Here is a 230686-nt window from a genome sequence, read left to right as displayed (position 1 = left end):
CGCCGTCAGCGGGGGTGACGAAACCGGTGAGGGTGACCGTGTCGCCGTCGAACGCGTCAGGGTTCGTCGCCGTCGCGAACACTGTCGCCCACTCCCCCACTCCGAACGAGGCGGTGTCTCCCGTGGATGCGAGGGTGACCGCATCCGATCCGGCGAACAGCGGCGGCGCCCCGACGTCGCGCGACATCGCCAGCTCGGCGGACAGCGATGCGGGCGGCACCACGAGCGTGAGAAGGACGACCCCGGATGCCGCGACCCCGCCAACCACGGTGGCGGCGAGCGCTGCCGGATGCGTGCGGTGCTCGTGCGGATCGTCTCCGTGGTCGTCGTCGCGGGCGTCGCCGTGGTCATGGCCGTGGTCGTCCTCGGCGCCGAGCGGCAGCGCGAAGCTGAGGGCGGCGCCGACGAGGACGAGCACCGCCATCCCGACGGCGAACCAGGTCGAGTCGGGGTTGATGTACAACGCCAGCCGTCCGGTCAGGGCGAGTCCGAGCGTGACGACCGACAGCACGGCCGCCAGCCCCACGCCGAGCCAGCGAGTGGCGAGGTGGCTTCCCCGGTGCTGCGCGTCACGCAAGGAGATTCACCACCGACCCGATCGCGAACGCCGAAAGCACGACGACCACGACGATGCCCGCGAGGGTGCGCGTGGTGAAGGTCGTGCGCATGAGCGCGAGCATCTTGATGTCCACGAGCGGCCCGACGAGCAGGAACGCCACGATCGATCCGGGCGTGAACGTCGATGCGAACGAGAGCGCGAAGAACGCGTCGACGTTCGAGCAGATCGCCACGACCATCGCCAGTGCCATCATCGCGACGATCGACAGGGCGGGATTCGACCCGATCGCCAGCAGCGCATCCCGCGGGATCAGCACCTGCACCGCTCCGGCCAGGGCCGAGCCGATCACGAGGGCCGGCATGACCGCGCGCAGCTCGATCACGAACTGGGCCAGACTGCGCCGCGCACGGTCGCCGGGCTCGTGCACGACCAGGTCGCACGTCTCGCGGAAGCGGTCGGTGAGCAGCGCGTCGGGATCGGGATGGCGGCTGTAGAGCCAGCCGATCAGGTTCGCGATCGCATAGCCGCCCAGCAGACGCGCGATCAGGATGCCGTCGCTGAAGCCGAACGCCTGATGCGTCGTGATGATCACGATCGGGTTGACGATGGGCGCCGCGATGAGGAACGTCAGCGTCTCGGGCACCGTGAACCCGCGCATCAGCAGGCCGCGGGCGAAAGGCACGTTGCCGCACTCGCACACCGGCACGAACATGCCCAGCAGCGAGAGCACCATGCGGCGCGCCCAGGCCCGGCGCGGCATCCACCGCTCGATCGCCCCGGCCGGCACCCACACCTGCACGACGATCGACAGCACGACCCCGAGCGCCACGAACGGCATCGATTCGATGAGCACGCTGATCGCGAGCGTCAGGCCGTCCTGAGCCCGCGTGGGAAGCGATGCCGGGAACAGACCGGGCGCGTAGGCGTCGAGCAGGAACAACCCGGCGATCATGAGCACCCCGATGCCGACCGCGACCGCGGCCGTGCGGGCCGACGGTCCATTCCCGCGTGTGGCGGCGCGCGCACCGGCGCCCGAGGGCGCGGGTGTCAGACGCGGATCACTCCGCGACACGCTCGCTCGCACCGGTCTGGGCGCACGCGGCGCACAGTCCGAAGATGTCGACGACGTGCTCGGCCTCGCTGAAGCCGTGCTGGGCGGCGGTCTGGCGTGCCCACTGCTCCACATCGGTGGCTTCGATCTCGACGGTCAGCCCGCACGATCGGCAGATCAGGTGGTGGTGATGGCCGACGCTCTTGCAGGCGCGGTAGAGACTCTCCCCTTCGGGACTCTGCAGGGAGTCGGCTTCGCCCTGCGCGGCCAGGCCGGCCAGAGCTCGGTAGACGGTCGCAAGGCCGATGCCGGTGTTCTCGTCGCGCAGCATCGCGTGCAGGCTCTGGGCGCTGACGAACCCGCTCGCGCCGTCGAGCGCTTCGCGCACCCGATCGCGCTGCCACGTGTTGCGCTGGACCATGGGCGAAATCCTACCCAGCGGCCCTGGACGGCCGCCGGGTGCGCACGACGCGGTCGCGACGGGCGCCGAGGAGGCGGCACACGACGTAGATCGCGAACGAGATCGTGGTGATGTACGGGCTGACCGGCAGCGTCCCGGCGATCGCGAGCAGGATGCCGCCCACCGCGGAGACGAACCCGACGGCCGCAGACAGCAGCGGCACCGACAGCGGACCGGTCGCGACGCGCATCGCCGCGGCGGCCGGAGTGACCAGAAGCGCCATCACCAGCAGGGCTCCGATGATGTGGACGGCGACCGCCACGATCAGCCCGAGCAGGAGCATGAATCCCAGCGAGATCGCGGTCACCGGCACTCCTCGCGCGGCGGCGGACTGCGGGTCGAGGGAGTCGAAGCGCAGCGGCTGCCAGATGAGCAGGATGCCGGCCAGAACGAGCACGCTGATCGCGATCAGCCAGCCGAGCTGTCCGGTCTGCACTGACACGATCTGCCCGGTGAGCAGACTGAACCGGTTCGCGCTGCGGCCGTTGTAGAGCGAGAGGAAGAGGATGCCCAGGCCCAGGCCGAAGGGCATGAGCACGCCGATGATCGAGTTGCGGTCCCGCGCCTTGGCTCCGAGCCATCCGATCAGGGCGGCGGCGATCAGCGAGCCGACGATGGAGCCGGTCACAACGTCGACGCCGATCAGGAGCGCCGCCGCCGCGCCGGCGAACGAGAGCTCGCTGATGCCGTGCACCGCGAAGGCCATGTCGCGCTGGATGACGAAGACCCCGACGAGTCCGCCGACCAGTCCGAGGACCGCCCCGGCCCAGACCGAGTTCGAGACGAGCGCGAGGATCTCGCCGTACACCGGGAGGCCGCCGAACATCGCGTTCCACACGTCGTCCCAGTTCACTCGTGCACCCCGTGCTCGTGGTGGTGGTGCGAGACTTCGGCATCCGGGGCCCCGACGACGACGAGCCGGTCGCCGGCACGCAGCACGAACACGTTCGCGCCGTACAGGTCGCTCAGCACGTCCGAGCGCAGGACCTCCGCCGGCGTGCCCAGGGTGAACCGCCCGTTGGCGATGTACAGGATGCGGTCGACCGCGTCCAGCAGCGGGTTGATGTCGTGCGTGACCAGCAGCACCCCTGCGTCGTGGCGCCTGCGGTGCCGGTCGATGAGACCGATGACCGCCTGCTGATTCGCGAGGTCGAGACTGGTGAGGGGTTCGTCGCACAGCAGCAGGGAGGGATCATCCGCGAGCGCCTGACCGACGCGCAGGCGCTGCTGCTCACCGCCGGAGAGCATGCCCACCGGGCGATCGGCGAAGGCCTCGGCGCCGACGGCCTCGACGAGCGCCGCGACCTGGCCGGCATCGCCACGACGCGGGAGGGGAATGCCGAAGCGGTGCCCGTTCACCCCGAGGGCGACCAGGTCGCGACCGCGCAGCGCGGTGTCGGGGGGAAGCGGCCGCGACTGCGGGATGTAGCCGATCGCGCGGTTGCCGGCCTTTCGCACCGGCCGGCCGCCGACGGAGATCGTCCCTTCGCTGAGCTGTTCGAGACCGAGGATCGCCCTCATCAGGGTCGTCTTGCCCGAGCCGCTCGGACCCAGGACCGCCACGAGCTCGCCGGCGGCCACCTCGAGGTTCAGGCCCGCCCAGAGGTCGCGTCCGTCGCGGCGCAGCGCCGCATCCCGGATCTCCAGGACCGGGGTGGTGGCCGTCGTGTCGCCGGTCATCGGATCATCACGGAGCCAGAGCGCCGGCCAGCGCCGCGATGTTCGCCTGCATCCACGAGAGGTAAGTCTGGCCCTCGGGGAGCGTTTCGGAAAACGCGATCACCGGGATGCCGAGCCCGTCCGCCTCGTCCGTGATCTGCGTCGTCTCGGCCCCTCCGGTCTGGGCGTTGGTGACCACGACGCTGATGTCCTCGTCGCGCAGCAGGTTCAGCGACTCCAGCAGGGTCGCCGGTGGGACGTCCTGTCCCTCCTCGACCGCTTCACTGAAGGCCTCGGGCGTCGCGTTCTGGAGGCCGGCAGCGAGGATCAGGTAGACCGGCACCGGCTCCGTGACGAACACCTGCTGCCCGGCGTGGTCAGCGTCGATTCCTCCGAGCTCGTTTTCGAGGCCTGCGACCCCGGCGGCGAACGCGTCGGCGTTGGCCCGGAAGGTGTCGGCGTCTGCGGGCTGCAGTGCGGCGAGTTCGTCGGCGATCGCCTCGGCGACGTGCTCGACCGTGCGCGGGTCGTAGAAGACGTGCTCATTGAAGCCCTCGACGTGCGCGTGATCATCGGCGTCATCTCCGGCATGCGCGTCGTCGGTGTCGTTCTCCGGCCAGTGCTCCGAGAACTCCACGGCCGTCACCACGGGGGCTTCACTCCCGCTGGAATCGATCAGCGCGTCGACGAACGCGTCGTATCCGCCGCCGTTCTCGATGACCAGATCGGCCTTCGAGACCGTCAATTGGTCCTTCGCCGTGGCCTCGAACGAGTGCGGGTCCTGGGCCGCGGACGAGACGATCGCGGTGACATCCACCAGGTCTCCCCCGATCTCCTCGGCGATCTGCGCGTAGACGTTCGTCGAGGCCACGACCCGAAGTCTGCCGTCATCGGATGCCGGGGCATCCGTTCCCGCCGAGGCGCAGCCGGCGAGCGCGAGCGCGACGACGGCGGTGACAGCGAGCACGGACATGCGCCGGGAGAACCAGGTCATGCCCCCAGGCTAGTGCTATTGATAATCGTTCTCAAACTGGATGCGGTCAGCGCGGTCGCGATCGGTCCGGGCGGATCACGAGGTCTCCGAGGTTCTCGGCGACCCACGCGCACCAGACCGACACCGACCGCCAGGAATCGCTGATGATCTCGAACGCGTCCCGGGTCCACATCCAGTCCGCCAGCTCATCCCGTCCGCCGACGGCCAGGTGCTTGAGCCGCAGCAGGTCGATCCGCGGGTGGTCCACCGGATACCCGCGCGGGGCAGTGCGCAGAGCGTCGTCGCTCATCGGAGCCAGGTGCGCGGCATCCATCTGCTCGAGGACGCGGCCGAGCTCCTGCATCAGCCGCGGGTGGTCGACGATCTCGCGGAAGCGCGCGAGCGCCGCCGGCGGGACGTCGTACACGCCGCCGCCCAGCATCAGTCCGCTCTCACTGAGCTGCAGGTAATGGGCGATCGGAGCGCTCGAGACCATCCCGATGTGCGTCTTGTAGGGCGTCTTGTCCGCGCTGAAGCGCACGTCGCGGTAGGGCCGGAAGATCTTGACGTCGCCGAACTCCGGCTCGAGCTGCGCCGCCAGCTGCTCGAACGGCCCGCGCACGTGGGCGAGGTACCGCTCGTTGTTCTCGGTCCACCACGCTTTGGTGTTGTTCACCGCGAGTTCGCGGAAGAACGCCGGAGCGTCCGGATGCAGCCCGTCGAAGCTCATGCCGCGATCGTACCGGCGCGCGGGATCAGTCCAGCAGCAGGGCGGGCTCCTCGAGCACCGCGGCGACGTCGGCGACGAAACGGGAGACGCCGTCACCGTCCACGACCCGGTGATCGAATGACCCGGACACCGTGGTGACCCAGCGAGGGCGCACCTCGCCGTCGACGACCCACGGCTTCTGGCGGATCGCGCCGAGGGCGATGATGCCCACTTCGCCGGGGTTGATGATCGGGGTGCCCGCGTCGACGCCGAACACGCCGATGTTGGTGATCGTGATCGTGCCGCCCTGCTGGTCGGCGGGCGTGGTCTTGCCCTCCCGCGCGGTGAGCGTGAGCTTCTCGAGCGCGCGTGCCAGCTCGCGGGTGTTGAGGTCCTGCGCGTCCTTGATGTTCGGCACGAGCAGTCCTCGGGGCGTCGCGGCCGCGATGCCGAGGTTCACGTAATGGCGCAGGCGGATCTGCGCGCCGTCGTCGGTCTCGACCCACGCAGCGTTGACCATCGGGGTGCGGCGCACCGCCCAGATCACGGCTCGGGCCATGATGAGCAGCGGCGAGACCTTGACGTCGGCGAAGTCCGTCGAGCCCTTCAACCGCTTGACCAGTTCCATCGTGCGCGAGGCGTCGACGTCGACCCACACCGACACGTGCGGTGCGGTGTAGGCACTGCTGGTCATGGCGTTCGCGGTCGCCTTGCGCACACCGCGCACGGGGATCGACTCCTCCCGGGAGTCCGGGGAGGCGCTCGCTGAAGGGGCGGGGGCGGATGCCGCGGCATCCGCAACCGCGACGGGAATCGTCTCCTCGCGCACGGCCCCCCACTCGGGCGTCTGGATGTTGCGGAACACGCTCGCCTGGGACGCGTGCTTCATCACGTCTTCGCGGGTTACTTCGCCCGCTGCGCCGCTGGCGGTCACCTCGGCCAGGTCGACGTCGAGATCGCGTGCGAGCTTGCGGATCGGCGGCTTGGCCACGACGCCGACCGAGGCGCGCACCGGGCGCTCGGCGGGACGCCGCCGTCGCGACTGCACGTGCCCGGCGCTGCCGTAGCCGACCAGCACCGAGCCGGCGCCCTCGTCGTCCGGCTCGTGCGGCTCGCCGTGCTGGCTCTGCCCGGCAGTCGCCGGGGGAGCGGCGGCATCGACGCCGGCGATCGTGATGATCGCCGATCCGACGTTCACCGTGTCGCCCTCGGCAGCGAGCAGGTCGCCGACGACGCCCGCGAAGGGCGACGGCAGCTCGACCAGCGATTTCGCGGTCTCGATCTCGACCAGCACGTCGTTGACGGCCACGGGGTCGCCCGGCGAGACCCGCCACGACACGATCTCGGCCTCGGCGAGACCCTCGCCGACGTCGGGGAGGAGGAAGGTCTGGGTGCTCATGGTCGATCCTCTCGCACCGTCAGTAGGCCATCGTGCGGTCGACGGCCTCGAGGATGCGGTCCGCATCCGGAAGGAAGGTGCCCTCGAGCTTCGCCGGCGGGAACGGCGCATCGAAGCCCGACACCCGCAGCACAGGGGCCTCGAGTGCGTAGAACGCCTTCTCCATGACGGTCGCGGCGACCTCCGAGCCGAGCGAGGAGAACCCGGGCGCCTCCTGCGCGTAGACCATGCGCCCGGTCCGGCGCACGGAATCGAGGATGGGTCCGTAGTCGACGGGGGAGAGGGAGCGCAGGTCGATGACCTCGCAGGACGTGCCCTCCGACTCGGCGAGCGCCGCCGCCTGCAGCAGGGTCGCGACCATCGCGCCGTGGCCCACGAGCGTGACGTCGGTGCCCCGTCGCACGAGCCGGCTCGCGTGCAGCGGCAGGGCACGGGCCGACGTGTCGACCTCGCCCTTCTGCCAGTACCTGCTCTTGGGCTCGAGGAAGACGACGGGATCCTGCGAGGCGATCGCATCCTGGATCATCCAGTACGCGTCGTTCGGGGTCGACGGGCTCACCACGCGCAGGCCCGGGGTGTGGGTGAAGTACACCTCCGGGCTCTCCTGGTGATGCTCGACCGCGCCGATGTGGCCGCCGTAGGGAATGCGGATGACGACCGGCATGCTGACCGCGCCCTCGTGTCGATTCGTGATCTTGGCCAGTTGCGAGGTGATCTGGTCGAAGGCGGGGAAGACGAACCCGTCGAACTGGATCTCGCACACGGGCCGGAAACCGCCCATCGCGAGGCCGATCGCGGTCCCCACGATTCCGGACTCGGCCAGGGGCGTGTCGAGGACACGGCGCTCGCCGAAATCGGCCTGGAGGCCCTCGGTCACGCGGAAGACCCCGCCCAGCCTGCCGATGTCCTCGCCCATCAGCAGCACGCGGTCGTTCTCGGTCATCGCTCGGCGCAGCCCGGCGTTGAGCGCGCGGCTGAAGGGCATCGTCTCGATGGGCGAGGGAGTCTCGGCGGCCGGGACGTCCTGAATGGTGTCGGTCACGATGCCCCCTCCTCGAACGATGACTCGTACCCCGCGAGCCAGGCCTTCTGCTCGGCGATGAGCGGGTGCGGCTCGCTGTACACGTGGTCGAACATGAGCTCGGTGGGGATGCCGCCGAGCTCGACGGTGCGCACGCGCGCGTCCTCCGCCACGGCTGCCGCCTCGGCCTGGACCTGAGCGAAGAACGCATCGGACGCACCGCGGCCCTGCAGGTATGCCCGCATGCGGGCGATCGGATCCCGTCGCGCCCACGAGTCCTCCTCGTCGGAGGTGCGGTACTTCGTCGGATCGTCGCTGGTCGTGTGCGCGCCCATGCGGTAGGTCATCGCCTCGATCGCGCGTGGCCCGCCGCCCGCACGCGCCTCGTCGAGGGCGACGCGCGTGACGGCGTAGCTGGCGAGCACATCGTTGCCGTCGATCGGCACGCTCGGGATGCCGTACCCGGCGCCGCGGCGATGAAGCGGCGACCGCGACTGGGTCGCGACCGGCACCGAGATCGCCCATTGATTGTTCTGCAGGAAGAACACCTCGGGCGTGCGGTAGCTGGCGGCGAAGACCATCGCCTCGTGCACGTCGCCCTGACTGGACGCGCCGTCGCCGTAGTACACGATGACGGCCTCGTCGCGCTGCGGGTCGCCGGACCCGGACTTGCCGTCGAAGACGAGTCCCATCGCGAGCCCCGTCGCGTGCAGTGTCTGCGATCCGAGCACGAGGGTGTAGATGTGCGTGTTGCCGTTCTTCGGGTCGAACGGGTTCCATCCGCCGTGCGTGAGCCCGCGCATGACGCGGATGATGTCGACCGGGTCGACACCGCGGATCGTGGCGACCACGTGCTCGCGGTACGAGGGGAAGAGGTGATCCTGCGCGCGGGCAGCGCGGGCCGAGCCGACCTGAGCCGCCTCCTGACCGAAGCTCGGCGGCCACAGCGCCAGCTGACCCTGCCGCTGCAGGTTGGTCGCCTGCTGGTCGAAAGCCCGGATCACGAACATGTCGCGGTAGAAGCCCTCGAGCTCTGCATCCGTCAGCGCGTCGATGATGGCGAGATACGGCGCGGCCGCCGAAGTGGGCGCCAGCGTGCCGTCCGCGGCGAGTACGCGGACCAGTTCCGGGTCGTCACCCCGCACGACGTCAGAGGGAGCTGCGTCCACGGACGCGTTCTGAGACAAGGTCACCCGTCCTACGCTAGCCCGCGTCCCGAGTGGTCTTCTGGGAGGTCCTTCACAACGGATGCCGCGATCGCTAGGACCTTCTCGACAGAGTCCTCTTCGCCCACGCTGATGCGCAGCCCGTCGCCGGCGAAGGGTCGCACGATGAGCCCCGCCTCATCGAACGCGTCGGCGAGCTCGAGCGTCTCGCGGCCGCCGGGCAGCCACACGAAGTTGCCCTGCGCCTGCGGGATGCGCCAGCCGGCCGCCCGCAGGGCCGCCGCCAGGCGGTCACGACGCTCCGCGATCACCCGCACGCGCCGGAGCAGCTCATCCTCCTGCTCGAGGCTCGCGAGCGCGGCCTCTTCCGCGTGTGCGGTGACCGAGAGCGGGATGCTCGTGCTGCGGGCCGCGTCGAGGATACGCGGGTGCCCGATCGCGTACCCCACGCGCAGTCCCGCCAGTCCGAAGGCCTTGGAGAAGGTGCGCAGCACGACGACGTTGGCCCGCCCCTCCGCCCCGAGGACCGTCACGCCGTCGACCGACTCCCGGTCCGTGACGAACTCCGCGTAGGCCTCGTCGAGGATGATGAGCACGTCGGAGGGGACGGTGTCGGCGAACGCGTCGAACTCGGCCTGCGTGACGATCGGACCGGTCGGGTTGTTCGGCGTGCAGACGATGATCACCCGCGTGCGGTCGGTGATCGCGGCCGCCATCGCGGGAAGGTCGTGGCGCGCGTCGGCGGTGAGCGGCACCTGGATGGGCGTCGCACCGGCGACCACGGCGAGCCACGGGTAGGCCTCGAACGAGCGCCACGCGAAGATGACCTCGTCGCCCGGGCCGGAGGTCGCGAGCACCAGCTGGGCGAGGATCGACACGCTGCCGGCGGCGACGTGCACCGAATCGTCGTCCACGGCGAAACGCTCCGCCAGACGGCGACGCAGCCGTCCCGCCGTCGCGTCTGGGTAGCGGTTGAGCGCCGTTGCCGCGTTCACGGCTTCGAGCACACCCGGGAGCGGGTCGAACGGGTTCTCGTTGCTCGAGAGCTTGAACGCATCGCCCCCGGCCTGCTTGCCCTGCTTGTAGGGCGGCAGCGCGGCGATCTCGGGGCGCACCCGGACGGGGATCGGGGAGGGGTCGGTCACCCTGACGAGTCTAGGGACATGCGCCGATCGCCGACTCTTGAAGGGAGCACCGGCGCCCGTGGCAGACTGATCGCACTATGGGCTTCCTCATCCGTGTCGTCGTCAACGCGTTCGCGATCTGGGTCGTCACCCTGATCCCCGTCCTCCAGGTGTCCGTCATCGCATTCCCGCCGGGCGAGACGCTGCAGTTCGTGATCACACTGCTGGTGGTCGCGGCGATCTTCGCGCTCGTGAACACGTTCATCGGCACGGTGATCAAGATCCTCGCGTTCCCGATCTACATCCTCACCCTCGGGCTGATCGGCCTCATCATCAACGCGTTCCTGCTCTGGCTGACGGCCTGGATCACGAGCTTCTGGAGCTGGGGCCTGCGCGTCGAGGACTTCTGGTGGGGAGTGGTGGCGGCGATCATCATCTCGCTGATCAACTGGATCTTCGGCATCATCCTCCGCCCGAAGAAGCGCGACTGACCGGCGGTGGTGCCGGGAGCGGGTGCGGGCTCCCTCCGGTCACACGCTGGGCCGAGTACTCCGTGACGTCGATGGATGCCGCGCGCCCGAGCTCGGCCCACAGGTCGCGCACCGCACCCATACGGGGGTCACTCGACGCATCCAGCAGCCGGGCCGTGTCGGTGTAGCCGCCGATGCCGTGTGCTGAGAGGCCGTAGTCGTGAAGGCCCGGCTGCGGATCGGCGGTGCGCTCGGCGATGAAGCTGCCCGCGGCGCCGACGGCTCCCAGGTGACCGCCGCCCTCGAGCGCGCCGACCGGATCGTCGCGGTGTCGCAGAGAGATGCTCAACGTGCCGTCGCCGACATCCGCCTCGACGGGAGAGCCGAAGGAGACGAGTGTGCGCGTCTCGAAGCCTCCCTCGAGCGCGACGTGCGCTGTCACCATCGCCCCCTGGGAGTGGCCGAAGGCGTGGACGACATCCCCGGGCTCTGCCCCCGCCGCGGACAGCGCCGCGAGCGTCGCCTCGTAGGATGCTGAGCGCTCGCCCGAATACAGCTGGACGTTCGATGCCATATCGAACGGGTCGCTCGTTCGGGGCGCGAGGGTCTGCGTGCCCGCGACGTACACCGCGAACTGGCGCGTACCGTCCGGCATGGAGTACCGCTCGACGCGGATGCGGGCCTCGCCGTGCGGGATGCGCGCCGCGGTGTCGGCCAGCGACGCCGGCGCACCGGTCGGTCCGGTCGTCGGCAGCGGTGTGACGATCACCGGCCCCGCGGTGCCGGTCAAGCGTGAGGTCATGGGCACCGTCCCCGCCCCGGCCCGCGCGATCGCGTGCTGAACAGACCACACGAGGGGGACCGCGAGGAACGGGAAGCCGGGCGAGATCCAGCCGAGCGTGCCCGGTGCCTGACGTGCCAGCTCTCCGGGCCAGGTCAGCCGATGAGCGAACGCGGCAAGAGTCGCCCGGCGGCCGGCGTCGGGGTGATCGGTCAGCAGGCGCGCCAGCCCGGCGTCCAGCCGCGAGACCCCCGACTCATCGCCCGCCGCCTGCGCCGCGGCGCGCTCGGCCCTCAGCTCGACGATGTCGTACACGTCGGCCGCGAACCGCAGCGCGTCGACGATGAGGTCGGCCTCACCGATCACGGCGAGGACCCGCTGCCGAGCCGCCTCGACCGTCGCCGATGCCGCCCACGTGGCGCGTGAGGCGTCGAACAGCCGCAGCCCCGCCGACCCGATGACACCGGCGATCGCCTCGAGGTCGGCCGCCGCGGATGCGAATCCAGCGGCTGCCGTACGCAGCGTCGCCGTGTCGACCGCGACCGCGCCGCCGCCGCGGATGTCGAGGTCATCGCTCATTCTGCAGGGCTCCAGACCCGCAGCTCGATGCGCACCCGCGCCGCCGAGACCTCGTTCCGCGCGTCCTCCACGAACCCGGCGAGTCCGGCGACATCGTGGCCCCACGAGTCGGCACCCGCGTGGAACCGCGTCGCGGCATCCGTTCGCCAGTCCGTTCGGCGCGCGAGGCCGGCCGCGTGTGCGCAGACGTTCCCCAGCTGCTCGATCGCACCGTTCAGTTGCTGCTCGATGACACTCAGGACCGCGATCGTCTGCAGCGCAGAGGGGTCGTTCAGCATCGACATGGTCTCCACCCTGCGGCGCGGGCGCGCGGGATGGATGCCGCGGGCCGCGTCCGGGGGAGAACCGGTGCCTTGCGGGCGCTGTGGAGGAGGGGCGCGGTGTGCGCGAAGCTGCGGACCGTCGCAGAATGTACGCATGACCGTCAGCGCCGTGGAGCCGTTCCACGTCGTCTTCGTGTGCACGGGGAACATCTGCCGCTCCCCGATGGCGGATGTGGTGTTCCGCTGGTTCGCCGAATCCGCCGGGCTCGCGGACCGCGTCGCCTCGACGAGCGCCGGAACCGGCGACTGGCATGTCGGCGAGCGCGCCGATCAGCGCACGATCGAGGCTCTGGAGCGCCATGGATATGACGGCACTCGGCACCGGGCCCGCCAGTTCACGCATGCGGACTTCGCACGCAACGACCTGGTCGTCGCCCTCGACCGCAGTCATGAGCGCATCCTGCGCGGGTGGGCTCGCACGGAAGCGGATGCCGACAAGATCGCCCTGCTCATGTCGTTCGAGTCGGGTGCGCGCACGCTGGACGTTCCGGACCCCTACTACGCGGGACCGAGCATGTTCGACGAAGTCCTCGCGATGATCGAGGGCGGCAGCCGCGCCCTGTTCCGTCAGCTGGAACCGGCGATCCGCCCCGCTGTCTCCCGCGGGGCGGATCCTCCGGCGGCCGACTAGCGACCGACGCGCACCACGGTGCTGGCGGTGGTGCTGTTGCCCGCAGCATCCGTGGCGACGTAGGTGATCGTGTAGAACGCCCCGACCGCAGCGGTCACCGAGAACGTGGTCTCGGTGATCTGGTCGATGCTCGCCTTCTTGCTGCCGGCGCCGACTGCCGATTGGACGGCGACCTGCACCGCACCGGAGTCGTCCGCGGCGTCCACCGCGATCGTGACGATGCGCGGCTTGCCGTTGGGCGGGAACAGCAGCGACGGGTCGGCGGTCACCGAGATCGTGGGCGGCGTCGTGTCGGGCACGCTCAGGTCGAGCCCGATCACCACGGGGTCGTGGTCGCTCGAGCGGTAGGGGTCGGGAGCGAACAGCTCCGACACCTGATCGGCCGACTTGAACTCGGTGTTGTAATCCAGCACGGTCGGCTCGTCGGCGTTGATCTGCCAGTGTTGCGCACCCGTCACGTCCTCAGCGAGCGAGGTGCCCGCCAGCGCATAGTCGAGGTACCCCAGCTGGCCGTCGAAGACGTAGGAGTACGCCTCCTCGCCCTGGTACTGCTCGACCACGTCCGTGTATCCGGCGGCGAGCAGCACGTCGATCGGGTCCTCCTTGTCGTAGGAGTTCAGGTCGCCGATGATGAGCTCGCGGCCCGCGCCCTGGCCGGTCGGGTCGGTCGCGAGCCAGTCCGCCAGCGCCTGGGCCGCCCGGGTGCGGGTGAGGTTGCAGTTGCCCGCGCCGTCGCCGAGGTCGGGGTCTCCGACGCAGGCCGACCCCTTCGACTTGAGGTGGTTCACGACGACGGTGACGGGCTCGCTGCCCCCGACCTTCGTGACGGTCTGCGCGAGCGCCGGCCGGTTGTTGTCGGCGAAGCGCGGGTCGGTCGCCGAGGTCAGCACCGCGAAGTCACCCTGCGGCTGCACGGTCGCGGGCTTGTAGATCAGCGCCGTGGTGATCGCGTCCGTGCCGAGCACCCCGGTCTGGATGGAGGAGTACGTGCCCGCGCCCATCTCAGCGTTGAGCGCATCGACGAGTGCCGCGACCGCCGTCCCGTTGTTCTCGATCTCGATCAGGCCGACCACGTCGGCATCGATGTCCGAGATCGCGCTGACGATCTTGGCCTCCTGGCGCTTGAACTCGGCGGCAGTGTTCGCACCCCGGTCGCCGAGGGTCGTGAAGTAGTTGAGCACGTTGAAGCTGGCGACCGTGACGTCACCGCCGACCTCCGGCACCTCGGGGCGGAGGTTCGCCGCGGTGTAGTCCGCGGGCGCGGTCGGCTGGATCGCCCACCCGCCGAAGCGGTAGTCGAGCACACCGGTGATGTTCGCGAGCGTGTCGCCGCCGCGGAAGGTGTTCGAGAGCGTGAACTCGGCGCCGTCCGGGTGGGTGAGCGGGTCCGGGTTCTGCACGCCCAGGCCGTCGTCGAGCGTGATGCGCTCTTCGGCGTTCTGCGCCGCGAGTGCGATGGCTTCCGGCGAGCCCGGCTCGAAGACCGCGGTCGGCTGCATCTGGCGGTCCACACCCACCTCCACGCTGCCGAAGCGGCTGTACTCGAAGTACTCCAGGATCGTCAGGGTCTGCGGAAGGGTGACCGACATGCCCTCGAGCGCCTCTCGCTCTTCGCTCGTCGCCGGCAGAGTGAGGGTCGCAGGCGAGGGGAGCGCGACGCCGGACTGGCAGATCTCAACGCCACCCGCCGTGATCTCGGTCAGCGTTCCGCCGGCCGAGGCGAACTCGCTCACGGTTCCGGCGACGTTGACCACATCACCCGTCGCCACGTCGAGCGCCGCGCCGGGCGCGTAGACGAAGACGCTGTCGGAGGTGGCCGGATCGCCGTCCCCCTCGTCCTGGATGAAGTAACCCGACAGACCGCCGGCCGCCTGGAAGTCGCCGACCACGACGCCCTCCACGCGCACCACCGCGTCCACGACCGGCGAGGTCGTGCCCGAGCCCTGCACCGATCCGATCGTCACGGTGTCGGCCTCGCAGTCGGCACCGGTTCCGGGATCGGGCTCGGGGTCGACCGCGGGGAGAAGAGCGCAGTCGGCTTCGTGGAGGCCGAGCCCTTCGGAGCTGTCCGTGGGGTAGCCGGCCCACTGTGCCGCGGGGTCGAAGGCGTTGGACCCGTCGGAGTCGCCGACGCAGAGATCGGCATTGCGTCGGAGGGTGTTGTCTGCGGTCGATGTGATGCCCGTGCCCCACTCGGTGCCCGGATCCACCCCGATCTGACCGATCACGTCGACGATCACCGTGCCCTTCACCAGTGCGATCGCGTCATCGCCGTTGAACAGCCCGGCGGTCGAGGTCAGGTTCGCCTTCGCCAGGATCGCCGCGTTGGCCGAACCGTGCGCCAAAACGAACACCCCGTCCGGCGCGACCGTACCGGTCAGTGGCACGGTGACACCGGCCGTGGCGGAGCCATTGGAGTACTGCTGCACGGAGTATCCCGAGGCGCCCAGGTCGATGGCCGCGGTGCTCGGGTTGTAGATCTCCAGGGCCTTGTTGAAGGACGTGCCTTCGATGTATTCACTGAACAGCAGGTCGCCGGATGCCGCTGATGCGGGCGGAGCGATCACCACGGCGCCGACCGCGGCGAGAGTGACGGAGGTGAGTGCCGCGATGAGGCGACGGGGGGATGGGCGCACGGAAAGACTCCGATCAAGGGGGGGATATCGGCTTTCGCCTTCAGGCTATGTCGCTCCTGTGACATGCGGAAGACCCCTCGGGTGATCGGTCGGTGAACGATCTCCGACGCGCCGATGGGCGCCGGTAGGATCGACTCCCGTGACCTCTCTGCCCCCTCAGCCGCTCAGCCCGCTGGACGGCCGGTACTTCGCCGTCGTCGGCTCGCTGGCCGATCACCTGTCCGAGGCCGGCCTGAACCGTGCTCGCGTCGAGGTCGAGGTCGAGTGGCTCATCGCCCTCACCGATCGCTCGCTGTTCGGGTCCTCCCCGCTGACGGATGCCGAGAAGAACGACCTGCGCTCGCTGTACCGCGGGTTCGGCCAGCGGGAGATCGACTGGCTGGCCGAGAAGGAGGCCGTCACCCGCCACGACGTGAAGGCCGTGGAGTACCTCGTGCGCGACCGCCTGTCGACGCTGGGCCTCGACGGGATCGCCGAGCTGACGCACTTCGCGTGCACGAGCGAGGACATCAATTCCGCCTCCTACGCGCTGACCGTCCAGCGCGCCGTGACCGGTGTCTGGCTTCCCCGGCTGCGGACGGTGATCGCGGCGCTGCGGGGCCTCGCTGAACAGCACCGCGACGCCGCGATGCTCTCCCGCACCCACGGCCAGCCCGCCACTCCGACCACGATGGGCAAGGAGCTGGCGGTCTTCGTCTGGCGCCTCGAGCGGGTCGCGGCGCAGATCGCGGCATCCGAGTATCTGGCGAAGTTCTCCGGAGCCACCGGGACGTGGTCCGCCCACCTGGCCGCCGACCCGGATGTCGACTGGCCGGAGCTGACGCGCTCGTTCATCGAGGGTCTGGGCATCGGCTTCAACGTCCTGACGACCCAGATCGAGTCGCACGACTGGCAGGTCGAGCTGTACGACCGCGTGCGCCACGCCGGCGGCATCCTGCACAATCTCGCGACGGACATCTGGACCTACATCTCCCTCGGCTACTTCTCCCAGATTCCCGTCGCCGGGGCCACCGGCTCCTCGACGATGCCCCACAAGATCAATCCGATCCGCTTCGAGAACGCCGAGGCGAACCTGGAGATCTCCGGCGGCCTGCTCGCGACGCTCGCCTCGACCCTCGTGACTTCGCGCCTGCAGCGCGACCTGACCGATTCCACCACCCAGCGCAACATCGGCGTCGCCCTCGGGCACTCGCTGCTGGCGCTGGAGAATCTGCAGCGCGGGCTCGGGGAGATCTCCCTCGCGCAGCCGGTGCTGGATGCCGACCTCGATGCGAACTGGGAAGTGCTGGCCGAGGCCATCCAGACCGTGGTGCGCGCCGAGATCGCGGCGGGCCGGTCGCGGATCACCGATCCGTACGCGCTCCTGAAGGACCTGACGCGTGGGCGCCGCGTCGGCGGACCGCAGCTCGCCGAGTTCGTTCACGGCCTGGACATCGGCGATGCCGCAAAAAAGCGCCTGCTCGCCCTCACGCCCGCCACGTACACGGGCCTGGCGGCGTCGCTGGTCGACGAGCTCTAGCGGGGATCCGCCGATGCTGCGGCATCCGGATCTGTGCCGCCCGGCTTCTGCCCCTGGGCATCCGGGTCCGGCAGCAGCACGGGCCGGTCGATCTGCTTCTTGACCTGCGCGGGGTCGACGGCCAGCAGCATGAGGGCGACCATCACGAGCACCACGATGAAGGTGATTCCGGCGACGATGAGCGCGAGCTGGAGGGCGGCGGGAGCCTGCTCGGGACTGCGCCGCTGGAAGAACCCCATCGAGACGAGGGTCACGACACCCGCGAACAGTGCCGAGCCGAACGCCAGGCCGAGCAGCTGAAGGGGCTTCATGAGGTCGCGGCGCGTGGGCTTGTCATCGGTCATACGGTGCCCCTCTCGTCGTGGGCGGATGCGCGAAGGTCATCGGCGGCGCCGGGCGCCTCGGTGACCACCGGCTTGCGGGGTGAGAGCCCCGCGATGCCGAGGTAGACCGCGAGGATGGCGGCGTAGCCGCCGAAGAGGCCGACGCCGATGATGATGCCGGTGAGGGTGAACGTCGTGTTCGCCTCGTCGATCGTGTACCGCAGGGCGTACCCGGCGGGCACCACCAGCAGGCCGAGGCCGAGCACGATCGTCAGGATGCCGACCGTCAGGCCGTCGCGCGGCTCGGTGCGCGCGGAATCCATTTTGGCGAGACCGCGCGCCGCGCGCAGGGCGCGTGCGCCGGTGATGGTCTCGATCAGGCCGGTCAGAAGCGCCCAGCTGATCACGATGACGAAGAACATCGCATCGGTGCGCAGCTGCGCGATGCCGGCGATCATGCCGGCGATCACCGAGATGCTGCCGAGGCCGACGCTCGGCCACCGGGTGTCGACCGTGTAGACGAACCACCCCGCGGCAACCAGCACGAGGCCGGTCGCCAGTGCGAACCCGCTGAAGATCGACAGGCCGATCACGGCGGAGTGGTCGGGCGAGAAGGTGACCATGATCGCGGCGATCGCGGCGAACGCCGCACGGGCGAGCTGCACGTGCCGCACGTGGAAGCTGCGAGCAGCGGGGGATGTGGTCACGGGAATTCCTGGCGCGGAGGGTCCTGCGCGAAGCAGGAGGGATGCCACCCAGTCTACTTCTTGCCCTGTGACGGCCCGGCCGTGCCGTCGATGATGACGTCCGCGCGTGCGCGGGTGCCGTCGCGGACGAAGAACGCCTCTTCCTCAGCCATCCACCGCTCCCAGAGGGAACGGTGACTCTCGCCGTCGCGCCGGATGCCCCGACGCAGCCGTTCGTCCGCGGGAGCATCCACCCAGACACGCACGGCCAGCAGATCCGCCACCGCGCGCCGGGTGCAGGTCACGCCCTCGAGGACGACGAGCGGATGCCACGGCACGCTCTTCCAGCCGGCGAGCCCGTCTCCGAACTCATCGTGCTGCCAGTCCCGCACCTGATAGCCCGCGTCCCGACCGGCGAGCAGCGGAGCAAGCACCTGCGCGTCGAACCGCGGCCACCATCCGGCGACGTCGATCCAGGAGACGAAGTCGTCCATCGGGATGATCGGCGCGCCGAGCGCGGCCGCGACCGGCCGCGCGATCGTCGACTTGCCCGCGCCGGAAGGCCCGTCGATGCCGACCAGGCGCACCCCGGGCACGACGCTTGCACGAGCGAGGTCCGCGATCGCGCGAACCTGGTCAGTGGGCTGCACGGCTCCATCGTGCCAGGCCGACCTCCGCCTGCCGACCGCCGCCTATCGTGAACAGCGTGGAGGCACACGAGGTCGTCGTCATCGGGGCGGGTCTTGCCGGACTGCGGTGCGCCGCGCGGCTGGCAGGCGCCGGTCTCGACGTTCTCGTGCTCGAAGCGGACGACCGGGTCGGCGGCCGGCAGCGCACCGATCAGGTGGACGGCTTTCTGCTCGACCGCGGCTTCCAGGTGCTCAATCCCGCGTACCCGGCAGTGAGGCGCTGGGTGCAGGTGGATCGCCTGCGGATGCGCCCGTTCCCGGTCGGGGTGCGGGTTCGCCGCGAGAACGGGGTCGCCGAGCTGCGGCATCCGCTGCGTCATCCGACCGGCATCGCATCCACCCTCGCCAGTGGTCTGATCTCCCCCCGCGATGCAATCGCCCTCGCCCGTTGGATCACGCCTGCGCTGCTGCGGCCCCGGCACGTGATCGCCGGCACCGACCGTGCGCTTCGCGACGGATGGGATCGAGCCGGGCTGACCGGAGCCTTGCGCTCCCAGGTTCTGGAGCCTTTCCTGGCCGGAGTGCTGGCCGACGACTCCGGCGCGACGTCGGACTCGTTCGCCCGCCTGCTCGTTCGCATGTTCGTGCTGGGACGCCCGGGTGTGCCGGAGCAGGGCATCGGAGCACTGCCGGCGCAGCTGAGTGCGGCCGCGGCCTCCCGCGGAGCGGTCGTGAGACTGGGAGCCGCGGTGAAGGCGGTGCGACCGGATCGCTCGGCGATGGAGATCGATGTCAGCGGAGGTGACCCCGTGCGGGCACGAGCCGTGGTGGTCGCCGTCGGGCCGGACGCTGTGGCCGACCTGGTCGAGGTCCCACGGCCGCAGACGAAGGGGCTGCAGACGTGGTGGTTCTCGGCGGATGCCGCACCCACGGCATCCGCACTGCTGTCCGTCGACGGCAGACGGCGCGGACCGGTGGTCAACACCGCCGTGATGTCGAATGCGGCGCCGTCGTATGCTCCGCCGGGTATGCACCTGATCCAGGCGACCTGCCTCCTGCCGCAGGCGGCCCGCGGCGACGCGCAGGCCGCACCCCGCGAGAGGGACGTGCGCCGGCAGCTGTGCGAGATCTGGGGCGCCGATGCAGCGGACTGGCGGCTGATCCGTCGGGACGACATCCCCGACGCGCTGCCGGTGCAACCTCCTCCCTTGCGCGTGAGGAGCCCCGCCCGCATCGCCGGCGGCCTCTTCGTGGCGGGCGATCATCGCGACACCGCCTCGATCCAGGGCGCCCTCGTGTCGGGCGAGCGGGCCGCCTCCGCCGTGCTCGCCGGTCTGGCCGTGCCGAGGTGAGACGAAATGACCGGCGCGGCCGATAGCCTCGCAGGATGACGAGCCTGCATTCAACGGACGCCGCCGTGACGCAGTTCGCCGTGCTGGACGCCCTGCTCGCGGGCGCGTACGAGTCGGGCATCAGTGTGGCGGCGCTCCGCGGACTCGGCGACCTGGGCATCGGCTGCTGCGACCACCTCGGCGGCGAAGTGATCATCCTCGACGGCGAGGTCTACGAGTGCACGGTGGGCGCGCCGCCCGACCGGATGAGCGACGAGCAGATCCTTCCTTTCGTCGATATATGCCGCTTCCCACCTGCGCCCGGCTCAACGGTCACCGATCTCGACCTGCCCGCGTTCACCGCGCACATCCAGAGCCGGCTCGCGAGCCGCAACCTGTTCCATGCGGTGCGCGTGGACGGTGTCTTCGGATCCGTGCGAGTGCGGGTCACGCCGCGCCAGCACCACCCCTTCCGTCCGCTCGCCGAGGTCACGAGCGGACAGATCGAGACTGTCCTCCACGACGTGCACGGCACGCTCATCGGTTTCTGGGCTCCCGCGATCTACCAGGGCATCACCGTGGCCGGGCTGCATGTGCACTTTCTCGCGGACGATCGGAGCGTCGGGGGGCACGTGCTCGACGTGTCGATCCGGCGAGCGGAGATGAAGCTGGCCGCGTACGCGCGATTCGATCTGCACCTTCCCACCGATGAGCTCTTCCTGCGCACCGAACTCACCCACGACGAGGATCACCGCATCGTCGCTGTCGAGGGCGGCGCCCAGCACTGACATCCGTGGCGGTGCGAACCCGGGTCTCGTCAGAGCTGGTCGGCAATGATCGCGCCGACCGCCATCGCCGCCGCCGCCGGCCCGCGGGACGGCACGACGGGCAGCAGCGAGGTGTCGGCGATCCGCAATCCGGCGATTCCGCGCACTCGTCCGGCGCCGTCCGCGACGGCGAGCGGATCGGTGTCGAGTCCCATCGGGGCTGTCCCGCACGTGTGTGCGGCGCTGCCGAGGCGCGCCTCGACCCACGCGTCCAGCAGTTGGTCATCCGCGAGGGTCGCCGTGTCCAGATCAACGAGCCGATCGACCAGGCCCGCGAACGCCGGGTGCTGCAGCAGCTCCGCCGCCAGTCGCACACCCGCGCGCATCGCTGCACGATCGATCGGGTCGTCGAGATACCCGTAAGAGATGGTGGGGGAGGCGAAGGGGTGGGCGGATGTCGCCACCACCGTCCCCCGTGAGACCGGCCGCTGCAGTCCGACGATGAGGCCGTACGCGGCGGCTCCGGGTGCGTTCCGCGCCACCGGGTCGGGCGGCTGAGTGCACGCGAGGATCTCGAGATCGTCGCCCGGTGCGCCCTCCACGGCGACGCACAGGGCGATCGGGAACGCGCCGAACGCGTCCTCGGGGTGCACGTCACCCGTCCGAAGCGCCGTGGTCGGCATCCACTCGACCCACACCGTCGGGTGGTCGCTGAACGCAGCGCCGACGCCGGCGAGGTCGCACACGACGTCGATGCCGGCTGCGCGCAACCGGTCCGCCGGTCCGATGCCCGACGCGAGCAGCACGCGTGCGGTGCCGAAGCCGCCGGCGCACAGGATCACCTCGTCGGCTGCGATCACCTCCCGGATCCCGTCGGCGTCCGCGACCTCGACGCCCACCGCCCGATCGGCCTCGATCACGACGCGCAGGACGCGGCAGTCGCTGCGCAGGGAGATCTCCTGCCCGAGGTAGGCCGCGGCGACGCTGCGCACCACGCCGTCGTGCACCGTCGTGTCGAGGGCGAGCAGCCCCTCCTTGCGGCCCAGCGCGGCCGCCGCGTCGGCGAACGCGCGCGCCACGGGGTGCGTCTGCGGCGACGGCTGCGCACCGAGGCCTGCACCAGCCTGCTCGGCCAGAGAGCGCACGCGATCGGGTCGCCAGGCGTCGCCCCCCGCGGCATGCCACCGCTGCAGATCCAGGTCGACGGGCACGGCGAGATACCCGCCGTTGACGACCGACGACCCGCCCACCGCGCGACCCGGGGTGGCACGCCAGCGACGGCCGGCGGTCAGCAGAGCGGGGAGCGACCAGGTCGGCGGGTGGGCGATCGACGCATCGTCGGCCGCCCACGGGAGACCGATCGCGTCAACCGGGCGTCCGGCCTCGATCACGACGACGTCGTAGCGGTCCGCGACGCGTGATGCCAGCACGCATCCGGCGCTTCCGGCGCCGACGACGACCGCGCGCGGCTTCACCATCCGCTCACCCGCCACTGCATCTGATCAGGGTGCCACGGCGCCCGCGAACACCGCGAATCGACGCTCAGTTGCTGCTGGAGGAGCTCTTGTCGGGGAGGTACGGCTCGATGGCAGCGGCCAGTTTGGCCGGGTTCATGGATTGCAGCCAAACCTGGCCGGGGCCGTGCAGCTCGGCGAGGAAGAGCGAGTCGCCGAAGAACTTGTTCTTGATGCCCTTGATCGTCGCGAATTCGAGCGGCATCTCGGCGCGGAACATCGCGAGGTGGCCCGGGTGGATGAGCAGCGACTCGCCCGCCTTCAGGTCGTACTCGGTGATCTCGCCGGCGAGCTGAACCCACGCGGTTCCCGCTCCGGAGAGCTTCTGGAACACCACGCCGGCACCTCCGAAGATTCCGGCTCCCAGCTTTTTCTGCAGAGCGACCGATACTTCGACGTCGGTGGTGCTGGCTGTGTACGAGCCGGACTGGATCATGAAGTTGTCGGCAGGGTCGATCTGCACCGCACGAATGGTGCCGGGCAGCTGTGCGGCGAACGCCACCATTCCGCCGCGGGGCGCGGTGTACTTCGTCAGGAACAGCTGTGCCCCGCCGAGAACGCGCTTCAACCCGCTCATGAAGCCGCCCTGGCCGCCCGACGCGTGCGCGGTGGAGGTGTCGAGCTCCATACCGGGGCTGAGCCAGGCGACATCGCCGCCCTCCGCGACGACGGACTCGCCCGCGTCGAGCGTGATCTCGAGGATCGGCATGGTGGTTCCGGCGATGACGGTCTTCATGGCGTCACTGTAGCCGGACCGTCGTCGCAGCATCCAGAATCCGGCTCAATCCAGCGTGAGGGCTTCGGTCAGGCGCGGGCTGAGGCCGGGCGGCACGTCCACATCGACCGCGAGCGCGTGCAGGGCTCGACTGAAGTAGTTGCGGAGGGATGCCGCGAGGGCGATGTCGACGATCTCACGGTCGCTGAACCCCACCTCCCGCAGGCGCGTGCTGTCGGCATCCGTCATCGACGCCGAGTCCGTGCTCAGCCTCGCGGCGAAGTCCATCAGAGCGACGTCCGCCTCGCTCAGGCCCGCGTCCTGGTGATCGCGCGCGATGCGAGCAAGCTGCTCTTCGTCGAACAGCTTGAGCGACTTGCGCCCGTGAGCGTACAGGCACGCTTGCGAGCCGATCGCTTCGGCCGCGGCCAGAGTCGCCAGTTCGTAGTTGCGCAGACCCAGCTGCGACACGATGGTCCGGGCGAGGTGCTGGAAGACGCGGGTGGCCTCCGGGTTGACCGCCATCACCCGCGTGTGGCTGGGAACGTAGCCCAAGTCGGCCACGTCTGCCGAGTACAGATCGGCGACGCTCTCGTCGTCGTCCGGCGGAGTGTCGATGATGGACATGGGATCCTCCTCGCGTCGTTCTTGGATCGTGGCACTCTGGCGGGCGAAGCGGTAGTGGGCGCCGGTCTCGTCTCGCCGCGATCCCGTCGCTGCGCCCATTGACGCGCGCAGCGGCCACTGCTCTGATGAGCCCATGGAGCGGATCATCGACGTCGACTACCTGGTGGTGGGGGCGGGCGCGATGGGAATGGCCTTCGTCGACGCCCTGGTCGCCAACGCCGATGTCTCCGTCGCGATCGTCGACCGCCGCCATGGCGCCGGCGGTCATTGGCTGGACGCGTACGGGTTCGTTCGCCTCCACCAGGCGTCCGCGTTCTACGGCGTCGCCTCGACGCTTCTCGGCGGGGGCCGCGTGCAGACAGACGGACCCGAACACGGGCTGCACGAGCGGGCGAGTGCCGCCGAACTCGCGGAGTACTACGCCCGCGTGCTGGAACGCCTCACGGCGACCGGGCGAGTGCGCTTCTTCCCGCGCAGCGAGTACATCGGCGACCGCCGGTTCGTGTCACTGCTGAGCGGCGCGCGATTCTCCGCCCCCGGCGCGCGCGTGGTCGACGCGCGATACCTGTCGCCGGACATCCCGCTTCTCACCCCACCGCCGTTCGCTGTCGACGAGCGAGTGCGCGTCGTCGCCGTCAACGAATTGGTGCGCATCACGCACGCCCCTGAGAAGTACGTCATCGTCGGCGCGGGCAAGACGGCGACCGATACGTGTGTCTGGCTCCTCGTGAACGGCGTCTCGCCCAGCGCGATCACGTGGGTGCGACCGCGCGACCCGTGGCTGCTGAACCGCGCGGTGGTTCAACCCGATCCGGCCGTGTTCCTCGGGATGGCCGCCGACACGATGATCGCCGCGACCGACGCCGCCGACCCCGATGACGCCTTCTTGCGAATGGAGGATGCCGGCATCATGCTTCGACTCGACCCTGCGGTCACGCCGACCATGGCGAAGACCCCCACACTGGCGACGTGGGAGCTCGACCTCGCCCGCACGGTGGAAGACGTGGTGCGCCGCGGCCACCTGCGTGCCGTTGCCCCCGGCCGCCTGTCCTTCACGGACGGCGAGGTGCGCGTCCCCGCCGACGCGATGATCGTGCACTGCGCGGCGGAGGGACTCAAATACCCGGGCCTCCGGCCGATCTGGACCGAGGAGGCGATAACCCCGCAGCCGGTGCGGGTCGGGTTCCCCTGTTTCGGCGCGGCGCTGGTCGGCTACGTCGAAGCGACGCGTGATACGGATGCCGAGAAGAATCGCGTCTGCCGGCCGTCGCCGTACTCGGACACGCCGCAGGACTGGACGCTGATGCAGACGATCGGCGGTGACGCATCGCTGGCGATGTCGAAGGAAACCGATATGCGAGCGTGGTCGAACGCCACCTGGCTCAACCCCGCCCGCGTCACCCCCGCGCAGGCGGCCGACCCTGCGGTGGCTGCCGCAGGTGCACGCCTGCGCGAGCACATCGCACCCGGACGTGCGCGGCTGGCCGAGATGGCCGGGCGCTGATCGGCGCGAAGGTGTTGGCGGGGCGGCGGCCCCCTCCTAACCTGGGTGGATGGGGCCCGAACAGGCCGCGGTCGATCCCGGCCGCCTCGCCCGCGCTCTCGTCGCGGCGAACTCGTACATGACCGTCGCGACGGCCAGCGCCGACGGGGCGCCCTGGGCGTCGCCGGTCTGGTTCGGCTCGCGTGCGCTGGAGATCTTCGTCTGGGCATCCAGTCCGCACGCCCGGCACTCACGCAACATCGCGGAGAATCCTCGCGTGTCCCTCGTCGTCTTCGATTCGACGCAAGCCCCGGGAGCCGGAAGTGCTCTGTACATCGATGCCGACGCCGAGGTCGCGAGCGGGGCGTCGTTCGAGGACGCGCTGCAGCTGTACAACGCGCGATCGTTGGAGCGAGGCCTGGCGCAGTGGGACGCCACCAGACTCAGCGAGCCGGCGAAGCACCGCCTGTACCGCGCCGTCGTGCGGGATGTCTTCGTGCTCGATGACCACGACGAGCGGATCCGGCTGCCTCCGCGCGAGATCCTGCAGCCGGCGCCGGCGGAAACGCCGCCTGCTGTGCCGAGCGGGGAACGGCCTCAGTAGTCGACTCGGGACTCCCTGTCGATGTCGAGTTCGCTCTCATCAGCTCCCCAGGCGAGCAGCGCCGCATCGAGCTGGCGCCGAAGCCACTCGGCGGACAGGACGGTATCGGCCTCTCCGTCGAGCTGCGCGAGTTGATGGACTCGCTCGTCGGCCGTGCCGGTCAGGTCCTGTGGTGCCGTGGATTCTGCGCTGGTCATTCTGTGACCCCCTTCTGGTTGACGTGGCCGCCGCTGGGAATGTTTCCGAATGACACCGCCCGATCTGGCAGCGGCCGAGGACGGCTGCTGCTAGAGCCCGACCGCCATGTCGGTGAAGCGCGAGAAGTGCCCCTGGAAGGCGACGGTGATGGTGTCGGTCGGCCCGTTGCGGTGCTTGGCGACGATCAGGTCGGCCTCGCCTGCGCGCGGGCTGTCCTTCTCGTAGGCGGACTCGCGATGCAGCAGCACGACCATGTCGGCATCCTGCTCGATCGAGCCCGACTCGCGTAGGTCCGACAGGGCGGGCTTCTTGTCGGCTCGCTGCTCCGGACCACGGTTCAGCTGCGACAGGGCGATGACAGGAACCTGCAGCTCCTTGGCGAGCAGCTTCAGCGCGCGGGAGAACTCCGACACCTCTTGCTGGCGCGACTCGACGCGCTTGCCGCTGGTCATGAGCTGGAGGTAGTCGATGATCACCATCTTCAGCCCCTGACGCTGCTTGAGCCGGCGGCACTTCGCGCGGATCTCGACCAGCGTCATGTTGGGGCTGTCATCGATATAGAGAGGAGCGTCGTTGATGCGCCCGCGGGTCGAGGCGATCGTGGTCCAGTCGCGCGAGTCGAGGGTGCCCTTGCGCATGTTCTGCAGTGGCACGGCGCCCTCGGCGCTCATCAGGCGCATCGCGATCTCGCTGCGCCCCATCTCGAGCGAGAAGAGGATGGTGGGAAACCCGTGCTTGATCGCCGCAGATCGGGCGAAGTCCAGCGCGAGGGTCGACTTACCCATCGCGGGCCGTGCGGCGATGATGATCATCTGGCCGGCGTGCAGGCCGTTGGTCAGCTGGTCCAGGCCCGAGAACCCGGTCGGGATGCCGGTCATCTGGCCATCGCGACCGCGGGCCGCCTCGATCTCATCGACCGCCGCACTGACGGCGACCTCGAGCGGAACGTAATCCTCGGCAGCGTCCGCACCGGTGACGCCGTAGATCTCGGCTTGAGCGTTGTTGACGAGGTCCAGCGCCTCGCCTTGCCCGGAGTAGCCCATCTGCACGATGCGGGTGCCGGCATCCACCAGGCGGCGCAGCAGCGCGCGCTCTGAGACGATCGAGGCGTAGTAGCCGGCGTTGGCCGCGGTCGGAACGATCGAAGTCAGGGTGTGGAGGTAGTCGGCGCCGCCGGCCCGCTGCAGTTCGCCGGTCTTGATGAGCTCGTCGGTCACGGCCACGACGTCGGTCGGCTCGCCGTGCGAGTAGAGAGTGAGGACCGCTTCGAAGATGAGCTCGTGCTTGGGCACGTAGAAGTCGACGCCGCGGAGGGTCTCGATGACATCGGCGACGGCATCCTTCGAGAGCAGCATGCCCCCCAACGCGCTCTGCTCGGCGAGCAGGTCATGCGGCGGGGTGCGCTCGTGCTCCCGACGCTGGCCCCCCAGGCGCTCGTCCGAGATGTCGGCGATCGACATATGCACTTTCCTCCCCATCGTTGGCACCACAAAGGCACCGGTTCACCCGGAGCCGGCTGCGATCGGTGCGCGCTGCAGTGAGGCGAGATCGGATGCCGCAGCACCACCCTCATCCCGCCTTCAGCAGAACACGAACCGCCGACATGCGTCTGCGTCGACGTGCCGTGCGCCAACCCCCCGTGGGCCGCACCCCACGCTAGAGAGGGGCTTGCCCCCTCGCAACAGCGCCTGTGGATAAGTCTGTGGAGAGGCTGCGCGAAACGCCGGTGAGCCTGTGCACAACGTCTGTGGAGAAGTCCGGGGAGTGGTGGATCGGAGACGAATAAAGTTCGGTTGAACAGGGCTTTCCCTGGATGTCGCTTGTACCTACGGATGTGCTTGAAGTGCCGCTTGAAGGTTGTGCCGGACGAGGTGCGCCTGTGTACAGATTCGGGCGAGATAGAGCATTTATCCCCGCATCGGCCCTAGACACGACGACGGAGGTGGGGTAGCGTCTCAGGTCCAGGCACCCCTTAGATCCTTTTCATTCGAAATCGGATCGACGTTTTTCGTCGTATTGGAGGTGAATCGTGGACGCCATACACTCGCATCGCTTGTCGAGACTCTCCAAGCTGCTGCTGGCAGGAATCGGCGTCGCGTTCGCCTGGGTACTCCTGTCCTTCACCCTCGGGCTCTCCACCGCTCAGGCCCACGCCGACGACGACAGCGGCCTCCTGGGCGCCGTCGCATCCACTGTCGAGGACACGACATCGACCGTGGCCGACACCGCCGCGGGCACCACCGCCGTCGCCGTCGAGACGGTCGCGCCGGTGGTAGAGACGGTCGCTCCGGTCGTGCAGACGATCACAGCCGTCGCAGATCCTGTCGTTCCGGTCGCTCCGGTCGTCGAGGTCGTGGACGCAACGGTGACCCCGGTCGTCGAGACGGTCGCCGACATCGCGGCATCCGGCGTCGTGGCCCCGATCGTGGATTCGACCGTCGGCGTCGTCGGTGACATCCCGGTCGTCGGCGGGGTCGTTTCAGGTCTGGGCGCAGATGACGCCCTTTCCTCAGTCGGTCACAGCGTCGACGGTGTGCTGCAGGGAACAACCGGTGCCGTGGCAGACACCGTGACCGACGTCGTCGACACCACCGGCGGCGCCGTCACACCGCCTGTCCTTGCACCGGGCGCCAGCGTCGAAGACGTGGTCGCCGGCACGGGTGCGGATCACCTCGTTTCACGGACGGTCCTCCCACCGGCGGATGCCGCCCACGCGAGTTCGGCGCAGCCATTCGAGACGATTCTTCGGGCCGTGTATCTCACCGGTGCCGCTGCCTGGGCCTCGCTCACCTCCGATTCCCCCGCTGCCGCGACCTCGGCCGGCGCGGCTGCTGTCCCCGGAGGCGCCCTGGGCGGCGCCCTGGCTCTTCTCCGCTCTGCTCTGCAGGCGGACTCTGTTCTCACCGGACCCGCAGGCGCGGGTCCGGGCGCGTGGGTGCTGGTCGCCCTCGGATTCGTCGTCGCATACCGTGCCTGGGTGCGCCGAACCGGACTCGAGAACGACCCGGTGCCGCCCGCGCCCGTGTACTCCACCGACGTCTCTCCCGACTGATCGGATCCTCGCCGTCCTCGCGACGGCTGAGCATCCGCGCGCGTCCGCGCGCACATCCGATCAAGTCATCACATCTCAAGGAGAGATCATGCACACCTTCATCAAGCGCGCCTTGGTAGGCACGCTCCTCGCGGGCGGCATCACGCTGCTCGGCGGGACGGTCGCAAATGCGGCCGAGACAACGGGCGAGGACGGGATCCTGTCCGGCAATCAAGCCCTCATCGACGTGTCGGCTCCGGTCAGCATCGTCGACAACGCGGTATCGGTCATCGGAGACAGCACCTCGCTGTCGATGCCGTCCGCGCCGGTGACCTCACCAGCACCCGTGGCGGCCGGCCCGGCCGAAGCGCCGGCGACAAGCGGGGAGGACGGCATCGCGTCGGGCAACCAAGCCATCGTGAGCGTCTCCGTTCCCGTCACCGTCACGGACAATGCAGTGTCGGTCATCGGTGACAGCACGGTCGTGAACGCGGCACCGGCTCCGGCCCCCGCCACCAACACGACCACCGCTCCGAGCGAGGGTGCGACCACGACAGGCGAGGACGGGATCCTCAGCGGAAACCAGCTCCTCGCCTCCGTGAACGCACCGATCAACGTCTCGGGCAATGCAGTGTCGGTCATCGGTGACAGCACGGTCGTGAACGCGGCACCGGCTCCGGCCCCCGCCACCAACACGACCACCGCTCCGAGCGAGGGTGCGACCACGACAGGCGAGGACGGGATCCTCAGCGGAAACCAGCTCCTCGCCTCCGTGAACGCACCGATCAACGTCTCGGGCAACGCCGTCTCCGGCATCGGTGACAGCACGGTCATCGGCGGCAATCACGGCACCACCACCGGCAACGGCGGCAACACGTGGGTCGCACCGACCACCTCGGGAGAACATGGAATCCTCAGCGGAAACCAGCTCATCCCGGTGCTCAACATCCCGGTGAACGTCTCGGGCAACGCGGTCTCCGGAATCGGCGACAGCACCGTCATCGGCGGCAATCACGGCACCACCACCGGCAACGGCGGCAACACGTGGGTCGCACCGACCACCTCGGGAGAACATGGAATCCTCAGCGGAAACCAGCTCATCCCGGTGCTCAACATCCCGGTGAACGTCTCGGGCAACGCGGTCTCCGGAATCGGCGACAGCACCGTCATCGGCGGCAATCACGGCACCACCACCGGCAACGGCGGCAACACGTGGGTCGCGCCGGTCACCTCAGGGGCGGGCGGGATCCTCAGCGGAAACCAGCTGATCCCCGTGATCAACCTGCCGATCACGGTGGGCGGAAACGCTGTCTCGGTCATCGGCGACAGCACGGTCATCAACCCGGGAACCCCGGGCATGCCCGGAACCCCGGGAACGCCCGGCACCCCCGGCACCCCGGGAACGCCCGGCACGCCCGGAACGCCCGGAACGCCCGGAACGCCCGGCACCCCGGGAACGCCCGGCACCCCCGGCACGCCCGGCACCCCGGGAACGCCCGGCACCCCCGGCACCCCCGGAACCCCCGGCACCCCCGGCACCCCCGGCACCCCCGGCACCCCCGGAACCCCCGACACCCCCGGCACGCCCGGCACCCCGGGAACCTCGGGAACCTCGGGTCACACCGTTGAGCCGGCCGTCGCCATGGCGTCGGTCAGCTCCACCCAGCTCGCCGCCACCGGGGGGTCTGACGGAATCGTCGCACTGCTGATGGGCCTTGCGCTCATCGCGGCCGGCGGGGCCGTCGTCGTGCGGCGCCGGGTCGCGTAGCGCGGCGGCGGGTCGGGCGCCTGGCCTGACCCGCCCCCGCGGCGCGAGCCGAAAAGGCGGATGCCGCAGACCGGATCCCTCCGAGGAGGGCCGGGCTGCGGCATCCGTTGCGGATCTCGATACGGCGCTGACGCGCCTACTCGATCACCGGCTGCTACTTGGCGGCGACCACCACGAGGGTGATCACTGCGGTGAGGTCGTCGCGCAGGCGGATCGTCGCCTCGTGCTCGCCCACCGACTTGATCGGGGTGGTGATGTGGATCTTGCGCTTGTCGAGATCGCCCAGGCCGGCGGCCTTCACGGCGTCTGCGACATCGCCGGTCTTGACCGAGCCGAACAGGCGCCCTTCGGCACCGGCCTTCACGGTGAGCTTGACCTTGTTCGACTCCAGGGAGTCCTTGAGTGAGACGGCCTCTTCGTGGTCGTGGATCACGCGGGCTTCGCGGCCGGCGCGAATCGACGCAACCTGCTTCTCGCCACCGCGGCTCCAGGCCACGGCGTAGCCCTGGGGGATGAGGTAGTTGCGGGCGTACCCGTTCTTGACCTCGACAACGTCGCCGGCGCTACCGAGCCCGGCGACCTCGTTCGTGAGAATCAGCTTCGACATATCGAGTCCCTACCTGCCGGCGCCGGCGTAGGGCAGAAGTGCCATCTCGCGCGCGTTCTTGATGGCGCGGGCGATGAGGCGCTGCTCCTGCACGGAGACACCGGTGATACGACGAGCGCGGATCTTCCCGCGCTCTGAGATGAACTTGCGCAGCGTCGCGACGTCCTTGTAGTCGATGACGCCGACGCGGGTCGGCTTCGCGGGAGCGGTGACCTTGCCGCCCTTCCGCGGCTTGCGGCGATCGCCGCTTGACTTTCCAGCCATGTGTTTTCCTTTGCGTGTGAATGTCGGATGCCGGGGCATCCGGAATCTGCTTGATCCAGGGGTCTCGATACGGCGCTGGCGCGCCTACTCGACCACCGGTCCGTTAGAACGGAGTGTCGTCGCCGTAGGCGCCGGGGGCTGCCCAGGAGTCTCCGCCGCCGGAGTTGCCGCCGGTCGCCGGAGCGGTACGGCTGCCCGGAGTCGACCACGGCTCGTCCGAGACCTGGCCGCGGGACTGCCCGCCGCCACCGGCCGCGCGGGTCACCTGTGCGGTGGCGTAGCGCAGCGAGGGGCCGATCTCGTCGATCTCGAGCTCGATGGACGTGCGCTTCTCGCCTTCCTTCGTCTCGTAGGAGCGCTGCTTCAGGCGACCGGTCGCAACGACGCGGGAGCCCTTCGTCAGCGATCCGGCGACGTGCTCGGCGAACTCGCGCCACACGCTCGCGCGGAGGAACAGCGCTTCGCCGTCCTTCCACTCGTTCGTGGCGCGGTCGAGGGTGCGCGGCGTCGACGCGATCGTGAAGTTCGCGACGGGGAGTCCGTTCTGCGTGTACCGCAGTTCGGGATCAGCCGTGAGGTTTCCCACGACGGTGATGATCGTCTCGCCGGCCATCGTCGTTACGCGTCCTGCTTGATCTTCGCCGGGCGGGCAGCCTTGCGAGCGGCCTTCTCCTCGGCGCGGACGCGCTCGGACTCGATCAGGGCGATCGCTTCCTCGGCACGCAGCACCTTGGTGCGCATGACCTGCTCGCTCAGCTTGAGCTGACGGTCCAGCTCCTGCGTCGCGGCGCTGGTGGCGGTGAAGGCGACGACGGCGTAGACGCCTTCGGTCTTCTTCTGGATCTCGTACGCAAGACGGCGCTTGCCCCAGATGTCGACGTTGTCGATCGTCCCACCGTCGGTCGTGATGACCTTCAGGAACTTGTCGAGGGCCGCAGGGACCATTCGCTCGTCGATCTCGGGGTTCAGAATGACCATGAGTTCGTACTGGTGCGTCACTAACCCACCTCCTTCGGACTAGAACGGCTGCCGGGCATTTCCCGACAGCAGGAGGGTGTGTGCACGTCATCCGGAAGCGCACGAGGGTGCGCGCGTGCGGACAACCCTCCGATACTACCGGATCCGGTGCGCGAGCCCGAATCGTGCTTCGGCTCTCCGCCCCAACCCATACCCCGCGTGCGAGCCCATAGGTTGCGGCGCCCCTAAGCGGATGGGTTCGCGTCGAACGGATGGGCTCGCGCCAGCAGGGCGTCGAGCCAGGCCCGATCCGCATCCGGGGCGGGGGGCGCGAGGGGGTACGCGGCCGGCGTGGCCGAGAACGTGACGGGATGCCGCACCCCCGGCATCCGCTCGCCGTCTGTGCCCGCGTGCACCACCGGCTCCAGTCCCAGCCGGTCGGCCCAGCCGAACGCCTCGCCGACGTCGAGGATCGGGGCGCACGGCACGCCTGCGGAGCTGAGGACGCCGTACCACTCGCTCGCGGGCCGGCCGGCGAGCGCCGCCTCCAGCAGCGGCCTCAGCGCGTCGCGATGGAGGGTGCGCTCGCGAGCTGCCGCGAAGCGCGGGTCGGGTTCGATTCCGAGCGCCGCGCACAGGCGCGCGAACTGCGCGTCGTTGCCGCACGCGATCACCACCTGCCCCTGCGCGGTGGGGAACGGGCCGTACGGGTAAATGCTCGGATGATCGTTGCCCAGCCGCTGCGGCACGACGCCCGCGAGCGCGAACGCCCCGGACTGGTTCGCGAGAGCCGACATCGCCGAGCTCAGCAGGTTGACCTCCAGCCGCTGTCCCTCGCCCGTCGCGTCACGATGATGAAGGGCCGCGAGGATGCCGACCGCGGCGTGCAGTCCGGTGACCACATCCACGATCGCGACGCCGGCCTTCATCGGCCCGCTCTCGGAAGACCCGGTGATGCTCATCAGACCCGACAGCGCCTGGGCGAGCACGTCGTACCCGGGCAGGTCCGAGCCCGGCCCGAAGCCGGTGATCGACGCGTACACGACGCGCGGGTTCCCGACGCGGACCGCGTCGTAGTCGAGGCGGTAGCGCGCGAGCCCGCCGGGCTTGAAGTTCTCGATCACGACGTCGGCGCGCGCAGCGAGGTCGCGCGCGACGGTCAGGTCCGCGGAGTCGGCGAAATCGAGGGTGACGGCGCGCTTGTTGCGGCCTATCGACAGATAGTAGGTCGCTTCGTGGTCGCGGGAGGGCGGCATCCACTCGCGCGTCTCGTCGCCGGTTGGACTCTCGACCTTCACGACGGTCGCGCCGAGGTCGCCGAGCAGCATGGTGCAGTACGGCCCGGCGAGCACGCGGGTGAAATCCGCGACGATCAGCCCTTCGAGCGGGCCGGTCACCGGAATGCGCCGATGCCCGTGAGGTGCTCGCCGAGGATCAGCGTGTGCACCTCGTCGGTGCCCTCGTACGTGCGCACCGACTCGAGGTTCGCGGCATGACGGATCGGCGAGTGCGCGAGCAGAACGCCGTTGCCGCCGAGGATCGTGCGGGCCTCGCGCGCGATCGCCAGCGCCTCGCGCACGTTGTTGAGCTTGCCGACCGAGATCTGGGCGGGGGTGAGCGTGCCGGCATCCTTCAGGCGTCCCAGGTGCAGTGCCAGCAGTGCACCCTTCTGCAGCTCGAGCACCATGTTGACGAGCTTCTGCTGTGTGAGCTGGAAGCCCGCGATGGGCCGGTCGAACTGCTCGCGGGTCAGCGCGTAGCGCAGCGCCGCCTCGTAGCTGTCGCGGCCGGCCCCGAGAGCGCCCCACACGATGCCGTACCGGGCTTCGTTTAGCGCGGAGAAGGGGCCGCGCAGTCCGCGCGCGCCGGGGAGCAGGGCGGATGCCGGCAGTCGCACCTCGTCGAAGTGCAGCTCGGTCTGAATCGAGGCGCGCATCGAGAGCTTCGGCTCGAGCACCGTGATGTGGAAGCCGGGGGCATCGGTGGGAACGATGAAGCCGCGCACTCCGTCGTCCGTCTGCGCCCAGACAACCGTCAGCTGCGCGATCGAGGCCAGGCCGATCCAGCGCTTGGAGCCGGTGAGCACCCAGTCCCCGCCGTCCCTGCGCGCGAAGGTCTTCATGCGGGAAGGGTCGGAGCCGGCATCCGGCTCGGTGAGGCCGAAGCTGCCGATCACCTCGCCGGTCGCCATCCGCGGCAACCACTCCCGCTTCTGCTCGTCGCTGCCCCACCGGTGGATTGAGCCCATCGCGAGGGAACCCTGCACGGAGACGAAAGTGCGCAGGCCGGAGTCGCCGGCCTCGAGCTCGAGCGCGGCGAGACCGTACTCGACGGCGCTGCGACCTGGGCATCCGTACCCCTCGAGGTTCATCCCGAGCACGCCGAGCCGCCCGAACTCCCGGGCGAGCTCACGCGGAAAGTGGCCACGGTCGAACCAGTCGGCGATGTGCGGCCGGATCTCGGCGTCCACGAAAGCGCGGACACGATCGCGCACCGCGCGCTCGTCGTCGCTGAGCAGTGCGTCGATGCCCAGGACGTCGGATGCCGCGCGCAGCGCCTCGATGTCGTGCGGATCTCGCGCGCTCATGCCGACTCCTTCGTTGGTGCGGATGCCCGTGCCGCCGCGCTCGCGCCTTCGTCCCTGCCGAATTCAGGCTGAACGCGGCGGCGGGCGCCTCATCGCGGCGTGTCGGCCAGATCCACCATATCCAGCCTGAGTTCGGCATCAGCGCGGGGAAGAACCGCGGCCGGGTAGCGTGTGCGTCATGGAGCGCGGGGATGGGGTGAGCCGGTGAGCGGCACGCCGGCATCCTTGTCGTTCGATGCCCGCCCGCTCGTGGATCCGGTGGACCGCTTCGAGGTGCGGGACTTCATGCGCCCGATCGAGCAGAGCGGCGCCGTCCCGAGCCGCCTCGCCAACGCGATGACGCTCGTCCCGCTCATCGCCGGCGCGTTCTTCTTCGCGGTGTTCGGCTTCGTGTTCGTGACGATCGCCGCGTCGATCCTCGCCGCGCTCGCCTCGAACGGCTCCGGTGCGAGCGCCGCATGGATCAGCACGCTGGGCGTCGTCGTGCCGATCGTGCTCTTCGGCGGAGCGCTCACCGCCGTCATCCTGTACTACCGCCGCAGCACGAACCTGCGCGAGGAGCGCTGGTTCCGGCTCGACCGCTTCGCCCGGGCGAACGGCATGAGCTACCAGCTGGGCGCCTCCACTCGGGCCCTGCCCGGGGTGATCTTCACAGTGGGCAGCGGCCGCGCGGCCAGCGACATCGTGCGCGGCACCGTCCCGCGCGAGGTGGAGTTCGGCAACTACGAGTACACGACCGGCTCGGGCAAGAACCGCACCACGCACCGGTGGGGCTACGTCGCGATCAAGCTCGACGTGCCCTTGCCCAACATCGTGCTGGACGCGACGAGCAACAACGGCCTGTTCAGCTCGAACCTGCCCGCGACGTTCGACAAGAACCAGAGGCTCGGCCTCGAGGGCGACTTCGACGAGTACTTCTCGCTCTACTGCCCCGAGGGCTACGAGCAGGATGCCCTGTACCTGTTCACGCCCGACATCATGGCCCGCTTCATCGACCACGCCGCCGCACTCGACGTCGAGATCGTGGACGATTGGCTGTTCCTCTACGCAAAGCGCGAGTGCTCCGGGCTCGATCCGGCGACGTGGGCCTGGCTGTTCTCGGTGGTCGCCGCGCTGCTGGACAAGTTCGCCCAGTGGGCGAGGTGGCGCGACGACCGGCTGCGAACGGATGCCGTGGCAGCGGCATCCGTCACGCACCGCGTCTCCGATGCCGGCGGCGGGGCGCCGGCGCTGCCCTTCGCCGCTCCGGCACAGGCGCTGCGCCCGCCGCCCGGCATCGCACGGCCGGGCCGGCGCCTCAAGCGCGGCGTGCCCTGGGGTGCGGTCGTCGTCGCCGGCCTCTTCACCCTGTTCTGGCTGTGGGGCCAGTTCGACTTCTTCGGCCTCTTCGACTGGCTGTCGGCAGGGATATCGAACGGGCCGACGCCCTGACGGGGGGCGTGGCGGTCACTCCTCGCGAGACGCGTTCCACGCGGCGCGGCGTGATGCCTGCTCGATCGGGTCGGGAACGGGAAGCGACGCGATGAGCCGCTTCGTGTAGGGGTCCTGCGGGTTGCCGAGGACCTTCGCCGTGGGTCCCTCCTCCGCGATCTCGCCGTTGTGCAGCACGACGATGCTGTGTGCGAGGAGATCCACCACGGCCAGGTCGTGCGTGATGAACAGCGTCGCGAAACCGAAACGCTCCTGCAGTTCCCGGAACAGCTCGAGCACCCGCGCCTGCACCGACACGTCCAGCGCACTGGTGGGCTCGTCCGCGATCAGCAGCTTCGGGTCCAGCGCGAGAGCGCGGGCGAGCGAGGCGCGCTGGCGCTGCCCGCCGGACAGCTCGTGCGGGAAACGCTGGCCGAACGCCTTGGGCAGCTGGACCGCTTCGAGCAGTTCGTCCACCTTGGAACGCGCTGCCGAGGCGTCGCGGGCGTCGGTGTGCACGATGAGCGGCTCGGCGACGTTCTGGGCGATCGTCAGGAGCGGGTTGAAGCTGGTGGCAGGATCCTGGAAGACGAAGCCCAGCTCGCTGCGCTTGCGCTTGAAGTCGCGCTCCTTCACCCCGAGCATCTCGGTCCCGAGCACCCGCAGCGACCCGTCGGCGACCGGGGTCAGTCCGGCGATCGCGCGCCCGATCGTGGTCTTGCCCGACCCGCTCTCGCCGACCAGCCCCAGCACTTCGCCTGGGCCGATGCTGAAGCTCACGCGGTTGACCGCGCGGAAGGCCGCCCGGCGGAAGCGTCCGGCGTACTCGATCACGAGGTCTTCGGCAACGACGATCGGCTCGGCCGCGCGGGTCTGCGCCGGCAGCTGACGGTCGGAGATCTCCAGGCGCGGAACCGCCGCCAGCAGCTTCTTGGTGTACTCGTGCACCGGGGCGGCGAACAGGTCGGTCACCGTGGCCGTCTCGACGATCTCGCCCTCGAGCATGACCGCCACCCGGTCGGCCAGGTCGGCCACCACGCCCATGTTGTGCGTGATGAGGACGATCGCCGTGCCGTCCTCGTCGCGCAGGCGGCGCAGGAGCTCGAGGATCTCGGCTTGCACGGTGACATCGAGAGCGGTGGTGGGCTCATCCGCCACGATGACCGTGGGATCCAGCGCGAGCGCGGTGGCGATCACGATGCGCTGCTTCTGGCCTCCCGAGAACTGGTGCGGGTAGTCGTCCACCCGGCGCTCCGCATCGGGGATGCCGACGCGGCGCAGCATCTGGATCGCCCGCTCCCGCGCCTGCGACTTGGTGTACTTGCCGTGGGCCCGCAGGCCCTCCGCCAGCTGCCACCCGACGGTGAACACCGGGTTCAGGGCCGTGGAGGGCTCCTGGAAGATCATCGCGGCCTTGGTGCCGCGCACCTCCCGCAGCTCCTTCTTGTCCAGGCCGACGACGTCGGTGCCATCCAGGACGACAGCACCGCCCATCCGTGCCGTCTCCGGCAGAAGACCGAGGATCGTGCGCGCGGTCACGGTCTTGCCGCTGCCGGACTCGCCGACGATCGCGAGCACCTCGCCGCGGCGGACATCGAGCGTCACTCCGCGCACGGCGTGGACGTCGCCGCCGTCGGTCGCGAACGACACATCCAGATCGCGGATGTCGACGGCCGGTGCGTCGGATGCTGCCGGTACGGCGGCCATCACTCCACCTCTCCCATGAACTCACGCGTGATCGGCTGGGTCGCTGCGACGGCATCCGCCGGGGTCTGCTTGCCCGCGCGTCGACGCGCACGCAGGCGCGGGTCGGCGAGGTCGTTGAGGCCCTCGCCGATGAGCGTCATCCCGAGGATCGCGAGGACGATGGCCACGCCCGGCGGGATCGCCGTCCACCAGATTCCCGCGGAGACGTCGCCGATCGACTTGTTCAGGTCGTAACCCCACTCGGCAGCTGCCGTGGGCTCGATGCCGAAGCCGAGGAAGCCGAGTGCCGCGAGGATCGCGATCGCCTCGGACGCGTTCAGCGTCACGATGAGCGGGAGCGAACGGGTCGAGTTGCGCAGCACGTGGACGAACATGATGCGCCACGTCGATGCGCCGATGACCTTGGCGGACTCGACGAAGGCCTCCGCCTTGATGCGGACGACCTCGGAGCGCACCACCCGGAAGTACTGCGGGATGAACACGACGGTGATCGAGACGGCTGCCGCCAGGATCCCCGGCCACAGTCCGGACTGCCCGCCGCTGATCGCGATCGCCGCGACGATCGCCAGCAGCAGAGTGGGGAACGCGTAGATGGCGTCGGCGATGACCACCAGCACGCGATCAAGCCATCCGCCCAGGTAGCCGGAGACGAGGCCGAGCAGGATGCCGAGGAACACGGACAGCACCAGCGCGACGATGATGACCAGCAAGGACGTCCGAGCGCCCCAGATCGTGCGGGACAGAACGTCGTAGCCGCCGACGGTGGTGCCGAGCAGATGCTGCGAGCTCGGAGGCTGCTGTGCACCGAACAGTCCGTCGGGACCGCGCAGCTGTGCGAAGCCATAGGGCGCAAGCCACGGAGCGAAGATCGCGAGGATGAGGAAGATCGCGGCGAGGATCAGGCCGGCGACGAGCATGCCGCGCTGCAGGCCGACGCTCTGCCGAAGCTGATGGACGACGGGAAGGCGGTCGAGCAGTCGAGGGCCGCCGGTGCTGGTCTTGGCCATGTCAGTACCTCACCCTCGGGTCGATCAGAGCCGCGATCAGGTCGACGAAGAAGTTGGTGAGCGCGACAAGGATGGCGATCAGCGCGACGATGCCCTGCACCGCGACGAAGTCGCGTGCGGCGAGATACTTCGTGAGCTGGAATCCCAGGCCCTGCCACTCGAAGGTCGTCTCGGTCAGCACCGCGCCACCGAGCAGGAGTGCCACCTGCAGGCCGATCACCGTGATGATCGGAATGAGCGCCGGCTTGTAGGCATGCTTGCGCACCAGCCGGTATTCGCTGATTCCCCGCGACCGCGCGGCGTCCACGTAGGGCATGTTGAAGGTTCCGATGACGTTCGTGCGGACCAGGCGCAGGAAGATCCCCGCCGTGGCCAGGCCCAGCACCATCGCGGGCAGGAACGCGTGCGCCAGGACATCCTGCACGTACGCGGGATTGCCCGACGCGATGGCGTCGATCAGATAGATCCCGGTGCCGCCCCCTCTGTTGAGCGCGATCTCGGTCCGGACATCGGCGCGGCCGCTCACGGGGAACCACCCGAGCCACACCGAGAAGACGAGCTTGGCCAGCAGACCGGCGAAGAACACCGGCGTCGCGTAGAAGAGGATCGCACTGACGCGCAGCCCGGCATCCGGAGCGCGATCGCGCAGCGCGGCGGCGACCATCCCCAGGGGAAGGCCCACGACCAGCGCGATGATCAGCGCGTAGATCACCAGTTCGAGCGTGGCGGCGCCGTAGGTGACGATCACATCGGTGACGAGCCGGTTGTCGGTGAGCGTGGTGCCGAAGTTGCCGGTGAAGACCTGTCCCAGGTACTCGATGTACTGCACGATCACCGGCCGGTCGTAGCCGGCCTCATGGATGCGGTCCTGCAGCTGGTCGGCCGGAAGTCGCCCACCGAGCGCCGCGGTGATCGGGTCGCCGGTGAGGCGGATGAGGAAGAAGACGAGGGTGACCAGGATGAGGACCGTCGGGATGATCAGCAGGGCGCGCACGAGCAGGTACCTGCCGAGGGTTCCGCCCGATCTGGGCCTGCGCCGAGCGAGGAATGCCGGCGGCTCGTCGACTGCTGCGACATCGCTGCTCGTCATGGATGGAGCCTATCTCTGGGGATCGGGAGGGCCGACGGGTGAGGCCGCGGATACCGGGGGTGAACAGGGGATGGGGCGGCCCGGCATGCGGACCGCCCCATCGCCGTGATCGCTACTTGGTGAGCGGGGCGAAGCGGAACTTGAACGACGCGTCGAGCACGACGCCGTCGACACCGGTTCCGGCCACGGCCAGCTGGGCGCCCTGAAGGAGCGGCACGGTCGAGAGGTCGTTGGCCACGAGCTCCTGGATCTGCTCGATGTCCGCGGTGCGCGCCGCAGCATCGGGCTCGACAGCCTGAGCGAGGATCAGGTCGTTGACCTCCGGGTTGTCGTAGTGGTTCCCGAGGAAGTTCTCCTTCAGGAAGAACGGCGTCAGGTAGTTGTCGGCGTCGGAGTAGTCCGGGAACCAGCCGAGCTGGTAGGCCGGATACACGTCTGCCGTGCGGTCCTTGGAGTACTGAACCCACTCGGTCGACTTGAGGTCGACGGTGAACAGGCCGCTCTCCTCGAGCTGCGACTTGACCAGGGCGTACTCGTCACCCGACGAGGGGCCGTAGTGGTCGGGGCTGTACTGCAGGCTCAGCGCGACCGGGGTGGTGACGCCGGCCGCCTCGAGAGCGGCGGCGGCCTTGTCGGCATCCGGGCCACCGTTGCCGTCGCCGTAGAGGCCCTTGAGCGCGTCGGTGGCACCGGCGAAGCCCTCGGGAACGTACGAGTACAGCGGGGTGTAGGTGCCCTTGTAGACCTGCTCGGAGATCGCGTCGCGGTCGACCAGGTCGGCGACGGCCTGCCGGACGGCGAGCGCCTTGGCCGGGTCGGCCTCAGGCGTGGTCGCGCCGTAGGGCTGCGTGTCGAAGTTGAAGACGATGTAGCGGATCTCGCCGCCGGGGCCGTCGATGACCTGGACGGCGTCGTTCGTCTTGAGGTCTGCCACGTCGGTCGAGGACAGGCTGCGGTACGCCACGTCGATGTCGCCCTCCTGAACGGCGAGCTTCAGGTTCGAGGACTCGGCGAAGTAGCTCAGGATGACGGCACTGTTGACGGGGGCATCCAGCAGGCCGGCGTAGTTCTCGTTCGGCGTGAACTCGACGGTCTTGTTGAAGTCGTACGAGGTGATCGCGTACGGGCCGCCGAAGGCGTTGGCGTCGACGATGTCGGCGTCGGGCGTGATCGCATCGGCCGAGAACACCTCGTCGTCGACGATCGCACCGGGGAAGCTCGTCAGGATCGACGGGAACACCTGGTCGTTGGCGGTCTTCAGCTTGAAGACGACAGTGGTGTCGTCCGGCGTCTCGACGCTGTCGAGGTTGTAGAGCAGGCTCGACGCGCCGTTCGGGTCGGCGATGGCGATGTTGCGATCGAACGAGAACTTGACGTCCGCCGAGGTCAGGTCGTTGCCGTTCGCCCACTTCAGGCCCGCGGGCAGCGTGACCGTGTACTCGGTGGGCGAGGTGAACTCGGCAGTCTCGGCCAGGTCGGGGACGACCTCGGTGCTGTTGTAGTCCGTGTTGACCAGGTACGGGAAGACCTGGGTCTGGACCGCGAGCGAGCCGTTGTCGTAGGAGCCGGCCGGGTCGAGGGTCGTGACCTTGTCGGTGGTGCCGACGATGATGGGGTCGCCGGAGGCGTCGCTCCCGTCGGTGGAGGATCCGCCGCCGCCACCGGCGCAGCCGGCGAGGAGGAGGGCGGAGGCGCCGAAAGCGCCGAAAGCGAGGCCGAGACGGCCGCGCCCGCTGGAATGCAGTGTCATAGTGCTACCTCTGCTGTGATGGAGTTGGACACGCGAAGGGTGCGTGGCCCTCTCGCTATCTAAGACGCAGAGGTTGCGAACGGCAATCGAGTGAAGGTTTCGTAACGGAACCGAGACTCTCCCGTAACGAAACCGGATGCCGCGTCTATCGCGCCGAGCAGCGCGCAGCCACGGCCGGTGAGGAACATCCCGACCGGTATCGCACGAGCGCTATCACACGGCGCCGACGGGACCAAGGCCCCTTACAGGGGGAGCAGCGGCGCCGAAGAGTGGAGCCGTGGCCGAGCGACGGCCCGCACACGTCAGGAGGAAGACATGAAGGCCGTTCAGTACCGTGAGATCGGCAGAGGCCCCGAGGTCGTCGAGATCGACGTTCCCGAGCCCGGTCCCGGGCAGATCCGTCTGAAGGTCACCGCCGCAGGCCTCTGCCACTCGGACTGGTTCGTCATGGACCTCCCGGCCGAGCAGTACAGCTACGGCCTGCCGCTGACCCTCGGCCACGAGGGGGCGGGTGTCGTCGACAAGCTCGGCGACGGCGTGACCGGCATCGAGATGGGCGGCGCGTACGCGGTGTACGGCCCGTGGGGCTGCGGTCAGTGCCGGGCATGCTCGGAGGGACGCGAGAACTACTGCACGCGCGCGGCCGAGCTCGGCATCGCCCCTCCGGGGCTCGGTGCGCCCGGTGCGATGGCCGAGTACGTGATCATCGACGACGCGCGGCACCTCGTGCCGCTCGGCGAACTCGACCCGGTGCAGACGGTGTCGCTGACGGATGCCGGGCTCACGCCGTACCACGCGATCCGTGCCGCGCAGCCGAAGCTCTTCCCCGGCGCGACCGCCGTGGTGATCGGCGCAGGCGGGCTCGGCCATGTCGGCATCCAGATCCTGCGGGCGATCTCGGCCGTCACGGTGATCGCGGTGGACCAGAGCGAGGAGAAGCTCGCCCTCGCCGAGGAGGTCGGCGCGCATCACGCGCTGCTCTCGGGCCCCGAGACCGCTGATCGGATCCGGGAACTCACCGGAGGGCTGGGCGCCGAGGCGGTGTTCGACTTCGTCGGTGTGCAGCCGACGCTCGACACGGCTCGGGCCGCGGTCGCCGTCGACGGCTTCATCAGCATCGTCGGGATCGGCGGCGGGCTTCTGCCGACCGGGTTCTTCTCCACCCCGTTCGGAGTCTCCGTGCGGGCACCCTACTGGGGCAGCCGCAGCGAGCTGCGCGAGGTGCTCGATCTCGCCCGGGCCGGCGCGATCACGGTGCACACCGAGGTCTACGGCATCGACGATGCGGCCACCGCGTACGAGAAGCTGCACTCCGGGACGGTGCGCGGACGCGCGGTGATCGTGCCGTAGCTGCTGCGGCGGTTGGGGTCCGCCGGCTCAGGCCTGGGCGGCCCACCAAGCGCGCAGTCGCGCCTCGGCCTCCGCCTCATCGAGCAGACCCTCGTCCAGACGCAGATCCAGCAGGTACCGGTAGGCCCTGCCGACGTCGGGACCCGGACGGATGCCGAGCACTTGCTGGATGCGATTGCCGTCCAGCGCCGGGCGCATCGCTCCGAGCTCCTCGGCGACCGCGAGCTCGTCGATGCGGCGCTCGATGTCGTCATAGGCGCCGGCGAGCCGCGCGGCCTTGCGCTTGTTGCGCGTGGTCACATCGGCACGGGTGAGGATGTGCAGGCGGGCCAGCTCAGGGCCGGCATCCCGGACATATCGCCGGACGGCGGAGTCGGTCCATGCCCCCTCGGCGTAGCCGAAGAAGCGCAGGTGCAGCTCGATCAGCTGGGTGACGCTGGCGATCGTGTCGGAATCGAACCGCAGCGCCTGCAATCGCTTGCGCGCCAGGCGGGCGCCCTTGGTGTCGTGGTGGTGGAAGGTCACACCGCCGCCCGGCTCCAGCTTCCGCGTCGCGGGCTTGCCGATATCGTGCAGCAGCGCCGCCAGGCGCAGCGGAACATCAGCTGCGCCTCCCGGATCGCGCACCTGTTCGAGCTCGATCGCCTGGCGCAACACGGTGAGCGAATGCTCGTAGACGTCCTTGTGGTGGTGGTGCTCGTCGACCTCGAGGCGCAGTGCGGGCACCTCGGGGAGGAACAGGTCCATCAGACCCGTCTCGACGAGCAGACGGATGCCGCGCACCGGGTCATCGGTCTGCAGCAGGCGCACGAGCTCGCCCTGGATGCGCTCCGGACTCACGATGGAAAGCGTCTCGCGCAACTCGGCCATCGCCTCGACGGTCGCCGGGTCGACGCCGAACCCGAGCTGTGCCGCGAAGCGGGCGGCTCGCAGCATGCGCAGCGGATCGTCGCCGAAGCTGACGCGCGGGTCTGTCGGCGTCCGCAGCCGCTCGGCGAGCAGGTCTTCCACGCCGCCGGTCGGGTCGACGAGCGTGCGCGCCGGGACGCGCAGCGCCATCGCGTTCACGGTGAAATCGCGGCGGGCGAGGTCGCCCTCGAGCGTGTCGCCGAATTCGACGGTCGGTTTGCGGGTCAGCCCGTCATAGCTGTCGGCGCGGTACGTGGTGATCTCGACCTGTTCGGCGGCGCCCGTGCGGGGGTCGCGGATGCGCGCGCCGATCGTGCCGAACTCGCGCCCGACGTCCCACTGCGCGGTGCTGATGGGCCGCACGATCCGAAGGATCGCATCGGCGTGCGCATCGGTGGTGAAGTCGAGGTCGTTGATCGCCCTGCCCAGCAGCGCGTCGCGCACCGGACCGCCCACGATCGACAGCTCATGCCCCGCCTCGGCGAACGCGGCCGCCAGCGTCACGACGATCGGCGACTCGGCCAGGTCGCCGAGGCGTGCGACACCGTCGGCCATGTTGAGCATGGGTTCGAGCCTACCGAGCGGCCATCGGCGCTCCGCCGGGAGCGGTCACCCGAAGCGCAGGAATCCGGTGAACAGCAGCTCGCGCACCGCCGGAAGCAGTTCGGCCCGCAGCTCAGCCGGGTCGACCTCCAGCAGCGAGGCGATCGCATCGATCAGCGCGCCCACCGGCAGGTCCCCGTCGGACGCACCGACCAGCGCCGCGAGACCCGGGTCGGCGGGCACGGTGCGCGCGAAGCCGCCGCCCTGCCGCAGCTCGATCACGCTCGGCGACTCGATGCCGGGCAGGTGGTGACGCGCCTCGGTGACGTCCGCGCCGACGACGAGGACGGATGCCGCCAGCCCGGCGTCGTCGAGCGCCGCGAGGCGATCGTGCGCAGCGAGCGCGTCGGCGTAGTGGGCGCCCAGTGCCGTTCCCGGATCCAGCGACTGGGGCACGCGCTCATATCGCGCAAGGGTCGGCGCCCCCGCCGCGGGGCGGCGCAGCAGCACGTACCCGAAGCCGATGCCGGTCACGCCGCGCGCGGCGAAGTCTTCGAGCCAGGCGTCGATCAGCTGCGCGAATTCGGGTGATCCGGGCAGCGTGCCGCCGTCGCGGATCCACAGCTCCGCGTACGAGAGCGGGTCCAGGCGCTCCCGCTCGACGATCCATGCGTCCAGGGGAATATCGGAAGCAGCGACCCACTGCCGCACTCGGTCCAGCCCGCTCCGGGCTCCCCGGTCCTCCCAGTTGCCCAGCAGCTGCGCGACCCCGCCCGGTGCGAGATGCGCGCCGACTCCCGAGACGACCGCGGCCACCAGGTCGTCGCCCTGCAGCCCGCCGTCGCGGTACTCGTAGGCCGGCACGCCTTTCACCCGGGGTGTGATCACGAAGGGCGGATTGGACACGATGCGGTCGAAGCGCTCGCCGCCGACGGGCTCGAACAGCGACCCTCGGCGCACCTCGATGCCGTCGACCCCGTTCAGCAGTGCGTTGAGCTGCGTGAACCCCAGGGCGCGGTCCGACACATCGGTCGCGACGACCGCCGCGACGTCGCGGCGCGCCCGCAGTGATTGGATGCCGCACCCCGCGCCGATGTCGAGCCCTCGCGCGACCGGGGTCGGAAGCTGCAGGCCGGCGAGAGTGAGCGATGCACCGCCCACACCGAGGACGTGGTCATCGGGCAGCGCCCCTCCGAGGGCGGCCTCATCGAGGTCGCTCGCGATCCACCACTGCCCGGAGCCGCGATCGTCGGTGAACGACTGCGGCCGGATGATCGCCTGCGGCGTCACGGTCTCCTCGTCCACGGCGGCCAGGCCGAGCCGCCCCAACCCGTCCACGCCGGTGCGCGGCAACGCCTCGCCGACCGCGGCACCGGGCTGCGGCATCCCCAGCACGAAGAGGCGTCCGAGGACGGCGAGGGCGTCGGTGCGCTCGCCGAGGGCCCGGAGAGCCGGCGAGCGCAGCCCGCGCGCGGTCGCGGTGTCGGCGGTCTCGCCCCATGCCGCGCGCAGCGCCTCGGAGAAGAAGCCCGCCGCGCCGAGGTCGGCGGCGAGCGCGCGGCACAGCGCGGGCTCAGGGGCGAGGTCGGGTCTGGGCGGCACGGATCCATTCAACCCCGCCGCGGGCCGAGGCGACGCCGCACACCGCGGATACGGGGTGCTCGGAGGGTCGGACCGTAGAATCGCAGCAGATCGTGCGGTCATGAATCGCACAGGAGCGAAATCCCACATGACCGTCACCTCCCCGCCATCGGGTACGCCCGTGCCTCAACGAGCAGCTGCCCGCCGCGGTCTGCGCGCGCGGCTGGGCGCCGCTGTGCCGGCGGTCGCCCTGCTCGCCGCGATCGCGGTCGGCGCCCCGCTCGCAGCGCTGCCTGCGCGTGCGGCCTCGGCGCCGGAGCCGACCCCGAGCCCTACGGCCGGTGTCCTCACCGGGGAGACGACCTTCACGCTCTCGCCGATCGCGAACGGCACCGTGCGACCCGGTGAGGGCCTCGCCGTCTCGGTGAGCCTGCGCAACGGCACCGGAACACCCACGCAGCCGATCACCGTCACCCTCGGTCTGGGCGACAGCGCGCTGCGCGATCGCGCGGCCCTCCGGCGGTGGCTCGGCGGCGACACCGACGGCACCTCTCTGGCCACCGTCGGGTCCGCGACCATCGCCGCGGTCGCCTCCGGCACCGAGGAGACCAGCGGCATCGTCGTCGCCCCGGCCGACCCCGTGCTCGCGGGTCGCGCGCCCGGCGTCTACCCGCTCTCCGCCGTCTATGACGCGGGCGAGGGCCCTGTCCGATCGACGAGCGTCATGATCGTTCCTGCCGAGACCGAGGGCCAGGTCGGGATCGGCGTCGTGGTGCCTGTCACGGTGGGTGAGACCGCGGATGGACTGCTGACCGCGACCGAGCTCGCCGAGCTCACCGGGCCCTCGGGCTCGCTCACCGACCAGCTCGACGCGGTCGAGGGGACGGCGGCCATCCTGGCCGTCGATCCTGCGATCCCCGCGGCCATCCGCGTCCTGGGCACGGCGGCACCGAGCACGGCCACCGAGTGGCTCGCGCGACTCGAGGCGCTTGCGAACTCGCGATTCGCCCTGCAGTTCGGTGACGCCGATGTCGCCGCGCAGCTGCAGGCGGGGCTGTCGCGCCCCCTGCGGCCGCTCTCCCTGCAGGCCTACATGGACCCGCTGAACTTCGCCCCGGTCAGCAGCCCCGCGCCCTCGCCCAGCCCGACCGCCGCACCGGACGGCCCGGTCTATCCCACCCTCGCCGAGCTGACCGACATCGGCGCCGCCCGCGCCGGCGTCTACTGGCCGGGCACCGGAACAGCCACACCCTCCGTCGTTCAGACCCTCGGGGGTGTGACGGTGGCGGAGCGGGAATCTCTGACGCTGATCCCCTCCACCGCGACGCGAACGGGCGCGGACGGCTCCACCGTGCCCGCCCGTGCCGTCGCCGGAGACGCGGAGCTGCTCGTGTACGACAGCGACATCTCCCGCGAGCTGCACGACGCATCGGTCGAAGAGCAGGCCACGCTGAGGGGCGCACCGTTGACCGCCGCAGCGGCGTACCTCTCGTTCGCGGTGACCGAAACCGGCGGAGAGCCGGTGGTGGTGACCCTCGACCGCGGACTGGACCGGTCGCGCGTGGCGCTGCGCACCGCGATCACCTCGGCCGCCCAGGCGCCGGGCGTCACACCGCTCACCCTGGGAGGCGTGTCCGCCCGGATCCCGACGACCCTCGAGATCGCGGATGCCGCTGCCGATGAGGCACGCGTGAGCGCGGCATCCCTTCTTGTCTCCGAGGAGTCCCAGCTCAGTCGATTCGCCACGATCCTCGATGACGTGTCGCTGCTGACGGGTCCTGAGCGCGCCGAGATCCTGCAGCTGCTGGGTCTCGCGTGGCTGCCCGATCCCGACGCCTGGCAGGCCTCGGTCGACCTGCACCGCGCAGGAACCGCTACCACGCTGGACAGCGTCGGCATCCTGCCGCCGAGTCCCATCAATCTCTTCAGCGCCGGCGCACCGATTCCGATCTGGGTGCGCAACGACCTGCCGTACCCCGTCAACGTCGTGCTGTTCGCGACCCCCGACGACCTGCGGCTGGATGTCACGCAGGCCAACGAGGTCACCGCCGGACCGCGGAGCAACACGCGCGTGCAGGTGCCCGTCCAGGCTCGCGTCGGCAACGGCGAGGTGTCGGTGCAGCTTCAACTGCGCAGCCGCACCCTCGAGCCGATCGGCGCGCCGCAGGTGGTCGATGTCAACGTCCGTGCGGACTGGGAGGGCATCGGCATCGTCGTGCTGTCGGTCCTGGTCGGCGGCTTCCTCCTGCTCGGCATCATCCGCACCGTGCTGCGCTTGCGCTCGCGCCGAGCACGGCGGGCCCAGACGCGCGCGGATGCCGCCTCAGAGGGCGGCGACTCGGTGGATGCCGCTCCGCACGCGGCCGACATGGATGCCGCTCCGCACGCCGCCGACGATCGCGAGGGCACCGAGTGAGCGGCATCGGCCGGGCGAGCGTGCTGATCGGCGCAGGCACGATCGTCTCCCGGCTGTCCGGGTTCCTCCGCGCGGTCGTGCTCGTGTCGGCGGTCGGCGCGACCACCGGCGCCGGCAACGCGTTCGCGATCGCCAACCAGCTGCCGAACAACATCTACGCGATCATCTCCACCGGCCTGCTGACCGCGGTCATCGTCCCCCAGATCGTCAAGGCCGCGAGCCACGACGACGGCGGCCGCGCCTTCGTCTCCAAGCTCTTCACTCTCGGCACCGTCGTGCTGCTGGCCGTCACGGCGCTCGCCACCCTCGCCGCGCCGTGGCTCGTCCAGCTGTACGCCCCCGGATTCCCGCCCGAGCAGCAGGCACTCGCGACCGCGTTCGCCTACTGGTGCCTGCCGCAGATCCTCTTCTACGGTCTGTACGCGCTCGTCGGCGAGGCGCTGAACGCCCGCCGGGTCTACGGCCCGTTCACGTGGGCGCCGATCGTGAACAACGTCGTCTCGATCGCGGGATTCCTGGTCTTCATCCTGCTGTTCGGGTCCGACGTCGCGCTCGACGCGTGGACTCCGGTGATGATCGCGCTCCTCGCGGGCACGGCGACTCTCGGGATCGTCGTCCAGGCAGTGATCCTGCTGAGCTTCTGGCGGCGCACGGGTCTGCACGTCCGGCCGGACTTCCACTGGCGCGGTGTGGGCCTGAACCAGCTCGGGCGCCTGGCCGGATGGACGTTCCTGATGGTCGTCGCGGGCCAGCTCGCCGGACTCGTGCAATCACGCGTGCTCTCGGATGCCGCGGAGGACTATCCCGGCGTCCTGGTGTCGCAGAACGCCTGGCTGCTGTTCATGCTCCCGTACTCGATCATCGTCCTGTCGATCGGGACCCCGTACTTCACCCAGCTCAGCGAGCACGCCGCGGCGGGCCGTGACGACGACGTGCGCGGCGACGTCGGGCGCAGCATCCGCACTCTCGGCGTGTTCATCGTGATCGCCACGGCGGCCCTCGCCGCCGCCTCGGTTCCGGCATCCCGCATCTTCACCGACAACCGCAGCGAGGCAGTCGCCGCGGCCGGCGTACTGCTGTGCTTCCTCGTCAGCCTGGTGCCGTTGGCGGTTCTCTTCGTGATTCAGCGCACGTTCTACGCCTACAACGACACTCGTACGCCCTTTTTCTTCACGCTCCTGCAGTGCACGCTCGTCGTTGTCACAGCGCTGGTTGCATCGACCCTCCCGGTCCAGTACCTCGCCGCGGGAATCGCCCTCGGGCAGTCGGTCGCGAGCATCGTCCAGGTGATCGTCGCCACCGCGCTGCTGCAGCGCCGGCTCGGGGGGTTGCGGGTCGGATCCTGGCTGCTCTCGCTCGGGCGGTTCGCACTGGCCGCGATTCCGGCCGCCGCGGCCGGCTGGATCACCTTTCAGCTCCTCGGCGGAGTGGACGGGTGGACCGTGTCGGACAAGCTCCTGGGTGCGGTGGGCGCGGCGATCATCGGCACGGTGTCCCTCGTGGTCTACGCCGGATTCCTCGCTCTGCTGCGCGCCCCCGAACTGACGCCCGCTCTCGCGCTGGCCCGGCGCCTTCTGCCCGGCGGTCGCTGACTCCCGGCAACCTGCCACGTGGGCGGAATGCCCCGCGGTTACGATGTGTTGAAGCATCCGGAGCTACGAAAGAGGGGGCGCACGTGCGTCAGGTCATCATCATCGGATCGGGTCCGGCAGGCTTTACGGCGGCGATCTACGCGGCGCGCGCGAATCTGGAACCCCTCGTGGTCGCCAGTTCGGTCGAGGTCGGCGGCGAGCTGATGAACACCACCGACGTCGAGAACTTCCCGGGCTTAGAGGACGGCATCCAGGGTCCCGAGCTCATGGACAAGATGCAGAAGCAGGCGGAGCGCTTCGGCGCCGAGATCCTGTACGACGACGTCGTCGAGCTCGACCTCGAAGGCCCCGTCAAGACGGTGAAGCTCGGCAGCGGAGCGGTGCACGAGGGCTCGTCGGTGATCTTCGCGACCGGGTCCGCCTACCGCAAGCTCGGCCTCCCCGGCGAAGAGCGCCTCTCGGGCCGCGGCGTGTCCTGGTGCGCGACGTGCGACGGCTTCTTCTTCCGGGAGCGCACGATCGCCGTCGTGGGTGGAGGCGACTCCGCGATGGAGGAGGCCACCTTCCTCACGCGCTTCGCGTCGAAGGTCTACGTCATCCATCGCAAGGACTCCCTGCGCGCATCGAAAATCATGCAGGAGCGCGCGTTCGCGAACGAGAAGATCGAGTTCGTCTGGAACACCGAGGTGGTCGACATCCTGGGCGAGGATGCCGTCTCCGGCGTGCTGCTGCGCTCCACGACCGACGGATCGACCCGCGAGCTGCCCCTCGACGGCCTGTTCGTCGCGATCGGCAACGACCCGCGCACGCACCTCGTCCACGGCAAGCTCGAGCTCACCCCCGAAGGCACGATCTGGGTCGACGGCCGCTCGTCGCGCACGTCGGTCGCCGGCGTCTTCGCCGCCGGCGACGTGATCGACCCCACCTACCGCCAGGCCGTGACCGCTGCGGGCAGTGGAACGGTCGCCTCGCTGGATGCCGAGCACTTCCTTGCGGCTCTGGAACAGGCCGCCGGCGACGCACAGGTCGCCGAGGACATCGAGGTCGCCACCGAGACGCCCGACCCGGCGACCGATGAGCCCGAAACCGGAGCGGCTGCCGCCTGAGAGTCCCCCGAGCGCCCGGAACAATCCGGGTGCGGTCGATGTTGTGACCGATAACGACTTCCCACAAAAGGAGAAATGAAATGACCGCCAAGGCGACGACATCCGCGACCTGGGAGCAGGACGTGCTGCAGGCCGAAGGCCCCGTGCTCGTGGACTTCTGGGCCGCCTGGTGCGGACCCTGTCGCATGGTCGCGCCGGTTCTGGACGAGATCCAGGCGGACAACCCCGACAAGATCACCGTCCTGAAGCTGAACGTCGACGAGAACCCCGATCTCGCGATGAAGTACCAGATCACGTCGATCCCCGCGATGAAGGTCTTCAACAAGGGTCAGGTCGAGACCACGATCATCGGCGCGAAGCCGAAGTACGCGATCGAGCAGGACCTCGCGGCTTACCTCGCATAGATCCCCGCACGCGAAACCCCGGTGATATTTCCCATATCACCGGGGTTTTCTGCTGTATGCGCGTTTCGGCATCCATCGACATCCCGAAAATCTTCATCCAGACTGTCGATCTGTGGTCGCGTCGTTCGACGTACAGGGTGAGGTCGGCAGACAGCCGCTGACGAGCTGAGGCTCGACGATCGAGAAGGAGTTCCCATGCGTTACATGCTGATCATGCAGGTCGAGCCCGAAGCGGCCGCACGCGCCGCCGAGCAGATGGACCTGGCCGAGATGTTCGCCGTGATGGGCGCGTACAACGACGAGCTCATCAAGGCCGGCGTCTTCCTGTCCGCGGAAGGGCTCTCCGACGCAAGTGAGGGGTTCCGTGTCGACTTCTCGTCCACGCCGCCCGTCATCACAGACGGTCCGTATGCCGAAGCGCACGAGATCTTCAACGGCTACTGGATCCTCGAAGTGGCGAGCCGCGAGGAGGCGGAGCACTGGGCTCGCAAGTGCCCGCTCGGTCCCGGCGCGAACCTGGAAGTGCGACGGATCAACGAGCTCGCGGACTTCGACGTGCCCGGGGCCTCGGACTGGCTGCAGAAGGAGCAGGAGTGGCGCGCCGCTCAGGCGTGACGTCAGCCCGCGTCCGCCCGCACCGCCGCGTCCCAGCGGCGGTGCGGGCTCTCGTCGCCGATGAGGCGCCACACCGCCTTCGTCAGCGGCGGGTAGTCCAGTGCGATCTGGCGCAGCACGCGGTAGTGGCGGGCGGCATTGGGCCGCGCACCGCCATTGGCGGCGATGTTCTCGGCGCGGAGGATGAAGACGACGAGCTCGTCGACGGTCGGCAGGTCCTCCATGAACTCCCAGGGATCCTCGCCCGCCTGCAGGCGCTCGTGCACCAGCACCGAGAGCTCATCGGCCGCCTCGGCTCTCAGAAGCTCAAGACTGGCGCGGCGCTGGGGGGCCTCGTCGTGCATCGCCATGAATCCAGCGTACGTGGCTCGCAGATGACCGGGGCCCTGCGCGCGCCTACCCTGACACCATGAGCGAAACGACCTCGACGAGGGCCGTCGAAGCCGTGTGGCGCGGTGAGTCGGGGCGCATCGTCGCGGCGCTGACCCGCCACACCGGTGATTTCGGATGGGCGGAGGATCTGGCCCAGGACGCGCTGCTCGAAGCACTGTCCGGGTGGCCCCGGACCGGCATCCCCGACAATCCGGGTGCCTGGCTGCTGGCGGTGGCCAAGCGCCGGGCGATCGACGGGTGGCGCAGGCGTGAGCGGCTCACGGCACGCGAATCCCTCATGGCCGACGATCTGAGGGCCTTCCAGGAGTGGGATGCCGTGCCGGAGCTCGGCGACCCCGATCGCATCGATGACGACGTGCTGCGACTGGTGTTCATCGCATGTCATCCCGTCCTCAGCGCACAGGCGCGCCTGGCGCTGACCCTGCGCACCGTTGCCGGTCTGACGACCGAGCAGATCGCGCGCATGCTCCTGATGACGGTGCCGGCGGTGCAGCAGCGGATCGTGCGCGCGAAGCGCACCTTGGCCGAAGCCGATGTGCCGTTCGAAGTGCCCGGTCGGGAGGAACGGCCGGCGCGTCTCGCGAGCGTGCTGCAGGTGATCTACCTTCTCTTCACGGAGGGGTATGCCGCAGGCGATGGCGAGCATCCGATCAGACCGGATGTCGCGCGGGAGGCGGTGCGGCTGGCGAGGCAGCTCGCGGCCCTGATGCCGCGCGAGCCGGAGGTGTACGCGCTGATCGCCGTGATGGAGTTCCAGTCCTCGCGGTTCGCATCCCGCGTCGACTCCGCGGGGCTGCCGATCACGCTCGCAGACCAGGACCGGCGGCGGTGGGACCGGTCCGCGATCTCCCGCGGCAGCGCCGCCTTGGCTACCGCCCGCTCGTTCGACCGCGGACTGGGCTACTACGGGCTGCAGGCGTCGGTGGCGCAGTGCCACGCCCTCGCTCCGGCCGCTGGTGACACCGACTGGCCGCGCATTGTGCGCCTCTACGACGCGCTCGAGAGCCTCAGCCCGTCGCCGGTGGTCCGCCTGAACCGTGCAGTCGCCGTGTCGATGGTCGAGGGGCCGGAGGTGGCGCTGCGGCAGGTGGATGAACTGGCGGCGGAGCTGGACGAGTTCCGCCCGCTGCACGCCGTGCGGGGCGAGCTGCTCGCGCAGCTGGGACGAGGGGATGCCGCAGCCCACGCGCTGCTGGCCGCCGCCGACCTGCCGGGGAACGGCGCGGAGGCAACGGTGCTGCGACGCCGGGCGAGCGAGGTGCGCGAGAGCGCTCAGAGCGAGCTGTAGCCCGACTCCCCGATCTCATCGAGGATGCGGTTGAGGTCCTGAATGCTGGCGAAATCTATGCTGATCTGGCCTTTACGTGCACTGAGCGAGATCTTCACGCGCGTGTTCAGGCGGTCGCCGAGCCGTTCCGCCACCTCGTCGAGGTGCGCGCGGCGCGCACCGGCCTGCGGCTTCGAGGTGCGCGGGCGGCCGGCATCCGGACTTTTCGACGCCGCTTCCGCCGCCCGGACCGAGAGGTCTTCGTTCACGATCTTGTCGGCCAGCCGCTGCATCGCATCCGGGTCCTCGAGCGAGAGGATCGCCCGTGCGTGGCCCGCGGTCAGGACGCCGGCCGCCACCCGCTGCTGAACGGGCAGCGGCAGCTTGAGCAGGCGGATCGTGTTGCTGATCTGCGGGCGGGAGCGTCCGATGCGCGTCGCGAGCTCCTCCTGCGTGATGCCGAAATCCGAGAGCAGCTGCTGATACGCCGAGGCCTCCTCGAGCGGGTTGAGCTCGGAGCGATGGAGGTTCTCGAGCAGGGCGTCGCGCAGCAGATGTTCGTCCGCGGTGTCTCGGATGACGGCCGGGATCGACTCGAGGCCGGCTTCGCGCGCCGCCCGCGTGCGCCGCTCGCCCATGATGAGCTCATACGTGCCGTCGCCGACATCGCGCACGACGACCGGCTGCAGGACGCCGAATTCGCGAACGCTGTGGACGAGCTCGGCCAGGTCGTCGGCATCGAAGTGCGTGCGCGGCTGGCGCGGGTTGGGCACGATCGCATGCGGATCGATCTGCGCCAACCGGGCACCGGGCACCTCGATCAATTCCTCGGATTCCTCCGCGGGAGCCCCCGGGAAGAACACGTCGACCGGACGCGCCTCGGAGTTCGTCGTCTCGCTCGTGGGGATCAGAGCGCCGATCCCCCGTCCCAGGCCGGTGCGTTTGGCCATCAAGAGCCCCCTTCTTCGGCGGGCGCGCTGGCATTCCCGTGTTGTGTCGCTGCGTGCGATGCCTCGGCATCCACTTTTTCGCGGGTGATGATCTCCACGGCTGCCTCGCGATACGCCACAGCGCCGGCCGAGTGCCCGTCGTACGCGATAACCGTCTGACCGAAGCTCGGCGCCTCGGAGACGCGCACGGAGCGCGGAATCACCGTCTTGAGCACCTCCTGCGGAAAGTGCTGGCGCACCTCTTCGGCGACCTGCTGGGCGAGGCGGGTCCTGCCGTCGTACATGGTGAGCAGGATCGTCGACAGACGCAGGCGCGGATTCAGGTGCTTCTGGATCATGCGCACGGTGCCCAGCAGCTGGCTGAGGCCTTCGAGGGCGTAGTACTCGCACTGGATGGGGATCAGCAGCTCGTTCGCGGCAGCGAAGGCGTTGATCGTCAGCAGGCCGAGCGAGGGCGGGCAGTCGATGATGACGAAGTCGAGACGCTCATCGAGATGTGCGAGGTACTCGTCGAGCGCGGTGCGCAGGCGATGCTCGCGAGCGACCTGGGACACGAGCTCGATCTCCGCCCCCGCCAGGTGGATCGTACTGGGCGCGCACAGCAGGTTCGGCGACTCGGGACTGGTCTGCACGATGTCGGCGATCGGGAAATCGTCGATCAGCACGTCGTAGATGCTTGGAATATCCGCCGTGTGCGGCACGCCGAGCGCAGTAGACGCGTTTCCCTGCGGATCAAGGTCGATGACGAGGACTCGAGCGCCGACGGAGGCGAGGGATGCCGCGATGTTGACGGTCGTCGTGGTCTTGCCCACGCCGCCCTTTTGGTTCGAAACCGTGATCACGCGCGTCCGGCCGCTCAGCTGGATGTCGACGGTCTCGAGGACGCGGCGACGGGCCGTCAGATCGGCCAGTTCGCGGGCGATCGGGCTGTCATCGAGCGAAAAGGACGCCGTGGGTTCGGTGTTCTCGGGTTGTTTCACGTGAAACAGCCTCCCTGTAGCGCACCGACGGACATCGCTTCCCACTCTAGTCGCGGCCGCAGGCACGCCCCACCGCGGTGGTCGAGCAGAACCGCCAGGCCCGTATCGAGACCTACGCGAACCTGCGGACAACCGGATCTCGATTCGCTCGCAAGCTCGCTACTCGATCACCGACCATGTTCACGTGAAACACCCGGTGGTCGAGTAGGGCCGCCAGGCCCGTATCGAGACCTGCGTGAACCGGGGGACAACGGATCTCGATACGCTCGCAAGCTCGCTACTCGATCGCCGACGCTGGTGCACGCTGTTGCACGTGAAACACCCGTCCGGTGGTCGACTAGGGCCGCCAGGCCCGTATCGAGGCCCGCGTGGACCTGCGCACAACGGGATCTCGATACGCTCGCAAGCTCGCTACTCGATCACCGACGCCGGTGCCGACGTTTCACGTGAAACACCAGCACGGTGGTCGAGTAGGGCCGCCAGGCCCGTATCGAGACCCGGCGCCCGTCTGCGCAGCGCGGATCTCGATAAGTTCGCGAGCTCGCTACTGGATCACCGACGCCCGGTGCACGACGTTTCACGTGAAACAGCTCATCGGTGGGCGAGTAGGGCCGCCAGGCCCGTATCGGGACCTACGTGAACCTACGGACCACGGGATCTCGATGCGCTCGCAAGCTCGCTACTCGATCACCGACGCCGGGTGCACGACGTTTCACGTGAAACACCTATCCGGTGGTCGAGTAGGGCCGCCAGGCCCATATCGAGACCCACGTGAACCTGAGGACCACGGGATCTCGATATGCTCGCAAGCTCGCTACTCGATCACCGATCATGTTTCACGTGAAACACCAGCACGGTGGTCGAGTAGGGCCGCCAGGCCCGTATCGAGACCCGCGTGAACCTGCAGACAACGGGATCTCGATACGCTCGCAAGCTCGCTACTCGATCACCGACGATGTTTCACGTGAAACAGCCGGCCGGCCCGCATCGCGACCCGGCTCATACCTGCGGCGCTTCCTGCACAGCCGGGGCCAACAGCCCCGCGATCCACATGGCGCCCGGCAACCCAAAGCGTGGGCGCGGCCTTGGGCACCGTTGGGCCATGCCCTTCATGTACATCCTCGAATGCAGCGACCGGTCACTCTACGTCGGCAGCACCTGGGACCTCGACCGTCGCCTCGCCCAGAACCTCGAAGGCGAGGGTGCGGAATACACACGGAAACGTCTTCCCGTGCGCCTCATCTACTCCGAGTACTACTCGCGGATCGAGAATGCGTTTCTGCGCGAGAAGCAGGTGCAGCGGTGGAGTCGATCAAAGAGGCTTGCGCTCGTGAAAGGAGAGCTGGAGAAGCTCCCCGGTCTCAGTCGCAAACCGAAACGAGCCAGCGACTGACGGCGAACGAGCAGCGAGCCTATGAGCGTATTGAGATCCGGGTGGGGATCGCGAGCGGGTCTCGATACGGGCCTAACGGCCCTACTCGACCACCAGTCAGCGAACCGTCGCTCGCACCACGCGCGTCGGCTCGTCGAGCAGATCCGCACCGAGCACCTCGAGGCGCACATCGCTCAGGCGGTATTTCCGCACCACCTTCTCCGCGCTCTCGATCTCGCCGGCCGCACTGGCGCCCTTGAGGAGGATCAACTCGCCTCCGTCGCGGACGAGCGGCGCCGTCAGCGGAATCAGCGTACGCAGCGCACTGACGGCGCGTGCGGTGGCAGCATCCAATGTCGGTCCCCGCCGCCAGTCCTCCGCCCTTGCCCGCACGATCTCGACGTTGTCCAAACCGAGCTCGCCCACCTGCTCTCTCAGCCAGGCGACGCGCCGTTCCATCGGCTCGATGAGCACCCACTCCACGTCCGGGCGCGCAATCGCGAGCACCAGACCCGGCAATCCGGCGCCCGACCCGACATCACCGACCCGACCGGAGAACAACGGCGCGACGACAGCGCTGTTCAGAACGTGCCGGCTCCAGAGACGAGGAGGCTCAAGCGGACCGATCAGTCCCCGTTCTTCGCCGTGCTGAGCCAGTGCGTCGGTGAACTGACGAGCCAGATCGATTCTCGAACCGAAGATCTGGGTAGCGACCGCCGGCTCGGACTCGACGTCACTCACGGGAAGCCTGCGCCGAAGCAGTCCGTTTCACGTGAAACATCAGCCGCGGCTGATGACGGTGTGCCTGTCCGCGCCCTCACCATAGGACTCGGAGGTGAAGCCCCGCTCGGCCACGATGTCGTGCACCAGCTTGCGTTCGTAGCTGGACATCGCCGGAAGGGAAGCCTGCGTCGCGCCCTCCTCGAGCCGAGCGATCGCGCGATCGACCAGAGTCTCCAGCTCACGCTGGCGGGTGTCCCGTGATCCGCCGATGTCGAGGATCAGACGCGAGAAGCGGCCCGTCCGGTTCTGCACAGCGATGCGGGTCAGCTCCTGCAGCGCCTGCACGGTCTCGGGGTCTGCCAGCAGGGCCAAGGAACCGGGCTCATCCGACTCGAGCGACACATAAGCGCGCCCGGACTTCACGTCCAGGGCCAGGTCGCCGTCGATGTCGGCGATGTCCATGAGCTCCTCGAGGAAGTCCGCGGCGATGTCGCCCTCCTGCTCGAGCTGCTCGACGGTGGCCGTCGCGCGCTCCGCCGGAGCGGCCTCGACGGGGGACAGGTCAGGTGTAGTCATCGGTTCCTCGACTGAATGGGATGAAAGGCGAACGAATCAGGATGCCGCGCCGGCGGCACCGGCGGCGGGATCAGCCGAGCCGCTCGACTTGGCACCGCCGTCGCCGGGCTTCTGGCCCTGCTTCTTGGCACGCTGCTTGCCCACCGGCTGCTGCCGCTTGGGGGCCGCGGCGCGGGCGCGCTCGGCCTCTTCATAGAGACGCTGCTGCTCTGCCTCGTACTTCTCGATCGGGATGATCTTGCCGGAGGAGTCGATGGCCTTGCCTTTACGGGCGAGGCGCTCTTCGCGCATCTTCGCCGCTTCAGACCCGGGGGTCGGCATGTTCCGGATGACCAGGAACTGCTGAACCATGGTCCAGACGTTGCTCGTGAACCAGTAGATGACCACGCCGAGCGGGAAGAACACACCGGAGAAGACGAAGGCGAAGGGCAGGACGTAGAGCATGATCTTCTGCATCTGGTACGCCTGGCCGGTCTTGGCCTCGGGAGAGAGGTTCTTCGAGATGATCTGCAGCTGAGTGAAGAACTGAGAGACGATCATCAGGACGACGAGCACCAGGAGGATGCCGACCGTCACCTGCCAACCGGCGGCCTGGGCTTCCCAGGCGCCGACGAGAGTGTCGTGCAGCGACGCCACACCGAACAGCTTCGCGTTGTAGAACTCGGTCATGAGCTCGTTGTTCAGCGCACCCACACCCGTGTGGTTCGGGTCGGTCTTGATGGTCTGCACACCGTTCAGCACGCTGAAGAGCGCGAAGAACACCGGCATCTGGACGAGCAGCGGCAGACAGGAAGATGCCGGGTTCGTCCCGTGCTTCTTGTACATCGCCATCGTCTCGCGACTCATCGCCTCACGCGAGAGCTGATCCTTCTTGCCCTTGTACTTCTCTTGGATTTTCCGCAGTTCAGGGGCAATTTCCATCATCTTGCGCTGGCTCTTGATCTGCTTGACGAAGAGCGGAATGAGCGCGGAGCGGACCACCAGGACAAGGCCGACGATCGCGAGGACCCACGTGATGCCGGCCGCGGCGGGCAGACCCATCGCGGTGAACAGCCAGTGCCACGACACCAGCACGAGCTCGACCGCCCATTTGAGCGGCCAGAGGATGATTCCGATCAGATCCGGCACGGATCAGTCCTTTCTGAGGGGGACAGGTACGACGAAGCCCCGCGGGGTGAGCTCGTACCGGAAGTTCTTGTGCAGAGGAACGTCATCGACGCCGCCCTCTGCCCAGGGGTGGCACCGCGCGATCCGAGCCGCCGCGAGCGCAGCGCCCTTGAGGGCGCCGTGCTGCTGCACCGCTCCGACCGCGTAGGCCGAACACGAGGGGTAGTACTTGCAGACATCCCCATACGCATGGGAGATGGTCGCACGGTAACCATGGAGCAAGCTCAACACGGTATTGCGGGGCAGGAGCGGAATCGAGCGAACTGCCGAGGCGGATTCGAAGTGTCCCTCACCGACCGAGGCCATCGGCAGGGTGGCGGAACTCACGGCTTCCTCCGGCTGAGACAGCGGACGACCTCGGTGCGAAGCTCGGCATAGCCTGCCTCCGCCCCGTTCGGCAGGACGCGGATCACGACATCGGATCCGGCCGGCACGGAGGGAAGAGCCTCGGCGCACACGGCCTTCAGACGGCGGCGAACGGTGTTGCGTACGACAGCGGAGCCGACCTGCTTGTTCACGATGAAGCCGAAGCGCGCAGCGCGGTCTTCACCGGACGATGACGTGTAGGTCACCGTGTGCGCGCCCGCGCACCGGCGACCCCGGCGGACGACGGCCTTGTAATCCGCTCCGCGGGTGAGTCGGTTCGGCCTCGCGAGCACTGCTGCGGGGTCAGGCGGAGAGCTCGGTGCGCCCCTTGGCGCGACGAGCGGAGAGGATGCCGCGGCCGGCGCGGGTGCGCATGCGGGCACGGAAGCCGTGCTTCTTGGCGCGGCGGCGGTTGTTGGGCTGGTACGTGCGCTTGGTCATGAGATCACTTCCGGATCAGGTGTCTCCGGAACGCTCAGACCGGGGACGTGGGAACGGGACTGCCGTCAAGGCATAAGTCAACCGACTAAGGTTACGTTCCCCGGGCCGAGAACTCAAACCGGGCACCGTCGCCAGAGCATTATGGCGAGAGATTCCCAGACTCCTGGCAATGACACGCGGTGCGGTTCTACAGTGGAGTTTGCTCCCGTGGCGCCCGCTGACTAGCGTGGCTCGGGCAGTTATCCACAGGCTCGACGTGACGATCTCCGTCGAAAGCCCTGTGCTGCGTCAATTCTGCCGGGGGGGCCATGTCATCGCACGAGATACCAGATGTTCCCGTCTGGTCGGCGGTGCTCGACGAGCTGGCGCGCGATGACCGCGTGACGCCTCAATTGCAGGGGTTCCTGAGTCTCGCGGTTCCCCAGGGTGTCATGGGCGGAACGCTGTATCTGGATGTACCGAACGATCTGACCGCGGCGCAGATCAACAAGCGGATGCGCACGCCCATCATGGAGGCGCTCACGCGTGTGGATCAGGAGCAGCACCATGATCCTTCCGCAACGGCGTTCCGCGTCGTCGTGAACCCGGAGCTTGCCGACAGCAGGCTGACGGCTCCGATCGCCGTTCAGTCGAGTGCGGCCTCCGCCTCCCCACGCCCGCCGATGGAGGAGACGATCGATGCCACATCCGCCGCTTCCCGCAGCGATACGCGTCTGAACCCGAAGTACACGTTCGACAACTTCGTCATCGGCCAGTCCAACCGGTTCGCTCATGCGGCCGCGGTGGCGGTTGCCGAGGCGCCGGCCAAGGCCTACAACCCCCTGTTCATCTACGGCGACTCGGGCCTGGGCAAAACGCACCTCCTGCATGCGATCGGCGATTACGCACTCAGCCTCTACGCGGGCATCCGCGTCCGCTACGTCTCGAGTGAAGAGTTCACGAACGACTTCATCAACTCGATCGCCAACAACCGCGGTTCGGCCTTCCAGGCGCGCTACCGCGACGTGGACATCCTGCTCATCGATGACATCCAGTTCCTGCAGGGTCGCGCCGAGACGCAGGAGGCGTTCTTCCACACCTTCAACACGCTGCACGATCATGACAAGCAGGTCGTGATCACCAGCGATGTGCCGCCCAAACACCTCACCGGTTTCGAAGATCGCATGCGCAGCCGCTTCGAGTGGGGCCTGATCACCGATGTTCAGGCCCCCGACCTCGAAACGCGCATCGCGATCCTGCGCAAGAAGGCGCAGAGCGAGCGTCTGCACATTCCAGACGAAGTTCTCGAGTACATCGCGACCGTGGTCTCCTCGAACATCCGCGAACTCGAGGGCGCACTGATACGAGTCTCGGCCTTCGCCAGCCTCAACCGCTCGACGCTCGACATGTCCCTCGCACAGACGGTGCTGCGCGACATCGTCGACCAGGACGACGCCAACGTCATCTCGCCGACCGACATCATCACCGCGACCGCTGCCTACTTCAAGCTCACGGTCGACGACCTCTACGGCTCGAGCCGCTCGCAGGCGGTCGCGACCGCCCGTCAGATCGCGATGTACCTGTGCCGCGAGCGCACGAGTCTGTCGTTGCCCAAGATCGGTCAGCTCTTCGGCAATCGCGACCACACGACGGTGATGTACGCCTACAAGAAGATCAGCGACCTCATGAAGGAGCGCCGGTCCATCTACAACCAGGTATCTGAGATCACTGCGCAGCTCGGCCGCAACTCGCGCTGACGCGAGGCACACCTCGACCCTGATCACCCGGTTCTTCACATTGTGGAAAACCTGTGGATAACTTCGTCTGCCTGAGGAAACTCGGTCGTTCTGGGCCGACGTCCTGTGGATGACGGATGCCGAGCACGAGCGACCGCGTGGGCGCGCCACGCCACGCTCCTCAGCCGTTCCACAACTCACACGGTTGTAGTTCCGCTGTCTCCGCAACGATCGCGGGAGTTATCCACAGTTCCCACAGGCGTTAAGAAGATGACAGAGAAAGAGTTAATGAGAACCAGGTCGATCACCTTGACGACGAGCGCGTCGCCCGGCGGCCTTCTTGAAGGCCCCGGCATCCAGGGCACTAGCATGGGAGAGCCCAACAGGATGTCGAGGGAGCACCAGTGAAGTTCCACGTCAATCGCGATGTGTTCAGCGAGGCCGTGTCGTTCGTCGTCAAGCTCCTTCCGCAGCGCAACCCGCAGCCGATCCTTGCCGGCGTGCTGATCGAGGCCTCCGAAGCCGGTCTCTCGCTCGCCGCGTTCGACTACGAGGCATCTGCCCGCACGACGATCGAGGCGACGGTCGACGATCCCGGCACGATCCTCGTGCACGGCCGCCTCCTCTCCGAGATCGCGAGCCGTCTTCCCAATGCGCCGATCCAGGTCGAGGTCGACGACGATGGCGGCATCGTCCTGACCTGTGGTTCGGCGCGGTTCACCCTGGCTTCCATGCCGGTGCAGGAATACCCCGCCATCCCGGAGGTGTCGGGGGACACCGGTCTCGTGCCGGCGGAGGATTTCGCGACGGCGATCGCACAGGTGGCCTTCGCGGCGTCCCGCGATGACGTGACGCCCGTTCTGACCGGCGTGCAGCTCGAAGTGTCCGGAACCACGCTCAGCCTCGTGGCCACAGACCGGTACCGCGTCGCGCTCCGCGAGATCCCGTGGGACGGCGGCCGCTCCGCCTCCGACGAGCCGACGACGGCGCTCGTTCCTGCTCGTACCCTGACCGAGGTCGGCAAGACCTTCGCCCACGGCGGCGACATCTCCATCGCCTTCTCGGGCTCGGGTGACCGCGAGATCATCGCCTTCACAGCCGGCAACAAGACGGTGACCTCGCTGCTGATCAAGGGCAACTTCCCGCCGGTCCGCCGGCTGTTCCCCGAGCAGACCGAGCACCACGCGGTGCTGAACACCGCCGAGCTGCAGGAAGCGGTGCGGCGCGTGTCGCTCGTGCTGGACCGTTCGGCGCCGCTGCGGTTCACCTTCACGACCGACAGTGTGTCGATGGACGCGTCGGGCACCGAGCAGGCGCGGGCGACGGAGTCGGTCGACTCGAACCTGGTCGGCGACGATGTGACACTGGGACTGAACCCTCAGTATCTGCTCGAGTCCCTCAGCGCGGTCAAGAGCGAGTTCGTCCGGATCACCTTCACCTCGAGCGACAACGCCAACAAGCTCAGCCCGGTGCTGATCACGCCCCAGACCTCGGTCGACAAGGGCAACGCCGAGTCTTTCAAGTACCTCCTGCAGCCCAACCTCCTGCTGCGTTGAGGCGGTAGCCGCGGGGGCGGTCCGCCGTAGGGTGGCACAGTGATCGTTGAGCACCTGAGTCTCGTGGACTTCCGCAATTACGCGGTGGCCGACGTGAGTCTGGTCGGCGGGCCGAACGTCTTGGTCGGCCGCAATGGTCAAGGCAAGACGAATCTGGCCGAAGCGATCGCGTACCTCGCGACGCTGGGCTCGCACCGGGTGTCCACCGACGCTCCGATGGTGCGCGACGGGGCGGATGCCGCCATCATCCGCGCCCGGCTGGTCCACGGCGAGCGTGCCGTGCTGCTGGAAGTGCAGCTGAATCGCCAGGGAGCGAACAAGGCACGGGTCAACGGAGCGGCAGTCAAGACGGGCGAGCTGCCGCGCTATGCGAACGTCGTCCTGTTCGCTCCCGAAGATCTGCAGATCGTGCGCGGTGATCCCTCCGCGCGGCGCCGATTCATGGATCAGCTCCTCGTACAGCGGGCGCCGCGGTTCGCGGGAATCATCTCGGACTACGAACGAGTCCTCAAACAGCGCACCGCTCTGCTCAAGTCGGCGAAGGCCCGCGGCATCCGTGGTGAGCAGCTCTCGACCCTGGATGTGTGGGACGACAAGCTCGTCGCCCTCGGCACTGAGCTCATCGACGCGCGCCTTCGGCTGGCCGCCGATCTGACGACCCCGGTCGCCTCGGCATATTCCGCGATCGCCGGTGCCGATCACCGGCCGCAGCTCGACTGGGCGCTGTCCGTTCGCGGTGCCGACCCTGAGGACGGGGCGGATGCGGTGGCCGACGGATCGACCGGGACCATCGCGGAGCAGTTCCGCCACGCGCTGGCTCTGCGGCGTGCCGCGGAGCTCGACCGGGGTCTCACGCTGGTCGGCCCGCATCGAGACGACCTCGTGCTGAGGGTCCGCGGCCTCCCGGTCAAGGGATACGCGTCTCATGGCGAGTCCTGGTCGATCGCCCTCTCGCTGCGGCTCGCGTCAGCCGAGCTTCTCCGCGCAGAGTCCCGCCTGGGAGACCCGGTCCTGATCCTGGACGATGTCTTCGCCGAGCTCGATGCGGATCGGCGCAGCCGGCTGGCCGGCCTGACGGTCGCCTACGAACAGGCGATCGTCACGGCCGCCGTCGAGGAGGACGTGCCCGCCGGGCTGCGCGCGCACGTCGTGCGCGTGGACGCCGGGCGGATCGTTCCGGAGAGCGACGCGGGGGCGACGGATGCCGGAACCTGAGTCCCACGAGGAGCCCGTGCCCGAGACGGTCGCCACGTACCTGAGGCTGCGCGGGCTGGAGCCGTCGGCGCGGACCTACCGGAAGCGCCGTCGGCGGGGTCCGGACGACGAGAACGCCCCGTTCACTCCCGGTCGCGACCCGAAGGGAGTCGCGGATGTCCTCTCCGACCTCACCCGCAGCGCGGGTTGGGACTCGCAGCTCGCGCGGGAGGATGTGGTCCGCACATGGGCCGAAGTCGCCGGGGAGAACACCGCGCAGCACACGCACCCGGTGGCCTTCACGGAAGGCACGCTCACGGTCCAAGCCGACTCGACCGCCTGGGCGAAACAGCTCCAGCTGATGCGCTCGCAGATCCTCTCCGAGATCGTCCGCCGGTTCCCCGAAGCGGGGGTGGACGGCATCCGCTTCATCGGGCCGGACGTCCCCTCCTGGAAATGGGGTCCCAGAACGACTCCAGGGCGTGGTCCGCGCGATACCTACGGCTGAGATACCTCGGCTCCTATCCTTTGCGAATCCAGGGCGCCACAGGGGCGTACATGCTCGCGTGAGAGCGGTTCCTTGATAGACTGATGGAGCCTGAAACACGATGTGGAGCGCACCGAGAATATGACGTCTGAGACCGCTGACAGCCTGCCCGAGCGACCCGAACAGCGATCCGCAGAACCGGTGCAAGCCGAACGGACACACGTCGAATACGGCGCGGACGAGATCCAGGTCCTCGAAGGGCTCGAGGCGGTGCGCAAGCGCCCCGGAATGTACATCGGCTCGACCGGTCCGCGCGGCCTGCATCACCTCGTGCAGGAAATCGTGGACAACTCCGTCGACGAAGCGCTCGCCGGCTATTGCGACACGATCGTCGTGACGATCCTGCCCGATGGCGGGGTGCGCTGCGTCGACAACGGCCGCGGCATCCCGGTCGACATGCACAAGACCGAGGGCAAGTCGACGGTCGAGGTCGTGCTGACCGTGCTGCATGCGGGCGGAAAGTTCGGCGGCGGGGGCTATGCGGTTTCGGGCGGCCTCCACGGCGTGGGATCGTCGGTCGTCAACGCCCTCTCGACCCGGCTCGATGTCGAGGTGCGACGCCAGGGATACGTCTGGCGGCAGTCCTACCGGGACGGAGGCATTCCGGTGTCGCCGCTCGAACGCGCCGAGGAGAGTTCCGAAACCGGCACGACGATCACGTTCTGGCCGGACGCCGAGATCTTCGAGACGATCGACTTCGAGTACGAGGTCCTGCGCAGCCGCTTCCAGCAGATGGCGTTCCTGAACAAGGGACTGCGCATCGACCTGGTCGACGAGCGTCCGTCCTCTGCGTACGAGGAGGAGACCGAGCCGGGAGAGGTCGTGCTGCAGCAGCGCAACGACAGCTTCCTCTACGAGCGTGGACTCGTCGACTACGTCGAATACCTCAACCGCGTCCGCAAGGCGGACCACGTCAACGACGAGGTCATCGACTTCGAGTCCGAGGACACCGAGCGCAAGATCGCGCTCGAGGTCGCCATGCAGTGGACCACGAGTTACACCGAGAACGTGTTCACCTACGCGAACACCATCAACACGCACGAGGGCGGCACGCACGAGGAGGGATTCCGCGCGGCGCTGACGACCCTGGTGAACAAGTACGCCCGTGCGAACAACCTGCTCAAGGAGAAGGACGAGAACCTTTCGGGCGACGACGTCCGCGAGGGACTGACCGCCGTCATCTCGGTGAAGCTCTCCGAGCCGCAGTTCGAGGGCCAGACCAAGACCAAGCTGGGAAACACCGAGGCGAAGGCGTTCGTCCAGAAGGTCGTCGGTGATCGGCTGGGCGACTGGTTCGACCGCAACCCGGTGCAGGCCAAGAACATCATCCGCAAGGCGATCGATGCCGCCACCGCGCGACTCGCGGCGCGCAAGGCGCGCGAGACCGCCCGCCGCAAGAGCGTGTTCGAGAGCGCGGCCATGCCGGACAAGCTGAAGGACTGCACGTCGAAGGACCCGTCGATCAGCGAGATCTTCCTCGTCGAGGGCGACTCGGCCGGCGGCTCGGCCGTGCAGGGTCGCGATCCGCACACTCAGGCGATCCTGGCCCTGCGCGGCAAGATCCTCAACGTCGAACGCGCACGGCTGGATCGCGCCCTGGGCAACCGCGAAGTGCAGGCGATGATCCAGGCGTTCGGCACGGGCATCGGCGAGGACTTCGACATCGACAAGGCGAGGTACCACAAGATCGTCCTGATGGCCGATGCCGACGTCGACGGACAGCACATCACGACGCTGCTCCTGACGCTCCTGTTCCGCTACATGCGCGGGCTCATCGAGGCCGGCTTCGTCTACCTGGCGCAGCCGCCGCTGTATCGGATCAAGTGGTCCAACGCGCCGCACGAATACGTCTACAGCGACCGCGAGCGCGATGCACTCCTTACGGAGGGCCTCGCCGGAGGCAAGCGGATACCGAAAGACAACAGCATCCAGCGCTACAAGGGTCTGGGTGAGATGAACGCCAAGGAACTGTGGGAGACGACGATGGATGCCGAGACGCGCACGCTCCGGCAGGTGACCATCGACGACGCGGCCGCGGCCGACGAGATCTTCACGATCCTGATGGGCGAGGACGTCGAGTCCCGCCGCGGATTCATCCAGCGCAACGCCAAGGACGTCCGCTTCCTCGACATCTGATCCTCCGATCCGATGTCCCTGACTCACGGCACGAGACGAAACGACACCGATGACTGACGCAGACCGTCCGGAACTGACCCCCGCGCACAATCACGGCAAGATCGACCAGGTCGATCTGCAGTCCGAGATGCAGCGCAGCTATCTCGACTACGCGATGAGCGTGATCATCGGCCGCGCGCTGCCCGATGTGCGCGACGGCATGAAGCCCGTGCATCGCCGCGTGATCTACGCGATGTACGACGGCGGGTTCCGTCCGGACAAGTCGTTCTCCAAGTGCGCCCGCGTGGTCGGCGAAGTGATGGGCCACTATCACCCGCACGGTGACACCGCGATCTACGACGCCCTCGTCCGTCTCGTGCAGCCATGGTCGCTGCGCTACCCCCTGGCGCTCGGTCAGGGGAACTTCGGCTCTCCCGGAAACCAGGGCGCCGCTGCTCCGCGATACACCGAGACCAAGATGGCGCCCCTCGCCCTCGAGATGGTTCGCGACATCGAAGAGGAGACCGTCGACTTCCAGGACAACTACGACGGTCAGACGCGCGAGCCCGTCGTGCTGCCGGCCCGCTTCCCCAACCTGCTGGTCAACGGGTCGGTCGGCATCGCGGTCGGCATGGCGACGAACATCCCGCCGCACAACCTGCGTGAGGTCTCGGCCGGAGCCCTCTGGGCGCTGGAGAACCCGGACGCCACGCGCGATGAGCTGCTGGACGCCCTCATGGAGCGCATTCCCGGTCCCGACTTCCCGACCCACGCGCAGATCCTCGGCACCCGCGGCATCAAGGACGCCTACCGCACCGGGCGCGGATCGATCACGATGCGCGCGGTCGTGAACGTCGAGGAGATCCAGGGCCGCACGTGCCTCGTGATCACGGAGCTGCCGTACCAGGTCAACCCCGACAACGTCGCGGTCAAGATCAGCGACCTCGCTCGCGAGGGGAAGATCACCGGCATCGCCGACATCCGCGACGAGACCTCGGATCGCACGGGCCAGCGGCTCGTGATCGTCTTGAAGCGGGATGCCGTCGCCAAGGTCGTTCTCAACAACCTGTACAAGCACACCCAGCTGCAGGAGAACTTCGGCGCCAACATGCTGGCCATCGTCGACGGCGTGCCGCGCACGCTGCCGCTCGACGGCTTCATCACGCACTGGATCGATCACCAGATCGAAGTCATCGTCCGACGCACGCAGTATCGCCTCCGCGAGGCGGAGAAGCGCATGCACATCCTGCGCGGCTATCTGAAGGCACTCGACGCGCTCGACGAGGTCATCGCGCTGATCCGGCGCTCGCCGACGGTGGAAGAGGCGCGCGACGGGCTGATGGAGCTCCTGGAGATCGACGAGATCCAGGCGGACGCGATCCTGACCATGCAGCTGCGGCGACTGGCTGCTCTCGAGCGTCAGAAGATCATCGACCAGGCCGCCGAGCTCGAGCTGCAGATCACCGACTTCAAGGCGATCCTCGCCGACCCGACCCGGCAGCGCACGATCATCCGTGACGAGCTCACCTCGATCGTCGATCGCTTCGGCGATGACCGGCGCACCCAGATCCTCGCCGGCTACGACGGCGACATGTCGATCGAAGACCTCATCCCCGAGGAGGAGATGGTGGTCACGGTCACCCGTGACGGCTACATCAAGCGCACGCGCAGCGACAACTACCGTCAGCAGCACCGCGGCGGTCGCGGGGTCAAGGGCGCGCAGCTGCGCGCGGACGACGTCGTCGAGCACTTCTTCGTCACGACCACCCACCACTGGCTGTTGTTCTTCACCACGAAGGGTCGGGTCTATCGCGCGAAGGCGTACGAGGTGCCCGAAGCGGGCCGGGACGCCAAGGGCCAGCACGTCGCGAACCTGCTCGCACTGCAGCCGGGCGAGGAGATCGCGCAGATCCTCGACATCCGGGACTACAGCGTCGCAACCTATCTCGTCCTCGCGACCCGCAGCGGCCTGGTCAAGAAGACGCGACTGACCGAGTACGACACCAACCGCCAGGGCGGCGTCATCGCGATCAAGCTCCGCGGTCAGGAGGAGGCGGACGGCGACGAGGTCGTCAGTGCGCTGCTTGTGGACGAAGGCGATGACATCCTGCTCATCAGTCGTCTCGGCATGTCGCTGCGCTTCACCGCGAGCGACGAGTCGCTGCGCCCGATGGGCCGCTCGACCGAGGGCGTCAAGGGAATGTCCTTCCGCGGCGGCGACAGCCTGCTGTCGGCATCCGTCGCCCGATCCGGTGCGTACGTGTTCGTGGTGACCGACGGCGGGTATGCCAAACGCACCGATATCGCCCAGTACCGGGGGCAGAGTCGCGGCGGTCTGGGAATCAAAGTGGCGCGTCTGAGCGACGATCGGGGCGTCCTGGCGGGCGGTCTGATGGTCGCCGAGGACGACGAGGTCTTGGTGGTTCTTGCCAGCGGCAAGGTGGTACGCTCTGCCGTGGCCGAGGTCCCCGCCAAGGGCCGCGACACCATGGGCGTCGTATTCGCCCGCGCCGACGAGGCCGACCGCATCATTGCGATCGCACGCAACGGAGAGCGCGGTCTCGCCGAAATCACTGAGGCACCCGACGCAGCGCAGGACCTTGCGGTGTCGGTTCCATCCGAGGCCTCGCCCGAGATCCCCGAAGAGAGTACTGACGCATGAGCACCGTAGCCGACAAGCTCGCCAAGAAATCCAGCCACAAGACCAGCGCCAAGCAGGTGCGCCTCCGGCTGGTGTACATCGACTTCTGGTCGGCGGTGAAGCTGTCGTTCCTGGCGGCCGTCGCGCTCGCGATCGTCACCGTCGTCAGCTTCTTCCTGGTGTACCTGGTCGTGCAGACGACGGGGCTCATCGGCAAGGTCGACGAGTTCTTCCAGAGCTTCTCGGACGGCGGGGTCTCGATCACCGCGTTCATCGGTCTGCCTCAGGTGATGGCCTTCGCCGCGATCGTCGCGATCCTCAACCTCGTCGTGGTCACAGTGCTCGGCGCGGTTCTCGCCGGCATCTACAACCTCGCCGTCAAGGTCACCGGCGGACTGCTGGTCGGGTTCACCTCCAACTAGCGCGCACTCACGCGACGACGGTCGTTCCGAGCAGCGTGCCGATCGCCCAGGTGGCGATCAGCGCCAGCGCGCCCCCGACCACCAATCGGACGGTGGCGCGCAGCTTCCCGCTGCCGCCGAGGTGCGCCGAGACCGTGCCGGTGACGGCGAGAGCGATCAGCACCGCAACGAAGGTGAGCGGGATCTTCAGCGCCGCCGGCAGCAGCAGGATCGTCAGCAGCGGGAGCAGTGCCCCCAGGGTGAACGCGACAGCCGATGAGGCCGCGGCCTGCCACGGGCTCACCAGATCGTCCTGATCGATGTGCAGCTCCACCTCCAGGTGAGCGGCGAGGGCGTCGTGGGCGGTCAGTTCGATCGCGACCTGCCGGGCCGTCTGGTCGGTGAGCCCGCGCGCTCGGTACAGCTGGGTCAGCTCATCGAGCTCTTCGTCGGGCATCTCCCGCAGCTCGCGGGTCTCCTTCGCGATCAGAGCCCGCTCACTGTCGCGCTGGCTGCTCACCGAGACGTACTCGCCGAGGGCCATCGAGATCGCCCCGCCCACGAGACCGGCCACCCCTGCCACGAGCAGCGCCGGGGTGTCGGTCGTCGCGCCGGCGACTCCGACGACGAGAGATGCGACCGAGACGATCCCGTCGTTGGCTCCGAGTACCCCGGCCCGTAGCCAGTTCAGTCGCTGGCCCACGCCACCGGAATGCGCTTCTCCGACGTGCGCCGGTTCTTCCATGCTCATGGGGTCAGTCAACTCCCTTCCTCGCCCTCCCGCGCGACGCGCCGCCGGAGAAATCACGGTCTGCGTGGATTCGTCAATTCCGAACCCGTCAGGTAAAGTCTTGGAGGTTGACGGCGCTCGCGCCGCGCAATATCGGGGGTATAGCTCAGGCGGTTAGAGCGCTTCACTGATAATGAAGAGGTCCCAGGTTCAAGTCCTGGTACCCCCACACCACCAGCCCCGGGGCCTTAGCTCAGTTGGTAGAGCGCCTGCTTTGCAAGCAGGATGTCAGGAGTTCGAATCTCCTAGGCTCCACGGATCGAAAAGCGCCGCCCGAACGGGCCGGCGCTTTTCCCGTCGGTAGAGTCGGACGCATGGACATGCGTGTCGCGGCGTACGCCGTCATCATCGACGCCGACGACCGCATGCTGCTCGCCCACTGGAACGAGGGCCGCCGCGCAGCATGGACGCTGCCCGGCGGCGGGCTCGAAGCGGGCGAGGATCCGGAGCACGCGGCGCGCCGCGAGGTACGCGAGGAGACGGGCTATCGCGTGGCGGTCGGCGAGCTGCTCGGCATCCATTCGCGGGTGATCCCGGCCGGAAGGCGCCTCGCATCCGACGCCACCGGACCGCTGCACGCGATCCGCATCGTCTACCGCGCTCGGGTGATCGGGGGCAGGCTCCGCAACGAGATCGGCGGCTCCACCGACCGTGCCGAGTGGTTCCCCTTGCCGGCGGTCGCGGGGCTGCAGCGGGTCAAGCTCGTGGACATCGCATTGAAGATGGCCGCCCAGGACTGATCAGGAGGTCGCCTGCGAGATGTCGGCGACCGTCGCGCCATAGGCCGCGATCAGGTCGTCGGCGTCGACGAACATGCTGAAGCCGTGAGCGCCGGCACCCATCGCGACCCGCTCGCCGGTGATGCGTTCGTCCGCGAAGACCGGCCAGTCGTGCGAGCTGCCGACCGGGACGATCGTGCCGCGCTCGTAGCCGGTGGCGGCCAGGGCACGGGCCGGGTCGGGCAGCTGCAGCTTGTTGACCCCCACGACCGCGCGCAGCTTGGGCCACGAGATGGCTCGATCGCCGGGGATGAGCGCGAACAGGTAGGTGTCGTCGCTGCGTTTGACCACGAGCGTCTTCACGATGCCGGCCGGAGGGATGCCGAGCAGGGCGGCGGCCTCGTTCAGGCTCCCGGCCGCAGGGCGTTCGCGGATCTCGATCGCCAGAGAGCGAGCGGATGCCGCATCTCGGACGCGCTGGGTGGGATCGGACTCCGTCATCGCTACACCCTACCCACGACGAAGGGCCCCGCCACCGGCGGAGCCCTTCGTTCGTCTCAGATCGCGATACGCCCGCGAGCTCGCGTCACGCGTCCGGGGCCCGGAGCGGGTCGTCGGCCACCCAGAGCTCATCATCGGCGCGGAGGGTCTGCCACGCGGCATACAGGACTCCTGCGGCAGCGGCGATTCCGAGGATGATCGCGACCACACCACCGGCTCCGATGCCCTGCTTGGGGGGATCGAGGACAGCGAGCTTCGCGGCCAGCTTCTTCGATGCCTGAGCACTGTACTTGTCGGCCTTCTTCGCGTAGACCGACGCGTCGGGAAGCGAGAAGCCCTTACCGGCGGCGAAACGCGAACGCGTGTCGTTCGCGGCATCCCAGACCGACAGCGCCGAGCCGACGACCGCACCGGCGGTGGGCACCACCTTGTCGGAGAGCACCTGCTTGGAGAACTGCTTGCTCTTGTCGACGTACGGTGCGGCGTACTTGCCGTAGCTCGCCTGGACTCCGGGGATGACCTGCTCCCGATTGAAGTGGCCGAGCTGCCGGCCCGCCTCGCGGGCGATGTTCGCGGCTTCGCCGACGAGAACCTGCTGCGACTCCCACAGGTTGTTCGCCTGCACCTGCAGTTTGCGGAGTTCCTTCTTGCGCTTGCGATTGACGCTCACGTTGCCCTCCCTAAGGCCGGGGGATGTAGTCGTCCCATCTTGCCAGACGGCACCCCAGACGGAAGGGTTCCCACCGAACTCTGAGACAATGGTTGACATGCCTCACCACACTGCAGTAGCGACCTTGCACACCAACTACGGCGACATCGTCGTGAACCTCTTCGGCGACCAGGCTCCCCAGACCGTCGAGAACTTCATCGGCCTGTCGGACGGATCCAAGAGCTGGACCGACCCGGCGACGGGCAAGCCCGGCGAGGGACCCCTCTATAAGGACGTCGTCTTCCACCGCATCATCTCGGGCTTCATGATCCAGGGCGGCGACCCCCTGGGGCAGGGAACCGGCGGGCCGGGGTACAACTTCAACGACGAGATCAACGGCGAGCTCACCTTCACCGCGCCGTACAAGCTCGCAATGGCCAACGCCGGTCTGCGACGCAACGCGATCACCGGACGCCCCGAGGGCACGAACGGATCCCAGTTCTTCATCACCGTGCCCGGACAGGGCGGCCGGGGACCCGAGTGGCTGCAGGGCAAGCACACCATCTTCGGCGAAGTGGTCGACGACGCTTCGAAGGCCGTGGTGGACACGATCAGCGACCTTCCGACGGCCGCCGGTGATCGACCTGTGGAGCCGGTCGTCCTGCAGTCCGTCGACGTCGTCGCGGTCTAGGCGCCCGTTCGTCCGTGACCGCCCCCGAGCGCAATCGCAACAGCGACAACTTCTGCTACCGGCACCCGGACCGGCAGAGCTTCGTGCTGTGCCAGCGATGCCTGCGTACGATCTGTCCCGAGTGCCAGACGCAGGCGGCGGTGGGTGTCATCTGCCCGGAGTGCCTGGCGGAGCAGAAGAAGGCACAGACGCCGGCGCAGCGCACGGCTGAACGCCGGTGGGCGCGCCCGCGTGCGGTGACCGCCTCGGACTCGCGCCCTCTGGTGACCTACGCGATCATCGGGATCACGGCCCTCGCGTTCCTGGTGGGTCTGATCCCCGGGGTGGGCGAGACGGTGCAGAACACGCTGCTGTTCTGGGCGCCTTCGCTGTACCCCGAGCTGACGGGGACATTCGAGCCGTGGCGCCTGCTGACCGCTGCTCTGGTGCACGCGGGGTTCTGGCATGTGGGGTTGAACATGCTGGCGCTGTGGATGATCGGTCGGAGCCTCGAGCCGCTGCTGGGTCACGGACGCTTCCTGGTGCTCTACGTCCTCAGCGCACTGGGCGGCTCCGTCGCCGTCGCGCTGCTGTCGTTCACCACTCCGGTCGTCGGCGCGTCCGGCGCGATCTTCGGGCTCTTCGGCGCCCTGATCGTGATCGGCCGCCACATCGGGGCGAACATCGCGGGAATCGCCATCATCCTCGTGATCAACCTCGTGATCGGATTCATCCCCGGCTTCAACGTGTCATGGCAGGCGCACGTGGGCGGACTCGTGGTCGGCGCACTCGTCGGGCTGATCTACGCGCGCACCCGCTCGGTGCGCCGACGGATGCTGCAGGTCTGGCTTCTGGTCGCCCTGGGCGCCGCGCTTCTGGCATTGCTGCTGGTTCCGCCGCTCGTGTTCTTCTAGACCACGATCCGCGGCACTTATCCACAGGTTCATCCACACCTGGGGACAAATGACAGCGGTGTAATTCACAGGTGTCCAGAACCCTGTTGAGAACTTCCGCACATGCGAAAGCCCCGGTCAGGCCGGGGCTTTTCGTCGTCTGCTGCGGCTAGCGCCAGCGCGTGGTCATCAGGAAGCCGATGAACGCGATGCCGAAGCCGATCACGAGGTTCCAGGCGTCGATGCCCGGGATCGGGTACTGCATGCCGCTCAGGTAGAACACGAGCACCCAGACGAGACCGACAAGCATGAGGCCGATCATGATCGGCTTGAACCACACCGGATTCGGTGCGAGTTCGCCTTCGCTGCGCTCCACGAGTGAGTCGTCGTCTCTGCCGGGTCGTGCCATGCGCAATATCCTACCCTCCCTGCTCGCGGGCCCCGTCGCTGTGCCGTGCGACTCCCGCGCGTGCCCGGCCGGACGGAGTCCCAGCCGCGGCTGGTTAGAATCCACGTGTGGATGAGACGAACGATGACCCGGTCCCGTCCACCCCGCGCGCTCGACCGTCGCGTCGCCGCCTCTCGGTTGCAGGTGTGCTCGGCGAGGTGCTGATCACGGCCGGCGTGCTCACGCTGCTCTACGTCGGATGGCAGCTGTGGATCGGCGACCTGATCTTCGGCGCGCAGCGCACCGCGGTCGGCCAGGACCTGTCCGAGCAGTGGGAGCAGGAATACGCTGATCCGGCGGCGACGACTCCTGCCCCGACCGCCTCCGCCGAGGCGACGCCCACGGAGACACCGGCACCGCCGCAGGCGGAACCGGTGATCCTGCCCGAAGCCGGAGACGGCGAGACGTTCGCGGTCATGCGCATTCCCCGGTTCGGAGCCGACTACGCCTGGCAGGTCGCGGGCGGGGTGACGCGCGCCGGCACTCTGGATCCGATCGGTATCGGGCACTACCCGGGAACACCCATGCCCGGCGGCGTAGGGAACTTCGCCGTGGCCGCGCACCGGACGACCTGGGGCGCGCCCTTCAACCGCCTCGCCGAACTCCATGTGAACGACGCGATCGTCGTGGAGACCGAAGCCGGCTGGTACACCTACCGGTTCCGCACCCTGGAATACGTCACGCCGGACGAGATCGAAGTGCTCCTGCCCGTACCCCAGGTGCAGGACGCGCCCGCCGGTTCGCGCTACATCACGATGACCAGCTGCAGCCCGATGTACTCGATGACCGAGCGCATCGTGGCGTACGGGGTGTTCGAGTCCTTCACTCCGCGTGCGTCCGGTCCCCCGGTCGCGCTCACCGCGGGGGTCGACGCCTGATGTACGGTGCGCTGTGGCGGGTCCTTCCCGGGCCCTGGTGGATGCGAACGCTGATCCTCGTCGCGCTGGCGGCGGCGGTGCTCTACGGCCTGTTCTTCTTCGTCTTCCCGTGGATCAGCGAACTGGTCAATCCCCAGGAGGTCACGGTCCAGTGAAGCGGGCCTTGGCTGATCGTGCCCCCATCCTCGTGGTGGACAATCATGACAGCTTCGTGCACACGCTGGTCGGGTATCTGCACGAGCTCGGTGCCGCGACGGACCTCGTCGAAGCCGACGCGATCACGCCGCCATCGGCGGCATCCCTCGTCTCGTCCTATCGGGGCGTGCTGATCTCGCCGGGACCCGGGGCCCCCGCGACCGCAGGCGCCTCGGTCGCCGTCGTCCGGGCCGCGCACGAGGCCGACGTACCGCTGCTCGGAGTCTGCCTGGGTCACCAGGCCATCGCGGAGGCCTTCGGCGCGACGGTCGCGCACGCGCCCGAACTGATGCACGGCATGACCTCGCTCGTCGAACACGACGGCAGCCGCCTGTACGCCGGGCTGCCCAGCCCCTTCACGGCGACCCGGTATCACTCCCTGGCCGTCGTGCCCGCGACGCTGCCGCCGCAGCTCCTGGTCACCAGTCGAACCGAGGGCGGTGTCATCATGGGCATCGCACACCGCTCCGCGCGCATCACGGGCGTGCAGTTCCACCCCGAGTCCGTCCTCACCGAGGGCGGTCACCGCCTGCTGGGGAACTGGCTGGAGGTCGTCGGATTCCCGGATGCCGCCGCCCACGGAGCGCTGCTGCATCCGCGTCGCTGAAGGATCCGGTCACACCGGCGGGCGCTCGACCCTGGTCAGGGGCCGCTGCAGAAGGAGAGCACCACTTCGGCGTGGATCGGTGCTTCGCCCGGCGGAACGGATTGCGTCAGGACGACGGGCGGGTTCGCGGCCGTGCAGGACGGGTCCTCCTGGGGGATGACCACGAGCTGGGACTCGGGGCTCTCGAGTTCGCGGGTCGCGGCCTCGACGGTGTACCCGGTCACATCGATGATCACCACGCGCCCGGTCGCCGACACGACGTTCACCGCGGCACCGAGTGGAAGCGTCGCGCCGGCCGGCTGATCGGCCGAGATGACCGTCCCCGCGCCCAGTGCGGGATCGTTGCGCGGCGTCACGGTTCCGAGCACGAGCCCGGCCGCCTGCAGAGCCGCCGCCGCAGCATCCTGTCCCAGTCCTTCCAGCGTCGGCACCGTCGTCGTCTCCTGTCCGGAGGACACGTACACGCGCACCTCCTGACCCGGGGTCATGGAGGCACCGGCCACGGGATCCGTCCGGATGACGTTTCCCACGGCGACATCTGCGTTGGGCTCATCCACCCGGAAGGAGTTCAGCCCGGCTTCGCCGATCTCAGTGTTCGCGCGCTCATAGGTCATGCCCGTGACATCCGGAACGATCCTGGCGGTCGAGGGCACCTCGCCTCCCGGACGGATCGACATGACCCAGAAGAGCACCGAGATCAGCAGCACGGCGATGATCGCCACGCCGGCCCAGATCCACGCGACGGGTGGACCCGACTGCGTGCGCTTCATCGTCGTGTCGGTGCTGAGCTGGCGAAGCGACCGGGCGGTCTCGGCCGCCTGCTTGGGGTTGGGGCCGTAGAGCTCGCTCGTCAGCGCGCCGACGGCGCGCTTGGAGGGCACCTTTCCGCCCACGGTCGCATCCAGCGCCTCGCGGAACGCGGCCGCATCCTGATAGCGCTGGAACGGATCCTTCGCGAGTGCCCGCAGCACCACGGTGTCCAGCGACCGCGGCACCGACTCGTTCACCTCGGACGGCGCCACCGGGGCCTCGCTGACGTGCTGGTAGGCGACGGCGACGGGGGACTCGCCCCGGAAGGGCGGCCGGCCGGCCAGCAGTTCGTACAGCACGACACCCGAGGAGTACACGTCGGCGCGCGCGTCGACCGGCTCGCCCTTCGCCTGCTCGGGCGAGAAGTACGCGGCGGTGCCGAGGATCTGCGTGGTCTCGGCGACGGTCGAGGACGAGTCGGACACCGCGCGGGCGATGCCGAAGTCCATGACCTTGACCTGTCCGGCATCGGTGACCATCACGTTGCCCGGCTTGATGTCCCGATGGACCACGCCGGCGCGGTGGGAGTACTCGAGTGCCTCGAGGATGCCGTCCACGTAGCGCACGGCGTCGGTCAACGGCACGGGACCGGCGGCGATCACGTCTTTGAGTAGTGCGCCGTGAACGAGCTCCATGATGATGTACGGAAGGGGGTGCACCGTGCCGTCGGGGGAAGCCTCGCTGTCTTCCCCGGCGTCGAACACGCGGACGATCGTCGGGTGGGCCATGCGGGAGGCCGCTTGCGCCTCGAGGCGGAACCGGGTGCGGAACGAGTTGTCGTTCGCGAGATCGCGGTTGAGCAGCTTGATGGCGACCTGCCGGCCCAGGGTGAGGTCGTAGCCTCGGAACACCGTCGCCATGCCACCGCGACCGATGAGCTCGTCGATGCGGTAGCGTCCCGAAAGCACGCGCGGCTCAGCTGTCACGGTCACTCCTCGGGTGGAACAGATTCAGCCTAACGGACTCGCCGCACGTCCCTCGCGCGGCGAGCCCGGCGCACGGACTCCTACGGGGTCGTCGTGGGCGACGGTTCCGGAGCGGGAGGGGGAGTGTTGATCTGCGTGTTGCCCTCGCCGGACGGCCCGGATTCGCGCTGACCGGCCGAGCCCCCCGAGCAGGTGACGGTGTAGGTGACGATGACCGTGGCCCCGGGATTGTTGTCGGCGAGCAGCTCACCGCTGCGTTCGTTGGGTCCGAAGGCGGCGGCGGACTGCCCGGTGCTCGCGAAGGTGCCGTTGGTCGCCGTGAAGTTGTACGCGCTCACGGATCCGGTGCCGGAGGGGCAGGTGTACCCGCTCCAGGTGACCTGCGTCGTCGCGCCGGGGTCGACCGGACCCGCCACGGCCGGCGCCGCCGGTGCGGGCAACGCGACCTGGTCGACGTAGAAGGTGAGCGTCAGCAGCTGCGACGGCGGGATGTTCCCGGTCGGACTCACGCGGTAGACCGTATTCACCTGCTCCGCAGTCGGCGCGGGATCGCCCCCGACGCAGTCGACGGCCTCGACGCCCGCCTGGCGAGCGGTGTCCGTGGCGGCGGCGCAGTCCATGCCGGTCAGCCCGAGTGAATCGACCGCGATCGTCGAGGTAGTGGGCGTGGGTGTCGGAGTGCTGGCCGTCGGCGTCGGGGTGGCGCTCGAGGACGTCGGTTCCGGCGCCGGCTCCCGGTTGGCGAAGAAGGCCCAGACGGTTCCGCCGAGCACGAGCAGCAGCAGGATGATCAGCGCGATGAGCGGCCAGGTCCACGGGCTGCGCTTCTTCGGCTCGCCGTCCTCGCCGACGACCTCGTCGGCAGCCGGCAGCAGCCGCGTCGCCGTGGGGTCGCCGGCGGGAACGAGCAGCTGTGTCACGTCGTCGTCCGCCGGGGAGCCCGTCGCGATCGCGGGGACGGCGGCGGCGGCGGCCGCGACGTCGCCGCGACGCAGAGCGGTCGCGGCCCGGGCGACGGCGGCGGCCGAGGCCGGACGCTCCTCGGGCTTCTTGGCGATCATCGCCATGACGAGGTTCTGCACGGGTTCGGCGACCGTCGCGGGCAGCGGGGGTGCCTGCTCGTTGATCTGCGCCATGGCGATCGCGACCTGCGACTCGCCCGTGAAGGGGCGCTTGCCCGCCAGGGATTCGTACGCCACGATGCCCAGCGAGTACGTGTCGGTCGCGGGGGATGCCGGGTGTCCCGACGCCTGCTCGGGCGAGAGGTACTGCACGGTGCCCATCACCTGGCCGGTCGCGGTGAGCGGGACCTGGTCGGCGATGCGGGCGATGCCGAAGTCCGTGATCTTCACGCGCCCGTCGGGCGTGATCAGCAGGTTGCCGGGCTTGATGTCGCGGTGGACGAGTCCGGCGGCGTGCGCGGCCTGCAGGGCGGCCGAGGTCTGCGCGACGATGTCGAGCGTCTTGTCCGTGGAGAGCGATCCGTCGCGCTCGAGGATCGTGGACAGGGCCTCACCCGGCACGAGTTCCATCACCAGGAACGCGCTGCCGGCCTCCTCGCCGTAGTCGAACACGCTCGCGATGCCCTCGTGGTTGACGAGGGCGGCATGGCGGGCCTCGGCGCGGAAGCGCTCGAGGAAGCCCGGGTCGCCCATGTACTCGTCTTTGAGGATCTTGATGGCGACGGTGCGTCCGATGACGTGGTCGGTGGCCTCCCACACTTCACCCATGCCGCCGATCGCGATCCGCGATTCCAGCTCGTAGCGGCCGCCGAAGGTCACTCCCTGCGTCGGTCTCATCGTCCCAGCACCGCCTCCATGACCTGCTTCGCGATCGGAGCCGCGATCGTGTTGCCGCTCCCCGATTGATCCTGCCCACCGCCGTCGTCGACCACGACGGCCACCGCTACCTGCGGGTTCTGCGCCGGCGCGAACCCGGTGAACCACAGTGTGTACGGCTGGCCTGATCCGTTCTCCGCAGTGCCGGTCTTACCGCCCACATCGACCCCGTCTATTGTTGCACCCGAGGCCGCGCCGTCATTGACATTGGCGACCATCATGGCGACGAGCTCGGCGGCGATGTCGGCATCCAGCGCCCGCCCGAATTCGGTGTCGTCGAAGGTCTGCTGCACCGACAGGTCCGGCCCGATCACCCGATCGACCATCCGTGGATTCATGACCACTCCTTCGTTCGCGATGCCCGCCGAGACCATGGCCATCTGCAGGGGCGTGGCCGTGACCTGGCCCTGTCCGAAGCCGGTGAGCGCTGTCTGCGGATCGTCGAGTCCGCGCGGATAGCTGGATGCCGTCGAGGTGAGCGGCAGCGCCAATGATGTGTTGAAGCCGTACTTCTCCGCCTCTTCGCGGATCGCCGTGTCTCCCAGCTCGACAGCCAGTTCGGCGAAGGGGATGTTGCAGCTGAGCCGCAGAGCGTCGGCGATCGTCACGGTCTCTCCCGGTCCGCACGTGCCGCCACTCGCGTTGGAGACCGACCGCGTGGACTGCGGGAGCTGGTACGAAGCGGGATTGGGAAGAGTGGACTGCGGCGTGTAGTCGCCCGACGCCAGCGCCGCCGAGGCGACGACGAGCTTGAACGTCGAGCCGGGGGGGTTCAGGTCGCCTCCGATGGCGCGGTTGAACAGCGGATGCGTCGGGTCGGCGTCCAGGGCGTCGTACACGTCGTTGACTTCCCCCGTGTTGTGCGAGGCCAGGAGGTTGGTGTCGAAGCTCGGGCTGGTGACCATCGCCAGCACCCGGCCCGTCGACGGCTCGATCGCGATGACGGCACCCTGGAGGTCGCCGAGCGCGTCATAGGCGACACGCTGGACGGCGGCATCCAGCGTCAGCTCGACGTTCGAGCCGCGCGGCGGCTGACCGGTCAGAATGCGGTCGATCCGCGCGAGGAACTGCGAGCCGGCCGTGCCGCTGAGCTCCTGGTTCATGGCCTGCTCGATGCCGGTCGCGGATCCGAGGGCAGGGTTGATGTAGCCCGTGACGGGCGCCCACATGTCGCCGTCGACGTAGACGCGCTGCCAGGCGAACACGTCGTCCGACGGGACGGAACTGGCGATGGCCGCACCGCTGGCGATGATCGAGCCGCGCTGCACCTCGTACGTGTCGTACAGTGCCCGCGTGTTGCGGGAGTTCTCGGCCAGGGTCTCGGCCTGCACGACCTGGATCACGCTCGTCGAGGCGAACAGCGCCAGGAACATGAGCAGCATCAGGATGCTGAGTCTTCTGAGTTCCTTCGTCATCGCTAACCGATCACCACCCTGGGCCGGCTGCGCACCGCATCCGAGATCCGCAGCAGGATCGCCACGATCAGCCAGTTCGCCACGAGGGACGAGCCGCCGGCGGCGAGGAACGGTGTCGTCAGCCCGGTCAGCGGGATCAGGCGCGTGACACCGCCGACCATGATGAACACCTGCAGCGCGATCGTGAACGACAGGCCGGTCGCCAGCAGCTTGCCGAAGTCGTCCTGCCCGGCCAGTCCGATGCGGATGCCGCGGCTCGTGAACACCATGTAGAGGCACAGGATCGCGAACACCCCGATGAGCCCGAGCTCCTCGCCCAGGCTGGGCAGGATGTAGTCGCTCTGCGACAGCGGGGTGATGTAGGGCCGGCCCTGCCCCAGTCCGGTGCCGATCAGTCCGCCCTGAGCCAGGCCGAAGATGCCCTGCACGAGCTGATAGCTGCCGCCGCCGCGGTCGATCACCTCGGGGTTGAACGCATCCAGCCAGTTCGCGAAGCGCCCGGAGACGTACGGCAGCACCCGGGACGCCAGGAACGCTCCTGCGGCGGCCAGCAGGACGCCGATCACGACCCAGCTCGTCTTGCCGGTGGCGACGTAGAGCATCGCGACGAACATGCCGAAGATCAGCAGTCCGGTGCCGAGGTCGCGCTGCAGCACGATGATTCCGAGGGAGATCAGCCAGATGACCAGGAGCGGGCCGAGCTCACGGGCACGGGGCCAGGTGAGACCGAGGAATCGCGTGCCCACCGAGGTGAGACTCTCGCGGGTGCGCACCAGGTAGCCGGCGAAGAAGATCGCGAGCGAGATCTTGGCCAGTTCACCGGGCTGGAAGGAGAAGAAGCCGAGCGAGACCCAGACGTCGGCGTTGGCGTCGGTTCCGAGCCCCGGAACGATCGGCAGGATCAGCAGCAGCACGCCGGCCAGGCCGAAGATGTAGGTGTAGCGGAACAGCACCCGGTAGTTGCGCAGCAGCACGACGATCGCGATCGCGCCCACGACGGCGATCGCCGTCCAGGCGAGCTGCTTGGTGGAATAGGCGTTCCAGCCGTCGAGCTCGACGGCGATGTCGATGCGGTAGATCATCGCGATTCCCAAGCCCGTGAGGATCGTGGCGATCGGCAGGACGAAGGGATCGGCATCCCGGGCCCGCAGGCGCAGCACGATGTGCATCGCCATGCCCAGCGCCGTGAGGCCGCCGCAGTAGAAGAGGAACGTCGCATCGATCGCGCCCAGCGCGCCCAGCTGCACGAGGGCGATCGCTCCCGCGTTCACGACGAAGGCGAACAGCAGCAGGAACAGCTCCCGGTTGCGCTGCGTCTGCGGCACCCGGATCCGCCGCAGTGCGCGCAGCACCGTGGTGTCGGCGGAGATCGCCGACGTGTCAGCCGACGGCGCGCTGTTCGGCTTGGCGGCGGGCGTGCCGCGCACGGGAGTCGTCATCGCGTGGCCTCCGCAGCATCCCGGAGGCGGTCGACGATCGCCTCGGCATCCGCGAGCGACCGCGCGGAGATCGTCCGTTCGACCGTCGCCCGGCTGAAGGAAGGCAGATCGGCCAGCAGGATCTCGGTGTCTTCGTGCGGTGTGGACAGGGCGATCGGCCCGATGCTCTGCTGGATGCCTTGGAAGATCACCACCGTGTCGTCATCCGCGCCGACGAAGTAGCGCGTCTGCGTCCAGTTGTAGGCCAGCACCAGCAGCGACCCGATCAGAGCCAGGACCACGACGAGACCGACGATCCAGCTGATCCGGCGGCGCCTGGCCCGCCGGCGATCCTCCTCGATGAGCTCCTCGAGGAAGTCGGCCGCAGGCTCGAAGTGGCTCGGCTCGTTCGCCGCCTGGAGATTGGGGTGCAGCCAGTTGCCGCGTCCCGAGCGGGCGGCGGGCACCTCGACCCCGAGCGGATTCGAGGCGGAACCTACGATCGTCGGGGTGCCGGAGAAGACCGGATGCTGGCCGCCGACGTCCACCAGGACGATGGTGACGTTGTCGGGAGCACCGGCATCCAGCGCCTGCTTCAGCAGGTTGTCGGCGGTGCGACCGGGGGGCAGTCCCAGGGCGAGCGCCTTGGCCGTGTGCGCGTCGTCGATCACGCCCGAGAGGCCGTCCGAGCACAGCAGCCATCGATCACCGGGCTGCGTCGGCATGATGAACGTGTCGAGCTCGGGGTTCGGGTCCATGTCGCCCAGCACGCGCATGAGCACCGAACGACGCGGGTGGTACCGCGCCTCCTCCGGCGTGATGCGACCCGAGTCCACCAGTCGCTGCACGAACGTGTGATCGGTGGTGATCTGCGTGAGGGTGTCGTCGCGGTACAGGTAGATGCGCGAGTCGCCGATGTGTGCGATCACCGCGTAGTCGTCGACCATGACCAGGGCGCTGACCGTCGTGCCCATGCCGGCAAGCTCCGGCTTGATGTGGACGGTGTCGATCAGCTCGGTCGCGGCATCCGAGATCGCGTCTCGCAGCTCCCGCTCCGCAGCCGCCGTCGAATCGAACGGGTGGTCGAGCTCTTCGAGACGGGCGATCGCCAGGCTCGAGGCGACGTCTCCACCGGCGTGCCCGCCCATCCCGTCCGCGACGGCGAACAGGTTAGAGCCGGAGTAGCCGGAGTCCTGGTTGTTGGAGCGCACCTTGCCGGTGTGCGAGATCGCGACGCTCGAGCCCTGGAAGACCATGTGTTCCGGGTCCGCTACTTCCGCAGCTCGAAGGTCGTCGCGCCGACCTTGATCGGGGCGCCGACCTTGATGGGCAGCGGCGAACTCACGCGGGCGCCGTCGTGCCAGGTGCCGTTCGTGGAATCCAGGTCCTGGATCATCCACTGCTGACCCCACAGCACGAGCCGGGCGTGGTGGCTGGAGGTGTAGTCGTCGCGGATCACGAGTCCCGATTCGCTCGACCTGCCGATCGTGAGCGGCTCAGTGCCCAGCGGCAGCTCGAGACCGGCCTTCGGACCGCTCGTGATGACGATGCGAGAGACGGCGTCGGTCGTGGCTGCGCCGCCCTTGACGCCCGGCGCCGCTGCCCTCGGCGATGCCACCGGTGCGGTCGCCGCGGCCCGGGCGGGTGCGGGACCGGGTGCGGGCGCGGGCGCGGGCGCGGCGTCCGGCATCCGGCGCACTTTCACGCCGAACAGGTCTGCGCGCAGCGAGTAAACCACCGCGAAGACGAAGAACCAGAGCAGCACCAGGAAGCCGATGCGCAGCAGCAGGAGGGTAAGTTCGCTCACCGGCGCGACCCGCCGCCGTCGTCGTACTGGCGCATGTCGTACGCCCGGGTGGCATCGGCCGGCAGGGAGGGCTTGGGTGGCGCGGCCTGGGCGATGACGCGGAAGACGATGTCCGTGCGCCCGATCGTGACGGTCGAGTCCGGGGTGAGGGCGGCCTCGGTGACCTTGCGGCCGTTGAGCATCGTCCCGTTGGTGGACTGCATGTCCCGCACCATCGCGCGCTCGCCGTCCCACAGGATCTCGACGTGCTTGCGGCTCGTGCCGGCATCGGAGATCGTGATGTCCGCGTCGCTGCCGCGCCCGATGACCGTCCGCGACTTCACGATCGGATGCCTCTTGCCCTCGACATCGAGTACTCCGCGCCAGGCGACGCGGCCCTCGGCGGTCGCGGATTCCACTCGGAGGGTCCCGGTGGCGAGGCTCTCATCGCGGACGAGGGTGATCGAGACCGGCCCGGCGAACGAGTAGCCCTGCGCCTTCGCGTGCGCGTGAACCAGAGTGTCCAGCTCGTCGCCGAGGGCGGTGCCGAGGGTGCTCATGTGCTCGTCGTCGGCGCTCGAGAGCCGGACCGTGAACGTGTTCGGGGCCAGAATGCGCTCCCGGCTCACGATCGCGGCCTTCTTGTCGAGCTCGCTGCGCAGGGCGGATGCGATCTCAACGGGTTGGATGCCGCTGCGGAAGGTCTTCGCGAACGCGCTGTTCACGGCGCGCTCGAGACCCTTCTCGAAGCTGTCAAGTAGTCCCACACGACTCCTCAGGCAGGTGGTGCCGGTCGGTACATGCTAATTGCTTAGTCTGTGTTGCCCGTGGACCGCCGCCTGCGGCCCCGATTCGAGGGGCGGGATGCTGCGTGATATCCTCGGGAAGTTGAGTTGCACCGCATCCCCGGGTGCCGCATCTCGCGCGAGTGGCGGAATAGGCAGACGCGCTGGCTTCAGGTGCCAGTGTCCGAAAGGACGTGGGGGTTCAACTCCCCCCTCGCGCACGAAACGAAGAAGGGCTCCCCGAAAGGGGGGCCCTTCTTCGTTCCCTGCACGAGGGGTCTTTCCGACAAGGGGATCCTCACTCCAACGTCGGCACCAGCACCAGGACGATCTCCTCGACATCGTGACCCACGCCCGGCGCGAAGTCGACATCGCGCGAGACCTCGGTGAAACCGACCTTGGTGAGCACGGCGAGGGATGCCGCGTTGTGGGCTGCCACGCGGGCGAAGAGCGGCCGCTCCGGCTCGCGTGAGACGAGGATGCGCAGCGCCTCGGTCGCAACCCCTCTGCCCCAGGCGTGACGGGCGATCCAGTACGTCACCTCGCGGTCGCCGTCCACCGAGAAGGCCGCTGCCGTTCCGGCGAAGCCGCCGTCCTCGGTGACGACGAACATCGACACCTCCGGAGAGAAGCGGTGTCGCGTCATCCATTCGTCGAAGGCCGCACGGTCGTCCGGATCGGCGGCGGTGAAGGCGGCCATCCGCAGTCCCGCGCTGTCGCGCATCATCTCGAAGACGGCATCCAGATCGTCATCGTCGAGGTCGCGCAGTTCGATGTGGCCCACGCGTCCACGCTATCGACCGAGGGGCGGGCCCAGAAGGGGCGGCCGAGAAGCGAAGCTGACGCAGGGCGCGGTCTGGGCAGGCACCGCCTTGGCACTCGGCGGATTCACGGTCACCAAGCGGTCTCGACGCGCGCTGCCTCTCGCTGTGAGCCCGATATATCGGTAGAGTGTTCGCTGTCACGCCTGGCGTGATCTATCCGGGGGGATCCGTCGACGCCCGGGCTTCGAGTTGTTGCTCAGCCCGGGCGTGCGATGGGCGTATGCAACGTTTGTGTCACCTTCTCCGTGAACTTTTCTCCCGAACCCGCTCGTGTTCGATACCCTGGTCGGGACTCGACGCAGATAGCTCGGGCACAAGAGAACGGCATTACATGAGTACCCAGGGCACGGTCAAGTGGTTCAACGCGGAGAAGGGCTTCGGCTTCATCGCTCCTGATGACGGCGGCGCCGACGTCTTCGCGCACTACACCGCGATCCAGTCGGGCGGCTATCGCTCGCTTGAAGAGAACCAGCGCGTCGAGTTCGAGGTCGCCCAGGGCCCCAAGGGCCTGCAGGCTGAGAACATTCGTCCGGTCTGACCTAAGACCGACCGCGCGGCGCCTGCAGCGCCGCGACCATGCGGGGCGAGCCCGCGACAGAGTCCTGCGACTCAGTCGCGCTCGCCCCGTACCAGTTCCACTCCGGCCCCGGCGAACTGACGCAGTGTCGCGTCGGGCAGGAACGCACGGGTGAGGCCCGCACCGATGCGCGTCAGGTCGCTCTCGTCGCGGAACAGCAGATACATCGTCTCGTAGCGCGGGTGGAACTTCTCCTTGAACCTGTGCAGCGAGCCGAACCCGTAGACCGGCTCCAGCATGTTGGCGAGCCAGTCCGACAGCGTCGCGATCGCGCCGGCGTCGGGCGGATAATCGTGAGCGAGCGGGGCTCCCGACAGCGACAGCACCGCGGCGCCCTCCTCCGAGAAGTGCTTGGCGGATGAGCCGATCAGGAACTCCATGACCGGTCCGAACCCGCCGTCCCGGCGTCGCATGAGATCCAGCGTCCAGCCGCGCACGCTTCCGCCCTCGCCGTAGACGGGCAGCCAGGACAGGAATCCGTCGACATCGCCGTTCGGCGAGACGGCCAGGGCGAGGCGCACCTCCGGGTCCATCGCCTCGTCGAGCGTGCCGAGCGTGAAGCCCATTTCGGGAAGGCCCTTGTCGCCGACCCACATCTCCGAGATCGCGCGCAGCTGCTGCTGGACACCCCAGCTCTCGTCGCGCAGCCGCGTCATGCGGAACGCCACTTCTTCGCGGGTGGCGCGGTTGATCGAGGTGCGCACGGCAGCCCACGCCTTGCCGGTGAACTCCAGGCCCGGCAGGTCGACGATGGTGTCGTCCGCGACGACGAGACTGCGCCAGGTCTGGGGCACGGCATCCTTCGTCGCATCGCCAGCACTGAAGAAGCAGGGAATCAGGCCCGCCTTCTCCGCCATCCCGATGAACTCGGTCACCGACTGCGCGCGTGTCTGCGGGGGCCCCAGCGGGTCGGCGAGCACGATCGCGACACCCGCGCGCTTCTGATACGCGACGATCCCGGCCGACGTGCGGGCATAGCTGTTGCCTCCCCATGTCGTCATCCACGACAGTGTGCCGCCGCCATGGGCGCGCAACTGGTCCTTGACGTCCGCGACGTTCGGCTCGTCCCCGATCCCGACCGTCGCCTTGCGGTGCGCTCGGAAAGCGGCCCGCACGAAGACGAGGTACACCAGGAGCACGAGCCAGATGGCCGACTGGGCGATCGCGACGCTCAGATCGCCGACGCCCACGTCGATCGTCGCCCCCGGAACGAACAGAAGCCCGACGAACAGGATGCCGGTCAGCACATTGAACGAGGCCAGGATTATCCCGAGCACCCATGCCCACCGCCGACCGCGACGCAGGCCGTTCGCGATGATGAGGATGATCACCACGTCGATCGCGACGTCGAGGATCGAGCCGTCCGTCGCGTCGGTGTGACCGAAGGGACCGTCCGTCGGCACCAGGAAGGTGAGCACGTCGATCGCGAGCACCGCGAGCACGCTCACGAAGGCGATCAGCCGCTGCTCGCGCACCGTTGTGCGCTGGAGGCGGAGCGACCGGTCCACGAACAGCACAAGACCGACGGCGAGTGCATGCTCGAGGTCGGCGAGCGAACCCCAGAAGAACAGCGTGACGACGATGAAGCCGAGCAGCAGCGCCCACGCCCGCACGCGCCACGGTGCCGCCAGCAGGCCCGCGGCCGCGGCGATGCAGGCCATCGAGCCGCCCGACGGGCCGACGTCCAGGGCGAGCGCCTCCTGCTGGGCCCAGGGCCAGGGCAGGAAGGCGAACAGCCAGAGCAGCAGGGCGCTCGCGAAGATCGCGAACAGCTGCCCGACGCCGAAATACGCCAGCGCCACCCGCGACCCGCGGCGGTATTCGAGGTAGGCCATGCCGGCGAAGCTCGCGATGGTGAACAGGTAGACGAGCGGGTGGTTCACGAAGAACGTGCCCGTGATCGGCGTCCACCAGCGCCCCTCGACCAAGGCGGGCAGCCCGTACGCCACCGAGTCGTACAGCGGCGAATCCTCGAAGGGGCTCCAGAGCCCGGCGAAGACCACGCCGATCGCGAGCAGCGCCACGACGATCGTCAGCGTCGCGGGGATGCTGCGCACGACGTGCAGGACGGGGTTGCGCGAGGCGATCGCGGGTGTCGGCACGGCGGCGTCGGTCATGGCAACACGATAGCGGCGAGCCCCTCGGGCGGGCGGCGCCCGCGCGCGCCGCGCGGGGTCAGCGCCGGTCGCGGCGGTCGTAGTCCGCCAGGGCCTGGGCGTCTTGGGCGTCCCGCATCGCCCGGCGCGCGGCATCCAGCGCCTGCACCGGGTCGGGCATCTGCCGTGCTGCGGCCAGCTCGTGCTCGGCGGAAGCGAGCCGGGAACGGGCGTCCGCGCTCGCGCGGGTGTGGGAGACGGACGACTCGGCGTGGGCGACCGCATTCCGGGCGGCGGCGAGGGTTCCCGGAAGCGCCGTACGGGCGCCGCGGATCCGCTGCTGGGCGGTGCGCGCGTCTCCGAGTGCGAGGTCGAGCCGTCCCCGCAGGCGCGCGATGCGATCGATCGTGCGCGTCGGGCGCCGCGCCGCGTCGACCTCCATCTCGGACAGCTCGCCATCGATCAGGCGCAGCTCGGCGCCGAGGCGCTCGGAGTCAGCGGGCTCCAGCTGATCGCGCATCGCCGACGCCTGTCGCAGGGCTGTGCGCGCTGCGACGAACTCGCCGGGCACCGCCTGGGCGGCCTGGGTGATCAGGCGGTGGGTCTCTTCGAGCGTCCGCGCCTCGCTCTCGGCGCGGCGCAGCGCCCGTTCCGCCGTGGCGAGGTCGGCCAGCGCGGTGCGGGTCGGGTCGGCTGCATTCTGCTCGGCGAGGGTCAGCGCCCGATCCGCCTCGGCTGTCTGCTCGATCGCCGCGCGCGCGGCCCGGGAGGCGTCCGCCCACTCCTGCTCCGCGAATCGCGAGGACAGTTCCGACACGAGCGCGGCAGGATCCCCCATCGTGGACCGCAGCGACTCCAGTCGCTGCCGTGCAGCCGTGACCTGCGCCGCGGCCGAGACGTTCGCGCGCACCCAGTCGGCATGCTCGGCGCGCGCGGCGGAGATGGTCGCCAGAGCCTGCGTGCAGCGCCGTTCGATGCGCGCCGACACGCGGCGGATCTCCACGGGAGCGGCATCCGGCTCGGAGATCGCGCGATACTCCTCGAAGGATTCGTCTCGCACGTGCTGCGCCGTCAGGCGGGCGCGCCGCAGGGATGCCGGAGCACCGCCGCCGTACAGCGCACCCGAGAGTCCCACCTCGAGGTCCAGTTCGTCGACCGCGTCATCCAGCTGGACGAGGATCGTCCCGGCGTGCGCACGCACGGCATCGGCCGCGGCGCGGGCCCGCGGTGAGCGCCGTGCCCGCCGGATCGCCCACACGATCACGGAGACGGCGATCGCGGTGAGGCCGAAGACGACGAGCGCCGGAACCGCCCACGACAGGAACGCACCCGCGAACTCAGCCATCGGCATCCCCGATCAGCAGCAGGTCGCGCAGCTGATCGACGGTGTCGACCGCGGCCTGCGCCCCGGACGCCTCGTGCGGCCAGCTGAAGCCCCAACGGACGAAGATGACCGGAACGCCGCGCGCGGCGCCGCCCTCCACGTCGTGGTGCCGATCGCCGATGAGAACCGGCCGGCTCGTGTCGACGCCCGCCGCATCCAGCCGGCGCAGCGCCTCGCCGACGATGTCGGCCTTCGCCGCGAGCGTGCGCTCGTCGGACGTGGCCCCGACGATCGCGCTGAAGCAGTCCGACAGATCGAAATGCTCCATCAGAGCGTCGACCTGGATCTCGGGTTTGGAACTCGCCGTCGCCTGAGGGATGCCGGCCGCGCAGACCTGGCGGATCAACTCGCCGACACCGGCGAACAGCTTCGCGCCGGTCGTGTACCCGTCCGCCTTGCCGAGGACGCGGTAGAACGCCACCGCCTCTGCGGCCTGGTCGGGCGACATGCCGGCTGTCACCTGGAACGACTCGAACATCGGCGGGCCGATCCAGTGCACGAGCTCGGCACGCGTCGGGGCGGTGCGGCCGAAGTGCTCGAGCGTGATGGTCAGGCGGCGAAGGATGCCGTCCGAGGCGTCCACGATCGTGCCGTCGACGTCCCACAGCACGCACGTCCACGGCGATCGGCTCCCCATGGCAACAGCCTAGGCGGCGGTCAGAACAGCCGCGGCGCCCCGGAGTGGACGCCCTTCATGCCGTCGTAGTCCAGCGTCACGCAGCGGATCCCGCGATCGGTCGCCAGAACGCGGGCCTGGGGCTTGATCTGCTGCGCCGCGAACACGCCCGTCACCGGTACCAGGTGCGGATCCCGGCCGAGCAGTTCCAGGTATCGCGTCAGCTGCTCGACGCCGTCGATGTCTCCGCGGCGCTTGACCTCGACCGCGATCGTGCCGCCCGCGTTGTCACGCAGGAGAAGATCGACCGGACCGATCGCCGTCGGGAATTCGCGCCGGACGAGGGTGAGACCCTCTCCGATCACATCGACCTGCTCGGCGAGGAGGCGCTGAAGATCGGCCTCGACGCCGTCCTTGACCAGACCGGGATCGAGCCCGAGCTCGTGCGAGCTGTCGTGCAGCACCTCATGGATGCGCACCAGGAGCGCATCCCCGGTCTTGGCGTGCGTGACCTTCCACAGTTCGACCACACCGTCCTCGGCATCCCCGTCGTCGGGCGACTGCAGGGTCAGCGTGCAGGGCGGGCTCATCCAATTGAGCGGCTTGTACGAACCTCCGTCGGAGTGCACGAGCAGGCTGCCGTCTCCCTTGTGCACCAGCAGCCGGGTGGCCAGGGGAAGGTGGGCGTTGAGCCGGCCGGTGTAGTCCACGGAGCAGCGGGCGATGACGAGACGCACGCGACGAGCCTAGCCGTCAGGCCGCCTGCTGATGCGGGTGGCCCACTCCGACCGTCGAGCCCGCGATGGGCTTGGCCGCACTCGAAGCCAGGCCCGACGCCACGATCAGCGCCACGAGGATGTACAGCGTGTTGAGCAGGCCGATGTGCTCGCTGATGAACCCCAGGATCGGCGGCCCGCACAGGAACGAGATGTAGCCGATCGTCGCGGCCGCGCTCACGCGGGCCGCCGCCTTGGCCGGGTCATCGGCGGCCGCCGACATCCCGAGCGGGAAGCCGAGCGAGACGCCCGCGCCCCACAGCGCGGCGCCGACGAAGACGAGGGGTGTGCTCGGAGCCAGGATGAACAGGAGCAGACCGGCGGCGGCGATCGCGGCGAGGGCGCGGAGCGTGTTCACGCGGCCGAAGCGGTCCACCAGCGGGCCGCCGAAGACGCGCACGACCGTCATGCTCACCGAGAACACGGTCAGACCCAGGGCGCCGATCGCCTGCGTCGTGCCGTGCCCGTCGACCATGCCGAGGGCCAGCCAGTCGTTCGCGCCGCCTTCGGCGAAGGCCATGCCGAGCATGATGACTCCCAGCGCATACGTGCGCGGCTCGCGCCACGCAGACAGTGCCGTGTGCAGGCGCTCCCGCCAGTGCCGACGTGCGGCGGCATCCACCGGATCCATCGTGATCTCGCGCGCAGGAACATTGGCGTGCGTCACGACGCCGATCACGACGATGAAGACGGCCATGACGGAGGTGTGCACCAGCACGTTCAGGCCCACCGCGACCGCCAGCGCGCCGAGCCCCGCGCCGATCACGGTGCCGAAGCTGAAGAACGCGTGGAACAGGGGAAGGATCGTCTTTCCCACCTGCTTCTCGATCGCGGCGCCTTCGACGTTCATCATGACGTCCACGGCGCCGTTGCCCAGCCCGAACAGAGCCAGGCCGAACACGACGAAGCCGTAGGAGTGCAGGACATCCGTGCCGATGCCGATCAACGCGACGCCCACCGCAAACGCCAGGATCGCGCCGAACATGCCCGAGCGTGCGCCGAAGCGGGCGAGAACCGGTGTCGCGAGGGACAGCCCCACGATCGACGCGATGCCGGCGCCGAGCAGCATGAGCCCGATCTGGGTGTTGTCCACGTCCAGGGCGATCTTCAGGGCCGGAACGCGCGACGCCCACGTGGCGATGCTCAGTCCGCTCGCGAGGAAGATCGCGAAGACGGCTGCTCGCCATCGCGAAAGCTGCTGCGGGGTGAGCACGAGTTCCATGCGTGCCACCCTAACGAATGGCCCGGTCGCCGTCGAATCGATTCGGCGACCGCTGTTCCAGGCGGTAGCATCGACCCGACATGAGCAGCCGCAGACCCACCATCTCCGACGTCGCCCGCACTGCCGGCGTGTCGCCGTCCACGGCGTCCGTCGTCTTCAGCGGCAAGACCGCGGTGTCGGAGGCGACGCGCCGGCGCGTGCTCGACGCGGCAGGTTCGCTCGGCTACACCGGACCCGATCCGCGTGCGGCGTCGTTGCGTCGCGGACGATCGGGCATCGTCGGCGTGGTCTTCGAGGAGCACCTGGGCGCCGCCTTCCTGGATCCGGTGAAGACCCTCATGATGGACGGTCTCTCCGACGGCGTGGCGTCGCTGGGTGCCGGCCTGCTGCTCCTTCGCGACCGGTCCGTGCAGACCGGCTCGGCGGTCGGCAGCGAGCCCACCCTGACCACGGCCCCGCTGGATGCCGCAGTGCTCATCGGCTGCAGCGGGATGCTGCGGGAATCGCTCGCAGTCGTGACGGCGCGCGGCATCCCGGTCGTGGTGATCGAGGGCGACGCCGGGGAGGGCATCCCCAAGATCGGCCTGGACAATCGCGAGGCGCAGCGACAGGCGGCCAGCCACCTGCGGACGCTCGGCCATGAGCGAGTAGCGGTCGTCGCGTTGCCCGTGCGTGCCGGGTGGGAGCGCGGCTGGATCGCTGCGGACGAGACGATCACCGTCGACGTGACCCGCGAACGGCTTGCGGGTGCGCGCGAGGTGTTCCCCGACGCCCCGGCGTTCGCAGCGGCGGGCAGCTTCATCGACGAGGGGCTGGCCGCGGGGCGCGAGCTCTTCGCCCGCCCGGCGTCGCGGCCGACCGCGGTCATCGCCCAGAGCGACCTGCTCGCCGCCGGCGTGATCCGCGCGGCGGAGGAGGCGGGATTGAGAGTTCCCGAAGACGTCAGTGTGACCGGATTCGACGGGGTGGTGGTCGACGGCCTCGCACCGTATGAGCTGACGACGCTCGTCCAGCCGGCAGCGGAGAAGGGCCGGGCGGCAGGCCACGCGGTCGCCGCGATGCTGGCCGGTGACACGGCGGCCTCGATCCGCTTCACGTGCGTCTTCCGCGAGGGCAACACGACGGGCCCGCGGGCCTGACCGCTCGCACCCTTCGCCCGGTCCGAGCCTCTCGAACCCGCCGATAGACTCGAGAAGACACCCCGATCGCCCGCGCCGCCCGCGGCAGTGAGCCACTGCCGAGCTGTTGAGGCCGACGACCCCGAGGAGGCCGAGCATGCTGGCACTCCTGGGCGCGTTCACACTGCTTCCGCTGCTGCTGCCGTGGCTGGTCGCCCGGATCGGCGCCCGGGCCTTCTACGTCGCGGCGCTTCTGCCGATCGCGGCCTTCGTCTACACCGCGACCCGGACCGGAGCCGTTCTGGCCGGCAGGATCCCGTACGAGTCCTTCGACTGGATCCCGCCCCTCGGCATCCGTCTCTCGATGCGGCTGGACACCCTGTCGTGGGTGATGGCGCTCATCGTGACCGGCGTCGGCGCCCTGGTCATGCTCTACTGCCGCTGGTACTTCCGGGGCAAGTCCGAGGGCGTCGGGCAGTTCTCGGCCGTGCTGCTCGCGTTCGCCGGAGCGATGTACGGGCTGGTCGTCACCGACGATCTGGTCGTGCTCGTGATGTTCTGGGAGGTCACCAGCGTCCTGTCCTACCTGCTGATCGGGTTCTACAACCGCCGCGGAGCCAGCCGCCGCGCTGCCCTGCAGGCCCTGCTGGTCACCTCGCTCGGCGGTCTGGTCATGCTGATCGGCGTCGTGCTGATGGTGGTCGAGACCGGAACGTCGAGCATCTCCGAGATCCTGCGGTCCGCGCCGACCGGGCCGGTCGTCGACGCGGCGCTCGTGCTGATCCTCGTCGGCGCGCTCAGCAAATCCGCGATCTTCCCGTTCCACTTCTGGCTGCCGGGGGCGATGGCTGCACCCACACCGGTCAGCGCCTACCTGCACGCAGCGGCCATGGTCAAGGCGGGCATCTACCTGATCGCCCTGTTCGCGCCGGTGTTCGCCGGCTCCGGCCCGTGGCGCCCGATCGTCGTCGGGCTCGGCGTCGTCACGATGCTTCTCGGCGGCCTGCAGGCCCTGCGCGAGTCGGACCTCAAGCGCATCCTCGCCTTCGGCACGGTCAGTCAACTCGGCTTCCTGACGGTCGTGCTCGGCTATGGAACACAGGATGCCGCGCTCGCCGGCATGGCTCTGCTGATCAGTCACGCACTGTTCAAGTCGGCACTGTTCCTGGTGGTCGGCGTCATCGACCGGCAGCTGTCCACGCGTGACATCGGCGAACTGAGCGGGGTGGGCCGGCAGGCGCCGGTCATGGCGACCTTCTCGATGATCGCGATCGCCTCGATGGTCGGCATCATCCCCACGATCGGCTTCGTCGCCAAGGAGGGCGTCCTCACCGCGTTCCTGCACGAAGCCGCGGGCGGCTCGCTCTGGGGAACCGTCGGCTTCGTGGGCATCGTTCTGGGTTCCGTCCTGACGGCGGCCTACGGCATCCGCTTCGTCTGGGGGGCGTTCTGGACGAAGAAGGCCGCGGACGGCACGCGCCGCGCGCGCACGGAGTGGCCCGATCCGCCGATCGGGTTCCTCGGAGCGCCCGTCCTGCTGGCGGGGCTCACCGTGGTCGCCGGGTTCGCCGCGCCTCTGCTGGATGTCGTGCTGGCGCCGTACGCCGACCTCGCCCCGCAGGCCACGGCCGGCGTCGCTCCCCCCGAGCACCCGGCGTACCTCGCGCTCTGGCACGGGTGGGAGCCTGCGCTGTGGATCTCCCTCGCGACGATCGCGGCAGGCGCGGTGCTTTTCGCGGTCAGCGCGTCGCGAGGATGGACGCGCCGCCTGATGCCTTTCACCGCGGCCGATGTCTACAACGGCATCCTGCGCGGCATCGCCCGGCTGTCCGTGATCACGACGAGCTTCACGCAGCGGGGTTCGCTGCCGGTCTATGTCGGCACGATCTTCGTCGTCTTCGTGGCGGCCGAGGGCACCGCTCTGCTGGCCGGCCCGGGGTGGCAGGCGCAGGTGGACGCGTATCAGACGCCGACGCAGCTCGTGGTGGCGCCGGTCATGATCGCGGCCGGCCTCGTGGCCGTCCGGGCGCGCAAGCGCTACACCGGCGTCGTGCTCGTCTCGGTGACCGGGCTGGGCATGGTGCTGCTGTTCGCCACGAGCGGGGCGCCCGACCTCGCTCTCACGCAGATCCTCGTGGAGACCGTGACCCTCGTCGCGTTCGCGCTCGTGCTGCGCCGCATCCCATCGCGGATGGGGGAGCACAACGCGTCCGTGCGTCCGGTGCTGCGTGCCGTGCTGGCGGCCGCAGTGGGGGCCACGATGGCGATGGTCGCGCTCGTGGCGACCGCCGCCCGATCGGCGACGCCGATCTCGGAATCATTCCCCGATCTCGCGTACGAGCTCGGGCACGGCAAGAACGTGGTGAACGTCGCCCTGGTCGACCTTCGCGGCTGGGACACGATGGGCGAGCTGTCGGTGCTGATCCTGGCGGCGACGGGAGTCGCCTCGCTCGTGTTCGTCACCCATCGCGCCGACACCCTGTCCCGCTCGACCGCGCCGCTGCCGCCCTCGGCGGCGCGCACGCGGCGCCCGCTCGTGGAGACCGAGGAGGGAGTGCGCCCCCGCGGCGAGACCTCGGGCTCCCAGCGCATGGCCTGGCTCGTCGGCGGCCAGCGGGTGCGACCCGAGAACCGGTCGATCCTGCTCGAGGTCATCGTGCGGATCCTCTTCCACTCGATCATCATCGTGTCGCTGTACGTGCTGTTCGCCGGTCACAATCTTCCGGGGGGCGGCTTCGCCGGCGGCCTGATCGCCGGCATGGCCCTGGTCATGCGCTACGTCGCGGGCGGCCGGTACGAGCTCGGCGCAGCCGCGCCGACGGATGCCGGTCGGCTGCTGGGCACCGGAATGTCGATCGCAGTGGCCTGCGCCGTCGTGCCGCTCCTTTTCGGCGCTCCGCCGCTGACGAGCTTCTTCGTCGAGGCCGAACTGCCGGTCATCGGGCACGTGGAGTTCGTGACGTCGACGATCTTCGACATCGGCGTCTACCTCGTGGTGATCGGGCTGGTGCTGGATGTGCTGCGCAGCCTCGGCGCCGAGGTCGACCGGCAGTCGCAGGAGCTGCGCGACGCCGCCGTCAGCACGAGCGGTTCCCCGCGGCAGAGCGAGGTGGTGCCCTGATGACCGTCTCGCTCGTGCTGATCGTCGTCATGGCCGTCCTGTTCGCGTGCGGGGTCTACGCGATGCTCGAGCGCAGCCTCACCCGCGTGCTGATCGGGTTCCTGCTGCTGGGCAACGCGACGAACCTGCTGCTGCTGATCGTCATGGGCCAGCCCGGAGTCGCGCCGTTCTTCGGTGCCGCCGCCTCCACAGAGGAGATGTCCGACCCGCTCCCCCAGGCCTTGACCCTCACGGCGATCGTGATCACGTTCGCGATCTCGGCATTCCTGCTCGCACTGATCTACCGGTCGTGGCAGCTCGGCCAGGCCGACACCGTCGAGGACGACGCCGAGGACATCGCGCTGCGCGCCCGCGGCTCCGCCGCTGAGGACGCGATGGATGACGAGACTGAGCTGGAGGGTGACGACTCCACCACGGACTTCGTCGGCCTGGCCACCTCGCCGATCACCGTGCTCGGAAACCGGGACTTCGCCGGTATCCGCGACGACGCTCCGACGGATCGGCCACGCGGAGGCGACGACGCGCGCTCCCGCAGCGAGGACACCCTGCACCGCGGCGGGGAGCCGCCGCGCCGCATCCGTCCGCCGGGTGCGGGCGCGCGGGCGGATGAGGGGCACGGGGCGGAGCCGCAGCAGGACGGTGAGGAGTCGTGAGCATGAGCGCACTCGTCCCCCTCCTGGTCACCCTTCCGCTGATCGGAGCGGCGATCGCGCTGATCGCCGGCCGCCACCGCAAGGCGCAGGTCGCGGTGTCGGTCGTCACGCTCACCGTCGTGCTGGCGATCGCCGCGGTCCTGCTCGTGGTGGTCGATTCCGCCGATGCACCGATCGCGGTCTCGGTCGGCAACTGGCCGATCCCGTTCGGAATCGTGCTCTACGTCGACCGCCTGGCTGCGCTGCTCGTGGTCGTCTCGAGCATCGTGCTGCTCGCGGTCCTGCTCTTCTCGGTCGGGCAGGGCGCCGCGGACGGGGACGACGACACCCCGGTCTCGATCTTCCACCCGTCGTACCTCATCCTGGCTGCGGGGATCTTCACGGCGTTCATCGCCGGTGACCTGTTCAACCTCTACGTCGGGTTCGAGATCCTGCTGGTCGCCTCGTACGTGCTCATCACGCTCGGCAGCACCGAGTCCCGCATCCGCACGGGCGTGGTCTACATCGTCGTCTCGCTCGTCTCGTCGATCCTGTTCCTCGCCTCGATCGCCGTGATCTACGGCGCGCTGGGCACCGTGAACATGGTGCAGATCTCGGAGCGGATGAGCGAGCTGCCCCAGGAGACCCAGACCGTCCTGCACGTGCTGCTGCTGCTGGCCTTCAGCATCAAGGCGGCCGTCTTCCCGCTGTCGTTCTGGCTGCCCGACAGTTATCCGACCGCACCCGCTCCCGTGACGGCGGTGTTCGCGGGACTGCTGACCAAGGTCGGCGTCTACGCGATGATCCGCACCGAGACCCTCATCTTCCGCGAGAACGACGTCAACCTCGTCCTGATGGTCGTGGCCCTGGCGACCATGATCGTCGGAGTGCTGGGCGCCGTCGCGCAGGCCGAGCTCAAGCGCATCCTGTCGTTCACGCTCGTCAGCCACGTCGGCTACATGGTGTTCGGTCTGGCCATCGCGACACCCGCCGCGATCGGGGCGACGATCTATTACATGGTCCACCACATCGTGGTGCAGACGACCCTGTTCCTGGCGGTCGGACTCATCGAGCGCCGCGCCGGCAGCACGTCGATCCTGCGCGTGAAGGGTCTGATGCGCGCGGCCCCGGTCATCGCGGTGCTGTACTTCATCCCCGCGATCAACCTCGGTGGCCTGCCGCCGTTCTCCGGATTCATCGGCAAGTACGCCCTGTTCGACGCGGCGGCCGAAGTCGGCACGCCCATCATGATGGTCCTGATCGTCGGGGGAATCGTCACGTCGCTGCTCACCCTCTACGCCCTGATGCGCGCGTGGAACCTCGCCTTCTGGCGGGAGGAGGAGGACTCGGCCGAGACCGAGGCGCGCATCTCCTACCTCGGCGCCGCACCGGCGGCGGCCGTCGAGACGGAGGTGCGGGCGATCCCCCGCATCATGACGGCGGCGACGGCGGGCATGGTCGCGGTCACGATCGCGCTCACGATCTTCGCCGGACCGCTGTACGAGGTGTGCGCGCGCATCGGCGCGAGCCTGCTCGACCCCATCAGCCTGTCGCAGCTCCAGGACGAGGCCGGACAATGACCGCACCGATCCACCACACCTCCCGACCGCGCCACAGTGCGGGTCAGCGCGCCGGTGAGCCGGTGCGCGGCATCCGCCCGCCGGACGGCACCGGAAAGCGCAGCGTCCTCCAGCAGGTGTGGCGGCAGCTGCCGTTCTTCCTGTGGCTCGTCCTGCTGTGGATGCTGCTGTGGGGCCAGTTCACGGTGCTCGCCTTCCTCACGGGGCTGATCGCCGCGGTCGCCGTGACCCGCGTGTTCCGTCTTCCTCCTGTCGAGCTGTCGGGGCGGCTCAATCTCTGGTACGGGCTGGTCTTCGTGGTCACCTTCTTCGCAGCGCTCGTCCGGGGGTCGCTGCTGGTCGCCTGGCAGGTGCTCGACTTCCGGCGCCAGCCGGTGAGCTCGATCATCGCCGTGCACCTGCGCACCGATGACGACCTGATCATGGCGCACACCGCGGTGACCACCTCGCTCATCCCGGGGTCGATCGTGCTGGAAGCCGACCGCGATCGCCGCATCCTCTATCTGCACGTCATCGGCGCCACGACGGCCGAAGAGGTCGAGCGCCAGCGCCACGCGATCCTGGGATGGGAAGCCCGCATCGTTCGGGCGGCGGGCTCGCGCGCACAGCTCGGTGTCATCCGCAAGGCGGAGATCGACACCCCGCGACAGGGCGGGGCACCGGCGTGAACGCTCTGCTCCTTGCCATCTACGTCGTGTTCGGCGTCGCCGCGCTGCTGACTCTCTGGCGCATCGTGGTCGGGCCGTCCATCCTCGACCGAGCGGTCGCCTCGGACGTCCTGCTCACGCTCGTCATGTGCGTGCTCGGGGCCGAGATGGCGATCGACCACCACACCCGGACGCTTCCCGTGCTCCTGGTCATCGCCGCAGTGGGCGTCTTCGGGTCGATCTCGATCGCGCGCTTCGTCGCGAGGAAGGACAATGTCGACCAATGATCGACCTGGATGCCGTCTTCGACGTCACTGCTCTCGTGCTGATTCTGATCGGCGCGATCCTGTGCCTCACGGCCGCGATCGGTCTGCTCCGCTTCCGCGATGTGCCGACCCGGCTGCATGCGGCGACCAAGCCCCAGGTGCTCGGGCTGATTCTGATCTGCCTGGCGATCGCGCTGTCGCTGCGCTCGTGGCCGGTCGTCGCGTTCCTCGTGCCGGTCGTGCTGATACAGCTCGCCACCGCGCCGCTGTCCGCCCACATGGTGGGCCGCCAGGCCTATCGCAACGGCACGATCGAGGAGCGCGCGCTGTACGTCGACGAGCTCGCGGAGTCGAAGGAGACCCCGCCCGCGGCGGGCGGCTGAACCTCAGTCGGCCGGGGTCAGCGTCAGGGTGTGGGTCGTGGCCGCGTCCACCGCCGAGTCGCTGAACGCCCACGGCGTGAGCTCCGCGCGCTGCCACGCCGGCGTCTGGTCGACGTAGTTCGGGTGGAAGGTGTGTCCGCTCGCTCCGGTGAGGTGGTTCCATCCCGACGCGTCGAAGTCCGACAGGTCGACGACCATGCGCATCGACGGCACCGTGATCGTCTCGAAGCCCTGACCGATCTGCCACCCCGTGGCGTCGACGACAGATGAGCCGCCGCCGACCGGATACGGTCCGCGGTTGAACAGCAACTCGATAGGGGCGATGCCGGAGGATCCGAACGTCGCGCTCTCCAGCGGCAGGGCGTGCAGCGCCCCCCAGTTCCATCGCGCGGGGTTCTCGCCCTGCAGCTGAACGAGCCGGTCGTAGGCCTCGCTCGCGGCGTAGGCGAGCATCTCATCGCGTCCGCGCACGCCCAGCTCCGCGTTGGTCCACCACTCGGAGTCGGGGTCGTCGAGCAGCCCGCCGACCACGAGGAACAGTCGGCCCTGGCCGGTGACGGGCGCCGCGTGCTCGCGACCGGTCACGAACAGATCGAGCACGAGCTCGTCCCACAGCACGTTCGCGAAGGCGGCGGCATCCGAGTCGGCCGCGTTCTGGGCGTCCCACGCGCGCAGCATGTCCAGCGCGGCGTCGGGTCCCTTGCGGTCCGTCGAGACGTCCATGTATGCCGAGGCCAGAGCCTTGCCCATCGCGAACTCGCTGTCGGCCTGGATCTCCCGCAGGTCGTCGACCGAGAGCTTGCCGGCTGCGGCTTTGCGCTCGATCAGGTCGACGATCCGTGCGGCGCGCCAGCCGTAGTCCCAGTCGCGCGTCAGGAAGTAGGGGTAGCTCGCGGGGACGATCGCGTTGTTGGCGGTGACGATGTAGCCCTCGGGCGGGTTGAGCGAGGTGGGCAGCTCCTCGAACGGGATGTATCCCTGCCAGGCGTAGGCCGAATCCCAGCCGGGCTGGGGCAGCGAGCCGTCGCCGGCACCGCGGATCGGCAGCTTGCCGGGTGTCTGGTACCCGATGTTCCCGTCGACGTCGGCGTAGAGCAGGTTCTGCGCCGGGACATCGAAAAGCTCCGCCGCCGCGCGGAAGTCGTCGAAGTCCTGCGCCACGTTGAGGGCGAAGATCGCGGATGCCGTCGTGCCGGGCTCCAGCGCGGTCCACTTCAGCGTCACCGCGTACTCGCCCTCGGGCGCGTCCGTCGGCACGGCGACCGACCCGCCCGTCCCGCTGAAGGGATCATCCGCGATCTTGTCGAAGTCCGCCGTCAGGCCCGACACGATCGGGCCGTTGGCCGTCGAGCGGATGCGCAGCGTCTCATCCTCGCCGCCGGCGACCCGGATGGTCTCGGTGCGTTCCTCGAGCGGCACGAGAGCCCCGTCGCGCCAGTACTGGTCGTCCTGGATCTTCTCGAGGTACAGATCGGTCACATCGGTGGTGAGGTTGGTGAAGCCCCACGCGATGCGGTCGTTGTGGCCGATCACCACACCGGGCAGGCCCGAGAAGCTGAAGCCCGACACGTCGAAGGGGCAGTTGGCCGTGATCGTCCGGCATCTCAGACCGACCTGGTGCCAGACGCTCGGCAGCGCTGCGCCGAGGTGCGGATCGTTGGCCAGCAGCGGCATCCCGCTCGCGGTGAGATCGCCGGAGACGGCCCACGAGTTGGATCCGATCCCTTCGCCGGCGTCGCCCACGAGGGCGCTGACCGCCTCGACCACGCCGTCGACCTCGTCCCACGCGACCGAGGCGGTCGTCATCTGCGCGCCGCCGTCGGCGGCGATGCCGGCCGGCTGGATCGCCGTCAGCGTCGGAACGATCACCGGATTGCGGTCGAAGGGATAGTCGGGGTACAGCTCGTCGATCTGCTCGACGGTGAAATCGGCGGCGAGGATGGCGCGCTCGGTCTCATCCTCGATGTTGGTGCGCAGATCCCACGCCATCGCCTTGAGCCACGCCACGGAGTCCTCGGGCGTCCACGGCTCGATCCGGTAGTCGGCGTTCTGCAGACCCAGGACCGCGTACTCGAAGGACGCATCGGCGCCCTGGTGATCGGCGAGGTAGGCGTTCACACCGGCCGCGTATGCCTCGTAGTACGACGCGGTCGTCGGGTCGAGCGCCTTCACCTCCTGCGCGGCGACCTCGCGCCAGCCCAGAGTCCGCAGGAACCTGTCGGTCGGCAGCTGCGATTCGCCGAACAGCTCGGACAGGCGCCCGCTGGTCACGTGCCGACGGAAGTCCATCTCCCAGAAACGGTCCTGAGCGTGGACGAATCCCTGCGCGAAGAACAGGTCGTCCGTGTCGGCGGCCGAGATCGTCGGGATCCCCTGCGCGTCGCGCTGCACCTGCACGTCCCTCCCCAGACCCTCCACGGCGACCGTGCCTTCGACCTGCGGGAACGAGCGCTGGATCGTGAACACGACGAAACCGGCGGCGATGAGCGCGATCACCGTCACGCCGGCGACGATGCCGAAGGCCGTGATTCCGATGGTGCGTCCGATCGACCGGCGGGGGCGGCGCTCGCCTTCCGCTGTCCGGTTCGGTGCGGTGATGGGCTTCGACATTGAAGGGGCTTTCGAGTGGAGCGGGAGACGCGGTCTCATGCACCGCGAACCTCGGTTCCGCGTCTTCGGGTCGCGCGGGCACCGTCAGGAATCGTAACCCGAGACGCCGCGAGAGCTGCACGCGGCCGCCCGTGCGCGCCGTGGCGGAGGTTCGTGCGCAGGTCCGCGTCAGCCGGGCAGCGACAACCGCTCGAGGGTCATCCGCCAACCGCCGCCGATGCCCTTCGCAAGCCACTCGCGCGCCTCGTGGTCGGCCATGCTCTCGGGCAGAGCAAGCGTCATCGTCGCCCGGCACGCGGAGGGATCAGCGTCGAGGTCCTCGAACACGAGAGTGGCGACCGGCCCTGCCTCCAGGTTGGCGCGGTCCAGTTCGGGCCAGCCGTTTTCGGCGCCCCATGCGAAGACGATCCGTTCGTCCGGCACGATCTCGAGGTAGATGCCACCGGTCGTGTAGGAAGTGTCTTCATCGATCGCCATGGGGACCGTCCACGCGCCCCCCACTCTCAGGTCGACTTCGATCGGCTGGTCGGGCCGCGGCTGCTCGGGGTTGAGGAACCATTCCAGTTCCGACGGCACCGTCCAGGCGCGGAAGACGACCGCGCGCGGGACGGCGAATTCCCGGGTAACGACGATACGACGGCTTTCGGGCGTCATTTCTCCTCCTCGGCCTGCACCTGCACGGTGAGCTGGCGCGACAGCGCGTCGAAGCGGCTCTCGAAGAAGTCGCGGTACTGGGCGATCCAGTCCTCTGCTTCTCGCAGCCGATCGGTCTCGAGTGAGCACGTGCGCTCCTGACCACGCCTGCTCTTGCGCACCAGACCCGCGCGCTCGAGGCTCGCGATGTGGCGCGACACCGTCGGCAGGGTGAGGTCGAACGGCTCCGCAAGCTCGGAGACCGTGGCCTCACCGCGGGACAAGCGCACGATGATGCCGCGACGCGTGGGGTCGGCGAGGGCAGAGAAGGTCTCGCTCAGCAGATCATCCATACTTGCAGACTAGCGCAATTACGCTCTTGTGCAAGTTATCGCGTCAGTCCGCGCCGAAATCGAACGACGCCGACTCGGATGCCTCGTCCACGGCGTCGGCGAGCTGCTCGCGCTCGGCCGAGTAGTGGTCGGCGTGCTCGGTGATCTCGTCCGCCTCACCCGAGGTGAGCCGGCCGACGAGGGCGCCGGTCGCTCCACCGATGAGGCCGAGACCGGCGTACTGCTCCAGGCGCGACCGCGAATCCGCGATGTCGAGGTTGCGCATCGTGAGCTGGCCGATGCGGTCGATGGGACCGAACGCCGCGTCGCCGACGCGCTCCATCGACAGCTTGTCCGGTCCGTACGAGAGGTTCGGGCTGGTCGTGTCGAGGATGGTGTAATCCTCTCCGCGCCGGAGCCGCAGCGTGACCGTGCCGTTGATCGTGGAGCCGACCCACTTCTGGATCGACTCGCGGAGCATGAGCGACTGCGGCTCGAGCCAGCGCCCCTCGTACATCAGGCGGCCGAGGCGACGCCCCTGCTCGTGATAGGTCGCGAGCGTGTCCTCGTTGAGGATGCCGTTCACCAGGCGCTCGTAGGCGATGAACAGCAGCGCCATTGCGGGAGCCTCGTAGATGCCGCGGCTCTTGGCCTCGATGATGCGGTTCTCGATCTGATCGCTCATCCCCAGCCCGTGGCGCCCGCCGATGCGGTTGGCCTCGTGGACGAGCTCCACCGGATCGCTGTACTCGACGCCGTTGAGCGCCACGGGGCGGCCGAGCTCGAAGGTCACCGACACGTCCTCCGCGGCGATCTCCACCGCGGGATCCCAGAACTTGACGCCCATGATGGGTTCGACGGTCTCGAGCGAGACGTTCAGATGCTCGAGCGTCTTGGCCTCATGCGTCGCACCCCAGATGTTCGCGTCGGTCGAGTACGCCTTCTCGGCGCTGTCGCGGTAGGGGAAGCCGTGCTCGACGAGCCACGCCGACATCTCGGAGCGTCCGCCGAGCTCGGTGACGAAGTCCGCATCGAGCCACGGCTTGTAGATGCGCAGGCGCGGGTTCGCCAGCAGCCCGTAGCGGTAGAACCGCTCGATGTCGTTGCCCTTGTAGGTCGAACCGTCGCCCCAGATGTCGACGCCGTCCTCCTTCATGGCCCGCACGAGCATCGTGCCGGTCACCGCACGGCCCAGCGGCGTCGTGTTGAAGTAGGTCTTGCCGCCGGAACGGATGTGGAACGCGCCGCAGGCGAGGGCGCCCAGCCCTTCCTCGACCAGTGCCGTCTTGCAGTCGATCAGCCGGGAGATCTCCGCGCCGTACTCGAGGGCGCGACCGGGGATCGCGTCGATGTCGTCTTCGTCGGGCTGACCCAGATCCCCCGTGTAGGTGCAGGGGATCGCCCCCTTGTCGCGCATCCACGCGACGGCGACGGAGGTGTCCAATCCTCCGGAGAAGGCGATGCCGACGCGCTCGCCGACGGGGAGGGACTGCAGGACCTTCGACATGCTCCGAGTCTACTGAGGCGGCATCGCGCCCCCTGTCCGCTCACGCGACGATGCCGGGCCGCAGATCCGGCCCGGCATCGCGTGCGATGAATCTCAGACGTGCAGCACTCCCGAGGCGGGCGCAGCGCCCCCGCGCACAGCTGCCCGCCGCTCGCGGAACCGTCCGATCTCGACGATCACGGCCCCGATCGCCACGAACGCGACCAGCATCACCGCGATGTAGGTGAACGCCGATCCGTACCCCGCGTTGTGCGGGTCCAGGAACGGGTACGGGTACCACCACGACGTGCTGCCGTCGGGGTTGGAGACCCGCAGCCCGCGCACCATCGTGTACGCGATCCACACGATGGGGTACCCCAGGAACGTCACCAGCGACCACCAGGGCAGACCGCGTCGTCGCGGCGCCCAGAGCAGATCGAGGATGAAGTAGATCGGCAGCGCCACGTGCAGGACCTCGACCGCGTAGGAGTCCAGCAGCCGGATCCCCGCCGTGTCGCCCAGAGCGATCCCGGTCGGAGCGCCGCGCAGCAGCAGGTTGTAGACGATGCCCAGCAGAAGCACGGGACCGGCGACGGCGGCGAGTGCCAGGGCGATGCCCAGCGGCTCCCGCGAGGTTCCCGGGTGCCGCTGCGCCCAGGTGGCGGCCGCCACGAGCGCGATGACGCTCAACAGCGACGAGATGATCGTGAACAGGCTGAAGTAGTTCGCGAGCACGAGCTCGAGGTCCTGCTTCTCCCGCGAGGCACGATCGATGTTGACGATGAATCCGGCGACGATGCCGGAGAGTGCTATGACCGCCGCAGCGATCCTGAACCACGACCAACGCATTTCGATGACCTTTCCCTATGGATCATCCCCATGACATTAGAAGTAGTGCTGGCGCGCACAGTACGTCACAAACGTTGGCGCCCGAAACCGGGAAGTAGCCCAAATGGGGGACAGAAAGGTTGTGGCTCTTCTACAAAAGAGCTCCGCGGCGACGACCGACCCCCACCACGACCGAAGCCACCGCGATGATGGCGACGGCGATGATCACGACGTAGATCGCGACTGAGCCCCAGCCTCCGGAACCGTTCGGATTCAGGAAGGGGTACGGGTACCAGTACGGGTCGCCGTTGCCCGGATTGATGATGAACGGCGCGCGCAGCAGCGTGTACGCCACCCACACGAGCGGGAAGATCACGATGCCCAGCACGGCACGCCACGGAAGGGCACGGCGCAGCGGGCCGACGAACAGGTCCACCAGCAGGAACAGCGGCCCGATGAGGTGCAGCGCCTCGTTCGACCAGGCGACGATCGACCCGGGCTCGAGCGCGATCCCGCGCAGGAGGATGTTGTAGACGATGCCGGTGACGACCATGTACGTCGTCACCGATGCCAGGGCGAACGCGAGCCACGCCGGTTCCGACGTGGCCGTGCGACCTCGTGCGAAGTACCAGATGCCGGCGACCGCGAGGATCACCGCGGCCGCGGTGTTGGAGAGGATGGTGAAGAAGCTGAAGAAGTTGGTGATGATCGTCAGCACGTCGCGCCCGTTGGCGATCGCCCCGCTGATCGACTGGGCCAATTGGGCGATGATGGCTGCCGCGAGGAAGACGGCCATCGCCAGGCGCAGCACGGACCAGAGGGACGACCAGGCGGGGGAGCGCAGCATGGGGCCACACTATCGGCGGCACACACCGGCAGGATCCGCGGCGGGGTGCGCACTCCGGGTGCGCGCGGCGCTCCCCGATAGGATGGGGTGTACCGTCGGATCCTTCCCGAGGAGTGAATATGCCCGCCATCGTGATCGTCGGAGTCCAGTGGGGGGATGAGGGCAAGGGCAAGGCGACGGACCTCCTCGGTGATCGCACCGATGTCGTCGTCAAGTTCAACGGCGGCAACAACGCCGGCCACACCGTCGTGATCGGCGACGAGAAGTATGCGCTGCACCTGCTGCCCTCCGGCATCCTCTCTCCGGGCGTCACGCCCGTCATCGGCAACGGCGTCGTCGTCGACCTCGAGGTGCTCTTCGCCGAGCTCGAAGCTCTGAACGCGCGCGGACTCGACACCAGTCGCCTGAAGATCAGCGCGAACGCGCACGTGATCACGCAGTACCACCGCACCCTCGACAAGGTGACGGAGCGCTTTCTCGGAAAGCGCATGATCGGCACCACCGGCCGCGGCATCGGACCCGCGTATGCGGACAAGATCAACCGTGTCGGGATCCGCCTGCAGGATCTGTTCGACGAGAACATCCTGCGCCAGAAGGTCGAGGGCGCGCTCGATCAGAAGAACCACCTGCTCGTGAAGGTCTTCAACCGCCGCGCGATCACGGTCGACGAGATCGTCGAGGACCTGCTCTCGTACGCCCCGCGGCTGCGCGACATGGTGTGCGACACGTCGCTGCTGCTCAACGACGCTCTGGATGCCGGCGAGGTCGTCGTGTTCGAGGGCGGGCAGGCCACCATGCTCGACATCGATCACGGCACATACCCGTTCGTGACCTCCTCATCCGCCACCGCGGGCGGCGCGGCGACCGGCGCCGGCGTCGGGCCCAACCGCCTCGACCGGATCGTCGGGATCGTGAAGGCGTACACGACACGCGTCGGCTCCGGTCCGTTCCCGACCGAGCTGTTCGACGAGCAGGGCGAGTGGCTGCGCTCGCGCGGATTCGAGTTCGGCACCACGACAGGACGCCCGCGCCGCGTGGGCTGGTACGACGCTCCCATCACCCGGTACGCCACCCGCATCAACGGCATCACCGACCTCGTGCTGACCAAGCTGGACATCCTGACGGGTCTCGACGAGATTCCGGTGTGCGTCGCGTACGAGGTCGAAGGCACCCGGTTCGACGAGGTGCCGGTGAACCAGTCCGACTTCCACCACGCCACGCCGATCCTGGAGTACTTCCCCGGCTGGCAGGAGGACATCTCGGGCGCGCGGACATTCGAGGAGCTGCCGGCGGCCGCGCAGGACTACGTCCTGGCGCTCGAGCGCATGAGCGGAACCCGCATCTCGGTGATCGGCGTCGGCGCGTCCCGCGATGCGGTGATCGTGCGACACGACCTCGTGGACTGATGCGGCCCTTCGACAGGCTCAGGGACCGCGCCCTTCGACAGGCTCAGGGACCGGATTCAACGGACGGAACCCGCTGATGCGGTTCTGGACCGGCGGCTACACGGCGCGCTCGCAGGGCAACGCGACGGGGATCGGCATCCTCCACGCGGGCACTGCCGATGACATCCTCGCCGGGGGTCAGCTGAACTTCGCGGGCGACGCTGTGGCGGCCGACGCTTCGCCGTCGTGGGTGAGCGCGCATCCCGCACTCGACGTGCTCTACGCCGCCTTGGAGGACGCCGGCACCGTTCGCGCGTATCGCCGCACCGGCGAGCTGACCTTCGAGCCGCTGGGTCCACCGGTCCCCGCGGGTGACGCGGTCTGCCACATCGCGGTGGCCCCCGGCGGGGGTTCCCTCGTCGCGAGCTGCTGGGGCGACGGCCGGGTGGTGCGAATGGCCGTGGATGCCGGCGGCCGGCTCTCCGCGCCCGTCGTCGCCGCGGCGACCGCCGATCCGTACGCCGCTGACGCCGAACCGGCTGAGTTCAGCGGCGCCGTCGACCTGTCCGGAAGCGTCGACCCGCGCCGGAACGCCGACCTCAGCACCGGCGTCGACCTCAGCCGCGGCGCCGATCTCGCCGATGCTGCGCGGGCACTGCGCGCCGCGGCCGGCGAGGCCTACGGCAATCTCGTGCCGGACTACGACGCCCCGGCGGCGGTGAGCGATCAGGTCGTGGCGGCCGAGGATGCGGCATCCCGCGTCTCCCACGCCCACCAGGCTCTCTTCCTGCCCGGCGGACTCGTCGCCACCACCGACATGGGCTGGGATCTCGTCCGCTTCTGGCGATCGGCCGACGCGGAGCTGCGTCCGGCTCAGGAGGTCGTGCTGCCACGCGGCAGCGGACCTCGGCACATGGTGTGGCACCCGAGCGGCCACCTCTACGTGGTGACCGAGCTGAGCCGTGAGGTCTTCGCGCTCGCCGCCGACGCGAGCGGGCGCTGGCGCATCGTGGCGGGCACATCGCTCGGGCGCGGGATGCTCGAGGACGACACCGCGGCTGAGATCGCGGCATCCCGGGACGGGGACTTCCTCTATGCGGGCGTCCGAGGCAGCAACACGATCGCCACGGTGCGGGTCAGGGGCGCGGGCGACGCACTGGCACCGGTCGCGCTCGTGGATGCCGGGGCGCAGTGGCCGCGGCACCACCTCGTGGTGCGCGACACCCTGCTGGTGGCAGGGCAGCGTTCCGACGAGGTCGTCTCCCTCGCGCTCGATGCGCGCACGGGTGTGCCGGGGCGGGTGCGCCACCGCGTGGAGGTGCCGACCCCGACGTGCCTGCTGGCAGCGACGCCCTAGATCTTGGCGTCCTGCCGTGGGATGAAGACCTGTTTGATGATCAGCAGGATCGAGGCCGTCACGGGCACCGCCACGAGCGCCCCGATCAAGCCCAGCAGGGTGCCCCCGATGAGGGCGCCGATCACCACGAGCGAGCCGGGGATCGAAATCGCCTTCGACATGACCTTCGGTGTGATCACGTACGCCTCGATCTGGATGTAGATCAGGTAGCAGATCGCGAAGATGAGGGCGGAGAGGGGACTCGTGAACAGCGCCAGCACGCTGGCGAAGATCCAGTACAGCACGGGTCCGACGAGCGGGATGATCGTGATCGAGAAGGCGAGCACGCCCATCAGCAGCGGGTAAGGGAGCCCCAGCAACAGGTGCAGCGTGAACGCGACGACCGAGTTGAAGAACGCCAGGATGACCATCCCCATGAGGTAGCCGCCGACGGACTCCGTGATCTGGTTGGTCATGTCGCGCACCTTCGGCCGGTTCCGGGCCGGCGCGAACTGCATCATCGACTCCTTGATCGCCGGCAGGGAGGCGACGAAGTACAGCGTCAGGACGACCACGATCAGGGCGCCCGAGATCGCGGTGGCGATTCCCACGCCGACCTTCAGGAGACCGCCCGAGATGGCGGCGATGTTCGCGGGGTTGGTGATGAACGTCTCGAGGTCGTTCACGAGGGTCGTCAGGCCGGGGCCGAAGATGCCCTCCAGCCACGCGTAGGTGTCCGTCTTCTCGAAGTTGGTGATCGTCGCCGGGATCCCGCTGATGAACTCGCCGATCTGCGCGATCAGCGTGGGGACCACGAGCCACAGCAGTCCGACCCCGATCACGCCCAGGATGAGGAACACGATCGCAATCGCCCAGCCCCGTTTGACGTTGTGCCGTTCGAACCACTTGAGCACCGGATCCAGACCGAGCGAAGCGAAGGCGGCGAGGGCGATGTAGACGATCACGGTGGCGATGTTGGTCAGCGCGATGCCGAGCAGCAGGGCCGTGAGTCCGCCCAGGGTCAGCAGCAGGCCTACGGTGAACGGGCTGTCCAGGCGGGCCCAGAAGGGGCGTCCGCCCTCGTCGCTGGAGACCGTCGCGTCGGAGAGGGTCTCAGCCGGAGAGGACGAGGTGACCGCCACCGCGGCATCCGTTCCGGCTGCGGGACGGGCCGCGAGGGGCTCGGGCGAGGGGGTGCCATCGGTCATGGCTCACACTCTAGGGCCCGGGCTCGCGCGCGGCAGTCACCCCGCGGGTATGAATGTGCGCGGTCCCGCGGTGCGGCAATGCGGGCGGTATCGTCGGGGAGCGAGGAGGAACACCATGACCGATCCCATGTCCGAGCCCGGCACGCACGACGCCGATGCGCTCGCGACCCTGCATCGACTCCGCGGCAGCATCGACAACATCGATGCCGCGCTGGTCTACCTCCTGGCCGAGCGCTTCCGTGCGACCAAGCAGGTCGGCGTGCTCAAGGCCGAGCACGGCATGCCCGCATCCGATCCCGCGCGCGAGGAGCAGCAGCTCGCCCGTCTGCGCGCTCTAGCCGTGGATGCCGATCTCGACCCCGAGTTCGCCCAGAAGTGGTTCTCCTTCGTCGTCGCGGAGGTCATCCGTCACCACGTCGAAGCGGCCGAAGAGCGCTGACCCGCACCCACCTGGAGGACTCATGGCCAACGAACTGACGATCGGCACTCTGCTCGAATCGGAGAGCGCCGCACCCGCGCGCCTGCTGGCCTCCAGGATGAACCGGCACACGTTCTGGTGCGGGCAGAGCGGCTCCGGCAAGACCTATGCCCTCGGGGTCGCCCTCGAGCAGATCATGCTCCACACCCGGCTTCCGCTGGTGATCTTCGACCCGAACTCGGACTTCGTCAAGCTCGGTGAGATCCGCGATGACGCTCCCGAGGCGGAGGCTGCGGAGCTGCGGACGCGGGACATCCGCGTCCGTCACTCGACCACCGGGGCGGGCGACCCGCTGCGCACCCGCTTCCTGCAGATGCCGCTGCGCTCGCGGGCCGCGATCCTGCAGATCGATCCGGTGCTCAACCCCGACGACTACAACACCATGCTGCGTATGGAGACCGACATCTCGCTGATCGAGGATCACGACCTCGTCGGGTTCATGCGGTCCCACCCCGACCGCATCCGTCATGAGCTCGCCATGCGGCTGGAGAACCTCGGCGTGGCCGAGTGGAAGCTGTGGGCGTGGGGTGAGCGCAGCATCACCGACGAGATCGACGAGCTGCCGGACGCCACCGTCGTGGATCTCGGAGGATTCGCCACGCAGGCGGAGTCGCGGGCCGCCGCCCTCGCCGTGCTGGATCACCTGTGGGAGAACCGCGAGCAGCGCATCGGCCGGCTCATCGTGATCGACGAGGCGCACAACCTGTGCACCCCCGAGCCGGCGACCCCGGTGGAGAAGCTGCTCACGGAGCGCATCGTCCAGATCGCCGCGGAGGGACGCAAGTACGGCCTGTGGCTCCTGCTCTCGACGCAGCGCCCGTCGAAGGTGCACCCGAACGCGCTGTCGCAGTGCGACAACCTGGCGCTCATGCGCATGAGCTCGCCGCGCGACCTCGCCGACCTCTCCGAGGTCTTCGGCTACGCCCCGGAGTCGCTGCTCGAGCGCTCGCCGGCGTTCACGCAGGGTCAGGCGCTGTTCGCGGGCGGTTTCGTCGACCAGCCGAGCCTGGTGCAGATGGGCGCGCGGCTCACCCACGAGGGCGGCAGTGACGTGAAGGTGCCGCTGCGCTGACCGCAGCCACCGGCCCTCCTGCCCGCGTCAGGGGTGGGTCTTCGGCCGGATCACGCGGCCGGGAGCCGTGTCGGAGCTGCGGGCCGGGACCGGCCACGGTGCCGGCTGCGCGGGCGGGCCGGCCGGCCGGTCGCGCGGGGGCGCGGCATCCGGTGCCGTCGTCTGCGGGATCTGGCCCGTGGCGGATTCCGCCGGGACCGGCCCCGTGGTGAGCTCGAGCGAGACTTTCGCCTCGAGGACCTCGATCGCCTCGTCGGACAGCGAGATGAGCCCGTCGAGCTCTTCGCGCACGCGGCGGTAGGCGACCTGCCTCTCGGCGGGGGTGGCGGCCTCGTCGATCGCGATCGTCAGCAGCTGCTTGGCGGTGTCGAGGCGCTTGCGCTCGATCGTCGTGAACGAGGAGTCCTTCAGGCGGCGCGCATCGCGCTCGGCCACGTCGAAGGCCACCTCGTAGTCGGCGACGGCGTTTCGGTACTCGCTCAGCTGATCCTTCGTGAGGCGGGCCTTCGCGGATGCCGGCCGCAGGCCGTCCGCCACCCGCTTCGCGCGCAGGAAGGCCGCGGTCAGGGGCTGGCGCCCGTCGCTCATCGCGGGGAAGGCGATGAGCTTGGCGACGTCGAGTTCATAGTCCAGCCAGCGGGCGGTCACGGCGTCGTGCGACGCGAAGAGCCGTTCGAGCTGCGTGCCCTGTGTCGTTGCGGCCGGCCGTTGGGCGGTCGCCGCGGTGGCGGTTTCGATCGGGGGAAGGGATGCCGCCCCCACCGCCCGCGCGCCGGCCTGGGCGGCCTTCAGCTCCGCCTTGGCGTGCAGAACCTCGAGCCGCCGCTTGTGGCGACGGCGGGCGCCGCGCTCCCAGGCGCTGCCGACGCCGCCCATCACACCCATCAACGGGAAGACGAGCCACCAGTAGCCGCCGAGGAACGAGAAGAAGGGTTCCACAGTCTCAATCTAACCGGCGGCCGCGGACGGGCGTTCCGTGCGCGGTGCGCCGCCGCGCGGCACATCCGTGCTCGGGAAGCGGATGTCGGGCATCACGCCGTCGGGCAGCAGCAGGGGCAGCCATGCCGGCACCGACCAGGGGGCGGCTCGCGGCGCGGCGGGCAGCGCCTGCGCTGCGCCGGCCTGTCGCTCCGCCTCCTCGAAGGTCGCCTCGAGGGTGCGGACCGCGTCGCGGTAGGCCAGGAAGCGCTCGGGAGGGATGCGATCGCGCGCGGAGGCCGGCCGCAGGCTCTGCGCCTCGCGGTAGGCCCGAAGGAACGCCAGGGTCGCGGGCTGGCGCGAATCGGTCAGCTGCGGGTACGCGAGAGCCTTGGCGATGTCGGTCTCGTACTCCATCCAGCGCGCCACGACCGCGTCCTGCGCGGCGAACAGACGCTCGACCGGCAGGGGATCGGAGGGGGTCGCCGCGTGGTACTGCGCGGTGAACGCCTTGACCCGCACCCGGCGCGCCCTCAGGACGAGGGCGGCGGACTTCTGCGCGTGCTTGGCCTCCAGGAGCTGGCGTCGGGCCTCGATCGTCGCGGGCGTGCCGAGGATCGCGCCGCCCAGAGCGGCGGTACGGGAGGCCGCGCGGGCCGCGAGAACGTTCGCCTGCGCATCGCGCACCCGGGCGCGGGCGGCCAGGAGCGCCCGTGAGGCGAACGCCACCTCGCGCCGAGCGGCATCCAGTTCGAGTCTCCGCGCACGGCGACCCCTGGCGGTCACACCGGCGTACGTCGCGGCCCCGGCCCCGGCGGCGGCGGGCGCCGCCCACCACCAGGTCTCGACGAACAGGAGGATCATCTCCACCCGCCCATGCTAACCGCCGCGGGGCCGGCGCATGCGGGTGGTCAGCGCACTCGCAGGTGCGTCGACCCGTGTTGCCGGTGCGCTACCCGTGTCTCGATACGTGCTGCGCGCTACTCGACAACCGCTTCGGGTGTCGCCTGCGGCGTCAGCCGTGTCTCGATACGCGCTGCGCGCTACTCGACAACCGCTTCGGGTGTCGCCTGCGGCGTCAGCCGAAGATGAGGGCGAGTACGGTGGCGCCGCCGCCGACGAGGATCAGCGAGACGATGACGACCCACGCGACGATCTTGACCCGTCGCTGTCGCTGGTCGTTGTAGTCGCCGTACTCGTCTTCTGCCATGGGAATGAGCTTACTGATACAGCTCGACGACGGTTTCGCCGAAGGCGTCGGGCAGGGTCGAGGTCGACAGGCCCCGCAGTTCGGACACCGAGAGCGTGAACAGATCCTGCACCTCGAGCGCGGACTCGCCTCCGTCTCCGGGCGCATCGCTCACGCCGATGCGCAGCACGGGGTAGCCCCGTCCGTCGCACAGTCCGCGGAACTTGACGTCGTCTTCGCGGGGCACGGTCACGATGACGCGCCCCGTCGATTCCGAGAACAGTGCGGTGGCCGCATCCACCCCGTCACGCTCCATGATCTCGCGCAGCCAGACCCGGGCGCCGACGCCGAAGCGCAGCACGCCCTCGGCCAGCGCCTGAGCGAGGCCGCCCGACGAGAGGTCGTGGGCCGAGGAGACCAGCGACTGCTGGGCGGCGGCGTGCAGCAGATCGGCGAGCTTCTTCTCGTTGCCGAGGTCCACCGCAGGCGGGCGGCCGCCGAGGTGCTCGTGCACGGTGCCGGCCCACGCCGAACCGCTCAGCTCGGTGGCGGTCACGCCCAGCAAGTAGATGTTCTCGCCCGGGTCCTGCCAGCCGCTGGGGACGCGGCGCGCGACGTCGTCGATGATGCCGAGGACGCCGACGACCGGTGTCGGGAAGATCGGCTGATCGCCGGTCTGGTTGTAGAAGCTGACGTTGCCACCGGTGACCGGGATGCCCAGCTCGAGGCATCCGTCGGCCAGACCCGCGACCGCCTGCGAGAACTGCCACATGACCTCGGGGTTCTCGGGGCTGCCGAAGTTGAGGCAGTCGGTGACCGCGGTCGGCTCCGCGCCGGTGACCGCGACGTTGCGGTAGGCCTCGGCAAGTGCCAGCTTCGCGCCCTCGTACGGGTCGAGCTGGCAGAAGCGTCCGTTGCAGTCCGTCGCGATCGCGAAGCCGAGGCCGGAGTTCTCGTCCACGCGGATCATGCCGGCGTCGTCGGGGAAGGACAGGGCGGTGTTGCCCATGACGTAGTAGTCGTACTGGTTCGTGACCCATGACGTGTCCGCCAGGTTCGGGCTCGCGACCAGCTGAACGAACTGGCGCCGCAGGGCGTCGGGGTCATCCGATCGCGGCAGCGCGCTCGCGGAGTCGTCGCGCAGCGCGTCGATCCAGGTCGGGTACGCCACCGGGCGCTCGTAGACCGGGCCGTCGACGGCCACGGTGCTCGGGTCGACGTCGACGATGACCTCGCCGTGCCACTGGATCACCAGGCGTCCGTCGCCGGTCACCTCTCCGAGCACGCTGGTCTCGACATCCCACTTGCGCACGACCTCGAGGAACGCGTCGAGCTTCCCGGGCGCGACGATGGCCATCATGCGCTCCTGGCTCTCGCTCATGAGGATCTCCTCGGGCGTGAGCGACGGGTCCCGCAGCAGGACCTTCTCGAGGTCGACCCGCATCCCGCTGCCGCCGTTGGCGGCCAGCTCGCTCGTGGCGCACGAGATGCCGGCGGCGCCGAGATCCTGGATAGCCTCGACCAGGTCGTCGCGGTACAGCTCGAGGCAGCACTCGATGAGCACCTTCTCGGCGAACGGGTCACCGACCTGCACGGCGGGACGCTTGGTCGGGCCGCCGTCGGCGAACGTGTCCGACGCGAGGATGCTGGCCCCGCCGATGCCGTCGCCGCCGGTGCGCGCGCCGAAGAGCACGACCTGGTTGCCGGCTCCGGTCGCGTTCGCCAGCTTGATGTCCTCGTGGCGCATGACGCCGACCGCGAGGGCGTTGACCAGCGGGTTGCCCTGGTAGACCGCGTCGAACACGGTCTCGCCGCCGATGTTGGGCAGGCCCAGGCAGTTGCCGTAGAACGAGATGCCGCTCACGACTCCGTGCACGACCCGCGCGGTGTCGGGGTTGTCGATCGCGCCGAAGCGCAGCTGGTCCATGACCGCGACGGGGCGGGCGCCCATAGAGATGATGTCGCGGACGATGCCGCCGACGCCGGTCGCTGCTCCCTGGAACGGCTCGATGTAGCTCGGGTGGTTGTGCGATTCGACCTTGAAAGTGACCGCCCAGCCCTCGCCGATGTCGACGACGCCGGCGTTCTGGCCCATGCCGACCATGAGGCGGGTCTTCATCTCGTCCGAGACCTTCTCGCCGAACTGGCGCAGGTAGATCTTGCTGGACTTGTAGGAGCAGTGCTCCGACCACATGACCGAGTACATCGCCAGTTCGCCGCTCGTGGGGCGGCGGCCGAGGATCGTCTTGATCTGCTCGTACTCGTCGGCCTTGAGGCCGAGGGCGCCGTAGGGCTGCTCCCGCTCGGGCGTCTCGGCGGCGTTGCGGACCGTATCGGCCGCGGCACGAACCGAGGAATTCTGGGAGGGGTTGGTCACGCGGCTCAGCTCCAGGAATCGGGGACGCCGGACGGTCCCAGTCTAGTTGGGCACGGCATCCGCATCGTGGCGCCTCGGCTGGGGCCTCGACGCCCCTGGATCGCTGAGACGACATCTGCACGTCCAGACTGCGGGGTTACCCCGTGGTCTCGACGTGCAGATGTCGTTTCACGGGGGAGAAGGGTTGACGGATGCCGAGAGCGGGCGTAACGTACAACCAAATGGTTGCACAAATGGAGCTCAGTGATGAACGCATCGACCGCGTCTTCCACGCGCTGGCCGCCGCCACGCGCCGCGACATCCTCCGGCGCACGATCGCGGCCGAGCACTCGGTCTCCGCGCTGGCGCGGGATTACGACATGTCCTTCGCCGCGGTGCAGAAGCACGTCGCCGTGCTGGAGGAGGCCGGCCTCATCGTCAAGCGCGCCGAGGGCCGCGAGCGCCTGGTTCGGGCGGACCCCGAGATGATCGCCCGCGCCCGCGTGCTGCTCGCGCGCTTCGAGGACCTGTGGCGCGCTCGCGTCGACCGCCTCGATGCCCTGCTGGCCGAGCCTCCGGCACCCCCGAACGACCCCTCCACCGACGAACGAACCGATACCGAAAGGGACTGACAATGCCTGTCACCGACGTCACAACCGACCCCGAAGCGCTCACCATGACGCTGACCGCCGAGGTGGCGGCATCCGTCGACCGCCTCTGGGGAGCGTTCACCGATCCTCGCCAGCTCGAGCGGTTCTGGGGCCCTCCCGGGTACCCCGCCACCTTCACCGAGTTCGACCTCTCCGTGGGCGGCCGGGCTCGGTACCGGATGACGAGCCCGAAGGGCGAGCAGTATCACGGGGTGTGGGAGTTCCTCGCGATCGACGGACCGCGCTCGTTCACCGCGCTGGACTCGTTCGCCGACGCCGACGGGCGCGTCCTGTCGGATATGCCGACCTCGCGGATGGTCTTCTCGTTCGAGCCGACCGAGACGGGCGCGCGCCTGCGGAACACGACCTACTTCGACTCCGCCGAGGCGCTCGAGAAGATCGTGGCGATGGGCGGCGTCGAAGGCTCCACCCTCGCGATCGGCCAGCTCGATCGTGTGCTCGAGGGGCTGCGCGCCTATGCCGCCGGCAAGGGCACGCAGACGGAGATCCTCGATGACACGCACGTGCGCATCACGCGGCTCATCGACGGGCCGCGCGAGCTCGTCTGGCGCGCGCACACCGAGCCCGAGCTCATGACGCAGTGGCTGCTCGGCCCCGATGGATGGCGCATGACCGTGTGCGAGGTGGATCCGAGCGTCGGCGGTGCGTACCGCTACGCGTGGGAGCCGGTCGACGGCGCACCGGGCGAGCCGTTCGGGTTCGACGGCATGACGCTGCTGTCGGAGGCGCCCGTGCGCGCGGTGACGACCGAGCACATGACCGGCACGGACTTCCCGTCGACGCTGAACGACATGTCGTTGTACGAGGAGGACGGCACGACGCTCATCACGCTGCTCATCGCGTACCCCGACAGCCAGACGCGCGACATGGTCCTGGCGACCGGCATGACCGATGGCATGGAGACCAGCTACCAGCGCCTCGAGTCCGTCCTCGCAACGGTCTGACTCCGGTCTCAGCGCCCTCCCGACGCTGAGACGACAACGGCACGTCGAGACGATGGGTGGACCCCACGGTCTCGACGTGCCGTTGTCGTCTCACGGTGAAGGGGGGTCAGGCGGACGCGCGGGCCAGCGCGTCCTCGAATGCCACCCACGCGAGCATCGCGCACTTCACCCGTGCCGTGTACTTCGACACCCCGCTGAGCGCCTCGGCGTCGCCGTACGTCTCTTCGTCTATCGGGATCGTCCCGCGCGAGCGGAGCGCCGTGCGGAAGCCGTCGATCAGGGCGGTCGCCTCGGCCCGCGGCATCCCGGCCTCACGGTCCTCGACCAGCACCGAGAGCATCGAGGCCGAGGCCTGCGAGATCGAGCAGCCGGCGCCGTCCCAGGTGACGTCTCGCACCGTGTCGTCGGGATTCATGCGCACCTGCAGGGTGATCTCGTCGCCGCAGATGGGGTTGCGCTGGTGGGAGGTCGCCGTCGCGCCCTCCGCCGCGAGGATCCCCTTGCCCACGGGGCGCTTGGCGTGCTCGAGGATCAGCTCCTGGTACAGCGACTCGAGCCCGCTCATGCGCCGACCCCGAAGAACCGGCGCACCTGGGCGAGGGCGTCGAGGAATGCCTCGACCTCGTCGGCCGTGTTGTAGAGCGCCGTCGACGCCCGGACGGATGCCGTGAGCCCGAAGCGCGCGTGCAGGGGGGCCGCGCAGTGGTGTCCGACGCGCACCGCGATGCCGCGCGAGTCCAGGAACTGCCCGACGTCGTGCGCGTGCACGCCGTCCAGCGCGAACGCCGCAAGGCCGACGCGCTCAACCGGCTCCGGGGCATCGCCCAGCAGCCGCACCCCCTCGAGCGCGCGCAGGCCATCGCGCAGGCGCCTCTCGAGTGCCCGCTCGTGGGCGTGCACGGCATCCATGCCGACCGCACCGAGGTACTGCACCGCGGCCGCGAGCCCGATCGCCTGCGACACGGGCTGGGTGCCTGCTTCGAACCGCTGCGGGGGTGGCAGGTACTCGCTGCGGTCGAGCCCGACCGTCGTGATCATCGAGCCGCCGGTCAGGAAGGGCGGCAGCGCCTCGAGCACGTCGGCGCGACCGTAGAGTCCTCCGATGCCGTACGGGCCGAGCATCTTGTGGCCCGAGAAGACCGCGAGGTCGACCCCGAGAGCGGGCAGATCGAGCGGCAGGTGCGGCGCGGACTGGCACGCGTCCAGCACGGTGACCGCACCCACCGCGTGGGCCAGCGCGACGATCTCCTCGACGGGATTGACGATGCCCAGCACGTTCGACACGTGCGGAAAGGCGACGATGCGCGTGCGTGGGCCGATGAGGGATGCCGCGGCATCCAGATCCAGCCGGCCGTCATCGTGCACGCGGATGTGGCGCAGCACGGCACCGGTGCGGGCGGCCAGTTCCTGCCACGGCACGAGGTTCGCGTGGTGCTCGCTCTGGGTGACCACGATCTCGTCGCCCGGGGCCAGGGCGAAACGGGCGCTCGCGGGAGCGCCGCGGCCCAGCGTCGCGTTGCCGATCGCGTAGGCGACCAGGTTCAGCCCCGCGGTCGCGCCGCTGGTCCACACGAGCTGCTCGGGGGCGGCGCCGACGAAGCCGGCGACCGTCGCCCGCGCGTCCTCGAACAGCTCGGTGGCCTCGGCGGCGAGGGTGTGCGCGCCGCGGTGCACGGCGGCGTTCTCGCTGGTCAGGAAGGCGACCTCGGCGTCGATGACGGCGCGCGGCTTCTGGCTCGTGGCGGCGGAGTCGAGGTAGACGAGCGGGTGGCCGTCGACCGTGCGGCTCAGGATCGGGAAGTCCGCGCGCAGCGCCTGCACGTCCAACGTCGTCGCGGTCTCGGTCGAGGGGATCACCTCTCCAGGCTACGCCGCGGGTTCGCCGGCCGGGTCGGCCGCCCACGCCAGGCATCGGCATCCAGACGGTGCCCGCTTCGCCGACCATACGATGGAGGCGTGGACTTCTCCTTCGCCTTCACGCCCGATCTGATCGCCGTCTTCGTGACCCTCTTCGTGCTCGAGATCGTGCTCGGGGTCGACAACGTCATCTTCATCTCGATCCTCGCGAGCAAGCTCCCGAAGGAGCAGCAGGCCCGCGCCCGCAACCTGGGCCTCACTCTGGCGATGCTGATCCGCGTGATCCTCGTGTTCTTCGCCGGCTGGATCATCACGCTGAAAGAGGACGTGATCGTGCTGTTCGGCATGGGGTTCTCGTGGAAGGACTTCATCCTCATCGCGGGTGGACTGTTCCTGGTCTACAAGGCGGTCACGGAGATCCACCACAAGCTCGAGGGCGCCGAAGAGGACCACGGCGGCAGTGGCAAGAAGGTCGCTCAGATCACCTTCGCCTCGGTCATCACGCAGATCCTGCTGCTGGACATCGTCTTCTCGCTCGACTCGGTCATCACCGCGGTCGGGATGACCGAGAACCTGCTCGTGATCATCACGGTCGTCGTGCTCTCGTTCGGCATCATGCTCTTCGCGTCGCGCTTCATCTTCACGTTCGTGAACAAGCACCCGACGGTCAAGATGCTCGCGCTGTCGTTCCTGCTGCTGATCGGCGTCTTCCTCATCGCCGAAGGCTTCGGCATCAAGATCGACAAGGCGCTCATCTACGCGCCGATGGCGTTCGCGATCCTCGTCGAGGCGCTGAACCTCGTGTACGCGGCGCGCAAGGCCAAGCGCGAGCGGAAGGCCCAGCACGCGGTGCAGCTGCGCCCGCAGTACCCCGACGTGGACGAGTCGGTCGCCGTCGCCGCTGCGCTCTCGAAGGGGCCGGATGCCGGTGCCGTCGGTCTCTCGCGCAAGCCGGTCTCGGGGGCCGCGGCATCCATCGACGAGGAGCGCGCCGGGCTCGGCTGATCCGGCCCTCAGCCCTCGAGCACGAGCCGGTATCCCATCCCGGACTCCGTGAGCAGATGCCGGGGGTTGGCCGGATCGGCCTCGAGCTTCTTTCGCAGCTGCGACATGTAGAGCCGCAGGTAGCCCGAGTCGCTCACCTGGTCGCTCGACCAGATCTCTTTCAGGAGCGTCTGGCGGGTCACCAGGGCGCCCGGACTGCGGGCGAGGAATTCCAGCATCCGCCATTCGGTCGGAGTGAGGTGCACGGCGCTCTGCCCGCGGGTCACGCTCTTGGCCGCGAGATCGATCGTCACGTCGGCGAAGGCCACCACCGGTGATTCCGACGCACCGGGGGTGCGCCGTGCGAGCGCGCGGAGCCGGGCGAGAAGCTCGTCGATCTGGAAGGGCTTGGTGACGTAGTCGTCGGCTCCGGCATCCAGCGCCTCGATCTTGTCGGCGGAGCCGGTGCGTCCCGAGACGACCACGATGGGCGCGCTCGTCCAGCCGCGGAGCGCCCGGATCACGCCCACGCCGTCCAGCCGCGGCATGCCCAGGTCCAGCATGACCAGATCGGGCGGGAGCTTGGCCGCCATGGCGACCGCTGCCGCGCCGTCCGGGGCGGCGAGAACCTCGTAGCCGTGGGAGCTGAGCGTGATGCGCAGAGCGCGCACCAGCTGCGGGTCGTCGTCGGCGATCAGGAGTCTCATCGCACCGACAGACGGTGGTCGGCCAGGGGCAGCGAGATCACCATGGTCAGCCCGCCGCCGGGAGTGTCCTCCGGTCGCAGCGATCCTCCCATCCCCTCGGTGAAGCCCTTCGACAGAGCCAGGCCGAGACCGAGCCCGGTGGTGTTGTCGACGTCTCCGAGGCGCTGGAAGGGAGTGAACATGTCGGATCGAAGCTCGTCCGGCACGCCGGCACCGTGGTCGACCACGGTGAGCTGGCCCCCGCCGCGCACCTGACCGCTCGTGACGCTGACGCGCGCTCCCTCCGGTGAGTGGTGCACGGCATTGGCCAGCACGTTGACCAGCACGCGCTGCAGAAGCACGGGGTCTGCGATCATCGGCGGGAGGTGAGGGTCGAGTTCGAGGTCGACTTCGGACGGGCCGAGGCCGAGCTCTTCGAGCGAGCCCAGCACGACGGCGGCGGCATCCACCTCTTCGAACGACACGGCGAGGACACCCGCCTGGACGCGGCTCACATCCAGCAGGTCGGTGACGAGTGTCGAGAGGGTGGCGAGACTCTCGTCCGCCGTTTCGAGCAGCTCGCGGCGGTCGTCGTCGGACAGATTCTGGCCGGCGGCACGCAGCCCGCCGATGGCGGCGACGGCGGCGGCGAGCGGGCGGCGGATGTCGTGGCTGACCGCCGAGAGAAGAGCGGTGCGCACCTGGTCCATCTCGGCGAGGGCGCCTGCCTCGCGTGCGGTCTCCGACAGATCGGTGCGTTCGAGCGCTCCGCCCAGCTGGGCGACGATGACATCGAGCAGCCGGCGCTCCGAGGCGTGCAGCGGTGCCCCGTGCAGCTCGAGGATCGCCCGTGGCCGGGCCGGGTCGCCGATGGGCACCGCGGTGAAGAGCCCGTCGCGTACCGGCTCGCCGTCGGTGGCGATCACTGATCCATCGGCGTCGATCAGTCGCACGCCGGAGCTGCCGAAGGCCTCGCGGGTGCGGCTGACCAGCGCGGCCAGGGCGCTCTGGCCGTTCAGCACGCTGCCGGCGACCGAGGCGAGCAGCTCCGCCTCGGCGGCCGCGCGATCGGCGACGCGGGCGCGGCGGGCCGCCTGATCGACGATGTAGCTCACCAGCACGGCGATCACGATGTACAGGGCCAGTGCCCGCAGGTGCAGCGGGTCCGAGATCGCCACGGTGAACTGCGGCGCCACGAACAGGAAGTCGAGCGTGAGGCCCGACAGCACGGCCGCGAACAGCGCGGGCCAGATGCCGCCGACGAGCGCGACGACCACCACCAGCAGCTGGAAGGCCAGCACCTCCGCGGTGATCGACTCCGGCGTGCGGACGCTGTACAGCGCCCAGGTCAGAAGCGGGCCGACCACCAGCGCGATGATGAAGCCGAGCACGATGCGCTGCGTGCCCAGGGCGCCGCCGGACAGTCGACGGATGACGATCCGTGCCGCCTCGGGGCGTCGCCCATCGGTCGTCATCCGCCGCCCTCCGCACGCGAGGAGTCGATGGACAGCATCCGGATGCCGTCCAGCACGGCGGTGTGCGTCTGGGGTGAACCGAGCACGCGGAAGTGGCCGGATGAGGGCACGATCAGGTTCGTCGCGCCGTCGAGGGAACTGCCATCGGGGATGTGCGGATCGAAGCGGCCGAAGACCGACACGATGCGTCCGTTCACCGACTCGTCGCGCCCGAGCATCACGATCGTCTCGTCGTCGGGCAGGAACGCGCGGATGCTGGGCACGACGAACAGCCCCGCCAGCGGCGATCCGTGGAACGGCGTGCACACCGCGACCAGCCCCAGGAGCCCGAGCGGCCGTTGGGGCACCGATCCGTCACCGGCCGGCGCCGTGGCGTGGGCGGCGGCATCCGCGGGATCGCCGCCCTTCGCCGCCTCGATCGCGGCGTCGGCGGCGGCGCCGGAGGAGACGAGCAGGTGCTTGCCGATGAGCCCTCCCTTGCTGTGCGCCACGAGCACGCGTCCGGCCGGAGGCGCAGGACGGGCCGCCAGTGCGCGGCCCAGCCGATCGGAGGTCTCGACGATGCCGCGGCGATTCATGCCGAGCCCGTGCACGACCTTCACACGGTGGCCCGCCGCGTTGAGGGCGTGACCGAGCGGCCGCAGGAACGTCCAGTGCTCGTACACCCCGGGAAGCAGGATGACCTCGGGAAGCTGGTCGGATCCCGATCTCCAGGCGGGCGGCGCCGGCCGAGGGCGGCCCAGCGTCCAGGGGGCGGTGACGATGGCGAGCTGGCGCACGGCCGCGTACGCGTAATCGCTCACCCACCACCAGCCGCGCTGGACGAGGCTCAACGGTGCCGGCTGGTCGCCCGGGATCATGTCGAGAAGTCTAAGAGCCGCCGCGGAGGCGATCCGGTCAGTCCTCGCGCTCGAGGCTCGAGCGCTCGCCGGTGGTCATGCTCAGCGTCTCGGGCTCGAACGGCCGCCCGGCGCGCTCCTGGCCGGGCAGGGGCCGGGAGCGTCGTCCGTAGATGAGCTCGCTGGAATCCAGGAGCCACGGGACCAGCGTGATCGAGACGCCGTGAATGAGCATGAGCTGGTTGGCGATGCGCCGGGATCGCCGGTTGTGCAGGATCGACTCCCACCAGTGGCCGACGATGTACTGCGGCAGGTAGACGGTGACCACGGCCGAGCCGTGCTGGGCGCGGTACTTCTTGATGTACGCCGAGACGGGACTGCCGAAGGACCGGTAGGGCGAATCGATGACCACGAGCGGCACCGGGATGTCGTGGCTGGCCCACTGCTCGCGCAGTCGCGCGGTCTCCTCCGCATTCACCGAGACGTGCAGCGCGAAGGTCTTGTCGTGCTTGGCGGCCAGTGCGTAGTCGAGCGCTTTGACGACGGGCTTCTGCAGGCGGTTGACCAGGATCAGGGCGACATCGCCCTCGGAGCCGAAGTGCGTGACGTCATCCACCGCGATCTCGTGCTCGACGTCGCGGTAGTAGCGGTTCACCCCGATCATCAGCACCGCCAGGATCGGGATCATGATGAAGACCAGATAGGCGCCGTGCGTGAACTTGGTGATGGTGACGATCAGCAGCACGAACACGGTCATGCCGGCACCCACGCTGTTGATGATCAACCCGGTCCGCGCTGCGCGCCGTTCCGATGCCACCGCACGCTTGAGATCGGCGTGCACCGGTTCTTGAGCCAGGTTTCGCAGGACCCGCTTCCAGTGCCGCACCATTCCCAGCTGGCCGAGCGAGAACGAGATGAAGACGCCGATGATGTAGAGCTGGATCAGCGTCGTCAGCTGCGCCTGGTAGATCACCAGCACCGCGATCGCGACCGCACCGAGGATGATCATGCCGTTCGAGTACACGAGACGGTCTCCGCGGGTGTTGAGCGCCTTCGGCGCGTAGCCGTCCCGGGCGAGCACCGATCCGAGCAGGGGGAAGCCGTTGAACGCGGTGTTCGCAGCGAGCAGCAGCACACAGGCGGTCGCGGCCTGGATCACGAAGAACGGGATCGAGCCCATTCCGAACGTCGCGGCCGCGACCTGTGCCATCAGACTCGGCTGCGGCTGGTTCTCGCAGTCGAATCCGACCAGGTTGCACGGATTCTCGGAGTAGTGGACGCCGGAGACGAGCGCGAGCGCCGTCAGCCCGGAGAAGAGCAGGATGGCGATGCCGCCCATCAGCACGAGCGTCATCTGCGCGTTGCGGATCTTGGGCTTGCGGAAGGCGGGCACCCCGTTGGACACCGCTTCCACGCCGGTGAGCGCCGAGCAGCCGCTCGAGAAGGCGCGCAGTACGAGGAGGATCACGGCGGCCTGCGTCAGGCTCTCCGCCTGCACCGCGAACTGGGCGCTGGAGGCGACGGGCGGGTCGCCGGCGAACGTGCGGACCAGGCCGACGAGGATCATGACGGCGACGGACCCGATGAACACGTAGGTGGGGATCGCGAACAGGAGCGATGCCTCGCGCACGCCGCGCAGGTTGATCAGGATGATCACGACCACGAAGCCGACCGCGAGCTCGACCCTGCCGGCATCGAGGAACGGAAGGGCGGAGATGATGTTGTCCACGCCCGCTGCCACCGAGACGGCGACCGTGAGCACGTAGTCCACGAGCAGTGCCGCGGCCACCACGACGCCGGGGATCTCGCCGAGGTTGGTGCGCGCCACCTCGTAGTCGCCGCCCCCGGAGGGGTATGCCTTGATGAGCTGGCGGTAGCTGACCACGACCACGACGAGCACGACCACGACCGCCACGCCCACCCACGGGCTGAAGGCGAGGAAGGCCAGCCCTCCGGTCAGCAGGATCATCAGCAGCTCCTGCGGCGCATACGCCACCGAGCTGAGCGCGTCCGACGCGAAGATCGGCAGGGCCATCTTCTTCGGCAGAAGCTGGTCGTCGAGCTTCTCCGAGGTGAGCGGATCGCCCAGGATGAGGCGCTTGGCGATCGGCGAGTCGGCGCCGGGCTCGCTGCTGTCAGTGGTCACGGCGAGCGATGTTACTCGCACGCGCGCACCCGGGTCGCACCGGCCAGTTCATCCTGACGGAATCCTTACGCCCCCGGATCGAGGGCCGAGGCGTCCGCCCGCGCCCCTAGACTGGCGCGGTGTCGGATCAGCTGAGCCTGGGCCTGCTCGCGCTCATCCTCGGCATCGCGGTCGGCACCCTGGCTTTCCTCCCCTACGTCGCGATGAGCTACCGACGTCACGGACGGCTCACCGCAGGGCGGACGGGTCTCGCCTTCGCGCTGCTGGTGTACTTCCTCGCGATCTGGACCTACACGCTGCTGCCGCTGCCCGACCCCGACGAGATCCGCTGCACCACCCCGCAGCTGAACCCGTGGGTGCTCGTGGAAGACCTCGGCACCGCGGCGGCCAGCGGCAGCCCGCTGACGAACCCGGCGTTCCTGCAGATCGCGCTGAACGTGCTGCTGTTCCTGCCCCTCGGCTTCTTCGTGCGGCTCATCTGGCACCGCGGATGGGTCACCGCGACCCTCGTCGGCTTCGCGCTCTCGCTCCTGATCGAGACGACGCAGCTCACGGGCGTGTGGGGCATCTACCCGTGTGCGTATCGCCTCTTCGACGTCGAGGACCTGATCACCAACACCCTCGGTGCGCTGCTGGGCGGCATCCTGTCGCTGGCGATTCCGCTGCGCCTGCGCGCGCGTTCCGGCGAGGTCGACGATGCACGGGCGCCCCGACCGGTGAGCGCTGCGCGGCGTCTGGTGGGCATGACCTGCGACGTGCTCTCGGTCGTGCTGGGCTCTCTCGCCGTGGGCGTGATCCTGTCTTTGGTCGATTTCCTCATCACCGGCGGCGACGTCTCGGTCGACGCGGCGTTCTGGTATCAGCTCGCCGGCAACATGGTCCCGCTGGCGGTGACGCTGGCCTACATGCTGCTTCGTGGCCGCACGATCGGCAACGACGCCGTGCAGCTGCAGTACGTCGGAGCCCGGATGCCGGTCGTCTGGTCGCGGCTCGTGCGGTTCCTCGGCGGCATCGGCGGCTACCAGCTTCTCTCGCTGCTGCCCGATCCGTGGTCGCTGAGCGTCCCGGCGCTGGTGCTGGTCTCCTTCGTCCTGGTGTTCACGACGAAGGGCCACCGCGGACTGCCGGGTCTTCTCTCCGGTCAGCGCCTCGTGGACTCGCGCACACCGGTCAAAGCCGAGCGGGCGCTTGAGCGCGCCTAGCCCAGGAACTCCCTCGCCGCGACCACCAGCGCGTCCACTCCGCGCTCGAGCGAGGGGTGGATGACCGGCGCGAAGTACGGCGAGTGGTTCGTGGGGATGTCGCGGTCGATCGTTCCGCCGGCCTTCGCCTCGGCGAACTTCTGAGGATCGACGCCGCCCCAGAACCAGAACACGAGCGGCACACCGGCCTCTCGGGCGAACCACGACACGTCCTCGCTGCCGGTGAACATGCCCGGATCGATGACCGTGCCCTCGCCGAATGCGCTGTCGAAGGCGAGCGTGAGCCGTGCGGTGGCGTGAACGTCGTTGATCGTGGGCGGCAGCGAGTGGTCGACGGCGATCACGGGCTCCTCCTCGGCACCCGAGGCCTGCGCCTCGGCGCGGACGACCCTCTCCACCTTCTCGAGCACGCGCACGCGCGCTTCCTCATCGGGGTAGCGCAGGCTGAGCTCGAGCTTCGCCTCGGCCGGGATGATGTTGTTCTTCAGACCCGCGTGGATCGAGCCGACCGTCACGACGGCGACGTCGCGCGGGTCGACTTCGCGCGAGACGATCGTCTGCAGGCGCATCACGGTCGCGGCGGCCATCACGACCGGGTCGATCGTGGAGTGCGGGCGCGAGCCGTGGCCGCCGCGTCCGAGCAGCGTGACCGTGAGGCCGTCGGATGCCGCCATCTGCGTGCCCGGGCGCACGCCGATGGTTCCGGCCGGAAGCGGTGTGACGTGCTGGCCGAGCACGATGTCCGGCCGCGGAAAGCGGTCCAGCACGCCATCGGCGATCATCGCCTGCGAGCCGGCGCCGTATTCTTCGGCCGGCTGGAAGACGGCGACGACCGTTCCCGACCACTCCTCCTTCGCCGCGAGCAGCTGCTCGAGGGCGCCCAGCAGGCATGTGACGTGCAGGTCGTGACCGCACGCGTGCATCACGGGCACATCGGTGCCCGCCGGGTCGGTGCCCCGCGCGGTGCTCGCGTACTCGAGGCCGGTCAGCTCCTTCACCGGCAGCGCGTCCATGTCCGCGCGCAGCCAGACGACCGGCCCGTCGCCGTTGCGGATGACCCCCGCGACGCCCGTCTTGCCGATGCCCTCTTCGAACTCGATGCCCAGAGCGGAGAGGTGCTGCGTGACGACTCCCGCCGTCCGGGTCTCCTGGAAGGACAGTTCGGGATGCCGGTGCAGATCGATGTAGAGCGCTTCGAGGTCGATGGTCATGGCTCCGAGCCTAGCCGCGGGCGACCGTCGGCAACCGGGCGGGATGCCGCCTCAGGAGTCCAGCCGGGTGGTCGTGCCGCGCACGATCAGCTCGTACGGCAGGTGGCGCGGCTCTTCGCGCGCCACGCCCGCCGCCTTGGCCTCGAGCTCGTCGAGGATCGCGTCGGCCGCGCGCTCGCCCTGACCCATCGGAAACTGGTCCACGGTGGTGAGCCGGAAGAACTCGCCCAGCTCGTGACCGTCGATGCCGACGACCGACAGGTCCTCGGGCACCCGGTAGCCCAGCTCGCGAGCGGCCAGCAGGGCGCCGATGGCCATCTCGTCCGACGCGGCGAAGATCGCGGTCGGGTGCTCTCCCGGTCGCCCGAGCAGCTGCTTGGCGGCGCGGAACCCTCCCTCGATCGTGAAGTCGGCGGGCTCGTAGAGCGACGGCCGCGGCGGGATGCCGGCATCCCGCAGCGCCTGCTCGAAACCCTGTCGCCGGTGCGTCGGGATGTGGAAGTCGATGTCGAATTCGTGGCTCGCGCCGATGTGGGCGATGTCGCGGTGCCCGAGTCCGATGAGGTGCTCCGTCGCGAGCCGCGCGACCGCGGCGTCGTCGACCGTGAGGGTCGACAGGCGCGGATTCGGGCCTCCGATCGCGATGACGGGCAGGTCGAGTTCCCGCAGGCGCTCGGTCTCCTCCTCGCCCAGCTCGATCGAGATCGCGATGACCCCGTCGACCCGCTGGCGGCGCAGGAACGTCTCGAAGATGCTGCGGCGCTGCTCGCGGTCAGCGGTCAGGTTGTAGAGCGTGATGTCGTAGCCGCGCCGCATGAGTGCGGAGGCCGTGCCGCTGAGGACCGTGCTGAAGAACCACCGGTCCAGGAACGGCACGAGCACGCCGATGTTGCGCGTGCGCCCCGAGGCGAGGCTCGACGCCGACGACGACACGACGTATCCGAGGGTCTTCGCGGCCGTCTCGACGCGGACCCGGGTCGCATCGGAGACGTGCCCGCGTCCGCTGAGCGCGCGCGAGACGGTCGCCGTGGAGACGCCCGCATGGCGGGCGACCTCATCGATGCTGACCACGTCGTCCCCTTTCGCGCCCCCGGCGTCAGGCTTGCGCGGCCTCGAGCCAGACCGCCGTGTCGGCGGGCAGGATTCCGCCGACGAGCGGCTCGCTCGCCGCGATCACGTTACCGTGCGGCAGCGGAATCGATGCATCGCCGAGGTTGGCGATCACCGTGACATTCCCGTTTCGGAATGCGAGCACGTCGTCCGGGAACCCGTCGACCCACTCCAGCGCGCCCGTGCCGAGGGCGTGCGAACGCCGTTCGGCGAGCAGGGTGCGATAGAGCGCAAGCGTGGACTCCGGGTCGCTCTCCTGAACGTCGCGGGCGAGGCGCGCCCACGACGACGGCTGCGGCAGCCAGGATTCGCCCGTCGCGCTGAACCCGTAGGCCGGCTGCGAAGAGGACCACGGCACCGGCACCCGGCATCCGTCCCGTCCGTAGCGCTCGCCCGCGGTGCGGAACCACGTCGGATCCTGTCGCGCGGTGTCGGGCAGGTCCACGACTTCGGGGAGCCCCAGCTCCTCGCCCTGGTAGATGTAGGCCGAGCCCGGCAGCGCGAGCATGACGGCGGTCGCGGCGCGCGCGCGGCGCAAACCCAGATCGGCGATCGGCTTGCCGACCGAGTCGGGTCCGATGCCGTGCCCCTGCGGGTTCTCGGCCGTGAGCGCGAGCCGCGACGCGTGCCGGATGACGTCGTGATTGGACAGCACCCACGTGCTCGGGGCGCCGACGGCGGCGAACGCGCGCAGCGACTCATCGATCACCGCGCGCAGTTCGGCGGCATCCCACCCCGTCGTCAGGTACGGGAAGTTGAACGCCTGGTGCATCTCGTCGGAGCGCACCCACAGGGCCGTCTCGTCCGGCGTCGGGCGCCACGCCTCGGCGCAGAGGGCCCGATCGCCGTCGTATGCGGCGAGGATGCCGTGCCAGTCGCGGTACACGTCGTGAACGCCGGGCTGGCCCCAGTAGGGAACATCGGGTTCGTCGCCGCCCATCGAGTCTGCCTCGACGGGCGGGGTGTAGTCGGGCAGGCCGGCGGCCTTGATGAGGCCGTGCGCCACGTCGACGCGGAAGCCGTCGACACCGCGGTCGAGCCAGAAGCGCAGCACTCCGCGGAACAGCTCCCGCACGTCCTCGTTGGACCAGTCGAAATCGGGCTGCGACGCATCGAACAGGTGCAGGTACCACTGGCCGAGCGTGCCGTCCGCTTCCACGAGACGGGTCCATGCCGGTCCGCCGAACACGGACTCCCAGTTGTTGGGCGGCAGCTCGCCCGCGGTGCCTTTGCCGTCGCGGAAGAGGTAGCGAGCCCGCTCGCGGCTGCCGGGTGCCGCGGCGAGGGCGGCCTGGAACCACTCGTGCTGGTCGGAGGAGTGGTTGGGGACGAGGTCGACGATGATCCGGATGCCGCGGCCATGGGCCTCGGCCAGCATGACGTCGAAGTCCGCGAGCGTGCCGAAGAGCGGGTCCACGTCGCAGTAATCGGCGACGTCGTAGCCGGCATCCTTCTGGGGCGAGCGCTGGAAGGGGCTCAGCCAGATCGCATCCACGCCGAGATCGACCAGGTCGTCGAGGTGGGCGGTGACGCCGGGCAGATCGCCGATGCCGTCGCCCGAGCTGTCGGCGAAGGAGCGGGGGTAGATCTGGTAGATGACGGCACTGCACCACCACTCCGCTCCGGGGCGGGAAGTGAGGGCGAACGGGCGCTCGGCGGTGTCGGGCGAAGTCATCGTTCCAGGATACTGCAAGCGCTTGCATGCGCACGTTCGCCCGGTCTCCCGCGCTTCGTCCGTCACCTGTGCTCGCCCGAGGGGGGCCGCAGCGTACCGAGGTGACGGACGAAGCGCGGGACGGCGCGGCTAGGGTGGGCGCGTGGCTCCCCTCTCCGCCGTCGCTGCCGATCCCGATGCCCTCGCCGCGGCCGAGGCGCTGATCCGGGAGATCCCGGACTACCCCGAGCCCGGCATCCTGTTCCGCGACATCACGCCGCTGCTGGCGGATGCCGCGGCCCTGCGCACCGTGATCGATGCGCTGACCGCGCCGTTCGCCGGGGAGTTCGACGTGGTGGCCGGCGTGGAGGCACGCGGGTTCCTGCTCGCCGGGGCGGCCGCGATCGCCACCGGGACGGGCATGGTGCCGGTGCGCAAGGCCGGCAAGCTGCCGCGGCCGGCGGCATCCGTCTCGTACGCGCTCGAATACGGTGAGGCCACGATCGAGGTGCACGACGACCTCGCGCCGGGCACGCGCGTGCTGCTCGTGGATGACGTGCTCGCCACGGGCGGCACCCTGGAAGCCGCGCAGCGTCTGTTCGCCGACCTGGGCGTCGTGGTCATGGGCACGGCGGTGCTCATGGAGCTGCAGGGCCTGGGCGGCCGGGCGGTCGTCGGCGACGTGCACACCGTATTCGTGGCCTGACCGGTCAGGGGGCGCCGACCCGCTGTCCGCGCACGAAGACGCCGGTGATGGATGCCTCGCGCATGCCCATGAGCAGGGTGAACAGCTGCGACCTCACGCCGCCGTGCGCCGCCGCCTCGAGCGCGAGCGGGAAGCCGGGCTGGGCGGCGGGGTCCACGATCACGAAGTCCGCGTCCTTGCCGGCATCCAGATTGCCGAACAGCTGCTCCTGATCGAGCGCCCGCGCACCGGCGAGCGTGCCGAGGAAGAGCAGCTGCGCCGGGTCGATCGCGCTCGACCGGTCACCGGGCTCGCTCATGTGCACCTTGTAGCAGTCGTTGAGCACCCGGGGGATGAGCCACTCGTCGCCTGCTCCGATGTCGGTGCCCATCGCGATCGTGGTGCCGGAGGCGACGGTGCGCTGCCACGGCATCGTGCCGCTCCCGAGGAACAGCTGCGACGTCGGGCAGTGCGCGATCGACGATCCGGTCTCGGCGAGCCGGTGCAGCTCGCGGTCGGTGCAGTGCACCGCATGGGCGAGGATCGACCGCCGCCCCAGGAGGGTCTCGCCGCTGGTGAGAGACCCCGGCAGGCATCGTCCGTCGTACGTGTCGAGATACGCCTCGACCCCGTACTGCTCGCGCACGGCCGCGATCTCGCCGTCACCCGGCCGGTCGTTCTCGTTCAGGTGCGAGTGGAAGTAGACCCCCTCGCCGCGCACCTCGGCGTACAGATCGCCGAGCCGGTTCAGGGTCTCGGGCGTCACCGCCAGGCTGAAGCGCGGGATGACCGCCACCTGCGCGAGAGCGCTGCGCGCGTCGGATGCCGGTCCGGCGGCATCCCTTCCGTGCCAGCGTGCGATCTCCTCACGCGCGAGCCCGATCGCGGCATCCTCGCTCGTCAGAAGGGCGGCCGCGCTGCCCGGACCCACCGTCTGGATCCCCCGCCCGCTCACGACGCGGAGGCCGGCATCCAGTGTTCGCGTGAAGAGAGCGTCCTGCGCCTCCGGGAACGCCGAGCCGAACACCAGGGCGGCGGTCGTTCCGGCCGACACGCGTCGCCGCACGAACTCGACCGCGACGAGGTCGGCGAATCCGGGATCGGCGAGGCGGGATTCCGCGGGGAAGACGCACCGCTCGAGCCACTCGAGCAGTTCGCCGCCGCCGAATTCGTCGGTGGCCAGCGTCTGGGGGAAGTGCACGTGCGTGTCGACGAAGCCTGGCAGCAGGTACGCCTCGGTGAGGACGACCTCGTCGCGGACGAGGGATGCCGGCAGGTCGCTCCACGCCCCGGCGAAGGCGATGCGACCCGCCGAATCGACCGCGAGCGCGCCGTCCGGTTCCGAGACGAGCGCGTCGCCCGCGCCCTCGAGCGACGGGCTGCCGGAGATGTGGAGCACGTGACCCCGATAGACCGTCACATGTCTCCTCTGGGGCGGTGCGGCCCGGTGCAGGTGCTGCGGGCCCGCTGCTGAGTCTTCGAGTCGAGCGTTGCGGGCCTGTAACAGCGTCGTTAAGTCTGCGGAACGCTTGGCCCGTGGCCTGGCGGTCCGGTTCCCGGCGAGCATAGTCTGCCCGCAAGCAACGGGGCGGTCCGTCGCCGGCGCCGCCCCCTCGACCAGGGAGTGAGCACATGGCCACCACCGAAGCGACCGATCGCAAGGCGGCGAAGGCCGCGAGACGTCACGCCAACACCGTCGACACGGTTCCGCCGCTGGGCCGGCTGTTCCCCCTGGGCCTGCAGCACGTGCTCGCGATGTACGCGGGGGCGGTCGCCGTGCCGCTCATCGTCGGCGGTGCGCTCGGCTACTCCGCGCAGGACCTCGCCTTCCTCATCAGCGCGGATCTGTTCGTCGCCGGCGTCGCCACCATCATCCAGTCGGTCGGCTTCTGGCGGTTCGGCGTGCGGCTGCCGCTCATGCAGGGCGTGACCTTCGCCGCCGTCGGTCCGATGATCGCGATCGGGCAGAGCGAAGGCATCCAGGCGGTGTTCGGCGCCACGATCGCGTGCGGCCTGTTCATGATCGTCGTCGCCCCGTTCTTCTCGCACCTGCTGCGCTTCTTCCCGCCGATCGTCACGGGCACGGTGATCCTGATCATCGGGCTCTCGCTCATGCGCGTGGCAGCCGGCTGGATCGTCGACGGGTCGGCCGAGGGGGCGCCGCCGATCAACGTGGCCTTCGCCTTCGGGACGCTGCTGCTGATCATTCTGATCGAGCGGTTCGCCCCGCCGGCGCTGCAGCGGGTGTCGATCCTGCTCGGGCTCGTACTCGGCACGATCGCCGCCGTGTTCGTGCCCGGGATGGTGGACTGGTCGAACGTGGGCGATGCCGCCTGGTTCGCCCTCATCACGCAGTTCCACTTCGGCCTCCCGACGTTCCAGGTGGCCTCCATCGTGTCGATGATCATCGTCGGCCTGGTCATCATGACCGAGACGACCGGTGACATGATCGCCGTGGGCGAGATCGTCGAGAAGCCGGTGTCGCGTCGCCAGCTGGCCGACGGCCTGCGCGCCGACGGGCTGGGCACCGTCATCGGCGGCGTGTTCAACACCTTCCCGTACACCGCCTTCGCCCAGAACGTGGGGCTGGTCTCGCTCACGGGCGTGCGCTCGCGGTGGGTCGCGACCGCGGCGGGCGTCATCCTCGTCGTTCTCGGACTGATCCCGAAGGTCTCCGCGATCGTCGAGGGCGTTCCCAGCGCCGTGCTCGGCGGCGCCGGCATCGCGCTGTTCGGCATGGTGGCGGCATCCGGGATCCGAACCCTCACGAAGGTGAGGTTCAACAACAAGAACGTGCTGATCGTGGCGATCTCGGTCGGCGTCGCGCTGCTGCCCACCGTCGCGCCGACGATCTACGACCAGTTCCCGCAGTGGTTCACGCTCATCTTCGACTCCGGCATCAGCGCCGGCGCGATCACGGCGATCCTGCTCAATCTGCTGCTGAACACCGATCAGATGCGCGAGGCTCGGCGCACGGACCCCGCGATGGGCGCCTCCGATGCCGTACGAGGGCCGGCCGCCGCGGCGCTGGTGCATCCGGATGCCGAGGGCACGGGTCTGATTCCCACCCAGGTGCTCTCCGACGAGCTGGCCGCCGAGCAGACCGGCGACGGGATGCCGGTCGACGTGTCGCGGATCCGTGACGAGGACCCGAACCCGCGCGCCTGAGGTGAGGACTTCTCGGATCGGCAAAGCTGCGGTGCACGTGCCCGAACGCCGTGACACCGCAGAACTGCCCACGTCCGAGCGGAGTCGGAGGCAGCGCACCGCCCTCTGACCGCACGACGGCGGGGAGCCCGGGCGACCGGTCGGTCCCGGGCCCCGCCGTCGTCAACGGCCCTTCCGTGAGACGCCAACTGCAGGTCGAGACTGCGGGCGAACCCCACAGTCTCGACCTGCAGATGCAGTCTCGCGGGGAAGGTGCGGGTCAGACGAAGGCGGGCAGGTCGCTCCAGGCCTCGGGGGCGGGAGCGGCGCCGTCGCGGGTGATCGTGCCCTCGATCAGGCCGTACGGGCGGTCGGCGGCGTAGAAGACCTCGCCCGGGTTGTCGAGCCCGAAGGGCGACAGATCCGACAGGAAGTGATGCCTGTTCGGCATCGCGAACCGCACCTCGGCGATCTCGGGGCGCGCTTGGATCGCCGCCTTGCCCATCGCGAACAGCGTCTGCTGCAGCGCGAGCGAGTGCACGGTGGCGAAGGTCGACAGCAGCACCGCAGAGACCTCGGCGTACAGGCCGTTGTAGTCGATGCCCGCCTCGACGGCCTCGGGGAGGAACCGCCACCGCCCGGTCACCGAGGTCGCCATGATCCGGTCGTCGGTCTCGACGAGCGTCGTGTACCGGTCGCGGGGGAAGCCGGCGAACGCGCTGCCGGTGGACTTGAGCACCGTGAGGTCCTTCACGCCGCCGGTCACATGCGTGGCGCCGTCGATCACCTGCACGGCCGCCAGGCGCGTCCCCTGCCCCCGACGCACGAAGGAGTGGTCGTGCGGCTGCCCGTCGACGAGGATGCGCTCCCACTCGTACTGCTCGGCCTGCCAGAGGCCGCCCTCGATCCAGTCGAACTCGCTCACGAAGTGCTCGGAGAGCCTGAGCAGGTACTCCTCGGGCGCGCGCACCCCGTACTGCTTGGCGAACGCGAACGCGGTGTTCTTCTGCGTGTCCGTCGCGACGACCAGGGAGTTGTCGCCGGTCAGGTACGAGTCCAGCAGGGCGGCCCCGCGCAGCTGCGAGCTGACGTTCAGGTCGACGATCTCGTGCCGGGGACTGTCGCGGTAGATCCGCACGACGCGGTTCTCCGCCTTGCCGTACTTGTTGGCGCCCAGGCTGACGGACACGTCACTCATGGCTAGCTCCCTCGATAGGTCGAATAGGCGAACGGGCTGAGCAGCAGCGGCACGTGCAGGTGCCGGTCCGGTTCTTCGACGCTGAAGGTCACGGTCACAAGGGGATAGAACGTCGGGATGCCGCGGTCGGCGAACCACGCTCCGGTGCCGAACGTGAGCGCGTACATGCCCGCCTCGAGGTGCTCGGGTCCGAGCGCGAGTCTGCCGTCGGGGTCGGTGAAGCCCTGTGCGACCGGATCCGTGCCGCCGCCGGGGAGGTGACGGGCCAGCGAGACGACCATGTTCGGCGCCGGCTGTCCGGTCGCGGCATCCAGGACGTGGGTGGTGAGGTGGCTCATGAGCCGATCCTTCCGCCCGCAGCCCCGGCGGGGAAGTCGGCGGTCACCGACGCGCGCAGCCGCAGGATCGCGATCTCGGCGAGCTGACCGAGAGCCTCGGCGACCTCTGCGTCGTCGTCGTTGCCGAGGCGACGTCGCAGCTCGGCCAGGATCTGCTCCGGGGTGCGCCCTGCCGCGCGGATCAGGAACACCCGGCCGAACCGCTCCTCGTACGCGGTGTTGCCGGCGGCGATCCGGGCGGTCACGCCGGCGCCGGCATCCGTCATCGACGCCTGCTCGCGTCGGGATGCCGCGGCCTCGGCCCCCGCACCGACCGGGCGCTGGCCGATGCGCGGGTGGCGGGCGAGCGCCGCATCGAGATCTGCGACGCTCCACGCGTCGGCCAGAGCTGCGGCGTGCGCGGTGAGCGCATCGGTCGAGGCGTACGGCCGCGCCGCGACGACGGCATCCACCCAATCCGGCACGGCGGCCCACACGCGGACCACGGATGCCGCGGACGCGGCATCCGCGCGGTTGAACTCGTCCAGCAGCATGGCGCCACGCTAAACCCTGCGCGTTTCACCGCGGTTACGGCACGGAGACCCGGTGCGCATGCGAGCGGAGTAACACGCGGGAAACGCGGGACGCTTAGCGTGAACTCCGAGGACAGGAGGATCACGGTGGCGGAGAGGCTTCTCGTCGTGCGCGCCGGACGGACCTTCATCGACGGTGCGTTCCGTCCGGCGGCGGTCGTGGTGCAGGACGGGCTGGTCGTGGACGTCGTCGGCGTGCGCGATCGGGTGATCGCCTCCACGGTGCTCGTGCCCGACGACGCCGTGCTGCTGCCGGGCCTGGTCGACTCGCACGTGCATGTGAACGAGCCGGGGCGCACCGAGTGGGAGGGCTTCCGCTCGGCGACCCTCGCGGCGGCGGCGGGCGGGGTGACGACGCTGGTCGACATGCCGCTCAATTCGCTGCCCCCGACCACGACTGCCGAGGCGCTGGAGATCAAGCGAGCCGCGGCGGCGGCATCCGCCTACGTCGACGTCGGATTCTGGGGCGGTGCCGTGCCCGAGAATCTCGGTGCGCTCGGGCCGCTGAACGACGCCGGCGTGTTCGGGTTCAAGTGCTTCCTGTCGCCGTCGGGAGTCGACGAGTTCCCGCACCTGTCGCGCCCGCAGCTCCTGGATGCGATGCAGGAGGTCGCCGCCCTCGGATCGCGCCTGATCGTGCACGCGGAGGATCCGGCCCTGCTGGGCGACGACGGCGCGCTCGGGCGCGGCTACGACGCCTTCCTCGCCTCGCGCCCGCCGGCGAGCGAGGCCTCGGCGATCGACGCGGTGATCGACGCCGCCCGCCGCACCGGCGCCCGCGCGCACATCCTGCACCTGAGCGACGCGCATTCGCTTCCGGCGATCCGCGCCGCGAAGGCCGACGGCGTCGCGCTGACGGTCGAGACCTGTCCGCACTACCTGACGATCGTCGCCGAGGAGATCCCCGACGGGGCGAGCGAGTTCAAATGCTGCCCGCCGATCCGGGAGAGCGGCAATCGCGACCTGCTGTGGGCCGGGATCGTCGACGGCACGATCGACGCCGTCGTGAGCGACCACTCCCCGTCGACGATCGACCTCAAGCGCTCGGGCGGGGGCGATTTCGGACTGGCCTGGGGTGGGATCGCGGGGCTGCAGGTGGGGCTGTCGGCCGTGTGGACCGAGGCGCGCAGCCGCGGCATCCCGCTGGAGAGGATCCTGCCGCTGTTCACGACCGGCCCGGCGTCGGTGGCCGGCCTGCGGGGCGCGGGCGTGATCGAGCCCGGAGCGCCCGCACACCTGACCGTGTTCGGCCTCGACGACCCTTTCGTGATCGACGCGTCGAAGCTGCTGCACAAGAACCCCATCACCGCCTACGACCACCGTGTGCTCAGCGGCAGGATCCGCCGCACCTGGTTGCACGGCCGGCCGATCTACGACGTCACCGACGGCGGCCCCGGCGACGCGCCCCGGTTCCGCGGGAAGCCGCGCGGTCGGCTGCTCTCGGCGCGGGTGACGGGCTGATGCAGTTGGATGGGGGCATGCCGACCGACTTCGAGATCCTGCAGCCGGGTGTCGGGGACATCCCCGGCGATCACTACCTGCGCTCGACGCCCGAGACGGTGCTGTGGGGACGGCTGCCCTGTGCGACGGATGCCGCGGCCCTCCGCATCCGGTCGGGTGAGTCGGTGACGATCGACACCGTGAGTCACGAAGGGATCCTGGAAGACCACGGCAAGGACCCGCTCGGGTACTTCACCGCGGAGGGGGTCGCCGCGGCGGCCGTTCTCGAGGACGCGATCTCGATCGCCGCCCAGCTGTCACGCGACCCCGCCGCCGACGGACCGCACATCGTGACCGGGCCGATCTTCGTCGACGGCGCCCAGCCGGGCGATCTGCTCCGGATCACGGTCGAGAAGCTCGCGCCCCGGGTGCCGTACGGCGTGATCTCCAACCGACACGGAAAGGGCGCCCTGGTGGGCGAGCTTCCGCGGGGGGACTACCGCGTGAGCGTGTTCACTCCGGTGCAGGAGCGATCCGGGAGGCTTTTCGGTCTGCTGCCGGTGGCGAACGGCGCAGAGCCCGTGATCGCGTTTCCGCTCGCGCCGTTCCTGGGCACGATGGGCGTCGCCGTCTCGGGCGACCAGCGCCCGCACTCGGTGCCCCCCGGTGCGCACGGCGGCAACATCGACATCAACCTGCTCGTCGAGGGGACCGCGCTCTACCTCCCGGTGCAGGTCGCGGGGGCGCTCGCATACGTCGGGGACCCGCATTTCGCGCAGGGCGACGGCGAGGTCGCGCTCACCGCGCTGGAGGCCTCACTGCGGGCGACGCTGCGCTTCGATGTGATCCCGCGCGCCGAGGCGCTCGCGGAGTTCGGCGAGATCACCGGTCCCCTGGTGCGGACACCGGAGTTCCTGGTCCCGACGGGACTGGACCCCGATCTGAACGAGGCGATGCGCCGCTGCGTGCGCGCGGCGCTCAACCTCATCGAGGCGCGCTGGGGCGTGCAGGAGCACCTGGCCTACGCTTACCTGAGCGCGGCGACCGATTTCGACATCTCGCAGGTGGTCGACATCGTGTGCGGAGTGCACGCGCGCATCCGCGAGTCGGACTTCGCCGGGGTGGACCGCTCGCGCGCCGTGACGGGATCAGGGGATGTCACCGGCGCAGGCGTTCTCGGCCGGAGTACTCCTGCCCCCGTGACATCCCCTGATCCGATGACAGCAAGCGCGGCATCCGATGCCTGACATCCCCGGCGCCGAATCCGTGCCGGCCAATCTGCTCGCGGCCTTCACCGCGTACGAGAGCGCGATCATGGCGAACGACCTCGACGTGCTCGACGCGGCGTTCGCCCCCGGCGACAGCACGATGCGGGGGGATGCCGCCGGCCTGCTCGTCGGACACGAGGCGATCAGCGCCTTCCGCGGGGTGCGCGGCGGCGTGCCGCCCCGGGTTATCGAGCGCATCGAGCACCGCGAGCTCGCCCCCGATGTCGCGCTGCTGGTCTCGGTGTCGCGCTTCGCCGGCGGCGGCACCGGCCTGCAGACCCAGGTGTGGGAGCGCATCGACGACCGCTGGCTCATCACCGCGGCCCATGTCACTCCCCGCGCTCAGGCTCTGGACCGCTCCGTCTGGCGCGCGGTCGGCGACCCGCTCTGGCAGGGCGCCTGGGAGGGCGCGCTCGCGGGCCTGACGGTCGCGGTGAAGGACCTCTTCGCGATCAAGGGCTATCGCATCGGCGCCGGCAACCCGACGTTCCTGGCGGGCGCGCGGGCGGAGACGACGACCGCCGCCGCCGTGATGGACCTCCTGCGCGGAGGGGCGTCGCTGCGCGGCATCGCCCGCACCGACGAGTTCGCGTACAGCATCGCCGGCGACAACGCGCACTACGGCACCCCGCCCAACGGGGCGCTGCCGGGCGCGCTGCCGGGCGGATCCTCGAGCGGTCCGGCATCCGCGGTCGCGACCGGCCAGGCCGAGGTCGGCCTGGCGACCGACACCGCAGGATCGGTGCGCGTACCCGCGTCGTATCAGGGACTCTGGGGCCTGCGAACGACCCACGGTCTCGTGCCGCGGCAGGGGCTGCTGCCGCTCGCCCAGTCGTTCGACACGGTCGGCTGGCTCACCCGCGACGGCGCGACGCTGCAGCGCGTCGCGGACTGGTGCCTGAGCTACGACGGCTCGGCATCCACCGAGAACGTGTACGGCGAGTCCGATGACGACCTGCCGTGGCGGTTCGTCGTGCCGATCGAGGTGCTCGCGGCGGTGGAGCCGGACACGCGGGCGGCGTTCGATGCGTTCGTGCGCAGCCTGACCTCGTCGACGGATGCCGCTCCCGTCGAGACCGTGTCGATCGGCGATCTGGACGAGTACCTCGTGCCCTTCCGCACGGTGCAGGGCGCTGAGGCGTGGCGGAACAACGGGGAGTGGGTGAGCGCCCACCCCGGGGCGCTCGGCCCGGCCGTGGCGGAGCGCTTCCGCGCGGCATCCCTCATCACGCAGGACGAGGAGGCTGCCGCTCGCCGCCTTCTGGAACCCCTCGCCGCGCGTATGCACGGCCTGGTCGCCGGTGCCGTGCTGCTCATGCCGACCGTTCCCGGCCCGGCGCCCCTGCGCACCGCCGTGGGTGAGCGCGTCGACGCCGTGCGTGCAGCGACCCTGCGCATGACCACCCCAGCCGCGATCGCGGGGCTGCCGTCCCTCTCGGCTCCGCTGCTGACGGTGGATTCGACCCTCGGCCCCGCACCCGTCGGGGTCTGTGTCACCTCGCGCTCCGGGACGGACATCGCCCTGGTGCGTCTGGCCCGGCGCCTGGAGGCAGCGCTGTGATCTCGTCTACCCGGCCCCGCACGCAGGAGACCCCGTGACCCATATCCCCGGGCCGATCGCCCCCCCGCCCCGCCTGCTCATGGGCCCCGGGCCGATCTCGGCGTACCCCTCCGTGCTGCGGGCGATGTCCGCCGAGCTGGTCGGGCAGTACGACCCGTTCATGACCGCCACCATGACCGAGACCCAGGAGCTGTACCGCCGGGTCTGGGGCACCGCGAACGAGGCCACCGTGCTGATCGACGGCACCTCGCGCGCGGGCATCGAAGCCGCGATGGTCTCGCTCATCCGCCCGGGCGACCGGGTGCTCGTGCCGGTGTTCGGGCGCTTCGGCCATCTGCTCGCCGAGATCGCCGAGCGCGCGCTCGCCGAGGTGCACACGATCGAAGTGCCGTGGGGTCAGGTGTTCCCCGTCTCGGTCATCGAAGAGGCCGTCCTTCGCGTCCAGCCGCATCTGCTCGGACTCGTACAGGGCGACACGTCGACCACGATGCTGCAGCCGCTCGAAGACATCGGCGCGATCTGCGCCAAGCACGGCGTGCTCTTCTACAGCGACGCCACGGCGTCCCTCGGCGGCAATCCCTTCGAGGCCGATGCGTGGGGATTGGATGCCGCCACCGCCGGCCTGCAGAAATGCCTGGGCGGTCCGTCCGGATCGGCGCCGATCACGCTGTCCGAGCGCGCGGTGGAGATCATCCGGTCGCGCAAGAAGATCGAGGCCGGCATCCGCGAAGAAGGCGACGAGGACGCGCCGGACTTCATCCGCTCGAACTACTTCGACCTCGGAATGATCCTGGACTACTGGGGGCCGCGCCGCCTGAACCACCACACCGAGGCGACCTCGATGCTGTACGCAGCGCGGGAGTGCGCCCGTGTCCTGCTGCTTGAGGGACGGGGAGAGGTCATGGCACGGCACCGGCTGCACGGCGACGCGATGCTCGCCGGCGTCCAGGGGCTGGGCCTCACGGTCTTCGGCGACATCGCCCACAAGATGACGAACGTCGTCGCCGTCGAGATTCCGGAGGGCGTGCCGGGGGATGCCGCACGCGGCGCACTCCTGCGAGATTTCGGCATCGAGATCGGGACGTCGTTCGGGCCCCTGCACGGCAAGGTGTGGCGCATCGGCACGATGGGCTACAACGCCCGCACCGACGCCGTGCTGACCACGCTCGCCTCGCTCGAGGCCGTGCTCCGCCGCTTCGGCGCATCCGTGCCGGCCGGCGGCGGCGTCGCAGCGGCGATGGACGTGTACGGCTCGAACCCGGGCGGCGACTGAGCGCATGCGCACCCGCCTGCCCGAACTCGCCCCGGATGGCTACCCGGCGGCGGCGCGGCGCGTGATGGCGCGCTGCGACGAACTCGCCCGCGTGACCGCGACGCCCGGGCGGATCGAGCGCGTCTACCTCTCGACCGAGCATGCGCGGGTCAACCGCCTGGCGGCCGAGTGGATGCGCGAGGCGGGCATGACCACGAGGCAGGATGCCGCCGGCAATCAGATCGGCCGGCTCCCGGCATCCGACCCCGACGCGCCCGCCCTGATGCTCGGCTCGCACCTGGACACCGTGCCCGACGCCGGCCGGTTCGACGGGATCGTGGGCGTGCTCATGGCGATCGAGATCGTGCGCCTCCTGCGCGCCCCGCTCGGCGACGGCTGGACCAGCCCGCTTCCGTTCGCACTCGAGGTCGTCGCGTTCTCCGACGAGGAGGGAACGCGCTTCGGCAAGGCGCTGCTCGGCTCGTCCGCCGTCGCCGGGACCTGGGACGACCAGTGGTGGACGCTGACGGATGCCGACGGCACGACCCTGCGCGAAGCGTTCCGCGAATTCGGCCTCGACCCCGGACGCATCGGCGAGGCGGCGAGGCGCCCGGACGAGCTGATCGGGTACCTCGAGGCGCACATCGAGCAGGGACCCGAACTGGACCGGCGCGGCGAGTCGCTCGCCGTCGTGTCCTCCATCGCGAGCGCCCGCCGGTTCCAGCTCGTGATCGAGGGCGAGGCCCGGCACGCGGGGGGCACGCCCTACGACATGCGCCGCGACGCCCTGCTCGGCGCAAGCGAGGCGGCGCTCGCCGTCGAGCGCATCTGCCGTGGCGAGCACCACGTGATCGGCACGGTCGGCCAGCTCGAGGCGTTCCCCGGCGCCGTGAACATCGTGCCCGGTGAGGCTCACCTGAGCCTCGACCTGCGCGGCGAGTTCGATGCCTCGCGGGACCGGGTCTGGGACGGCATCGCCTCCGAACTCGACGGCATCATGGTCCGACGAGGCTTGCGGTGGCACGCGCGCGAGGTCCACAGCGCGCCCGCCGTGATGTGCGCGCCGCTGCTGCGCGACGTCGTGCGCGAAGGGATCCTCGCCACGCTCCCCGAGGGTGCCGACGGGCCGGCCACGATCTTCAGCCGCGCCGGGCACGACGGCATGGCGATCGGGGCGATCACCGACGTCGGGATGCTGTTCCTGCGCAACCCGGACGGCATCAGCCATCACCCGGACGAGGCCGTGAGCGCCGGCGACGTCGCGCGCGGCATCCGCGCCCTCACCGCATCGGTGCTCCACCTGGGCGCCGAGAAGAGCTGAGACCGGCTCTCGGGCGAGCCCGTCCGCACCCCGGCGGCAAACCGTAACGGCGCGGAAACACCACCGCCAGTGTTGGTGAAATCTACATCGCCTACGGTCGGCATCAGCGCGGTTCGCCGAGCCCCTGGGCGCGCGTGTTCATACACCCGAATGCATCACACCCGCTTCTGGAGACAACAGCACATGACATCTCTCATCCCCCGCCGCGCATCGCGCGTCGCGACGGCCCTCGCCGGGGTCGCCATCGCCGCGCTCGCTCTGGCCGGTTGCGCGTCCAGCGAGGCTGCTCCCGCGGCCGGCGAGTCCGGCGACGCCGCGGCCGGCCTCGGCGACTTGACCGTCCAGCTCAGCTGGATCAAGAACGAGGAGTTCTCGGGCGAGTTCTTCGCCGACTCGAACGGCTACTACACCGACGCCGGACTCGCCTCGGTCACCCTGGTCCCCGGTCCCTCGACCGGCGCCGCCGAGCTCATCTCGGGCAGCGCCGATGTCGCGCTGTCCGACGCCGTCTCGATCGGCTCCGTGGTCGCTTCCGAAGGCGCGCCGCTGAAGATCATCGGCACGACGTATCAGAAGAACCCGTTCACGGTGCTCTCGCTCAAGGACGGCGGCGACATCGCCACCCCCGACGACCTCATCGGCAAGAAGATCGGCGTCCAGGACTCCAACACGGCACTGTTCAAGGCGCTGCTGGCGGCCAACGACATCGACGAGTCCGAGCTGACGATCGTCCCCGTGCAGTACGACCCGGCGCCGCTCGTCAACGGCGAGGTCGACGGCTTCATCGCCTACCTGACCAACGAGGCCATCACGGTGGCGGCGTCCGGCGTCGAGACGACCAACCTTCCCTTCGCCGACAACGGCCTGCCGTTCGTCGCCGAGACGGTCACGGTGACCGACGACTCCATCGCGAACAACCGCGACGCGCTCAAGGCGTTCCTGCTCGCCGAGATCAAGGGCTGGACGGATGCCGTGAACGACCCCGCGGCGGGCGCCAAGCTCGCGGTGGACGACTACGGCAAGGACCTCGATCTCAACCTCGACAACTCCATCGCCGGCGCCACCGTCCAGGCCGAGCAGCTCGTCGTCTCGGATGAGACGGCCGAGAACGGTCTGTTCACGATCTCGGAGGACCTGCAGAAGGAGACGATCAAGAGTCTCGCCGGCGCCGGCATCACGCTGGAGGCTGCCGACCTGTTCGATCTGTCTCTGCTCGCTGAGGTCTACGAGGAGAACCCCGACCTGATCGCCTACGCGGGCTGATCGGAGTCTGACGATGTCGCAGCCCACCCTCACGACGGACGGTGCCGTCACCGGCAGTGCCCTTCCGGGGACGGCAGCAACCGGTGCCCAGGGCGACGCCCTGGGCACCGGCCTGCAGATCTCGGGACTGAACAAGGTCTTCACGTCGGGTCGCAAGAGCGTCGTGGCGCTCAAGGACGCGAACCTGCACACCGAGCAGGGGTCGTTCCTGGCCCTGCTCGGCCCGTCGGGCTGCGGCAAGTCCACCATCCTGCGCATCCTCGCCGGCCTCGAGTCGGCGACGAGCGGCACGACGCGCGTCGACGGCAAGAGCCCGAAGGAGCTGCGCAAGGAGAACAAGCTCGGCATCGCGTTCCAGGACTCGGCGCTGCTCCCGTGGCGGAGCGTTCTGACCAACATCCGCCTCCCCTTCGAGATCGCGGGCCAGAGCGTCGACAAGGACTACGTCAACGAGATGATCTCGCTCGTGGGCCTCAAGGGCTTCGAGAAGGCCAAGCCCGCGCAGCTCTCGGGAGGCATGCGCCAGCGCGTCTCGATCGCCCGGTCGCTGATCCTCAAGCCCGAAGTGCTGCTGTTCGACGAGCCCTTCGGCGCGCTGGATGACATGACCCGGCAGAAGCTGAACCTCGAGCTGCTGCGGATCTGGACCGAGAAGCCCGCCACCACGCTCCTGGTGACCCACGGCATCTCCGAGGCGATCTTCCTGTCGGACTACGTGGCCGTCATGAGTCCGCGCCCCGGCCGCGTCAAAGAGGTCATGAAGATCGACCTCCCGCGCCCGCGCACTCCGGAGATGATGCGCACCCCCGAGTTCCACGCGTACGTGGATCAGGCATCCGAGCTGCTGTTCGGCGAGGGCGGGGCCGCGGCGGATGACCACTAGCCCGCAGATCGCGGTCCCCGGCGCGCCGCCCAGCGCGAACGGGGGCCCGCCGGCCGGCCGTCCCATCCAGTGGGAGAGCATCAAGCTCCCCGCGTGGCTCACCGGGCTCATCGGCGGCGTCGCGATCATCATCCTGTGGTGGATGATCGCCACGCTCTACGTGACCTCGACCGGCGCTCACCCGATCCCGACACCGTTGCAGGTCGTCATGAGCTACATCGACAGCGGGTGGGAGTACTACTGGCGCAACTTCTCGGTGACCCTCACCGAGGCCGGCATCGGCTACGTCTGGGGCAACGGCATCGCGCTCGTGCTCGCGGGGCTCGTCCTGGTCGTCCCCCGGCTCGAGGGCGTGATCACCCAGCTGGCGATCATCACCTACTGCATCCCGATCGTCGCGGTCGGCATCCTGGCCATCGTCCTGATCAAACCGCCGGCCGCGGGGGAGCCGAGCGGCACCGCGGTGCTGCTGGCCGCGCTCTCGGTCTTCTTCACCACCGTCGTCGGCGCACTCCTGGGCCTCAAGTCGGCCGACAAGTCGAGCCTCGACCTCGTCGCCGTCTACGGCGGCACCCGATTCACGCAGCTGGTGAAGGTCCGCCTGATCGCCGCGCTCCCGGCGATCCTGAGCGCGCTGCAGATCGCGGTTCCGGCCGCCTTCCTCGGCGCCGTCCTGGGTGAGTTCTTCGGAAAGATCGAGTCCGGCGTGGGCATCGCGATGATCCTGGCCCAGCAGAACTCCAATGCTCCGCTCGTCTGGGCGCTCGCCCTGGCCAGCGGCGCGGTGGCGCTGCTCGGCTTCATGCTGCTGGGTCTGGTCGCCCGCGCGATCGCACCGTGGTCGAAGGGGAGATGATGACGACGCTGACCGCCGCCACGCAGCTGCAGTCCGCGGCGCCGCCGGCCGCCGACCTCAGCCGCGAGGTCCGCCGCGAGGCGACCCGCGGTGTGCTGCGCGCCCTGGGCTGGAGCCTGCTCACCTTCGTCCTGACCCTCGTCGCCGCGCTCGCGATCTGGGTGGGCGTGCTGTGGGTGTTCCAGATCTCGCCGCTGATCGCGAAGGGGCCGGTCGACGTCTGGAACTACTTCTTCACCGTTCCCGCTGCCGCGGCCAACCGGGAGCTCATCATGGGCAACCTCACGGTGACCCTCGGTCATGCGCTGATCGGCTTCATCGCCGGTCTGGTCGCGGCCATCCTCGCCGCCGCGCTGTTCCAGCTGAGCAAGGGCGCCGAGCACGCACTCATGCCGATCGCGATGCTGCTGCGCTCGGTGCCCCTCATCGCGATGGCGCCGGTGATCATCATGATCTTCGGCCGCGACCTCGTCACGGTCGCGGTGATCGGCGGCATCGTGGTGCTCTTCCCGGCGCTGGTGAACATCTCCTTCGGCTTGAAATCGGCGACTCCCCAGATGAACGACCTCGTCGAGGTGTACGGCGGCGGCGCGTGGTCGAAGCTGCACAAGGTGGCGATGCCGTCGTCCTCTCCCGCGTTCTTCGCCGCCGTGCGCATCTCGGTGCCCGGTGCCATCACCGGGGCCCTGCTGGCCGAATGGCTCGCTGTCGGCGGCGGCATCGGCGGCTCGATCGGCGGGTTCATCCCGCAGGCGCAGTTCACCGCACTGTGGGCCTCGGTCGTGGTCGTCACGGCGACCTCGCTCATCCTGTACAACATCATCCAGATCGTCGAGGACGTGATCCTCGCGCGCATGGGCATGCACCCGCAGAAGAGCATCTAGGGCCGGACCCGTGACGACGTTCACTCCCGAGGCCCCCGCCGAAGCGGACGCCGGCACGGACGACGGAGAGGATGCCGCCGGCCGGCGCCTTGGCGCGTACATCCGTCGGCTGCGCCACGCCCGCGGGCTCACGCTCGTCCGTCTGGCGGATGCGACGGACCTGTCGCACCCGTTCCTGAGTCAGCTCGAGCGCGGACTGGCCCAGCCCAGCCTGGCGTCCTTGCGCCGGATCGCCGTGGCGCTCGAGACGAGCCCCATCGAGCTCATCGCGGCGGCGGACGCGCGCCCCTGACGGGCGAGCCCGCGATCGAGGTGCGCACGCGCGGCGACGGTGCGCTGTCGGCGGAATTCGCCATCGGCACCGCCCGTATGCTCGCGCACGGCCGGCGGCCGTTCCGGCCGATGGAGTATGAGTCCGACAACCCCGCTCCCGGGCAGTTCTTCGTCCACGACGAGGACGAGTTCGTCTACGTCCTGTCCGGCGAGGTCTGCGTCGAACTCGACGACGGCGTCTCGCTGCTGCTGCCCGGCCAGTCGGCGTACTATCGCGGCGGCACCTCGCACCGGTGGTGGTCCGCGGACGGTGACGCGTACCGCCTGCTCGTCGTCAAGCAGGGAGCCCGCGTCGGCGCCGGCCGCTGAGGCGCAGCGCATCCGGCCTCGCGCGGCGCGGCATCCGTCACACTGTCCCTGATGGACACACACTTCCCCGCCCTGTCGCTGCGCGGACTCACAAAGAGGTTCGGCGGCGGTGTCGCGGTCGACGATCTGAGTCTCGACGTGCCGCACGGGTCGTTCTTCGGGCTCGTCGGGCCCAATGGCGCGGGCAAGACCACCACGCTGTCGATGGCGACCGGGCTGCTGCGACCGGATGCGGGGGCCGCGTTCGTGCACGGCATCGACGTCTGGCAGCAGCCCGGCGACGCCAAGCGGCTCATCGGCAATCTGGCCGACGGCGTCGACCTGTACGACCGGCTCACCGGCGAGCAGCTGATCACCTACTCGGGACTGCTGTTCGGGCTCGACCGCGACGTGCTGCGCGGCCGGGTCTCCGACCTGCTGCAGCTGCTGGATCTCCAGGACGCCGCCGGGCGAATCGTGGCCGACTATTCGGCGGGCATGACGAAGAAGATCGCACTCGCCGCGGCGCTCGTGCACTCGCCACGGCTGCTCGTGCTGGATGAGCCGTTCGAGTCCGTGGATCCGGTCTCGGCGGCGAACATCCGCGACATCCTCGAGGGCTTCGCCAAGGGCGGCGGCACCGTCGTGGTCTCCAGCCATTCCATGGACCTCGTCGAGCGGATGTGCGACCACGTCGCGATCATGGCCGGCGGCCGGGTGCTCGTCGCCGGCACGATGGCCCAGGTGCGCGGAGCCGGCGACCTCGAGACGCGCTTCCTGGACCTGATCGGCGGCCGCCGCAGCGGAGGGGGACCGGCGTGGTTGGGATCCTCCTGAGGCTGCGCTTCCGCATCCTCGCCAACACGCTCGCGCGGAATCCGTTCCAGCTGACAGCCGTGATCCTGGGCGGGTTGCTGGCGACGCTGTCGCTGCTGGTCGCGGTCGCGGGCCTGATCGTGGCCTCGACCGCGCCGCCGCAGGCGACTCAGGCGGTCGTGGTGGTGGGCGGCGCAGCGCTCGTTCTCGGCTGGCTCGTCGTCCCGCTGCTGTTCGACGGGGTCGACCGCACGCTGGACCCGGTCAAGCTGGCTCGGTTCCCGCTGCGCACGGGGCAGCTGATGCTCGCGATGTTCGTCGTGGGAGCCACCTGGATCCCCGGCATCCTGACGATCGCGGCATCGATCGCCACGGCGGTGGCGTGGCGTGCCGAACCCGCCGCGGCTGGTGCGGCGGTCGTCACCGGCCTGATCGGGGCGGCGACGTGCATCGCCGGCTCGCGGCTGATGACCTCGGTGGCCGGCGCACTGCTGCAGGGGCGGGGTGGGGTCCGGATCGCGCTCGGCGTGCTGATCGTGGTGGTGACCGCGCTGGCGCTCGCCCTCGCGACCGCGGGAGGACGGGCGGGTCTGGTGAATCGGCTCACCGCCGCCGTGGACGTGGTCGGCTGGACTCCTCTCGGGGCTGCCTGGTCGGTGCCGGGCAGGATCGCGCTGGGCGATCCCGCCGGGGCGACGGTGGCGCTGTGCATCGCGATCGGCACGCTCGCCGGGGTACTGGGGCTGTGGCGGGTCGTCCTCAGCGCGGGCGGGACGGTGCGCGGCGATCGGTCGGCGCGCGCGGCCGCCGGCGGCCGCCTCGGTCCGCTGGGATGGATGCCCGCCACCCCCGCCGGAGCGGTCGCGGCGCGCTCGCTGATCTACTGGCTCCGCGACTCGCGCCAGTCCCGGCAGCTCATCCTGCTTCCGGTGCTCCCCGCTCTGCTGCTCGTGTGGTGGCAGCTCTTCGGGTTCGACTGGATGGCGATTGCGGCCGGCCCGCTCGTCGCCTCACTGCTGCCGCTCGCGACCTTCGCGGCGCTGTCGTACGACGGCACGGCCTTCGCTGCGCACCTCGCGGCGGGCGCGCGGGGCGTCGACGACCGGCTCGGCCGGGCAGCGGCGCTGCTGCTGATCGCGGCCCCGGCGGTCGTGATCGTGCAGATCGCGGTGGCGGTCGTCATCGGCCGCACCGGTGATCTGCCCGCGCTCCTCGGCTTGTCGCTGTGCACGCTGCTGGTCGCCACGGGTGTGGTGAGCGTCTCGTCCGCGCGCTTCGTCGTTCCCGTGGCCCGGCCCGGCCGGAACCCGTTCTCGGCCCAGCCGGGGGCCGCGATGGTGTCGATCTTCGCCTCGTACGGCGTGGCGCTGGTGACCGTCGTGCTCACCCTGCCGATCGTCGTGCTCACGGTCGCAGCCCTGGTCACGGGGTCTGTACCGGTGGGGTGGGCGGCACTGGCGTGCGGCGTGGTGCTCGGCGGGGCGGTGACGCTGAGTGGCATCCTGCTGGGCGGACACCTGCTCGATGCCACGGCACCGGACATGCTCGCCCGGCTGCGCCTCATCCGGGTCTGAGCCTCGCGGACTGCGAAAAGCCCGGCGGGTCACAGAAACACGCCGGTGGGCGGCGACCCCCGTCGGCGTGTCGGGTGAGGGGCCGGGCTTTCGGCAGCCCGGCGCTCAGGATTCAGGTCGTTTCGACAGCGCCCCGGGCGTTGTAGACCACCGAGTCGCTCGCGCCGTAGGCCCGATAGACGGCGAGGGCATCGTCATAGCCCACGCCGATCGTGACGCGGATGCCGCGCTGCTCGAACTGCGCTGCCCAGTCCCGCACCATCGGACCCTCGTCGAAGCCGGTCAGCTCCTCGAGCAGCGGTCCTTCGCCGGCCACCACGAGCGAACGGACGCCACTCCACATCGTCGCGCCGTAGCACTGCACGCAGGGGCGCCAGTTCACGACGAGCGACAGGTCGGCTCCGTCGGCGCCCAGATCCCATCGCCCGAGCGAGCGCTGGGCGAGGCTGAGCGCCGTCACCTCGGCGTGGGAGGCGGTCAGCCCGGAGCTCAGCACGACGTTCACCCCGACCGATACGAGCTCGCCCGTCGCATCGTCCACCACGATCGCGGCGAACGGTCCGCCGTTGCCCGCCCGCCAGTTGCGGTCGGCGAGCTCGTTGACCAGCCGCATCCGCTCCGGCACGGTCGGCAGCACCTTCGGCAGGCTCTCGAGGTCGTCGATGAGCCAGTCGGGCAAGGATGCGTCGTAGCTCGTGGCGAGGGGCATGCTCAGGTCTCCTGTCCGTCGTGCACGAGCCGCCAGACGCGGTCGCGCGAGAAGGGCTGCTCGTACGGCCTCGTGCCGAGGGCGCGGGCGATCGCGTTGCCGATCGCCGGTGCCACCGGGTTGTACGGCGATTCGCTCATCGACTTGGCGCCGAACGGGCCGAGGTCATCGCTCGTGTCGGCGAAGTAGACCTCGGTGACGGGCACGTCGGCGAACTGGGGGACGCGGTACGTCCGGAAGACCGGATTCGCCATGATTCCGGCATCCACCATCACTTCCTCGTACAGGGCGCTGCCGATGCCCTGCGCGACGCCGCCTTCGATCTGCCCGCGGCACTGCGCCGGGTTCATGACGAAGCCGGCATCGGCCGACTGCACCGACTGCAGGATGCGCACCGTGCCGGTCTCGGTGTCGACGGCGACGCGCACGGCATGCACGTTGAAGGCGAGCGATCGCTGCTCGCCGTGCTCGCTGCCGTCGGCGCTGAGGCCCTCGGAGGTGCGCCACTCGGCGGGGGCGGCATCCACGAGCTCGGCGAAGCCGAGAAGCCGCTGCCCGACGCGGACCCCGTCGCGCTCGAGCGTTCCCGGACCGCCCGCGATGCCGGCCGCGACCGTGAGCAGCCGCTCGCGCAGCGCGAGCGATGCCGCGTGCAGGGCCTTGCCGGCGACCGTGATGCCGGCCGAAGCGAACGCGCCGGTGTCGTAGCGGACGGCGTCGGTGTCCGACGAGCGCAGCCGGATGCGATCGGGCTCGGTCGCCAGATCGGTCGCGATGATCTGGGTGTGGACGGTGGTCGTGCCGTTGCCGAACTCGGTCGTCCCGACCGCGGCGAGATACCGGCCCTCGGGCGTCACCGTCACTGTCGTCTCGGAGATGTGGCCGAACGGCGCCATCGTGGCGATCATCGCCACCGCCATACCCTCGCTGACGCGCCAGTTCGCGCCGGCCGGCGCGCACACGCCGTTGCCGCGGGCCAGCGCCTGCTCGGCCAGGTCGAGGCACTGGTCGAGGCCGTACGAGCCCCAGACGATGTCGTGCTCGGCCTCTTCGTGCGTCGTCAGCGCGTCGCCCTTGCCGACGGCGTTGATGCGCCGCAGCTCGAACGGGTCGATGCCCAGCTTCAGGGCGAGCTCGTCCATCGCCGACTCGACGCCGAGGATGACCTGCCCGAGTCCGTACCCCCGGAACGCACCCGAGGGCACGTTGTTCGTGTACACCGCCTCGCCGTCGATCCGCTTGGCGGGGGCGCGGTACAGGCTGATCGATTCCGCGCACCCGTGGAACAGCACGCCGCGCGAATGATTGCCGTACGCGCCGGCGTCGCTGAGCACGTCGACCTTCATCGCGGTGAGCGTGCCGTCGGCGTTGGCACCGAGCGCGACCTTCACCCGCATCGGATGCCGCACGGCGGTGCGCTGGAACTCGTCGGTGCGGCTCATCTCGTACGCGACCCGGCGCCCGGTGCGCAGCACGGCCAGGGCGACCAGGTCTTCGGTGAACATCTCCTGCTTGCCGCCGAAGCCGCCGCCGACCCGGGCCGTGAAGACGCGCACGCGGTCCTGCGGCAGCTCGAACAGGCGGCACAGCGCGTCGCGCGTGAGGAAGGGCACCTGACTGCTCGTGCGCATCACGAGGCGTCCCTGCTCGTCGAGCCACCCGATCGACCCGTGCGTCTCGAGCTGCGCGTGCGTCACCCGCGACGTGCGCCATTCCCCGCTGACGGATGCCGCGCTCGCCGCGAGTGCGCCCTCGACGTCGCCGAAACCTCCGTGGATCGACTGGATCACGTTGCGCTGGGCTTCTTCGACGCGGTCCTCGGGTCGGCGCTCGGGGTGGATGATCGGAGCTCCGGGGGTGCGCGCGAGCTCCGGGTCGAACACCGCGGACAGGAGCTCGTACTCGATACGGATGAGACGGCACGCGGCCTCGGCGATCACCGGTGTCTCGGCGACCACGGCCGCGACGCGCTGGCCGATGTGCCGCACGACCTCATCCAGCAGGCGCGTGTCGTCGGAGTCGTCCTCGGGATGCTCGTGGCGGGCCGACGAGTACAGCCGTTCCGGAGCATCGCGGTGCGTGAGGACGGCGACCACCCCATCGAGCGCCTCGGCAGCGGCCGTGTCGATCGCGGTGATGCGCGCGTGCGCGTGCGGGCTCGTGAGAACGCGCATCGTGAGGGTTCCGGTGAGGTCGGTGTCGAACGTGTACGGCTCGAGGCCCTGCACGACGCGGCGGGCGGCGGGCGGGCGCACGCTCTCGCCGACACCGCGCGCCGTGCCGGTCCGCCCCGTGCCGGTTTCGCGGACCGCTCCCAATACGGACGCCGTGATGGACTCCCGGATCGAGCGGTACCCCGTGCACCGGCAGAGGTTGCCCTTCATCCGGCGGTCGAGGTCCGGGAGGTCGCCGGCGTCGAGGGTCGAGGCGGTCACCGCCATCCCCGGAGTGCAGAAGCCGCACTGGAAGCCGAAGTGCTCCACGAGCGCCTCCTGCGCCGGGTGGAGCTCGTCGCCGGGTGCGAGGCCGGCCGCAGTCGTCACCGCCCGGCCGTCCATCCGCGCCGCGGGGATGATGCACGAGTGCACCGGTCGGCCGTCCAGCAGCACGGCGCACGCGCCGCAGTCGCCCGCGTCGCAGCCCTTCTTGACTTCGGTGTGCCCGCGCTCGCGCAGGAGGGTGCGCAGCACCTGCCCCGGACGCGGAACGGCTTCCACGCTCTCGCCGTTGACCTCGAACCTCATGCGGTGCCCGCCAGTTCGGCCCGGATCTGCTCGGCCAGCACGATGCTCACGCCCCGGCGCCAATCCGCCGCGCCGAGGGGGTCGCTGTAGTAGCCCGGTGCGTCGGAGACGGCGGCGGCCAGCGTCGCGGCATCCGGCAGCTCGTCGAACCTCATCACGACGGGAGTGAGGGTCGCGGCCGTCACCGAGAAGACCGCCGAACCGCCGGCATCCACACGCCCGGTCACGACGGCCCCGGACCGGCCGAGTTCGGCCAGGGCGATCTTCCGCATCGCCAGTCGCGACCGCAGGGCGTGCGCGGGCAGGTCGACCGCGCGCAGCACCTCGCCGAACGCGAGGCTGTTCCTCCCGTTGCCGGTCATGAGCGAGGCCACGCTCAGGCGCCGCTCGCCGCCGTCCGGGGTCCAGATGACCGCCTGGCCATCCATGCCCGAGGCCAGCGAGACCATCGAGCCCGCGCAGAACGACTGGCACACGTTGCCGCCGACGGTCGCGGTGTTCCAGATCTTGAAAGAGGCCAGCAGCGCGTTCGCCGCCACGGGGAAGACGGATGCCGCTGCCCAGTCGGCCGGAACTGCGACGGGCCCCCGACCCTCCGCGAAGGCGACGAGTGCGGCGATCGTGCAGGTCGCACCGATGCGCAGACCTGCGTCGCTGATCTCCAGGTCGGGCCACGCCATCGTGGACAGGTCGACGAGTCCGGTGACCGCCGGCTGCGGTTCGGAGAAGAGCCAGGTGCCGCCGCCGAGCACCTTCTCGCCCCGCCTGAGGGCGAGGTCCTCCCGAGTGCGGGCGAAACGGTAGGAGGTGACAGTGTTCAGGTCCACCGGGGTGCCTTTCGCCGCGCCAGGACGCTCACAGCCGACCCGCCAATTCCCGCGATGCGGCGGCGACGTCTTCGGCGAGCACGGGCTCTTCCGCGGTGACCAGGACAGCATCCTGCACGATCACCCGCCCGCCGACGTACAGCCGCTTCAGCGGCGGCAGCGCACCGAGGCCGAGCGCGGCGACCGGGTCGAGGATGCCGGCGTGCTCGACGCCGTCGACCCGCCAGACCGCGATGTCGGCGAGCTTGCCCGGCTCGAGGGAGCCGATCTCGTTCTGCCGTCCCAGGACACGGGCGCCCCCGATCGTCGCGAGCGAGAGGCCCTGCCGCGCGCTGAACGAATCAGCGCCGGTGCGCAGGCGCCCCATCAGCACGGCCTCGCGGATCTCGATGCCGAGCTGCCCGGATTCGTTCGAGGCGGCACCGTCCACACCGAGGCCGACCGCGACGCCGGCGCGCAACATGTCGCGCACTGGAGCGATGCCCGATGCCAGGCGCGCGTTCGAGGACGGACGTGCGCCACACCCGTTCCGGTCGCGGCATACCGTCCGATCGCCGCGTCGTCCAGGTGCACGCAATGCGCCATCCAGACGTCGGTGCCGAGCCATCCGAGCGATTCGAGGTACTGGGTGGGTGACATCCCGAAGCGTTCGAGGCAGTACGCGTCCTCCTCGACCGTTTCCGACGCATGCGTGTGCAGGCGCACGTCGAGCGAGCGCGCGAGCACCGCCGCTTCGCGCAGCAGGTCGGCGGTCACCGAGAACGGCGAGCACGGCGCGATCGCGACGCGCACGAGCGAGTCGAACGCGGGGTCGTGATAGCGCTGCACCGCCTCAGCCGAGGCCCGGAGGGCGGCATCCGTCGACTCGACCGCGAAATCCGGCGGCAGGCCGCCCTGCGAGGCGCCCAGATCCATGGACCCGCGTGTGGCGTGCAGGCGCACGCCGATGCGCCGGGACGCCTCGACGATCGCGCCGACGATGTCGCCGGAGCCCTTCGGGAAGATGTAGTGGTGGTCGGCGACCGTGGTGCAGCCCGACCGGGCGAGCACCGCCATCGCGCCCGCCGCGCCGACGCCCGTGAGGCGCGCGTCGATCTGCGACCACAGCGGATACAGAGCCGTCAGCCAGTCGAAGAGGATCGCGTCCTGCGCGTACCCGCGCGTCAACCACTGGTAGAGGTGGTGGTGCGTGTTGATCAGACCGGGTGTGATGAGGCAGCCCGTCGCGTCGACCACGTCTGCGCCCTCGCGCGTCACCGCGGGCGCGGGGCCGGCTGCGACCGCCGTGATCCGGCCGTCATCGATCACCACGTGACCGCCCCAATGCTCGGTGCCGGCCGCATCGACGGTCGCGATGTACCCGCCGTCGAGGACGACGCGCGTCACAGCTCGAGTTCCCCGGCGGTCTCGCGCGCCGCCGCGATGCTGCGCGGATCCACAGGCGATCTGTCGACGGCGATGGTCACGGGTGGTCCCCGATCCAGAACTCCTCGTGCACCTCGGCGGCGCCGGGCAGCGGCACGGGCCCCACGACCGCGATCGGACGGCCGCCGCGCGCGAACACCTCGCGCGAGGGCAGATCGAGGGTGGGCGCGCTGTCGTGCCGGCGGACGATGCGGATGAGCTCGTCCTCGCCGAGGGCATAGACCACGCGCGGAATGACCGCCCAGTAGATGGCGCCGGCACACATCGCGCACGGCTCGGTGCTCGTGTAGAGCGTGGAAGCGGCCACGATCTCGGATGGCAGCGATGCCGACGCGACTCTCACCAGATTCGACTCGGCGTGGCCGGTCGGGTCGCGGTCGGTCTCGACCGAGTTCAGGCCCTCGACGATCGTGCCGTCGGGCGTCACGAGGATCGCCCCGAACGGATGGTCGCCCCGGTCCCGGGCGGCGAAGGCCAGGCGGATGGCGTGCTCGAGGTGCGGCACATCGTCGGCGTCGAGTCCGTCGATGTCGAGGTGCGGCGGGGTCATGTGCTCTTTCCGATGAGTCGCGGGGAGCAGGACCCCCCGGTGTCGTCCGGTGCGCCGCCCGCCGTCGATCCCGTGCGGGGCGTTCCGTGAATGGGGGTCTCCAGCGCGCGCAGCGGTGCCCCCGAACCGCCGCGGCGGGCCGCGACGATCTCGGCGAGGATCGAGATCGCGGTCTCCTCGGGCGTCTGGGCGGCGAGGTCGAGGCCCAGCGGCGAGTGCAGGCGGGCGAGCTCCTCGTCGCTGACACCCAGCTCGCCGAGCAGTCGAGCCCGCCGTGCCACGGTGCGCCGCGCGCCGAGCGCACCGACGAACGCGACGGGCAGTCGCAGCGCTTCGCGCAGGGCCGGCACGTCCAAGCGCTCGTCGTGGGTGAGGACGCAGATCGCCGTGCGCGGGTCGAGGCTCTCGGCCTGGACGCGCAGGTACTCGTGGGGCAGTGCGGTCACCAGGCGCGCGGCATCCGGAAAGCGCTCCTTCGTGACCAGCAGACCCCACGCATCGCAGACCGTGACGGCGAATCCGCAGACGGCGGCCGCGCGACAGAGGGCGGCCGCATAGTCGCCCGCACCCAGGATCACCAGCGGTGGGCGGGGAGCGTGCGAGAGGGTCAGGATGCTGTCGCCGCGGCTGTCGACGGACACGGGGACGAGCCGGCCCAGGGTGGGGCCGTCGGCGACGGTCAGACCGACGGCGACGGCCTCGTCGCGCAGCACGGCTTCCAGCGCATCGCACGCCAGGACGTCCTCGCTGCCCAGCGAATAGGCGACGACGTCGATCTGTCCGCCGCACGCGAGGCCCGCGGCATGGGCGTCGGCGTCGCTGAACCCGAAGCGCGCCGTCTGGCCCGAGTCGGTGGAGAGCGCGCGCAGGCCCAGCATGACGGCATCCTCTTCGACGCAGCCGCCGGAGATCGAGCCGATGACCCGGCCGGCCGCGGTGACGGCCATCGATGCGCCGGCTCCCCGCGGCGCGCTCTGGGATACCCGGGTCACGGTGACCACGGCGACCCGCTCGCCCGCGCGCAGGCGCGGGAGCAGTTCGGCAGCCAACTCGAGCATGATGCCCACGCTAGCCGCCCTGTGTTTCGTCGGGGCTACGCGGTGGTGACCGCGTTAGCGTGCAGGGATGACCGCTTCGCCCGCGCCGCTGGTCGGCCTCGTGCTGGCCGCGGGTGAGGGCACGAGGTTCGGCGGGCCCAAGTCGCTCGCCCGGGACGCGGAGGGAACGCCGTGGGTCGCCCTCGCCGTGCGGATGCTGCGCGGTGCGGGCTGCGATGAGGTCGTGGTTGTGCTCGGCGCATCCGGCGAGCGCGCGCGAACGCTGGTGCCCCCGGAGGGTCAGACCCTGATGGTCGGCGACGGGGCCGATGGGCTGAGCGCCTCACTGCGCGCCGGGATGGCCGCGGCATCCACTCTCTCGGCCGAGGCGGTGCTGATCTCACCCGTCGACACCCCGTCCGCACCCGTGGATGCCGCACGGCGGGTGATCGAGCAGGCCGGGAAGTCGCTGCCCGCCGCGCTCGCCCGAGCCGTGTACCTCGGCCGGCCCGGCCACCCGGTGCTGATCGGGCGAGAGCACTGGGAGGTTCTCGCGGAGACCCTGTCCGGCGACGCCGGCGCGGGCGCGTACCTCTGGGCGCACGGCGCCGTCCAGGTCGAGTGCGGCGACCTCTGGTCGGGGGAGGACATCGACCGGCGCTGAGCGCGCGCCCGAGCCGCAGCCTCAGCTCTCGTACACCACGTTCAGTGGCGGCTCGCCCGCCAGCATCCGTTCGATCTGCGTCCGGATCAATCGCACCGTGCGCGGCTTCATCGCGCTCGTGTTGCCTCCGACGTGCGGCACGATGAGCGCGCCCGGCGCGCTCCACAGCGGGTGTCCGCTCGGCAGCGGTTCGGGATCGGTGACATCCAGAGCCGCGCGCAGGCGTCCGCGCTGCAGCTCCGCCACCAGGGCATCGGTGTCGATGAGCGGTCCGCGGCCCACGTTGACCACGAGCGCCCCGTCGGGAAGGGCGGCCAGGGCGGCGGCGTCGATGATGTGGCGGGTCTCCGGTCCGCCGGGCAGGGTCACGATCACGATCTCGGCCGTTTCCAGCAGCTCGTGCAGCCGTTCGACTCCGTGCACCGAGACGCCGTCCTCGAACCGCGCCCGTGAGGCGACGACCGTGAGTTCGACCTCGAAGCCGGCCAGCCGCGCCGCGACGGCTTTGCCGACCCCGCCGTACCCGAGAAGCAGGACACGGCGATCGGCCAGGCTCTCGGCGAACTCCGAGGCCCACCGGCCCTCGTCCTGCGCCCGCACGAACGTCGGCAGGTGCCGCTGCGAGGCCAGGGTGAGGGCGACCGCGAGCTCCGCGGTCGAGGCCTCGTGCACCGACGCGGCGTTCGCGAAGACGTTCCCGGGGGGCAGCTGCTCCGCGATGCCCTCGTAGCCGATCGACTGGCTCTGCACGAGCCGCGCGTCCACCTGGGACAGCTGCTCCATGACCGCTCTCAGGGACATGTACGGCGGCACCACGATGTCGAACCGCTCCCGCGGCGGGGGAGTGGTCATGTCCCACACGAGCACCTCCGCGCCCGCCGGCACGGGTTGCAGCGCGTGCAGCAGCTCCTCGGTGGGAACGGACACGACGATCGAAGGGCGCTGTGGGCTCACCTCTTCCACGCTACCCGCGCGCGGCGCGCTTGCGTCCGGGCGGCCGCGTCCGGCGATACTGTCGGCGCGAGCGGGGTCGCGCGGAGGAGGCTTTCATGGTTCCCGAGATCAATTACTGGGCGGTGCTCCTGGCGACGGCGTCCAGCATGCTGGTGGGCACGATCTGGTACACGCCGAAGGTCTTCGGCACGCGCTGGGCGAGGCTGGCGAAGGTCGACATGGACCGGCCGGCGGCCAGCGCGACGGTGGCGATCATCGTCACCGTGCTGGTGAGCTTCGTGACGGCGTGGGTGCTGGCCGGGTCGACCGCGATCGCATGGCACTTCTACGGCAGCGGCTACCTGTGGACCGCGATCGCGACCGCGGTCGCCCTCTGGGCGGGTTTCACCGCAGCCCGCTTCATCACCCACGACGCCTTCGAGGGGCGGCCGACCTCGCTCACCGTGCTCAACATCGCGCACGAGCTGGTCACGGTGCTGATCATGGCCCTGATCATCGGCGTCTGGCCTCCGGCAGGAACGGTCTGATCCGCTTTCCCACTGGAGACGACGACGAGTGGATGCCGCGGCTCAGGCCGCTGCGTGCACCACGGCCGCGATCGCCGAAGTGAAGAACGGCACGCCGTCCAGCCCCGAGCGCATGGCGGCCGGGGTGTTGGGGCCGAAGCCCGCTTCGACCGCATGCTCCGGGTGCGGCATCAGGCCGACCACATTGCCGCGCTCGTTCGCCAGGCCCGCGATGTCACGCAGCGACCCGTTCGGGTTGACCCCGACGTAGCGGAACGCGACGAGCCCCTCGCCCTCCAGGCGGTCCAGCTCTGACTCCGAGGCGATGTACCCGCCGTCGGCGTTCTTGAGCGGGATGACGATCTCCTGTCCGTCGGCGAACTCCGAGGTCCAGGCGGTCGAGGCGTTCTCCACGCGCAGGCGCTGGTCGCGGCGCACGAACTGCTGGTGCGCGTTGCGGATGAGCCCGCCCGGCAGCAGCTGCGCCTCGACGAGCATCTGGAAGCCGTTGCAGATGCCGAGCACCGGCATGCCCGCAGCGGCGGCATCCTTCACCTCGGCCATGATCGGGGCGAGCGCGGCGATCGCGCCGGCGCGGAGGTAGTCGCCGTAACTGAACCCGCCGGGCAGCACCAGGGCGTCGACGCCCTCGAGGTCGTGCGAGCCGTGCCACAGGGCGACCGGCTCGGCACCGGCGATGCGGATGGCGCGCTGCGCGTCACGGTCATCGAGGGAACCGGGGAAGGTGATGACTCCGATGCGCGGCGTCGAGACCGTCACTGAACGACCTCGATGCCCACGACGTCCTCGATGACCGAGTTGGACAGGATCTCATCGGCGATCTCCCGCGCCCTGGCCAGGACGTCCTCGCCGACCTCGCCCTCGACGGTCAGCTCGAAGCGCTTTCCGATGCGGACGGAGCTGAAGTCCGAGACGCCGAGTCGCGTGAGGGCGCCCGACACGGCCTTGCCCTGGGGATCCAGGAGTTCGGCTTTGGGCATGACGTCGACGACGATGGTGGGCATGAGGGCTCCGAGTGTCGCGGGCGGGCGTATGCACCCAGTCTACGGCCGCGGCATCCACCGGCCCTTTCGCCGGCGCAGCAACAGCCGTGACCCAACCGTGATCATCCCCGTGGGAGCGCTCCCTTGACTTCGTGGGAGCGGTACCATAACGTGAACTCTCGTCCGGTGGGAACGCTCCCACGGCACCAGGGGTACGGGCACCCGGTTCGAACCTCCACCACAACACATGCAACACCCTGACAACACAAAGGAGTGACAGTGAACTCACGTGCCTTCCGCAGGGGCGCCATGGCCGTCGCCGCTATCTCGGCTTCCGCCATCGTGCTCGCCGGCTGCGCCGGCGGCAGCGGTTCGACCCCGTCTGCCGACCCGAACGAGGACATCACCCTCACGATCGCGACGTTCAACAACTTCGGCTACACCGATGAGCTCCTCCAGGAATACATGGACGAGCACCCGAACGTGACGATCGTCCACAACAAGGCCGCCGAGTCCGGCGACGCCCGCGCCAACTACTTCCAGAAGCTCGGCAAGGAAGGCCTGGCCGACATCGAGGCCGTCGAGATCGACTGGCTGGCCGAGGGCCTGCAGTACTCCGACCTGCTCGCTCCGGTTCCCGACGACCTCAAGGGCCGCTGGCTCGACTGGAAGGAAGCCGCCGCGACCGACGCCGACGGCAACCTGATCGGCTACGGCACCGACATCGGACCCCAGGCCATCTGCTACCGCGCCGACCTGTTCACCGCCGCCGGCCTGCCGTCCACCCCGGACGAGGTCGCTGCGCTGTTCGACGGCGACTGGAACAACTTCTACGACGTGGCCGACAAGTACAAGGCCGCCACCGGCAAGCCGATGATCGACTCCGCCAACTCGGTGCTCCAGGGCATCGTGAACCAGATGGAGTACACCTACACCGAGCCCGACGGCAAGGTCATCGCCACGTCGAATACCGAGCTCGAGGACGCCTACAACTCGGTCGTCGAGCGGGCCGTCCCCAACGCGGCGTACGCCGGTCAGTGGAGCGACGACTGGAACGCCTCGATGACGAACGGCGAGTTCGCCGCCATGCTGTGCCCGGGCTGGATGCTCGGCGTCATCAGCGGCAACGCACCCGACGTCACCGGCTGGGAGGTCGCCAACGTCTTCCCGAACGGCGGCGGCAACTGGGGCGGCTCGTACCTGACCGTTCCCGCCAACGGCGCCAACGTCGCTGCGGCTCAGGAGCTGGCCGATTGGCTGACCGCCCCCGAGCAGCAGGTCAAGGCGTTCGTCGAGGCCGGCACGTTCCCGAGCCAGACGGCTGCGTATGAAGACCCGACGCTCACGGACTTCGTGAACCCGTACTTCAACGACGCACCGACCGGATCGATCTTCGCCGATCGCGCCGAGGCCGTCACCGTCGTTCCCTATAAGGACGCGGACTACTTCAAGTACCACCAGGCGCTCCAGGATGCCGTGACCCGCGTGTTCGACGGTGTCGAAGACCAGGCCACCTCGTGGGACACCTACGTCGCAGAGGTCGAAGCCTTCTGATGACCTGATCGAGTGCGGGCCGCGACCCTGTTCGCAGTGCCGCGGCCCGCACTCGTTCCCCCGCTCATCACCGCCGATACGGAGGCCCCCACGTGACCGCGACCGACACCCGCCGCCCCCCGGCGGCCCCGGCATCGCCGGAACCCCGCCCGGAGAAGACGCCCCGCGTCCTCTCGTTCAGCCACCGGGTGAGCCGCTGGGACCTCAAGCTCTCGCCCTACCTGTACATCTCCCCGTTCTTCATCCTGTTCGCGATCGTCGGGCTCTTCCCGATCGTGTTCACCGCGATCATCTCGTTCCAGGACTGGGACCTCGTCCGAAACTCCGGCACGTTCGTCGGCCTGGATCAGTACATCTGGATCCTGAACCAGGCAGCCTTCTGGACCGCGCTGCGCAACACCTTCAGCATCTTCCTGCTCTCCACGATCCCGCAGCTGGTGCTGGCGATCTTCATCGCGGCGATGCTCGACCGCAACATCCGCGCCAAGACGTTCTGGCGCATGAGCGTCCTGCTCCCCTTCGTCATGGCGCCGGTCGCCGTCGCGCTGATCTTCAGCAACATGTTCGGCGACAACCACGGTCTCGTGAACAACGTCCTCGGCAGCCTCGGCATCAACCCGATCCCGTGGCACAAGGACCCGTTCTGGAGCCACATCGCGATCGCGACGATGGTCAACTTCCGCTGGACCGGCTACAACGCGCTCATTCTCCTCGCCGCGATGCAGGCGGTTCCCCGCGAGTACTACGAAGCGGCGACCGTCGACGGCGCGAACGCCTTCCGCCAGTTCTGGAGCATCACGCTTCCTTCGCTCAAGCCGACGCTGATCTTCGTGATCATCACCTCGACGATCGGCGGCCTGCAGATCTTCGACGAGCCGCGCATGTACGACAACACCGGCCAGGGCGGCGCGGCGCAGCAGTGGCTCACGATCACGCTGTACCTGTACAACATCGGCTGGGGCGAGTTCAACTTCGGTCGCGCCGCCGCGCTGGCGTGGATCCTGTTCCTGATCATCATCGTGATCGGCCTGATCAACCTGTTCATCACCCGTCGCCTCGTCCGCGACGAAGGCGGGCGGGGCGAGATATCGCCGCGCCGACGGAAGGGAATCCGGCGATGAGCGCCATCAGCACACCGCCCCTCGCGATCATCGAGGAGAACGTCCCGAACGCCCGCGAGCGACGGCGCAACGAGCGGACCACCCGCATCCGGGGAGTCCGTGCGAGCACGTGGGTCTACATCGGCCTCGGGGTCGTCGCCGTCTCGGCGATCTTCCCCTACTACTGGTCCTTCCTGATCGGCTCGGGCACGGCCTCGACGATCAACGACCCGAACATGTCGTGGATCCCGGGCAGCAACTTCATCGCGAACGCACTCTCGGTGATCAACGACCCGGCCGTGAACTTCTGGCTGGCGCTGTGGAACTCGATCTTCAGCTCGGCCGTGATCGCCGCATCCGTCGTGGTCTTCTCGACGCTGGCCGGATGGGCGTTCGCCAAGCTCAAGTTCCGCGGCGGCAAGTGGCTGCTCGCCTTCGTCGTGGCCACGATGGCCGTGCCGATGCAGCTGGGCGTCGTCCCGCTGTACATTCTGTTCTCCGACCTGGGCTGGACCGGCAACATCGGCGCGGTCATCGTGCCGGCGCTGACCAGCGCGTTCGGGGTGTTCTGGATGACCCAGTACCTGAGCCAGTCGGTGCCCGACGAGCTCATCGAGGCCGCACGGGTCGACGGCGCGACGCAGATCCGCACCTTCTGGACGATCGGCGTCGTGGCGGCGCGTCCGGCGGCGGCGATGCTGTTCCTGTTCACCTTCGTCGGCGCGTGGAACCAGTTCTTCTGGCCGTTCATCGTGCTCGATCGGCAGAGCCCGACGCTGCCGGTGGCACTCTCGCTCCTGCAGTCGAACTACTTCGTGGACTACTCGATCGTCCTTGCCGGCGTGCTGCTGGCCACGATCCCGCTCCTGATCCTGTTCGCCTTCGCCGGCAAGCAGCTGGTCAGCGGCATCATGGCCGGGGCGGTGAAGGGCTGAGATGACCACCGACGTCAGAGAGTTCTCCGTCCCCGCACGTGAGAACCGGGGGCGACCCTTCCCCTCGAACTTCCTGTTCGGCGCAGCCACGGCTGCGTATCAGATCGAGGGCGCCGCCCTCGAGGGCGGTCGTCGCGACTCGATCTGGGACGCGTTCAGCCGTGAGCCGGGCGCCGTCATCAACGCCGAGAACGGCGACGTGGCCTGCGACCACTATCACCTGTACCGCGACGACGTCGCCCTGATGAGGTCGATGGGGCTGCAGACGTACCGCTTCTCGACGTCGTGGTCGCGCGTGCGTCCGGACGGCGGCGCACTCAACCCCGAAGGCGTCGACTTCTACAAGCGCCTCGTCGACGAGCTGCTGGATGCCGGCATCCTCCCCTGGCTGACCCTGTATCACTGGGACCTCCCCCAGGCGCTTCAGGACCGCGGGGGCTGGACGGTGCGGGACACGGCCGACCGGTTCACCGAGTACGCCCTGGACATGCACGACGCGCTCGGCGACCGGGTGAACGTGTGGACGACGCTCAACGAGCCGTGGTGCTCGTCCTTCCTCAGCTACACCGCGGGCCTGCACGCCCCGGGGCACTACAGCAGGAGCGAAGGGATGCTGGCCGCTCACCATCTCCTGCTCGGCCACGGCCAGGCGGTTCGGGAGCTGCGCGCCCGGGACTCGTCGCTCAACCTCGGGATCACGCTGAACCTCACGGTCGCCGACCCGGTGGATCCGACCGATCCGGCCGATCTGGATGCCGCGCGCCGGATCGACGGGCAGTTCAACCGCTGGTTCCTCGACCCGATCTTCCGCGGCTCCTACCCGCAGGACATCTTCGACGAGATCGCCGACGACGCTCTGCGTGCGGCGATCCAGCCCGGCGATCTCGACGTGATCTCGACGCCGATCGACACGCTCGGCGTCAACTACTACCACGGCGAGTTCGTCGGCGGCCATGCGCCCGCCGTGCCTCCGATCGGCGGAGACGCGCCGACCGACCGCCGAGGCGAGTCGCCGTTCCCGTCGTCGGAGGGCATCTTCTGGCACGAGCGCGGGCTGCCGCGCACCCCCATGCACTGGGAGGTGCAGCCCGAGGGGCTGACCCGCCTGCTGGTACGGGTGTCCGAGGACTACGCCGCCCCGGCGGGCACGTCGCTCTTCGTCACGGAGAACGGCGCCGCCTACGACGACGAGCCCGTGATCGAGGACGGCGTCACGCGCGTGCACGACGCGGATCGCGTCGATTTCGTGCGGGAGCATCTGGGCGCGATCCTGGACGCGGTGGATGCCGGCGTCGACGTGCGCGGGTACTTCTACTGGTCCCTGCTCGATAACTTCGAGTGGGCGTGGGGCTACGAGAAGCGATTCGGTATTGTGCGAGTCGACTATCGAACGCAGGAGCGCTCCGTCAAGGACAGCGGCCGGGAGTATGCGCGCATCATCGCGGCACGCGAGCTCGACGACACCGCCGAAGCGGACGCAACCGGGTCGTAGCACCCGCGAAAGGCACGGCATGGTCAGCGATACGCGCAGCCACACGATCGGCGAGGTCGTCACGATCGAAGAGGTCGCGGCCGCCGCCGGCGTGTCCCGATCGACGGTCTCGCGGGTGGTCAACGGTTCGACCGCGGTCAGCCCGACCGCGCTCGAATCCGTCAAGCGCGCGATCGCCGATCTCAACTACGTGCCCAATCGCGCTGCGCGTTCTCTCGCCAGCCGCCAGACGCACGCGATCGCACTGGTCGTGCCCGAGGACACCACACGCTTCTTCGGCGACCCGTTCTTCGCCGCGATCGTCTCGGGCATCAACGCCCGCATCAGCCGGTCGGACTACGTGCTGAACCTCTTCATCGCCAGCGACGACCCCGGCGACAAGACGACGAGCTACGTCCGCAGCGGCAGCGTGGACGGCGCCATCATCGTCTCCCACCACACCAGCGACCTCTTCATAGACAAGATCGCCGCAGCGGTGCCCGTCGTCTACGGCGGTCGCCCGGTGCGCGAACGGGAGCGCGACTACTACGTCGATGTCGACAACGTCCGCGGCGGACGCGAGGCGACCGACTTCCTCATCGAGCGCGGTCATCGCAGCATCGCCACGATCACCGGACCGCTCACGATGCCCGCCGGCATCGACCGCCTGCAGGGGTACCACCAGGCGATGGCGGCGGCCGGTCTCGAGCCGGGACCGGTCGAGGACGGGAACTTCACGGCCGACGGCGGCGCGGCCGCCATGTCGCGGATCCTCGAGAGCGGCACCCGGCCGGAGGCCGTCGTGATCGCGAGCGACCTGATGGCCCGCGGCGCGCTCGCCGTGCTCGCTCGCGCGGGCATCCGCGTTCCCGATGACATCGCGATCGTCGGCTTCGACGATTCACCGGTCGCGACCTCCGTCTCGCCGCAGCTCACCACCATGCGTCAGCCCTCGTTCGCCCAGGGCGAGAAGATGGCCGAGATCCTGCTCGAACTGCTCGCCGGCGGCAAGCCGCGTCACGTGACGGTGCTGGATACCGAACTCGTCGTACGGGGCAGCGCCTGAGCCCGAGACTCCGGCTGGTCGCGTTACGCTGCCGTCGCGAGGATCTCGTTCGCCCAGGGGTCGGCGAAGGACAGCGTCCTGCCGTCATCGCGCACGGCGAACCCGTGGTCGCGCAGACGCTCGCCCAGCGCGCCGAGCGCGTCGTCGTCGGGAAGGGCCAGGTCGACCCTCCCGAGCCCGAGCGCCGGCATCCGGGGTCCGGCCCCGCGGGAGTTCCACACGTTCATCGCCATGTGGTGGTGGTAGCCGCCGGCGCTGACGAACACCGCCTGATCGCCGAGACCCGCCGTCTCGTCGAACCCGAGGGCCCCGACGTAGAAGGCGCGTGCGGTGGCCACATCGCCCACGGACAGATGCACGTGCCCGATGGATGCCGGCTGCATCGCCGTCGCGGCGGCGGCGCCCTCTTCGGAGAGGTGTTCGGCGAGGAAGCCGTTCGGGTCGAGGTACAGGGTCGCCATCTCGACCCGGCCATGCACCCACGACCAGTCGGTGCGGGCACGGTCCCAGTACAGCTCGATGCCGTTGCCCTCGGGGTCGGTGAAGTAGAACGCCTGGCTCACGAGGTGATCGGCTGAGCCGGTGAACGTGCCCGGGGCATGGCGGGCCACGGAGTACAGCGCTGCCGCCAACGCGGCCTGCGTCTCGAACAGGATGGCGGTGTGGAACAGTCCGGCGGATCCCGCGGCAGCATGGCGCAGCGCCGGCTCGTGCCGCAGGATCACGATCGCCCGACCGGCGCGGCCGAGCGTCACCGCGTCACCCTCGGACCCCAGCACGTCGAGGGTCACCACGTCGCGGTAGTAGCGCGTCATCGCGTCGAGGTCGCCGACCAGGAGCGTCACGGCGCCCATCGACGTGTCGGCAGCGAGTCGGTCGCCCTGCGCGGTGAGCAATTCATTCATGTGGATATACAACGCTCCGTGGCGGCCGTCCATTCCGGACCGCTCTACGCGGTCAGGCGCGCCAGCAGCTCGCGATACCGCGCGGCGGTCCGGGCGACGATATCGGCGGGCAGCGCCGGAGGGGTGCCGGTCCTGTCCCAGTTCGCCGCCAGCCAGTCGCGCACGATCTGCTTGTCGAAACTCGCCATCCGCTCGGACGGCGTCGAGCCGGCCTGCCAGGCGGCGGCATCCCAGTACCGCGACGAATCACTCGTGAGCACCTCGTCGGCCAGCGTCAGAACCCCGGCGTCATCCAACCCGAACTCGAACTTCGTATCCGCGAGGATCAGGCCCCGCACCTCGGCGATGCCCGCCGCGCGGCGGTAGATCTCCAGCGAGAGGTCGCGCAGTCGCGCCGCGAGGTCGGCTCCCACGATCTGGACCATGCGCTCGTACGAGATGTTCTCGTCGTGCTCGCCCATCGGCGCCTTGAACGCGGGAGTGAAGATCGGCTGCGGCAACCGGTCTCCGTTGCGCAGCCCCGGCGGCAGCGCGATACCGCACACGGTGCCGCCGGCCTCGTACTCCGCCCATCCCGACCCGGTGAGGTACCCGCGCACGACGCACTCGATGGGCTGCATCGACAGTCCCCTGACGAGCATGGCCCGGCCGGCGACCTCCGCAGGGATCACTTCGCGGGCACCGTCGCCGTCGAGCACGTGGTCGGCGAGCAGGTGATTCGGGATGCCGCGCTCCGCCCCTGCGCCCGTCGCCAGCCGATCGAACCACCACAGACTCAGAGTGGTCAGCAGGACGCCCTTGTCGGGGATGCCGGGCTCGAGCACATGGTCGAACGCGCTGACCCGGTCGCTCGCAACGACGAGCATGCGCTCTGCCCGCGTGTCAGCCGGCAGGTCCTCCGGCACGTAGAGATCGCGCACCTTCCCCGAATAGACATGGCGCCAGCCGGGCAGGTTCGCAGGAGAGGTCACCCGCTCATTATCCCCGGAGGGCGCTCACGGCGTGATCTCGTCCAGGTAGGCCAAGGCCTCGCTGATCAGGTCGTCCCAGCGCTGCGGGCCGGCCTCAACGCTCACGGTCGCCCACTCGCGCATGGGGCGATCGCGCATGATCATGCGCGCGGCGACACCCTGCTCGGCGAGCTCGGTGACCCGAGCCTCGGGCAGCTTGACGACGAGTCCGCCCAGGTGACCGACGAACGCGAAGACCTTGCCCCGCACCCGCAGCCCCTCGCTGCCGAACATCGCGCCGATGTCGACCTCTGGTCGCTCGAGCAGCCGGGCGGCGATCGGGTCGAAGATCGCGTGCGCTTGCTCCAGCGCATCCTTCACGTCGCCGCCGTCCACGCGGGTGCGTACGCGGGCTGGTAGAGCATGAGCCGACCGATGCCCGGCACCGCGATGTCCAGCCCCCGCCCGTACTCGCGTTCCCAGGGCTCGCCGTCGAACTGCGCGCCTCGCTCACGAAGCACCTCGAGCGTGCTGTCGAGGTCATCGCACATGAGGGAGACCTCGTGCCGCTGCTCGGAGGGCGACTCCTGCCCCGGCCAGGTGCGCGGGTGGACACCGCCCTCGCTCGGGCCGGTGGCGAAGATGAGCCAGCCGGGCGATGTCTCGATGAAATCCCAGCCGATGACGTCGCGGAAGAACGCCCGCGTCGCGGGCGGATCGTCGCTGTAGACCAGCGTGTGGATTCCGGTGATCATGTCGACACGCTACAGACCGCGCCCGACATGGGCTATAGTCCATCTGGACTAATCAAGACGGAGCATTCATGTCAGGCGACCCCAGCACGAGGCTCACGCCCCTCGGCGTGATGGTGCTCGCGCTGCTGCGCGAAGGCGACATGCACCCGTACGAGATGATGCGCCTGATGCGCGCCCGCCGCGACGACCGGCTCGTGACGATCCAGAACGGAACCTTCTATCACACCGTCTCGCGACTGGAGCGGGCGGGACTGCTCGCCGAGGTCGGTGTCGATCGCGAGGGCAACCGGCCGGAGCGGACGACGTACACCCTGACCGACAGCGGCCGTGACGTCGTCGTCGACTGGGTGCGCAGGGAGCTGCCGCGCACCGATCGGCCCTCCGAGTTCCGCGTCGCGCTGGCTGAGGCGCACAATCTTCCGCGGGAAGAGGTCGCCGAGCTGCTCGCCGTCCGTCGTGCGGCGCTGGCCGCCCAGCTGGAGATGCACACGCGCGGTCTCGCCGAAGCCGACCGGCGGGGCGTGCCGCAGCAGTACCTGGTCGAAGTGGATCGCGAAGCGTCCCTGCTCGACGCCGAGATCGCCTGGCTGGATCGACTCCGCGCCCGGCTCACCGACGACCCGATGCCCTGGGGCATCGCCGACATCCCCGAGGAGAGCCTCCACCGGCTCTTCGCCCTCCGAGAGGCTCAGAGATCATGACCGAGAACGCGACCCGCGCGACCGCACGCGCGGCATCCACCCCGACCGGCTCCGGTCGCAGCCCGTGGGCGGCCCTCTGGGCGCTGGTGATCGGGTTCTTCATGATCCTGGTCGACACCACGATCGTCTCGGTCGCCAATCCCGCCATCAAGGCCGCGCTGGATCCGGACACGAACAATCTCGACAACGTGGTCTGGGTCACCAGCGCCTATCTGCTGGCGTACGCCGTACCGCTGCTGATCACCGGCCGCCTCGGCGACCGCTTCGGACCCAAGCGCATCTACTTGGTGGGTCTGGTGATCTTCACCCTCGCGTCGCTCCTGTGCGGCTTCTCGGGGACGCTCGAGATGCTGATCCTCGCCCGGGCGGTGCAGGGCCTCGGTGCCGCACTGATGACCCCGCAGACGATGGCGGTCATCACCCGGACGTTTCCGCCCGACCGACGCGGAGCGGCGATGGGTCTGTGGGGCGCCACGGCCGGTGTCGCAACCCTGGTGGGTCCGCTGGCGGGCGGACTGCTCGTGGACGGCCTGGGGTGGGAGTGGATCTTCTTCATCAACGTGCCCGTCGGCATCGTCGCGTTCGTGATGGCGTGGATCTTCGTGCCGAACCTGCCGACGCACGCGCACCGGTTCGACATCCCCGGCGTGATCCTCAGCGCGGTCGGCCTGTTCCTGATCGTGTTCGGACTGCAGGAGGGCGAGCACTACGACTGGGGCGTCATCTGGGGACCCATCACCGTATGGATGCTGATCATCGCGGGTGTGATCGTGATGGGCATCTTCATCTGGACGCAGGCGCGCACGAAGAACGAGCCGCTCGTGCCGCTCGAGCTGTTCAAGGACCGCAACTTCGGCGTCTCGAACTTCGCGATCGCGACGGTCGGGTTCACCGTGACGAGCATGTCGCTGCCGCTCATGTTCTTCATCCAGCTCGCGCGCGGCCTGACGCCGACGCAGGCGGCGCTGCTGCTGGTGCCGATGGCCCTGCTCACCGGCATCCTCTCACCGTTCGCCGGCCGGCTGCTGGACCGCGTCGATCCGCGACTGCTGCTCGTTCCCGGCCTGCTCATGGTCTCGGGTTCGCTGCTCTGGTACTCGACGCTCATGAACGCCGACACCCCCATCTGGATGTTCCTGATGCCGTCGGCTCTCATGGGCATCGGGAACGCGGGGATGTGGGGGCCCCTGGCCACGACCGCGACACGGAACCTTCCGATGAGTCAGGCGGGTGCGGGTGCGGGCATCTACAACACCACGCGCACCGTCGGGTCGGTGATCGGCTCCGCCGCGATCGCCGCGTTCATGCAGAGCCGCCTCGAGGCGAATCTTCCGGGTGCGTCCGAGGCGACGGGCGGATTCGGCGGGGGAACGCTGCCGGCGTTCGTCGTCGACGGCTTCTCCACGGCGATGGCTCAGGCGATCCTGCTGCCGGCATCCGTGCTGCTGCTCGGAGTCGTGGCGGTGCTGTTCCTGCGCCGCACGAAGGCATCGGGCGAGAAGGAGTGGCACGCGGCGAACGAGAAGCTCGCCGCCGAGGCGGCGGCCGAGGAGGGCCGGCGCGCGGCCGACTGAACCTCAGGTGCTCGTCACTCGTCGGGGTCGAACGGATCGATCGGCGCGTGGTGATCGAAGGCCTCGACACCGCGGCGCCAGTAGCCGCTGACCTGCGCCTGCGCTGCGGAAAGTCCGAGCGTGCGCCGCAGGTGCCGCCGCACCGGAACGAGGCTCGCGGCTTCGCCCGCCGCCCAGACGAACGTGCCCTCTCCGATCGGCGCCAGCCTGGCAAGCGCGTCCAGGACTGCGGCGCCCGACCCGTCGGGAGCGACCGTGAGCACCGAGACTCCCGGCAGAGCGCCGAGATAGTCGGCGACCCACCGAGCGTCCCCGGTCACGGTGGCGATGACCTGGACCGGGGTACCCGGCGGCACCTCCCGCACCCAGCGGCTCGCGGAGGGGAGGGAGGTTTCATCGCAGATCAGCAGGAGTCCGTCGATGTCCTGGGGCGCGCGGCGCGATCCGCGCGGGCCGAGGATCACGATGTCGTTCCCGGGACGAGCGGAGGCGGCCCACGACGAGGCCGGTCCGGGGTCGGCGTGCACGAAGAAGTCCAGATCGATCTCGATGCCGCCCTCGACCGTGCGCGGAAGCGGCGTGAAGTCGCGCGAGATCGCGGGGCCGTCCGGGCGGATGATGCCGTCTTCCCCCGGCCCGACGGGAGTGGGTGCGACCAGGTCGCCGGTCGCGGCATCCGGGAAGAACACGCGCACGTGATCGGCCGGGCCGGTGCTGGTGAAGTCCGTGAAGTCCGCGCCCGACACCGTCACGCGCACCATGGGCGGCGCCACCCGCTCCACGCGCAGCACGGTGGCACGCCGCGCCGTGAACCGGTTGCGGCCGCCATCTCGCGCGAACCTTCCGGGAACGCCTCGTCCTGCTTCGCTCACGCTCAGACCTCCACGACGCGCGCGGCGATGTCCGTGCGGTACTGGCCGCCCGGCAGGCCGATCTCGGCGAGCGCGCGATAGGTCCGCTCCCGCGCCTGAGCGAAGGTCGTCCCGAGGCCGACGACGTTGAGCACCCGCCCGCCGGTCGCGACGAGCGCGTCGCCCTCCCACGCCGTCGCGGCGTGGGCCAGGTGAACACCGGCGACCGCGGCAGCCGCATCCAACCCGGTGATCGAGCGACCCGTGACCGGCGCGGCGGGGTATCCCTCGCTCGCGAGCACGACGGTGACCGCGACCGCTTCGGCGAACGCCGGCCGGGGGTGATCTTCGAGGGTGCCGGATGCCGCGGCCAGCAGCAGCTGCGAGAGCGGGTCCTGCAGCCTCGGCAGCACCACCTGGGTCTCGGGATCGCCGAAGCGGGCGTTGAACTCGATGACCTTGACGCCCTGGGGGGTGAGGATGAGGCCGGCGTACAGCAGGCCGATGAACGGGGTGCCTTCCGCGTCGAGCTGCCGGATGACCGGCTCGGCGATCTCGCGCGTCACCAGGTCGACGAACGCCTGTTCGCCGCCGAACGGCTCGGCGAGCCAGGGCAGCGGCGAGTAGGCGCCCATGCCGCCGGTGTTCGGCCCGGAGTCGCCGTCGCCCAGGCGCTTGAAGTCCTGCGCGGGGCTCAGCGGCAGCACCCGGTCGCCGTCGCTCAGGAAGAACAGCGACACCTCGGGGCCGGACAGGAACTCCTCCACGAGGATCGCGCCGGCCGCGAGGTACGCCTCGGCGTGCGCGAGCGCGGCGGCACGGTCGTCGGTGACGAGCACCCCCTTGCCCGCCGCCAGGCCGTCGGCCTTCACGACGTACGGCGCCCCGAGAGCATCCAATGCAGCGGCGACGTCGGCGGGCGTGGTCGCGCGCACCGCACGGCCGGTCGGAACACCCGCGGCATCCATGATCCGCTTGGCGAAGGTCTTCGAGCCCTCGAGCTGAGCCGCCGCCCGGCCGGGGCCGAACACGGGGATGCCGTGCTCCCGCAGCGCGTCGGCGACGCCGGCCACCAGCGGCGCTTCCGGGCCGATCACGACGAGGTCGATCGCGTTCCCGTTCGCGAACCCGGTGACCGCAGCCGGGTCGTTCGGGTCCAGCTCGACGATGCTCGCCGCGCGGGAGATGCCGGCGTTTCCCGGTGCGGCGAAGATGTCGTGCGCGGCGTCCTCCGAGCGCAGGGCGAGGATGATGGCGTGCTCGCGCGCGCCCGAGCCGAGGACCAGGATTCTCACCCGCTCAGCCTAGCGATCGCCCCCTGACCCGACCGCCCTGCGCGGGTGCCGCGGTGGGACAATGGGCACATGGAAGCCACGCGCGGCGGCACCGTCGGCGGGAACTCGGACGACGAGCACGTCGTCGACCAGGAGTTCCTCGACGTCGTCGTGCACTCCTCGCCCCGCTACGGCAGGTTCCTCGGCATCGGCGTGGGCCTGGGGCTCCTCGTCGCCACCGTCCTCACCGTCGTCGCCGCATTCACGGACGAACCCGGCGGTCCGGTCTCGACGGGCGCGGGCGGCATCCTCCGGGTCTTCGCGCTGTACGCCGCGGTCGCCGTCGCGGTCGGGCTGCTCCTGATGGGACTGCTGGCGATGATCCTCGATCGCCGGTCGCTGCGCCGTGCGCGTGCGGCGCACGCCGAGCACGCGACCACGCTGGTGATGGACCTGGACTCGCCCGTCTCGGACGACGTGCCGCTGTGGGTGCGCGACGCCGACGATCTGTCCGGTCCCCGGTAGGCCGGGTCGCCGCCCCGGCGTAGCGTTGACGGATGCCGCGCAGAATCACCACCGATGAGGGCAGAGGGGCCCTCGCCTCCGTGCGGGAGGCGCAGGCGGTCGGCGAGGCACCCGCTCGCACGGACCTCGCCACCTCGGTGCGCTACCTGCTGCAGCTGCTCGGCGAGAAGGCCCCCGGAGGGTCGGTCGAGGTCCGCGTCCCGCCGTTCGGCGCGGTGCAGGTGATCGAGGGTCCGCGCCACACACGCGGTACTCCGCCGAACGTCGTCGAGACCGATGCTGCGACGTGGATCGCCCTGGCCACCGGCGAAGAGCGGTGGGCGGATGCCGCCTCGTCCGGTCGCATCCTGGCCTCCGGCATCCGCGCGGATCTCAGCGACGTGCTGCCGGTCCGGCCCTGAGCCCGGCTCGGACCCCGCTCAGCGGCGGAGTGCGAGAATGGAGGCATGTCCATCCCCTCCTTCCCCGACGACCGCGCGGCCGCGGATGCGCCGGTGGAGTCCTCGCCGGTGGAGTACCGGGTCGAAGAGCACATCGAGACGCTGCGCGTGCGGCGCTCGCCGAAGTACTCGGTCTTCCTGATCGCCGGAGCGGGCCTGGGCATCCTCGTCGCGATGATCCTGACCTTCGCGTTCAACGGCACCGGTGACACGAGTCCCAACACCGGCCTGGTCTACACCTCCAGCCAGGTCTTCGGGTTCCTCGCCCTGATCTGCATCACGGTCGGGGTCGTGCTGGGCGGTCTGACGGCGCTGCTGCTGGATCGCATGCTCGCGGGGCGCACGCGCGACGTCGTCGTCGACCGCGAGAGCGTGCGCGCGGAGGACTGAGCGCTACGCGAGCTCGGCGATGATCGGGTGGATCGCCGCGTCGAAGGCGACCACGTCGCCGCGAAGGCCGTCGGTGACGGCGATCGTCAGCGATCCGATCCACCACACGCCCCGCTGGGTGAGCGGAAGCACCTGGACATTCAGCTCGAACGAGTGCGCGCGCCGTCCCACCTGGCGCTCGTGCTCCGCGATGGCGCTCGCGTAGGCCCGGTACGAGACTCCCGGCTTGGCCGCGGAGTCCTTGCGGTACCGCTCGTGCGCCGACTGCGAGAAGGCCAGCGCTTCGGCCGCGAACGGCGTGATGGCCGTGCGCAGCACCTCCGACCCCGCCGCGGGCAGCGCGACCAGCGTGCCGAAGCCGTCCACCAGCTCGAGCGGCACCGGCGACGGGTGCGCGGTGGGCTCGACGGTCATCGCCCAGTACTCGCGCCACTGGCGTTCCAGCAGCGCCTGCGCCTCCTCGTCGCGCTCGCTCGCCCGCGGGTCGTTCACGCGGGGAGGGATGCCGCGCAGGTGCGGAAGCTCGTCAGGGGAGCGGATGCCGAGCACCTGGCGCAGGTAGAGGGCGAGCAGGACCGCCTGACTCGCGTCCTCGCGGATCAGCCACTCCGGAGCCCCCGTGCCGCCCATGCCCACCAGTCTACGGCGGGGCTCCCCACACGCTCGCGGCGATGTGCGCGGGCGTGAACCGCTGCCCACGCCCGCCGGTAGGCTGGAGAGGTGGTCTCACCCTCCCGCGACGCCGCTTCCCCGACGGGAAGCACGCCCGTGAACCCCTACTCCGAAGCAGGCGTCGACACCGCGGCCGGCGACCTGGCGGTGGAGCTGATGAAGTCCGCGGTGCGTCGCACGCACGGCCCCGAGGTGCTGGGCGGAGTCGGCGGATTCGCCGGACTCTTCGACGCGTCGGCACTGCGCTCCTACGCCCGCCCCCTGCTCGCGACCAGCACCGACGGCGTCGGCACGAAGGTCGCGATCGCTCAGGCGATCGACAAGCACGACACGATCGGCCTCGACCTGGTGGGCATGGTCGTCGATGACATCGTCGTCGTGGGCGCCACGCCGCTGTTCATGACCGACTACATAGCCTGCGGCAAGGTCGTCCCCGAGCGCATCGCGGACATCGTCGCGGGCATCGCCCGCGGCTGCGCCGAGACCGGCACCGCGCTGGTGGGCGGCGAGACCGCGGAGCACCCGGGCCTGCTCGGCATCAACGACTACGACGTGGCCGGGGCTGCCACCGGCGTGGTCGAGGCCGACCGCATCCTCGGAGCCGATCGCGTCCGCACCGGTGATGTCGTGATCGCCCTCGCGAGCAGCGGCCTGCACTCGAACGGCTATTCGCTCGTCCGGCACATCGTGGCCGGGGCCGGCATCCAGTACGGCGACAACGCCGCCGACTTCGGGACGACGTGGGGAGAGGCCCTTCTCGAGCCCACGCGGCTCTACACCTCGCCGCTCCTGCGCCTGATCTCCGGCATCCCCGATCACGTGCACGCGCTGAGCCACGTGACCGGGGGAGGCATCGCGGCCAACCTCGCCCGCGTGCTGCCGCAGCAGGCCTGGGTGGAGGTGGACCGCTCGACCTGGTCGCCGCCCCCGGTGTTCCGCGTGCTGGCCGAGATGGGCGAGCTCGACCTCCTGAGCACCGAGGGCACGTGGAACCTCGGCATCGGATTCGTCGCGGTCATCTCCGCCGATCGGGTGGATGCCGCGATCTCAGCCCTGGCGCAGGACGGCATCGCCGCCTGGCAGGTCGGCGTCGTCCGCGACGGCGAGCGCCCGGACGGCCTCTTCGAACAGGGCGCGAAGGGCGTGGACGGCGGCGCCGTACGCCTGGTCGGCACCTACAACACAGGCGGAGCGAACTAGATCCCATGTGCGGCATCGTCGGAATGGTCGGGCAGGGCTCGGTCAACCAGGAGATCTACGACGCCCTGCTGCTGCTGCAGCACCGCGGGCAGGATTCGACCGGCATCGCGACGGCCGAATCCAACGGCATCTTCCACATCGCCAAGGCGAAGGGGCAGGTGCGCGAGGCGTTCCGCACGCGAGACATGCGGGCGCTGCTCGGCGAGATCGGCCTGGGCCATGTCCGCTACGCGACGAAGGGGACGGCATCCAACGAGGAGGAGGCGCAGCCCTTCTACGTCAATGCCCCGTACGGCATCGTGCTCGTGCACAACGGCAACCTCACGAACACGCGCGAGCTGACCGACGAGCTGTTCCACACCGACCGCCGGCACCTGAACACCAGCAGCGACACCGAACTGCTGGTCAATGTGCTCGCGAACGAGCTGCAGTCCTCGATCTCGGGGATCGAACTGGACCCCGAGCAGGTCTTTCAGGCCGTCTCGCGCGTTCATGAGCGCGTCGAGGGCTCGTACGCCGCGATCGCCCTGATCGCCGGCTACGGGCTGCTCGCCTTCCGCGATCCGTTCGGCATCCGACCGCTCATCATCGGCACGCGCCCGGCCGCGGACGGGCACTACGAGTGGGTCGTCACCTCCGAGTCGCTCGTGCTCGAGAACGGCGGCTTCGAAGTCGTCCGCGACGTGCTGCCAGGGGAAGCGGTGTTCGTCGACCTCGAGGGTCATCTGCACACCAAGCAGTGCGCGACCGATCCGAGACTCGTGCCGTGCTCGTTCGAGTACGTCTACCTGGCCCGTCCCGACTCCATCATGAACGGCATCTCGGTCTACGAGGCGCGGCTGCGGCTGGGCGAGCGCCTGGCCGACACGATCGCCAAGTACACGCCGATGGGTGCGATCGACGTCGTCATGCCCATCCCGGACTCCTCGCGGCCGGCGGCCATGCAGGTGGCGCGAAAGCTCGGCCTCGAATACCGCGAGGGCTTCTACAAGAACCGCTACATCGGCCGGACCTTCATCATGCCGGGGCAGGCGATCCGCAAGAAGAGCGTGCGCCAGAAGCTCAACGCCATGTCCAGCGAGTTCAAGGGCAAGAACGTGCTGCTGATCGACGACTCGATCGTGCGCGGCACGACCTCGAAGGAGATCATCCAGATGGCCCGGGATGCCGGAGCCAAGAGCGTCACGTTCGCCTCGGCGGCCCCGCCCGTGCGCTACCCGCACGTGTACGGCATCAACATGCCTTCGCGGCACGAGCTCGTCGCCCACGGGCGGACGATCCCCGAGATCGCGAAGGAGCTCGGCGCGGACTACATGGTCTACCAGGAGGTCGAGGATCTCAAGGCGGCGATCTTGGAGGGCTCCGACGTCGAGGATCTGGACATGAGCTGCTTCGACGGCCGGTATGTCACCGGCACGGTCACCGAGGAGTACCTTGCCTGGGTCGAGGGCTCGCAGGAGTCCTGATCCGTCCGGGCGCGATCGGGCTCAGAGGTCGTGGTGATACTCCTCGATCAGGTGGTCCACGACCGCCGTCATGGCGGCATCCTGATCCGCGCCGGCCTCGGTCGCTTCCGCCGCGACCGCGCGCTGGCGCTGTGCGGAGGTGCCCGTCTCGGCGATCGTGAGGACGCGCTCCACCTCGGCGCGGCAGCCGAGGGCGTCGGCGTCCTCTCCCAGCATGCCGACGAGCTCGGCCATGAGCTGAGGGAACGGCACGATCGTGTTCGCACCGAAGTCGATGAGCCCCTCGGTGACCCCGTACCGCTGCGCGCGCCAGCGGTTCTCGCCGATCAGGAACCTGTCGTAGATGCGCCAGCGCTGGTTGCGGGTGCGCAGGCGCCAGAGCATCCGCATGAGGCACTGCGTGACGGCGGCGAGCGTGAGCGCGTCCTCCGCCCGCGGTGAGACGTCCATGATGCGCGTCTCGAGGGTGGGGTACTGGTGCGAGGGTCGGATGTCCCACCAGATCTTCGAGGAGTCCTCGATGATGCCGAGGTCCACCAGGACGGCGACCGAGCGCTGCAGCTCGCCCCAGCTCTGGTAGTCCGGCGGCAGCCCCGTGCGCGGCAGGTTGTCGAACACCGAGATGCGGTACGAGGCGAGCCCCGTGTCCTCGCCCTGCCAGAACGGCGACGAGGTGGACAGGGCCAGCAGGTGCGGGAGGAAGTAGGGCATCTGGCGCATGAGGTCGGTGCGCACTGCGTCGTCGCCGATGCCGATGTGCACATGGCAGCCGCAGATCAGCAGCCGCCGGGCGACGCCCGCCAGATCGCGCTCGAGACCGCGGTAGCGCTCCTTGTCGGTGTGGTGCTGCGTCTTCCAGTCCGAGAACGGGTGGCACGATGCGGCGATCGGCGCGAGCCCCTGCCGGGAGGCGTGGGCGGAAATGGTGGAGCGCAAGCGGCGCAGGTCGTCACGCGCCGCCCCCACCGAGACGCAGACCTTGGTGCCGATCTCGACCTGGCACTGCTTGTACTCGGGGCTGACCTGGTCCTGCAGCTCCTGCCGCAGGCCCTCGATGAAGCCTTCGGGGGCGACCCCGAGCGCCCGCGAGTCGCGATCGACCAGGAGGTACTCCTCCTCGATGCCCATGGTGAATTCGGGTCGCGCCATCTCCGGTCGCTGCATCGCGGCCCCTTTCCGTTGCCCCATCTCAGCGCTCGGGGGTGCGCACGGCAAGCGCGACAGGCCGGGACATCGCGGGCCCTAGGCTGAACCGGTGCCCCCCACACCGCCCGGAGTCCATGCGCGACCGCTGTGGCGGGGCAGGACGCTGGCCGTCATCGGCATCGTCCTGTTCGCCTTCTCGCTGCGCTCCGCCGTCGCCTCGCTCTCCCCGCTGTTCGACCACATCGCCCTCGACTTCGCCATGCCGGCGGCAGTCATCGGCTTGATCGGCACCGCACCGCCGGTCTGCTACGCCGTGTTCGGCATCCTGACCCCGCTCTTCGAGCGCCGGCTGGGACTGGAGCGTCTCACGCTCATCGCGATCGTCGTCGTAACGGTCGGGATGGTGCTGAGGGGATTCGCGACGGATGCCGCGGGCCTGCTGATCAGCACGTCCGTGATCTTCGCCGCCGTGGGGGTGGGAAACATCCTGCTTCCTCCGCTCGTGCGGACCTACTTCCCCGACCGCATCGGTCTGATGACGACCATCTACTCGACGACGATGGCCGTCGCGTCGTTCGTGCCTCCGCTCATCGCCGTCCCGGTCGCCGACGCCTCGAGCTGGCGCGTGTCGGTGAGCATGTGGGCGGTGTTCGCAGCCGTCGCGATCATCCCGTGGATCGTGATGCTGATGCGCGTGCAGTCAGGACGGTCCGACGACGACATCGCCGCGCCCAACCCGCGCGTCTTCCGGCGCATGTGGCGGCTTCCGCTGGCGTGGGCGCTCGCGGTCGGCTTCCTGGTGGCCGGCTCGCTCGCGTACACCTCGTTCGCGTGGCTGCCGCAGCTGCTGGTGGACACGGCCGGGGTGACCCCCGCCGTGGCGGGGGCACTGCTCTCGCTCTTCGCGGCGATGGGGCTGCCGGCATCCCTCCTCGTTCCCCTGCTGGTCACCCGCTATCACGCGACCCGGCTGCTGTTCGGCGTCGCCGTCCTCACCGGATTCGCGGGCATCGGCGGCCTGCTGCTGGCGCCGCAGGCCGCCCCATGGCTGTGGGTGGGACTGCTGGGTCTCGCGCCGCTGCTGTTCCCTCTCACGCTCGTCCTGCTCGGGCTGCGCAGCCGCACGCACGAGGGCGCCGTCGCGCTCAGCGGATTCGTGCAGAGCATCGGCTACGCGATCGTCGCGCTGTTCCCCGTCGGCATCGGGCTGCTGCACGGCGCGACCGACTCGTGGACGGGCCCGCTGCTGGTGCTCGGCGCCGTCGTGGCGGCGGCCATCCCGGCAGGGGTCATCGTGGCGCGGCGCACGACCATCGAGGACGAATGGGAGCGACGCCACGGCGCCTGGTGATCGGGTTCACCGACGTCGAGCGGGCTCGATTCAGGCGAGAACGGCGCTCAGGCCTTCTCGTCCTCGTACTCGTCGGCGTACTGATCAGCCCATTTGTCGACGTACTGCTCGTCGTCCGGGTGGCCGAGTTCCTTCTCCAGCGCGGAGTAGTTCACGGTCGGGCTGTACGACTTGAGTTCGCGAGCGATCTTGGTGTGCTTCGCCTTCTGACGGCCACGCCCCATGCGAGACCCCCTCATTTCTGAGTAACGGGTGGTGCGGGGCTGTTCGCCGCGTCGACCCGGGCATTCACGAAACCGGCTCGAAGGCCGGTAAGAGTAGCATTCAGGATAACACGGAGCCCCTGGTCGCTGACCGCTCCGACCCGGCACGGAAAGGGCGATGACGCATGGCTGATCAGGCATCCGAAACCCCGGGCGCGACCCCTGAGTCCACTCCGGTCGGCGACGCCGAGGCCGCGCAGCTGCGGGGTGCGGTCCTGGTCGGCACGGTTCCCGGATTGCCCACGCGCGTGGTGAAGGAAGCCGGACGCTACGCGAAACTTCTCGGGGCACCGCTGGTGGTGGTGCACGTGGACGTCACCCGGTTCGTCACGTACGAGGACCCGGACGGATACGTCCACTCGGCGCCGATCGACCTGAACGTGAGCGCCGGCGAGAGCGACCTCGCGATCGTCGAGGCCGAGGCTGCCGCGGTCCTCGAAGGACGCGGTGTGCAGTGGAGCGTCAAGCAGCTCGTCGGCGACCCGGCGATGGCGATGAAGCACCTGGCCGACCAGCTGGACGCCCGCCTCCTCGTGGTCGGCACCCGCAAGCGCGGGCTCGGCGAGTCGATCCGCGAGTTCTTCACCGGTTCGGTCGCCGCGCGCCTGGCGCATCGCCAGCAGCGGCCCATCCTCGTGGTCCCGTTGGGCGAGCCGGTGCCCGACGACCAGGAGATCTGGCCGGGCTGACGCCGCCCGCCTTCCCTGCCCGTGAGACGACAACTGCACGTCGAAACGATGGGTGAACCCCACGGTTTCGACGTGCAGTCGTCGTCTCAGCGAAGAGGCGCGGGGCGAATCAGCCCCGCAGCGTGCGGGTGATGCCGCGGGCGATCTCGTCGAGCGCCTTGGCGAGATCGTCGATGACGGATGCCGCCAGTTCGCCCCCGCGCGCGACGTGCGACCGAAGATCGGTGCGCACCTGCGCGCGGAACTCGTTGATCGCCGCTTCCGCTCGATGCATCTGCTCGCGGCTGGCCGTGCGCGGATCATCGCCGGTGGGCGTCCGATTCGCCGTCGCTCGCTCGTCGCGGGTCGCGGCGGCGAGGTCGGCGCGCAGGCTCTTCATCGCCTCACGCACGCTGCCGCGCACCTCGTCGGCGATCAGGCGCACGGAGTCGGTCAGGCCCGCCTCGATGCCCTCGAGGTCGCCCGCACGCGCGGCGACCTCGGCGCGTCCGGCATCCGTGATCTCGTAGACGGTCTTGCGGCCGTCGACGCTCTTGGTCACCAGGCCCTCCTCCTCGAGCTTCGCAAGGCGAGGGTAGATCGTGCCGGCGCTGGGCGTGTAGGTGCCGCCCGTGCGGTCGGCGAGGGCCTGCATAATGTCGTAGCCGTGCCGCGGCCCCTCATCGAGCAGGCTCAGCAGGTAGAGGCGCAGGTCGCCGTGCGAGAAGACCGGGGCCATCACCACTGCTCCTCGGCAGGGGCCGAAGGCGCGGCATCCGGAGTCTGGGCGGGCGTCGCGTCCTGCGCGGGCGCCGCGTACTCGCCGAACCCGGCTGTCTGCGAAACCTGCGCCGGGGCTGCCTGCGGAACCTGAGCGGGTGCGCCCGCTCGGCGCAGCACGGTCACATCGCCCGAGACGGAGTTCGCGCGGACATCGACGAACGAGCCGCTGAGCTCGCCCACCGAGCCGGAGAAGTTCGTGGTCGGGCCCGTACCCTGTCCGGAGCGCACGACGCCATCCACCTGCACGCGGCCACTGACGCTGCGAACGACGTAATTGGCGGGGCGCCCGTCGTCGAGGCGCACGGTGGCGTTGCCGCTCACGGTGTTGAGCGCGACCTGGTGCGCCTCGCCCGCCGAGTCGACGAGCATCGCGCCGGAGACCGTGTCGATCGTGGCCTTGCGGAGGCTGCCGGTGGCTGCCACATCACCCGAGACGCTGTTGGCGCTCAGCGAGCCGTCGAGCTCGCGGATCTGCACGTCCCCCGAGACGGCGTTGACCGTGAGGTCGCCCACGATGCCGTCGACGATGATGTCACCCGAGACCGTGTTCAGACGCGTGTCGTGACGGATGCCGGACACGAGCGCACTGGCGCTGACCACGCCCAGGGTGAGGGCCACCTCGCGAGGCACCGCGACGCTGATCTCGGCCTTCGGACCACCGGCGCCGAAGTTGCGGAACACTTCGAGGAAGTTGTCCCAGCGCAGCTGCGGGTGATCGATCTCGACGACGTCGCCGGTCACCTCGATGCGAAGGTCTTTGATCGTGACGCCGTGCACCTCGATGCGCGCGCCGGGTTCGTCGTGGCCGATGACGTCGATCTGGCCGCCGACCAGGCCGACTTTGAGCTTGCGCACCGATTCGATGTCGATGACGCGGGTTTCGCCCGGGTGGATGATCCACTTTTCCAGAGTCATGATGCTGTCCGTTCGTGAGGGGCTGACTCGCGATATATCGCGATGAGGTCCAGTAGACACGATATATCGCGAGTGGTCAAGGCGCGGGCGCGGAACTCAGGAACTTCACCGGTTGACATTGACGCAACGTCAACTTGTAACGTCGACGACATGACACAAGACGACTGGTCGATCCAGGAGATCGCGAAGATCGCCGGCACGACGAGCCGCACGCTGCGCCACTACGGCGACGTCGGGCTGCTTCCGGCCTCGAGGACCGGCTCCAACGGCTACCGCTATTACGACCACGAGGCGCTCGTGCGCCTCCAGCGGATCCTCCTGCTGCGCGATCTCGGCCTCGGCCTGCCGCAGATCGGCGAGGTGCTCGCGCGGGACACGACGCAGGAGGACGCCCTGACTGGGCACCTGGCGTGGCTCCGCCAGGAGCAGGAACGACTGGAACGGCAGATCATGTCGGTCCAGATGACCATCGAGGCATTGAGAGGAGGTGAACGACTCATGGCAGAAGACATGTTCGAAGGCTTCGACCACACCGAGTACAAGGACGAGGTCGAGCAGCGCTGGGGCAGGCAGGCCTACGCCGACGGGGATCGCTGGTGGCGAGGCATGAGCGCCGACGAGAAGGCGGCGTGGAAGCAGCGCCTGGCCGACCTGACGAGCGACTGGGTCGCGGCGGCCCGAGCGGGCGTCGCGCCCGACAGCGCGGAAGCGACGGCGCTCGCGCAGCGCCACGTCGCGTGGCTCGCCGGTGTTCCGGGAACGCCCGCCGACACGAAGGCATATGTCATCGGGCTGGGCGAGATGTATGTCGCCGACGAGCGCTTCGGCGCGAATTACGGGGGCAGCGCCGGGGCGGAGTTCGTCCGGGACGCGCTCCGCGTCTACGCGGAGGCGAACCTCTAGCAAGATCGGGAATCAAAAAACGGATGCCGTGTTCCGACGAAATCGTCGGGACACGGCATCCGAGCTCCGGGGGGAGCGGCCAGCCGGTTCGGCTGGCACGTATCAGGCGCGGCGGTTACCGCTGATCACTCGGAAGAGGAACACGATCAGGGCGATGACGCCGACGATGATCGCGACCCAGAGCAACCAGCTCAGTGCCGAGTTGAGTCCACCGAAGATCGCGAGGATCACGGCGATGACGATGATGATGATGAGGGCGAGGTTCATGGGAGTGTTCTCCTTCTGTCGCCGGGGATGCGAGGTTGGCACGACCCGGGTGCCTCGGGGGCACGGGTACGAGACTGTCATCCTCCTGTGTGATGGGGGGAGGGGCTTGACGGGCCCCGATCGCCGGTGATAGGCGGAATGACGCGGGTATCGATGGTGAGTACCCACGCCATCCGGCCGTGTCAAGCCCTACGGGCCGGAGGCCGGGGGTCGTACCTTCGAAGCACGTCAGAGGAGGAGACCATGCCGAAAGGACGCGGGTCCAGCAGCCTGAAGAACCCGGAGCTCCACGAGGAGCTGCGCGACGACGGTGCCTCCAAAGAGAAGGCCGCCCGGATTTCCAACGCCGTCGCACGCGACGGTCAGAAAGCCGTCGCCCGCCGCGGCGGGAAGAGCGGCGACTATGACGACTGGACGGTTCCGCGCCTGAGGGCGCGCGCGAAGGAGCTCGGGATCTCGGGCTACTCCGGCAAACGCAAGTCCGAACTCATCACGATGCTGCGCGAGCATTGACCCGCGCCGCCTCCAACGCATCAGGACAAGAGAAGACGTGGCACGACTGGTCCGGGTGCGCCCGGGAGAAGATCCGGGTTTCCGCCGCGTCCGTTCGGGCGGTGGATTCCGCTACGTCGACGCGAGCGGCGCCGCTGCGCCGGAGGTCGACCGTGAGCGCATCCGCAAGCTCGTAATCCCGCCGGCGTGGGAGGACGTCTGGATCTCGGTCGAGCCCGGCGCGCACATCCAAGCCGTCGGAGTGGACGACGCGGGCAGACGCCAGTACATGTACCACCCGCGCTGGCGCGAGCGTCGGGACCGCCGCAAGTTCTCACGCGCACTCGAGCTGGCCGCAGCGCTCCCCCACGCTCGGGGGCGTGTCACCACCGCCCTCCGGCGCGAGGGCCTGGATCGCGAGCGGGTGCTGGCGGCATCCTTCCGGCTGCTCGACGAGGCGGCGCCCCGCATCGGCTCGGCGCGCTACCTCGCCCAGCACGGCAGCCGGGGGCTGACCACCCTGCAACGACGCGATGCCACGGTCACCGGCTCGATCATCACCCTCTCGTTCCCCGGCAAGAGCGGCAAGCGCGCCTACATCGAGATCGAGGACGCCGAACTGGCCGCGGTGATGGAGGAGCTCGGCGCCGGCCGTCCGCGTTCGCCCCTGCTGTCCTATCGGCGCGGGGGTCGCCGGGTGCCGCTCACCCCTGCGGACGTCAACTCGCACGTGCGCTCGCTGACCGGTGGGGCATTCACGGCGAAGGACTTCCGCACGCTGCGCGGCACGATCATGGCAGCGGAGACGCTGGCGCGGATCGGCACCGTCGACACGGTCAAGGAGCGCAAGCGCGCCGAGACGCTGGCCGTGCGGGCCACGGCCGACGCGCTCGGGAACACGCCGGCGGTCGCCCGCAGCAGCTACATCGACCCGGCCGTGTTCACCGCCTACGAGCGCGGTCGGCTTCTGGCGCTGAACGTCTCCCCGGAGTCGGCGATCCAGAAGCTCCTGCTGGGCTGACGCTAGGGTGAGGGCGTGTCGCGACCCCCTTCCTTCCGCGCCCGGATGCTGGGGGTGGTGGTCGCCGGGGGCATGATCGGCGTCGCGCTTCGGGAGCTGCTCCTGCTCCCGTTCCCCGCGGACCCGGGTGGCTTCGCGTTGCCGGTCGCGACCATGGGCGTCAACGTCGTCGGCTCGTTCCTGCTCGGTGCGGTGATCGGTCGCCTGGGCGAGCGGCATCCGCTCACCCGTGCGTTCATCGGCACGGGGGTGCTCGGCGGATTCACCACGTACAGCGCGTTCGCCGTGCAGACCGCGGGGCTGCTGACCCCCGCGCCGGTGGCCGGGATCGCCCTCGCCGTGGTCAGCGTGCTGCTGGGACTCGCCGCCGCGGCGCTCGGATTGCGCCTGGTCCGGCCTCCTGCCGGCGGTGCGGCGGTGCGCTCGTGAGCGTCTGGACGTTCTTCGGCGCCGCTGCGGCGGGCGGGATCGGCGCCGGACTGCGATACCTCGTCGACATCCTGGTGGTGGGTACGAAGCCCACCCGGTTCCCGCTGGGCATCTTCGTCGTCAACGTGACGGGCTCGTTCGCGCTCGGCGTGCTCACGGGTCTCGGCGCGACCCGCGTCGGCGACGACGTGGCGTGGGTGATCGGCGTGGGACTGCTCGGCGGGTACACGACCTTCAGCACCGTTTCGGCCGAGTCGACGCTACTGCTGCGCTCCGGCGAGGCGCGGCGCGGATGGCTGAACGCCGCCGGCACGCTCGTCGGCGCAGTGATGGCGGCGGGCGCCGGACTGGTCGTCGGCGCCCTCCTTTAGCGCCGATTCCCGCGGTTTTCCGGGGGCTTGGTCGGCTCTTGGCCCGAGCGGGCCGTGGGATACTGAGAGCCGATACATTCACGTATCCGCCGTGGTTCGCCGCGGCACGCTCATCCGGCGATCAGCCGGGCAACCGACCTGCACCACAGTGAAGGCCACCGTGTCGAACCTCGCCGTCCTGAGCCTCAAGAACCGTGCGCTCATCGCCCTCATCACGATCGTCGCCGCGGTCTTCGGAGGCCTCGCGCTCACGAGCCTCAAGCAGGAGCTGATCCCCTCGATCGAGTTCCCGCAGCTGGTCGTCGTCTCCACCTACCCCGGCGCCTCACCCGAGGTCGTCAGCAACGATGTGTCCGAGCCCATCGAAGCGGCCATCCAGGGGGTGCCGGGGCTGGAGTCGACGTCGGCGACGAGCACGACGAACGCATCGATCATCCAGGCGTCCTTCACCTACGGCACCGATCTGGCCACCGCCGAGCAGAAGATCAATCAGGCGATCAACCGCATCAAGAGCCAGCTGCCGGAGGGCATCGAGCCGAACGTCCTCTCGGCCAGCATCGACGACTTCCCGGTGATCCAGCTCGCCGTGACCGGCTACGACGACGAGGCGACGATCCAGGAGCGCCTGGAGTCGACCGTCGTCCCGGCGCTCGAGGACGTCGACGGTGTCAATGCCGCCCAGATCGTCGGCGGCGTCGGCCAGCGCGTCACGATCACGCCCGACCCCGCGGCGCTGGCGGCGGCCGGCTACACCCCGCAGGCCATCCGCGACGCGCTCGACCAGAACGGCGTGCTCTTCCCCGGCGGGGAGATCACCGAGGACGATCAGACGCTGACGGTGCAGACGGGCTCGAAGATCACCTCCGCAGAGGAGATCGCCGCTCTCCCGCTCGTGCCCTCCACCCCGGCGCAGTTCGAGGCCGGCGCGGTGACGGTCGGCGCCGTATCCACGGTGGAGCAGACGGCAGACCCGGTGACGACCATCTCCCGCGTCGACGGCGAGCCCGCGCTGACGATCGCCGTCACCAAACTGCCGTCGGCCAACACCGTGGACGTCTCCCGCGGGGTCCTGGCCGTGCTCCCGGATCTCGAGGACAGCCTCGACGGGGCGACCTTCACCGTCGTCTTCGACCAGGCTCCCTACATCCAGCAGTCGATCGACACCCTCGCCAAGGAGGGCCTGCTCGGACTCGTGTTCGCGGTCCTGGTGATCCTCGTCTTCCTGCTCTCGGTGCGGGCGACGCTCGTCACGGCGATCTCGATCCCCACGAGCGTCCTGATCACCTTCATCGGCATCCAGGCCTTCGGCTACTCGCTCAACATCCTCACGCTCGGCGCGCTCACCATCGCGATCGGACGCGTCGTCGACGACTCCATCGTGGTCATCGAGAACATCAAGCGGCACTACGTCGGCGACGCCGACAAGATGCAGTCGATCCTGCGGGCCGTGCGCGAAGTGGCCTCGGCCATCACCGCCTCGACGATCACCACGGTGGCCGTCTTCCTGCCGATCGCCTTCGTCGGCGACGTCACCGGTGAGCTGTTCCGCCCGTTCGCGCTCACGGTGACGATCGCCATGACCGCCTCGCTGTTCGTCGCGCTCACGATCGTTCCCGTGCTGGCGTACTGGTTCCTTCGGCCGGGCAAGCCCCTGCTGGACGAAGCTGGCCGGCAGGTCGATCCCGAGGAGCCCTCCGCCCCGCCGAGCCGGCTGCAGAAGTCCTACCTCCCGATCCTGCGCTGGACGCTGCGCCACTCCTGGGTGACCCTGCTCATCGCGGTCCTGGTGCTCGTGGGGACCATCGCCCTCGCCCCGCTCATGAAGACGAACTTCCTGGGCGATTCCGGGCAGAACACGTTCACGATGACCCAGGACATCGGCCCCGCGCCCAGCCTCGCAGCCGAGGATGCCGCATCCGCCGAGGTCGAGGCGCTCCTGCTGGAGATCGACGGCATCGAGACCGTGCAGGTCTCGATCGGCTCGAGCGGATCCGCACTGCGCGACGCCTTCACGGGAGGCGGCAGCGGGATCACCTACTCGATCACCAGTGCACCGGGCGTGGACCAGGTGGCGCTGCGCGAAGAGGTGCAGGCGTCCGTCGCCGAGCTCGATGACGCCGGGGAGATCACCGTCGCGGCGGGCGGCGGCGGATTCGGGTCGACCGACATCGCGATCGATGTGACGGCCCCGGATTCGGCCACGCTGCAGGATGCGACGGATGTCGTGGTGGATGCCGTCACCGGTGCGGAGGGAGTCGGACAGGTCTCGAGCAACCTGTCGGCGTCGCTGCCGTACATCGCGGTGACCGTCGACAGCGAGAAAGCCGCGTCACTGGGGCTGTCGGAGGTCGCCGTCGGCGCCCTCGTGGCGGCCAGCGGCCAGCCGCAGCAGATCGGCACGGTCGAGATCGAGGACACGACCCTGACGGTGTACCTCGCCGCGGCCGATTCCCCCGCGACGATCGACGAGCTGCGGGAGCTGCCGATTCCGAGCGCAGCCGGTCCTGTTCCGCTGTCGGACGTGGCGACGGTCGAGGAGAGCGAAGGCCCGACCTCCATCACCACCGTCGGGGGTCAGCGCACCGCGACGGTGACCGTGACGCCGTCCACCGACGACCTCACCACCGCGAGCGCCTCGGTGAGCACCGCCCTCGCGGAGGCCGACCTGCCCGCAGGCTCCGACGCATCGCTCGGCGGCGTCGTCTCGCAGCAGCAGGATGCGTTCACCCAGCTCGGCCTGGCGCTGCTCGCGGCGATCCTCATCGTCTACATCGTGATGGTCGCGACCTTCAAGTCGCTGCGCCAGCCTCTGCTGCTGCTGATCTCCGTGCCGTTCGCCGCGACGGGCGCGATCCTGCTGCAGATCATCACCGGCGTGCCGCTCGGCGTGGCCTCGCTCATCGGCGTGCTCATGCTCATCGGCATCGTCGTGACGAACGCGATCGTGCTGGTCGACCTCGTGAACCAGTACCGCATCAAGGGCCTCACCGCCCGCGATGCGACGGTCGCCGGCGCCTCCCGCAGGCTGCGGCCCATCCTGATGACCGCGCTCGCCACGATCTTCGCGCTCACCCCGATGGCGCTCGGCATCACGGGGCAGGGCGGGTTCATCTCCCAGCCGCTGGCGATCGTCGTGATCGGCGGGCTCGTCTCTTCGACGGTGCTGACCCTCCTCGTGCTGCCGACGCTGTACAACCTCGTCGAGGGGGCGAAGGAGCGCCGCGCGCAGCGTCGCCGAGGCGATGTGTCGGCCGATGACCTGCGTGAACCCGCACTCGTCGGCGCTGCCGCCGAACCGGTGCTCACTCGCCGGGAACTGCGCGCACGCGAGGCCGCGGCAGTGGCTCCAGCCGGTGCGCCCGGGACAGCAGCCGCAGCCGAGGTCGACGTGCCGCCGATCGACGAGGTCCCGGACATCGAGGTGCCGGAGCAGGATCCCGCTGCCGATCCGGCGGCCGAGGTCGCCGCCGCCGATCACCCTGCCGACGAGCCCGCCGACATCGAGCCCGACGCCGCGCCGGCTGCCGAGTCCGAGCCCGAGGAGTCGGTGGCGGACACCGAGGCCGAGCATCCCGAGGAACTGCGCGACGATCGCGCCTGACCCGAGGACGCCTCAGCTCTGCCGCTGCAGCCAGGGCCGCAGCATCCGCGTGACCCAGGGCAGGACGAGGTAGGTCATGACCGGTGTCAGCAGGAGCGTGGCCAGCAGCACGCGCAGGGCGAGAGGCAGATCGGTGAATCCGGGGACGAAGCCGAGCGCCCACGATGCGAGAAGATTCGTCGGGAAGAAGCCGAGCCAGATCGTGACGGCCTGTTTCCAGCGAGGCGGCGGTGCGAGGATCGGCTGCTGGATCGGGCCGGTGAGGGGCACGTCGGCGCCCCGCCGCGACTCGACGTGCGTCGCGAACGGCGCGTCGAACCAGCCCTCGATCCCGGTGCGCCGCTCGACGCGCACCTCGCTCGCGAAGGCACGCCCCGATTCGAGCCACCAGGCCCGCTGCGGCGAGTCGTCCCACGCCTCCAGCGTCGGGATGTCGCGGAAGCGATAGAGCATGTACCAGAGCTCACTCGCCTCGCCCGCGCGCACCCACCCCGAGCCGAGGAAGCCGTCGAAGGTCGTCGCGAGATCGGTGCCGGCCTGCATCCACGAGGTCGCTTCGACAGCCCGGGTGGGATCGATGCGCCGCTCGATCGCGACCGTGATGGGGTTGCTGCTCGGGTTGCCGGTGGGGCGGGCGTCGGCTTGGCTCATGCATCCATCTTCGCCGGAGCCGGACGACCCGCTTCACACGCGTCAGGTGCGGGACGTCGACGTGCCTGGGTGCTCGGGCTCGGGCTGGCGCACCGCCTGGGCTCGCAGCATGCGCCGCCGCGGACGCATGCTGTGACGGGGGCGGGGAGCGCGTCGCACACCGGGTCGAGCCGTCGTATCCGCGGGCGCAGGGACGTGCTCGACACGCCGGCGCGGAGCGACCACGACGGTGCGGTGCATGCTTCCGATCCGCCCGACGGCCGGCCGTGACGGTTCATCCGCCGGCCGGCCGATCGTCCGGGCGAACAGCAGCAGCCAGTAGAAGACCTGCGCGAACACGATCAGCTCGAACGCGGCGAGATTGATGAACCCCGCGATGTACGGAGCGACCGTTGCGATGAGGCCGAGGCCCACGCGCCGGCTGGCCCGTCCGATCGCGCGGTGCATGCCGCGCAGCATCCATCGGCTGGTGGCCAGGATCACGATGAACGCGAAGACGGCGCCGGTGGACGCGCGGTCATGCAGGAACTCGTTGGTGCTGACCGGAATGACGCCCACGAAGGACAGATGGATGCCGAGCAGCGCGACCAGCAGGGGCACCACCGTCGCCGCGCGGCGATTCGTCAGCAGCGCGGTCCCCGCGTGGCGGCGCATCTCTCGGCGCAGTCCTGCGGCGAAGACCACGACGCCGACGCCCGTCAGGATGATGGTCGCGTTGAACATGTAGCCGGAGAACACGGCGAAGGTGCCGAGGCGGCTGAAGTGCAGCTGCCACCACAGCGGGTCGGGCGTGGTGGCGATCGAGATCAGCAGTCCGATGGCCAGCAGCGCGGCCGTCGTGTAGCCGATCTGAGAGGCAGTGCTCTCGCGCAGAAGCGACAGCGCGCGTGCTGCGGACGGGGTCGGTGCGGGTGCATCGGCGATGAGGGCCACGGCGGAGGTCTGGGCCTTTCATGAGGCGAGAGCGTCACGCGCTTTCGCCCTGCAGGTACTCCAGGCGCAGCCGCTTATCCCCCGGATCGTCGGTGCTGTTCAGGCAATGGTGCTCCCTCCCAGCAGGCATTGCTTTTTCCGAGAGTAGCCTTTCCGCGCGATTCCGGGCGAATCGCGTGGTCGGCGGATGTCATTCGCGCTGGCCGGTGACCCCCAGGAATCGGATGAACACGGCGATCCAGCCGAAGATGAGCGCGAACACGATGATCTCGAAGGCCGTGAGCGAGAAGTACCCGACGACGAAGAGGATCACCGACGCCACGGTCGCCGCCAGGAACGCCCACGCCGACAGGAAGTAGGCCCGGGGCATGCCCCGCAGCAGTCGGGGCCCGGCGATCAGCAGGATGAGGAACATGACCGCCATGCCGGTTGCCGACAGGTTGTGCAGGAGAAGGCTGAAATCGACCGGGAAGATGCCCACGCACGCGAGCATGATGCCCATGATGACGAACAGCGTCGACACTGTGCGCGGCGCTCGCTCGTTCGTGACGATTCCGGCGTCGGTCAGCGCTTGGAGGTCATTGGCGATGTACACGGCGAACGTCGTGACGAGCAGACCGCCCGCGATGAGGGTGCCGTTGAAGACGAAGCTCGAAAGGTCGTCGAAGGTGCCCAGTTGACTGAAGTGCACCTTCCACCACTCCGGGTCCGGCGTGGTGAGCATCGCGGTCAAGGTTCCGATCACGATGAAGGCCATCAGCAGCGACGACATCCGCTGCGTCGTCATCCTCGAAACCGAAAGGTAGACGATGTAGGCGGTGAGACCGAGGGTCACGGTCATCAGCACGATCGCCCAGAACGTGATCACCGGCAGGCCGATGAATCCGAGCGCCAGCAGCCGGAAGCCCGCATAGACGGCGAGGAAGGCCAGCGCGGTGTGCACGATCACGACCGAGATGGTGTTGACCGTGAACTTCCAGGACGCGAGCGAACGGCGCCACTCCTGACCCGGCCGATTGCGGGACCGCCAGTAGCCCGTTCCCGATGCGGCAGCCGCCACGACGGCGGCGCCGATGGCGGCGAACAGGCCGAACGCGCCGGTCGTATCGGCCAGCGGCAGGTCGGGTGCGACGAGGGCGATGAGCAGACCGTAGATGGCACCGGCCACGCCCGCGGCGGCCGCGGCGTAGATGGCCTCCGACTCGGCGCGGAGTGTGGGGGCAGGAGCGATGCCCTCTGCGGGCGGGGCGAGCGTTCGGGCGGACATGGCGCCAGTGTAGGACGGGGATGCCGCCGCAGAGGGCATCCTCCCAGGGTGATGTTGCGCGCTTCCGCTACAGTGAAGGGTCGGCTCTGGACACCGCGCGTGCTGCGCGGATGGGTTTGTGAGTCCAAGGGGCCGATGGTGGGAGCGAATCCGCTCCGGCGACCATCACGTTGAATGGCCCCCGGCCGACGATAGTCCGGGCAACTCCGTGCCGCAGTTGCGGCGTTCGCGGCAGCGAGATCCGCGCTTTGCGCGCGGGTGATGTCTGTGCGAGCTGTGGAGTGCAGTTCTGCGCTGAGACAACCCAGAAGGACATCACCATGCCCAAGAACAAGAAGGCGGCAGGCGGCCGCCCGGCCAAGAACTTCGAACCGCGCTACGGCGAGAAGAAGACGTCGTTCCACGACCGCGCCCGTCCGGGCTCCACGGCGAAGCCGGGCAGCAAGAGCCCCGGCCACCGCGGGTATCGCCCGGCCGAGGACGGCAGCACCACGGGTGGTGCGCCGCGGTCCGGCGCGCCCAAGAGCGGTGCCTCCAAGACGCGGTGGACGGCGACCCAGCGCGCCGGCCGTGACGAAGCGCGCGGCATCCGCTCGCATTCCGGCGATCGCCCGGCGCGTTCCTACGACGATCGTCCGGCGCGTTCCAGCGACCGTCCGGCGCGTTCGTACGATGACCGTCCGGCTCGTTCCAACGACCGTCCGGCGCGCTCGACTGACCGTCCGGCGCGTTCCTACGATGATCGCCCGGCTCGTTCCAGCGACCGTCCGGCGCGTTCGTACGATGACCGTCCGGCTCGTCCGGCTCGTTCGTACGATGACCGTCCGGCTCGTTCCAACGACCGTCCGGCGCGCTCGACTGACCGTCCGGCGCGTTCCTACGATGATCGCCCGGCTCGTTCCAGCGACCGTCCGGCGCGTTCGTACGATGACCGTCCCCGTCGTGATTACTCGAACGACCGCCCGGCGCGCTCGTACGATGACCGCCCCCGTCGTGACTACACGAGCGACCGCCCGCAGCGCGCGAACGACGACCGTCCCCGCGGCACTCGCCCGGCAGGTCGCTCCGACTGGAACACCGCGACCCCGCGCACCCAGGCACACGAGCAGCACGTCGACGTCGTGCACGAGCGCCTGCAGGCCGAGGCGATCCAGGCGAACGATGTCGACGGGGTGAGCTTCGGCTCGCTCGGCCTCGGCGAGAACATCGTCCGCACGCTCGCCGACCTCGGCGCGGCGGCACCGTTCGCGATCCAGGCTGCCACGATCCCCGAGATCATCGCCGGCCGCGACGTGCTCGCCCGCGGCCGGACCGGCTCCGGCAAGACGATCGCCTTCGGCGCGCCGCTCGTGGAGAACGTGCTGAAAGCCGGCGCCGGCAAGAAGCGCGAATTCGGCCGCAAGCCCAAGGCGCTCATCCTGGCGCCGACGCGTGAACTGGCGCTGCAGATCGACCGCACGATCCAGCCGATCGCCCGCAGCGTCGGCCTGTTCACGACGCAGATCTACGGCGGCGTGCCCCAGGCGCGCCAGGTCGGCGCGCTGAAGAAGGGCGTCGACATCATCATCGGCACCCCGGGGCGCATCGAGGACCTCATCACCCAGCGCAAGCTGGATCTCAGCGACGTGATGGTCGCCGTGATCGACGAGGCCGACCACATGTGCGAGCTCGGGTTCCTCGAGCCCGTGCAGCGCATCCTGCGCGAGACCGCGGACGGCTCCCAGAAGCTCCTGTTCTCGGCGACTCTCGACCGCGAGGTCTCGGCGCTCGTCGACGAGTTCCTGGTGAACCCGTCCGTGCACGAGGTCGCCGGTGAAGACCAGGCCTCGAGCACGATCGAGCACCGCATCCTCGTGATCGAGCACCGCGACAAGGCGCAGATCCTCGACCAGCTCGTCGATCGCGAGGGCAAGACGCTCGTCTTCGCTCGCACGCGCGCCTATGCCGAGATGCTCGCGGAGCAGTTCGACGACGCCGGCATCCCGGCCGTCTCGCTGCACGGAGACCTCAACCAGCAGCGCCGCACGCGCAACCTCGAGCGCCTGACGTCGGGCAGGGTGAATGTGCTCGTGGCGACCGATGTCGCTGCGCGCGGCATCCACGTGGATGACATCGATCTGGTGATCCAGGCCGATCCGCCGGACGAGTACAAGACCTACCTGCACCGCTCGGGCCGCACCGGCCGCGCGGGCAAGACCGGTCGCGTCGTGACCCTGATCACGCGGCAGCGCCAGCGAAAGATGGCCGAAATGCTCGAGCGCGCGGAGATCGAGGCGCCGTATCAGAACGTGCGTCCCGGTGACGACACGATCGAGGAGCTGGCCGGCCGCGTGCCGACCGCCGCAGAGCTCACGGCCTAGCGAGGATCAGAACGGCCCCGGGTTCACCCTGGGGCCGTTCTGCGCTTCACCGTGCCGGTCGCAGGGCCGACCGTGACGGAAGGGGGTCGTGAGGCTGCACGGTCGGCGATTGGCATCGATCTCCCGACGACTGGCATCGTCCGCGTCGTCAGTCCTGCGGCGCGAACTGGCTCACGATGAACGAGGCGCCCTGCGGATCCAGGATCACCGCTTCTCTCGTCCACTCGGTGTCGACGCGCGAAACCGCGGTGCCGCCCAGTCGCTCGGCCGCGGAAGCACTCGCATCGCGGTCTTCCACCGTGAAGCGGATCACCCAGCTCGCACGCTCCGCCCCGTCGTCGGGCGTGAGGCCCGCGATCACGTCCGCGAAGCCCGGCGGGGCGAAGGCCTGCCGTTCGTGGATGTCCGGGTCGATCGTCGCGGCCAGATGGTCCCCGTAGCCGGGAAGCCGGATCATGCCCGCACCCAGATCGGGGTCGACGCGCCAGCCGAACACCTCGCCGTAGAAGGCCAGGGATGCTGAGACATCGGGTGTGCGCAGATCACTGAAGTTCCAGGCTCCCGGCACATTCACGATCTGCGATCCCGGGTGCGCGGCCGCCTGCCAGAGATGGAAGGACGCGCCCTGCGGGTCGGTGCAGGTCGCTCCGCGTCCGAATGGCGTTCCGGGATCAGACGGCACGTCGACCGTGCCGCCTGCGTGGCTGACGGCGGCGCTCGTCGCCTCGATATCGTCGCACGCGATGAAGCTGCTCCACCCGCGGCCTCCCGTGCGCGAGATGGCCCCCACGTCCGCGCCGTCGAGCCGGGCGAAGAGGAAGGAGCCCGGGGCGCCGGGTCCGGCAGCCTCGAACGTCCACCCGAACAGCGATCCGTAGAAGCCGGACGCCTCCGCGGCATCCGGCACTTCCAGCTGTACCCAGCACGGCACGCCGTTCGGATAGGTGCGCTTCTGATCCGTCATGGCAGCGACGCTACGCCGCGTCGAGTGCCGGGCGGAAGCGTCGTTCAAAAGAGCCGGGCGGACTCCTCGCCCGCGCGCCCGCGGGAGGTCGTGACGACGTGCGTCCGCGCGGCCAGCCCCGGTGTGGCCGAGCGTCGCGGCTCGTCGTCCTCGGCCCGGCCGTCGAGCCCGTGCACCCGCAGCAGCGGCCGCACCCGCTTCGACAGCCACGAGCGGTAGGGCTTGGGGGCGTTCGCGGACGCCCCGGGATACAGGCCGAGGTATGACGACACGAGTTCCGGATGCCGCTCGCCCAGCCACTGCATGAACCACTGCTTGGCACCGGGGCGCAGGTGCAGTGCGCCGAACACGACGCGCACCGCTCCCGCTTCCTTGATCCGGGTCAACGCGTGATCGAGCGCCGGAATCGAGTCGGTCAGGTGCGGCAGGATCGGCATCAGGAAGACCGTCACCCGGAACCCCGCCTCGGACGCGGCGCGCACCGTCTCGAGCCGCGCCGCGGCGGAGGGTGTGCCGGGCTCGAGCAGCTTCTGCAGGTCGTCATCGAAGACCGCGATCGACATCGCGAGCGACACATCGACGGATGCCGCCGCCTCGCGCAGGAGCGGCAGGTCGCGTCTGAGCAGCGTGCCCTTCGTCAGGAGCGAGAACGGCGTTCCCGACTCGGTGAGTGCGGAGACGATGTCGGGCATGAGCCGGTAGCGCCCCTCCGCCCGTTGGTACGGATCGGTGTTGGTACCGAGCATGACCGCGTCTCGCGTCCAGCTGCCGCGCCGAAGCTCCTTCGCGAGCACTTCGGCGACGTTGATCTTCACGATGATCTGCGAGTCGAAGTCGCGCCCCGCGTCGAGCTCGAGATATTCGTGCGTGCCGCGGGCGTAGCAGTAGGCACAGGCATGACTGCAGCCCCGATACGGGTTCACCGTCCAGTCGAACGGCATGGCAGAAGCGCCGGGAACGTGATTGAGGGCGCTCTTGCACATCACCTCGTGGAAGGTCATGCCGGCGAACTCCGGCGTCGTGACCGAACGCACCAGGCCGTTGAGCTTCTCCAGGCCGGGCAGGGCGGCGGCATCCGCCACGCCCAATTCCTGCCCCTGCCACCGCATGGAACCATGGGAACAGAAATACGAATGTGTGTCAAGTTATGCTCGTACACAGTGTCGATGAAACGCCGTAGGAGCAGGGGGCCTCGACCCGAGGGCCGCCGCAGGGAAGAATGGGGCGAGTGACGGCACCCGAACCGCACAGCCCCCCAGCAACCCGTCGTGCCGCGAGACTCCAGCGCGAACGGGATGCTCAGCGTGCCGTCGACCCTTCCCACGCGCCGGACGAGGGCACCGCGGGCGAGCGTTCGGCGCATCCGACCCACGAGCTCGTGCACACCCGGCCGCTTCCCGTCGTCGCCGCACCCGTCGCCCTCGCGGCGCCCGACACTGCCCCTCCCGCAGACGCCGCGGCCCCGGCCACCCGCCGGAGCGGTCGCAGCCGCACCACCACGGGACCGACACCCACCCGGGTCGGCGCCCGCGCTGCCGCGGTGGCCCCCACACGCCGGGCGGCCAAAACCGCACGGCTGATGGCCCCGGCGTCCGCGCACCCACGGCACGCACGTCCGCCCCGATCGCCGCGCATGGGCATCGTCGCCAGCCTCGCGGTGATCGGCTCGCTCGTGCTCGGTTCGACGGCGACGATGACCGCAGCTCTGAACGGCGACCCGCTGAACGATGTCGCGCAGAGCCGCGTCGCGCCGCCGGCGCCCGCCGCCGCAGAAACGTCGCCGTCACCCGAGCAGACCACCCCGGAGCCGGCTCCGGTCGCCCCACTGCCGACGCCGACGCCGACGATCCAGGCGGAGCCGGTGGCGCTCGATCTGTGCAGCACGCCATCCTTCGCTGCGGCACTCGCGGCGGGTGACGACGCCGGAGCGATCGCCGCCGCCGGTGGCGCGGTGGCGTTCCGCACGGCGGTCGCCACTGGATCGGCACCCTGCGTCTCGCTCGCCGACCCGGCTCGCGTGTGGGTCGTGCTCAACAAGGCGCGCCCGAACGCGCCTCTCGACTACCGGCCCGCCGCGCTCGAGCTGCCTGCGGCAGTGCCCAGCATCGAGGGCGGTTCACTGCGGACCGATGCCGCGGCGGCGCTCTCGGCCATGGCCGCGGCGTCCGTCGCCGCTGGAGCGGGGGAGATCGCCCTGCAGAGCGGATTCCGCTCGTACGAGACGCAGCAGAGCACGTACGGGAACCAGGTCGCCGCGCAGGGGGCGGAGCAGGCGGACCAGACCAGCGCGCGCCCCGGCTTCAGCGAGCACCAGTCCGGACTGGCCGGCGACATCGTGCCGTGCGCCGGCGCATGCGGCACGCTGGACGACGTGGCCGCGTCCGTCCAGGGGCAGTGGATCGTCGCACACGCCTGGGAGTATGGCTGGATCACCCGGTACGAGGACGGCTCCACGCCCATCACCGGCTACAGCCCCGAGCCCTGGCACCTGCGCTACATCGGCCCCGAGCTCGCGCGGGCCTACCACGAGGGCGGCTGGCACACCCTCGAGGAGTTCTTCGGACTGCCTCCCGCGCCCACCTACCTCTAGCCGGCGTCGCTCCCACGTCACCAGGGCGAGGGTGGCGGCATCCCACAAAGGCGGAACCCAGTACCGCCGAGCGTGGAATGCAATGTCACAGCGGTGAAGCATGCGTCCATCGCCGTGCCATAGAATCGCCAGCGGCGACGCGGCCGGGCACCCCTTGCATGACTCGGCCCGCACCACCGATGTGGACAGAAGGGCGGGGCGCACATGGAGCGCGACATCTACGACGAGGACCACGAGGCGTTCCGCGACGTGGTCAGAGAATTCATCAAGCGCTACGCGACCGATGAGAAGCGCAAGCAGTGGGATCGCGACGGCGAGGTGGACCGGGCCACGATGCGCGCCGCCGGCGAGTCCGGCATCATCGGGCTGGCCGTCCCGGAGGAGTACGGCGGAGCCGGGATGCTGCAGGACTACCGCTTCCGCTCGGTCGTGCTCGAGGAGACCATCGGGGCGGGACTCGGCTCGCTCGCCGGTGCCCTGGGCATCCAGGACGACCTCGCGGTGCCCTACGTGGTGCACATGGGCACCGACGAGCAGAAGCAGAAGTGGCTGCCGGGCATGGCGACCGGCGAGATCCTCGGTGCGCTCGCCATGACCGAGCCGGGAGCGGGAAGCGACCTGCGCGGCATCAAGACGACAGCGAAGAAGGTCGAGGGCGGCTACATCGTCAACGGCGCCAAGACCTTCATCTCCTCGGGAAAGACCGCCGACATGGTCGTGACCTTCGTCAAGACGGGCGAAGGCAACCGCCCGGACGCGTTCAGCCTGCTGATCCTCGAAGACGGCATGCAGGGTTTCGATCACGGGAAGAAGCTCGAGAAGATGGGCTTCCACGGCTGGGACACCGCGGAGCTGTCGTTCACCGACGTCTTCGTGCCCGCCGAGAACCTGATCGGCGGCAAGGAGGGCCTCGGCTTCATCCAGCTCATGATGAACCTGCCCCTCGAGCGGCTGTCGATCGGCGTCGCAGCCGCAGCCGCCGGCGAGGCGGCCTACGTGTGGACGCGGGATTACACGCTCAGCCGTGAGGCCTTCGGCGAGCGCGTGGCCGATTTCCAGAACACGCGGTTCAAGCTGGCCGACATGTCCACCACCGTGGATGTGATGTGGGCCTACGTTGACCGGGCGATGATGCTGTACAAGGACAAGAAGCTCACGGCGGAAGAGGCCGCGAAGGTCAAGTTCTGGACCACCGATCGCGAGTGGGAGCTCCTCGATGTGGGTGTGCAGCTGCACGGCGGCTACGGCTACATCACCGAGTATCCGATCGCCCGCGCCTTCCTGGACGCCCGCGTCCACCGGATCTACGGCGGCACGAACGAGATCATGCGCGACATCGTCAGCCGGCAGATCGTGGGCAAGCGGTAGGTTGCGGTCCGTCCGCACCGCTGTCCGACTGAGGGATGCGGCTCCGAGCGCTTCGGGGCCGCATCCCTCATTTCTCTCTCCAGGTCAAGGGGTTCCCGTGCCGGAGTCCCTTGGATAGCGTCGGCGACGTTGCTCACCGGCGACATCCCCCCAAAGCCGGTCTCGACGACGAGATCGCGCGCGCGAAGGAGAACACGATGAATCTCTCTGCACGACCGTCCCCCAGAGCGTTGGCCATCAGTACGGCCGTCGCGACCGCCCTCGCACTCGCCGTACTTCCGACGAGTGCGGCATCGGCCGCCCCTGCGGCCAAGTGCGACAACCGCAACAACAACACCATTTCGAAGCTGACCGACTGCGTCACCGCAGCCGGTGTACAGGAGCATCTCGCCGCTCTTCAGTCGATCGCCGACGCGAACGACGGAAACCGCGCCGCCAACACGGACGGCTACGAGGCGAGCGTGGACTACGTCGTCGACACCCTGAAGGCCGCCGGCTGGAATGTGACGATCGACGAGTTCGACTACTTCGTCCGCGAGGCCTCAGAACTCGAGCAGCTCACTCCCACCCCCGCGCTGTGGGGCAGCGATGCCCCCACGGGAACCGGCTCGGGAGAAGTGCAGGGAACGGTCATCCCGGTCGACCTGGTGCTCGCCCAGCCCGCTGCGGTCACGAGCGGCTGCGAGGCGAGCGACTTCGACGGCCTCGACTTCTCGGGTGACAGCGATATCGCGCTCGTCCAGCGAGGAACGTGCGAATTCGGCGTGAAGGCCGCCAACGCCCAGGATGCCGGCGCCGAAGCGGTCATCATCATGAACCAGGGCAACGACCCGACACGCACCGATGTGCTGACCAACATCACGCTGATCGGCGAGAACCCGGATGAGCTGCTCATCCCGGTCGTCGGCACGTCGTACGAAGCGGGCGTCGCGCTCGCCGCGGCGGGCTCGACGGCACGTGTGCTCGTGCCTGAGCCGGTGAACTTCCCGCAGAAGAACGTGATCGCCGAACTGCCGGGCAAGAACGACGACAACGTCGTGATGGCAGGGGCCCACCTGGACTCGGTGCCCGAGGGACCCGGCATCAACGACAACGGCAGCGGTTCGGCCGCACTGCTGGAGCTCGCCCAGAACATGTCGAAGGTCAAGCCGCAGAACACGGTGCGCCTGGCATGGTGGGGCGCCGAGGAAGAGGGCCTTCTGGGCTCGACCGCCTATGTCGAGGGGCTGTCCCCCGAGGAGCAGGAGCGCATCGCGCTGTACCTGAACTTCGACATGATCGCCTCGCCGAACTACATCTTCATGGTCTACGACGGTGACGAGTCGGGCTTCGAGGCTCCGGTCGTCGTGCCGGACGGGTCGGTCGAGATCGAGGACCTGTTCGAGCGCTACTTCACCAGCGTCGGCGAGCCCTACGACGACGCCGAGTTCAGTGGTCGCAGCGACTACCAGGCGTTCATCGCGGCCGGCATCCCCGCCGGCGGACTGTTCACCGGTGCCGAAGAGATCAAGAGCGAAGAGCAGGCAGCGATCTGGGGCGGCACCGCCGGTGAAGCCTTCGACCCCTGCTACCACGCAGCGTGCGACACGATCGAGAACATCGACCTGCACGCCCTCGAGGTCAACTCCGACGCGATCGCGACGGCCGTGCTCGCCTACGCGTACTCGACGGAGCTGGTGAACGGCGTCGTCGGCGCATCGATCCCCGGCGGACTGAACCTGCCCGACCCGGCCGGTCCGGAAGACACGTGGAGCGCCGGCGGTGGTGGCTTGAGCCACGACCACGGGCACACGCTCATCGCGAGCTGACCCGATCGCGAAGAGGCCCGTCGCTGCTGCGGCGGGCCTCTTCGCGTCCTACGACAGCGGCAGCCCCCACGGCCAGAGCGCCCAGAAGATGGTTCCGGATGCCGCGACGAAGAGCACGATGAAGACGACGTCCCTGATCCGGAACGGCACGAGATGGCGCTCCGTCCGATCCGGATGCGCACCGAACGCTCGGGCGTCCATCGCGAGGGCGACCCGTTCGGCATGACGGATCGCGCTCGCCAGCAGCGGGACGACGTACCCGCTCCACCGCGCGACCGCGGCGAACGGTCCGCGACCCCCATGGGATCCGCGCACCCGATGCGCTTGCCGGATCACTCCGAGCTCGTACCCGAAACGCGGCACGAACCGGAACGCCGCCAGCGCCGTGTAGCCGATCCGGTACGGCACCCGCAGCTGCTGCACCGCCGAGCGCACCACATCGGGCCCGGTCGTGCTGAGGCCGGCGATCAGCGCGAGCGCGACGATGGCGGCGATACGCAGGCCCGTAGAGAGGCCCACGATCAGTGCCCCGCCGTACAGCGTCCACGAGCCCACCTGCCAGAGGACGACGCTCTGGTCCACGTGCGCGGGGTCCGTCCACAGCGAGAACCCGATCCCGATCGCGAGTGCGCCGACGGGGAGGCCGACCAGCAGCACCAGCGCGAGCCGGCGCGTGAAGCTGACGCCCACCAGCAGCACCGCGTAGGTCACCAACAGGAAAGCCAGCGGCGTCGCGGCATCGCGGACGAAGATGAGCAGGATCATCGCGGGGACGGGAGCCAGCAGCTTGGCGAGCGGATTCAGCCGATACAGGAAGCGTGCCGGCGCGGCGGTCACGGCATCCGCGTACGGGTCCACGTTCGCGTGCGGCACCTGCGCGGCCAGGATCGGCCCCGTCGTGGTCACACCCCACCCCCCGGCAGATCACGCAGCCGCGTGAGCCCCTGCAGTCGTGGATGGGAAGGCAGGTCTCGCAGGGCGCTCGCCAGTGGCGGGGGGCGGAGCCCGGCGCGCGCGAGCAGCTCGTCGTCGCTGAAGACGGTGGCGGTCGGACCCTGCGCGACCACGCGCCCGTCCACCATGACCACCATGCGATCGGCGTACTCGGCGACCAGCTGCATGTCGTGGGTGACCACGATGATCGTCGTGCCCTCGCGGTTGAGATCACGCAGCAGATGGAGCAGCTCGTCGGCCCGCGCGCGGTCCTGACCGAATGTCGGCTCGTCCAGCGCGAGCACGGGGGCGCCGGCGATCAGCGCCGTGCCGACCGACAAGCGCCGCTTCTGGCCGCCCGAGAGCAGGAACGGATGAGTCTGCGCCTTGCCGCGCAGGCCGAATCGGTCCAGGAGCGCCTCTGTGCGCTCACGCACCTCGGTGTCCTCGAGTCGCTGACGGCGCAGACCATGAGCGAGCTCGTCGAACACCGTGTTGGCGATGAACTGGTGCTCCGGATTCTGGAAGACGAAGCCGATGCGCGTGGACAGCGTGCGCGCATCGGCGCGGCCGACATCCAGGCCGTCGACGTGCACCGTGGCGCGCGGCGGCGAGATGACTCCGGCGACGGCCTGGATCAGACTCGTCTTGCCGGCGCCGTTCGCGCCGACGACCGCGACGAACTCGCCGGCCCCGATGTCCAGGTCCACGCCGTGCAGCACCTCGGTCCGCCCGCGGCGCAGGCTCAGCCCGCGAACGGTGATGAGGGGGGAGGCTGATCCGGTCGGCCCCTGCGGGTGCAGGTCCCCACGGTCGATCGCCCCGGGCGCGACCACTCGCGAAGCGGTCGGCGGGCTGGCGGCGACGGATGCCGGAACCTCGGCCGCCGTGAGCGCCGTGTGCAGCTCGGCCGGCGTGAGGGGCAGCGGGTCGAGCACGTAGCCCGCGCGTCGGAGGCGAAGCGCCGCCAGCGCGGAGGTCGGCAGCCACACGCCGAGCGCCAGCAGCTCGGCGGCGCGCCCGCGCAGCACCGCGTCGACCGACCCGTCCGCGACCATGCGTCCGGAATCATCCAGCACGACGGCGCGGTCGATGAAGCCGATCGCGGCGTCCAGATTGTGCTCCACGAGCAGGATCGCCCGGTCTCCCTCGGCGATGAGCTCGGCCAGCGCGCCGTAGACGTCCTCGATCCCCTGCGGGTCGAGATTCGCCGTCGGCTCGTCCAGGACGAGCAGCGTCGAGCCCATCGCGAGCGCGCAGGCGATGGCCAGGCGCTGCCTTCCGCCTCCCGACAGACGGTCCGGGTTCTCGGCGCGGCGGTCCCACAGCCCGACCCGCCGCAATGCCGTCTCCGAGCGTGCGAGCACGTCTGCCACGGGCATCCGCAGATTCTCGGGACCGAACGCGACTTCGTCCAGCACCGTTCCGGTGACCAGCTGCGCGTCCGGATCCTGGAAGACCATGCCGACCGAGGTGCTCAGCTCGGCCACGCTGCTCGCCGCGACGTCGCGACCAGCGACGTGGATGCTGCCCTGCACGTCGGCGGGCACCGCGTGCGGAATCAGACCGTCGAGCGCGAGCGTCAGCGTCGACTTGCCCGAGCCGCTCGGACCGAGCAGCAGCACGACTTCACCGGCGGCGATGTCGAAGCCGACCCCGGCGGGAGTGGCGGCATCCTCTGCGATGTGGGTGATCGCAAGATCTCGCACGCGCAGCAGGGGTACGGCGGGTGCGTTCACGGGTCTTCCAAGAGAGGGGCGGGGTGCCTCCAACCTAGCCCGCGGTCACGGGTTCAGAGCCGGCTGGAGCGGGCGACGCCGGCGCGGCGCAGGGCGGCGCCGATGGCCAGGCCCACGGCGGTCCACAGCACCGGACCCACGATGAACAGCGCGATGTACACGACCTGCCCCCACACCGGGAACCGCGACACGTCAGCGGCGAACCAGATGGGCACGGCGATCAGCACGCCGACGATCACGGCGGAGACGAAGAACCGCCACGCCTCCCAGTGCCGGTAGCGTCCGAGCGCCGCGATGCCCTCCTGCAGTGCTCCGATGAGCAGCGCCGTGCCGATGTAGCGTCCGATCCACAGGGGCACCACGGCGCTGGCGACCAGCGCGGCGACCAGGTGCGTGATCAGCGCGACCCACGGACGGCGCAGCAGCTCCTGGGCGACCACGCCGGGCAGCACGTGCACGCCGAGCACGAGCCCGTACACGAGGGGTACGGTGGCCGACACTGGTCCGCTGATCGCGCCGGCGCCCGCCGAGAGAACGCCGGTCGCAACGCCGATCGCCGCGCACGTGAGCAGGACGCTCGTCGAGATCTTGGGTGCCCGGGGCGAACGGGATGCCCGCGGTTGTGTGGCCACGTGCTCAGCGTAATGCGGCGTTCCGGGCCGAGGAGTGCGCCGGATCTCGCGCAACCCCTTTCTTCCGCGGGTTGTCGGAGTTAGGTTGACGGCACACTGCGCAGCCACGACAGCGCGCAGCCCACCACCCACCGGGAGTCCGCCATGGGTCGACGCGCCACGCGCATCGCGGCCTGCGTCGCGCTTGCGGCACTGGTGAGCGGCGGATTCGGCGCGGGTGCGGCGTACGCCGGTCCGCGAGGCGCATCCGCCTCGGACGCGCCGGCGCCGAGCCCGGTCGGAGGAGCGATCGCCCCGGTGCCGGTCGCATCCTCGACCGGCACGTACATCGTGGTTCTCGATGGCGACCCGGTGGTGGCATACCGGGGTGGCGAGCGCGGCTTCGCGGGAACCGCCGCGGCAGACGGCGAGCTCTTCGACCCGCACGCCACGCGGGCGGAGAGGTACGCCGCATTCCTGCAGAGTCGCCAGAAGCAGGTCGCCGAAGAGGCGGGGGTGGAACCGCTCGCGACCTACCAGACCGTGCTCAATGGCTTCAGCGCGAAATTGACCCCGGATGCCGCGGCCCGGGTCGCCGGGACCGCGGGGGTTCTCGCGCTCTATCCCGAGGAGATCTTCCGCCCGGACGGCGTCTCTTCCGCATCACACGCGCGCGCTGCCGTCGCTTCCGGTGTCTCACCGGCAGCCGCCGCACCGGGGTCCGGCGGCGACGGCGTCGTGGTGGGAACCATCGACACCGGCATCGAGCCGGACAGCCCCTCCTTCGCCGGCGACCGGCTCACCACGAGCAGAGCGGCCCGCGTGTATCTGGCCGGCAGCACTGTCGTCGTGCCGAAGGCCGATGGTCGCCAGTTCCGGAGTGAACGGGTAAGCGACGATGACTGGACGCGATCGGAGTACTCCACCAAGCTCGTCGGAGCGCAGTACTTCTCCGCCGGCGCAGAGGCGGCGGGTTTCGACCTGGCGCACGACGTCCTCTCCCCGAGGGATGCCGACGGACACGGATCGCGCGTCGCGGGGATCGCCGCCGGAAACACCGCGGTCGACGCGGAGATCGACGGCACGGCGTTCGGAAGCGTCTCGGGGGCTGCGCCGGACGCTCGCATCGCCTCGTACAAAGCCTGCTACGTCGGCCGCGATCCGCTCTCGAGTGCCGACGACCTCTGCGCCGGCACCGACGTGCTGGCCGCCCTGGACCGGGCGGTGTCGGACGGCGTCGATGTGATCTCGTTCTCATTGGGCGCCGAGCAGCCTGGCCAGGACTTCGGCGCTGTCGACCTGGCACTCTACGGCGCCGCGCAGGCCGGTGTGTCGGTCGCCGTGAGCGCCGGCAACGCCGGCCCGGCGCCCGGAACAGGACACGGAGGCGCGCCCTGGTACACGACGGTGGCGGCATCCACGTCGACGGGATTCGCAGCGACCGTCCGGCTCGCAGACGGCTTCGAAGCGCCGGGGGTGTCGGCGTCGGTCTCCGCGGACGCCCCGATCACCGCGCCGATCGTGTTCGCGGGCGATGCCGCGAAAGACGGGTCGGCGGATGCGCACCTCTGCTACGAGGGAACTCTGGACCCGGCCGTGGTGCAGGGTGCGATCGTGGTGTGCGACCGCGGCACCAACCCGCGGGACGAGAAAGCACGAGAAGTGAGGGACGCGGGCGGTGTCGGCATGGTGCTCGTCAACGTCGCCGACGGATCCCTGGACGCCGAGCTCGATGCGGTGCCGACCGTGCACATCGGCGCGGCCGAGCGCGCTGCGCTGCTGGCCGCCGTCCAGTCCGGCACGACCGCGAGCCTGAGTGCGGTCGACGACGGGAATGCGCCCGCGCAGATCGCCGGCTTCTCCGGGCGCGGGCCGACGGTGCGCGGCGATGTCCTGACACCCGACGTCGCAGCTCCGGGCGTCGCAGTCCTCGCCCCCTCGGTCGATGCGAGCACTGGCGCGCCGACCTGGGCGCTTTCTTCCGGCACGTCCATGGCAGCACCCGCGGTGGCCGGTCTGGCCGCCGCCTACCTGGCAGCACACCCCGGCGCGATGCCCGACGAGATCAAGTCCGCGCTCATGACGACGGCAGGTGATGCCGTCGAGGGCGATGCCGGGTTCGCCGCCGATCCGTTCGCCCAGGGTGCCGGATCGGTCGACGCGGCACGCGCCCTCGACCCCGGGCTGCTGTATCTCAGCGGACCGGCGCAGTGGCAGCGATATCTCCAGGACGGCGGGCACGGCCCGCGGCCGCCGACGGAGTCCGCGGCCGAGCCTGCCGGTGAGCTGAACCTCCCCTCGATCGCGATCCCCGAGCTCGGGCCGACGCACACCGTGACGCGGACGCTCACCGCGGCGCGCGCAGGAACCTATGAGGTCGCCGCGAGCATCCCGGGCGTCGAGGTGAGCGTGAGTCCGTCGGTGCTCACGTTCGCCGCCGCAGGCGACACCCAGACCTACACCGTCACCTTCGAGAACGACAGCGCACCGGCCGGCCTCTGGGCCACCGGATTCCTGGTGTGGACCGAGGCGGACGGCACCTGGGTGCGCTCGCCGTTGGCGGTGCGACCCGCGGCGGCGAGCCCGACGCCGGTCGCGGCCGGGGTGGGAGTCGAGGGCACCGCCGTGGCTCAGGTGGTATCGGGCTCGACGGGCGAGATCACGCTCGATGGGGCCGGGCTCGCTCGCGTCGACCTGCTCGTGGACCCGGACGAACCCGTGCAGGGTCATTCGGGCGATGGGGATTCCGGCGATGCGAACGGCCGGATCGCCTGGACCGTGCCGGTCCCCGAGGGGGCGAGGCTCGCGGAGTTCGCTCTCGCCGCGTCCGCCGATGGCCCTCGCCTGACGGTCTACCGGCTCGCCCAGCCTGAAGCCGAGACCGACGGACAGGTGTATGCCGCACGCTTCGACGCGGAAAACGCGGACGGTCTCGATCGGGTGACCCTGGTCGATCCGGAGCCGGGCTCCTACCTGGTCGTCGTGGACCTGGCCGCAGCATCCGACCACTCGGTGTGGGATCTCACGTCGGCCGTCGTGGACACCTCGTCACGATCGCTGAGCGTTGCGGCGGAGTCCACCACTGCGACCGCGGGCGAGACCATGCCGTTCACACTGTCGTGGACGGGTCTGGACCCCGGCGCCGACTATGTCGGCGTCGTGGCCTACGGCCAGACGCCCGCCCGCACCCTCGTCCGCGTGTCGGCGGGGGCCGCCGCTCCTGCCGCCGACGCTCCGCCGGTGATCAGCGGGGACGCCGTCATCGGCGGGCTGCTGCGCGTGGAGTCTCCCGAATGGGATGCGGACGAAGTCTCGATCAGCTACCAGTGGCTGCGCGACGGCGAGCCGATCGAGGCCGCCGACGAGCGGGAGTACCGCGTGCGAGGGGTGGATGCCGGAACGTCGCTCACCGCGCAGGTCACCGCTGTCGAGCGGGGCAACATCAACGCCGGCGTCGCGGTGAGCGCGCCTCTCATCGTGGAGACGCGGTCGACGGTCGCAGTGACGATGAATCGATCGACGGGCTCCGTCACAGACCGGTACACCGCCACCGTCGTCGTCACCGCCGACGGTCTCCCCGCGACCGGGACCGTCACCGTACGGGTGGACGGCACGGCGTACGTGGGCACGCTGGCCGGCGGAAGAGTGACCTTCGTGCTCCCGGCCCCGACGCGCGGCACCCATCTCGTCGTCGCTGACTACTCGGGAAGCCGCGGAGTGGCCGCGTCCGACGGCGAGACCGAATTCGCCGTCGGCGACTGAGTGGGCCATGCTCGAGCGCGCTCGCTGCTCAGATGCGTCGCTGCCGGCGAGTGAGGCGCACGCCCGGCAGGGGCGGAGCGGGCACTCGTTCGTCGCCGTGACCCACCACGTGGCCGAAGCGCGCTGAACCGGCCTCCCACTCCTCGCGTGCCTCGGCGATCTCCTCGTGCGAGCGTCCGACGAAGTTCCACCACATGACGATCTCGTCCTCGAACGGCTCGCCGCCGAGCACGAAGACGAGCGCTCCGTCCGGGGCGTCGATCTGGATGCCGTCACGCCCGATTCCGAGATAGAGCAGGTGCTGCCGGTCGACCCCGGTCCGGCCGTCGGCTCCCGCGCCCACGCTGGTGATGCCCTCCACCCCGACGATCGCGTACTCCCAGTCCGATCGCAGCGGAACCTCGACGCGCGCACCCGGTGCCAGCGCGATCTCCGCGCCGACGATGGGGGTATGCACCGTCGCCGGCGAGGCGACGCCGGCCAGCTCGCCGAGCACCACCGTCGCCGTCGCCGCGGGCTCGCCCGGCTCGGCGAGTTCGAGCGTCGGAAGGTGCTCGTGGCGCTCGAACGCGGCGACGCCGTGACGGCGCGTCTCCGGCAGGGCGACCCACAGCTGCAGGGCGTCGAGCTCGACCGGGCCGTCGCCCACGGAGTATTCCGAGTGGGCGATTCCGGCGCCGCTCGTCATGAGATTCAGGGCGCCGCGACTCAGGACCACGTCGCTGTCCATGGAGTCGCGATGGCGGATCTCACCCGCGAACGGCCACGTCACCGTCTGCAGGCCGATGTGCGGATGCGGCTCCACCCGCATGCGCGTGACCTGGGGTCCGAACCGGTCGAGGAAGCACCACGCACCGACGAGAGGAAGGTCGCGCTGCGGCAGCGAGCGGTGCACCGACATCGCCCGCACGCCCCCGAGGGGGACCTCGCGGGATTCCAGCAGCAGCGCTCGCGGACCGTCGCACTCGGCGCCGGTCTCCCGCCGGACGGCGTCATCGGCGTCCAGGCGCGTCATCGCACGAAGCCGGGTTCGTTCGGCCACACGATCTGCAGACCGTCCACGTCATGGCGCCCGAGCCAGCGCACCACGTACGGGCAGCGGGGCACGATCGTCTCGTTGCGCGCGGCGACATCCCTCAGCGCGGTGCGCACCAGGATCCCCGCGAGCCCGCGCCCTTCGAAGGCGGGGTCGACCTCGGTGTGCGTGAACACGAGCCGGCCGTGGGTGTCGATGCGGTATTCCGTGAAGCCGGCGAGGTCATCGCCGACGAGGATGTCGTAGCGGTTCTCGTCGTCGTTGCGCTCGACGCGCGGTTCGGCGTCTGCCGTGGTGTCGGGCGGGGGATTCGTGGCGGGCGTGGTCATCGGGGGTTCCCTTCGTCCTCGTGTTCAACGTAGGGGCGGGTGGAGCATTCCGCCAGCACGCCGGGCCGCCGCCCGAGGCTGGCAGACTCGGGTGGTGTCGATGACGTTGCGTGACCGCATCCCGAACGGGGCGAGCGATGACGCGGTGTACGACGGCTTCGTCGCGTGGGCGGCCGACCGGGGCCTGTCGCTCTATCCTGCGCAGGACGAGGCGGCGATCGAGATCGCCTCGGGTGCGAACGTCATCCTGTCCACGCCGACCGGCACCGGCAAGTCGCTCGTCGCGATCGCGGCGCATGCCGCCTGCCTGGCGCGCGGCGGGCGCACGTACTACACCGCTCCGATCAAGGCGCTCGTGAGCGAGAAGTTCTTCGCCCTCGTCGAGATCTTCGGTGCCGAGAGCGTGGGCATGGTGACGGGGGACTCGTCGGTCAATCCGGACGCGCCGATCATCTGTTGCACCGCCGAGATCCTGGCCAATCTCGCCCTGCGCCAGGGCGCCGACGCGCAGGTGGATCAGGTCGTGATGGACGAGTTCCACTACTACGGCGACCCCGACCGCGGGTGGGCCTGGCAGGTTCCGCTCCTCCTGCTGCCGCGCGCGCAGTTCGTCCTGATGTCGGCGACCCTGGGGGATGTCACCGAGATCGCCGCGGACCTGTCCCGACGCACGGGCCGCCCGACCGCGACGATCACCGGCGTCGAGCGCCCGGTGCCGCTGCACTACTCCTACGCGCGCACGCCCGTGCACGAAACGGTCGAGGAGCTGCTCGAGACCGGTCAGGCGCCGATCTACATCGTGCACTTCTCGCAGGCCGCGGCCATGGAGCGGGCACAGGCGCTGTCGTCTGTGCGGATCGTCTCGCGGGAGCAGCGGGACGCGATCGCCGAGGCGATCGGCGGCTTCCGGTTCACCACCGCGTTCGGCCGCACGCTGTCGCGCTATGTGCGCGCGGGCATCGGGGTCCACCACGCCGGAATGCTTCCGCGCTACCGCCGGCTGGTCGAGACGCTCGCCCAGCGCGGTCTGCTGCGCGTCATCTGCGGAACCGACACACTCGGTGTCGGCATCAACGTGCCGATCCGCACCGTGATGATCACGGCGCTCGCGAAGTACGACGGGCAGCGGATGCGGCAGCTCAGCGCCCGGGAATTCCACCAGGTCGCCGGGCGGGCGGGACGGGCCGGCTACGACACGGCGGGAACCGTCGTCGTGATGGCGCCCGAGCACGAGATCGAGAACACCTCGGCCGTCGCGAAGGCGGGTGATGACCCCAAGAAGCAGAAGAAGATCGTGCGCAAGAAGGCGCCGCAGGGCTTCGTCAACTGGGGAGAGGCTTCGTTCGAGCGCCTGGTCGGCGCAGAGCCCGAGCCGCTCGAGCCGCACCTTCAGCTGACCGCGGCGATGCTCATCAACGTCATCGCCCGCGGCGGGGATGTGTTCGAGAACGTCCGCTCGCTCGTGTTCGACAACCACCAGTCCCGCGCGCGCAAGTATGAGCTCGCGCGGCGGGCGCTGGGCATCTTCCGCACCCTGGTCGCCGCCGAGGTCGTCGTGGCCGTGCCTCCCCCCGGTGATCGAGTGGCGAGCGCAGGGAGCGTACCGAGATCCATCCGTCTCACTGTCGACCTGCAGCCGAACTTCGCACTCAACCAGCCGCTGTCACCGTTCGCCCTGGCCGCGATCGGCCTGCTGGACCCCGCCGATGCGCCGGATGCCGCGGGGACGGGGCACTACGCGCTCGACGTCGTGAGCGTGATCGAGGCCACGCTCGACGACCCGCGCCCGGTGCTGTCGCAGCAGCAGTTCCTCGCGCGCGGCGAAGCCGTCGCGGCGATGAAGCGGGAAGGCATCGAATACGAGCAGCGCATGGAGCTGCTCGAGGAGATCACCCACCCGAAGCCGCTTGCGCTGCTGCTGGAGCAGGCGTTCGAGGTGTTCGCCTCGAGCCAACCGTGGGTGCGCGATTTCGAGCTGTCGCCCAAGTCGGTCGTGCGCGACATGTTCGAGCGGGCGCTGTCCTTCGCGGAGCTCATCCAGGTGTACCAGCTGGCCCGCAGCGAGGGACTTGTGCTGCGGTACCTCAGCGACGCGTACCGCGCCATCCGCCAGACCGTGCCGACCGAGGCGCAGACGCCCGAGCTGCTCGACATCATCGCGTGGCTGGGCGAGCTCGTCCGCCAGGTCGACTCGAGCCTCGTCGACGAGTGGGAGAGCCTCATCAACCCCGTCGCCGACCCGACCGCGCCGGTCGTGCCGCCCGCCCCGGCGTCGGTCCTCACCAATCGCCGGGCGTTCCTGGTGCTCGTGCGCAACGAGCTGTTCCGTCGCGTGCGCCTGGCCGCCCTGCAGAAGGACGACGAGCTGGCCGAGCTCGACCCGGACGTGGACTGGTCAGCGGCGCTGGACGCGTACTTCGACGAGCACGACCAGATGCTCACCGGCGGGCCGGCGCGTTCTCCGCGGCTGGTGACCGTCGATGAGAGCGAGGCTGCGGCATCCGGGGTCTGGAAAGTCGAGCAGACGATCGACGACCCCGACGGCAACCATGACTGGCGCATCCGCGGCGAGGTGGACCTGGCGGCCTCGGAGGCAGAGGGCGCCGCGGTCGTGCGCATCACCGAGGTGCTCCGCCTGTAGCGCATCCGCCCCGGCCCCCGGCCCCCTCGCTGACTTGTCGTATATGTCGCTCCCGCCCGGCGTGTCGCCGACATTCACGACAAGTCGGTGGGGGCGCGGTGGGGAGGGCGCCGCGGGGGCCCGGAGGTGTCGCAGACGCGGGCTACCCTTGAGCCGATGAGCATCCCGTCCGCCGACCCGTACGCCGACGCGGTGTGGGCCGATGACGAGCCCCCACCCGAGGATGACTGGGAGCCTCCCGCAGACGCGTGGTCGCCTCCCTCGAACGACCAATGGATGCCGCCGCCCCCCGCCGCGGCACCCCCCACTCCGCGGGCCACCCCCTCGCGCTTCGCGACGCCCGCCGAGGCGCTGCACACCGTCTTCGGCTACGAGACCTTCCGCGGGAATCAGGCGGACGCGATCGACCAGGTCATCGCGGGCGGAGACGCGGTCGTGCTCATGCCCACCGGAGGCGGCAAGAGCCTCATCTATCAGATCCCCGCCCTCGTTCGTCCCGGCACCGGACTCGTCGTCAGCCCGCTCATCGCGCTCATGCACGACCAGGTCGACGCCCTGGTCGCGAACGGTGTCCGCGCGGCCTACCTCAACTCGACCCAGGCGGCGCCTCAGCGCGCGGCGGTCGAGCGCGCGTACCTGTCCGGGGAGCTGGACCTGATCTACGTCGCGCCCGAGCGCCTCTCGAACACCGCGACCCGGGCACTGCTGCGGCGCGGCACCCTGAGCGTCATCGCGATCGATGAAGCGCACTGCGTGTCGCAGTGGGGGCACGACTTCCGGCCCGATTACCTCATGCTCGGCGACCTCGGCGAGCAGTTCCCCGGCGTCCCGCGCGTCGCGCTGACCGCGACGGCCACCGACGCCACGCACCGCGAGATCACCGAACGGCTGCGGCTGCCTGACGCACGCCACTTCGTCGCGAGCTTCGACCGCCCGAACATCCAATACCGCATCGACCCCAAGGTCGAGCCGCGAAAGCAGCTGCTCTCGTTCATCCGGTCGCAGCCGCCCGGCTCCGCCGGCATCGTCTACGCCCTCAGCCGCAAGAGCGTCGAGCAGACCGCCGACTACCTGCGGACGCAGGGCATCGACGCCCTGCCGTACCACGCGGGGCTCGACTCCTCGGTGCGCGCGGCGCACCAGGGTCGATTCCTCCGTGAGGACGGCGTGGTCATGGTCGCGACCATTGCGTTCGGCATGGGCATCGACAAGCCGGACGTGCGCTTCGTCGCCCATATCGACCTCCCCAAATCCGTCGAGGGGTATTACCAGGAGACCGGCCGCGCCGGACGGGACGGCGAGCCGTCCGTCGCCTGGATGGCCTACGGCCTCGGCGACGTCGTGCAGCAGCGGCGGATGATCGACCAGTCGCCTGGCGAGCGGGCCTACAAGACCCGGCTCGGACAGCACCTCGACGCCATGCTGGCCCTGTGCGAGACAGTCGGGTGCCGCCGTCAGAACCTGCTCGGGTACTTCGGTGAGGCATCCACCCCGTGCGGCAACTGCGACACCTGCCTCCAGGCGCCCGAGACCTGGGACGGGCTGGTTCCCGCGCAGAAGCTGCTCTCGACGATCGTGCGGCTGCAGCGCGAGCGCGGTCAGGCGTTCGGCGCCGGGCACCTCGTCGACATCCTGCGCGGCGCTTCCACCGACCGCATCCGCCAGAAGGGGCACGACGCGCTCTCCACCTACGGCCTCGGAGCCGACCTGACCGATCAGGACTGGCGCAGCGTCATCCGCCAGCTGCTGGCGCTCGGCATCCTCGTTCCGCAGGGCGAGTACGGCACCCTCGCGCTGGGGGATCCCGCCGGTCCGGTGCTCCGCGGCGAAGCGCCGGTGCCGCTGCGACGCGATGTCCTCGGCCGCGGCGGCTCGGGCGGCGGGTCGCCGCGGACGCGCAAGGGCGCGGCATCCGAGTCCCTGAGCTCCTCCGATCGCCCCCTCTTCGAGGCGCTGCGGGAGTGGCGGGCCGGCGTCGCCAAGGAGCAGGGGATGCCGGCCTACATCGTCTTCGGGGATGCCACCCTGCGCGCCCTCGCCGAGCACCGGCCTGCGACACTCGGCGACCTGGATGGCATCACCGGCATCGGAGCCAAGAAGCGCGAGGCCTACGGCGCCGCGGTGCTCGAGGTCATCTCCGCGTCCTCGCCCTAGGCTCGGCGTGGGAGGTTCGACGATGAGCCTGAGCAATATCGACATCGCCCACGCGGCGCAGATGCTGCCGATCGCGGCTGTCGCCGAGCGCCTCGGCATCCCCGAGGAGAGCCTCGAACCCTACGGCCGCTACAAGGCGAAGGTGTCGCTGGAATACCTGCGCTCCATCCGCGACAGGCCTGAGGGCAAACTCGTCCTGGTCACGGCCGTCTCACCGACGCCGGCGGGCGAGGGCAAGACGACCACGACCGTCGGTCTGGGCGACGCGCTCACCCGCATCGGCGAGCGGGCGATGATCTGCCTGCGCGAACCCGCGCTGGGGCCGGTGTTCGGGATGAAGGGCGGTGCGGCCGGCGGCGGATACGCGCAGGTCGTTCCGATGGAGGACATCAACCTGCACTTCACCGGTGACTTCTCCGCCATCGCGGTCGCGACGAACCTCCTGGCCTCGATGATCGACAACCACATCCACCACGGCAATGCGCTCGGCATCGACGTCCGTCGCATCACCTGGCGCAGAGTGCTCGACGTGAGCGACCGCGCTCTGCGCGATGTCGTGATCGGCTTGGGCGGACCCGGCAACGGATATCCCCGCGAATCCGGCTTCGACATCGTGGTCGCCTCCGAGGTCATGGCGATCTTCTGCCTCGCCACCGACCTCGCCGACCTCAAAGAGCGGCTCGGCGACATCGTGGTCGGCTACACGCGGAACCGCGAACCGGTCAGCGCACGCGAGCTCGGCGCGCACGGTGCGATGACTGCGGTGCTGCGCGACGCCCTGGCTCCCAACCTGGTGCAGACCCTCGAGAACACTCCGGCTTTCGTCCACGGTGGTCCGTTCGCCAACATCGCGCACGGCTGCAACTCCTTCCTCGCAACGAGTGCGGCACTCCACCTGGCCGACTATGTCGTGACCGAGGCCGGCTTCGGGGCCGATCTCGGAGCCGAGAAGTTCGTCGACATCCTGTGCCGCACGACGGGCCTGCGTCCGTCCGTCGCCGTCATCGTCGCCACCGTGCGGGCGATGAAGTACCACGGCGGCGTCGAGGTCGCGGACCTCGCGCGGGAGGACGTGGACGCCCTCGAGCGCGGCATGGTGAACCTGACGCGCCACCTCGTCACGGTGCGCGAGACCTTCGGTCTGCCCGCAGTGGTGGCCGTCAACCACCGCGCGGAGGACACGGATGCCGAAGTGGCGGCGCTGGTGGCGGCCGTGGAGAGGGCCGGGGCGGTGGCCGTCGTCGCCACGCACTTCGCGGAGGGCGGCGTCGGTGCCGAGCAGCTCGCGCGCGAAGTCGTCCGGCTGTGCGCCGAGCCGTCCGAACTCCGCTTCACCTACCCCGACGACGCGTCGCTGTGGGAGAAGATGCAGACCATCGCGGCTCGCATCTACGGCGCGTCGGAGATCACCGCCAGCAGCGCGGTGCGCGCGCAGATCAAGCGCCTGCAGTCGGAGGGGTACGGCAGCTACCCCGTGTGCGTGGCCAAGACGCAGTACTCGTTCTCGACGGATCCGAAGCTGCGCGGAGCGCCGTCCGGGCACTCGGTCGACATCCGCGAGGTGCGCCTGGCCGCGGGCGCCCGCTTCGTCGTGATGGTGTGCGGGGACATCATGACGATGCCGGGGCTGCCGGCGGTCCCGGCCGCCATGACGATCGACGTGGACGAGAGCGGACGCATCGTCGGACTCTTCTGAGCAAGAACCGACCCGAGGGCGGCCCCCAGCTTCGATGGGGCCGCCGCTCGCGTCGGCTGGTCCGTCGGATCGGAATCGACGACTCGACCTGACGGGCGTGGCGTCATTGTCGTCCCTCGAGATGCGTGCCGGCTGTGCACCCGACTCGAGCGGGATGCAGGCTACCGCGGTGGAAAGCTGCGGACCCGTTCGACATCGAAACGCAGGGGATGGGCCGCGGCATCCCGAACACCGCGCTCGTTCGGCAGCTCGTACACGTCGAGCATGAGCTGCACCGGGTAATCCAGCCGCTGGCGGACCGTCTTGACCCACCGCCCGTCGATGAAGAACCGGAGCCGATGCTCGTCCCACTCGACGGCGTAGTCGTGGAACCGGGTCAGATCGCCCTCGACGCGGATCTTCTCGAAGTCGAGAGAGAGGCGGGGATCGCGCTGCGGCTTGACCCCGACGCCCACCCAGCCCCCGGTGTCGTCGAGCTCGCTGCCGAAGATCTCTGCGATGCAGATCTCACCGCTGTCCTCGGGGCGCTCCTCGAAGCCGATCGGCCAGAACGCCACCATCGCATCGGGATGCCGGATCGCCCGCATCCGCACCTCGATCACGCCGAAGTGCGGCAGCCACAACCGCCTCTCGGGCTGCTCTTCCCGGACGACCAGTCCGTCGCGGAACCGATGCTGACCCGCGTCGCTGCCGACCGGTCCCGAGAACTGCCCGGTCTGCAGGTGCGACGCGCGCACCTCTCCATCGAACTCCGGCGACCACGGGGGAGTGTCGCCGTCGATCCGCAGAGTGAGTCCGTCCTCGCCCAGGTCGTAGCGGGCAGCGGATGCGGCGCGCGACGACCAGTGCGGCGTGTAGTACGGCCACCACCGTGACTCGTCGAGCGAACCGCGGTCGAAGCGCTCGTCGTGATCCGGCACGCGGCCCGACAGGTCGAGCGCGGATCGATCATCGTCCGCCGAATCGGTGGCCACGGCATCCACTCCCCTTGTCGATCGCCATCCTCGAGCGTGCCACCGACATCGCGTGCGCGCCGCTGTCGGGAGAGCACAATCGACGGGCCGGACGCTCACCCTGAGCGTTGTGCAGATCATCCAACGGACTTGGAGGCGGCTTGTGGGAGTCCTACCGTCGTATCGACTCCCTCCTCCCACCGAAAGGTGCCGCGCATGGCCGACGCCGCCGTCCGTTCACACAAGCCCGCCACGAGCAAGCGCACGCCCGCCGGCGGTGCTCCGACCGCGCCGCACACCGCGGCCGAGGCATCCGAGGCTCGCATCGACATCGACCGGGTGACCGACATGCTGCTCGGCACCTGGGCCGACACCCGCCGTGAGGCGCGCGAGATGATCAAGGACCCGGCGTTCTGGCGTGTCGACGGTCTCAGCATGGAGGAGCACCGCGAGCGCGTGCTCAGTCAGATGCACCTGCTCGTCGAGCAGGGCGGTGTGCTGCGGGCTTTCCCGAAGGAGTACGGCGGCGCGGAGAACAACGGCGCGAACATCGCCGGGTTCGCAGAGCTGGTCGCCGCCGACCCGAGCCTGCAGATCAAGGCCGGTGTCCAGTGGGGCCTGTTCGGCTCGGCCGTCCTGCAGCTGGGTACGAAGGAGCACCACGACAAGTGGCTGCCCGGCATCATGAGTCTCGAGACTCCCGGCGCCTTCGCGATGACCGAGACCGGACACGGCTCCGATGTCGCCGCGGTCGGCACGACGGCGACCTACGACCCCGAGACCGAGGAGTTCGTGATCCACACCCCGTTCCGGGCGGCGTGGAAGGACTACCTCGGTAACGCGGCACTGCACGGCATCGCCGCCACCGTGTTCGCCCAGCTCATCACCAACGGCGTCAACCACGGCGTGCACTGCTTCTACGTGCCGCTGCGCGACGAGGAGGGACGATTCCTGCCCGGAGTGGGCGGCGAGGACGACGGGCTGAAGGGTGGCCTCAACGGCATCGACAACGGTCGGCTGCACTTCGACCACGTGCGCGTGCCGCGCACCAACCTCCTCAACAAGTACGGCGACGTCGCGCCCGACGGCACCTACTCGAGCCAGATCTCGAGCCCCGGTCGCCGGTTCTTCACCATGCTCGGCACGCTCGTGCAGGGCCGCGTCTCGCTGGACGGCTCGGCCGCGTGGGCGTCGGCGATCGGGCTGAACATCGCCATCACGTATGCGAACCAGCGCCGCCAGTTCGACTCGGGCGCCGGCACCGACGAGGTGATGCTGCTGGACTACGGCAAGCACCAGCGGCGCCTGCTGCCGCGCCTGGCGACGACGTACGCCTCGATCTTCGTGCACGACGAGTTCCTGCAGAAGTTCGACGCCGTCTTCAGCGGACGGGCCGACACGGATGCCGACCGCGAAGACCTCGAGACGCTCGCCGCTGCCCTCAAGCCCCTGTCGACCTGGCACGCGCTGGACACGCTGCAGGAAGCACGCGAAGCGTGCGGCGGCAACGGCTTCCTCTTCGAGAATCGGCTGGTGGGCCTTCGCGCCGACCTCGACATCTACGCGACGTTCGAGGGCGATAACAACGTCTTGCTGCAGCTGGTCGGAAAGCGGCTGCTCAGCGACTTCGGCAAGCAGTTCAAGGGCAAGGACGCCAAGGCGCTGGCCGCCTATGCGGTCGGCCACACCGCCGGCAAGGTGTTCCACGGTGCGGGTCTCCGTCAACTCGGGCAGGCGGTGACCGACTTCGGTTCGACCGCCCGTGCCGTCGAGCGCGGCCTGCGCGAGGAGCAGCAGCACGAGCTGCTGACCGGGCGCGTGCAGCAGATGGTCACCGACATCGCGGGACGCCTGCGCCCGGCATCCGGCCTTTCGTCCTCGGACGCTGCCGCCCTGTTCAACGCGAACCAGTCCGAGCTGATCGAGGCGGCGCGCGCGCACGGTGAGCTGCTGCAGTGGGAGGCGTTCACCGATGCCGTCAACTCGGTACAGGATGCCGGCACGAAGCACGTGCTCACGTGGCTCCGAGACCTGTTCGGCCTCGGCCTGATCGAGAAGCACCTGGCCTGGTACCTGATCAACGGGCGTCTGTCGGCGCAGCGCGCCGCGGCTGTCTCCGCCTACATCGACCGTCTGTGCCTGCGCCTGCGTCCCCATGCCCAGGACCTCGTCGACGCCTTCGGGTACGCGCCCGAGCACCTGCGGGCACCGATCGCCTCCGGCGCCGAGAGGATCCGTCAGGAAGAGGCCCGCGACTACTATCGAGCCCTGGCAGAGTCGGGCGAAGCCCCGATCTCCGAGAAGGTCGCGAACAAGAAGTAGCGGGCTTGCCAAAGAGGTTCGACCGTGAGCGAGCGCCGCGTGGTCATCGCCGGTGCGACCGGCTTCATCGGCCGGGCTCTGGTCACTGCCTTCTCGGACGAGGGCTGCGAGGTGCGCACCATCGGGCGGCACGCGGCGGTGAGCTGGACTGATCCGGTCGGCATCGCGCGGCTCGTCGACGGTGCGGAGGTCCTCCTCAACCTCGCGGGCAAATCGGTGAACTGCCGCTACACCGATGAGAACCGCGACGAGATCCTCCGCTCCCGCGTGGAGACGACGACCGCGCTCCGGCAGGCGGTCGCTGCCGCAGCGCAGCCGCCGCGCGTGTGGCTGAATGCCTCGACGGCGACGATCTACCGGCACTCGATGGACCGCCCGAACACCGAGATCGACGGCGTCCTGGGCAGTGGCTTCTCGGTCGACGTCGCCACCAGTTGGGAGAGGGAGTTCTTCGCCGGCGAGCTGCCGCACACCCGCCGTGTCGCCCTGCGGATGGCGATCGTGCTCGGTGACGGGCCGGCGACACGGATGCTCGTGCGGCTGGCGCGACTCGGCCTGGGCGGGCCGCAGGTGGACGGGTGGTGGCCGCAGCATGGCCGCTATCGAGGCATCGGCGCGCATCCGAGCGGCGACGGCCGCGCACCCCACCACGACACGAAGGGCGGGCAGCGGTTCAGCTGGATCCACATCGACGACGTGGTGGGCGGCATCCGCTTCCTCATTCAGCACGACGACATCAGCGGGCCGGTGAACCTGGCGAGCCCGCACCCGTCCGACAACCGGACCCTCATGAGCACCCTGCGCCGCATCGTCGGCGCCCCGGTCGGCCTCCCCGCGTATCGATGGATGCTGGAGCCGGCGATGTGGGCGCTGCGCACCGAGCCCGAACTCGTGCTCAAGAGCCGCTGGGCGCTGCCCGGGAAGCTGACCGCGGCCGGCTTCCGCTTCGCGCACCCGGACCTCGAAGAGGCGCTGCGCGACAGCATCCACGAGGTGTCGACGTCGGGTCGTAGGGTTGCCGGGTGACCGCTGACGTCAGAATCGGCCCCGATGGCATCGCCCGCTGCGCCTGGGTCGGTGACGACGCCGAGTACCGCCGCTATCACGACGAGGAGTGGGGACGCCCCCTGCACGGCGACCGGGCCCTGTTCGAGAAGATGAGCCTCGAGGGGTTTCAGGCGGGACTGTCGTGGATCACGATCCTGCGCAAGCGGCCGCGCTTTCGCGAGGTGTTCGCGGGATTCGACCCGACGGCGATCGCCGCGTTCGACGAGAGCGACGTCGAGCGACTCATGGCGGATGCCGGCATCATCCGCAACCGGCTGAAGATCGAGGCGACCATCTCCAACGCGCGGATCATGCTCGGACTGGGGGATGGGGAGTTCGACGCGTTCATGTGGTCGTTCGCGCCGGCCCGCTGGCCGCGACCGAAATCCTTCGCGGACGTCGCTGCCACGACGCCGGAGTCGGACGCGATGAGCAAGGCACTGCGCAAGCGCGGCTTCCGCTTCGTCGGCTCCACGACGATGTACGCCCTGATGCAGTCCTCCGGCATGGTCGACGACCACGTCGAGGGATGCTGGCGCGCTCGAGAAGAATGACCAAACCCACAGCCGGCCCGATGTCGCCGGCGTGCGGACGGAGGACAGGGCTCTTGCGGGCCGCGGAATCCGCTGTCAAAATCTCCTGACGGCGGGGAGTCTGCGCTTCCCGCACCGTGCATGCCGGGGGGCATGGTGGGGATTTCCGCAGCGAGCGCAGGCGGAGTCCGCGCACGCGCGGCGGATCGTCGATGACCGCCGACGGCCGGATTCCGCCTCGTGCGATGTATCGGAAGGCGTCATCAGCCCTCCTCCCAGAGTCGGCGCTCACCGGCGCCGCAGTCCGATCCGCATTGCCAACAAGGAGTGTCACTGTGCGCAAAGTCTTCTCGATCGTCAGCATCCTCGCGGTGCTCGCTGTCGTTCTCCAGTTCTATTTCGCCGGCGTGGGCCATTTCAGCATCCCCGAGGAGGGCCTGTTCGGCATCCACGGCAATAACGGCCGGATCGTGCTGCCCGTCCTGTTCATCCTGTCGCTGATCACTGCCGCGATCGCCCGCGCGGGAAAGGGGACGATCTGGCTGACGGTCGTCGCAATCCTCCTGCTCGCCTTCCAGACGGTGCTCTTCATCCTGACCGGCGCGATCTTCAATGTCGGCCCCGAGTCGGCCGAGGTGCCGCTGGGCGCATCGCTCATGCTGGGCCTCCACGCGGTCAACGGCGTCGCGATCCTGGTCATCACCGGCATCGTCGCTCGACGTGCGTTCGTGCTCGCGTGGCGACCCACGCCGGCCACGACCACCGACGTCGGACGCACTGACGCGACTGCCGCGACCGCACCGTGAGTGCGACCGCACTCCAGCTCGTCGCTCTCGCCCTGGGGCTGGGCAGCGCGGTGTGCTGGGGTGCCGTGGCGACCTCGACGGCGCCGGTCCGGCGTGTGGTGTGGTGGGTTCTCGCGGCCGGCGCCGCGGTGGCGACGATCGGCACCCAGATGGCGGTCCTCGCGCTCTGGAGCCGCGATTGGTGGTTCGCCGCGGACCGCCTTGTGACGTCGGCGCCCCTCTCGCTCGCGGCCCTCGTGTGGTTCGGCGTGTCCGCTACGCGCGACCTTCGCACCGGCGGATCCGCCTCCACGTCGACGCGTGTCGCAGCCTGGGCCGGCGCGTTCGCCGCTGCGTCGAGTGTCTTCGTCCCGTTCGTGATCGGAGCACCGCTGACGGTGTGGACTGCCGCCGCGGTCGTGGTCGGCGTCGTCGGAGCGACGGCGATCGCGGCCCTCAGGCTATGGAGGACTCGAGCGCGGCGACCCCTCACGACCGTCGTCGCGGCGGCCGCCGCTGTCGTGCTCACGGCGGGCACACTGTCGTTGGTCGCCGCCGCGTCTCCAGGGCCACTCGAGGCCGCGCACGGCCATGAGGGCGAGGCAATGCAGGGCGTCGTCGGCGAGCGTCCCGTCACGTCGGTCACGACCCTCCGCGAGGAATCGACGCGGCCCGCGGATGTTGCGCTGACCCTCGAGGCCGCTCGCACCGAGGTCGAGCTGGAATCGGGCAAGCGGATCGAGGCGTGGACGTACGGCGAGCTGGGCGGACCGGCGATCGAGGCCACCGTGGGCGATCTCGTGGAGGTGACGCTGCGCAATCGCGACATCGCCGAGGGCGTCACCATCCATTGGCACGGCGTCCCGGTCCCGAACGGCGACGACGGCGTTGCCGGCGTCACGCAGGATGCCGTCGCTCCCGGCGACAGCTTCACCTACCGCTTCGAGGCGACCCAGCCGGGGACGTATTGGTATCACACCCATCAGCGCTCGTCTGTCGGGGTGGTCAAGGGCCTCTACGGGACCCTCGTGATCCGTCCCGCCGAATCCGCCGCCGCTGAGGTGGACCTGACGATTCCCGTGCACACCTTCGCCGGTCGACTCGTGCTCGGCCCAACAGACGAGGCCTTCGTGCGGTCCGTCGACCCGGGCGCGCAGGTTCGCCTGCGCCTGGTCAACACCGACCAGGTCACCCACACGTTCACCCCGACCGGAAGCGCGTTCCGCGTGCTCGCGATCGACGGGGCCGACGTGCAGTCTCCGTCGGAGATAGAGGGACTCTCGATCCGCGTTCCGGCCGGTGGTCGCTACGACCTCGGCTTCTCGATGCCCGAAGGCGGAATTCGGGTCGTGGATGCGGCGTCCCGCAGCGTGTTCGTCGGTCTTGTTCCGCGGGACGGCGCCGAGCCTCCCGAGCCGCAGCCCCCGCAGGGTGTCTTCGATCCCCTCGCGTACGGCGAGAGCGCGATGCCCGACTGGGCGTACGAGTCGTTCGACGTGGAGCGGACGATGGTGCTCGACCGACTGCCGCGCCTGACAGCCGACGGTCCCGCATACGCGTACACGGTCGACGGTCTGGTCTACCCTCACATCGAGCCCACGGTCGTCCGCGAAGGCGACACCGTGCGCGTGACGATCGTGAACAGGGGGTACGAGGTGCACCCCATGCATCCCCACGGCCACCGTGTGCTCGTCCTCGAAGTCGACGGTCGACGAGCGACCTCGCCGCTGTGGCTGGACTCGTTCGACGTGCTGCCGGGCCAGGTCTGGAAGGTGGCCCTCGTCGCCGACAACCCCGGCATCTGGATGGATCACTGCCATAACCTCGAGCACGCCGCCCTCGGGATGGTCACCCATCTCGCCTACGAGGGAGTGGTCTCGCCGTTCCAGCACGGCGGCCCGGCGGACAACCAGGCCGAGTGAAATCGCCTGAGCCCCTCGGCTCAGGCGGATCTCGCGCGCAGTTCCCCTGCGCGGAGCAGGATTCAGGAAGCAGGGTGTCCGCTGTCATGGGCACAATGAAGGGTCGCCCTGACCGAGAGGACACCATGGTCGAGTCATCCGCCACGCACGTCGCCGACTCCCATGAGCTCATCCGGGTGGTGGGTGCGCGCGAGAACAACCTCAAGAACGTCAGCGTCGACATCCCCAAGCGTCGTCTGACGGTGTTCACCGGAGTGAGCGGATCGGGCAAGTCCTCGCTCGTGTTCGCGACGATCGCCAACGAGTCTCAGCGGCTGATCAACGAGACGTACCCCACGTTCGTGCAGCAGTTCATGGGTCAGCTCAACCGGCCCGAGGTGGACGCGCTCGAGAACGTCAGTCCGGCGATCATCGTGGACCAGGAGCGGATGGGAGCCAACTCCCGGTCCACCGTGGGTACCGCGACCGACGCGCACGCGATGCTGCGCATCCTGTTCAGCCGTCTGGGCTCGCCGCACGTCGGGTCGCCGCAGGCGTTCTCGTTCAACATCCCGTCAGTGTCGGGAGCCGGTGCGGTGACGTTCGAGAAGGGCGGCAAGAAGGTCAAGGAACGCCGATCGTTCGAGATCACCGGAGGAATGTGCCCGCGGTGCGAGGGACTCGGCGAGGCGAGCGACGTCGATCTGGACGAACTGTTCGACAGCACGAAGTCCCTCGCGGAGGGCGCGCTGACGATCCCCGGCTACAGCGTCGACGGGTGGATGGTGCGCGCCTTCACAGAGTCCGGCTTCATGGATCCGAACAAGCCGATCAAGGACTTCACCGACCAGGAGCGTCAGGATTTCCTCTACAAGGAGCCGACGAAGGTCAAGATCCAGAACATCAACATGACCTACGAGGGTCTGATCCCCAAGATCACGAAGAGCTTCCTTCAGAAGGATCGCGACGGACTGCAGCCGCACGTGCGGGCGTTCGTGGACCGCGCCGTGAAGTTCACCGCGTGTCCGGACTGCCACGGCACGCGCCTGAACGAGGGTGCTCGCTCGTCGAAGATCAAGGGACTGAGCATCGCCGATGTCGCGGCGATGCAGATCACCGATCTGGCGGATTGGCTTCGCACCGTCGATGATCCGGAGGTCGGACCGCTCCTGCACGGCCTGCGCGCGACGATCGACTCGTTCGTCGACATCGGACTGGGCTACCTGTCGCTGGACCGGTCGTCGGGCACGCTCTCCGGGGGAGAGGCGCAGCGCACCAAGATGATCCGGCACCTGGGATCCGCGCTGACCGACATCAGCTACGTCTTCGACGAGCCGACCGCGGGTCTGCATCCCCACGACATCCAGCGGATGAACGCGCTGCTGAAGCTCCTGCGGGACAAGGGCAACACCGTGCTGGTCGTCGAGCACAAGCCGGAGGTCATCGAGATCGCCGACCACATCGTCGACCTCGGTCCCGGCGCCGGCCGGGCGGGGGGTGAGATCCAGTACACCGGGGACGTCGCCGGCCTGCGTGCCTCCGACACGATCACCGGTCGGCACCTCGACGATCGTGCGCGGCTCAAGCAATCCACCCGCACGCCCAAGGGTGCGCTGCAGATCCGCGGGGCGTCGCAGCACAACCTGAAGAGTGTCGACGTCGACATCCCGCTGGGCATCCTCACCGTGGTGACCGGCGTCGCCGGGTCGGGCAAATCTTCGCTCATCCACGGCAACGTGCCCGCGTTCGATGACGTGGTCGTGGTCGATCAGGCGCCGATCAAGGGGTCGCGCCGCAGCAGCCCCGCGACTTACACCGGCATCCTCGACGCGATCCGCGCCGCCTTCGCAAAAGAGAACAGCGTCAAGCCGGCCCTGTTCAGCGCGAACTCCGAGGGCGCCTGTCCCGCCTGCCGGGGGCTCGGCGTAATCATCACGACTCTCGGGTTCACCCAGACGGTCGAGACACTCTGCGAACTCTGCGAGGGCACGGGCTTCAGCGACGAGGTGTTGGAGTACACCCTCGAGGGGATGAACATCGCCGAGGTGCTGGGCATGTCGGCGGTCGAGGCGGCGGACTTCTTCGCCGGCACGAAGATCGCCGCCTCGGCTCGCACCACGCTCGCGCGCATGATCGACGTCGGTCTCGGCTACATCACTCTGGGTCAGGCTCTCAACACGCTCTCCGGCGGGGAGCGGCAGCGGCTGAAGCTTGCGATCTCGATGTCGAAGAAGGGCGCCATCTATGTGCTCGACGAGCCCACGACGGGCCTTCACCTCGCCGACGTCGAGAACATGCTCGGGATGCTGGACCGCCTGGTCGAGGCGGGCAACTCCGTGATCGTGATCGAGCATCACCAGGCCGTCATGGCGCATGCGGACTGGATCATCGACATCGGTCCGGGCGCGGGGCACGACGGCGGCACGATCGTCTTCGAGGGCACACCGGCGAATCTGATCGCGACCGCGGACACCCTGACCGCGAAGCACTTGAAGGAGTACGTCGCCGGCTGATCGAAGGCGATTGGAGCGCGTCCGGCCGCCCGGGGCGGTAGTGGACGGTCTCCGCGCCATCGCCGGTGCCGGCGCCGTCGTCGGTGCCTGTGCCGTCGCTCAGGCGGCGTAGTCGTAGCGTGCGCGTCCGCCGAGGCGTGGGGTTCGGGTGGGGTCGACGTGGGGTGGGGGAATGAACCACACTTTCGCGGTGGTGCCGGTGCCGTCGATGCGGATGTCCCAGTTGTTGTCGTGGATGCGGTGGTGGCAGGACTCGCAGAGCAGGACCCCGTTGTGCAGGTCGGTGGGTCCGGCGTCCCTGGCCCACCATCGGATGTGGTGGGCCTTCGTATGTCCGGGTGGCGCCCCGCACATGGCGCAGCCGCCGTCGCGTTCGACCAGGGCGAGCCGTTGGGTGGGGGTGAACAGCCGTTTCGTGCGTCCCCAGTCGAGGATCTGGGAGTCGCCGTCGAGGACGCAGGAGATGATCCCGCCCCCGGCGGCCATCCGCCGGGCGGTCCTGGCCGAGACCGGGGCGGTGATCCCGTCGATCGTGGCGAACCCGGTCCCGGCGACGAGGTCGTGGTGGTCGATCCGCACGATCACGGTCG

Annotated in this window: 213 protein-coding genes, 3 tRNA genes and 2 pseudogenes (1 of these 218 cut by a window edge); 101 read left to right on the top strand and 117 right to left on the bottom strand. The window is 69.5% G+C overall.

All coding sequences use genetic code 11. From position 1 onward, the window contains the following. The 11 genes from RWQ91_RS05465 to RWQ91_RS05415 form a co-directional block, all read right to left on the bottom strand. Positions 1-577, bottom strand: the 5' portion of a protein-coding gene (locus RWQ91_RS05465; protein WP_314503310.1) for a TIGR03943 family putative permease subunit. Its footprint begins 212 nt before the window's first position; the window shows 577 of its 789 coding nt (coding positions 1-577); it begins with the start codon at positions 575-577; its stop codon lies off the left edge, out of view. Next, positions 570-1511: a permease gene (locus RWQ91_RS05460; RefSeq protein ID WP_314504334.1), complete on the bottom strand. Its 942-nt coding sequence runs from the start codon at positions 1509-1511 to the stop codon at positions 570-572. Before RWQ91_RS05460 ends, RWQ91_RS05465 begins: the two co-directional genes overlap by 8 nt. 106 nt (positions 1512-1617) lie before the next feature. Further along, positions 1618-2031 (bottom strand): transcriptional repressor, encoded by a 414-nt coding sequence (locus RWQ91_RS05455; protein ID WP_314503309.1) that lies wholly within the window; start codon positions 2029-2031, stop codon positions 1618-1620. 10 nt (positions 2032-2041) lie between these two features. Continuing rightward, positions 2042-2923: a metal ABC transporter permease gene (locus tag RWQ91_RS05450; RefSeq protein WP_314503306.1), complete on the bottom strand. Its 882-nt coding sequence runs from the start codon at positions 2921-2923 to the stop codon at positions 2042-2044. Then, the gene (locus tag RWQ91_RS05445) at positions 2920-3750 is read right to left on the bottom strand and encodes a metal ABC transporter ATP-binding protein (protein ID WP_314503303.1); all 831 of its coding nucleotides are present in this window, start codon (positions 3748-3750) and stop codon (positions 2920-2922) included. Before RWQ91_RS05445 ends, RWQ91_RS05450 begins: the two co-directional genes overlap by 4 nt. Before the next feature lie 7 nt (positions 3751-3757). Further along, positions 3758-4723, bottom strand: a complete 966-nt coding sequence (locus tag RWQ91_RS05440; protein WP_314503299.1) for a metal ABC transporter solute-binding protein, Zn/Mn family — start codon at positions 4721-4723, stop codon at positions 3758-3760. Between the two features lie 46 nt (positions 4724-4769). Beyond that, on the bottom strand, positions 4770-5432 hold the full coding sequence (locus RWQ91_RS05435) for a DUF2461 domain-containing protein (RefSeq protein WP_314503297.1): 663 nt from the start codon (positions 5430-5432) through the stop codon (positions 4770-4772). 25 nt (positions 5433-5457) lie between these two features. Next, entirely contained in the window at positions 5458-6810 is a 1353-nt protein-coding gene (locus tag RWQ91_RS05430) for a dihydrolipoamide acetyltransferase family protein (RefSeq protein WP_314503295.1), read from the bottom strand. A 19-nt stretch (positions 6811-6829) separates the two neighbouring features. Then, positions 6830-7795 carry an alpha-ketoacid dehydrogenase subunit beta gene (locus tag RWQ91_RS05425; RefSeq protein WP_314504332.1) on the bottom strand — a complete coding sequence of 322 codons (966 nt, stop codon included), beginning with the start codon at positions 7793-7795 and terminating at the stop codon, positions 6830-6832. Between the two features lie 53 nt (positions 7796-7848). Continuing rightward, on the bottom strand, positions 7849-8976 hold the full coding sequence (locus tag RWQ91_RS05420; protein ID WP_314504330.1) for a thiamine pyrophosphate-dependent dehydrogenase E1 component subunit alpha: 1128 nt from the start codon (positions 8974-8976) through the stop codon (positions 7849-7851). A 53-nt stretch (positions 8977-9029) separates the two neighbouring features. Next, positions 9030-10142, bottom strand: coding sequence for a histidinol-phosphate transaminase (locus tag RWQ91_RS05415; RefSeq protein WP_314503293.1), 1113 nt, complete (start codon positions 10140-10142; stop codon positions 9030-9032). A gap of 77 nt (positions 10143-10219) precedes the next feature. Between RWQ91_RS05415 and RWQ91_RS05410 the strand changes: the two genes are divergently transcribed. Continuing rightward, entirely contained in the window at positions 10220-10612 is a 393-nt protein-coding gene (locus RWQ91_RS05410) for a phage holin family protein (RefSeq protein ID WP_314503291.1), read from the top strand. On the opposite strand, the gene RWQ91_RS05405 is transcribed toward RWQ91_RS05410, so the two are convergent. After that, a complete protein-coding gene (locus tag RWQ91_RS05405; RefSeq protein WP_314503289.1) occupies positions 10584-11951 on the bottom strand; it encodes a hypothetical protein in 1368 nt (455 codons plus the stop codon). The genes RWQ91_RS05410 and RWQ91_RS05405 overlap by 29 nt on opposite strands. Then, positions 11948-12235, bottom strand: coding sequence for a hypothetical protein (locus tag RWQ91_RS05400; protein WP_314503288.1), 288 nt, complete (start codon positions 12233-12235; stop codon positions 11948-11950). The genes RWQ91_RS05405 and RWQ91_RS05400 overlap by 4 nt, the downstream gene beginning before the upstream one ends. 133 nt (positions 12236-12368) lie before the next feature. Between RWQ91_RS05400 and RWQ91_RS05395 the strand changes: the two genes are divergently transcribed. Continuing rightward, positions 12369-12905 carry a low molecular weight protein-tyrosine-phosphatase gene (locus RWQ91_RS05395; protein WP_314503287.1) on the top strand — a complete coding sequence of 179 codons (537 nt, stop codon included), beginning with the start codon at positions 12369-12371 and terminating at the stop codon, positions 12903-12905. Here RWQ91_RS05395 and RWQ91_RS05390 read toward each other — a convergent pair. Next, complete coding sequence (locus RWQ91_RS05390; protein ID WP_314503284.1) at positions 12902-15541, bottom strand: ExeM/NucH family extracellular endonuclease; 2640 nt, start codon at positions 15539-15541, stop codon at positions 12902-12904. The two genes, RWQ91_RS05395 and RWQ91_RS05390, sit on opposite strands and share 4 nt — an antisense overlap. 139 nt (positions 15542-15680) lie before the next feature. On the opposite strand from RWQ91_RS05390, the gene purB reads away from it, so the two are divergent. After that, positions 15681-17060: an adenylosuccinate lyase gene (gene purB / locus RWQ91_RS05385; protein WP_314503281.1), complete on the top strand. Its 1380-nt coding sequence runs from the start codon at positions 15681-15683 to the stop codon at positions 17058-17060. Here purB and RWQ91_RS05380 read toward each other — a convergent pair. From RWQ91_RS05380 to RWQ91_RS05370, 3 genes are read right to left on the bottom strand one after another with little or no spacing between them, the layout of a single operon-like run. Further along, complete coding sequence (locus RWQ91_RS05380) at positions 17057-17404, bottom strand: amino acid transporter (RefSeq protein ID WP_314503279.1); 348 nt, start codon at positions 17402-17404, stop codon at positions 17057-17059. The two genes, purB and RWQ91_RS05380, sit on opposite strands and share 4 nt — an antisense overlap. After that, a complete protein-coding gene (locus tag RWQ91_RS05375; protein WP_314503276.1) occupies positions 17401-18090 on the bottom strand; it encodes an acyl-CoA synthetase in 690 nt (229 codons plus the stop codon). The genes RWQ91_RS05380 and RWQ91_RS05375 overlap by 4 nt, the downstream gene beginning before the upstream one ends. Before the next feature lie 53 nt (positions 18091-18143). Then, a complete protein-coding gene (locus RWQ91_RS05370; RefSeq protein ID WP_314503274.1) occupies positions 18144-18719 on the bottom strand; it encodes an AAA family ATPase in 576 nt (191 codons plus the stop codon). Between the two features lie 56 nt (positions 18720-18775). Between RWQ91_RS05370 and RWQ91_RS05365 the strand changes: the two genes are divergently transcribed. After that, positions 18776-20050 (top strand): NAD(P)/FAD-dependent oxidoreductase, encoded by a 1275-nt coding sequence (locus RWQ91_RS05365; RefSeq protein ID WP_314503271.1) that lies wholly within the window; start codon positions 18776-18778, stop codon positions 20048-20050. A gap of 35 nt (positions 20051-20085) precedes the next feature. Beyond that, positions 20086-20817, top strand: coding sequence for an acetolactate decarboxylase (gene budA / locus RWQ91_RS05360; protein WP_314503269.1), 732 nt, complete (start codon positions 20086-20088; stop codon positions 20815-20817). Positions 20818-20846: 29 nt separating this feature from the next. Here budA and RWQ91_RS05355 read toward each other — a convergent pair whose 3' ends face one another. The 3 genes from RWQ91_RS05355 to RWQ91_RS05345 all read right to left on the bottom strand — a co-directional run bounded on the left by RWQ91_RS05355 (position 20847) and on the right by RWQ91_RS05345 (position 23652). Next, on the bottom strand, positions 20847-22274 hold the full coding sequence (locus RWQ91_RS05355; RefSeq protein ID WP_314503268.1) for a GMC oxidoreductase: 1428 nt from the start codon (positions 22272-22274) through the stop codon (positions 20847-20849). A gap of 64 nt (positions 22275-22338) precedes the next feature. Beyond that, positions 22339-23046, bottom strand: a complete 708-nt coding sequence (locus RWQ91_RS05350) for an AIM24 family protein (RefSeq protein ID WP_314503264.1) — start codon at positions 23044-23046, stop codon at positions 22339-22341. Between the two features lie 45 nt (positions 23047-23091). Further along, the gene (locus RWQ91_RS05345; RefSeq protein WP_314503262.1) at positions 23092-23652 is read right to left on the bottom strand and encodes a carboxymuconolactone decarboxylase family protein; all 561 of its coding nucleotides are present in this window, start codon (positions 23650-23652) and stop codon (positions 23092-23094) included. Positions 23653-23785: 133 nt separating this feature from the next. Between RWQ91_RS05345 and RWQ91_RS05340 the strand changes: the two genes are divergently transcribed. Then, complete coding sequence (locus RWQ91_RS05340; RefSeq protein WP_314503261.1) at positions 23786-25156, top strand: pyridine nucleotide-disulfide oxidoreductase; 1371 nt, start codon at positions 23786-23788, stop codon at positions 25154-25156. Positions 25157-25205: 49 nt separating this feature from the next. Beyond that, a complete protein-coding gene (locus RWQ91_RS05335) occupies positions 25206-25739 on the top strand; it encodes a pyridoxamine 5'-phosphate oxidase family protein (protein WP_314503258.1) in 534 nt (177 codons plus the stop codon). Here RWQ91_RS05335 and RWQ91_RS05330 read toward each other — a convergent pair. Then, on the bottom strand, positions 25733-25936 hold the full coding sequence (locus tag RWQ91_RS05330) for a hypothetical protein (protein WP_314503256.1): 204 nt from the start codon (positions 25934-25936) through the stop codon (positions 25733-25735). The two genes, RWQ91_RS05335 and RWQ91_RS05330, sit on opposite strands and share 7 nt — an antisense overlap. Positions 25937-26026: 90 nt before the next feature. Further along, the gene (dnaB, locus tag RWQ91_RS05325; RefSeq protein ID WP_314503255.1) at positions 26027-27397 is read right to left on the bottom strand and encodes a replicative DNA helicase; all 1371 of its coding nucleotides are present in this window, start codon (positions 27395-27397) and stop codon (positions 26027-26029) included. Between the two features lie 593 nt (positions 27398-27990). Here dnaB and RWQ91_RS05320 point away from each other — a divergent pair. Then, positions 27991-28989, top strand: coding sequence for a hypothetical protein (locus tag RWQ91_RS05320; protein WP_314503253.1), 999 nt, complete (start codon positions 27991-27993; stop codon positions 28987-28989). A gap of 88 nt (positions 28990-29077) precedes the next feature. Beyond that, positions 29078-30736 (top strand): LPXTG cell wall anchor domain-containing protein, encoded by a 1659-nt coding sequence (locus tag RWQ91_RS05315; protein WP_314503252.1) that lies wholly within the window; start codon positions 29078-29080, stop codon positions 30734-30736. Between the two features lie 154 nt (positions 30737-30890). Here the strand turns inward: RWQ91_RS05315 and rplI are convergent, their stop codons facing one another. The 6 genes from rplI to RWQ91_RS05285 all read right to left on the bottom strand — a co-directional run bounded on the left by rplI (position 30891) and on the right by RWQ91_RS05285 (position 35151). Further along, positions 30891-31343: a 50S ribosomal protein L9 gene (gene rplI, locus RWQ91_RS05310; protein ID WP_314503250.1), complete on the bottom strand. Its 453-nt coding sequence runs from the start codon at positions 31341-31343 to the stop codon at positions 30891-30893. A gap of 9 nt (positions 31344-31352) precedes the next feature. Then, positions 31353-31607: a 30S ribosomal protein S18 gene (gene rpsR, locus RWQ91_RS05305; protein ID WP_314503248.1), complete on the bottom strand. Its 255-nt coding sequence runs from the start codon at positions 31605-31607 to the stop codon at positions 31353-31355. Positions 31608-31710: 103 nt separating this feature from the next. Next, complete coding sequence (locus RWQ91_RS05300; protein ID WP_314503247.1) at positions 31711-32220, bottom strand: single-stranded DNA-binding protein; 510 nt, start codon at positions 32218-32220, stop codon at positions 31711-31713. A gap of 5 nt (positions 32221-32225) precedes the next feature. Continuing rightward, entirely contained in the window at positions 32226-32606 is a 381-nt protein-coding gene (rpsF, locus tag RWQ91_RS05295) for a 30S ribosomal protein S6 (protein ID WP_314503244.1), read from the bottom strand. Positions 32607-32809: 203 nt separating this feature from the next. After that, positions 32810-33961 (bottom strand): CoA transferase, encoded by a 1152-nt coding sequence (locus RWQ91_RS05290; RefSeq protein ID WP_314503241.1) that lies wholly within the window; start codon positions 33959-33961, stop codon positions 32810-32812. Next, positions 33958-35151 (bottom strand): acyl-CoA dehydrogenase family protein, encoded by a 1194-nt coding sequence (locus RWQ91_RS05285; RefSeq protein ID WP_314503239.1) that lies wholly within the window; start codon positions 35149-35151, stop codon positions 33958-33960. The genes RWQ91_RS05290 and RWQ91_RS05285 overlap by 4 nt, the downstream gene beginning before the upstream one ends. A 204-nt stretch (positions 35152-35355) precedes the next feature. On the opposite strand from RWQ91_RS05285, the gene RWQ91_RS05280 reads away from it, so the two are divergent. Beyond that, positions 35356-36582, top strand: a complete 1227-nt coding sequence (locus RWQ91_RS05280) for a hypothetical protein (RefSeq protein ID WP_314503236.1) — start codon at positions 35356-35358, stop codon at positions 36580-36582. Positions 36583-36597: 15 nt separating this feature from the next. Here the strand turns inward: RWQ91_RS05280 and RWQ91_RS05275 are convergent, their stop codons facing one another. From RWQ91_RS05275 to RWQ91_RS05260, 4 genes are all read right to left on the bottom strand, one after another. Continuing rightward, a complete protein-coding gene (locus RWQ91_RS05275) occupies positions 36598-38268 on the bottom strand; it encodes an ABC transporter ATP-binding protein (protein WP_314503233.1) in 1671 nt (556 codons plus the stop codon). Continuing rightward, positions 38268-39275 (bottom strand): ABC transporter permease, encoded by a 1008-nt coding sequence (locus tag RWQ91_RS05270; protein ID WP_314503231.1) that lies wholly within the window; start codon positions 39273-39275, stop codon positions 38268-38270. The genes RWQ91_RS05275 and RWQ91_RS05270 overlap by 1 nt, the downstream gene beginning before the upstream one ends. 1 nt (position 39276) lies before the next feature. After that, complete coding sequence (locus RWQ91_RS05265) at positions 39277-40365, bottom strand: ABC transporter permease (protein ID WP_314503230.1); 1089 nt, start codon at positions 40363-40365, stop codon at positions 39277-39279. A gap of 112 nt (positions 40366-40477) precedes the next feature. After that, a complete protein-coding gene (locus RWQ91_RS05260) occupies positions 40478-42115 on the bottom strand; it encodes an ABC transporter substrate-binding protein (protein WP_314503227.1) in 1638 nt (545 codons plus the stop codon). 315 nt (positions 42116-42430) lie between these two features. Between RWQ91_RS05260 and RWQ91_RS05255 the strand changes: the two genes are divergently transcribed. Further along, complete coding sequence (locus RWQ91_RS05255; RefSeq protein WP_314503224.1) at positions 42431-43465, top strand: NAD(P)-dependent alcohol dehydrogenase; 1035 nt, start codon at positions 42431-42433, stop codon at positions 43463-43465. Positions 43466-43492: 27 nt separating this feature from the next. Here the strand turns inward: RWQ91_RS05255 and RWQ91_RS05250 are convergent, their stop codons facing one another. After that, positions 43493-44938: a CCA tRNA nucleotidyltransferase gene (locus RWQ91_RS05250; RefSeq protein WP_314503222.1), complete on the bottom strand. Its 1446-nt coding sequence runs from the start codon at positions 44936-44938 to the stop codon at positions 43493-43495. A gap of 45 nt (positions 44939-44983) precedes the next feature. Continuing rightward, entirely contained in the window at positions 44984-46519 is a 1536-nt protein-coding gene (locus RWQ91_RS05245) for a methyltransferase (protein ID WP_314503220.1), read from the bottom strand. A 160-nt stretch (positions 46520-46679) separates the two neighbouring features. Here RWQ91_RS05245 and RWQ91_RS05240 point away from each other — a divergent pair, with 160 nt between their 5' ends. From RWQ91_RS05240 to RWQ91_RS05220, 5 genes are all read left to right on the top strand, one after another. Then, positions 46680-48914, top strand: coding sequence for a DUF6049 family protein (locus tag RWQ91_RS05240; RefSeq protein WP_314503217.1), 2235 nt, complete (start codon positions 46680-46682; stop codon positions 48912-48914). Then, complete coding sequence (murJ, locus tag RWQ91_RS05235) at positions 48911-50506, top strand: murein biosynthesis integral membrane protein MurJ (RefSeq protein WP_314503215.1); 1596 nt, start codon at positions 48911-48913, stop codon at positions 50504-50506. Before RWQ91_RS05240 ends, murJ begins: the two co-directional genes overlap by 4 nt. A gap of 83 nt (positions 50507-50589) precedes the next feature. Next, positions 50590-51612 (top strand): thioredoxin-disulfide reductase, encoded by a 1023-nt coding sequence (gene trxB / locus RWQ91_RS05230; protein WP_314503213.1) that lies wholly within the window; start codon positions 50590-50592, stop codon positions 51610-51612. Between the two features lie 50 nt (positions 51613-51662). Further along, a complete protein-coding gene (gene trxA / locus RWQ91_RS05225) occupies positions 51663-52016 on the top strand; it encodes a thioredoxin (protein ID WP_399546063.1) in 354 nt (117 codons plus the stop codon). Positions 52017-52211: 195 nt separating this feature from the next. Further along, positions 52212-52631, top strand: coding sequence for a YciI family protein (locus RWQ91_RS05220; RefSeq protein WP_314503210.1), 420 nt, complete (start codon positions 52212-52214; stop codon positions 52629-52631). Positions 52632-52633: 2 nt separating this feature from the next. On the opposite strand, the gene RWQ91_RS05215 is transcribed toward RWQ91_RS05220, so the two are convergent. Further along, positions 52634-52981 (bottom strand): tryptophan synthase subunit alpha, encoded by a 348-nt coding sequence (locus tag RWQ91_RS05215; protein ID WP_314503208.1) that lies wholly within the window; start codon positions 52979-52981, stop codon positions 52634-52636. A 59-nt stretch (positions 52982-53040) separates the two neighbouring features. Here RWQ91_RS05215 and RWQ91_RS05210 point away from each other — a divergent pair, with 59 nt between their 5' ends. Then, positions 53041-54312 (top strand): RNA polymerase sigma factor, encoded by a 1272-nt coding sequence (locus tag RWQ91_RS05210; protein WP_314503206.1) that lies wholly within the window; start codon positions 53041-53043, stop codon positions 54310-54312. On the opposite strand, the gene RWQ91_RS05205 is transcribed toward RWQ91_RS05210, so the two are convergent. Further along, positions 54297-55241, bottom strand: coding sequence for a ParB/RepB/Spo0J family partition protein (locus RWQ91_RS05205; RefSeq protein WP_314503203.1), 945 nt, complete (start codon positions 55239-55241; stop codon positions 54297-54299). The genes RWQ91_RS05210 and RWQ91_RS05205 overlap by 16 nt on opposite strands. After that, on the bottom strand, positions 55241-56230 hold the full coding sequence (locus RWQ91_RS05200; RefSeq protein WP_399546061.1) for an AAA family ATPase: 990 nt from the start codon (positions 56228-56230) through the stop codon (positions 55241-55243). The genes RWQ91_RS05205 and RWQ91_RS05200 overlap by 1 nt, the downstream gene beginning before the upstream one ends. A 1093-nt stretch (positions 56231-57323) precedes the next feature. On the opposite strand from RWQ91_RS05200, the gene RWQ91_RS05195 reads away from it, so the two are divergent. Beyond that, entirely contained in the window at positions 57324-57614 is a 291-nt protein-coding gene (locus tag RWQ91_RS05195; RefSeq protein ID WP_314503199.1) for a GIY-YIG nuclease family protein, read from the top strand. Between the two features lie 96 nt (positions 57615-57710). Here the strand turns inward: RWQ91_RS05195 and rsmG are convergent, their stop codons facing one another. The 6 genes from rsmG to rpmH are packed head-to-tail and all read right to left on the bottom strand — an operon-like array spanning position 57711 to position 60866. Next, the gene (rsmG, locus tag RWQ91_RS05190; RefSeq protein WP_314503197.1) at positions 57711-58334 is read right to left on the bottom strand and encodes a 16S rRNA (guanine(527)-N(7))-methyltransferase RsmG; all 624 of its coding nucleotides are present in this window, start codon (positions 58332-58334) and stop codon (positions 57711-57713) included. A gap of 39 nt (positions 58335-58373) precedes the next feature. Further along, the gene (locus RWQ91_RS05185) at positions 58374-58892 is read right to left on the bottom strand and encodes a R3H domain-containing nucleic acid-binding protein (protein WP_314503196.1); all 519 of its coding nucleotides are present in this window, start codon (positions 58890-58892) and stop codon (positions 58374-58376) included. 36 nt (positions 58893-58928) lie between these two features. Continuing rightward, complete coding sequence (gene yidC, locus RWQ91_RS05180; protein ID WP_314503194.1) at positions 58929-60020, bottom strand: membrane protein insertase YidC; 1092 nt, start codon at positions 60018-60020, stop codon at positions 58929-58931. 3 nt (positions 60021-60023) lie between these two features. Beyond that, the gene (gene yidD / locus RWQ91_RS05175) at positions 60024-60365 is read right to left on the bottom strand and encodes a membrane protein insertion efficiency factor YidD (RefSeq protein ID WP_314504327.1); all 342 of its coding nucleotides are present in this window, start codon (positions 60363-60365) and stop codon (positions 60024-60026) included. Positions 60366-60382: 17 nt separating this feature from the next. Then, the gene (rnpA, locus tag RWQ91_RS05170) at positions 60383-60718 is read right to left on the bottom strand and encodes a ribonuclease P protein component (protein ID WP_314503192.1); all 336 of its coding nucleotides are present in this window, start codon (positions 60716-60718) and stop codon (positions 60383-60385) included. Between the two features lie 10 nt (positions 60719-60728). Continuing rightward, on the bottom strand, positions 60729-60866 hold the full coding sequence (gene rpmH, locus RWQ91_RS05165; RefSeq protein ID WP_314503190.1) for a 50S ribosomal protein L34: 138 nt from the start codon (positions 60864-60866) through the stop codon (positions 60729-60731). Between the two features lie 308 nt (positions 60867-61174). On the opposite strand from rpmH, the gene dnaA reads away from it, so the two are divergent. From dnaA to RWQ91_RS05130, 7 genes are all read left to right on the top strand, one after another. Continuing rightward, entirely contained in the window at positions 61175-62602 is a 1428-nt protein-coding gene (gene dnaA, locus RWQ91_RS05160) for a chromosomal replication initiator protein DnaA (RefSeq protein ID WP_314503188.1), read from the top strand. Between the two features lie 383 nt (positions 62603-62985). Then, positions 62986-64137, top strand: a complete 1152-nt coding sequence (gene dnaN, locus RWQ91_RS05155; protein WP_314503186.1) for a DNA polymerase III subunit beta — start codon at positions 62986-62988, stop codon at positions 64135-64137. A gap of 39 nt (positions 64138-64176) precedes the next feature. Next, a complete protein-coding gene (gene recF / locus RWQ91_RS05150; RefSeq protein ID WP_314503185.1) occupies positions 64177-65352 on the top strand; it encodes a DNA replication/repair protein RecF in 1176 nt (391 codons plus the stop codon). Next, complete coding sequence (locus tag RWQ91_RS05145) at positions 65339-65839, top strand: DciA family protein (protein ID WP_314503183.1); 501 nt, start codon at positions 65339-65341, stop codon at positions 65837-65839. The genes recF and RWQ91_RS05145 overlap by 14 nt, the downstream gene beginning before the upstream one ends. A 120-nt stretch (positions 65840-65959) precedes the next feature. After that, on the top strand, positions 65960-68014 hold the full coding sequence (gene gyrB, locus RWQ91_RS05140; RefSeq protein WP_314503182.1) for a DNA topoisomerase (ATP-hydrolyzing) subunit B: 2055 nt from the start codon (positions 65960-65962) through the stop codon (positions 68012-68014). A 49-nt stretch (positions 68015-68063) separates the two neighbouring features. Beyond that, positions 68064-70655, top strand: a complete 2592-nt coding sequence (gene gyrA, locus RWQ91_RS05135) for a DNA gyrase subunit A (protein WP_314503181.1) — start codon at positions 68064-68066, stop codon at positions 70653-70655. Beyond that, the gene (locus RWQ91_RS05130; protein ID WP_314503180.1) at positions 70652-71056 is read left to right on the top strand and encodes a DUF3566 domain-containing protein; all 405 of its coding nucleotides are present in this window, start codon (positions 70652-70654) and stop codon (positions 71054-71056) included. Before gyrA ends, RWQ91_RS05130 begins: the two co-directional genes overlap by 4 nt. A 7-nt stretch (positions 71057-71063) precedes the next feature. Here the strand turns inward: RWQ91_RS05130 and RWQ91_RS05125 are convergent, their stop codons facing one another. Next, positions 71064-71786 (bottom strand): VIT family protein, encoded by a 723-nt coding sequence (locus RWQ91_RS05125; RefSeq protein ID WP_314503179.1) that lies wholly within the window; start codon positions 71784-71786, stop codon positions 71064-71066. A gap of 134 nt (positions 71787-71920) precedes the next feature. Between RWQ91_RS05125 and RWQ91_RS05120 the strand changes: the two genes are divergently transcribed. The 3 genes from RWQ91_RS05120 (at position 71921) to RWQ91_RS05110 (ending at position 72565) form a co-directional block, all read left to right on the top strand. Then, positions 71921-71994, top strand: a tRNA-Ile gene (locus RWQ91_RS05120). Between the two features lie 13 nt (positions 71995-72007). Beyond that, positions 72008-72080: transfer RNA gene (locus RWQ91_RS05115), tRNA-Ala, on the top strand. Positions 72081-72139: 59 nt separating this feature from the next. After that, on the top strand, positions 72140-72565 hold the full coding sequence (locus RWQ91_RS05110; RefSeq protein ID WP_314503178.1) for an NUDIX hydrolase: 426 nt from the start codon (positions 72140-72142) through the stop codon (positions 72563-72565). Here the strand turns inward: RWQ91_RS05110 and RWQ91_RS05105 are convergent, their stop codons facing one another. Further along, on the bottom strand, positions 72566-73045 hold the full coding sequence (locus tag RWQ91_RS05105) for a YbaK/EbsC family protein (RefSeq protein ID WP_314503177.1): 480 nt from the start codon (positions 73043-73045) through the stop codon (positions 72566-72568). An 85-nt stretch (positions 73046-73130) separates the two neighbouring features. Further along, a complete protein-coding gene (locus RWQ91_RS05100) occupies positions 73131-73715 on the bottom strand; it encodes a DNA helicase (protein WP_314503176.1) in 585 nt (194 codons plus the stop codon). 97 nt (positions 73716-73812) lie between these two features. On the opposite strand from RWQ91_RS05100, the gene RWQ91_RS05095 reads away from it, so the two are divergent. Further along, entirely contained in the window at positions 73813-74385 is a 573-nt protein-coding gene (locus RWQ91_RS05095; RefSeq protein ID WP_314503175.1) for a peptidylprolyl isomerase, read from the top strand. Positions 74386-74399: 14 nt separating this feature from the next. Further along, the gene (locus RWQ91_RS05090; protein WP_314503174.1) at positions 74400-75278 is read left to right on the top strand and encodes a rhomboid family intramembrane serine protease; all 879 of its coding nucleotides are present in this window, start codon (positions 74400-74402) and stop codon (positions 75276-75278) included. 148 nt (positions 75279-75426) lie between these two features. Here RWQ91_RS05090 and RWQ91_RS05085 read toward each other — a convergent pair whose 3' ends face one another. Next, positions 75427-75666: a cell division protein CrgA gene (locus tag RWQ91_RS05085; protein ID WP_314503173.1), complete on the bottom strand. Its 240-nt coding sequence runs from the start codon at positions 75664-75666 to the stop codon at positions 75427-75429. Between the two features lie 107 nt (positions 75667-75773). On the opposite strand from RWQ91_RS05085, the gene RWQ91_RS05080 reads away from it, so the two are divergent. From RWQ91_RS05080 to RWQ91_RS05070, 3 genes are read left to right on the top strand one after another with little or no spacing between them, the layout of a single operon-like run. Next, on the top strand, positions 75774-76583 hold the full coding sequence (locus RWQ91_RS05080; protein ID WP_314503172.1) for a class E sortase: 810 nt from the start codon (positions 75774-75776) through the stop codon (positions 76581-76583). After that, complete coding sequence (locus RWQ91_RS05075) at positions 76583-76738, top strand: hypothetical protein (protein ID WP_314503170.1); 156 nt, start codon at positions 76583-76585, stop codon at positions 76736-76738. Before RWQ91_RS05080 ends, RWQ91_RS05075 begins: the two co-directional genes overlap by 1 nt. 8 nt (positions 76739-76746) lie before the next feature. Further along, the gene (locus RWQ91_RS05070; protein ID WP_314503169.1) at positions 76747-77385 is read left to right on the top strand and encodes a glutamine amidotransferase-related protein; all 639 of its coding nucleotides are present in this window, start codon (positions 76747-76749) and stop codon (positions 77383-77385) included. A 35-nt stretch (positions 77386-77420) separates the two neighbouring features. Here the strand turns inward: RWQ91_RS05070 and pknB are convergent, their stop codons facing one another. The 7 genes from pknB to RWQ91_RS05035 form a co-directional block, all read right to left on the bottom strand. Further along, a complete protein-coding gene (gene pknB / locus RWQ91_RS05065; protein WP_314503167.1) occupies positions 77421-79121 on the bottom strand; it encodes a Stk1 family PASTA domain-containing Ser/Thr kinase in 1701 nt (566 codons plus the stop codon). Between the two features lie 80 nt (positions 79122-79201). Next, positions 79202-80920 (bottom strand): serine/threonine-protein kinase, encoded by a 1719-nt coding sequence (locus RWQ91_RS05060; RefSeq protein ID WP_314503166.1) that lies wholly within the window; start codon positions 80918-80920, stop codon positions 79202-79204. Continuing rightward, positions 80917-82374 carry a penicillin-binding transpeptidase domain-containing protein gene (locus RWQ91_RS05055; RefSeq protein ID WP_314503163.1) on the bottom strand — a complete coding sequence of 486 codons (1458 nt, stop codon included), beginning with the start codon at positions 82372-82374 and terminating at the stop codon, positions 80917-80919. Before RWQ91_RS05055 ends, RWQ91_RS05060 begins: the two co-directional genes overlap by 4 nt. A 2-nt stretch (positions 82375-82376) precedes the next feature. Further along, the gene (locus RWQ91_RS05050; RefSeq protein ID WP_314503162.1) at positions 82377-83813 is read right to left on the bottom strand and encodes an FtsW/RodA/SpoVE family cell cycle protein; all 1437 of its coding nucleotides are present in this window, start codon (positions 83811-83813) and stop codon (positions 82377-82379) included. Continuing rightward, positions 83810-85048, bottom strand: a complete 1239-nt coding sequence (locus tag RWQ91_RS05045) for a PP2C family serine/threonine-protein phosphatase (RefSeq protein WP_314503160.1) — start codon at positions 85046-85048, stop codon at positions 83810-83812. Before RWQ91_RS05045 ends, RWQ91_RS05050 begins: the two co-directional genes overlap by 4 nt. Positions 85049-85062: 14 nt before the next feature. Continuing rightward, a complete protein-coding gene (locus RWQ91_RS05040) occupies positions 85063-85599 on the bottom strand; it encodes an FHA domain-containing protein (RefSeq protein WP_314503158.1) in 537 nt (178 codons plus the stop codon). Continuing rightward, entirely contained in the window at positions 85596-86345 is a 750-nt protein-coding gene (locus tag RWQ91_RS05035) for a DUF3662 and FHA domain-containing protein (RefSeq protein WP_314503156.1), read from the bottom strand. Before RWQ91_RS05035 ends, RWQ91_RS05040 begins: the two co-directional genes overlap by 4 nt. Positions 86346-86500: 155 nt before the next feature. Between RWQ91_RS05035 and RWQ91_RS05030 the strand changes: the two genes are divergently transcribed. Further along, positions 86501-86584, top strand: a tRNA-Leu gene (locus RWQ91_RS05030). A gap of 77 nt (positions 86585-86661) precedes the next feature. Here RWQ91_RS05030 and RWQ91_RS05025 read toward each other — a convergent pair. Further along, complete coding sequence (locus tag RWQ91_RS05025; protein WP_314503155.1) at positions 86662-87147, bottom strand: GNAT family N-acetyltransferase; 486 nt, start codon at positions 87145-87147, stop codon at positions 86662-86664. Positions 87148-87518: 371 nt separating this feature from the next. On the opposite strand from RWQ91_RS05025, the gene RWQ91_RS05020 reads away from it, so the two are divergent. Next, the gene (locus tag RWQ91_RS05020; protein WP_091485579.1) at positions 87519-87725 is read left to right on the top strand and encodes a cold-shock protein; all 207 of its coding nucleotides are present in this window, start codon (positions 87519-87521) and stop codon (positions 87723-87725) included. A 71-nt stretch (positions 87726-87796) separates the two neighbouring features. Here the strand turns inward: RWQ91_RS05020 and RWQ91_RS05015 are convergent, their stop codons facing one another. Genes RWQ91_RS05015 through RWQ91_RS04995 form a run of 5 tightly spaced genes read right to left on the bottom strand, consistent with a single transcriptional unit; the run spans position 87797 to position 93858 of the window. Next, on the bottom strand, positions 87797-89881 hold the full coding sequence (locus RWQ91_RS05015) for a DUF2156 domain-containing protein (RefSeq protein ID WP_314503151.1): 2085 nt from the start codon (positions 89879-89881) through the stop codon (positions 87797-87799). Between the two features lie 58 nt (positions 89882-89939). Continuing rightward, positions 89940-91205: a hypothetical protein gene (locus RWQ91_RS05010; protein ID WP_314503149.1), complete on the bottom strand. Its 1266-nt coding sequence runs from the start codon at positions 91203-91205 to the stop codon at positions 89940-89942. Continuing rightward, positions 91198-91881, bottom strand: coding sequence for an HAD hydrolase-like protein (locus RWQ91_RS05005; protein ID WP_314503147.1), 684 nt, complete (start codon positions 91879-91881; stop codon positions 91198-91200). Before RWQ91_RS05005 ends, RWQ91_RS05010 begins: the two co-directional genes overlap by 8 nt. Before the next feature lie 20 nt (positions 91882-91901). Then, a complete protein-coding gene (nucS, locus tag RWQ91_RS05000; protein WP_314503145.1) occupies positions 91902-92597 on the bottom strand; it encodes an endonuclease NucS in 696 nt (231 codons plus the stop codon). Between the two features lie 16 nt (positions 92598-92613). Next, positions 92614-93858: an MFS transporter gene (locus tag RWQ91_RS04995; RefSeq protein ID WP_314503143.1), complete on the bottom strand. Its 1245-nt coding sequence runs from the start codon at positions 93856-93858 to the stop codon at positions 92614-92616. Between the two features lie 80 nt (positions 93859-93938). Here RWQ91_RS04995 and RWQ91_RS04990 point away from each other — a divergent pair, with 80 nt between their 5' ends. From RWQ91_RS04990 to mnhG, 7 genes are all read left to right on the top strand, one after another. Further along, positions 93939-94997 (top strand): substrate-binding domain-containing protein, encoded by a 1059-nt coding sequence (locus RWQ91_RS04990; RefSeq protein ID WP_314503142.1) that lies wholly within the window; start codon positions 93939-93941, stop codon positions 94995-94997. A gap of 136 nt (positions 94998-95133) precedes the next feature. Beyond that, the gene (locus RWQ91_RS04985; protein WP_314503140.1) at positions 95134-98097 is read left to right on the top strand and encodes a Na+/H+ antiporter subunit A; all 2964 of its coding nucleotides are present in this window, start codon (positions 95134-95136) and stop codon (positions 98095-98097) included. Further along, entirely contained in the window at positions 98097-98750 is a 654-nt protein-coding gene (locus tag RWQ91_RS04980; RefSeq protein ID WP_314503138.1) for a Na(+)/H(+) antiporter subunit C, read from the top strand. The genes RWQ91_RS04985 and RWQ91_RS04980 overlap by 1 nt, the downstream gene beginning before the upstream one ends. 2 nt (positions 98751-98752) lie before the next feature. Continuing rightward, positions 98753-100309 (top strand): Na+/H+ antiporter subunit D, encoded by a 1557-nt coding sequence (locus RWQ91_RS04975; protein ID WP_314503137.1) that lies wholly within the window; start codon positions 98753-98755, stop codon positions 100307-100309. Next, a complete protein-coding gene (locus RWQ91_RS04970) occupies positions 100306-100977 on the top strand; it encodes a Na+/H+ antiporter subunit E (protein ID WP_314503135.1) in 672 nt (223 codons plus the stop codon). Before RWQ91_RS04975 ends, RWQ91_RS04970 begins: the two co-directional genes overlap by 4 nt. Then, positions 100974-101243, top strand: a complete 270-nt coding sequence (locus RWQ91_RS04965) for a monovalent cation/H+ antiporter complex subunit F (RefSeq protein ID WP_314503134.1) — start codon at positions 100974-100976, stop codon at positions 101241-101243. Before RWQ91_RS04970 ends, RWQ91_RS04965 begins: the two co-directional genes overlap by 4 nt. Further along, positions 101240-101605, top strand: a complete 366-nt coding sequence (gene mnhG / locus RWQ91_RS04960) for a monovalent cation/H(+) antiporter subunit G (RefSeq protein ID WP_314503131.1) — start codon at positions 101240-101242, stop codon at positions 101603-101605. The genes RWQ91_RS04965 and mnhG overlap by 4 nt, the downstream gene beginning before the upstream one ends. A gap of 3 nt (positions 101606-101608) precedes the next feature. On the opposite strand, the gene RWQ91_RS04955 is transcribed toward mnhG, so the two are convergent. The 6 genes from RWQ91_RS04955 to RWQ91_RS04930 all read right to left on the bottom strand — a co-directional run bounded on the left by RWQ91_RS04955 (position 101609) and on the right by RWQ91_RS04930 (position 108341). Then, a complete protein-coding gene (locus RWQ91_RS04955; protein WP_314503129.1) occupies positions 101609-104215 on the bottom strand; it encodes a penicillin acylase family protein in 2607 nt (868 codons plus the stop codon). A gap of 168 nt (positions 104216-104383) precedes the next feature. Then, on the bottom strand, positions 104384-104869 hold the full coding sequence (locus tag RWQ91_RS04950; RefSeq protein ID WP_314503127.1) for an SRPBCC domain-containing protein: 486 nt from the start codon (positions 104867-104869) through the stop codon (positions 104384-104386). Further along, entirely contained in the window at positions 104866-105201 is a 336-nt protein-coding gene (locus RWQ91_RS04945) for a metalloregulator ArsR/SmtB family transcription factor (RefSeq protein WP_314503125.1), read from the bottom strand. Before RWQ91_RS04945 ends, RWQ91_RS04950 begins: the two co-directional genes overlap by 4 nt. Before the next feature lie 43 nt (positions 105202-105244). Then, on the bottom strand, positions 105245-106687 hold the full coding sequence (gene argG / locus RWQ91_RS04940; protein ID WP_314503123.1) for an argininosuccinate synthase: 1443 nt from the start codon (positions 106685-106687) through the stop codon (positions 105245-105247). Positions 106688-106780: 93 nt separating this feature from the next. Next, entirely contained in the window at positions 106781-107515 is a 735-nt protein-coding gene (locus tag RWQ91_RS04935) for a Pr6Pr family membrane protein (protein ID WP_314503121.1), read from the bottom strand. A 130-nt stretch (positions 107516-107645) separates the two neighbouring features. Continuing rightward, positions 107646-108341 (bottom strand): Pr6Pr family membrane protein, encoded by a 696-nt coding sequence (locus tag RWQ91_RS04930; protein WP_314503119.1) that lies wholly within the window; start codon positions 108339-108341, stop codon positions 107646-107648. 119 nt (positions 108342-108460) lie between these two features. On the opposite strand from RWQ91_RS04930, the gene RWQ91_RS04925 reads away from it, so the two are divergent. Then, positions 108461-109747 carry an adenylosuccinate synthase gene (locus RWQ91_RS04925; RefSeq protein WP_314503118.1) on the top strand — a complete coding sequence of 429 codons (1287 nt, stop codon included), beginning with the start codon at positions 108461-108463 and terminating at the stop codon, positions 109745-109747. 76 nt (positions 109748-109823) lie between these two features. Continuing rightward, positions 109824-111083, top strand: coding sequence for a beta-propeller fold lactonase family protein (locus RWQ91_RS04920; protein ID WP_314503116.1), 1260 nt, complete (start codon positions 109824-109826; stop codon positions 111081-111083). Here the strand turns inward: RWQ91_RS04920 and RWQ91_RS04915 are convergent. Next, a complete protein-coding gene (locus RWQ91_RS04915; RefSeq protein WP_314503115.1) occupies positions 111080-112270 on the bottom strand; it encodes an AI-2E family transporter in 1191 nt (396 codons plus the stop codon). The genes RWQ91_RS04920 and RWQ91_RS04915 overlap by 4 nt on opposite strands. Positions 112271-112385: 115 nt before the next feature. Between RWQ91_RS04915 and RWQ91_RS04910 the strand changes: the two genes are divergently transcribed. Both RWQ91_RS04910 and RWQ91_RS04905 read left to right on the top strand, forming a co-directional pair. Beyond that, complete coding sequence (locus RWQ91_RS04910) at positions 112386-112709, top strand: chorismate mutase (protein ID WP_399545904.1); 324 nt, start codon at positions 112386-112388, stop codon at positions 112707-112709. 22 nt (positions 112710-112731) lie between these two features. Further along, positions 112732-113820, top strand: coding sequence for an ATP-binding protein (locus tag RWQ91_RS04905; protein WP_314503113.1), 1089 nt, complete (start codon positions 112732-112734; stop codon positions 113818-113820). Between the two features lie 27 nt (positions 113821-113847). Here RWQ91_RS04905 and RWQ91_RS04900 read toward each other — a convergent pair whose 3' ends face one another. The 4 genes from RWQ91_RS04900 to purL form a co-directional block, all read right to left on the bottom strand. Continuing rightward, on the bottom strand, positions 113848-114759 hold the full coding sequence (locus tag RWQ91_RS04900) for a hypothetical protein (RefSeq protein WP_314503111.1): 912 nt from the start codon (positions 114757-114759) through the stop codon (positions 113848-113850). Between the two features lie 9 nt (positions 114760-114768). Further along, positions 114769-115608, bottom strand: coding sequence for a hypothetical protein (locus tag RWQ91_RS04895; RefSeq protein ID WP_314503109.1), 840 nt, complete (start codon positions 115606-115608; stop codon positions 114769-114771). A 208-nt stretch (positions 115609-115816) separates the two neighbouring features. Next, positions 115817-115948 carry a hypothetical protein gene (locus RWQ91_RS04890; RefSeq protein ID WP_314503107.1) on the bottom strand — a complete coding sequence of 44 codons (132 nt, stop codon included), beginning with the start codon at positions 115946-115948 and terminating at the stop codon, positions 115817-115819. A gap of 10 nt (positions 115949-115958) precedes the next feature. After that, the gene (gene purL / locus RWQ91_RS04885; protein ID WP_314503105.1) at positions 115959-118304 is read right to left on the bottom strand and encodes a phosphoribosylformylglycinamidine synthase subunit PurL; all 2346 of its coding nucleotides are present in this window, start codon (positions 118302-118304) and stop codon (positions 115959-115961) included. 221 nt (positions 118305-118525) lie between these two features. Here purL and RWQ91_RS04880 point away from each other — a divergent pair, with 221 nt between their 5' ends. Both RWQ91_RS04880 and RWQ91_RS04875 read left to right on the top strand, forming a co-directional pair. Then, on the top strand, positions 118526-118915 hold the full coding sequence (locus tag RWQ91_RS04880; RefSeq protein WP_314503103.1) for a metalloregulator ArsR/SmtB family transcription factor: 390 nt from the start codon (positions 118526-118528) through the stop codon (positions 118913-118915). 2 nt (positions 118916-118917) lie between these two features. After that, a complete protein-coding gene (locus RWQ91_RS04875) occupies positions 118918-119898 on the top strand; it encodes an SRPBCC family protein (protein ID WP_314503101.1) in 981 nt (326 codons plus the stop codon). Positions 119899-120004: 106 nt separating this feature from the next. Here RWQ91_RS04875 and sufU read toward each other — a convergent pair whose 3' ends face one another. Further along, positions 120005-120463 carry a Fe-S cluster assembly sulfur transfer protein SufU gene (gene sufU, locus RWQ91_RS04870; RefSeq protein WP_314503099.1) on the bottom strand — a complete coding sequence of 153 codons (459 nt, stop codon included), beginning with the start codon at positions 120461-120463 and terminating at the stop codon, positions 120005-120007. Continuing rightward, a complete protein-coding gene (locus RWQ91_RS04865; protein WP_399546059.1) occupies positions 120460-121752 on the bottom strand; it encodes an aminotransferase class V-fold PLP-dependent enzyme in 1293 nt (430 codons plus the stop codon). Before RWQ91_RS04865 ends, sufU begins: the two co-directional genes overlap by 4 nt. Before the next feature lie 102 nt (positions 121753-121854). Here RWQ91_RS04865 and RWQ91_RS04860 point away from each other — a divergent pair, with 102 nt between their 5' ends. After that, entirely contained in the window at positions 121855-122760 is a 906-nt protein-coding gene (locus RWQ91_RS04860; RefSeq protein ID WP_314503096.1) for a TerC family protein, read from the top strand. An 8-nt stretch (positions 122761-122768) separates the two neighbouring features. Here RWQ91_RS04860 and RWQ91_RS04855 read toward each other — a convergent pair whose 3' ends face one another. The 4 genes and pseudogenes from RWQ91_RS04855 to RWQ91_RS04840 all read right to left on the bottom strand — a co-directional run bounded on the left by RWQ91_RS04855 (position 122769) and on the right by RWQ91_RS04840 (position 127885). Next, entirely contained in the window at positions 122769-123446 is a 678-nt protein-coding gene (locus RWQ91_RS04855; RefSeq protein ID WP_314503094.1) for a response regulator, read from the bottom strand. Then, positions 123443-124867, bottom strand: a pseudogene (locus RWQ91_RS04850) (ATP-binding protein); the annotation flags it as partial. The gene RWQ91_RS04855 and the pseudogene RWQ91_RS04850, both read right to left, overlap by 4 nt. 29 nt (positions 124868-124896) lie before the next feature. After that, a complete protein-coding gene (locus RWQ91_RS04845) occupies positions 124897-125760 on the bottom strand; it encodes a hypothetical protein (RefSeq protein WP_314503092.1) in 864 nt (287 codons plus the stop codon). 37 nt (positions 125761-125797) lie between these two features. Further along, positions 125798-127885, bottom strand: coding sequence for an APC family permease (locus RWQ91_RS04840; RefSeq protein WP_399545899.1), 2088 nt, complete (start codon positions 127883-127885; stop codon positions 125798-125800). A 119-nt stretch (positions 127886-128004) separates the two neighbouring features. Between RWQ91_RS04840 and RWQ91_RS04835 the strand changes: the two genes are divergently transcribed. Continuing rightward, a complete protein-coding gene (locus RWQ91_RS04835; RefSeq protein WP_314503090.1) occupies positions 128005-129087 on the top strand; it encodes a VanZ family protein in 1083 nt (360 codons plus the stop codon). On the opposite strand, the gene RWQ91_RS04830 is transcribed toward RWQ91_RS04835, so the two are convergent. Genes RWQ91_RS04830 through RWQ91_RS04820 form a run of 3 tightly spaced genes read right to left on the bottom strand, consistent with a single transcriptional unit; the run spans position 129084 to position 133083 of the window. Then, the gene (locus RWQ91_RS04830) at positions 129084-130298 is read right to left on the bottom strand and encodes an amidohydrolase (RefSeq protein ID WP_314503088.1); all 1215 of its coding nucleotides are present in this window, start codon (positions 130296-130298) and stop codon (positions 129084-129086) included. The two genes, RWQ91_RS04835 and RWQ91_RS04830, sit on opposite strands and share 4 nt — an antisense overlap. Positions 130299-130349: 51 nt before the next feature. Then, a complete protein-coding gene (locus RWQ91_RS04825; RefSeq protein ID WP_314503086.1) occupies positions 130350-131369 on the bottom strand; it encodes a LacI family DNA-binding transcriptional regulator in 1020 nt (339 codons plus the stop codon). 25 nt (positions 131370-131394) lie between these two features. Further along, a complete protein-coding gene (locus tag RWQ91_RS04820; protein WP_314503084.1) occupies positions 131395-133083 on the bottom strand; it encodes a glycoside hydrolase family 13 protein in 1689 nt (562 codons plus the stop codon). Between the two features lie 142 nt (positions 133084-133225). Between RWQ91_RS04820 and RWQ91_RS04815 the strand changes: the two genes are divergently transcribed. Beyond that, a complete protein-coding gene (locus RWQ91_RS04815; RefSeq protein ID WP_314503082.1) occupies positions 133226-133768 on the top strand; it encodes an adenine phosphoribosyltransferase in 543 nt (180 codons plus the stop codon). Between the two features lie 4 nt (positions 133769-133772). Here RWQ91_RS04815 and RWQ91_RS04810 read toward each other — a convergent pair whose 3' ends face one another. Then, positions 133773-135167 carry an amidohydrolase family protein gene (locus RWQ91_RS04810; protein WP_314503080.1) on the bottom strand — a complete coding sequence of 465 codons (1395 nt, stop codon included), beginning with the start codon at positions 135165-135167 and terminating at the stop codon, positions 133773-133775. A gap of 212 nt (positions 135168-135379) precedes the next feature. On the opposite strand from RWQ91_RS04810, the gene RWQ91_RS04805 reads away from it, so the two are divergent. Continuing rightward, positions 135380-136915 (top strand): nucleobase:cation symporter-2 family protein, encoded by a 1536-nt coding sequence (locus RWQ91_RS04805; protein WP_314503078.1) that lies wholly within the window; start codon positions 135380-135382, stop codon positions 136913-136915. 259 nt (positions 136916-137174) lie between these two features. Here the strand turns inward: RWQ91_RS04805 and pucL are convergent, their stop codons facing one another. Genes pucL through uraD form a run of 3 tightly spaced genes read right to left on the bottom strand, consistent with a single transcriptional unit; the run spans position 137175 to position 138963 of the window. Next, positions 137175-138092 (bottom strand): factor-independent urate hydroxylase, encoded by a 918-nt coding sequence (gene pucL / locus RWQ91_RS04800; RefSeq protein ID WP_314503077.1) that lies wholly within the window; start codon positions 138090-138092, stop codon positions 137175-137177. A 2-nt stretch (positions 138093-138094) separates the two neighbouring features. Next, entirely contained in the window at positions 138095-138430 is a 336-nt protein-coding gene (uraH, locus tag RWQ91_RS04795) for a hydroxyisourate hydrolase (protein WP_314503074.1), read from the bottom strand. Beyond that, positions 138427-138963: a 2-oxo-4-hydroxy-4-carboxy-5-ureidoimidazoline decarboxylase gene (gene uraD / locus RWQ91_RS04790; protein WP_314503072.1), complete on the bottom strand. Its 537-nt coding sequence runs from the start codon at positions 138961-138963 to the stop codon at positions 138427-138429. Before uraD ends, uraH begins: the two co-directional genes overlap by 4 nt. A 126-nt stretch (positions 138964-139089) precedes the next feature. On the opposite strand from uraD, the gene allB reads away from it, so the two are divergent. The 13 genes from allB (at position 139090) to RWQ91_RS04725 (ending at position 152741) form a co-directional block, all read left to right on the top strand. Then, on the top strand, positions 139090-140463 hold the full coding sequence (gene allB / locus RWQ91_RS04785) for an allantoinase AllB (RefSeq protein ID WP_314503071.1): 1374 nt from the start codon (positions 139090-139092) through the stop codon (positions 140461-140463). Between the two features lie 17 nt (positions 140464-140480). Beyond that, positions 140481-141689 carry an acetamidase/formamidase family protein gene (locus RWQ91_RS04780; protein WP_314503070.1) on the top strand — a complete coding sequence of 403 codons (1209 nt, stop codon included), beginning with the start codon at positions 140481-140483 and terminating at the stop codon, positions 141687-141689. Then, positions 141682-143271: an AtzH-like domain-containing protein gene (locus RWQ91_RS04775; protein WP_314503068.1), complete on the top strand. Its 1590-nt coding sequence runs from the start codon at positions 141682-141684 to the stop codon at positions 143269-143271. The genes RWQ91_RS04780 and RWQ91_RS04775 overlap by 8 nt, the downstream gene beginning before the upstream one ends. A gap of 79 nt (positions 143272-143350) precedes the next feature. Then, the gene (locus RWQ91_RS04770; RefSeq protein WP_314504319.1) at positions 143351-144544 is read left to right on the top strand and encodes an alanine--glyoxylate aminotransferase family protein; all 1194 of its coding nucleotides are present in this window, start codon (positions 143351-143353) and stop codon (positions 144542-144544) included. A gap of 4 nt (positions 144545-144548) precedes the next feature. After that, a complete protein-coding gene (locus RWQ91_RS04765) occupies positions 144549-145844 on the top strand; it encodes an allantoate amidohydrolase (protein ID WP_314503066.1) in 1296 nt (431 codons plus the stop codon). A 183-nt stretch (positions 145845-146027) separates the two neighbouring features. After that, positions 146028-147107 (top strand): ABC transporter substrate-binding protein, encoded by a 1080-nt coding sequence (locus RWQ91_RS04760; protein ID WP_314503065.1) that lies wholly within the window; start codon positions 146028-146030, stop codon positions 147105-147107. Positions 147108-147120: 13 nt separating this feature from the next. Beyond that, the gene (locus tag RWQ91_RS04755) at positions 147121-147990 is read left to right on the top strand and encodes an ABC transporter ATP-binding protein (RefSeq protein WP_314503063.1); all 870 of its coding nucleotides are present in this window, start codon (positions 147121-147123) and stop codon (positions 147988-147990) included. Continuing rightward, positions 147980-148846, top strand: a complete 867-nt coding sequence (locus RWQ91_RS04750; RefSeq protein WP_314503061.1) for an ABC transporter permease subunit — start codon at positions 147980-147982, stop codon at positions 148844-148846. Before RWQ91_RS04755 ends, RWQ91_RS04750 begins: the two co-directional genes overlap by 11 nt. Further along, positions 148846-149730, top strand: coding sequence for an ABC transporter permease subunit (locus tag RWQ91_RS04745; protein ID WP_314503059.1), 885 nt, complete (start codon positions 148846-148848; stop codon positions 149728-149730). Before RWQ91_RS04750 ends, RWQ91_RS04745 begins: the two co-directional genes overlap by 1 nt. A 10-nt stretch (positions 149731-149740) precedes the next feature. Continuing rightward, positions 149741-150022 carry a helix-turn-helix domain-containing protein gene (locus RWQ91_RS04740; protein ID WP_314503057.1) on the top strand — a complete coding sequence of 94 codons (282 nt, stop codon included), beginning with the start codon at positions 149741-149743 and terminating at the stop codon, positions 150020-150022. Between the two features lie 20 nt (positions 150023-150042). Continuing rightward, entirely contained in the window at positions 150043-150372 is a 330-nt protein-coding gene (locus tag RWQ91_RS04735) for a cupin domain-containing protein (RefSeq protein WP_314503055.1), read from the top strand. Positions 150373-150423: 51 nt separating this feature from the next. Next, the gene (locus RWQ91_RS04730; RefSeq protein WP_314503053.1) at positions 150424-151188 is read left to right on the top strand and encodes an ABC transporter ATP-binding protein; all 765 of its coding nucleotides are present in this window, start codon (positions 150424-150426) and stop codon (positions 151186-151188) included. After that, positions 151170-152741, top strand: coding sequence for a transporter (locus RWQ91_RS04725; protein WP_314503052.1), 1572 nt, complete (start codon positions 151170-151172; stop codon positions 152739-152741). Before RWQ91_RS04730 ends, RWQ91_RS04725 begins: the two co-directional genes overlap by 19 nt. A 112-nt stretch (positions 152742-152853) precedes the next feature. Here the strand turns inward: RWQ91_RS04725 and RWQ91_RS04720 are convergent, their stop codons facing one another. The 6 genes and pseudogenes from RWQ91_RS04720 to RWQ91_RS04695 all read right to left on the bottom strand — a co-directional run bounded on the left by RWQ91_RS04720 (position 152854) and on the right by RWQ91_RS04695 (position 160054). After that, positions 152854-153450 (bottom strand): nucleoside deaminase, encoded by a 597-nt coding sequence (locus RWQ91_RS04720; RefSeq protein ID WP_314503051.1) that lies wholly within the window; start codon positions 153448-153450, stop codon positions 152854-152856. A gap of 2 nt (positions 153451-153452) precedes the next feature. Further along, positions 153453-156194, bottom strand: coding sequence for a molybdopterin cofactor-binding domain-containing protein (locus tag RWQ91_RS04715; protein WP_314503049.1), 2742 nt, complete (start codon positions 156192-156194; stop codon positions 153453-153455). Further along, entirely contained in the window at positions 156191-157021 is an 831-nt protein-coding gene (locus tag RWQ91_RS04710) for an FAD binding domain-containing protein (protein WP_314503047.1), read from the bottom strand. Before RWQ91_RS04710 ends, RWQ91_RS04715 begins: the two co-directional genes overlap by 4 nt. A gap of 28 nt (positions 157022-157049) precedes the next feature. Beyond that, positions 157050-158257 (bottom strand): annotated as a pseudogene (locus tag RWQ91_RS04705) (8-oxoguanine deaminase). A 226-nt stretch (positions 158258-158483) separates the two neighbouring features. Beyond that, complete coding sequence (locus RWQ91_RS04700) at positions 158484-158996, bottom strand: nucleoside deaminase (RefSeq protein ID WP_314503046.1); 513 nt, start codon at positions 158994-158996, stop codon at positions 158484-158486. Continuing rightward, positions 158993-160054 carry an XdhC family protein gene (locus tag RWQ91_RS04695; RefSeq protein WP_314503043.1) on the bottom strand — a complete coding sequence of 354 codons (1062 nt, stop codon included), beginning with the start codon at positions 160052-160054 and terminating at the stop codon, positions 158993-158995. The genes RWQ91_RS04700 and RWQ91_RS04695 overlap by 4 nt, the downstream gene beginning before the upstream one ends. Positions 160055-160121: 67 nt before the next feature. Here RWQ91_RS04695 and RWQ91_RS04690 point away from each other — a divergent pair, with 67 nt between their 5' ends. Further along, positions 160122-160697, top strand: a complete 576-nt coding sequence (locus tag RWQ91_RS04690; protein ID WP_314503041.1) for a nucleotidyltransferase family protein — start codon at positions 160122-160124, stop codon at positions 160695-160697. Positions 160698-160718: 21 nt separating this feature from the next. Here RWQ91_RS04690 and RWQ91_RS04685 read toward each other — a convergent pair whose 3' ends face one another. Continuing rightward, the gene (locus tag RWQ91_RS04685; protein WP_314503040.1) at positions 160719-161651 is read right to left on the bottom strand and encodes a 2-hydroxyacid dehydrogenase; all 933 of its coding nucleotides are present in this window, start codon (positions 161649-161651) and stop codon (positions 160719-160721) included. A 95-nt stretch (positions 161652-161746) separates the two neighbouring features. On the opposite strand from RWQ91_RS04685, the gene RWQ91_RS04680 reads away from it, so the two are divergent. Further along, positions 161747-162178: a DUF1761 domain-containing protein gene (locus RWQ91_RS04680; protein ID WP_314503039.1), complete on the top strand. Its 432-nt coding sequence runs from the start codon at positions 161747-161749 to the stop codon at positions 162176-162178. Positions 162179-162220: 42 nt separating this feature from the next. Here the strand turns inward: RWQ91_RS04680 and purQ are convergent, their stop codons facing one another. Continuing rightward, positions 162221-162937, bottom strand: coding sequence for a phosphoribosylformylglycinamidine synthase subunit PurQ (gene purQ, locus RWQ91_RS04675; protein WP_314503037.1), 717 nt, complete (start codon positions 162935-162937; stop codon positions 162221-162223). Further along, complete coding sequence (purS, locus tag RWQ91_RS04670; RefSeq protein WP_314503036.1) at positions 162934-163182, bottom strand: phosphoribosylformylglycinamidine synthase subunit PurS; 249 nt, start codon at positions 163180-163182, stop codon at positions 162934-162936. Before purS ends, purQ begins: the two co-directional genes overlap by 4 nt. A 258-nt stretch (positions 163183-163440) precedes the next feature. Between purS and RWQ91_RS04665 the strand changes: the two genes are divergently transcribed. The 5 genes from RWQ91_RS04665 (at position 163441) to RWQ91_RS04645 (ending at position 169287) form a co-directional block, all read left to right on the top strand. Then, positions 163441-164715 (top strand): ABC transporter substrate-binding protein, encoded by a 1275-nt coding sequence (locus RWQ91_RS04665; RefSeq protein ID WP_314503034.1) that lies wholly within the window; start codon positions 163441-163443, stop codon positions 164713-164715. Positions 164716-164807: 92 nt separating this feature from the next. Continuing rightward, positions 164808-165836 carry a sugar ABC transporter permease gene (locus tag RWQ91_RS04660; protein WP_314503033.1) on the top strand — a complete coding sequence of 343 codons (1029 nt, stop codon included), beginning with the start codon at positions 164808-164810 and terminating at the stop codon, positions 165834-165836. After that, on the top strand, positions 165833-166750 hold the full coding sequence (locus RWQ91_RS04655; RefSeq protein ID WP_314503031.1) for a carbohydrate ABC transporter permease: 918 nt from the start codon (positions 165833-165835) through the stop codon (positions 166748-166750). The genes RWQ91_RS04660 and RWQ91_RS04655 overlap by 4 nt, the downstream gene beginning before the upstream one ends. A gap of 1 nt (position 166751) precedes the next feature. After that, complete coding sequence (locus tag RWQ91_RS04650; protein ID WP_314503029.1) at positions 166752-168242, top strand: family 1 glycosylhydrolase; 1491 nt, start codon at positions 166752-166754, stop codon at positions 168240-168242. 19 nt (positions 168243-168261) lie between these two features. Further along, complete coding sequence (locus RWQ91_RS04645) at positions 168262-169287, top strand: LacI family DNA-binding transcriptional regulator (protein ID WP_399545885.1); 1026 nt, start codon at positions 168262-168264, stop codon at positions 169285-169287. Between the two features lie 23 nt (positions 169288-169310). On the opposite strand, the gene RWQ91_RS04640 is transcribed toward RWQ91_RS04645, so the two are convergent. From RWQ91_RS04640 to RWQ91_RS04625, 4 genes are read right to left on the bottom strand one after another with little or no spacing between them, the layout of a single operon-like run. Continuing rightward, the gene (locus tag RWQ91_RS04640) at positions 169311-170192 is read right to left on the bottom strand and encodes a VOC family protein (protein WP_314503027.1); all 882 of its coding nucleotides are present in this window, start codon (positions 170190-170192) and stop codon (positions 169311-169313) included. Positions 170193-170236: 44 nt separating this feature from the next. Continuing rightward, positions 170237-171163, bottom strand: a complete 927-nt coding sequence (locus RWQ91_RS04635; protein WP_314503026.1) for a phosphoribosylaminoimidazolesuccinocarboxamide synthase — start codon at positions 171161-171163, stop codon at positions 170237-170239. A 24-nt stretch (positions 171164-171187) separates the two neighbouring features. Continuing rightward, entirely contained in the window at positions 171188-171538 is a 351-nt protein-coding gene (locus tag RWQ91_RS04630) for a hypothetical protein (protein ID WP_314503025.1), read from the bottom strand. Further along, positions 171520-171897 carry a VOC family protein gene (locus RWQ91_RS04625; protein WP_314503024.1) on the bottom strand — a complete coding sequence of 126 codons (378 nt, stop codon included), beginning with the start codon at positions 171895-171897 and terminating at the stop codon, positions 171520-171522. The genes RWQ91_RS04630 and RWQ91_RS04625 overlap by 19 nt, the downstream gene beginning before the upstream one ends. Positions 171898-171965: 68 nt before the next feature. On the opposite strand from RWQ91_RS04625, the gene RWQ91_RS04620 reads away from it, so the two are divergent. After that, positions 171966-172598, top strand: a complete 633-nt coding sequence (locus tag RWQ91_RS04620; protein ID WP_314503023.1) for a PadR family transcriptional regulator — start codon at positions 171966-171968, stop codon at positions 172596-172598. After that, on the top strand, positions 172595-174172 hold the full coding sequence (locus tag RWQ91_RS04615) for a DHA2 family efflux MFS transporter permease subunit (RefSeq protein WP_314503021.1): 1578 nt from the start codon (positions 172595-172597) through the stop codon (positions 174170-174172). The genes RWQ91_RS04620 and RWQ91_RS04615 overlap by 4 nt, the downstream gene beginning before the upstream one ends. Positions 174173-174186: 14 nt before the next feature. Here RWQ91_RS04615 and RWQ91_RS04610 read toward each other — a convergent pair whose 3' ends face one another. Both RWQ91_RS04610 and purD read right to left on the bottom strand, forming a co-directional pair. Then, on the bottom strand, positions 174187-175044 hold the full coding sequence (locus tag RWQ91_RS04610) for a siderophore-interacting protein (protein ID WP_314503020.1): 858 nt from the start codon (positions 175042-175044) through the stop codon (positions 174187-174189). Positions 175045-175046: 2 nt separating this feature from the next. Further along, positions 175047-176318, bottom strand: a complete 1272-nt coding sequence (gene purD, locus RWQ91_RS04605; RefSeq protein ID WP_314503018.1) for a phosphoribosylamine--glycine ligase — start codon at positions 176316-176318, stop codon at positions 175047-175049. A 69-nt stretch (positions 176319-176387) separates the two neighbouring features. Between purD and RWQ91_RS04600 the strand changes: the two genes are divergently transcribed. From RWQ91_RS04600 to RWQ91_RS04590, 3 genes are read left to right on the top strand one after another with little or no spacing between them, the layout of a single operon-like run. Then, on the top strand, positions 176388-176822 hold the full coding sequence (locus RWQ91_RS04600; protein WP_314503016.1) for a hypothetical protein: 435 nt from the start codon (positions 176388-176390) through the stop codon (positions 176820-176822). Between the two features lie 32 nt (positions 176823-176854). Then, entirely contained in the window at positions 176855-177223 is a 369-nt protein-coding gene (locus RWQ91_RS04595; RefSeq protein WP_314503015.1) for a sterol carrier family protein, read from the top strand. 45 nt (positions 177224-177268) lie between these two features. After that, a complete protein-coding gene (locus tag RWQ91_RS04590) occupies positions 177269-177652 on the top strand; it encodes a potassium transporter Trk (RefSeq protein WP_314503014.1) in 384 nt (127 codons plus the stop codon). Between the two features lie 3 nt (positions 177653-177655). Here RWQ91_RS04590 and RWQ91_RS04585 read toward each other — a convergent pair whose 3' ends face one another. After that, a complete protein-coding gene (locus tag RWQ91_RS04585) occupies positions 177656-178282 on the bottom strand; it encodes a zinc-binding alcohol dehydrogenase (RefSeq protein ID WP_314503013.1) in 627 nt (208 codons plus the stop codon). 90 nt (positions 178283-178372) lie between these two features. On the opposite strand from RWQ91_RS04585, the gene purM reads away from it, so the two are divergent. Together purM and purF are read left to right on the top strand one after the other, a co-directional pair. After that, entirely contained in the window at positions 178373-179524 is a 1152-nt protein-coding gene (gene purM, locus RWQ91_RS04580; protein ID WP_314503011.1) for a phosphoribosylformylglycinamidine cyclo-ligase, read from the top strand. Positions 179525-179529: 5 nt separating this feature from the next. After that, a complete protein-coding gene (purF, locus tag RWQ91_RS04575) occupies positions 179530-180990 on the top strand; it encodes an amidophosphoribosyltransferase (protein WP_314503009.1) in 1461 nt (486 codons plus the stop codon). Between the two features lie 21 nt (positions 180991-181011). Here the strand turns inward: purF and RWQ91_RS04570 are convergent, their stop codons facing one another. After that, positions 181012-182139, bottom strand: a complete 1128-nt coding sequence (locus RWQ91_RS04570; protein ID WP_314503008.1) for a carboxylate-amine ligase — start codon at positions 182137-182139, stop codon at positions 181012-181014. A gap of 106 nt (positions 182140-182245) precedes the next feature. On the opposite strand from RWQ91_RS04570, the gene RWQ91_RS04565 reads away from it, so the two are divergent. After that, the gene (locus RWQ91_RS04565) at positions 182246-183487 is read left to right on the top strand and encodes an MFS transporter (protein ID WP_314503007.1); all 1242 of its coding nucleotides are present in this window, start codon (positions 182246-182248) and stop codon (positions 183485-183487) included. A gap of 47 nt (positions 183488-183534) precedes the next feature. Here RWQ91_RS04565 and RWQ91_RS04560 read toward each other — a convergent pair whose 3' ends face one another. After that, entirely contained in the window at positions 183535-183711 is a 177-nt protein-coding gene (locus tag RWQ91_RS04560) for a DUF3073 domain-containing protein (protein WP_091701886.1), read from the bottom strand. A 164-nt stretch (positions 183712-183875) separates the two neighbouring features. On the opposite strand from RWQ91_RS04560, the gene RWQ91_RS04555 reads away from it, so the two are divergent. Beyond that, positions 183876-184439 (top strand): universal stress protein, encoded by a 564-nt coding sequence (locus tag RWQ91_RS04555; protein ID WP_314503004.1) that lies wholly within the window; start codon positions 183876-183878, stop codon positions 184437-184439. A 109-nt stretch (positions 184440-184548) separates the two neighbouring features. Here the strand turns inward: RWQ91_RS04555 and RWQ91_RS04550 are convergent, their stop codons facing one another. Together RWQ91_RS04550 and RWQ91_RS04545 are read right to left on the bottom strand one after the other, a co-directional pair. Continuing rightward, complete coding sequence (locus RWQ91_RS04550) at positions 184549-185157, bottom strand: PadR family transcriptional regulator (RefSeq protein ID WP_314503002.1); 609 nt, start codon at positions 185155-185157, stop codon at positions 184549-184551. After that, entirely contained in the window at positions 185157-186116 is a 960-nt protein-coding gene (locus RWQ91_RS04545; RefSeq protein ID WP_314503001.1) for a DUF4097 family beta strand repeat-containing protein, read from the bottom strand. The genes RWQ91_RS04550 and RWQ91_RS04545 overlap by 1 nt, the downstream gene beginning before the upstream one ends. A 150-nt stretch (positions 186117-186266) precedes the next feature. Here RWQ91_RS04545 and RWQ91_RS04540 point away from each other — a divergent pair, with 150 nt between their 5' ends. Then, positions 186267-187019, top strand: coding sequence for a MerR family transcriptional regulator (locus RWQ91_RS04540; RefSeq protein ID WP_314502999.1), 753 nt, complete (start codon positions 186267-186269; stop codon positions 187017-187019). A gap of 102 nt (positions 187020-187121) precedes the next feature. Here the strand turns inward: RWQ91_RS04540 and RWQ91_RS04535 are convergent, their stop codons facing one another. Beyond that, positions 187122-187286, bottom strand: a complete 165-nt coding sequence (locus RWQ91_RS04535; RefSeq protein WP_314502997.1) for a hypothetical protein — start codon at positions 187284-187286, stop codon at positions 187122-187124. Positions 187287-187529: 243 nt separating this feature from the next. On the opposite strand from RWQ91_RS04535, the gene RWQ91_RS04530 reads away from it, so the two are divergent. From RWQ91_RS04530 to RWQ91_RS04510, 5 genes are all read left to right on the top strand, one after another. After that, the gene (locus tag RWQ91_RS04530) at positions 187530-187799 is read left to right on the top strand and encodes a Rho termination factor N-terminal domain-containing protein (RefSeq protein WP_314502996.1); all 270 of its coding nucleotides are present in this window, start codon (positions 187530-187532) and stop codon (positions 187797-187799) included. A 37-nt stretch (positions 187800-187836) separates the two neighbouring features. After that, positions 187837-188799 (top strand): DNA topoisomerase IB, encoded by a 963-nt coding sequence (locus tag RWQ91_RS04525; protein WP_314502994.1) that lies wholly within the window; start codon positions 187837-187839, stop codon positions 188797-188799. A gap of 15 nt (positions 188800-188814) precedes the next feature. Next, entirely contained in the window at positions 188815-189228 is a 414-nt protein-coding gene (locus RWQ91_RS04520; RefSeq protein ID WP_314502992.1) for a CrcB family protein, read from the top strand. After that, positions 189225-189599 carry a CrcB family protein gene (locus RWQ91_RS04515; protein ID WP_314502990.1) on the top strand — a complete coding sequence of 125 codons (375 nt, stop codon included), beginning with the start codon at positions 189225-189227 and terminating at the stop codon, positions 189597-189599. Before RWQ91_RS04520 ends, RWQ91_RS04515 begins: the two co-directional genes overlap by 4 nt. Before the next feature lie 160 nt (positions 189600-189759). Continuing rightward, positions 189760-193200 carry an efflux RND transporter permease subunit gene (locus tag RWQ91_RS04510; RefSeq protein ID WP_314502988.1) on the top strand — a complete coding sequence of 1147 codons (3441 nt, stop codon included), beginning with the start codon at positions 189760-189762 and terminating at the stop codon, positions 193198-193200. Positions 193201-193212: 12 nt separating this feature from the next. On the opposite strand, the gene RWQ91_RS04505 is transcribed toward RWQ91_RS04510, so the two are convergent. The 3 genes from RWQ91_RS04505 to RWQ91_RS04495 form a co-directional block, all read right to left on the bottom strand. Continuing rightward, positions 193213-193851, bottom strand: a complete 639-nt coding sequence (locus RWQ91_RS04505) for an antibiotic biosynthesis monooxygenase (RefSeq protein WP_314502986.1) — start codon at positions 193849-193851, stop codon at positions 193213-193215. A gap of 42 nt (positions 193852-193893) precedes the next feature. Continuing rightward, complete coding sequence (locus RWQ91_RS04500; protein WP_314502984.1) at positions 193894-194784, bottom strand: DUF998 domain-containing protein; 891 nt, start codon at positions 194782-194784, stop codon at positions 193894-193896. A 190-nt stretch (positions 194785-194974) separates the two neighbouring features. Continuing rightward, a complete protein-coding gene (locus RWQ91_RS04495; protein ID WP_314502983.1) occupies positions 194975-196051 on the bottom strand; it encodes a DUF998 domain-containing protein in 1077 nt (358 codons plus the stop codon). A gap of 320 nt (positions 196052-196371) precedes the next feature. Here RWQ91_RS04495 and RWQ91_RS04490 point away from each other — a divergent pair, with 320 nt between their 5' ends. After that, a complete protein-coding gene (locus RWQ91_RS04490; protein WP_314502982.1) occupies positions 196372-198411 on the top strand; it encodes a DEAD/DEAH box helicase in 2040 nt (679 codons plus the stop codon). Between the two features lie 148 nt (positions 198412-198559). Here RWQ91_RS04490 and RWQ91_RS04485 read toward each other — a convergent pair whose 3' ends face one another. Further along, on the bottom strand, positions 198560-199375 hold the full coding sequence (locus RWQ91_RS04485; protein WP_314502981.1) for a VOC family protein: 816 nt from the start codon (positions 199373-199375) through the stop codon (positions 198560-198562). Between the two features lie 44 nt (positions 199376-199419). Beyond that, positions 199420-200484 (bottom strand): Rv2578c family radical SAM protein, encoded by a 1065-nt coding sequence (locus RWQ91_RS04480; RefSeq protein ID WP_314502979.1) that lies wholly within the window; start codon positions 200482-200484, stop codon positions 199420-199422. Positions 200485-200603: 119 nt separating this feature from the next. Here RWQ91_RS04480 and RWQ91_RS04475 point away from each other — a divergent pair, with 119 nt between their 5' ends. The 3 genes from RWQ91_RS04475 (at position 200604) to RWQ91_RS04465 (ending at position 205141) form a co-directional block, all read left to right on the top strand. Further along, entirely contained in the window at positions 200604-201965 is a 1362-nt protein-coding gene (locus RWQ91_RS04475) for a M15 family metallopeptidase (protein ID WP_314502978.1), read from the top strand. A gap of 204 nt (positions 201966-202169) precedes the next feature. Next, positions 202170-203333, top strand: coding sequence for an acyl-CoA dehydrogenase family protein (locus RWQ91_RS04470; RefSeq protein ID WP_314502975.1), 1164 nt, complete (start codon positions 202170-202172; stop codon positions 203331-203333). A gap of 197 nt (positions 203334-203530) precedes the next feature. Continuing rightward, positions 203531-205141, top strand: a complete 1611-nt coding sequence (locus RWQ91_RS04465; RefSeq protein WP_314502973.1) for a M28 family metallopeptidase — start codon at positions 203531-203533, stop codon at positions 205139-205141. Positions 205142-205189: 48 nt separating this feature from the next. On the opposite strand, the gene RWQ91_RS04460 is transcribed toward RWQ91_RS04465, so the two are convergent. From RWQ91_RS04460 to RWQ91_RS04450, 3 genes are read right to left on the bottom strand one after another with little or no spacing between them, the layout of a single operon-like run. After that, positions 205190-206047, bottom strand: coding sequence for an energy-coupling factor transporter transmembrane component T family protein (locus RWQ91_RS04460; RefSeq protein ID WP_399545874.1), 858 nt, complete (start codon positions 206045-206047; stop codon positions 205190-205192). Next, on the bottom strand, positions 206044-207813 hold the full coding sequence (locus RWQ91_RS04455; RefSeq protein WP_314502971.1) for an ATP-binding cassette domain-containing protein: 1770 nt from the start codon (positions 207811-207813) through the stop codon (positions 206044-206046). Before RWQ91_RS04455 ends, RWQ91_RS04460 begins: the two co-directional genes overlap by 4 nt. Positions 207814-207866: 53 nt before the next feature. Next, complete coding sequence (locus RWQ91_RS04450; RefSeq protein ID WP_314502969.1) at positions 207867-208445, bottom strand: ECF transporter S component; 579 nt, start codon at positions 208443-208445, stop codon at positions 207867-207869. A gap of 144 nt (positions 208446-208589) precedes the next feature. On the opposite strand from RWQ91_RS04450, the gene RWQ91_RS04445 reads away from it, so the two are divergent. Continuing rightward, complete coding sequence (locus RWQ91_RS04445) at positions 208590-212186, top strand: S8 family serine peptidase (RefSeq protein ID WP_314502967.1); 3597 nt, start codon at positions 208590-208592, stop codon at positions 212184-212186. Positions 212187-212214: 28 nt separating this feature from the next. Here RWQ91_RS04445 and RWQ91_RS04440 read toward each other — a convergent pair whose 3' ends face one another. Next, positions 212215-213201: a pirin family protein gene (locus RWQ91_RS04440; protein WP_314502965.1), complete on the bottom strand. Its 987-nt coding sequence runs from the start codon at positions 213199-213201 to the stop codon at positions 212215-212217. Further along, on the bottom strand, positions 213198-213551 hold the full coding sequence (locus RWQ91_RS04435; RefSeq protein ID WP_314502963.1) for a GNAT family N-acetyltransferase: 354 nt from the start codon (positions 213549-213551) through the stop codon (positions 213198-213200). The genes RWQ91_RS04440 and RWQ91_RS04435 overlap by 4 nt, the downstream gene beginning before the upstream one ends. Positions 213552-213651: 100 nt before the next feature. On the opposite strand from RWQ91_RS04435, the gene RWQ91_RS04430 reads away from it, so the two are divergent. The 3 genes from RWQ91_RS04430 to RWQ91_RS04420 all read left to right on the top strand — a co-directional run bounded on the left by RWQ91_RS04430 (position 213652) and on the right by RWQ91_RS04420 (position 220042). Next, entirely contained in the window at positions 213652-216192 is a 2541-nt protein-coding gene (locus tag RWQ91_RS04430) for a DUF3516 domain-containing protein (RefSeq protein WP_314504314.1), read from the top strand. Positions 216193-216348: 156 nt separating this feature from the next. Beyond that, a complete protein-coding gene (gene recQ, locus RWQ91_RS04425; protein WP_314502962.1) occupies positions 216349-218346 on the top strand; it encodes a DNA helicase RecQ in 1998 nt (665 codons plus the stop codon). A gap of 22 nt (positions 218347-218368) precedes the next feature. Beyond that, positions 218369-220042, top strand: coding sequence for a formate--tetrahydrofolate ligase (locus tag RWQ91_RS04420; RefSeq protein ID WP_314502960.1), 1674 nt, complete (start codon positions 218369-218371; stop codon positions 220040-220042). Positions 220043-220203: 161 nt separating this feature from the next. Here RWQ91_RS04420 and RWQ91_RS04415 read toward each other — a convergent pair whose 3' ends face one another. Continuing rightward, positions 220204-221016 carry a glycoside hydrolase family 16 protein gene (locus RWQ91_RS04415; RefSeq protein WP_314502957.1) on the bottom strand — a complete coding sequence of 271 codons (813 nt, stop codon included), beginning with the start codon at positions 221014-221016 and terminating at the stop codon, positions 220204-220206. Between the two features lie 195 nt (positions 221017-221211). Here RWQ91_RS04415 and RWQ91_RS04410 point away from each other — a divergent pair, with 195 nt between their 5' ends. The 6 genes from RWQ91_RS04410 (at position 221212) to RWQ91_RS04385 (ending at position 230096) form a co-directional block, all read left to right on the top strand. After that, entirely contained in the window at positions 221212-223317 is a 2106-nt protein-coding gene (locus tag RWQ91_RS04410; RefSeq protein WP_314502955.1) for an acyl-CoA dehydrogenase, read from the top strand. Positions 223318-223341: 24 nt separating this feature from the next. Then, on the top strand, positions 223342-224343 hold the full coding sequence (locus RWQ91_RS04405) for a DUF1731 domain-containing protein (protein ID WP_314502954.1): 1002 nt from the start codon (positions 223342-223344) through the stop codon (positions 224341-224343). Beyond that, entirely contained in the window at positions 224340-224918 is a 579-nt protein-coding gene (locus RWQ91_RS04400; RefSeq protein WP_314502952.1) for a DNA-3-methyladenine glycosylase I, read from the top strand. Before RWQ91_RS04405 ends, RWQ91_RS04400 begins: the two co-directional genes overlap by 4 nt. Before the next feature lie 314 nt (positions 224919-225232). Further along, on the top strand, positions 225233-225703 hold the full coding sequence (locus RWQ91_RS04395) for a DUF6220 domain-containing protein (protein WP_314502950.1): 471 nt from the start codon (positions 225233-225235) through the stop codon (positions 225701-225703). Next, positions 225700-227604: a multicopper oxidase family protein gene (locus RWQ91_RS04390; protein WP_314502948.1), complete on the top strand. Its 1905-nt coding sequence runs from the start codon at positions 225700-225702 to the stop codon at positions 227602-227604. The genes RWQ91_RS04395 and RWQ91_RS04390 overlap by 4 nt, the downstream gene beginning before the upstream one ends. Before the next feature lie 125 nt (positions 227605-227729). Further along, positions 227730-230096: an excinuclease ABC subunit UvrA gene (locus RWQ91_RS04385; protein ID WP_314502946.1), complete on the top strand. Its 2367-nt coding sequence runs from the start codon at positions 227730-227732 to the stop codon at positions 230094-230096. A 99-nt stretch (positions 230097-230195) separates the two neighbouring features. Here RWQ91_RS04385 and RWQ91_RS04380 read toward each other — a convergent pair. Further along, positions 230196-230686, bottom strand: a 491-nt coding sequence (locus RWQ91_RS04380; protein ID WP_314502944.1) for an HNH endonuclease, incomplete at its 5' end; no start/stop codon positions are given.

The sequence above is a fragment of the uncultured Microbacterium sp. genome, from assembly GCF_963524805.1.
Lineage (GTDB): Bacteria > Actinomycetota > Actinomycetes > Actinomycetales > Microbacteriaceae > Microbacterium.
The sequence above is the reverse complement of the archived record's forward strand: the minus strand, read 5'-3'. Positions and strand labels throughout refer to the sequence as shown.

Coding starts and splice junctions, on each gene's coding strand:
- RWQ91_RS04910 (WP_399545904.1), top strand. CDS start 112,386: ATGACCGATCCCATGTCCGAGCCCGGCACGCACGACGCCGATGCGCTC.
- rplI (WP_314503250.1), bottom strand. CDS start 31,343: ATGTCGAAGCTGATTCTCACGAACGAGGTCGCCGGGCTCGGTAGCGCC.
- RWQ91_RS05255 (WP_314503224.1), top strand. CDS start 42,431: ATGAAGGCCGTTCAGTACCGTGAGATCGGCAGAGGCCCCGAGGTCGTC.
- RWQ91_RS05405 (WP_314503289.1), bottom strand. CDS start 11,951: ATGAGCGATGACCTCGACATCCGCGGCGGCGGCGCGGTCGCGGTCGAC.
- RWQ91_RS04995 (WP_314503143.1), bottom strand. CDS start 93,858: ATGGAACTCGTGCTCACCCCGCAGCAGCTTTCGCGATGGCGAGCAGCC.
- RWQ91_RS04540 (WP_314502999.1), top strand. CDS start 186,267: ATGACACAAGACGACTGGTCGATCCAGGAGATCGCGAAGATCGCCGGC.
- yidD (WP_314504327.1), bottom strand. CDS start 60,365: ATGGCCTCGGTCGGTGAGGGACACTTCGAATCCGCCTCGGCAGTTCGC.
- RWQ91_RS04970 (WP_314503135.1), top strand. CDS start 100,306: ATGACCGCACCGATCCACCACACCTCCCGACCGCGCCACAGTGCGGGT.
- RWQ91_RS05380 (WP_314503279.1), bottom strand. CDS start 17,404: ATGACCGATGACAAGCCCACGCGCCGCGACCTCATGAAGCCCCTTCAG.
- RWQ91_RS04430 (WP_314504314.1), top strand. CDS start 213,652: ATGACGTTGCGTGACCGCATCCCGAACGGGGCGAGCGATGACGCGGTG.
- RWQ91_RS04890 (WP_314503107.1), bottom strand. CDS start 115,948: ATGGCAGAAGACGAGTACGGCGACTACAACGACCAGCGACAGCGACGG.
- RWQ91_RS04950 (WP_314503127.1), bottom strand. CDS start 104,869: ATGACGCCCGAAAGCCGTCGTATCGTCGTTACCCGGGAATTCGCCGTC.
- RWQ91_RS04930 (WP_314503119.1), bottom strand. CDS start 108,341: ATGCTGCGCTCCCCCGCCTGGTCGTCCCTCTGGTCCGTGCTGCGCCTG.
- RWQ91_RS04385 (WP_314502946.1), top strand. CDS start 227,730: ATGGTCGAGTCATCCGCCACGCACGTCGCCGACTCCCATGAGCTCATC.
- RWQ91_RS04920 (WP_314503116.1), top strand. CDS start 109,824: ATGCGGTTCTGGACCGGCGGCTACACGGCGCGCTCGCAGGGCAACGCG.
- RWQ91_RS05095 (WP_314503175.1), top strand. CDS start 73,813: ATGCCTCACCACACTGCAGTAGCGACCTTGCACACCAACTACGGCGAC.
- RWQ91_RS04875 (WP_314503101.1), top strand. CDS start 118,918: ATGCCTGTCACCGACGTCACAACCGACCCCGAAGCGCTCACCATGACG.
- uraH (WP_314503074.1), bottom strand. CDS start 138,430: ATGAGCCACCTCACCACCCACGTCCTGGATGCCGCGACCGGACAGCCG.
- RWQ91_RS05205 (WP_314503203.1), bottom strand. CDS start 55,241: ATGGCCAAACGCACCGGCCTGGGACGGGGGATCGGCGCTCTGATCCCC.
- RWQ91_RS04975 (WP_314503137.1), top strand. CDS start 98,753: ATGAGCGCACTCGTCCCCCTCCTGGTCACCCTTCCGCTGATCGGAGCG.
- RWQ91_RS04530 (WP_314502996.1), top strand. CDS start 187,530: ATGCCGAAAGGACGCGGGTCCAGCAGCCTGAAGAACCCGGAGCTCCAC.
- RWQ91_RS04980 (WP_314503138.1), top strand. CDS start 98,097: ATGACCGTCTCGCTCGTGCTGATCGTCGTCATGGCCGTCCTGTTCGCG.
- RWQ91_RS04535 (WP_314502997.1), bottom strand. CDS start 187,286: ATGAACCTCGCCCTCATCATCATCATCGTCATCGCCGTGATCCTCGCG.
- RWQ91_RS05455 (WP_314503309.1), bottom strand. CDS start 2,031: ATGGTCCAGCGCAACACGTGGCAGCGCGATCGGGTGCGCGAAGCGCTC.
- RWQ91_RS04720 (WP_314503051.1), bottom strand. CDS start 153,450: ATGCCCCTCGCCACGAGCTACGACGCATCCTTGCCCGACTGGCTCATC.
- RWQ91_RS04820 (WP_314503084.1), bottom strand. CDS start 133,083: ATGACTTCGCCCGACACCGCCGAGCGCCCGTTCGCCCTCACTTCCCGC.
- rpsR (WP_314503248.1), bottom strand. CDS start 31,607: ATGGCTGGAAAGTCAAGCGGCGATCGCCGCAAGCCGCGGAAGGGCGGC.
- RWQ91_RS04600 (WP_314503016.1), top strand. CDS start 176,388: ATGGAAGCCACGCGCGGCGGCACCGTCGGCGGGAACTCGGACGACGAG.
- RWQ91_RS05400 (WP_314503288.1), bottom strand. CDS start 12,235: ATGTCGATGCTGAACGACCCCTCTGCGCTGCAGACGATCGCGGTCCTG.
- RWQ91_RS04490 (WP_314502982.1), top strand. CDS start 196,372: ATGCCCAAGAACAAGAAGGCGGCAGGCGGCCGCCCGGCCAAGAACTTC.
- RWQ91_RS05330 (WP_314503256.1), bottom strand. CDS start 25,936: ATGACCAGCGCAGAATCCACGGCACCACAGGACCTGACCGGCACGGCC.
- RWQ91_RS05130 (WP_314503180.1), top strand. CDS start 70,652: ATGAGCACCGTAGCCGACAAGCTCGCCAAGAAATCCAGCCACAAGACC.
- RWQ91_RS05440 (WP_314503299.1), bottom strand. CDS start 4,723: ATGACCTGGTTCTCCCGGCGCATGTCCGTGCTCGCTGTCACCGCCGTC.
- RWQ91_RS05340 (WP_314503261.1), top strand. CDS start 23,786: ATGGAGCGGATCATCGACGTCGACTACCTGGTGGTGGGGGCGGGCGCG.
- RWQ91_RS04440 (WP_314502965.1), bottom strand. CDS start 213,201: ATGACGCGCCTGGACGCCGATGACGCCGTCCGGCGGGAGACCGGCGCC.
- RWQ91_RS04730 (WP_314503053.1), top strand. CDS start 150,424: ATGGACACACACTTCCCCGCCCTGTCGCTGCGCGGACTCACAAAGAGG.
- RWQ91_RS04435 (WP_314502963.1), bottom strand. CDS start 213,551: ATGACCACGCCCGCCACGAATCCCCCGCCCGACACCACGGCAGACGCC.
- RWQ91_RS05335 (WP_314503258.1), top strand. CDS start 25,206: ATGGGGCCCGAACAGGCCGCGGTCGATCCCGGCCGCCTCGCCCGCGCT.
- RWQ91_RS05220 (WP_314503210.1), top strand. CDS start 52,212: ATGCGTTACATGCTGATCATGCAGGTCGAGCCCGAAGCGGCCGCACGC.
- RWQ91_RS04955 (WP_314503129.1), bottom strand. CDS start 104,215: ATGTCGAAGCCCATCACCGCACCGAACCGGACAGCGGAAGGCGAGCGC.
- RWQ91_RS05105 (WP_314503177.1), bottom strand. CDS start 73,045: ATGACGGAGTCCGATCCCACCCAGCGCGTCCGAGATGCGGCATCCGCT.
- purF (WP_314503009.1), top strand. CDS start 179,530: ATGTGCGGCATCGTCGGAATGGTCGGGCAGGGCTCGGTCAACCAGGAG.
- RWQ91_RS04420 (WP_314502960.1), top strand. CDS start 218,369: ATGAGCCTGAGCAATATCGACATCGCCCACGCGGCGCAGATGCTGCCG.
- RWQ91_RS04620 (WP_314503023.1), top strand. CDS start 171,966: ATGTCAGGCGACCCCAGCACGAGGCTCACGCCCCTCGGCGTGATGGTG.
- RWQ91_RS04750 (WP_314503061.1), top strand. CDS start 147,980: ATGACCACTAGCCCGCAGATCGCGGTCCCCGGCGCGCCGCCCAGCGCG.
- RWQ91_RS04645 (WP_399545885.1), top strand. CDS start 168,262: ATGGTCAGCGATACGCGCAGCCACACGATCGGCGAGGTCGTCACGATC.
- RWQ91_RS05010 (WP_314503149.1), bottom strand. CDS start 91,205: ATGGCTGAGTTCGCGGGTGCGTTCCTGTCGTGGGCGGTTCCGGCGCTC.
- RWQ91_RS05005 (WP_314503147.1), bottom strand. CDS start 91,881: ATGGGGAGCCGATCGCCGTGGACGTGCGTGCTGTGGGACGTCGACGGC.
- RWQ91_RS05345 (WP_314503262.1), bottom strand. CDS start 23,652: ATGTCCATCATCGACACTCCGCCGGACGACGACGAGAGCGTCGCCGAT.
- gyrB (WP_314503182.1), top strand. CDS start 65,960: ATGACGTCTGAGACCGCTGACAGCCTGCCCGAGCGACCCGAACAGCGA.
- uraD (WP_314503072.1), bottom strand. CDS start 138,963: ATGCTGCTGGACGAGTTCAACCGCGCGGATGCCGCGTCCGCGGCATCC.
- RWQ91_RS04925 (WP_314503118.1), top strand. CDS start 108,461: ATGCCCGCCATCGTGATCGTCGGAGTCCAGTGGGGGGATGAGGGCAAG.
- RWQ91_RS04570 (WP_314503008.1), bottom strand. CDS start 182,139: ATGGCGCGACCCGAATTCACCATGGGCATCGAGGAGGAGTACCTCCTG.
- RWQ91_RS05015 (WP_314503151.1), bottom strand. CDS start 89,881: ATGACCGACGCCGCCGTGCCGACACCCGCGATCGCCTCGCGCAACCCC.
- RWQ91_RS04700 (WP_314503046.1), bottom strand. CDS start 158,996: ATGACCCCGCCGCACCTCGACATCGACGGACTCGACGCCGACGATGTG.
- RWQ91_RS04680 (WP_314503039.1), top strand. CDS start 161,747: ATGGTTCCCGAGATCAATTACTGGGCGGTGCTCCTGGCGACGGCGTCC.
- RWQ91_RS04615 (WP_314503021.1), top strand. CDS start 172,595: ATGACCGAGAACGCGACCCGCGCGACCGCACGCGCGGCATCCACCCCG.
- RWQ91_RS04555 (WP_314503004.1), top strand. CDS start 183,876: ATGGCTGATCAGGCATCCGAAACCCCGGGCGCGACCCCTGAGTCCACT.
- rpmH (WP_314503190.1), bottom strand. CDS start 60,866: ATGACCAAGCGCACGTACCAGCCCAACAACCGCCGCCGCGCCAAGAAG.
- RWQ91_RS05075 (WP_314503170.1), top strand. CDS start 76,583: ATGTACGGTGCGCTGTGGCGGGTCCTTCCCGGGCCCTGGTGGATGCGA.
- RWQ91_RS04830 (WP_314503088.1), bottom strand. CDS start 130,298: ATGACCATCGACCTCGAAGCGCTCTACATCGATCTGCACCGGCATCCC.
- RWQ91_RS05085 (WP_314503173.1), bottom strand. CDS start 75,666: ATGGCACGACCCGGCAGAGACGACGACTCACTCGTGGAGCGCAGCGAA.
- RWQ91_RS04780 (WP_314503070.1), top strand. CDS start 140,481: ATGCCGACCGACTTCGAGATCCTGCAGCCGGGTGTCGGGGACATCCCC.
- RWQ91_RS05275 (WP_314503233.1), bottom strand. CDS start 38,268: ATGGCCGCCGTACCGGCAGCATCCGACGCACCGGCCGTCGACATCCGC.
- RWQ91_RS05020 (WP_091485579.1), top strand. CDS start 87,519: ATGAGTACCCAGGGCACGGTCAAGTGGTTCAACGCGGAGAAGGGCTTC.
- RWQ91_RS04745 (WP_314503059.1), top strand. CDS start 148,846: ATGACGACGCTGACCGCCGCCACGCAGCTGCAGTCCGCGGCGCCGCCG.
- RWQ91_RS04760 (WP_314503065.1), top strand. CDS start 146,028: ATGACATCTCTCATCCCCCGCCGCGCATCGCGCGTCGCGACGGCCCTC.
- RWQ91_RS05425 (WP_314504332.1), bottom strand. CDS start 7,795: ATGCCCTTCAGCCGCGCGCTCAACGCCGGGCTGCGCCGAGCGATGACC.
- RWQ91_RS05055 (WP_314503163.1), bottom strand. CDS start 82,374: ATGACGAAGGAACTCAGAAGACTCAGCATCCTGATGCTGCTCATGTTC.
- RWQ91_RS04775 (WP_314503068.1), top strand. CDS start 141,682: ATGCCTGACATCCCCGGCGCCGAATCCGTGCCGGCCAATCTGCTCGCG.
- RWQ91_RS05445 (WP_314503303.1), bottom strand. CDS start 3,750: ATGACCGGCGACACGACGGCCACCACCCCGGTCCTGGAGATCCGGGAT.
- RWQ91_RS05215 (WP_314503208.1), bottom strand. CDS start 52,981: ATGGCGATGCACGACGAGGCCCCCCAGCGCCGCGCCAGTCTTGAGCTT.
- RWQ91_RS04805 (WP_314503078.1), top strand. CDS start 135,380: ATGGCCACCACCGAAGCGACCGATCGCAAGGCGGCGAAGGCCGCGAGA.
- RWQ91_RS04765 (WP_314503066.1), top strand. CDS start 144,549: ATGCGCACCCGCCTGCCCGAACTCGCCCCGGATGGCTACCCGGCGGCG.
- RWQ91_RS04640 (WP_314503027.1), bottom strand. CDS start 170,192: ATGAATGAATTGCTCACCGCGCAGGGCGACCGACTCGCTGCCGACACG.
- RWQ91_RS05315 (WP_314503252.1), top strand. CDS start 29,078: ATGCACACCTTCATCAAGCGCGCCTTGGTAGGCACGCTCCTCGCGGGC.
- RWQ91_RS04595 (WP_314503015.1), top strand. CDS start 176,855: ATGCCGCGCAGAATCACCACCGATGAGGGCAGAGGGGCCCTCGCCTCC.
- RWQ91_RS05250 (WP_314503222.1), bottom strand. CDS start 44,938: ATGCTCAACATGGCCGACGGTGTCGCACGCCTCGGCGACCTGGCCGAG.
- RWQ91_RS05410 (WP_314503291.1), top strand. CDS start 10,220: ATGGGCTTCCTCATCCGTGTCGTCGTCAACGCGTTCGCGATCTGGGTC.
- dnaB (WP_314503255.1), bottom strand. CDS start 27,397: ATGTCGATCGCCGACATCTCGGACGAGCGCCTGGGGGGCCAGCGTCGG.
- RWQ91_RS04410 (WP_314502955.1), top strand. CDS start 221,212: ATGGCCGACGCCGCCGTCCGTTCACACAAGCCCGCCACGAGCAAGCGC.
- RWQ91_RS04880 (WP_314503103.1), top strand. CDS start 118,526: ATGGTTGCACAAATGGAGCTCAGTGATGAACGCATCGACCGCGTCTTC.
- RWQ91_RS05435 (WP_314503297.1), bottom strand. CDS start 5,432: ATGAGCTTCGACGGGCTGCATCCGGACGCTCCGGCGTTCTTCCGCGAA.
- RWQ91_RS04625 (WP_314503024.1), bottom strand. CDS start 171,897: ATGATCACCGGAATCCACACGCTGGTCTACAGCGACGATCCGCCCGCG.
- budA (WP_314503269.1), top strand. CDS start 20,086: ATGACGAGCCTGCATTCAACGGACGCCGCCGTGACGCAGTTCGCCGTG.
- RWQ91_RS05395 (WP_314503287.1), top strand. CDS start 12,369: ATGACCGTCAGCGCCGTGGAGCCGTTCCACGTCGTCTTCGTGTGCACG.
- RWQ91_RS04690 (WP_314503041.1), top strand. CDS start 160,122: ATGACCGCTTCGCCCGCGCCGCTGGTCGGCCTCGTGCTGGCCGCGGGT.
- RWQ91_RS04650 (WP_314503029.1), top strand. CDS start 166,752: ATGACCACCGACGTCAGAGAGTTCTCCGTCCCCGCACGTGAGAACCGG.
- gyrA (WP_314503181.1), top strand. CDS start 68,064: ATGACTGACGCAGACCGTCCGGAACTGACCCCCGCGCACAATCACGGC.
- RWQ91_RS04480 (WP_314502979.1), bottom strand. CDS start 200,484: ATGCGGTGGCAGGGGCAGGAATTGGGCGTGGCGGATGCCGCCGCCCTG.
- RWQ91_RS04905 (WP_314503113.1), top strand. CDS start 112,732: ATGGCCAACGAACTGACGATCGGCACTCTGCTCGAATCGGAGAGCGCC.
- RWQ91_RS04770 (WP_314504319.1), top strand. CDS start 143,351: ATGGGCCCCGGGCCGATCTCGGCGTACCCCTCCGTGCTGCGGGCGATG.
- RWQ91_RS05430 (WP_314503295.1), bottom strand. CDS start 6,810: ATGAGCACCCAGACCTTCCTCCTCCCCGACGTCGGCGAGGGTCTCGCC.
- RWQ91_RS05260 (WP_314503227.1), bottom strand. CDS start 42,115: ATGACACTGCATTCCAGCGGGCGCGGCCGTCTCGGCCTCGCTTTCGGC.
- RWQ91_RS04755 (WP_314503063.1), top strand. CDS start 147,121: ATGTCGCAGCCCACCCTCACGACGGACGGTGCCGTCACCGGCAGTGCC.
- RWQ91_RS05210 (WP_314503206.1), top strand. CDS start 53,041: ATGAGCGAAACGACCTCGACGAGGGCCGTCGAAGCCGTGTGGCGCGGT.
- RWQ91_RS05355 (WP_314503268.1), bottom strand. CDS start 22,274: ATGGTGAAGCCGCGCGCGGTCGTCGTCGGCGCCGGAAGCGCCGGATGC.
- RWQ91_RS05045 (WP_314503160.1), bottom strand. CDS start 85,048: ATGGTCTTCCAGGGCTCGAGCGTCGCGATCTCGCACACCGGCAAGGTG.
- RWQ91_RS04505 (WP_314502986.1), bottom strand. CDS start 193,851: ATGAGCCAAGCCGACGCCCGCCCCACCGGCAACCCGAGCAGCAACCCC.
- purS (WP_314503036.1), bottom strand. CDS start 163,182: ATGCCCACCATCGTCGTCGACGTCATGCCCAAAGCCGAACTCCTGGAT.
- RWQ91_RS04990 (WP_314503142.1), top strand. CDS start 93,939: ATGAGCAGCCGCAGACCCACCATCTCCGACGTCGCCCGCACTGCCGGC.
- recQ (WP_314502962.1), top strand. CDS start 216,349: ATGAGCATCCCGTCCGCCGACCCGTACGCCGACGCGGTGTGGGCCGAT.
- RWQ91_RS04465 (WP_314502973.1), top strand. CDS start 203,531: ATGAATCTCTCTGCACGACCGTCCCCCAGAGCGTTGGCCATCAGTACG.
- RWQ91_RS05185 (WP_314503196.1), bottom strand. CDS start 58,892: ATGACTACACCTGACCTGTCCCCCGTCGAGGCCGCTCCGGCGGAGCGC.
- RWQ91_RS04470 (WP_314502975.1), top strand. CDS start 202,170: ATGGAGCGCGACATCTACGACGAGGACCACGAGGCGTTCCGCGACGTG.
- RWQ91_RS04445 (WP_314502967.1), top strand. CDS start 208,590: ATGGGTCGACGCGCCACGCGCATCGCGGCCTGCGTCGCGCTTGCGGCA.
- RWQ91_RS04495 (WP_314502983.1), bottom strand. CDS start 196,051: ATGTCCGCCCGAACGCTCGCCCCGCCCGCAGAGGGCATCGCTCCTGCC.
- RWQ91_RS05145 (WP_314503183.1), top strand. CDS start 65,339: ATGCCGGAACCTGAGTCCCACGAGGAGCCCGTGCCCGAGACGGTCGCC.
- RWQ91_RS05350 (WP_314503264.1), bottom strand. CDS start 23,046: ATGAAGACCGTCATCGCCGGAACCACCATGCCGATCCTCGAGATCACG.
- RWQ91_RS04485 (WP_314502981.1), bottom strand. CDS start 199,375: ATGACGGATCAGAAGCGCACCTATCCGAACGGCGTGCCGTGCTGGGTA.
- RWQ91_RS05285 (WP_314503239.1), bottom strand. CDS start 35,151: ATGAGCGCGCGAGATCCGCACGACATCGAGGCGCTGCGCGCGGCATCC.
- RWQ91_RS05050 (WP_314503162.1), bottom strand. CDS start 83,813: ATGACGACTCCCGTGCGCGGCACGCCCGCCGCCAAGCCGAACAGCGCG.
- RWQ91_RS05265 (WP_314503230.1), bottom strand. CDS start 40,365: ATGACGAGCAGCGATGTCGCAGCAGTCGACGAGCCGCCGGCATTCCTC.
- RWQ91_RS05195 (WP_314503199.1), top strand. CDS start 57,324: ATGCCCTTCATGTACATCCTCGAATGCAGCGACCGGTCACTCTACGTC.
- RWQ91_RS04845 (WP_314503092.1), bottom strand. CDS start 125,760: ATGATCCCGGGCGACCAGCCGGCACCGTTGAGCCTCGTCCAGCGCGGC.
- dnaA (WP_314503188.1), top strand. CDS start 61,175: ATGTCATCGCACGAGATACCAGATGTTCCCGTCTGGTCGGCGGTGCTC.
- mnhG (WP_314503131.1), top strand. CDS start 101,240: ATGATCGACCTGGATGCCGTCTTCGACGTCACTGCTCTCGTGCTGATT.
- RWQ91_RS04945 (WP_314503125.1), bottom strand. CDS start 105,201: ATGGATGATCTGCTGAGCGAGACCTTCTCTGCCCTCGCCGACCCCACG.
- argG (WP_314503123.1), bottom strand. CDS start 106,687: ATGTCGAAGGTCCTGCAGTCCCTCCCCGTCGGCGAGCGCGTCGGCATC.
- RWQ91_RS05060 (WP_314503166.1), bottom strand. CDS start 80,920: ATGAGACCGACGCAGGGAGTGACCTTCGGCGGCCGCTACGAGCTGGAA.
- RWQ91_RS05460 (WP_314504334.1), bottom strand. CDS start 1,511: ATGATCGCCGGGTTGTTCCTGCTCGACGCCTACGCGCCCGGTCTGTTC.
- RWQ91_RS04560 (WP_091701886.1), bottom strand. CDS start 183,711: ATGGGGCGTGGCCGTCAGAAGGCGAAGCACACCAAGATCGCTCGCGAA.
- RWQ91_RS04715 (WP_314503049.1), bottom strand. CDS start 156,194: ATGAGGTTCGAGGTCAACGGCGAGAGCGTGGAAGCCGTTCCGCGTCCG.
- RWQ91_RS04985 (WP_314503140.1), top strand. CDS start 95,134: ATGCTGGCACTCCTGGGCGCGTTCACACTGCTTCCGCTGCTGCTGCCG.
- RWQ91_RS04590 (WP_314503014.1), top strand. CDS start 177,269: ATGTCCATCCCCTCCTTCCCCGACGACCGCGCGGCCGCGGATGCGCCG.
- RWQ91_RS05110 (WP_314503178.1), top strand. CDS start 72,140: ATGGACATGCGTGTCGCGGCGTACGCCGTCATCATCGACGCCGACGAC.
- RWQ91_RS04545 (WP_314503001.1), bottom strand. CDS start 186,116: ATGACTCTGGAAAAGTGGATCATCCACCCGGGCGAAACCCGCGTCATC.
- RWQ91_RS04695 (WP_314503043.1), bottom strand. CDS start 160,054: ATGCTCGAGTTGGCTGCCGAACTGCTCCCGCGCCTGCGCGCGGGCGAG.
- RWQ91_RS04915 (WP_314503115.1), bottom strand. CDS start 112,270: ATGACCGATGGCACCCCCTCGCCCGAGCCCCTCGCGGCCCGTCCCGCA.
- sufU (WP_314503099.1), bottom strand. CDS start 120,463: ATGAGCGGGCTCGAGTCGCTGTACCAGGAGCTGATCCTCGAGCACGCC.
- RWQ91_RS04935 (WP_314503121.1), bottom strand. CDS start 107,515: ATGCGTTGGTCGTGGTTCAGGATCGCTGCGGCGGTCATAGCACTCTCC.
- RWQ91_RS04585 (WP_314503013.1), bottom strand. CDS start 178,282: ATGGGCGGCACGGGGGCTCCGGAGTGGCTGATCCGCGAGGACGCGAGT.
- RWQ91_RS05300 (WP_314503247.1), bottom strand. CDS start 32,220: ATGGCCGGCGAGACGATCATCACCGTCGTGGGAAACCTCACGGCTGAT.
- RWQ91_RS05270 (WP_314503231.1), bottom strand. CDS start 39,275: ATGGCCAAGACCAGCACCGGCGGCCCTCGACTGCTCGACCGCCTTCCC.
- RWQ91_RS04855 (WP_314503094.1), bottom strand. CDS start 123,446: ATGAGACTCCTGATCGCCGACGACGACCCGCAGCTGGTGCGCGCTCTG.
- RWQ91_RS04655 (WP_314503031.1), top strand. CDS start 165,833: ATGAGCGCCATCAGCACACCGCCCCTCGCGATCATCGAGGAGAACGTC.
- RWQ91_RS04550 (WP_314503002.1), bottom strand. CDS start 185,157: ATGGCCCCGGTCTTCTCGCACGGCGACCTGCGCCTCTACCTGCTGAGC.
- pucL (WP_314503077.1), bottom strand. CDS start 138,092: ATGAGTGACGTGTCCGTCAGCCTGGGCGCCAACAAGTACGGCAAGGCG.
- RWQ91_RS05125 (WP_314503179.1), bottom strand. CDS start 71,786: ATGAGCATGGAAGAACCGGCGCACGTCGGAGAAGCGCATTCCGGTGGC.